This is a genomic window from Ensifer sp. Root127 (genome assembly GCF_001425225.1).
Classification (GTDB): domain Bacteria; phylum Pseudomonadota; class Alphaproteobacteria; order Rhizobiales; family Rhizobiaceae; genus Ensifer; species Ensifer canadensis.
Genome location: NZ_LMDX01000001.1, coordinates 1,077,792 through 1,297,955, shown reverse-complemented (window position 1 = coordinate 1,297,955; position 220,164 = coordinate 1,077,792). Strand labels below are relative to the sequence as shown.

The following is a 220,164-nucleotide window of genomic DNA, read 5'->3' as shown; positions in this document are numbered from 1 at the left end:
ACGAGCAGATGCTCTCCCGCAGCGCCGATGACGAACTGATCATCACCACCTTTGTGTTCAACGTGCGCAACATTCCGGCCGCGCTCTACAAGGCGATGGGCGGCTTTGCCACCAACGGCATCAACATGACGAAGCTCGAGAGCTACCAGCTCGGCGGCAAGTTCGTGGCCACGCAGTTCTACGCCGACATCGAAGGTCATCCGGACGACACGTCGGTGCGCCATGCGATGGAGGAGCTGCGCTTCTTCTCGGAGAAGGTCCGCATTCTCGGCACCTACAAGGCGCATCCGATGCGTGGTGTGCTTTAAGCATCTCAGAGACAGAGCGTTTCTACGACCCGTCTAAACCGGAGACGCTCTGGCGGCTCCGGCCGCACTGCAGATCAGGCTTACCAATGCGTTAACTCGCTACGCGTCTGGTGCATGCCTAATCTGCAATCGCGGCGGTACCTAAACAATGTGCAAATGCCTATTTGACACTCGTTCACATATGGAGTGTTAAAAATGAAGATCCGTCAGAAGATCGTTGAATATGCAAAAATGCGCCGTGCGATCCGCGAGCTGAATTCGCTGGATGACCACGCCCTGAGCGATATCGGTATTTCCCGTTCGCAGATCCAGGCCGCCGTTTACGGCCGCTAATCAGCACAATTCGCCGTATCCCGCCACCCAAGCTGGCGGGATACGCGCAATGCACTACAGCGCCGCGCGTCAAACTGGCGCTACTCGTCAAAAAGGCACACGCGCAGGCGGTGTCCATCCGGGTCAAGCGCCACGAAGGTCGGTCCGAAATCCATCTTCGTCAGTTCCTGCGCAATCGGCAGGCCAGCGTCCTTCCATTTTTCATAGTGCGCGCGAACCGCCTCCTCATTTTCCACCATGAATGCCAATTCCGAGCGGCTGCCGGTCTTCGACGGCGGTGGTGGCGCCACCTTATCCTGTGCCCAAAGCCCGAGCACGAAGCCGCCCTGCAGCTCGAAGGACGAAAAGGTCGGGAAGGAGACGAGCGGCTCCTTGCCGAGCAGCTTGCGATAGAATTCGACGCTTGCGAGCGGATCTTCGACATAGAGAATAGTGAGATTTGCCTTGGCCATAATCCGTCTCCTTGTTTGGGAGTTGCAGATTAGCGCGCACCACTGCCAATTTCTGTCAGCATCGATTTCCGGTTTTTATGCCTTATGCCGAACCGACCCGCCTGCCTTCAGGCGCAGCAATATTCTGCGTCGTGCGCCATTCCCGAAGCAACACCTGCCGCCGGCGCGCATAGCGGCTCTCGCTCATGTCAGCCTGCCTGATGCGGTCGGTCCGGAAATGCCTGAAGCCCTGGCGCAGCTCGCACCAGGCAACCAGAACTCGAACATTCTCGAAGAAGCCGAGGGCAAACGGCCAGACCGTGCGGCGGGTCTCGCTGCCGTCGTTGTCGATATAGACGAGGTCGAGCTTGCGCTCGTGGCGTATCGCCTTGCGCAACAATGCAATGTCGATGCCGTCGGCCACCGGCGGGCTTGGCCCGACGAGCAGTGTCGAGGCGTCGAGCTCGTCGCGCAGATCCGCCGGCAGCACCGCGGCGATCTTGGCGAGCGCATCGGCGGCGGCCGCCGCCAGATGGGTGTCGGCGCGTTTTGCCACCCAGCGTGAGCCGAGCACCAGCGCCTCGATCTCCTCCTGCGAGAACATCATTGGCGGCAGCATGAAGCCGGGTTTCAGGATGTAGCCGAGCCCCGGCTCGCCTTCGATATGGGCGCCCTGCGCCTGCAGGCTGGCGATATCGCGGTAGAGCGTTCTGAGGCTGACGCCGGTCTCCTCCGCCAGACGCCGTCCGCTGACGGGCTGGCGGTAGCGTCTGAGAACCTGCAGCAGGTCGAGAAGCCGTTCGGAGCGGGACACCTTAAGTCTCCTCGTATCGGCAGGTCTGTGCTCAGCCGTGCTCGTCCCAGGCCAGCCAGTCGCGCATCAGCCGGTGGGCAATGGCGCCCTTCGGCGGCGGAATATGCTCGTCGCCGGTATCGGCCACGCCGGTCGTGCGTTCCAGCATTGCTGCCGTTTCGGCGCGGGTGAACCAGCGGACATCCTCGAGCTCCTGTTCGTCGCGCTTGATCGCCGTCGATTTCGCCTCGGCATAGCAGCCGATCATCAGCGAGTGCGGCAGCGGCCACGGCTGCGAGGCGTGGTAGCGCACGCGGCCGATGTGGATGCCGGATTCCTCGTGGGTTTCGCGGCGCACGGCGTTTTCGATGGTTTCGCCCGGCTCGACGAAGCCGGCGAGGCACGAATACATTCCGGCCGTGAAATGCGGGCTGCGGCCGAGCAGGCAGAGATCACGCTCCAGATCGATGGTCAGCATGATGACGACGGGATCGGTGCGCGGGAAAACCATATGGCCGCAGGCTGTGCAGACGCGGCGATAGCCACCGGCCTTGCCTTCCATCGGCCCGGCGCAACGGCCGCAGAAGCGGTTGTTGGCGTTCCATGTGATGAGGCTCGAGCCTTGGGCGAACTGGCCGAGAAGTTCTTCCGGCAGCATCTGCTGGCGGTAGAGCGTGCGTCCGTCGGCGATCTTGAACGGCTCGGCCATGTTGTCTTCGGTAAGGCCGGTCGGCACGGCGAGCCGCGGCTCGCCGTTCGGCAGGTAGCCGAGCAGGATGGTGTCGTCGAGCACCGGCTCAAGCCCGTCGAGCTCATAGGGTGCAAACAGCGGGTCGATGATCTTCTCGTCGTGTTTGACGATCAGCTTCGGTCCGGAAAAGGCGAGGAAATGGGCGCCCGGATGTTTGAGCGCGACTTCGATGCAGTCGTCGGCCCGGTGCTCGGACTGGCGATCCAGGTGGTTCTCGGAAAAGGCGACGAGAGTGCTCGGCTCCGGATGAGGGCTTCGAAGGTCAAAGATCGATTTCGTCATGTTCAGAGATTTTCCAGAATGCGGGCTGCAAATGCCTGATGGTCTTGCTCGCCCCAAGGCTCCGACTTGCCGAAGCCCCAGACGGGTCCGGGCCAGTTCGGGTCGCCGTCACTGCGGGCGATGATATGCACATGGAGCTGCCGGACGATGTTGCCGAGCGCGCCGATATTGATCTTCTCGGCACCGGTGACCTTTTTCAAGGCGGTCGCCACCATATTGGTTTCGAAAGTCAGCATCGTCTGGTCGAGCGGCGTGAGATCGAAGATCTCGGAAATGTCCCCGCGTTGGGGAATGAGGACCAGCCAGGGCCAGCGGCGATCGTTCATCAGGCGCATCTGGCAGAGGCCGATCGAGGCGATCGGGATGCCGTCGCGTTCAAGCCGCTCGTCAAGGGTGAATGTCGTCAAGAAGGTCTCCTTGTGCCGGGAGCGGATTCGCCTTGTTTTGCATATCGATATCAGTTTTTTGATGGCTTGGCTTGCATTTGGTTGCGATATTGCCGATATGGGAGCCGGGAGGTTGGTGGTGGACGAGCCACTCGCCAACCGGGTCAGGTCCGGAAGGAAGCAGCCCTAACGAGCCCGGCACGGGTCATCGTGCCAGCCTCCCACCTGCCTGATTGCTGAGATCGAGATAGCTCTCAGCAATCAGGCAGCATCACAGAATGTTGCGGCGTCCAGACGCATCCCATGCGACGCGCGGTGCCGTAAATCCGTCCTGTCGGGACACGAGTTCAAGCAGCGGCAGGGTCGATGAGCGACGAAACGTCCATTTCATCCGAACAGAAACCAGCCGCCTACCGCGTTCTGGCGCGCAAGTATCGCCCCAAGGATTTCTCCGACCTGATGGTCGGCCAGGAGCCGATGGTGCGCACGCTGACCAACGCGTTCGAAACCGGCCGCATCGCTCAAGCCTATATGCTGACCGGCGTGCGCGGGGTCGGCAAGACCACCACCGCCCGCATTCTCGCCCGTGCGCTGAACTACAAGACACCCGAAATCGATCGGCCGACGATCGACCTGCGTGCTCTCGGCGAGCATTGCCAGGCGATCATGGACGGCCGCCATGTCGATGTCATCGAGATGGACGCCGCTTCCCATACCGGCATCGACGATATCAGAGAGATCATCGAGCAGGTGCGCTACCGCCCGGTTTCGGCGCGCTACAAAGTCTACATCATCGACGAAGTGCACATGCTGTCGACGCAGGCCTTCAACGGTCTGTTGAAGACGCTGGAAGAGCCGCCGGAACATGTGAAGTTCATCTTCGCCACCACCGAAATCCGCAAGGTTCCGATCACGGTGCTGTCGCGCTGTCAGCGGTTCGATCTTCGGCGCATCAGCGGCTCCGACCTCGTCGGCCTGTTTTCGACCATTCTCGGCAAGGAAGGCGTTTCCTTCGATCCCGAAGCGCTGGCGATGGTCGCGCGTGCGGCCGAAGGCTCTGCCCGTGACGGCCTGTCGCTGCTCGATCAGGCGATCGCCCATGGCGGCGGTTCCGTCGAGGTCGAGACGGTGCGTTCGATGCTCGGACTTGCCGATCGCGCCCGCATCGTCGATCTGTTCGAACATATCGTCAGGGGTGACGTTGCCGCAGCCCTCGCAGAATTTTCGGCACAATACGAGGCCGGCGCCAACCCGACGGTGGTTCTGACCGACCTTGCCGATTTCACCCATCTCGTCACCCGGCTGAAATACGTGCCGGATGCGGCCAGCGATCAGTCCCTGAGCGAGATCGAGCGGACGCGCGGAGCGGAGTTTGCCGGCAATGTCGCCGTCAGCACGCTGTCGCGCATCTGGCAGATGCTGCTGAAGGGCATTCCTGAAGCCGAAAGTTCGTCGCGCCCGGCCGGTGCTGCCGAAATGGTGCTGATCCGGCTTGCCCATGCGGCCCATCTTCCGTCGCCCGAAGACGCGGCGAGACGCGTGCTCGAACTGTCCGGCAGCGACAATGGCAGCGTCCGTCCGGCGCCCGGTGGTGGAAGTGGCGGCGGCATGCTGGCGTCAGTCGGCGCGCCCGTGCAGGCGCAGGCGGCCCAGTCGACATCGATGGGACGGCCGACCGGCAACGGCGCGACGATGTTGCGCGCGGTTCCCGATGTCAGCCCGCAGCCGATCAGCGTCGGACACACCGAGGAGCGGCCGGCAGCCGCGCCTTCAGCAAAGGCTCAGCCGTCGGTGCCGGTCAATTCGGTCAGCGACATCGCCGACCTCTGCGCCAAGAATAAAGACATCAAGCTGAAGACGCTGGTGCGCGGCTTCGTGCGGCTGGTGCGCATCGAGCCCGGCCGGCTTGACGTCAACGTCCCGGATGATGCGCCGAAGACGCTGCTCGGCGAACTCGCCGTCAAGCTCAAGGAATGGACCGGCATTCACTGGATCGTCAGCTACAGCCGTGACCCCGGCGAGCCGACCATGATCGAAGCCGAACAGCAGGCCCAGGAAAAGCGTGTCAGCGATGCGCGCCAGGATCCGGATGTGGCTGCCATCCTCGCCCGTTTCCCGGGCGCCAAGATCACCGACGTGCGCATTCGCGCCGTCGAGGAGGAAGAGGCCGAGAGCGTAGCTCCGGCCACAGCCGAATCTGCCGATGGCGATATCGTCCCCGGCGACGATATCGAATAGTCGGTCGGAACGAACGACCGGAAATTTCTAGAGAACAGGAGACGACGATGCGCGACATCATGGGGATGATGGGCAAGGTCAAGGAAATGCAGGCCAAGATGGAGAAGATGCAGGCGGAAATCGCTGCGCTCGAAGTCGATGGTGTCTCCGGTGGCGGCCTCGTCACCGTCCGCCTCGATGGCAAGGGCACTCTGAAGAGCCTGAAGATCGACCCGTCGCTGTTCAAGGAAGACGATGTCGAGATCCTCGAAGACCTGATCGTCGCCGCCCACAAGGACGCCAAGGACAAGGCCGAGGCCGTCCAGGCCGAAAAGACCCGCGAACTCACAGCCGGCCTGCCGATCCCGCCCGGTATGAAGCTGCCGTTCTGATCGGCCGTTCTTCGCTGCTAGACCATTTCCAGGAAAAGTGCGAAGCGGTTTTCCGTCAGGAAATGCGTAAAAACAAAGAGATAGATCATTTGTGCGGTTCCGTCCAAATCGGAAACGACTCTATGAGTCGGGCGCCGGTGCGGGAACGATCGGTTTCGCCGGAGTGGCGCCGCGCGGATTGGTGTCCATGCTGGCGGTGATGCGCAGATCGGCTTTCTGTGTAGAGGCCGGCGGTATCGGTCGTTGATCGAGCGCCGCGCCGATCTCGGCGAGCTTGAAGGCGAAATCGTTGAGCGCTGCGCGTTCGGCCTTGGACGACCCCACCAATCCGGTCGGGTCGTATTTCGTCAGGATCGTTGGATAGTCGGCGGTGCTGTCCGTCGGCGGCGCATTGTAGCGCGCCGAGAGCTTTCTGAGCGATTCCGCCAATGTCGGCAGCATCGTCAACGCTCTACGCCAACGGTGTTCGTTGAAGTCGAAATCGTTAAGAAGAGTCTCGCCGGCCTTTCCGCCGAGTGCGCTGAGATAGGCGACGGTTTCGCGATCCATATCCAGATTGAGCCCACCCTCCTTGTCGTCGTCGAGCCTGACTTCGACGATCCGCTCGCTGTAACCGTGCAGCTGGCTCTGCAGCGTGTCCTGCCAATTGCGCGCCGTGTCGAGGATGGCACCGACAAAGCCGAACAGCCCGTCGACCGGGTAGATGGGCGCGACCTTGCCTTCGGACGTCCTGCGCGGAAGATAGACGCGGCTTGCCCCGTCCGCGTCATCGCCGTGCCGCCGCTGATCATAACTGGCAAGCGAGATGCCGAAGGTCGGTCGCCCAGGCAGAAGGCCGTCAAAAAGGTGAATCGGAAAGTTGCTGGTGATGCCACCGTCGGAAAACAGACAGCGGATGTGCGTAGCGGGATCGCGCCGTGCGCTGCTTTTCAGCGAGTAGTCGTAGCGGTAAAGCGGCACGGCACGGATCAGCCCGGGAAAGCTCAGGCTCATCCGGGCGAGAATGGCCACGGGCAGCTTGTTTGCCGGCGGTAGCTGGTAGAAGTCCTTCGACCCATCGGCCGCGACGATGTCGCGTGGTTTGCTCTCCTTGAGCAGGTACGCCATGATCGAGGACGGAAACAACGCCTCGAACTCCGACTTGCGATAATTATGGACCCGGTCTCCGAATGGCAACTCGTAAGGACGGCGCGAGGAGAGGTCGGTGGTCACGCTTCTAAGCGTGATGTCGTGCGCCTCGAGGTCGCCAATTGTCAACGGCCTGTCCGAACCATCCTGCCGGAGGGGACCGGCTATCGCCTCTATTCTTTCGGAGATCCAGTTGGTGAAAGCCGGGTTCTTCATGCCCGGCTGGGTCAGGCCGCTGCAAAGACCGAAATCGTTGGCCGGCAAGAGCACCGCTACCGCCTGGTAGAATTGATAGAGGATCATCAAGATTGCGCCGGTCAAAGCGGTGACGATGCCGAGCAGTATTGTCGCGGCGCCGGTGCCGAGCACACCTGCAATAAGGATCAAAATGCCGGGTGCAGCGCCAAGCAACGCCGGCAGGGCAAAGACCCGCAGCGTCTCCAAGGCGCAGGCCATGGCCCTGCTGTGCTGGGTGCGAATGGCGGCCATGCCGATGCGAAAGAGGGGGGCCGTGTCGGCAGAGGGCTGAAAGAAGGTTGAAAGGTTTGCCGCCAGCTCGCCAGGCATGCCGTCGATGAGGGCAAAGCCGGCATTCTTCTCTTCCACCGTCGCGCCGGTTTGCCGCCGGTACTCCGCGGCCGCCGTCATCACGGCGGCGATCGCGCCAGCCGAAGTTCCGCCAATGTGCATGAAGCGGTAACGGGTTGCCAGTTCAGTGATGGCGCGCGGGAATACCACGCCGGAGGTGATGCCACCCTTCATGATGAGGTCGCACTCTTCGCTGGGTTTGGCGTAACGGAAAGTCGTATCGTTCATCGCACCCTCCATCTCCGAACAACAACATTAGATTGTGTTGATGTTCGATGCACGCAATTTCGCAGCGGCGGAAGGCTGGCGCCGACGGCAAAGCATGGTAATTTGCCGCCTCTCGAGGAGGATCGCGCATGACCATGACGTCCCTGCTTATGTTTGCCGGCGCCTTGCTGGTTGCGGCCGGCTCGCCCGGCCCGAGCGTCGCCGCCCTTGTGGCCCGCGTGCTTTCGAAGGGCGCGCGCGACGTTCTACCCTTCCTTGTGGCGCTCTGGATCGGCGAGGCCATCTGGCTGTCATTTGCGGTGGCCGGCCTGGCGGCGATTGCCGAAAGCTTCCATCTGCTGTTCGTTGCCATCAAGTGGCTGGGCGTCGCCTACCTGCTCTATCTCGCCTGGAAAATGTGGATGGCCGAACCGGATCTGCCCGGCGACAGCCTGCCGCAGTCGCGCTCACCCTCCAAGCTGTTCTTTGCCGGCCTGACGGTGACGCTCGGCAATCCCAAGGTGATGATGTTCTACGTCGCGTTGCTGCCCTCGATCATCGACCTGCGCTCGGTCACCTTGATCGGCTGGATGGAGCTGGTTGCGACGATGCTGGTGGTTCTGGTCGTGGTCGATTTCGGCTGGGTGACCATGGCCGCCAATGCGCGCAAGCTCCTGAAGAGCAAGCGCGCCGTTCGCCTCGCCAACCGCGCCAGCGCCGGAACCATCGCCGGGGCGGCCGTCGTCATCGCCACCCGTTGAGCCGTGCTTCGATGCGTCCGTGAGTTCCGGCGCAATGGAGGGCGGGAGCCGCGTGATATTCCGGCAAGGCGATTCCGTTTGTCGGCGATATGGGCTAAAAGCGCCGCATGGCAAAGCGAGTCACCGGTCCCGAAATCGAAAAACTGATCCAGCTTCTGGCAAAGGTGCCGGGGCTGGGGCCGCGTTCGGCGCGGCGCGCGGCGCTGCATCTGGTCAAGAAGAAGGACCAGCTGCTTGGGCCCCTGGCGGAAGCCATGGGCGAGGCCCATCGCAAGGTGCGCATCTGCTCGTGCTGCGGCAATGTCGACACGATCGATCCCTGTACGGTCTGCGCGGATGAACGCCGCGACCAGTCGGTGATCATCGTCGTCGAGGATGTCGCCGATCTCTGGGCGCTGGAACGGGCCGCGGCGATGAACGCCGCCTATCACGTGCTCGGCGGCACGCTGTCGCCGCTCGACGGCGTCGGCCCCGACGACCTCAACATCAAGGGGCTGGTGCAGCGCGTTGCCAATGGCGGCGTCCGCGAACTGATCATCGCCGTCAACGCCACGGTCGAGGGCCAGACTACCGCCCACTATATCACCGACCAGCTCGAGGGGATGGAGGTGAAGATCACGCGGCTTGCCCATGGCGTGCCTGTTGGCGGCGAACTCGATTATCTCGACGAGGGCACGCTGGCGGCCGCCCTTCGCGCCCGCACCTCGATCTGACACCTCGAATTGATCGGGGCTTTTGCCCCAACCGCCCGCGATCCAACCGATAGGGAAGCCGGATGCTGAGATTTCTATCACTGTCGACATTGTTGTTCTGCGTTTTCACGGGCTTCGCCCAGGCTGCCTCCAAGGCGGATGTCGAGAACCAGTTTCGCCAGTGGCTGCAGCGCGATCTCTGGCCGGAAGCCGAGAAGTCGGGTGTATCAGCGCGATCGTTCAAGGCCGCATTTGCTGACGTAAAGCTGAACTGGGACCTGCCCGATCTGGCCCCACCCGGCTTCCCCAAGCCGAAGGAGCAGAAGCAGAGCCAGGCGGAGTTTTCCTCGCCCGGCAGCTACTTCTCCGAAAAGCGGCTGCAGGGATTGGCGGCAACGGGGCGAAGCCTTGCTTCGACGCACGCGTCTACCCTGAAGCGGATCGAAAAGACCTATGGGGTTCCGGCATCGGTGGTCGTGGCGATCTGGGGCCGCGAATCCGGCTTCGGACGCGCGAAAATTCCCTATCCGGTCGTCGATGTCCTGGCGACCAAGGCCTTCATGTCGACCCGGCCGGATCTGTTCCGCCGCGAGTTGATCGCGGCCTTGCATATTCTGGACAGCGGCGACGTCGAAGAGGTGTCGATGCGCGGCTCCTGGGCCGGCGCCATGGGTCAGCCGCAGTTCATGCCGTCGAGCTTCCTGCAATATGCCGTCGATTTCGACGGCGACGGCCGCCGCGATATCTGGAACTCTGTTCCCGACAGCTTGGCGTCGATTGCCAACTATCTCGTCAAGAAGGGCTGGCAACGTGGCCGCGACTGGGGCTTCGAAGTGTCGATCCCGGCCGGCGTCTCCTGCGCACAGGAAGGTCCGGATCTTGCCCGGCCGATGTCCGATTGGGCGGCCAAGGGCATCACCCGCATTTCCGGAAAAGCCTTCCCGTCGCATGAGCGTTCGGCGCCGTCGATGATGTTGGTTCCGGCCGGCACTCATGGGCCGGAGTTCATCGTCACGCCGAATTTCTATGTGCTCAAGGAATACAACAACTCGGACCTCTATGCGCTGTTCATTGGCAACCTTGCCGATCGCATCGGCGCGGGTGGCGGTGCCTTCCGCGGCACCTGGGGCGATGTCGGCAACATGCTGCGCTCCGATGTCCTGGCGATGCAGAAGGCGCTGGTTGCCAAGGGCTACGACGTCGGCAAGGCCGATGGTCTGGCCGGCTACAAGACGCGCCGCTCGCTCGGCGACTGGCAGGCCAAGAACGGCCTGGCGCCGACCTGCTTTCCCGACGCCACGTTGAAAGCGAAGCTCCGGTAAGTCTGCTGCTGCCGGCGTGTTTACCCAATCCTAGGCGCGCGCTTCGCCTCAGTGCATGTCGACGTTCACCTGCCGCTTGTAGCGCTCGTAATGCGTCGGAACGATCGTCTGGCGCTCGATCATGCGATGCACCCGCGGTGGCGCTGCGCCGCGATGCAGCGCCGTCAGCTTGTCGCCGACCGAGGCGTCGGCTTGCGTCCGGCGCTGGTTATGGCGCACATATTCCACCCAGGTCGGCACATGGTAGGTTTCCGTCCAGGTGGTCGGAATTTCCAGATCGCGCATCAGCGCCCAATGGCCGGCGCCGTCGCGGATGCGGATGCGCCGCCGTTCGGCCATGGTCTCCAGAAACTCCGGTATGTCGGCATCGTCGATCTCGTAATCGATCATGATGACGATCGGGCCGCTGCGGGGTTTCAGGTCCAGCTCGAGCAGCGGCTCGTTGAAGCGGTTGAGCGGATCGAGGTTGAGCGACTTGAACTCGGGCAGCGGCAGGCGCAGGCCGATGACCGCACCCGCCAGCATCAACAGACAGGAGACAACAAGCGCATTGGTGGCACCATATTGCTCGGCCGTCGTGCCCCAGAGCCAGCTGCCGCCGGCAATGCCGCCGAAGGTCATGGTCTGGTAGAGCGACAGCGCCCGGCCGACCACCCAGCGCGGAGCCGAAAGCTGGACGGTGGTGTTGAACAGCGACAGGGCCAGCACCCAGGATGCGCCGGAGACCAGGAGCACGAGACAGCTGAGCCAGGCATAGGGGCTGAAGGCAATGACGACCGTGCTCACGGCAAAGCCGCCAAAAGCCAGGCGAACGATCGCTTCGCTCGACATCATTTCGCGCAGTCTTGCGCTCAGCAATGCGCCGCCGATCGCGCCGAGACCGAAGGCGCCGAGCATCAGGCCGTAGGTGAGCGGTCCGCCCTGGACGAGATCGCGCGCCACCAGCGGCAGAAGCGCGAGAATGGCGCTTGCCGAAAGGCCGAAGAGGAAACCGCGCACCAGCACCTTGCCGATATTGGGCGACATGACGACATAGCGCAGGCCTGCCGTAATCGCCCGGCCGAGCGTTTCGCGCGGCAGTGGGCTCATGGTCACTTCGCGCCGCCAGCGCATCAGCGCAAAGAGGATGGCGAAGTAGCTGAGCGAGTTGGCGGCAAAGGCCGCCGCTGCACCCGCCGTCGCCACGATCACGCCGCCGATCGCCGGGCCGACGCTGCGGGTGATGTTGAAGCCCATACTGTTCAGCGCCACGGCCGCCGGCAGGTCGTCGCGCGGAACCATGTCGCCGACCGAGGCCTGCCAGGAGGGGTTGTTGAGCGCCGTGCCGCAGCCGATCAGGAAGGTGAAGAGCAGGAGCAGCCACGGCGTAATGATGCCGAAATAGGCGCAGATGGTCAGAAGCGCCGACACCGTCAGCATGAAACACTGCGCCACCAGCATGATCCGCCGCCGGTCGAAATTGTCGGCAAGCGCGCCGGACACCAGCGAGAACATCATGATGGGAAGCGCGGTCGACGCCTGCACCAGCGCAACCATGTTGGCCGACGAGGAAATCGAGGTCATCAGCCAGGCGGCGCCGACCGACTGGATGAGGCCGCCGAAGTTGGAGGCGAGGCTTGCTATCCAGATGGTGCGGAAGATGTCGTGCTTGAAGGGGGCCAGTGGCGAAATACGGGTGGGCACCTCGTCTTCTCTCTCGTGTCTTTTGATTGCGATATCGAAGCGGTTCGTTGCCTGTTATAAACCTCGAAGGCCGAAGTGCCAGCCGCTGAAACTTGCCGTCGCATCGATTGCCTGCCATCCGCCCCGATCTGGCGGCTTCGGCCACCACCGGTCGAACACCTTGCAATTTGCGGCAACGAGGCGTATATGGGCCTCAAATTCTTGATCGGTAGATGAAGAGTGGGCCCGTCAGGACCCGCTCTTTTTTATTAGCCGGTCCCATGAGGAGACATCGTTTGTCCGATCCGACAACGGCTGAAAATGAAATTGAACCCCGCCTGATCACCGAGACCGGTCTTGATCAGCGCATCGCCGACATCATCGAACCGGTGCTGACGCCGATGGGCTATCGCCTGGTACGCGTGCGCATGTCCGGCCAGAACGGCATGACGCTGCAGATCATGGCCGAGCGCAACGACGGCACCATGACCGTCGAAGATTGCGAAGCGATCTCGATGGCCATTTCCCCGGTTCTCGATGTGGAAGATCCGGTCGACAAGGCGTATCATCTGGAAGTGTCGTCGCCCGGCATCGATCGCCCGATGGTGCGCAAGTCCGATTTCTTCCGCTGGCAGGGTCACCTGCTGAAATGCGAGACCTCGGTGCTGGTTGAAGGCCGCAAGCGTTTCCGCGGCAAGATCGTGTCCGTGGATGCGGATGGTTTCCAGATCGAGCGCGATCAGCCTGCTTATGGCGAGGAAGCGACGGTTACCATTCCTTTCACCACGCTTGCGGAGGCGCGGTTGATCCTGACCGACGACCTGATCCGCGACGCCCTGACGGCCGACAAGAAGGCCAAGGCAGCGCGCGCCGCGAACGAGAATTTTGAAGACGAAGATTCACCTATCGACGAATAAAAGCCGGGGCGGTGCTTGAGGCCCCCTGCAACCAGACGGAGACATGAGATGGCAGTCAGTGCTAACCGGCTCGAGCTTCTGCAGATCGCAGATGCAGTGGCACGCGAAAAGGTGATCGACCGCGAGATCGTTCTGGCCGCGATGGCCGATGCGATCCAGAAGGCCGCGCGCTCCCGCTATGGTTCGGAATCCAACATCCGTGCCGACATCAATTCCAAGACCGGCGAAATCCGCCTGCAGCGTCTGCTGGAAGTGGTCGAGAAGGCGGAAGACTATTCCACCCAGATCCCGCTTGAACTGGCCCGCGACCGCAACCCGGACGCCAAGCTCGGCGACTTCATTGCCGACCCGCTGCCGCCGATGGATTTCGGCCGTATCGCTGCCCAGTCGGCCAAGCAGGTCATCGTGCAGAAGGTTCGCGAAGCCGAGCGTGACCGCCAGTTCGACGAATTCAAGGATCGCGTCGGCGAGATCGTCAACGGCACCGTCAAGCGCGTCGAATACGGCAACGTCATCGTCGATCTCGGCCGTGGCGAAGGCATCATCCGTCGCGACGAGATGATCCCGCGCGAAAACATGCGTTACGGCGACCGCGTCCGCGCCTTCGTCTACGACGTTCGCCGCGAACAGCGCGGCCCGCAGATCTTCCTGTCGCGCACGCATCCGCAGTTCATGGTCAAGCTCTTCACCATGGAAGTGCCTGAAATCTACGACGGCATCATCCAGATCAAGTCGGTTGCCCGCGATCCGGGCTCGCGCGCCAAGATCGCCGTGATCTCGAACGACTCGTCGATCGATCCGGTCGGCGCCTGCGTCGGTATGCGCGGTTCGCGCGTTCAGGCCGTCGTCGGCGAACTGCAGGGCGAAAAGATCGATATCATTCCGTGGTCGCAGGATCCGGCATCGTTCATCGTCAACGCGCTGCAGCCGGCGGAAGTCGCCAAGGTCGTTCTCGACGAAGATGCGGAACGCATCGAAGTGGTGGTTCCGGACGAGCAGCTGTCGCTGGCCATCGGCCGCCGCGGCCAGAACGTTCGCCTCGCTTCGCAGCTGACCGGCTGGGATATCGACATCCTCACCGAGCAGGAAGAAAGCGAACGTCGCCAGAAGGAATTCAACGAGCGCACCAACCTGTTCATGGACTCGCTCGACGTCGACGAGATGGTCGGTCAGGTTCTGGCTTCCGAGGGCTTTGCGGCTGTCGAGGAGCTTGCCTATGTCGATCTCGACGAAATTGCCTCGATCGACGGCTTCGACGACGAAACGGCTACCGAAATCCAGACCCGCGCCCGCGAGTACCTGGACAGGCTGGAAGCTGAGATGGATGCCAAGCGCAAGGAACTCGGCGTTGCCGACGAACTGCGCACGATCAATGGCCTGACCAGCCCGATGCTGGTCGCGCTCGGCGAGGAAGGCATCAAGACCATCGAGGACTTTGCCGGTTGCGCCGCTGACGACCTGGTTGGCTGGAGCGAACGCAAGGACGGCGAGACCAAGCGCTTCGAGGGCACGTTCTCGAAGTTCGAAGTTTCGCGTGCCGACGCTGAAGCCATGATCGTTCAGGCTCGCCTTGCTGCCGGCTGGATCACGGAAGACGACCTCGCCGTCGAGCAGGAAGTAGATGAGGCGATCGAGGTTGCCGAAGGCGCGGAACAGGACGCCTGATGGCGACCACCGCATCGACTGACGCTGACGTTCTGCCTTCGGACAACGGTCCGAAGGACAAGAGCGGCAGCACCCGGACTTGCATCGTCACGCGCGAGAGTGGCTCGCCCGACGATCTGATCCGCTTCGTCGCCGGACCCGACGGCCGCATCGTTCCCGATCTGAAGCGTCAGCTTCCGGGGCGCGGCTGCTGGGTCAAGGCGGAGCGGGCGCTGGTCGAAAAGGCCATGGCGAAGAAGCTCTTCGCCCGGGCCTTGAAGGCCGACGTCAAGGTCGATGCGACGCTTGCCGATGACGTGGACAGGCTGCTCGTCGAGCAGCTTGCCGGAATGATGAACATGGCGCGCAAGGCGGCCCAGTTCATCTCCGGCGCGACGAAGACGGAGCAGGCAGTTCGTGGATTGGCGGCACTCGCCGTCTTCCACGCGAGTGATGCGGCAGCCGACGGCGTCCGCAAGATTGACCAGGCCCGCAAGGCGATGAGCTTTGTGGTTGAAGATGAAACGGAAATACCCGCGTTCCGCCCCTTCACGGCGGCGGAAATGGAGGGCCTTTTGGGAAGTAATGCTTTTATCCATGCCGCAACGCTTGCAGGGCAGGCGGGTGAGGGTGTAGTGAAGCGCGCAATCATGCTCGAAAAGTACCGTGGATCCGTCCCGGTCCGGGCCGAAGGCGGCGCTGGCAAGCCACAGCAATGACGCGCGTCACCGGCAAAATCCGGCATCGCGTACATTGTTTGAGACAATTTGGAAGACAGGGTCAGGTGATACGCATCCGGCCCTGATCGCTAGGAACGGAACGGAATGACCGACAACAACGACGACAAGACAGGCGGCGCAGCAGGCAAGAAGACGCTGACCCTGAAGCCCTCCGGGGTTTCGCAGGGGACCGTGCGTCAGGACATGGGCCGTGGCCGCACCAAGGCGGTCGTGGTCGAAACCAAGAAACGCCCCTTCCATCGCCCCAAGGACGAGCGCCCGATCACGCCGGTTGCCGCGGCTCCCGCCGCACGGCCGGCCGAACAGCGTCCGGCTCAGCCGCAGCCTTCGGGCCGCCCGGCCCCGCAGCCACAGCAGCACCAGACGCGCCAGGAAGCCAACCAGGCGAACCGTCCGCGCGTCGGTGTCGTTCTGAACCAGCTTTCCGCCGGTGAGATCGATGCGCGCCGCCGCGCTCTGGCCGAAGCCCAGATCCGCGAAGCTGAAGAAGCGGTCATCCGCGCCGAGAACGAAGCGCGCCGCAAGCGTGAGGAAGAAGCCCGTCTCCTGCAGGAGAAGGAAGACGCCGCACGTCGCGCCGCCGAGGAAGCAGCCCGCCCGGCTGTCGAGCCCGAAGCCAAGGCCGAAGAGGTTGTCGAAGAGCGCCCCGTGGCTGCTCGCGCACCTGCAGCCGGCGAGCGTCGCGTCGACAATCGCCCGCAGGCTGCACGGCCCGCCGCCGCCCCGGCAGCAGGTCTTCCGACGCCGGCACCGGCCGGTGCTCTGCGCGGCCGCAAGGTCGACAACGAAAAGGATGAGGATCGCAGCCCGCGCCCCGGCGCAGGTCCGGTTCGTGGCAAGGTCGTGCGTCCGGAGCCGGCAAAGCCGGTCACGCGCCCGAAGGGTGACGATGGTCGCCGCCAGGGCAAGCTGACGCTGACCACCGCTGCCGACGAGGATGCCGGCCAGCGCGCCCGCTCGCTGTCGGCGATGCGTCGCCGCCAGGAGAAGTTCAAGCGCAGCCAGATGCAGGAGACCCGCGAGAAGATTTCGCGCGAAGTCGTTCTGCCGGAAACCATCACGATTCAGGAACTGTCGCAGCGCATGTCCGAACGCGCCGTCGACGTCATCAAGTACCTGATGAAGGAAGGCCAGATGATGAAGCCCGGCGATCTGATCGATGCCGACCTGGCTGAACTCATCGCCGGCGAATTCGGCCACACCGTCAAGCGTGTTTCCGAGTCCGACGTCGAAGAAGGCATCTTCAACGTTTCCGACATCGAGGAAGAACTGGTCTCGCGTCCGCCGATCGTCACGATCATGGGTCACGTCGACCACGGCAAGACCTCGCTGCTCGACGCCATCCGTCATGCCAACGTGGTTGCCGGCGAAGCGGGTGGCATCACCCAGCACATCGGCGCCTACCAGGTCGAGCAGAACGGTAACAAGATCACCTTCATCGACACACCCGGCCACGCGGCGTTCACCGCCATGCGTGCCCGTGGTGCCCAGGCGACCGACATTGCCATCCTGGTGGTTGCGGCCGACGACAGCGTGATGCCGCAGACGATCGAATCCATCAACCACGCCAAAGCGGCCGGTGTTCCGATCATCGTGGCGATCAACAAGGTCGACAAGCCGGCGGCCAATGCCCAGAAGGTTCGCACCGAACTTCTGCAGCATGAAGTCTTCGTCGAATCCATGGGCGGTGAAGTTCTCGACGTGGAAGTCTCGGCGAAGAACGGCACCAACCTCGACAAGCTGCTCGAAGCGATCCTGCTCCAGGCCGAAATCCTCGACCTCAAGGCCAATCCGAACCGGACAGCCGAAGGTACTGTGGTTGAAGCCGAACTCGACCGTGGCCGCGGCGCCGTCGCAACCGTGCTCGTTCAGAAGGGTACGCTGCGTCCGGGCCAGATCATCGTTGCCGGCGACCAGTGGGGCCGTGTGCGCGCCCTGGTCAACGACAAGGGTGAACACGTCAAGGAAGCCGGTCCGTCGATGCCGGTCGAAGTTCTCGGCCTGTCGGGCACGCCGGCAGCAGGCGACAAGTTCGCCGTCGTCGAAAACGAAAGCCGCGCTCGCGAGATCTCGGAATACCGCCTGCGGCTTGCCCGCGACAAGGCAGTTGCCCGTCAGTCCGGTTCGCGCGGTTCGCTCGAGCAGATGATGACCCAGCTCCAGACCTCCGGTCTCAAGGAGTTCCCGCTCGTCATCAAGGGCGACGTGCAAGGCTCGATCGAAGCGATCGCCGGTGCGCTGGACAAGCTCGGAACCGACGAAGTGCGTGCGCGCATCGTCCATTCGGGTGCTGGCGGTATCACCGAGTCGGATATCTCGCTCGCAGAAGCATCGAACGCCGCCATCATCGGCTTCAACGTTCGTGCCAACAATCAGGCCCGTTCGGCAGCCGAGCGTGGAGGCATCGAAATCCGCTACTACAACATCATCTACGATCTGGTGGATGACGTTAAGGCGGCGATGTCCGGTCTGCTTTCGCCCGAGCGTCGCGAAACCTTCCTCGGCAACGCCGAGATCCTTGAGGTGTTCAACATCACCAAGGTCGGCAAGGTCGCGGGTTGCCGCGTCACCGAAGGCAAGGTCGAGCGCGGCGTCGGCGTCCGTCTGGTTCGCGACAACGTCGTCATCCACGAAGGCAAGCTCAAGACGCTCAAGCGCTTCAAGGACGAAGTCTCGGAAGTCAACGTCGGTCAGGAATGCGGTATGGCGTTCGAGAACTACGAAGACATCCGCGCAGGCGACACGATCGAGTGCTTCCGCGTCGAACACATCACGCGGACGCTGTAAGATCCGTCCGATTAGAAATTGTGCGGGCGCCGGGTTATCCTTCGGCGCTCGCATTTTCTTGAGGTATTGACCAATGACCAGAGCCACATCCTCTGCCCCCTCCCAGCGCATGCTGCGCATCGGTGAACAGGTGCGCGCCGCGATCACGCAGGTTCTACAGCGGGGCGACGTCCGCGATCCCGTGATCGAGAAGACGCTGATCGCGATCTCCGAAGTGCGCATGTCGACCGACCTGAGGATCGCGACCGCCTTTGTGACGCCGCTCGGCGTTCCCAATCATGCTGAGGTCATCGAGGCGCTGAACAAGAACGCCAAGTACATTCGCGGCCGCCTCGGCCCGCATTTGCGCCAGTTGAAGTACATGCCCGAAGTTCGCTTCCGCGACGATACCAGCTTCGACAACTACAAGAAGATCGATGCCCTGCTTCGTTCGCCCGAAGTCAGCCGCGACCTCGATCCGAATACCGACGACGAAGAATAGAAGAGTTCATGTCCAAACCGCGTAAACCCAAGGGCCGTCCGATCTCGGGCTGGCTGATCCTCGACAAGCCGCTCGATTTCGGCTCGACCGAAGCCGTTTCCAAGATCAAGTGGCTGTTCAAGGCGCAGAAGGCCGGCCATGCCGGCACGCTCGATCCACTGGCGTCCGGCATGCTGCCGATCGCTCTTGGCGACGCGACCAAGACCGTCCCCTATGTCATGGATGGCCGCAAGATCTATGAATTTACGGTCGCCTGGGGCGAAGAGCGCTCGACCGACGATCTCGAAGGCCAGGTGACGCATTCTTCGGACGCACGCCCGACCGAAGAGGCGATCCGCGCCCTCTTGCCGAACTATACCGGCGTTATCAGCCAGGTGCCGCCGCAGTTCTCTGCGATCAAGATCGACGGCGAGCGCGCCTACGATCTCGCCCGCGATGGCGAGACCGTCGATATCCCGGCACGCGAAGTCGAGGTGTTCCGCCTGACGCTGCTCGGCGCCGCGCCCAATCTCGCCCAGTTCGAGATCGAATGCGGCAAGGGCACTTATGTTCGCTCGATCGCCCGCGACATGGGCCGCGATCTAGGCTGTTTCGGCCACATCGCTTCGCTGCGGCGCACCTTCGTCGCGCCGTTCGGCGAGGATGACATGGTGCCGCTCGCCGATCTGGTGGCACTCGAAAAGATCGAAGACGAGGACGAGCGGCTGGCAGCCCTCGATGCGTTCGTCATCGAAACCGGCGAGGCGCTGTCCAGCCTGCCGCATATCGCCGTCAGCGACGACCAGGCGCATCGGCTGAAGATGGGCAATCCTATCATCCTGCGTGGCCGAGACGCGCCTCTGGCAACGCCAGAAGCCTATGCGACCACCCGCGGCAAGCTGATCGCCATCGGTGAGATCGCCGAAGGCGAGTTCCGCCCGAAGCGGGTCTTTGCCGTCGGCTGATCGCTTCGATCGCCACATTTGCCTTTGCCGCATCGCTGACGCATGATCCCGCCCAAGGGCTTGGGGCTGCTTCGAAACGGTTCCGTTTCCAGCTCGCAAGCAGGCGCTCGTCGCCTGCTGTCGCCCGTTTCGGCCGCCGTCCGGCGGTCATGGCTGCTGCATGATTTTCCGGATCGGCATTGATTTGGAGCGAGGATTATGACGCAGTTTTAAGGTGTTGCGGTGGCCTTCGCGCGCTACATTCGACGCGCGACGCTGTGGTTGAAAGGCGGTGCATTTGGCGCAGGTTTCGCAAGAGGGAAGGGAGACTGCCGTGGGTCGCCTGGCGACAGCTCTCGATTTCGTTCGTCACCGCATGACGCGGCCTTTCCGTTTCTACCTGACTTCGCTGCTGCTGATCGCGATCGTTCCCGCGTTCATCTTTTCGCTCGTGGTGCTGAAGCGCAGCGTCGACGCACAGGAGCAGGTCATCACCGCGCTGCTGCAGGCCTCGACCGGATCGGTGACGCGCATCGTCGAGCGCGATGTCGAGGGAATGCTGACGACGCTGAAGGTGCTGTCGACCGCACCGGCGATGGAGGGCGGCGACATGGAGGCCTTCTATCGCAGGGCCTCGACGGCGCTCGCCGATACCGATTCCTATCTGATCGTCATCGACCGCAAGCACAATCAGCTCATGAACACCCGGGTGCCCTTTGGCACGCCGCTCGCCAAGGCCTCCGATCCCGCCTCCGTCGAGCGGGCCTTCACCAACAATGGTGCGCCGCTGGTCTCGAACGTCTTCTTCGGCCAGACGGCCGAAAAGTGGGTCTTCAACGTTTATTTGCCGGCGAAGCTTCCAACCGGCGAGGAATACCTGCTCGCTCTGACGCAGAACGCCGAGAGCATGGCCAAGGCCGTGAACCGCGAAACGCTGTCGCCCGGCTGGAACGCCGCTCTGGTCGACGGCAACGGCAAGGTCATCATTTCCTCCGACACCGGGGTCAAGGCGGGTGAACCGTTCTTCCTCGACAAGGTGCCGGCGATCAGCATCGGCGTGCGCAACATCACCGAAAACGGTACCGCCTATCGGGTGGCAACGGAGTTCTCCGTCGTGACCGGCTGGCGGATCATCGCCTGGGCGCCGCGCACCACGGTCGATGCGCCGGCCACCTGGTCCTTCCTGTGGCTGTCGCTTGGCGGCATCATCTTTGCCGGCATTGCCATTGCGGGATCGCTGGCGATCGCAAGGCTTCTGTCGCAAGGGGTGAAACTGGTCGCGCTCGACGCACGCCGCCTCGGCGCCGGCGAGCGCATCGAGCCGCGCCCGCATATGATCGCCGAAGTCGAGACCGTATCCGCAGCCCTTGCCAAGGCCGCGGCGTCGCGCACCAAGGCCGAGGGCGAGATCCGCTTCCTGATGCGCGAGGTTGCCCACCGCTCGAAGAACCAGCTGACGGTGATCCAGTCGATGCTGAATCAGTCGGTGCATTCGGCCGAAAGCGTCGCCGACTTCGCGGACTCCTTCCGCAAGCGCATCGCCGGCCTTGCTCGCTCGACAGATCTGATGATTGCCAACGCCGCCCAGGGCGTCGATTTCCGCGAGCTTGCCCAGAACCAGCTGCAGCCGTTCACCCCGGATGATCCCAAGCGTGTGGTCCTGTCGGGCCCGCCCCTAAGGCTCGACACGGAGAGCGCACAAACGCTCGGCATGGCGCTGCATGAACTGGCCACGAACGCCACGAAGTATGGTGCGCTTGCCAATACCACCGGTGTCGTCAAGCTCAGCTGGTCGCTGTCCGACGAGGGCATCGCCGTTCGTTGGCGCGAGGAGGGGGCCGACATCGAGGCGCAGACGAACCCGACCCGCAAGGGCTTTGGAACGCTGGTGCTGGAGCGTATGCTCGGCATGGCGCTGAAGGCCGAATTAGAACGGATCATGCATCCCGACGGCATCGAGTGGCGGATCAACATCCCGCGGAATGCCAAGGGTGGCGAAGGGGACGACGCGGAGCCTTGAGACGCATTCGGTTTTGAACGGTTGGTTTTGAAAAGGGGCAGGAATGCGGGGCTGGACAGGTCGCATCGGCATTCTCTCAGTCGTGTTGAGCCTGATGGCTGCGGCACCCGCCGCCGGCCAGGATGTGGCCTGTGTCGTCTCAGACCCGACCGGCACGCCGCTTACTGCATAATTCCTTAAATCGGATCCGATTTAAGGATAAAATTATGCAGCAGGTCTAAAGCGTTACAGCGTCCTTTGCGCGTCATATTTGACGCGCGGCGCCGTAATGTCCGCACGGAACCGAACGGCCGGATCGTCATGACATTGGCCAATGGCAGCAAGGTTCGCCGGGTCGGCGAACGCCGGCATGCCGGCAGGGGCTGGGCGCTGGTTTCGAGCGTTGCCGGCGAACTCGGATGGGTGTTTGCCGCCTATCTCGACTGTGTCCCGGTTGATGGCGACCAGCTGAAGTCGGCGCCGATGCGCCCGCGACCGTCAGGCAATTGAGAGGCGGCCGGCCATCGCTGAAGAGCCATTTTCATGACCCTTTCCTTTTTCATCCAATTCGGTTATAGGCACGCCAGCAAAAGGCGCATGCCCGTTGCATTCACGGCCGCAGCTGGACGACATCCCGGCTGAAGGCGTCCCTAAATCCTCGAAATCGAAAGGATCATCCGATGTCGATTGCTGCAGAGCGTAAGGCTCAGCTCATCAAGGAATATGCAACCGTTGAAGGCGACACCGGTTCTCCGGAAGTCCAGGTAGCTATCCTGACGGAACGGATCAACAACCTGACCGAACACTTCAAGGGCCACAAGAAGGATAACCATTCCCGCCGTGGTCTTCTCGCGATGGTTTCCAGCCGTCGTTCGCTCCTCGACTATCTGAAAAAGAAAGACGAAGCGCGCTACACCAAGCTGATTGGTGCCCTCGGCATCCGTCGCTAAGCGACTTGCCCGGCGGATCGCATGCGGTCCGCCGGCCTTTTTTATTATGGAGCGCAGAGCGCTCAGGAAATGAACTCTCCGCAAGCGCACTAGGCGCACACAAGGAGAGGTATCCAGCGGGCCGGATGGGCCGGATCCGCGGATCAACCGATGGCCCGTCATGGGGCAGGATTGCAGGATGCTTCGGCGCCTGCTTGCAGAACCCGCTGCAGAGCAGCCAGGTCTTGCAAAGCGGAAAGCGGCCGGTCTCTTTTGAAGCCTCCCGTTGTCTTGCCCGTGATGCGCCATACCAGGCGGTTTTTCGACCACCCGCGCTGCAACAGCCGCGGAAAGGTCTGCCGCACACGAAGGACAGAACATGTTCGATACCCATAAGGTTGAAATCGAATGGGCTGGGCGTCCGCTCAAGCTCGAAACCGGCAAGGTCGCCCGTCAGGCTGACGGCGCCGTTCTCGCCACCTACGGCGAAACCGTCGTTCTCGCCACCGTCGTTTCGGCCAAGTCGCCGAAGCCGGGCCAGGACTTCTTCCCGCTGACCGTCAACTACCAGGAAAAGACCTACGCCGCCGGCAAAATCCCGGGCGGCTACTTCAAGCGCGAAGGTCGTCCGAGCGAGAACGAAACGCTGGTTTCGCGTCTGATCGACCGCCCGATCCGCCCGCTTTTCCCCGATGGCTACAAGAACGACACCCAGGTCATCGTCACGGTCATGCAGCATGACCTCGAAAACAATCCCGACATCCTGTCGATGGTTGCAGCTTCCGCTGCGCTGACGCTGTCCGGCATCCCGTTCATGGGCCCGATCGGCGGCGCGCGCGTCGGCTACATCAACGGCCAGTACGTTCTTAACCCGCATCTCGATGAGATGGACGAGTCGACCCTCGACCTCGTCGTCGCCGGCACGCAGGAAGCCGTGCTGATGGTCGAGTCGGAAGCCAAGGAACTGGCCGAAGACATCATGCTCGGCGCCGTCGTATTCGGCCAGAAGGGTTTCCAGCCGGTCATCGACGCCATCATCAAGCTCGCTGAAGTTGCCGCCAAGGAGCCGCGCGAATTCGAACCGGAAGATCATTCCGCTCTCGAAAACGCCATGCTTTCGCTTGCCGAAGACGAACTGCGCAATGCCTACAAGATCACCGAGAAGGTTGCTCGCTACGTTGCCGTCGACGCTGTCAAGGCGAAGGTAAAGGCGCACTTCCTGCCGGAAGGCATCGAGCCGGCGCATACGCCTGAGGTTATCGGCGCTGTCTTCAAGCACCTGCAGGCCAAGATCGTTCGTTGGAACATCCTCGACACCAAGAGCCGCATCGACGGCCGCGATCTCGAAACCGTACGTCCGATCGTCTCGGAAGTCGGTCTTCTGCCGCGTACCCACGGTTCGGCGCTCTTCACCCGCGGTGAAACCCAAGCGATCGTCGTTGCCACGCTCGGCACCGGCGAAGACGAACAGTACGTTGACAGCCTGACCGGCATGTACAAAGAACGCTTCATGCTGCACTACAACTTCCCGCCCTTCTCGGTCGGTGAAACCGGTCGCATGGGCTCCCCGGGCCGCCGCGAAATCGGTCACGGCAAGCTTGCCTGGCGCGCTATCCGCCCGATGCTGCCGGAAGCCGAGCAGTTCCCCTACACGCTGCGCGTCGTTTCCGAGATCACCGAATCCAATGGCTCGTCGTCGATGGCGACGGTCTGCGGCACCTCGCTCGCTCTCATGGATGCAGGCGTTCCTCTGGCAAAGCCGGTTGCCGGTATCGCCATGGGCCTGATCAAGGAAGATGAGCGCTTCGCCGTTCTCTCCGACATCCTCGGCGACGAAGATCACCTCGGCGACATGGACTTCAAGGTTGCAGGCACCGACGCCGGCATTACCTCGCTCCAGATGGACATCAAGATCGAGGGCATCACCGAAGAGATCATGGGCATTGCGCTCAACCAGGCCAAGGGCGGCCGTCTCCACATCCTCGGCGAAATGGCCAAGGCCATCTCCGAAAGCCGCGGCCAGCTCGGCGAATTCGCACCGCGCATCGAAGTGATGAACATCCCGGTCGACAAGATCCGTGAAGTCATCGGCTCCGGCGGCAAGGTCATCCGCGAAATCGTCGAAAAGACCGGCGCCAAGATCAACATCGAAGACGACGGCACCGTGAAGATCGCTTCTTCTTCGGGCAAGGAAATCGAAGCGGCCCGCAAGTGGATCCACTCGATCGTTGCCGAGCCGGAAGTCGGCCAGGTCTACGAAGGCACCGTTGTCAAGACCGCCGACTTCGGCGCCTTCGTCAACTTCTTCGGCGCCCGTGACGGCCTCGTCCATATCTCGCAGCTTGCCTCGGAGCGCGTTGCCAAGACCACCGACGTCGTCAAGGAAGGCGACAAGGTCTGGGTCAAGTTGATGGGCTTCGACGAGCGCGGCAAGGTTCGCCTTTCCATGAAGGTCGTCGACCAGGCGACCGGCAAGGAAGTTGCTGCAGAAAAGAAGGGTGACGGCGAAGCCGCTGAATAAGCGGTCTCTACCCGAACGCATTCGGGGCGCGGAGCGGATCGCTCCGCGCCCTTTTCTTGTACTGATATCGACGGAAGAAACCGATGAGCCGAGACGCATTGAAGACCCTGTTCCACCCGTTCGAAACCGGGGTTATCGACCCGCCGGGCGAGGGCGAGCGTGTGCTCTTCCTCGGTGCTGAGGCGGGCTACAGGCTGCCCGAGGGCTTCGGGGCGTCGATCGCTTCCGTCCAGCCGCTAAGGCCGCTGTATCGCGCCCTTGAGGCCGAGCGCGCCGACGTGGCGCCTGTGGTCACCGGTGAGGACTACGACGTCGCGCTGATCCTGTGCGGCAAGCACAAGGGTGAAAACGAGGACCGCATCGCCGAGGCGCTGAAGCGCACGCGCGACGGCGCGCTCATCGTCGTTGCCGGCGGCAAGGAAGATGGCATCCAGTCGCTGAAGAAGCGCATCGCCAAGTTCGAATGGGATGGCGATCACCTGCCGAAATATCACGGCGTCGCCTTCTGGTTCACCCGACCGGAAGACGTCACCGACGCTGTTCAGAAACTTGCCAAGGTGCCGGTCCGGGTCGACGGCCTGTTCGCAGCTTCTCCGGGCATGTTCTCGCACGATCGCATCGATGCCGGCTCCGAACTGCTGGCCTCGCGCCTGCCGCGCGACTTCAACGGCCATGCCGCCGATTTCGGCGCCGGCTGGGGCTATCTCGCGGTCAAGCTCGCCGAAGCGTCGCCCGGCACGAAGGGCATCGACCTCTTCGAGGCCGACCACGATGCGCTGGAGGCGGCCCGCGTCAACATGCCGGCAAACGCTCCGCGCATGCCGGCGCGCTTCTACTGGTTCGACCTGACGAGCGAAGAGCCGCGCGACAAATACGATCTCATCGTCATGAACCCGCCGTTCCACGAAGGCCATGCCGCCGAACCGGCGCTGGGCGTGGCGATCATCAAGGCGGCGCACAAGGCGCTGAAGCAGGGCGGCAAGGTCATGCTGGTCGCCAATCGCGGCCTGCAGTATGAGCAGGTGCTCGCCGAGACCTTCAAGGAATATGGCGAGACCTGCCGCAACGCACGCTTCAAGGTTCTCTGGGGCAAGCGCTGAGCCGCAATCGAAGTCAAGCAAGGAGCCGGGTTCGTCGCCCGGCTCTTTCGTTTTTGGGTGTGCGCCTCATCCGTCGGCGTGAAGGCAAAAGATTGCCTGTTGCCATCATCCTTGATCGGGCTCACCATGCTCGCTGCCGATGTGTCTCGTCGAAGGATGGGTGCCATGACGTGGGGAGTGAACAGGCCGCCTTTGACCGAGGATGCGGCCGAAGCCATCGCCAAGGATATAAAGCACGCCGAGGGGCACGGAGCCACCTCGGAAGTGCCCCTGTCGTTCCTGAAGAGCCTCTACCGTCTGCCGCTGGATCCGGCGCGGCGCACGCATACCGGCCTGGTCGTGCTGGCGATCATCGTCGTCCTGCTTGTCCTGTTTCTCTGGCCTTGAACCTTTCGGTCCATGACGACGCCCGCAGCCAGTGACGTCGGCGTTGACGCGATCGCCAGCGGAAAAAACCTCTCTTTTCTCACGCTTGTCTCGGAAGGGGCGTCGATACAAGGCGCCCCAGCGGCGCTTTTGAACGGCATTGCCGGTTACGCCCCCTGGAGCGGCTGTGGCGTCGCAAACGTCGGCTATCGAGACAGCCCCGTCGTCCGGAATGGCCCAGCGATCCACGATGTGAGTGCTGTTGCCCTCCGTTTTCGTGTCGTGCTATCGTTGGTGTTATTCCATGACAACGCAACCAGAATTGTCGCCTGACATTTGTTTCGACAGTCACATTTGCCGCATGGATTTTGCGGACTAGACATTTTCTTCAGCTCGGCGCCGGGCGGGGCTGCGAGACTGGAATCCAGCGAAAGCGCTCCGTTCTGATCGACGCTCAAACAGTCGGGATGAGGGACTTCTTTGCTCGGCACGACACTTCTACGCGACGTCTTCCTGCATTCCGTGGCCATTCTCTGTCTGTTGGCCGGGCTCCTGGCCTCAGCCTCGACAGTTCTGGCATCGCCGGCCGGCGGCGCTGACATGCAGTTCTTGGTGGTTCGCAGCAATCAGCCGGGGTGCGAGCCGACATGCCCGGAGTGGATATCGGCCGAGGGGACGATCGTTCGCGAAAGTCCGACGCATCTCAAGAAGCTGCTCAAGGCGATCGGCGACCGCCGCCTGCCGATCGTCGTGACGTCGCTCGGCGGCGACGTCGATGCCGCCATGGTGCTCGGACGGATCATCCGGGCGCGAAAGCTCGAAGTGGCGGTCGGCAAGACGCGCTTCGTCGGTTGTCAGCCGCAGCAGAAGGATTGCCGCGACAATGACGGCAAGGGTGCCCGCCTCATCGGGACTGCCTATTCGGGCGGAGCCTATTGCAACTCCGCCTGCCCGCTGATGCTTGCCGGCGGTGCCCGGCGTGTGGTCGGCCAGTGGGCATATCTGGGCGTTCACCAGATCACCGCTGTCTACGCTCAGGTCCAGACACGGTACCAGGAGAAATATCGGATAGTGAACGGCAGGAAGAAGATAATCAGCAAGAAAGTCGTCAGCCAAAAGAATGTTGGCAACCGCAAGACCTACGAGATGAGCAAGGCGATGGAGCGCGAACTGGCCGCATACCTAGCGGAAATGGGCGTCGGGCGTGCGGTCATCGATCAGATGAAGATCACGCCCGCTGCCGACATGCGCAAGATCGAACCTGTGGCGATGATGGAGATGAAGTTGATCACGCAACTGGGCGGGGTCGAGCTGCTGACCGCGGCCGGGGTCTGCAAGACGGTGCCCGCCTCCGCCAATTGCCGGGTTTTCGTTATGTCGGACCTGAAGCGTTAGACGAGGGGATCTGGGTTGGAGACCGGAATGCGCATATGGAGTTCTCCCGTCGGCTGCGCCACGCCCCGCCTGCGACGAGTAGTGCTGCTGATCTGTCTGCTGGCCGCAAGCCTGTTGATGGAGCGGCCGGCAATGGCGGCTGAGCAGCAGATGCGGTTTGTCGTCGTGCGCTCGAACGAGGTCGGTTGCGAGCCGACATGTCCGGAATGGATTTCCGCCGCAGGCACCATCGGTCCGAAGACGCCGGCACTGCTGAAGGCAACCTTGAAAACGCTCGCAGGCCGCAAGCTACCATTGGTCCTGCGATCGCCCGGTGGCGATATGGCGGCTGCGATGGCACTCGGCCGCCTCATCCGCAAGAGCAAGCTGAGCGTGGCGGTGGGCACGACCATTTTCGTTGGATGTCAGCGAGATCAGAAGAACTGTACCGCAAACGACCGCAAGGCGGCCGAGTATATCGGCAAGGCAGTTTCGCTTGGAGCCTGCTCACAGGCATGTACGCTTGTCCTTGCATCCGGCAATCGACGACTCGCGGGAGAGGGGGCGATCGTCGAAGACATTCCGACGCTAGCCGGAAACGAGGCCGACACCCGGAAACTCGTGGCTTACTACGGTGAAATGGGCGTGCGATACCAGTCCCTGGTCGAACGCCTGCGCAGCGCGGACGGCAATCTCGGCCGCTATCAATTGTCCACGGTGCTGCTGTTGACGAGCGAGCTGCCCGTCGGCCAACTGGTCGATGCGGATATTTGCCGTGGCACGCCTGCGCCCGACAATTGCCGGGTCTTCACCACGATGGATCTGGAATAGCGGCAGGCGCCGGGCGCGGGAGCCAACCAAACTGGAAAACACGCCAACAAAAAAGCCCCGGCGATAACCGCACCGGGGCTCGTCATCTCTGGGCTGTGCCCACCCATCAGCTTTACTCGGCGTCGGCGGTCCTGAGCGCGTCGAGCGCCGGCATCGAGGTGATGTTGTAGCCCGAATCCACGTAGTGGATTTCGCCGGTGACGCCACGCGACAAATCGGAAAGCAGGTAGAGCGCCGAACTGCCGACATCGTCGATGGTGACGGTGCGGCGAAGCGGCGAATTCTTCTGCTGCCAGGAGAGCATGGCCCGCGCATCGGAAATGCCGGCGCCTGCAAGCGTGCGGATCGGGCCGGCAGAAATCGCGTTGACGCGGATGCCGCGCACGCCGTAGTCGGCCGCAAGATAGCGCACGGAGGCTTCGAGAGCCGCCTTGGCAACGCCCATGACGTTGTAGTTCGGCATCACCCGCACCGAGCCGCCATAGGTCAGGGTCAGCATCGAGCCGCCGTCGTTCATCAGTTCGGCGGCGCGCTTGGCGATCTCCGTGAAGGAGAAGCACGAGATCACCATGGTGCGGCTGAAGTTGTCGCGCGTCGTGTCGGCGTAGAGGCCCTTCAGCTCGTTCTTGTCGGAAAAGCCGATGGCGTGGACGATGAAGTCGAGCTTGCCCCAGCGTTCCTTGATGGCCGAGATGACCGTATCGACGGAAGCGATGTCCTCGACGTCGCAAGGCAGCAGAAAGTCGGAGCCGACCTCGGCCGCCAGCGGCTTCACGCGCTTGCCAAGCGCTTCACCCTGGTAGGTGAAGGCCAGTTCCGCGCCCTGCGCTGCCAGCGCCTTCGAGATGCCCCAGGCAATAGAGTGGTTGTTGGCCACACCCATGATGAGGCCACGCTTTCCATTCATCAGTCCCGTCATGGTGTTATCCGTTGTAGCGCTGGAAGACGAGCGTTGCGTTGGTTCCGCCGAAGCCGAACGAATTGGAAAGAACCGTATCGATCTTGGCGTTGTCGATGCGCTTGCGCACGATCGGCACACCATCGAATTCCGGGTCGAGTTCGCTGATATGGGCGCTCTCGCCGATGAAGCCACCCTGCATCATCAGGAGACCGTAGATCGATTCCTGGACGCCGGCAGCGCCGAGCGAGTGGCCGGTGAGCGACTTCGTCGACTGGATGTGCGGGATCTTCGCGCCGAACACTTCGCGGATGGCGCCGATTTCCTTGCTGTCGCCGACCGGGGTCGACGTGCCGTGCGTGTTGATGTAGTCGACGTCGCCCTTCACGGTCGACAGCGCCTGGCGCATGCAGCGCATCGCGCCTTCGCCTGATGGGGCGACCATGTCGTAGCCGTCAGAAGTCGCGCCGTAGCCGACGATTTCGGCGTAGATCTTGGCGCCGCGCGCCTTGGCATGTTCCAGCTCTTCGAGCACCAGCACGCCGGCACCGCCGGCAATGACGAAACCGTCACGGCTGACGTCATAGGCGCGCGATGCGGTCGACGGCGTGTCGTTGTACTTGGAGGACATCGCGCCCATGGCATCGAACAGGTTGGACATCGTCCAGTCCAGGTCCTCGTGGCCGCCGGCGAACATCACGTCCTGCTTGCCCCACTGGATCATCTCCGCGGCATTGCCGATGCAATGGGCAGACGTCGAGCAGGCCGACGAGATCGAGTAGTTGACGCCGTGGATCTGGAACCAGGTCGCAAGCGTGGCCGAAGCCGTCGACGACATCGCCTTCGGCACGGCAAACGGGCCGATGCGCTTGGGGCTCACGTTCTTGCGGGTCGTGTCCGCCGCCTCGACGATCGTGCGGGTGGACGGACCACCCGAGCCCATGATGATGCCGGTGCGCTCGTTGCGGGAAATGACCGCTTCCTCGAGGCCGGAGTCGGCGATCGCCTGCTTCATGGCCACGTGGTTCCACGCGCCGCCCTGCGACAGGAAGCGCATGGCGCGCCGGTCGACGAGATCGCTCGGATCGAGCGTCGGTGCGCCCCAGACCTGGCACTTGAAGCCGTTTTCGGCGAAATCGGAAGAAAACGTGATGCCCGATTTGGCGTCGCGCAGCGATGCCGTGACTTCGTCGGCATCATTCCCGATCGAGGAAACGATCCCGAGGCCCGTGACAACAACCCGTCTCATGGTAATGACCTTTTCTTTATCTCATTCGGTGCGGAGAACCCGCGGCTTAGTCGGTCTTTTCCTTCGACAGACCGACACGCAGGTCGGTTGCCTGGTAGATGGTTTCGCCGTCGGCCTTCAGCCAGCCATCGGCAGTGCCGAGCACGAGGCGACCGCGCATGACCCGCTTGAAATCGATTCCGTACTCGAGCAGCTTGGTATGGGGGCGAACCATGCCCTTGAACTTCACTTCGCCGGTTGACAGCGCCATGCCGCGCCCCGGTTCGCCGAGCCAGCCCAGGAAGAACCCGGTCAATTGCCACATGCCGTCGAGACCGAGGCAGCCGGGCATGATCGGGTTGCCCTGGAAATGGCAGGGGAAGTACCAGTCATCAGGGCTCACGTCATACTCGGCGCGAATGAAGCCCTTGTCGAAGGCGCCGCCCGTCTCGGAGATTTCCGTGATGCGATGGACCATGAGCATGGGCGGCAGCGGCAGCTGCGCGTTGCCGGGGCCAAACAGTTCACCTCGGCCGCAGGTCAGGATTTCCTCATAGCTGAAGCTGGATTGCCTGGTCGTCATCAATGGTTGTTTCCCCGAGTAACATAAAGTGTTGTCAGACCTGCTTTAGAGCAAGTTCGCTGTGAAATGAAGCGCACCGATGGCCGTTTTCGATGTTTCCGACGTCGGCGTCGCCCATTTCGATTGCGATATCGTTCCGCCGTCGCTTACAGGATCAATGTGGGTCCGACCAGAGTTAAATACCAGCCTTCCTTGAAATAGGCCGGTTTTTCAGGCATTCCAGCCGTTCTGCACCTTAGAATCTATTGAAAGAGCAGCGTGCAAAAGTTATATCGCAGCGGAAGTATTGTAAATTTTACGGGATCCATGGAACGCTCCTTGATGACGAAAGCAACCGAAGTGAGTTCGGAAGAGAGATTGCGCAGCTCGGGTCTGCGCCCGACGCGTCAGCGTGTCGCGCTTGCCGATCTGATCTTCGCCAAGGGCGACCGTCACCTGACCGTTGAAGAACTACATGAAGAGGCTGTTGTCGCCGGCGTGCCGGTTTCGCTGGCAACCGTCTACAACACGCTGCATCAGTTCACCGAGGCCGGCATGATCCGCGTGCTCGCGGTGGAAAGCGCCAAGACCTACTTCGACACCAACGTCTCCGACCATCACCACTTCTTCATCGAGGGCCAGAACGAAGTCCTCGATATTCCCGTCAGCAATATCGAGATCGGCAATCTGCCGGAACCGCCTGAAGGCATGGAAATTGCCCATGTTGACGTGGTCATTCGTCTCCGCCGCAAGCGCGAACGGTCGTAGCGACCTTTTCCTACATCACATCGTTGGGGTCGCGGCCGGGGCTTGCTTTGCCGATGGGCAGCGTCCAGCCGTATTTGAGTGCGCCGGCGCGCACGGTGAAGGCCGAGACCACGCCGAGCGCCGATGTTGCGGCCAGCGGCAGTCCGATCATCGTCGCGACGACGAACACGGCGGAGCCGACCAGAGCTGCCGTCACATAGACTTCCGGACGCAGCAGCACTGACGGCTCTCCCGCCAGGAGGTCGCGCAATATGCCGCCGAAGGTCGCCGTCAACATGCCGGTGACAAGCGCGACCCCGGGCGAGCCTGTTGCCGCCAGCCCCTTGGCAGCACCCATGACGCAATAGGCCGACATGCCGATCGCATCGAGCCAGACCAGCACCCGGTAACGCGAGCCGAACAGGTGGGCGGTGAAGAACAGGATGACGCTCACCGAGACGCAAACCAGAAGGTAGGTCGGGTTGAGCACCCAGAACACCGGCGTTGCGCCAAGGATGACGTCGCGCATCGTTCCACCGCCGATACCGGTGACCGAGGCAAGGAACAGATAGCCGATGATATCGAGCTGCTTGCGCGAAGCTGAGAGCGCTCCTGTTGCGGCAAAGACGGCAACACCCGCATAGTCGAGGATTTCCAGGATCGTCATGGCCGCTCCGTTGATAGGCGCATCGCTGTTATCGGTCGCATCGCAAGCTGGAGCATCCAGGCCCGCCGCGTCAACGGGGTGAAGCGTTGGGGGGTGAAACGCCGGGAAGCAGGCTGTCCGTCCGGCCGCCGAAATAATAGGCCGCCAGCCCGATCCATTCGCGCACCGCCGTCGTCGCCAATTGGGCATTGAGCGAGGGTTGGGTGAAATCGAAGCCGGGCGTGACCGTGCCGCTGGTGCGGTAGTCCGTCGGCCAGGGAGTGACCTCCAGCCCGAGCTTGCGGAAAAGCCCGACCGAACGCGGCATATGGAAGGCCGACGTGACCAGGGCGCAGTTGGCAAGGCTGTTTGCCGTCAGCAACGCCTCAGTGTTGCGGGCATTCTCGAATGTCGTTCTCGATTGCTCCTCGCGGATCAGCCGTTCAGGGCCGATGCCGAAGGTGGCAAAGAAGGCTTCCGATGCCTTGGCGTCGCCGTCATAGGCGCCGCTGAACGAACCGTCGCCGCCGGAAATCAGGATGCGCGCTTGTGGGTAGCGCTTCGCCAGCATGGCCGTCTCGATGAAGCGGTCAGCCGCCTGGTTGAACTCGATGCCGCCACGGCTCGCCATCACCTCGTTCTCGAAGGCGCCGCCGAGCACGATGACGCAGGAGAGGGTTGCTGGCGGTACCGTCGGCCGCGGGAAGTGGTCCTCGAGCATCTGCAGGAAATAGGATCCTGAGGTCGTGAACAGGCTGACGAAGAGCACCAGCGCACCGAGCAGGCCGAAGGCGACGCCGCTGCGCCTGAGGCCGGCCGCCGTCATCAGCAGTCCGGCAAGGACGGCGAAGAACGCCAGGGAAAGGGGCTGCGCGACGAGCCAGAATATCTTGGAAAGCAGAAACATCAGGCCCGTGTTCTTCGCTACGATCCCTTAATATTTCGCAAAGCCGATCGGCCGGCCGGCTAAAGCGCTCCCGTACCCAGGCAATCGTGGAGCCGCTCGATCCCGTTATTCTTACGCAAATCCGGACGCAAAACCGCTCCGCATTTTTGCTGGAATTGCTCCAATCAACACCCTGCGCCGCTCATCAGGCCGGCACGCCGCCGGACATCGGCTTTGCCTTGCCGGCACGCAGATAGCCGATGCCAAAAGCAATGAGCGCGCCGACTGCGACGATCGCCAGCGACAACAGCGGGCGATAGGCAAACCAGGCGACGGCGATGACGACAGGGCCGAGGAGCAACGTTAGGATCGCGGCGATGATGCCGGTACCGAAAGCGACCACAGAACCGAGCACCGGAATGACGTCGGCAATGATGGAGATAAGGGACAGCATCAGCGTGAAGCCGATGAACAGGCCGATCAGTCCGCCCACCCGAACCAGCCAGGAAATCAGCGTGTTCTCGCTCTGGGCGGCGTCAAACATTTCGGCGGCGCTGGTGATGCCGGCTGAGCTCAGGAACAGGTCGCGACCGTTCGTGGTGCGGTAGGGGGCAAGGCTGCCACCTTTCTGTGCGGCGACGAAGCTCGCGGTCTCCGTGTCTTCGCGGGTAAAGCCGATGCGCAGATCGCCGACGGCCGGGTTCTGGCGATCGGCGGAGACGAAGATCGTCTGGCCGTCGGTCTTGACGGGGCGATTGGTGTCGAGCGCGTCGGCGAGGTGCTGCAGGTCAGTGTCCGCCATTTGCACGGGGCTGTCGCGGCCGAGATCGGCAACGGCCCTGCCGTTGACGGAAAACGCACCGAGCATCGCGCGGTCGACGGTGAACCGCTCGCTTGAGATCGGCATTTCCGGGTTCTGATGCCCGTTGCCGTCGCGGAAGTCGGCTGAATCGGCGCGGTCGCTGCGCCACTCCTTGGTGTAGGAATAGGTGGTGACCGTTTCCTCGCCGCCGCCGAGCGTCTTGCGCGTCTCGCTCTTCTTTTCCTCGACCCATTGGTACATCTCGACCGAGCGGCGCAGGCCCGCAGCCCCCTTCGCGGAGATCCCGAGTTGGCTGTCGGCCGGCGTGCCGACGGGCTCGACCCGGCTGGCGATGTGAACCAGCTTGCCCTCGTTGCCAGCCTCGACAGCGCCGCTGTCGATGTCGACCACAGCGCCGGCGCCCTCGACGAGTGCCCGATAGGTCTTGACCGAACGGCCCTCGTTCCAGGTAAGCAGCCAGATCATGCCGAAGACCAGCAGCAGACCGATGAAGATGCCGATGACACCGTTCTTGAGGCGCGCGAACCACGACGTTCTGGTCGTTTCGGTAAAACTCATCTGATCCCCCGGCACTTGCATTCGACCCGGTTGCGCAAGCGAACCGTTCGATTTTCCCGTTGGTACCAGAAAAAAAGCGGAAAGGAATATACCGGCCGACATGCGCAGACGTTTGGCCCAAACATGGTGAAAGGCGGTCAGTTCAAAGGTTTGTATTTCAGGAGAAATTTGGTGGAGCTAAGCGGGATCGAACCGCTGACCTCTTGCATGCCATGCAAGCGCTCTCCCAGCTGAGCTATAGCCCCATATCGGGTCCGGCAAGGCCGGTTCCGGGAAACTTGTCGGGCTGTTGTGCCCGGCGAGTGGCGGCTTATTACTTCTGCTCTTCGCGGATAGCAAGCCGAAAATGTCAGGCCGGTGGAAATAATTTGGCTCCGGCCCGATTTGCTCCCGTCCACGCCATTTGGCAGGGGACGGGAGGCATTCGCGTAATATTTTAAGCGCTTAGACGTCGTCGTCGTCGTCGGACACGCCGATGAGGTCGCTCATGTCGTCGTCGTCGTCTTCGTCGTCGGTCTGCAGGAAGGTATCGTCGTCGTCGCCGTCGATCTCTACCTCGTCGTCGCCCAGATCCGGAATCTCGTCGCCGCCGGCTGCTTCGTCGTCAGCTTCCTCGAGCGATACGAGTTCGACTTCCGTGTTCTCGGTGTCGACTTCAGCGACGTCCTCTTCCTCTTCCTTCTCGAGCACCTTGGCAACCGAGGTTTCTTCGAAGAAGGACAGCGGGTAGGACTTGCCGCTGTAGGGGGAAACGATCGGATCACGGTTCAGATCGTAGAATTTGCGCCCCGTTTCCGGGTCAATGCGCTTTGTTCCGAGTTCCGCTTTTGCCACAGTCAAAGCCTCTTGAATGGCCGGCCGAACCGGCGCTTGCCGGAAAGCCGGCGGGTGGAAAGGATATCAAGCCTATGATGATTAGCCGGTCCCCATAATCATCTTGGCCGCATCTGTCAAAGATAAAACTCGAAAGCCCTGCGCCGCCTGCTTTTTCTTGCGCCCGGGAGGATGATCGCGCAATCGCATTGTGTTAGGCAACGCAACGGAAGGTGGTCGCGCCTCCGTAGCCGTTTCGCCTGTGGCGATGGATGGTTCCGGCCGCAGGTTTGAGGAAGGTTCATATGTCCGCTGGCTTGATCGCAAAGCCTGCCATTGCGCGCAGATCCAAGGCACTCGGCGGCACGGTGCGTATCCGCGGCGACAAGTCGATTTCCCATCGCGCCCTGATGCTCGGCGGGCTTGCGGCCGGCCGGACGCGCATTGCAGGCCTGCTCGAAGGCGAGGATGTCATCAACACCGCACGAGCGATGCGGGCGCTTGGCGCTACGGTGCGCGAGGAAGGCGGCACCTGGATCGTCGACGGTCTCGGCAACGGTGCGCTGCTTGAGCCCGAAGCCCCGCTCGATTTCGGCAATGCCGGTACCGGCTGCCGCCTGACCATGGGGCTCGTCGGCGCTTATGATTTCACCACAACCTTCGTCGGCGATGCCTCGCTTTCCAAACGTCCGATGGGCCGCGTACTCGATCCGCTGCGCCAGATGGGCGTTCAGGTGGCGTCGGCCGAAGGCGGCCGCCTGCCGGTGACGTTGCGCGGACCGAAGACGGCGAACCCGGTGAACTATCGCGTGCCGATGGCCTCGGCCCAGGTGAAATCCGCCGTGCTGCTCGCGGGTCTGAACGCACCCGGCATCACCACGGTGATCGAGCCGGTGATCACCCGCGATCATACCGAGAGAATGCTGCAGGCCTTCGGCGCGAACTTGGCGGTTGAGACTGGCAATGAGGGCGAACGCATCATTCGGCTCGAAGGGCAGGGCAGACTGACCGGCCAGGACATCGATGTTCCCGGCGATCCGTCCTCGGCGGCCTTTCCACTGGTGGCAGCGCTTCTCGTGCCGGGTTCCGACATCACCATTCTCAACGTGCTGATGAACCCCATCCGCACCGGACTGATCGTGACGCTGCTGGAAATGGGCGCTCAGATAGATGTCCTGAACGCGAGGACTGCGGGCGGCGAGGACGTGGCGGACCTGCGCGTCCGTTACTCGGAGTTGAAGGGCATCACGGTGCCGGAAGATCGCGCTCCCTCGATGATCGACGAATACCCGGTGCTGGCCGTTGCGGCGGCTTTCGCCGAGGGCCGCACTATCATGAGCGGTCTTGAGGAGCTGCGCGTCAAGGAATCCGATCGGCTTTCCGCCGTTGCTGCCGGGCTCAAGCTCACCGGCGTCGATTGCGAGGAGGCACCTGCCGCCCTCGTCGTGCACGGTCGCCCCGGCGGCAAGGGTCTCGGCAATGCCGCCGCCGCCGTCGCCACCCATCTCGACCACCGCATCGCCATGAGCTTCCTCGTCATGGGCCTTGCCTCGGAGCACCCCGTCACCGTCGACGACGCGACGATGATCGCCACCAGCTTTCCCGGGTTTCTGGAGCTAATGGCCGGGCTGGGCGCTGCGATCGAATGATGCATCGGTAAAATCCTAAAGGCCGGCGCGACCCGTCGGTAACGACCATCGGCTATGGTTTGACTGGTTGAGGATATGCCTATGTCGGTGGACGATCGATTCAAACTGGTACGCCGCCATGATGACGGCAGGATAAGCTATCGGCAAAATTTGCGAGCGCCCGCGGTTGTCGTTACGGAAGACGAGCTCGATGAGCTGAGCCGGTTGACTGGGAAGTGCTGGGTGGTGCCCATTGCTTTCTTCCTTTTCGCGGCGCCTCTCTTTGGCCTTTGGGCGAAGCAACCTGCAATACCCGTCGTTTTCGTTGTGTTTGCTGTCGTGGTGAGCGCAGGGGTTATTGTCACTGCCCGACAGCGGTTACGAGAAATTTTGGCGAATGCGCCGCGCCATATTGAGAGTGGTCCACTATCGGTGCAGCCATCGACCCTCGAGTACGTTCGGGAACTTTGGTTCGACGACAAAATGACGATGCTATGCGGCATCGTTTTGTCCGGAATGGTTTTTTTCACCTACGCTACTGTTGTCATCGCCAAGATCGTCGGCCATCCGGACTTCGTCGATAAAGGTGGCAGCTCGATAAAAGCCGCCGCACTGGCCATCGTCTCGGGATACGTGCTGCGCGTCCATCTCAAGGCGTGGCGCCGCGGAAAAAAGGAAAGAAATTAGTAATCCTCTAGGTGCATTGAATGGTGATTGCAGCCTGGACGTGCGGCCGAATGGCCTTCTGACGTGTGTCGAGGCGTGGCACCGGCCTATGCGCCGTTTGAGGAGAAGATTTCATGTTTGACCGCGGCTTGAATTGGGAGAAACGAGAGGACGGAACGATCCTCTATCGCCGGTCGCCTTCCGGGCCGACGTTTATCATCGATGAGCAGACACTCGGCCGCATCGTGCGGTTTAGGTTCATGATCCCGCTTGTGTCGTTCCTGACCTTGATTCCAACGGTTGTGCTCGGCGTTTTCGCGGGCCATGGAGAGGTCTCGCTTGCGATACCTGTCGCCGCGCTTCTTTTTGGGGTGGCGGCCTTCTACCTCTATTTCCGCCGCACAGAGCGTCGGATCGAATGGATGCTTGCGGGAGCCAGACGATCATCCCAGGCGCCCGAGCCGTTCAAACCGCAGCGCAATGCCCGGAACTGGAAGACGCTGGATGACGGCTCGGTTTTCTATTGGCCGCGGAACTGGCCGAACCCGGTAATGCTGACCGCGAAACAGTTTGCGTCGATTGGAGTCGACAACGGGTATGGCTTTTGTGCGCTGTTTGTTAGCGTCATTATTGCCGTGTTGGCGGATGGCTACCGTTGGGCCGGCGGACTAAACAATGGCGCCGCAAGCGTCATTGCCGTTGCCCTGATTTCGTTCAATGTGCTTTTCATTGCAAGGATACGCCGAACGCGGCAACGCATGCTGGATCGCGCGCCGCTCGCACCTGTTGTATCGGGATTGAATCCACCGCTGAAGTTACTCGATTTTGCGCGCCTGATCAGAATGAAACTGGTTCGGGGTTCAAGGGGTATGCTCTTGTTCTGGCTTTTGGTTGCCGTGTTCGGGCTTTTCCCAAGCGTGCAAACCTTGTCTGACCTCTTTGGCGGCGTTAGGGTCTATTGGGATAAGGGAAAGTCGTTTCCGGTAGGCCCGGTTCTGCCTTCGCTGGCTTTTGTCGGTAGCCTGTTGCTGGCCATGGTGAATGTATCTGCGATCGTCATGCGCGCGAGGTCTGCCGGCAAAGGGTGACGGAGCATCGGATGAGCATGGATTCGCCTGCGAATTTGATCTAAAGGCCAGCAACAACATCGATTGCAGGACCACCTATGATCATCATCGCCATCGACGGACCCGCAGCGGCAGGCAAGGGCACGCTCTCGCGCCAGATCGCCGAAGAGTACGGCTTTCACCACCTCGATACCGGGTTGACCTACCGCGCCACGGCGAAGGCGCTGCTTGATGCCGGCCTGCCGCTCGACGATGAGGCGGTGGCCGAACGCATGGCGCTGAATGTCGAACTGGCAGGCCTCGATCGCTCTGTGCTGTCGGCACACGCGATCGGCGAGGCGGCGTCGAAGATTGCCGTCATGCCGGCCGTGCGTCGCGCGCTGGTCGAGGCGCAGAGGGCGTTTTCGAGGAAAGAGCCGGGCACCGTGCTCGACGGTCGCGATATCGGCACCGTCGTCTGCCCGGATGCGGCGGTGAAGCTCTATGTCACCGCATCGCCGGAAGTGCGCGCGAAACGCCGCTATGACGAGATCGTCGGCAACGGCGCCGCCGCCGATTACGCGGCGATCTTCGACGATGTGAAGAAGCGCGACGAGCGCGATATGGGTCGGGCCGACAGTCCTTTGCGCCCCGCCGACGACGCGCACTTGCTTGATACGTCTGAAATGAGTATAGAGGCGGCGTTTCAGTCCGCGAAGTCTTTGATCGATGCGGCCCTGATCAAGAAGATCTGAAGAAGAGCCTTTTCGCGACACTGTCAGGATCGCTCTTCTTGCATAAGCCTGAAATTCCGTCCACGCGCCGGATTGTCCCTTTGATGGGGCGGACTGGGTTCAGGCCTGTTCAACACCAACCCCCGGCGCATGTGCGTCTCTCATTTAGAGATGCATCAGGAGATTCCATGTCTGCTACCAACCCAACCCGTGATGATTTCGCAGCGCTTCTCGAAGAATCCTTCGCGAAGACCGATCTTGCCGAAGGCTATGTTGCCAAGGGCATCGTCACGGCCATCGAAAAGGACGTCGCCGTTGTCGACGTCGGTCTGAAGGTCGAAGGCCGCATCGCTCTGAAGGAATTCGGCGCGAAGGCCAAGGACGGCTCGCTCAAGGTCGGCGACGAAGTCGAAGTCTACGTTGAGCGCATCGAAAACGCGCTTGGCGAAGCTGTTCTCTCGCGCGAAAAGGCTCGCCGCGAAGAAAGCTGGATGCGCCTGGAAGTGAAGTTCGAAGCCGGCGAACGCGTCGAAGGCATCATCTTCAACCAGGTCAAGGGTGGCTTCACCGTCGATCTCGACGGCGCCGTCGCCTTCCTGCCGCGTTCGCAGGTCGACATCCGTCCGATCCGCGACGTGACCCCGCTGATGCACAACCCGCAGCCCTTCGAAATCCTCAAGATGGACAAGCGTCGCGGCAACATCGTCGTTTCGCGTCGTACCGTTCTGGAAGAATCCCGTGCTGAACAGCGTTCTGAAATCGTTCAGAACCTTGAAGAAGGCCAGGTTGTCGAAGGCGTCGTCAAGAACATCACCGATTACGGTGCGTTCGTCGACCTCGGCGGCATCGACGGTCTGCTCCATGTCACCGACATGGCATGGCGCCGCGTGAACCATCCGTCGGAGATCCTGAACATCGGCCAGCAGGTCAAGGTTCAGATCATCCGTATCAACCAGGAAACCCACCGCATCTCGCTCGGCATGAAACAGCTCGAGTCGGATCCGTGGGATGGCATCGGTGCGAAGTATCCGGTTGGCAAGAAGATCTCGGGTACCGTCACGAACATCACCGACTACGGTGCGTTCGTCGAGCTGGAGCCGGGCATCGAAGGCCTGATCCACATCTCCGAAATGTCCTGGACCAAGAAGAACGTACACCCCGGCAAGATCCTGTCCACGAGCCAGGAAGTCGACGTTGTCGTTCTCGAAGTCGATCCGACCAAGCGTCGTATCTCGCTCGGCCTCAAGCAGACGCTCGAGAACCCGTGGCAGGCATTCGCGCATAGCCATCCGGCTGGCACCGAAGTTGAAGGCGAAGTCAAGAACAAGACCGAATTCGGCCTGTTCATCGGCCTCGACGGCGACGTTGACGGCATGGTGCACCTTTCCGACCTCGACTGGAACCGTCCGGGCGAGCAGGTCATCGAAGAGTTCAACAAGGGCGACGTCGTTCGCGCCGTTGTTCTCGACGTCGACGTCGACAAGGAGCGCATCTCGCTCGGTATCAAGCAGCTCGGCAAGGATGCAGTTGGCGACGCCGCTGCTTCGGGCGAACTGCGCAAGAACGCTGTTGTTTCGGCCGAGATCATCGCCGTCAACGACGGTGGTATCGAAGTGAAGCTCGTCAACCACGAGGACATCACTGCGTTCATCCGCCGCGCCGATCTGTCGCGTGACCGTGACGAACAGCGTCCGGAGCGTTTCTCGGTTGGCCAGGTTGTCGACGCACGCGTCACCAACTTCTCCAAGAAGGACCGCAAGATCCAGCTGTCGATCAAGGCTCTGGAAATCGCGGAAGAGAAGGAAGCCGTTGCTCAGTTCGGTTCGTCCGACTCGGGCGCTTCGCTTGGCGACATTCTCGGCGCCGCTCTGAAGAACCGCCAGACCAACGAGTAATCGTTCGCTGACGCCTGAAATGAAAAAGGCCCGCGGAGAGCGATCTCCGCGGGCTTTTTGCTTGTGAGCGTTTCGTTCGGCTGCAGTGTCCTTGGTTTTCTGGATCGCTCTTCTGAAGTCGACCCGATCTAACGCGTATCGCGATCTCTAGGATTCGCTTGCGGCACTTTCAGCTCTTGATTTGCGCACGTCGTTCTCGCAGGACCAACTGCACACTTTTGCGCGACATGCTTTCGGCGATCAGTCCGGAGGGTCAGCCAAGACCGCCGAGCTTGCGATAGAGTTCGTAGACATCGGGCTCGGCGTTCCATTCGCCGCCCGTTTCACCCCTGCCGCCTTCGGTCTGCTGCTCATCTTGCGTGGCTTCGTCCCGTGCGGCTCCGCCGTCGCCCTGCGCCGCTTCGTGGTCGCCGTTCGGCTCTTCGCCGCCTTCGCCTCTGCCCTCGTCGCGCTCGCTCTTTTCCGCCTCGCTCTTCACGTCCTCAACTGCGATCGGATAGGGGATCATAGCAAAGGGTATCGCTTCGCGCGGCAGCCCGTTTTCGATCAACCGTGCGATCGCCTGTTGCATCGCCGGGTCGTCCGTCGGCCTCTGGGCGCGCTGGACGGCGGTGGCGCCCGCCGGGCCTGGTGGCTCCGTCTGGTCTTCCGCAACGCTCAGGGCGGCAAGCTCAGCGCCTGCAGCCGTATCGCGGGGGCGGAGCGGGTTTGCGCGGCCCGGCTCCGTGCCATCCGTCTCTGTATGGCTCGCTGCTGCGTCGGCTTCGGCGCTTTCGAGTTCGGGTGCGATCCCTTCGGGTCGGTCGGCGCCTGCAGGTTCTCCCGGCAGGCCGAGCGTATCGCGCACGATCGTCTTCAGCGCGTCCGAAAGCGCGCGGTCCGTACGGCTCTCGTTGCCGCGCGTCGTTGCCCTGTCGTTCTGCAGCTGATCCTCGCCGTCGCGCAGCGGGCCATAGGTGCCGTCTGGCTCCTCGCCTTCGTCGGTGTGGCCAGCCTCGGTGCCCGCATCCGTCCGGGCGGTGCCGTTGCGCAGCTCTGCTTCCTTGGCCTTTGCGGGCAAATCGGTATCGTCAGCCGCGGCGGCAGGGTGCGGCGACGCATTTTCCTCATCATCGACCGCTGCCTTGCCGGTAACAACCTCCGGATCGACGAGTTCGGGGTCGGTGTCGCCATTGATGATGGCGGCCAGGGCTTCGATCTCGGGGCCATCAAGCGAAGGCAGCCTGCCGGGCATCGCTCTCGGTTCTCCCCGCTCTGGCGAAGTCTGAGGCCGAACCGTTGCTGCGTCTTCAGCAGGTGGTGTCGCGTCCATCTCCTCCGATGCGAGACTCGACGTGTCACTCTCGCTGCCGACGCCAAAAGTTTTTTTCAGCGCGGTCTGCAGCATGGCGACCTCGCTTGCAGCCGGTGCGCTGGCGGCGGCCAGATGCAGCGGGATGGCTGGCTGCAGGGATGGGTTGCTGAGGCCGGGCAATGCGGCGCCCATGGAGGGTGGCGCCGCACCATTTCGGATGGCCGGCAGGTCTGCAAGGATACCGACCCGTAGCGCCAGGCTGCGACCGCCCAGTTGCCGCTCAAGCGCCAGGCGTTCCGGCATCGGCATCGATTCAAGAAAGGTGACGAGCCGTCGCACGAAGTCGCGCCCGCCTTCCTGTGGCAGCGGCGGGAATTTCAGGATGCGGGCAAGGTCCTCCATCAGCCGCACAAGCGCGTCCTTGGATAGGATCTCGCGGCCTGCGAGATGCCGGGTCAGCGCGTCGAGGACCTTCTGGATCGCTTCGCCGCGCTGGGCGGCAGTAAGAGGCGCTGCCGGTTGTTGGGGCCGAGCGCTTGCCTCCTCGGCAAGTCCGGTCGCGGTTTTGACCGTGAGAATGGATGTCAGCATTCTGGTCTCCCTCTCGCTTGACCCTCGCGTTGGCGCGCGGCCGTTGACAGCCGGCATCCGCATTTCACGCCGTTCCACGGATCACCTCGACCGTCCGTCGGGCAGGTTGTCACTTCGGTTCGGGCTGGCGCCTCATGCGCGTCTCGGCCAACCGGCCAGACCTGCCGCAGCTAAGGTGCGGATACGGGAATCGGCATGATGCTTCGAGACAGGTTTATGAAATCTTAACCATGCGATGGGGTGCGACGGAGGTCGCAGTGCCTTGTCGCCTGGGCGCGCAAAGACCCGTTGCCGCACGAACCCTTTGCATCGCGACCGATCCGGCGGCAAGATGCACGCTGCAACCGCAGTTGCGCGTGTTACTGCATGTTTCCTTAAATCCTATTCGATTTAAGGATAAAAACATGCAGCAATTCAAAGTGCTACAGCGACCTTTGCGCGTCCAATAAGACGCGCGGCGCTGTAGTCAACGCGTGGCGCTATCCGTGTTGGAGCCATGGAGTTTCGGATGACCGTTCGCCCTCCAAGATCCCTGAACCCCTCCTATTCGGCTGCGGGTGCCCTCAGCGCTCTCGAATACGAATTGCTTTCGGAGCGTGCCGACGCGCTCGGGCGGCATGGCCTCAAGGTCGAAAAGGCGATCGCGGCATTGCAGGCGCTCGAGCGGAATGAAACGACGCCGGAGCTGCGCGAGCGGTTGCTCGACGATGCGGCTGACGCGGTCTGGGCGTTTTTTATCCAGCGCGAGATCTGCGGCCTGCGCGATAGCCGCGACGCTATCCGGCGCTATGGCATACCCAACCAGGTCATGGCCCGGCTGGGTATCGTCCGTCGGAAATGATCAGGCGGCGATAAACGTCTGGCTGGCGAGGCTGTAGCGACCGATCTCGTCGATCCGAACCGGCAGCGGGCGCTCGGCTTCGGCCTCGCGCGCGTCTTGCACGTCTTCCAGATTGTCCTTGGCCTGAAGCGCTTGTAACTCTTTCTGCTGCTCGGCGAGTGTCTCGGTGTCGGTGACGCGAGTCAGGTCACCAGTCAGGCTGTCCAGTTGCAGTTCGTCCAGCGACTTCGCCTCTGCAGCATCTGCAAGACGCTGTATCGCCTTCGTAGCGCCGTTGCTTTGGCCGGTGTTCGCAGACCCCTTGCTGTCGAGAGCCTCGTCCAGCTTCTTGCCCCGGCTGCCCTCGGGGTCCTTGATCGCCTCGATCAGTTCGTTCAGCGAGACATCGATATCCGTCAGCCCCAGCTTCTTTTCGATGTCACGAACGGTTGCCGGTGGCAGGTCCTCGACGATCTTTGACAGTGCGCTGCCAAAGGCGAAATCGGATTTGAAATCCTCTCGCTTCAGGTCGAAGAACTCGCCGACTTCCCGGATGAGCACCATCCGGTTGTTATTGGCATCGTTTCCTGCCTGATTGAAGAAATGATCGTTGATCTTGGTATTGGCTGCCTTCTGGGCGTCGTCCGACTTCACCTGGGCCTTCAGGATCTTGTCGTCCTTGGTGCCTTTCGCCTTTTCGTCCTCTTCCGCCTGGCGCTTCTCGATATCCTTCAGGATCGAGCCGACCAGGTTGGTCGTCGCGGTGGCGTTGGATTGCTGGGTCGGGAGCAGCATCATTTCATTCCGGCAAAGAGTTGCGAGCGTGATGAAACGGTATGATGGCGAGGTTAATTGCTGCTTAACCAGCCTTTCCAAGAAATTGGAGTTGGTAAAGCGGCGCAACGCCGGCGCTGCGCCGCTTGGGCGTGACCTATCGATAGGGCGAGTAGCAGGCGCGATAGACACCCTGATAGGTGAGGAACCGGTTGGTTGCCGGATTGTAGGAGCGGTAGCGCGAAAGGCACCAGCTCACATGCGCGTTGGTGCCGCCGCGAACATAGTTGTCGCGGTAGTAGTAGCGCTCGCGGTAGTAGCGGCGGGGATAATCGTTGTAGTAGCCTCCATAGCCCGGTCCGAAATAGAGGCTGAAGCCCGAGCCACCATAATACGGGCCGCCCCAGCCACCGCCCCATCCGCCACGCCAGCCGTTGGGATACATAACGCCTCCGTATCGCCTGTACGGGTAATATTGGGCCTTTTGGACATCGCCTTGCGCCCTGATTTGAACGTCGTGGCCTGACAGCGGCATGGCCAGGGCAGGCCCGACCGAGGTCATCAGGGAGGCGGCGGCTAAGGCGCAACCGACAACGAAATTCCGAAATCCCGTCATGCTTTCCTCACTTTCCGAAAGGGTTGCTTTCCGGTTGTGTCCCTGCTTCACATTAGGTGTTTTTTTCTTGGTTTATTCATGGCGAAATGGTGCGGATCCGTTCGGCCGATGGCCGGATTTCCACGCCGTCTGCCGTTCGGTATAGAATGCACCGGCGCGTTTGCCATGTCACTGTTATTCTTGCCTATTGCCGTTCGTTGGCATTCACGGAGTATAAGATGCAATTGAAGTTCGGTACCAGCGGTCTGCGCGGCCTGTCCGAGGAGCTGAAAGGCGAGCCGTCTGCACGCTATGCGAAGGCCTTCGCGCGGCACCTGATCGCCTCCGAGCAGGCGAAGGCCGGGGATCCGATCCTGATCGCTCGCGACTTTCGCGATTCCAGTCCTGAAATTGCGGGGGTTTGCGCCGATGCGCTGAAGAGCGAAGGCTTTCGCGTGTTCGATTGCGGCACTGTTCCGACCCCGGCACTGGCGCTTTATGGCCTCGTCCACAAAGCTGCGGGCCTGATGATCACCGGCTCGCATATTCCCGCTGATCGCAACGGCATCAAATTCTACCGGCCCGACGGTGAGATCGACAAGAACGACGAACTGGCGATCAGTTCCATTGCCGACGCCATTGCCGGCGAGGCCGTGCCTTCGGCCGGCTCCGGTGAAGACCATGCGGCGTCGGCCGCAGATCTGTTCCTCCAGCGCAACAGGGACCTGTTGCCACCCGGTTCGCTTGGCGGCTTGCGCATCGGCGTCTATCAGCACAGCACGGTAGCCCGCGATCTGCTCGTCGAGTTGCTGACGCATCTCGGCGCCGAGACGGTCGCTCTCGGCCGATCCGAGGACTTCGTGCCTGTCGATACCGAGGCGGTTTCGCCTAAAACGCTCGCCAAGCTTACCGCCTGGGCGCCTGAACATCGCCTGGATGCGATCGTCTCGGCCGATGGCGACGGTGACCGGCCGCTGGTTGCCGATGAAAAGGGCGCGCCGCTTCGTGGCGACCTGTTGGGCCTCGTCGCCTGCGAGTTCCTCGGTGCCCAGATCGCCGTGACGCCGGTCACCTCCAATTCGGGTCTCGAACGAGCCGAAGGTCTGTCGGTCATCCGCACCCGGGTCGGTTCGCCCTATGTCATCGCCGGAATGGCGCAGGCAGTTGCGGAAGGCGGCACGAAGGTGGCCGGCTTCGAGGCCAATGGCGGCACGTTGACCGCGAGCGACTTCTCCGTCGGCAATGGTGTTCTCAAGGCTTTGCCCACCCGTGACAGCTTCCTGCCGATCCTCGCCGTGCTTGGGCGCGCCGCCGAAGCCCGGATGACCCTCTCGGCGCTGGCCGCGTCCTATCGTCTTCCGGTCGCGCTTAGCGACCGCCTCGAACACTTCCCGGTCGAAACCAGCAGCCGGCTGATGGCGTTTCTGCGCGGTGGGGCGGAGAACCTCGGCGGCTTCCTTGCCGCCATTGGCCGTCCGGCTGCCGTCAGCGACATCGATGGTCTGCGCGTTACCCTTGCCGATGGTCGAACGATTCATTTCCGCCCGTCCGGCAACGCACCGGAAATGCGCTGCTATGTCGAGGCCGAGACGACAGCAGAGGCGGAATCGCTGCTAGCTCAAGGACTTTCCACAATTCGATCCTGGGCAAAAGTGACGTCAAACTGACCTTTTTCGTGTTCTGACACGAAAACTTCAAAATGCCTGTTGACACTTCGGCTCGGGCCTTTTACATGCCGGTCCGTCGCCCAGATGGCGGAATTGGTAGACGCGCCAGCTTCAGGTGCTGGTACTCGAAAGGGTGTGGAGGTTCGAGTCCTCTTCTGGGCACCATTCCTTTAGCCAAACATTTGTTTTGGTTCGAAAAACCCCGGCTTGCCGGGGTTTTTTCGTTTCTGGCTTTTGGCCTGAACGGCGAGCGACCACCGCAAGTTTGCCTGATGAAAAATGCCCGATTTCCCGAGTTCGAAACCGCGCGGCGGAGCCACGTTCCTGCATAGGGTTTGTGTGCCTGCTAGCGCGCCGCGTGAGCCATTTCTGCAGCGTCTGGTGCATCTGCGCGGTACAGGGTCATTCAGCCAGTAAGGAAGCCGTTGTGGCGGCGCGTCTTGCGATCTGTGGTAGGCTCGCTACTATTCAATCACCCGCTGCGGCGGCGGATTTCGAGCGAGGATCATCCGCGATGGCTGACACGCGTCGCAAGCTGACGACCATCTTCTCCGCTGACGTCCAGGACTATACCCGCCTGATGCGGGCGGACGAGGAGGGTACGCTTGCTACTCTCAAGCGGTACCGGGATGCCATGACGCGCCTGATCGAGGCGCATGACGGCCGGGTCATCAACACCTGGGGGGATGGGCTGATCGCCGATTTCCCCAGTGTCGTCGAGGCGCTGCGCGCGGCGATCGACGCCCAGAACGAGCTGGCCGGTTACAACGCGAGAAGCAAGGACGATGCGCAGATGCTGTTTCGCATCGGCATCAACCTCGGAGATGTGATCACCGAGGACGACGACATCTATGGCGACGGCGTCAACGTTGCCGCTCGCCTGCAGGCGTCCGCCCCTGCCGGCGGCATCGTGATCTCCAACACCGTCTATGACCAGGTGCGCAACAAGATCGCCGTCGGCTTCGAGTTTCTGGGCCAGCTTGAGGTCAAGAACATCGACGGCGGCGTGCCGAGCTATGCCGTGCGCATCGGTGCGTCCGATGACAGCGGGGCGGCTGCGGACCGCCAAGCCGAATGGGGCCGGTCGGCCGAGCAATCCGGCCGATCCGCGACCGTACCGATCGAAGCCGCGGCTGAACCGACGGGCCTGACCGGAAAGCTTATGGGAACGTTGGCGGTCATCGGCGCCGGCCTCGCGGCGCTCAATCTGCTGACCTGGCGCGGCGTGTTCTGGGCCGCATGGCCCCTGCTGGCATTCGCGGTTCTCGCGGCCTTGCGATGGGTGCGGGCAAACAGGAAGATCGACCGGGTCATCGGCACGCTTGCTGTCGCCGGTCTGGCTCTCGTCGCAATCAACCTCCTGTCCTGGCGGGGCGTGTTCTGGGCGGTGTGGCCGTTGCTTGCGATCGCTATTGCTGCTGGCATCCGTTGGGTCATGCGCCAGAGAGATGGCGTCCGGCGTTGACGGCGCGCGCTGCAGGCGCCTCAGGATGATGTCGTCGGTGATTTCAAGGCTGCATCCTCGACGATCGGCCGCGCGCTCAGCACCTCATAGACATCGAGTGCCGTGGCGCGCCCCTTGGCTTGCGCCGATCCGAGCGGCCGGAAGGTGATCGCGTCGGATGCCTGGGCGACGACGGCGCCGCTCGCCATGATCGTCGTGCCGTAGTTCTTGTTCATGCCTTCGAGTCGCGAGGCGACGTTCACCGTGTCGCCCATGGCGGTATATTGCAGCCGTTCCTTCGCGCCGACGCTGCCGACAACGGCGGTGCCAGTGTGGATGCCGAAGCGCGTACGGAACTCCGGCAGGCCCTTCTTGCGCTGCGCTTCGTTGAACGCTTGCAACCGTTCCTCGACTGCCAGCGCGCAACGACAGGCATTCTCCGCATGGCGCTCGTCTGGCGCCGGCGCGTTCCACATGGCAAAGACGGAATCGCCGAGGAACTGGATGATCGTGCCGTCATGGGCATCGACGACCTCGCTGAAGATGTCGAAATATTCCGAAAGCATCGCCACCACTTCTTCCGGCGCGTGGCGTTCGCTCAAGGTGGTGAAATCGTAGATATCGGTGAAAAGTGCCGTGACCTCCTGACGCCAGGCCGCGCGGCCGCTGAACTGGCCGGATTCGATGCCCTTGCGCACCAGTTCCCTCGGCACGTAGAGCGCGAAGGTGAAGATCGCGTCGCGTGCCCGGTTCATCGCCCCGCCGAGCGTGGAGATCTCGCTGACATGCGACGACACGTCGATCGGCGTGGTGAAATCCAGGTCCTGCAGCCGGTTGGCGCTGGCGGTCAACTGGTTGAGCGATTTAGTGATCAGGTGTGCGAGCACCAGCGACGACAGGACGGCGAGCGCCACTACGGCGCCGGATATTGCAAGCCCCTGGATCAGTGCCTTGTTGGCGTCGGCCATGAGTTCGTCGAGCGGGGCGGCGACGACCGCCCGGTGTCCGGTCAGCAGCAGCTCCGATTCGAGCGGTGTCACCATGACCAGATAGGTCCGGTCCCCCACCTCGGCGAAACCGGCCTTTCCAGGCGGTGGCGGGTTGAGGCGGATGCTTTGCACCAGCGGATCGTTCTGCGGCGGGACGATCGGATCGTCCTTGTCCTTGGCCGACATGATGCGTTTCATCATCGTCCGGTCGGAGTGGATGATCGGTCGGCCGACCGCATCGAGGATGAAGGAGACGGATCCCTTCGTCAGCCGTTCGCGCGACAGGAAATCGGTGATGGTGTCGAGAACCACGTCGGCGCCGATGACGATCTTGGGATTGCCGCGGTGCGCCTGCGAGATCGTCATGCCGAGCGCGCCGGTCGTTGCCATCTCGTAAGGGCCGTTCGACACGGCAGCCGTGCCGTCGACGGCCGACTGGTACCAGGGCCGGGTTCGCGGATCGTAGCCCGACGGCGGTAACCGTCGCTCCGACGTCGGTTCGCCCGCCTCGTCCAGGAAGATGACGCGGTTGATCGATTTGCCGCTGGCGTCGCGCTCCATCGAGCGGACAGCCATGGAGGCGCCGCGTGGGGCATCGAGCGCCATGCGCCAGGCGATGTGCTTGAGATCGACCACCTGGAAAAACGCGCCGCTCGGGTAGCCGACATAGACGCCGTCGATATGCGGCGAGCGGCTGATGCCTTCGCGCAGCACGGCCGCCTTGTCGTTCATGCGCTCCGGCGGAGGCACGAGGAAGGAGTTGGCGACCGACGAGACGAGGCTGACAAGCGCCGAGGTGTCGCCGGACAGCACGCCGAGACGATCGACCAGGCGGCCGGCAAAGCCGCGCATGTTGGATTCGGCATCCGCAATCGCGGCGTTGCGTGAGCGGTGATAGTCAAGCCCGACAAGGATGCCGGATACGGCGATCAGCATGGCGACCATCACCAGGCTGAACAGCGAACGCAGCGAACTGTTCCAGCTGTCGCGTATCCTGGTTCCGAGAAAGCCGGACGTCTTGTTGGCCATTGCGTGTCTCTGATCTCGCGCCTGTCCTGGCGATGCTACGTGCTTTTCCCATAGAACACGTTAATCGGGGGCAATGCATTCCCGGCCGTCAGCGAAACGATGAAATCTCCGATGGCGAAGAGCTTATACCAAGCTGGGTCGATATCAGTTGACCGTCACCGGCTTGGAGCGCATCCGTGCGACCGTCTCGCGCTCAGCGCGTTTGCAGCGCATCGGCGGCAGGTCCCGGTCCATCAGGTCCATGTCTTCCAGCACCATGTCGCCCATCTTCTTGAAGGCGCTGTCGAGCGCGCCCGCGCGGTGCGCCGAGCGCAGGAAGCCGGGCAGGCGGCGCACCCTGTGGTCGAGCGGAAGTGGCTCCTGCGGGAAGACGTCGCTGGCGGCAACGATATGCCCGCTTTCGACGGCGGCCATTAGCGCATCGAAATCGACGACGCCGGCGCGGCTGAGCAGGATGAAGGCTGCCCCCGGCCGCATGCTGGCAAAGGCCCTCGCGCCGAGAAAACCCTCATTCTCGCTGGTGACCGATGCGACGACGAAGACGAAATCGCTTTCGGTCAGCACGGTTTCCAGCGATGCCGGTTCGACGCCGTTGTCACGGAGGATAGAGGCCGGCATCCAGGGATCGAAGACGCGGATCCTGGCGCGGAAGCCTGACAGCACCCGGTTGAGCGCCTTGCCCAGGTCTCCGAAGCCGATGATGCCGATGTCCGAGCCGGAGAGCAGTCGCGCCGAGCGATTGCCGTCGCCACCCCAAAGCTCCCGGCCCTCGCGAAAGGCGAGATCGGCGTCGACGATGCCGCGCGCGATGTTGAGGGCCATCGCAAGCCCCATTTCGGCGACCGGCTCGGCAAATACTTGGCCGGTCGTGACGACGTGGACACCGCGTTCGAACAGCACCTCATAAGGCATGTTGTTGATCAGGTTGCTCTCGACATTGAGAATGGCCCGCAGCTTCGGCAGGCGCGCCAAGGTATCGTGGTCGAGCGGCGGTTGGCCGATGATGTAGCGCGCTTGCGACAGCACCTCGTCGCCAAGGCCGGCGATCTCATCCGGATCGGTCTCAACGATGCGGTAGCGCTCGTGCAGTTGCTTCAAGGCGTCGGCTGTGAAGATCAGGTCGAGCGTGCGCGGCGCCGGCACGCTGATGGCGAGCGGTCTCGTGTCGTTGGGCATTGTTCCTCCTCGGTGGAGGCAGAACACCTCCACAGTTCCTTGCCCAATTTTCTAGGAAGTATTCATCGGCTTGCCAAGCCGAACCGGTGCAGGTTGGTATTAGTAGCCGAGCCCGCGCTTCTGCCGGTAGAGTGACGGTGGCAAATCGCTACCCTGGAACACCGGGCCATCGCCGCGGCGGCAGTTGTAGATCGTGTCGTAGCGCGGCCCGCCGCGCGAGCTCGATTCGAACGGATAGTCGCGATCGACAAGTGTCTGCTGGCAGACGACCTTGTCGCCGTTGTCGTTCAGGGGATCCATCGGGCGCACACCGGGCAGGTCCCTATAGTTCTGCGCCAGCGCCGGCACGACCGTGAAGCCAAGCACGAGCGATATGATCGAAAGAGCCGAGGCGGTGCGAGAGGAGGTCATCAATGCGAGCTTTCGAAGGGTGCACCCGCGGCGAGGTGCCATGACACGGTTTCGCCAGGGCCAAACTTGCGCTATAGGCGACACCACTTCCGTTTCATCTGGGGATTTTCGATGGCGAATGCAATACGGTTCCATGAAGGCGATATTTCCGCAGCCGATGCCGCCCGCTACCGGGGCGCGATTGCCGTCGACACGGAAACTCTTGGCCTTGTCCCCCGCCGCGACCGGCTCTGCGTCGTCCAGCTTTCGCCGGGCGACGGCACCGCCGACGTGATCCGTATTGCCGCCGGCCAGAAGGATGCGCCGAACCTCGTCGCCATGCTCGCCGACCCGGCCCGGCAGAAGATTTTCCACTACGGCCGTTTCGATATCGCCGTACTCTTCCACACTTTCGGCGTGACGACGACGCCGGTGTTCTGCACCAAGATCGCCTCGCGTCTGACGCGCACCTACACGGATCGCCACGGGTTGAAGGACAATCTGAAGGAAATGCTCGACGTCGATATTTCCAAGCAGCAGCAGTCCTCCGACTGGGCGGCCGAGACCCTGTCTCCGGCGCAGCTCGAATATGCCGCATCCGACGTGCTGCACCTGCATGCGCTGCGCGAAAAACTGACGGGGCGGCTCTTGCGCGATGGCCGCATGGACCATGCGGATGCCTGCTTCGCCTTCCTGCCGACCCGCTCCAAGCTCGATCTGCTCGGCTGGGACGAGACCGACATTTTCGCCCATAGCTGAACGGGTCATACCAACCTGCGCTGATATTGACCTCTCGCGCCGGAGCGATTTTGGTTTCCGGCAAAGAGACAATCGCAACCGGACCCAAGCGGCGCGGTGAGGAGTGTCGACGCTATCAGGATGCCAAAAGCGCCCGGCCCTTCGGGTGGGCCGTGTATCGGCCACCGGCAGCGTCGCAATCCTCGACCGATGCCAAAGCATCGTCCTGCGGTATGCTCCTTGCCGGATGACCGCACGGTCCCACGCAAGACGTCAATATCAGCGCAAGGTTGGTATCACGGCGTCAGCCAGAGCACGATGGCGTAACGCGCCGCCTTGCCGATCGCCACGAACACCAGGAACAGTGCAAAAGGCATGCGCAACAGCCCGGCGACGAGCGTCAGCGGATCGCCGACCACCGGCAGCCAGGATAAGAGCAGCACCGGCTGGCCATAGCTCGCAAACAGCGTCTCCGCCTTCTGCCGCGCCGCAGGCGAGATCGGGAACCAGCGCCTTCCCTCAAAGCGGATCAGGAACCGCCCAAGCGCGAAATTGACGACGGCGCCAAGGACGTTGCCAGCTGTGGCCGCGACGAAAAGGGCGACACGGCCGGTTTCGCCATGAAGTGCGGCGGCGACGATCGCCGCCTCCGACATGCCGAACAGCAGTGTCGCGGAGAGGAAGGCTGCCGAGAAAACGCCAGCGAGAATGCCGAAATCCAGGATCAGCTCCTGTCGGTGTGGCCGAGATCGCGCTCCGGCTCGATGATGTCGCGGATGCGCTGCTTCAATTCTTTCGGTCCGGGAAAACCGCCGTCACGCTTGCGCTCCCAGATCAGTTCGTCATTGACGCGGATCTCGAAATTGCCGCCGGTGCCGGGGATCAGCGCCACTTCACCCAACGATTGGCCGAAGGTCTGCAGCAGCTCCTGTGCCATCCAGCCGGCGCGCAAAAGCCAGTTGCACTGCGTGCAATAAAGGATGGTGATCCGCGGCTTCTCGTCCATCTGGTGGTTCCCGGCTGGTTTGTGCGCGGCAACATACTGCATAACCCCGTAAAACCGGAACCGGTTAAATGAGAAAATTACACAGCAGGTTTCAGGCGTTACACCGTCCCTGGTGCGTCACGCCGACCGCTTGGCGCGGTAGCGGTCGATCTGGAAACAACCGGCGGTCACGCGCCTCTCACGCAATTGTCAACTGATTTAGTCATGTTTTTATCGGTCGCTCCCTTGCAAACGAAAAGACGCCCGGCGAGACATTGCTGCATTGCACATATTGTCGCAGCCACCTCCAAGAGGACCTACCCATGACTGATGCTACCGTCTCGACCTCCCGTCCCCGTGCAATCCTCCCGGCACTGGAAAAGATCTATCTGCCGCTTGATACCTTTGCCGAAACGCTGCTGCGCGTTCTGTGCGGCGTCCTGCTCGTAACCCACGGTTACGGCAAGATCATCAATCCCTTCGGGGCTGTCGGCATGGTCGAAAGCCTCGGCTTCTACCCCGGCGTCTTCTGGTCGCCGCTGCTGGCCGCCACAGAATTCTTCGGCGGCATCCTGATCGCGATCGGCCTTCTCACCCGTCCGGCCTCGGTTGCCGCGATGATCGTGCTGCTCGTCACTGTCTACTTCCATGGCGTTGTGCAGGACCAGGGCCTCGGTGGCGCCGAAAAGTCCATTCTCTGGGCAGCGATCCTGTTCTTCTTCGCCGTTCGCGGCGCCAACAGCCAGTCCGTCGACGCCAAGCTCGGCAAGCAGTTCTGATCGACCTTCGGGCAAGAGTTGATTGAAAAGCGGGGAGGGCGGTCTGACGACCGGCCTCCTCGACGCGTTTCGGGGGTGCGCTCAGGCCCGCTCGGCCGGTGTAACGTTGCGGATGGTCATCCGGTGGACCTTGCCGGAGCGGTCGTGCCAATCGATCGACTGGCCGACGGACAGGCCGATGAGTGCTGCGCCGATCGGCGTCAGCACCGAAATACGCCCAGCCTCGATATCGGCCTCGCCGGGATAGACGAGCGTCACCTGCTTGGCAAAACCATTGTCGGCGTCGAAGGCGACGGTGGATCCCATCTGGACGCTGTCGGCCGGCAGCTTGCCAGGGGTGGTCACCCGCGCCCGTTCGAGTTCGGACAGAAGCGCCTCGGCGACCTCGGGGATGCGGTCGAGAGCGGAGGAGGCAAGCGCCGTCAGACGCTTGTGGTCCTCGGCATTGATGATGATCGCGGGAAGTTTGTTACGGGCGGTGGTCGCCATGATGATAACCTGACGTTCTTGTCGACGGGCCATGGGCGCCGTCATTGCTGATTCTTTCTGGAAAAACGCGGCGCTCGGATCGTGGCATGGGAACGGAGGTTCTCATTTGCCGACGCGAAAGGCTCCCCTGACCCGGAGAGCGCAAGCATCCGGGCTGGGGTCAGGTTCCTGCGATCGGGCACACCCGGAAGCAGCGAAGGGAAGAAATCGCGAGCATCATGATATCAGGAAAGTCGGAAAGTTTGGCACGGAAGTCAAGGCCCGGCTGCGTTGGTCAATGAGCACCATGCCGGTTCTCTCCTCTTGAACCGGGGCGCATGTCGTGATCAATCTTCCGCCCATACGGCAAAGGGAAGGTGATGATGCGGGTACTGGTGGTGGAAAACATGGCGAAGACGGAGCTCGGCCAGGTCGGCACGGCGCTTCGCGAGGTCAAGGCCGAAATCGAGGTTCGCCGTGCCTATGCCGGCGACCCGGTGCCGACTGAACCCGATGGCTTCGATGCGCTGGTCGTGCTCGGCGGCGAGCAGAGTGCGCTCGACGACGAGGCTTTCCCCTATCTCCCGCAACTGGCAGCTCTGATGCGCCGTTTCGGCGACAGCGAGCGTTCCGTGCTCGGCATCTGCCTCGGCAGCCAGCTTTTGGCGCGTGCCTATGGTGCGAAGAACCTGTTGGGCGAAGCCAAAGAATTCGGCTGGCACGATGTGCGGGTGCGTGCCGAGGGGCAGAGCGATCCGGTGCTGGCAAGCGTCGGCGAAAGCTTTCCGATCTTCCAATGGCATGGCGATACCTTCACGCTGCCGGAAGGGGCGGTGCACCTTGCCGAAAACGATGTCACCCGGCATCAGGCGTTTCGCATCGGCCGTGCCGCCTATGGCACGCAATTCCACTTCGAGGCCGACACCGATCTCGTCGAGGATTGGAACCGCTCGTTCCCGCAGACGATCAATCGGCTCGACCCCAACTGGTTGGCAGAGTACCCTGCCCATGCCCGGCATCATGGCGAAAAGGCCAATGCCGCCGGTCTCGCTTTGGCGCGCGCCTGGGTCGCCACCATCAGGCGTGGCGATGCTATTGCCGCAGCGTCGGGCGACGAGGTGCTGGAGGAGGCCTGCTGATGGATAAAACCATTGCTGGCGGCTGCTTCTGCGGACGCATCCGCTATCGGCTGAAACGGCGGCCGATGTTCGTCAACTGCTGCCATTGCACCGATTGCCAGCGACAGGTCGGAAGCGCCTTCGTTGTCAATGGCGTTATCGAGCGTGAGAACATCGAGCTGACGGCAGGCGAACCCATCGTCGTGACGCTGCCGACCGAGAGTGGCCGGCCGCACGATGTCTATCGCTGCGGTGAATGCCAGACGGCGCTCTGGAGCGATTACGGCCGTCGCGGCTGGCTCGCCTTCCTGCGCATTGCAAGCCTCGATCGGCCTTCGGATTTCCCGCCGGATGCCCATATCTTCACGCGCTCGAAGGTCTCCTGGCTATCGCTTCAAGGCGGCGCCCCGGTCTTCGACATCTATTACGACATGGCGGCACTGTGGCCGGCGGAAAGCCTGGCGCGGCGTCAAGCGGCCGAGGCAAGGGCAAAACCGTGAGCGCCAGCGAGCGCGGCAAGATGGCGGCGGGCGATTGGTACTGCTGCCTCGACCCGGAACTCGAGCGGCTGCGTCAGCGCGCGCGTGACGCGGTGCACCAGCACAACACCATGGCACCCGATGCGCGTGGGTCGATGGCGCCGGCGCTTCGGGCGCTGTTCGCGAGCGTTGCCGATGATGTTCTCATCGAAGCGCCGTTTCATTGCTCCTATGGCATCAACATTTCGCTTGGCCCCCGCGTCTATCTCAATGCCGGCTGCACCATGCTGGACAGCGGCCGCATTTTGATCGGCGAAGGTTCGATGCTAGGCCCGGGCGTGCAGATCTATTGCGCCGAGCATCACAAGGACGTGCCGCTCAGGAGCCGTGGCATCGAGATCGCAAGGACGGTCGAGATCGGCAAGGACGTGTGGATCGGCGGCGGCGCCATCATTCTCGGTGGCGTGACGATCGGCGATGGCGCCATCGTCGGGGCCGGCTCCGTCGTCACGAGAGACGTGGCGGCGGGCGCGACGGTTGTCGGCAACCCGGCGCGGCCTCTGCCGCAATCCGGCAAGTTGTAGTTCAAAAGAGAGGTTTTTGATGGTCGACCAGATGACAACAATCAAGGTGCGTCCGACAACGCCTGCCGACGTGCCGGCGCTCTGCGCCTTCCTCAACGAGATCATCCGGATCGGCGGCACGACTGCCAATGAGACGCCGTTCACACTCGAAAGTTTTACCGCGCACTACCTCGCCGGCCCGGGCTTCGTCAGCTGCTTCGTTGCCGAAGATGTCGACGGCCGCCCTTGCGCGTTCCAGGCACTGGAACGCTACGACGGATTGCCGGAAGGCTGGGCCGATATCGGCACGTTCTCCCGCCCTGATGCCAAGGTGCGCGGCGCCGGCTCGGCGCTCTTTGCGGCCACGAGGGACAATGCCCGTGCGCTGGGCCTCACCGCGATCAACGCCACCATCCGCGCCGACAACACGGGCGGCCTTGCTTATTACGGCAAGATGGGTTTCGTCGATTACAAGGTGGACAAGGCGGTGCCGCTCAAGAGCGGCCTTCCGGTGGATCGCATCTCGAAGCGGTATCTGCTCACTGAGAGCTGAAGACGGCTGGTGGTCGGTGGTGGCCTCGGGTCAAGCCCGAGGATGACGGCGGTCGGGTGTGAGGCTGAACAGAAATCAGCTCTGCTTTGCAGCCTCCCCGTGGGCGACTGCCCCGAGATCCGTTGCTGGCCAGGACCACCTCCCACTGTCATCCTCGGGCTTGACCCGAGGATCCATGGACGAGCTCTGCCCCGCTGCCGGGCCATGCTGACATCGTCACGAACTGCAAAGAGGCGATCGTTATTTCGAGATTTTGCAGGTGGATCCTCGGCTCAAGTCCGAGGACGGAGACGCCGTCAGCGAACGTCTGCAAGCAAGGGCGTGGCGTCAGGCTCTCCCCTTCGCCACGCACGTCATTGGTGTCTGACGCTTATTCGTCGCCCATCTTGAGCGCGGCGATGAAGGCTTCCTGCGGGATCTCCACCTTGCCGAACTGGCGCATGCGCTTCTTGCCGGCCTTCTGTTTTTCCAGAAGCTTGCGCTTGCGGGTGGCGTCGCCGCCGTAGCACTTCGCCGTCACGTCCTTGCGGAGCGCCGAGATGGTCTCGCGGGCAATGACGTTGCCGCCGATCGCCGCCTGGATCGGGATCTTGAACATGTGCTTCGGGATCAGCTCCTTGAGCTTCTCGCACATTTCGCGACCGCGCTTTTCGGCCGCCATCCGGTGCACCATCATCGACAGCGCGTCGACCGGCTCGCCGTTGACGAGGATCGACATCTTCACAAGGTTGCCTTCCTTGTGGTCGGTGATCTGGTAGTCGAACGAGGCATAGCCCTTGGAGATCGACTTCAGGCGGTCGTAGAAGTCGAACACGACTTCGTTGAGCGGCAGGTCGTAGGTCAGCATCGCGCGGGTGCCGACATAGGTCAGCTCGATCTGAATGCCGCGCCGGTCCTGGCAGAGCTTCAGAATGCCGCCGAGATAGTCGTCGGGCGTCAGGATCGTCGCGCGGATCCACGGCTCGTGGATCTCGGCGATCTTGACGACGTCGGGCATGTCGGCCGGGTTGTGCAGCTCGCGCTCCGAACCGTCGGTCATGAACAGCTTGTAGACGACCGAAGGCGCCGTCGCGATCAGGTCGAGGTCGAACTCGCGCTCCAGGCGCTCCTGGATGATTTCAAGGTGCAGGAGCCCGAGGAAGCCGCAGCGGAAACCGAAGCCGAGCGCGGCCGACGATTCCATTTCGAACGAGAACGACGCGTCGTTGAGGCGCAGCTTGCCCATCGCCGAACGCAGGTCCTCGAAATCGGCGGCATCGACCGGGAACAGGCCGCAGAACACCACCGGCTGCGCCGGCTTGAAGCCCGGCAGGGCCTTGGCGGTCGGGCGCTTGTCCTCGGTGATGGTGTCGCCGACGCGGGTATCGGCCACTTCCTTGATCGAAGCGGTGATGAAACCGATCTCGCCCGGGCCGAGCGCGTCCATGGCCACCATCTTCGGCGTCAGCACGCCGACGCGTTCGATCGTGTACTTGGCGTCGGTGCCCATCATGCGGATGGTCATGCCCTTCTTCAGGGTGCCGTCGATGATACGCACGAGAACCATGACGCCGAGATAGGCGTCGTACCAGCTGTCGACCAGCAGCGCCTTCAGCGGTGCGGTATCGCCGCCCTCGCTCTTCGGCGCCGGCAGCTTGGTGACGATCGCTTCGAGAACATCGGGAATGCCGAGGCCCGTCTTGGCCGAGATCAGAACGGCTTCGGAGGCGTCGATGCCGATCACTTCCTCGATCTGTTCCTTGATCCGCTCCGGCTCGGCGGCGGGAAGGTCGATCTTGTTGAGCACGGTGACGAGCTCGTGATTGTTGTCGATCGCCTGGTAGACGTTGGCGAGCGTCTGGGCTTCCACCCCTTGGCTCGCATCGACGACCAGCAGCGAACCTTCGCAGGCCGACAGCGAACGCGAGACTTCATAGGCGAAGTCGACGTGGCCGGGCGTGTCGATGAGGTTCAGCACGTAGGTTTCGCCGTCATTGGCCTTGTAGTGCAGACGCACGGTCTGGGCCTTGATGGTGATGCCGCGCTCGCGCTCGATATCCATGCTGTCGAGCACCTGCTCGGACATTTCCCGCTCGGCAAGGCCGCCCGTCGACTGGATCAGTCGGTCGGCCAGCGTCGATTTGCCGTGGTCGATATGGGCCACGATCGAGAAGTTACGGATATGCGACAGGGGCGTCTTGGAAGATGTTGTGCTCATGGGCCGCATATAGCAGTGCCTTCAAGCCGCGCAAAGCGGGAAATGAAGGCTTCGTTCACTATAAATGAGGGGCTGCGGCGGCTATTCGGTTCTGGCATCCGCGTCGATCAGCGCGCCGGCATTCGGCACCTGCGCGCTCTTCAGTTCGAAGGTCTCGCGCTCGCCGGCGGGTACCTCGTCGCGTTTCCTGAGGCGTATCAGCACGAACAGCGCATAGAGCGCCGCAACGACCATCGCCGCATAGATGAAAGTACGCGGCCCGAACACCGGCGTCAGCAGCGTGACGAGCATCGGCACCAGGGTTGCCGCCGCCGACCAGGCGACCAGCATGGTGCTGGCGAGCGGCACGAAATCCGCCGGATCAGTGCGGTCGTTGGCATGTGCGTTGGCGATGGAATAGACGGTCTCGACCGCACCGGCGAACAGCGCGAAGACCACCATCAGCATGAGAAGATTGCTGAAGGTCGCCGAGAGCGCGAAGAAGCCGGCGGTAACGATCAGCAGGCAGGTGGCGATCAGCACCAGCCGGCGGTCGATCCGGTCTGATAGCGTGCCCATCGGATACTGGATGGCGATCAGCCCGAGCTGCATCACGAACATCAGGTTGGCAACGTCGCCCTGGCTCACCTGATTGGCGGCCGCATAGATCGGCGTGAAGCCCTGTACCACCATCGAAAGACCGCCAGCGGCAAGCACGCCGATGAAGGCGACAGGTGAGCTGCGCCAGACCATCGGGATATCGATGCTGACCTTGGCCGGCGCCGGCGGTGTGGGCAGGCGCGTCAGGCCGATCGGCAGGATGGCAAGTGCCGTGAAGAAGATGGTGATGAGCGGCGGCAGGTTACCGTCGACGGGGATCTGTCCGAACAGCCAGGCGCCGGTGCCAAGCCCGATCACGTAGGCCATGTAGAACATCGCCATCGCCCTGCCGCGCCAGTGGTTGTCGCTCGCATGATTGAGCCAGCTCTGACTGATGATGAAATTGGTGTTTCCGGCAGCACCGTAAAGGCCGCGGGCGAGCACCCAGAGGATCGGGTGCATGCCGAGACTGATCGTCAGCGCCGAAAGGATGACCAGCGCCATCGAGCAGGAAAACGCCCGGGCATGGCCGACGCGGCGGATCATCGGTCCGGCGATCACGCAGCCGACAAGCCCGCCGAAGGCAATCATGGTGACGGCGGCGCCCGGCACCCAGTCCGGCGCATCGGACCGGGTCAGCACGAAAGGCACATAGGCGAGCATCATGCCGTTGCCGATCGCCACAGCCGTCATCGACATGACGATGCTGGCAATCGACGTCAGCGAGGAGGGTTGCTTGTCCATGTCGTGCCGGTCCGTTTCATCAGCCGTGACGGCCTGTTTCGTGAGGTCGTGCTAAATTATTGAGCGGGAACGTTTTTTCGCTCAGGATGCCCGTTGCGGACCTTAGCCGAAAGCGCGTTGTCGCAATGTCGCCAAAGCGGCATTGTCAGCCTTTATTTTCAGTTCCCGAGGTCTTGACTCTATTATATGAGAAATGTAATCTCAAATAATGGAAATCACCGGCGACCCACTCGAACAAGCCATCGGCGAACGCGTCCGTTCGCTGAGGGCCGAGCAGAACCTGACACTTGACGATCTGGCGACGCGGTCCGGCGTCAGCCGGGCCATGATCTCGCGCATCGAGCGCGGCGAGGTGAGCCCGACGGCGCAACTGCTCGCCAAGCTTTGCAGCGCCCTCTCGACTACGCTGTCGGCGCTCTTTGCCTTTGACGGCCAGCAGGCTTCGCCGGTTGCACGGCGCGCCGATCAAAGACTTTGGCGGGATCCGGAATCCGGCTATCTGCGCCGCTCGGTCTCGCCTGATGGTGTCGGCTCGCCGGTCGATATCGTCGAGGTCGAGTTCCCGCCGGGCGCGCGCGTCGTCTTCGAACGCCAACCGGCCGATCGGGGCATTACGCAGCACCTCTGGCTTTTCTCCGGCCGGCTCGAACTGACCATGGAATCCGGGTCGCATGTGCTTGAAGCCGGCGACTGCCTGTTCATGGGGCTCGAGCAGGGCCACGTCTTTCACAATCCCCATGATGAGCCGGCTCACTATGCCGTCGTCCTTTGCCGAACCAGGGTTTGACCATGCCTGACATCACGATCCGCCTGCTCAACGAAGCCGAAACCCGTTCCGCCATGCCGGCGCTTGCCGAGGTGCTCTCCGATTGCGTCGAGGGCGGCGCATCCGTCGGTTTCATGCAGCCCTATCCGCCGGAGGCGGCGTTGCCCTACTGGGATGGCGTCGCCAATGCGGTTGCCGCCGATGAAACGCTGCTGATAGTTGCCGAAGACGAGGGGCGGATCGTCGGCACGGTCCAGGTCGGCGTGGCGCAGATGCCCAACCAGCCGCATCGCGGCGATCTGAAGAAGCTGCTCGTCCATCGCGCCGCCCGCGGCAAGGGCGTCGCCCGGCTGCTGATGCAGGCCGTCGAACGGGAGGCGGCGGCACGCGGCAAGGTGCTGCTTGTGCTCGACACGGCAACCGGCAGCGAGGCGGAGGCGATCTATCCACGCCTTGGATGGGAACGCGTCGGCGTCATTCCCGATTACGCCATGTGGCCGGAGGGCGGCCTGTGCGCCACGACGCTTTTCTACAAGCGCATCGCGGCGTAGGGGGATCGCCGCTCCCTCGGATGCCCCTCCTTCAGTGTCGCTGCCCCTCACCCCAGCCCTCTCCCCGCTTGCGGGGAGAGGGGGGACTGGAGTTTGCCGCGCGTCTCCTTCGCCTCGCTTGCGGGGAGAAGGTGGCCGGCAGGCCGGATGAGGGGCGCCCGCTGAGGTAGCCAACGGCCCGAACCCTGCGCTAGCTTGCCGACGCTTCGCTCGCTTCACGAACTCAACCGGGACATTGCCATGCGCGTTTTCTATTCCGAAGATCACAAGCTCCGTGAGGCCAGGACAGAACTCTTCGGTGGCGAACTGGTGGCGCCGTTCGAGGCGCCGTTTCGTGCCGAATGGATTTTGGCGGCGGTGAAGGAGGCTGGCTTTGCCGATGTGGTTGCGCCCACGCATCACGGCCTGGAAACGGCCCTCAAGCTCCACGCGGCCGACTATCTCGACTTTCTCGAAACCGCCTGGGCGCGCTGGGTCGCTGACGGTTATCGCGGCGAAGCGATCCCGACGTGCTTCCCGGCGCGCCGGATGCGCCAGCACCCGCCCAAGGATATCGACGGCGCGCTCGGCTATTACGCCTTTGCCGCGGAAACATCGATCACTGAAGGCACCTACGTCGCCGCGCGCGCGGCGATGAATTGCGCGCTTTCGGCTGCCGAGCATGTGGACGCCGGCAACACGGCCGCCTTTGCGCTTTGCCGCCCGCCCGGCCATCACGCGGCGATCGATCTCTATGGCGGCTACTCCTTCATCAACAACGCCGCCTGCGCCGCCCAGCGGCTACGCGATCTCGGTGCTGCCAGGGTCGCAGTGCTCGATGTCGACTTCCATCATGGCAACGGCACGCAGGACATCTTCTATGGACGCGGCGACGTCTACTTCGCCTCGCTGCATGGCGATCCCGTCGACGCTTTCCCGTACTTTCTCGGCTTTGCCGATGAAGAGGGGGCTGGCGAAGGCCTCGGCACCACGAAGAACTATCCCCTGCCGCGCGGCACGGCCTATTCGGCCTGGTCGGCCGCGATGGACGATGCACTTCATCGCATCGAGACCTTCGGCGCCGAGGCGCTGGTGGTTTCGCTCGGCGTCGACACGTTCGAGCGCGATCCGATTTCGTCGTTCAAGCTGAAGTCGGAGGATTATCTGCGCATGGGCGAGAGGTTGAAGGGGACGGGCCTGCCGGTCGTCGTCTGCATGGAGGGCGGCTACGGTGTGCCCGAAATCGGCCTCAACGTCGCCAATGTGCTCAAGGGCATTGCTACCTGAGCCTACTCCGGCCGTCAGGCAGCCGCAGATTTCTCACGAACCCCTGTTGACCTCAACTTTACTTGAGGTCGTACGAGTGTTCCTGCCCGTCGCCGAATGGCCGCCGACGGGATTTGAAGGGATACTCAAGGAGAGTTCAATGAGCAGCAATACAAAGGCGGGTATCGTCGCACCGCTCTATCGTATCAACAAGTTTGCGGTGCCGACCGCCGCACGGACGCAGTTTCTGGAACTGGTGGAAAAGACCCTCGAAGTGATCCGCAGCCAGGACGGCTACGTCAAGGACCTGTTCCTCGAGCAGCATGCGGGCCCGGGAAAGTTCAACTTCTGCACCATGATCGAATTCGAAAGCGAAGAGGTCGCGCCGAAGGTTGCAGCAGCGATCGGCGCGTTCGATAGAAGCCTCAACATCGATCGTGCGGCGCTGATGGAAAAGCTCGGGGTTGAGACCGATTCCGCCAGCTACAAGAGCTTCCAGGCGACATCGGCATGAGATCGCGCCGTTCCGGCTACTGCTTAATTGCTTAAATCGAATCCGATTTAAGGATAAAATTATGCAGCAAGTTTAAAGCGATACAGCGTCCTTTGCGCGTCATATTTGACGCACGGCGCTGTAGCCGGCCGGACTCGCGACCGGCGCGTCGATGACGACGCGTCAGGTTCACGATGGCGATACGTTTTAAGAAACGAAGAAGTTGGATAGGCCCTGGCCGGCCGCAACTGCCATATAGGCGAGGACGGTGAAGTAGACCGTGGTTGCGATCAGGAAGAGATAGCCGCCAGCGACCATCAGTCCGTCGCGCTGGATGATGCCGAGCGACAGGAGCAGGATGGCGATGCCCGGCAGCGTGTTCGATAGCGGAATGAGGCCGAGCGGAAACATCAGCAGCACGCCTCCGGCCATGATCATCAGGCCGTTGAAGCGGTTCATCAGTGCGCCTTGCGTCAGGAAGCCGAAGCGCGGCCTGACGAAGCGATCGAGCTTGGAGACAAGCGCTGCCCCCTTCTGCAGCGTCGGCACCAGTTTTTCGGTTTCGATCTGCCGGTCGAGGATGCGCTGCGGCATCCAGGGCAGGCGGTTGAGGGTAATCGAAATCGAGATCAGGATGATGGCGGCGCCGAAAACGGTACTGACGCCGGGAATGGAGACCGGCAGCAGAAACGGCAGCGTCAGCAGCGCGCACAGCAAGAGAAAGCCCTGTTCGCCGATGCCCGTCATCAGGTCGCGAAGCGTGATGGTGTTGCCGCGAATCGACCCGATCATCCCGTTGAGCGTGTCGCTGAGACTGCGTTGCGTATCGCCAAACTCGATTGCCATCAGATAGTCCGCCTCGATTTTCCTCGAACGCGCTTGTTATCAAGAGCGTGTGAAGGATCGGTTAGTATCCGGCCCTGTCATGACGATGACTGTGGCCGTGGCGCCATTTGTCGCCAAACAATGGCATCAGTGGGACGTCTCTTCATCTTCCTGCCGCAATCGCTAGTATGAAGCACCTTTGAGCACGAATGGGGACCATTGATTCTATGATCAAGAAATGCGCCATACTGGCTGTAGCGGCCATCTATCTCTCGGGATGCACGACCACCGATCCCTATACGGGTGAGCAGAAGATGTCGAACACCGCCGGCGGCGCGCTGATCGGCGCGGGTCTCGGTGCAGCGACCGGCCTTCTTGTCGGCGGCAGTGCTGCGGGACGGCGTGATGCCGCTCTCGTCGGTGCCGGTATCGGCGCGCTCGGCGGTGGCTTGGTCGGCAACTACATGGACAGCCAGGAAGCGGAACTGCGCGCCCAGCTGCAGGGTACCGGTGTTTCCGTTACCCGCGCAGGCGACCGCATCATCCTGAACATGCCGTCGAACATCACCTTCGCCACCGACCGCGACCAGGTAATCCCAGCCTTCTACGACACGCTGAACTCCGTGGCGATCGTGCTGCGCAAGTTCAACAAGACGCTGATCGACGTCGACGGCCACACCGATTCGACCGGCAGCGCCTCCTACAACCAGGGCCTTTCCGAGCGTCGCGCAGCCTCAGTTGCCAATTATCTGGCAAGCCAGGGCGTCGACCAGCGCCGCATGGCCACCATGGGCTTCGGCCAGGAACGGCCGATCGCCTCCAACGGCAGCGAGGCCGGCCGGGCGCAGAACCGCCGCGTCGAAATCTCGATCGCGCCGATCAAGCAGGGCTGATAGGTCTCTGCGATACCTTGATATAGAAGGGCCGCACCGGGAACAGTGCGGCCCTTCGTCGATCGGACGTCCCGTCGCCGTACTGCTAAAAGCGGTAGCGCAAAAGCCGCCCCATCCGCTGCAGCATGGGCATGACGCTGAAGATCTGGATGGCGATGCGCGCGGCCGCTGACATTCTTTCTATCTGGCTCGGATCGTAGTCGCTGACCTCCTCCAGCAGACTGAGGCCCGGCACCTGCCGCTCCAGCATGCGTGGATCGTCGATGCCCCAGCGAAGCGCAGCACCGGTGGCGCGGATGGCGGGGTTGAAGCGCAGCAATTGAATGCCCAGGTGGCTATAGCCGTCGAAGACGACCTCGCCCGCCGGCAGGCGTTCCAGCAGACGCCGAAGCAGATCGTAGACGTCCTCTGCCGCAAGGTAGGGCAGGACGCCTTCGGCGACGACGATCGCCGGCGCGTCATCCGGTATCGCCGCAAGCCATCCCGCCTCCGTCACCGAAGATGCGATCTGTGTATAGTTGGCGCGATCCGGATAGAGCGTGCGGCGCAACGTCATCACATCGGGAAAATCGACGTCGAACCACCGCACCTCGTCGGGCGGATCGACGCGGAAAACGCGGGAATCGAGGCCGCAGCCGAGATGCAGCACAGTTGCATCCGGGTGCCTGGTGACGAAAGCCCGTGTCCACTGGTCGAGGAGATAGGCGCGCATGGCGATCCCGATCGTCATGTCGTGGCCGACGTCGAGATGCTGCGCAGCTTGCCCGAGACGACGCATGGCATCGGCGGCGAAATGGTCGCGCAGCAGGGAATCGGGAAGCGCGCTTTCGGCGGCCTTTGCCTGCAGCGTGATCAGCAGTGTTTCTTGCGCGCCACTCAGGCCGATCCCGTCGGCATCCATCGTTTCCTCCCCACAGCGCCGCGCGTCAAATATGACGCACAAAGGATGCTGTAGCGCTTTAAACGTGCTGCATAATTTCATCCTTAAATCGGATCCGATTTACGGAATTATGCAGGAGGCACGGCCTCGGAAACGGTGGCACGTATCCGCTGCCTAGTCGTCGGCTGCCTTCACCGCACGCGCCCGACGGACGCGCCTCGCCGTCAGCATCGCCAGTGCCGGTGCCAGCGCGAACAGCCAGAAAAGCCACTGCGTCGCGCGGGCAACGCCGTCGGTGGTGCTTGCTTCGATACCCGCCAGATTGGCGGTCAGGCCGGCAAGGGCAGCACCCAGTGCGGCGGCAAAAAGCTGCACGGTGGTGATCGAGCTCGATGCCTTCTCTTCCTCGCCCTGTGGTGCCAGTTCGTAGACGGCCGTCACGATATGCGGCCAGGCGAAACCCATGCCGAAACCGACCGCCATGATACCGGCGGAAAGCGGTGCGGAGATCGCGGCAAACCCGGTGCCGGCCATCGGCATGAACATGGCGATCAGCGCCAGGCCGGCAAGGCCGAAGGCCGGTCCGGCGAAGATCGTGCGCTGCGCCCTGTCGCCGTGCCAGTGCGCGCTGGTCATCGATCCGGCGGTCCAGCCGATCGACATCAGTGCGGCGATGTAGCCGGCAACCAGCGGCGACAGCCCATGCAATTCCTGCAGCAGATACGGTACGTAGATCTCCGGCTGCATGCCGATCATCAACAGCGTGATCGTAGCATAAAGCGCTGCCAGCGGGGAGGTTATGGTGAAGCTGCTGCTCGGCAGCAGCTTGCCGGCAGCCCGGCGTTCGACGACGAGAAGCACTGCGAACATGAGGATGGCCGCGCCGACCGAGGCGAGCTGTTCGCCCGATGTGGACAGGGTGCTTGCGATCGAAAGAGCCAGAACGATGCCGACCAGAAGCAGCAGTTGCACGACCGGCAGCGGCGTGCGATTTCCTTCGGACGAAGCGTTGCGCGGCAACGTCCAGAAGGCGAGTGCTGCCAGAAGTGCCGTCAGCGGCAGCAGCGACCAGAAGGCGGCGCGCCAGGTGGCGAATTCCGCAAACATGCCGCCAACAGCCGGGCCGATAAGCGTTGCCGTGCCCCAGGTCGCCGAGATCAGGCCGATGGCACGGGTCCAGAGCGCCGGCGCAAACACCAGGCGGATGACGCCATAGGCGAGCGCATAGAGCAGGCCGCCGCCAAAGCCCTGGATCGCCCGGCCGCCAAGCAGCACCAGCATATCGGGAGCGGAGGCGCACATGAGCGTGCCGAGGCCGAAGACGAGCGCGCCGATCGCATAGGCCGAGCCGGCGCCGACGACGGCAAGCAAGCGGGCCGAGAGTGCTGCGCCGAGGATGGATGCGGCCACGAAGACGGTGGTGCTCCAGGCGTAATATTCGAGCCCGCCGATCTCGCGCACGATCGACGGCATGATCGTCGTTACGACATAGATGTTGAGCGCATGGAGAGCTACGCCGCCGCTCAGCACGACGGAATGGATGGCGTTTTCGCCCGACAGCAGAGCGAGCCAGCCGCTGTCGGCTTTTTCAGCGGGTCTGGATGTCTTGTCGAGCATATGTGTGCACCTTTTCCTGTCGCCTCACGACTGCCGGGCAAGTAACGCGCCGTGCATCGTTGCGCGGCCGCGTCGGGCTTGCCCCGTCGGCGCCGATAGAGCACTCCCGTTTCAAATGGAGTTTTGGAGCGGCTCTATCCTATTGTTTTTACGCATTTCCTGACGGAAAAGCGCTTCGCATTTTTCGTGGAAATGTTCTGATTCAGTGGACGACGGCATCACCGAGATGGGTGAGCTTGTCCGGATTGCGAACGATGAAGATGTCGTTGACGTTTCCGTCGCCGTCATAGCCGAAGGAAACGCTGGCGGCGATATCATTTTCGGTCTCGCCCCGGAGCACAATGCCGCGGCCGCCGTTGATATCGGCAACGTCCCAGACATAGTGCGCCCAGTATTCGGTCAGCCGGTCGGCGATGAAGGCAAGCACGGTTTGCTTGCCCGAGAGCACGCCGAGCACCGTCGCCACCTTGCCGCCGCCATCGGCCGTCAGTCGTACGTCGGCGGAAAGCAGGCTCGAAAGGCTGGCAATATTGCCGCCGTGGATCGCCGTGTGGAAAGCCGACAGCAACTCGTCCTGGCGTTCGCGCGGCGTCTGGTGACGGCTCTTCTCCACGCCGATATTGGTCTTGGCGCGCGACACCAGCTTGCGTGCGGCCGCCTCCTGCATGTCGAGCGTTTCAGCCACCTCCTCATAGGGCTGGCCGAAGATTTCATGCAGCAGATAGGCAGCCCTTTCCTTCGGCGTCAGCCGCTCCAGCATCAAGAGGAAGGCGGTGGTCAGCGACGAGGTCAGTGCCAGCTTCTCCTCGGCATTGTCGTCGCTTGCCGTGTGGATCGGCTCCGGCAGCCAGGCACCGACATAGTCGACACGCTTGCGGTGTGCCGCCTTCAAGAGGTCGAGGCAGCGGCGGGTGCAGGCGGTCGTCAGCCAAGCGGCCGGGCTTTCGATCGCCAATTGATCGGCCTCCTGCCACTTCACGAACGTGTCCTGCACCGCGTCTTCCGCGTCCGCGCGCGAACCAAGGATCCGGTAAGCCAGACCGAGAAGGCGGGGACGCGCCTCCTCGAAAATTGCCGTGCTGTTTGCGCCGCCCATCTCAATGCCTCGATATCTGTTTGGTCCGGTCAATGCTGTCCTGGTCGATCGTCTTGCGTCCGCCGGCAAGCGCGCCGAGCCCGTCGGGGATTTTCTGCTCGTAACGGACGGTTTTCATATCGGTCATGATTACAACTCCGTCGATCGTTGCTCATGACCAACTGACGATTGGCTTCCGGCCGCTGTGACGCCGTCTTGAAATTTTTCTCAGATTTTTGGCGGGTAGGCGTGCTCTTTGCCGCGGAAGTCGGTCACGGTGTAGCAACCGCCGCCGTCCGCAGCGATCGATGCCGCGCTGATCACCGTCTTGCCGTGACCGCCGGGAATGTCGAGGATATAGGTCGGCTGGCAGAGGCCAGAGACCCGGCCGCGCAAGGACGCGACGAGTGCCTGGCCCTCCTCGATCGAGAGCCGGAAGTGGCTGGTGCCGGGTGCCAGATCCGGGTGGTGCAGATAGTAGGGCTTGATCCGGGTTTCGACGAAGGCGCGCATCAGTGCGGCAAGCACGTCCGCATCGTCATTGACGCCTTTCAGCAGCACCGACTGGCTGACCATGACGACGCCGGCATCGATCAGCCGGGCCGAGGCGTCGCGCGCTTCCTGTGTCAGTTCACGCGGATGGTTGGCGTGCAGCGCCACATAGGTCGCCTTGCCGCTGGCCTTGAGGGCTGAAACGAGATCGGCGTTGATGCGCTCGGGCTCGACCACCGGTACGCGGGTGTGGAAGCGCACGATCTTGACATGGGCGATCGGCTTCAGCCGCTCCATGATTTCGGTGAGGCGGCGCGGCGAAAGCACCAGCGGGTCGCCACCGGTGAGAATGACCTCCCAGATCTCGTCATGTTCGGCGATATAGGCGATCGCCGCATCGAGTTCGGCGGGTGTCAGCGTACCCAGTCCCTGCGGTCCGACCATTTCGCGGCGAAAGCAGAAGCGGCAATATACCGGGCAGACATGCACGGCCTTCAAAAGCACCCGGTCGGGATAGCGATGCACGATGCCGGCGACCGGGCTGTGCGCCTTGTCGCCGATCGGATCTTCGCGCTCTTCCGGCAGCAGCGTCAGCTCGGCGGCATCGGGTACGAACTGGCGGGCAATCGGATCGTTCGGGTCGTTGCGGTCGATCAGCTTGGCGATAGCAGGACTGATGGCGACCGCGTAGCGCTCGGCGACCTGCGAAACGACGGTTTGCTGTGACGGTTCGATAAGGCCGGCATCAACCAATTCGCCGGCTGTCTTGATCGGCCGGTGAACGTTCATGATGCCGTCTCCGCCACCGGTGCCCAGAGCACCTGGTCGATGCGCGACGCACCGGTCGCCAGCATGACCAGCCGGTCGAAGCCGAGCGCGATGCCGCTCGCCTCGGGCATGATGGCGAGCGCTGCCAGAAAATCCTCGTCGAGCGGATAGGTCTCGCCATAGACGCGGGCCTTCTCCGTCATTTCCATCTCGAAACGACGGCGCTGCTCGGCCGCATCGGTCAGTTCGCCAAAGGCATTGGCGAGTTCGACGCCGCAGGCATAGAGCTCGAAGCGCTCGGCAACGCGGCGGTCGCGCGCGGTCGGCCGGGCAAGGGCTGCTTCAGCGACCGGATATTCATCGAGGATCGTCGCGCGGCCAAAGCCGAGATGCGGTTCGACCTTTTCGACAAGCACGCGGCTGAACAGGTCGGCCCAGTTATCGTCGGCGGCGACCCGCAGCCCGGCCGATACCATCGCGCTAGCAAGCGCGTCCCGGTCCGTTTCTCCGTTGGAGGCGATCGAAGCGAGCAGGTCGATTTTCGCAAAACGCTTGAAGGCTTCGGCCACCGCCAGCCGTTCGGGCTCGGCGAAGGGGTCGCAGGTGCGGCCCTGGAAGGTGAACTGACTGACGCCGGTCGTCTGTGCCGCGAGCGTCAGGATCTCGGCGCAGTCGCGCATCAGCGTCTCGTAGGTCTCACCGGCGCGGTACCATTCGAGCATGGTGAATTCCGGATGGTGCAGCGGCCCACGCTCGCGGTTGCGATAGACATGGGCAAAGCAGGCGATGCGCTTTTCACCGGCAGCGATGAGCTTCTTGCAGGCAAACTCCGGCGAGGTGTGCAGATAGAACGGATCGGCGGAGCCGTCATGGTTGAGCGCCTGGGTGGCAAAGGCGTGCAGATGGGCTTCGTTGCCCGGTGAGACCTGCAGCGTCGCGGTATCGACCTCGATGAAGTCGCGCTCGTCGAAAAACCGGCGCAGCGCCGACTGGATCCGGTTGCGTCCGAGAAGAAACGGGCGCCGGTCGGCATGGACGTGCGGCGTCCACCAGGGTGAGGCATGCGACATGGTCGTTCGATCCAGGCTTTCTTCGCGCCCTAGGCTATCTTCGCGTCAATGCCGGCGCAGGCTGGCTATTTGCACGAAATTAGGGTAGTGGCGGCGCGATATCATAATTTTCGCGTCTTTCGGGGCCGGCTTTCCCGGCGCGCCGTGTCGCGCATACCTCTGTTACAAGGAAGACTAATGGTCAAGGTCATCGCTTCATCTGTCCGCAAGGGCAACGTTCTCGACGTTGACGGCAAGCTCTATGTCGTTCTTACCGCGCAGAACTTCCATCCGGGCAAGGGCACGCCGGTCACCCAGGTCGACATGCGCCGCATTTCCGACGGCGTGAAGGTCTCCGAACGCTACCGCACGACCGAACAGGTCGAGCGCGCCTTCGTCGAAGACCGCGAGCACACCTTCCTTTATGAAGATGGCGAAGGCTTCCACTTCATGAACCCGGAAAGCTACGACCAGCTGGTCATGACCACTGACGACATCGGCGACCTCAAGGCCTACCTGCAGGAAGGCATGGCCTGCATTCTTTCGATCCACGAAGGCCTGGCGATCGCCATCGACCTGCCGCGCCACGTGACGCTCGAAATCACCGAGACCGAGCCGGTCGTCAAGGGCCAGACGGCATCGTCGTCCTACAAGCCGGCTATTCTGTCGAACGGCGTTCGCACGCTCGTGCCGCCGCATATCCAGGCTGGCACCCGCGTCATCATCGCGACCGAAGACGGCTCCTATGTCGAGCGCGCCAAGGACTGACACGCTCAAGCACTGACGATCGAGCGATCGCATCGAACGGGGACGGCAGGTTCAACCTGCCGTCCCCGTTGTCGTTTCTACTGCTGGGCTCCTTCGACCGTTGGTGTTTCAGGGGCAAAACCAGGCAGCAAGTTCAAAGCGTTACAGCGTCCTCGGCGCGTCACCGGATGCGCGACGCCGCAGAGCCCGGAAGCTGTGGCAGAGATCGGATAAGCAACCGCAAATTTAGGGGGAGCATTTCGAAAAACGGGTGCTAGGATGCCGGCGCTACGACGTTTCCGCCATGAGAGGGCCCGCATGTTTCCATTGTCGCATATGATGAAGTCGTTCATTCGCAAGGGTCGCCTGACGGTGATCGACGCTGATGGCAGGAGGCATGTCTTCTCCGGCGAGCCCGGGCCTGAAGTCACCATGCGGCTCACCGACAAGAAGCTCTATCGCAGCCTTGTCTTCAATGCGGAGCTGGCGGCTGGCGAGGCCTACATGGACGGTACCATGCGCTTCGAGGAAGGCTCGACGCTCAAGGATTTCCTGACGCTGTTTTCGATCAACCGGCTCTCGCTCGGCTCCTACCCGATCCAGAAGGTGCTGCGCGCGATAAAGATGCGCTTCCGCAAGCGCCAGCAGGCAAATCCCAAGGGCAAGGCGCAGGAGAACGTCGCCCATCACTACGATCTCGGCAACGACTTCTACAAGTTGTTCCTCGACGAGAACATGCTCTATTCCTGCGCCTATTTCCGCGAGCCGAACGAGAGCCTGGAAAAAGCCCAGCGCAACAAGCTGCGGCTGCTCGCCTCCAAGCTCTGCCTGGAGCCGGGCATGAAGGTGCTCGATATCGGTTCCGGCTGGGGCGATCTGGCGATGTACCTGGCGAAACTCGAAAACGTCGAGGTTCTGGGTGTGACGCTTTCCAAGGAGCAGCAGGCGCTGTCTTCGCAACGCGCACAGGCGGCCGGGCTCGCCGATCGTGTTCGCTTCGAACTGAAAGACTATCGGGATGTGCAGGGACCGTTCGATCGCATCGTTTCGGTCGGCATGTTCGAGCATGTCGGTGTGAATCACTACGACGAGTTTTTCAAGAAACTCAATGCGCTGATGCCGGATGACGGCGTTGCGGTGCTGCATTCGATCGGCCACATGAGCCCGCCCGGCATGGCGAGCGCCTGGCTGCGCAAATACATCTTCCCCGGCGCCTATTCGCCGGCACTTTCGGAGGTCTTCGACGTCGTCGAGCGCAACAGCCTTTGGGTCACCGATCTAGAGTTCCTGCGCGTGCACTATGCCACGACGCTGGCGCATTGGGGGGAGCGGTTCGAGGCAAACCGCGACAAGGTGATCGCGATGTATGACGAGCGCTTTGCCCGCATGTGGGAGTTCTATCTGATCAGTGCCGAAATGATGTTCCGCACCGGCAGCCAGCTGGTCTTCCACATGCAGCTGTCGCGCTCGCGTGACGCAGCACCGATCGTGCGCGATTACATCACCGACCGCCAGCGCGACTTCATGGCCCGCGAGCACGCGCTCGACCTCAACATCTGACCGGCCCCATTTGACCGGCATCGTGCCGGTCAATCTCCGTTCCAGCGCAGCCGCTTGTAGTCGAAGCCGAATTCGAGTGTCGGCTTGACGATCGAGAAGAACGGCGAGAGATCGAAGTCGCGCGGGGTATAGAGCGAATAGTGGCGGATATGCAGGATCTCTTCGCGTGAATAGGTGGAGGCGGCCGACGCGCGCCCAGGCGCGCGCGTGACCTCCGGCAGGATCGGATAGCGGATCTGCTCGAAGGCTTCGGCAATCAGCGTCGAGCAGATCGCCCGCGTCGGATCGCCTGAACCAAGCGCCAGCAGGCGACGACGCCAGCGCACGGGCACCGGCGGTGCCGGCATGAAATAGCGCAGCATATCCAGAATGTTCTTCAGGTCGTATTTCATGCCGAGCCGGGCGATCATGAAGCCGACCAGCGCGGTACGATCGTCGGGCGTCAGCGCCACCGGTCGGCAGATGCGCGTGTTGAACGATGCATATTTCTTCAGCGGCACCGCGACGCAACCTTCGCCGATATTCACCTCGATCAGTTGAGGCCTTTCGATCACCGGCAGGGTCGCCTGGTCGAGCGTCAGCGGCATCTCGTCGCCGACGAAAAATGCCGCGTGCGACCAGGTGGATTGCGTCAGGTATTTGATCGCGGCGGAAACCTTCTGGTTGCCTTCGATCAAGAGGACGTCGCCCGGACGCAGCGTGCGCGCCAGCGTTTCCGGGTCGGATGGCGTGTAGGGTTCGTAGCCAAGGGTCTGCGTCTGCAACCTTGCGGCCATACGGGCGCCGAGCCGGTCCAGAAACGTATCCTTGCTTTCCGAAAGCGGGTAGATGGTCCTCATGGAGGCGATTGCTCCAGCCGCGGGAAGGGGATTCGCATGCGCCTGCATGGTGGCCGAGCCGCGACACTCTGTCGAGTGATTGTCGCGTGATTGCATGGCTTTGACCTTGACGCACATTCCCGGGGTTTCTATTTAGAATTATTCTAAAGAAGGTTTTCAACGATGTTTTCCCGTCTCTTCTCCCGCTCCAAGCGTCCGTTTCTCTCCCTCAACGAACAGGAAATCCTGGCACTGGCGATCTCGTCGGAGGAGGACGATGGACGCATCTATCTCGCCTATGCGGATGCGTTGAGAGAGAAATATCCGCACTCGGCAAAAGTGTTCGAAGAAATGGCGGAGGAGGAGAGCCATCATCGGCAATGGCTGATCGACATGCACGTACAGCGCTTCGGCAACCGGATCCCGCTGATCCGCCGCGAGCATGTCCGCGACTTCCCCGATCGCAAGCCTGAGTGGCTGATCGCCGAAATGCCGATCGAGAAGGCGCGGGCGGAAGCCGAGGCAATGGAGGAGACGGCGCACCGCTTCTATGTCGAGGCGGCGGCGCGCACCCAGGATGCGGCGACGCGCAAGCTGCTGGGCGACCTGGCAATCGCGGAAAAAACGCACGAATCGCTCGCCCGCAGGCTCGGTGAAAAGCACACACCGGACGATGTTCGCGAGGAGGAGGAGCAGACGGCGCGCCGACAGTTCATCCTGACCTACGTTCAGCCGGGGCTGGCTGGGCTGATGGATGGCTCGGTTTCGACGCTCGCACCGATCTTTGCTGCTGCCTTTGCGACACAGGATACCTGGCAGACCTTCCTCGTCGGCCTGTCGGCCTCGGTCGGCGCTGGTATTTCCATGGGCTTCACAGAGGCGGCCCATGATGACGGCAAGCTGTCGGGCCGCGGTTCGCCGATCAAGCGCGGCCTCGCATCGGGCATCATGACCGCGCTCGGCGGTCTAGGGCACGCACTGCCCTATCTCATTCCGCATTTCTGGACGGCGACGATCACGGCCGCAGTCGTCGTCTTCTTCGAGCTTTGGGCAATCGCGTTCATTCAGAACCGCTACATGGAAACGCCGTTCCTGCGCGCCGCATTCCAGGTTGTGCTGGGCGGCGGCCTAGTGCTGGCAGCGGGCATCCTGATCGGTAATGCCTGATCGGGCGTGCAGCGTTTGAAACGAAAAAAGGGCCGGTTTGACCGGCCCTTTTTCGTAAAGCGATGATGCTGCGGTATCAGTTGCCGACCGAGCCGACGACCACTTCCGCGCCGTTGTCGATGGTGACCCAGCGACCGCTGTTGAACGAAGCCTGGCGCTTGAGATAACGGTAGGGCGTCTGGGTCCAGAGCCGCACGCCGTTTTCGAGGTTGTCGAGGACGAAATCCCCCTGGGCGGTGCGCACCGTCAGCACGGCATGGCCCTCGCCATCGGGTTTGCGAACGACAGTGATCAGCAGTTCGCTGGGGGAAAAGCCCTTGCGCATCAGACGCTTGCGCTTTTCGAGAACGAAGTCCTCGCAATCGCCGGCGTCCTGCGGGTAGGACCAGACTTCATCCCTGCCGAAGAGTTCCTGATCGGTCACCGGCGTGATTTCGCGGTTCACGGCAGCGTTGACCTGACGGATCGTCGCCCAGCCGCGCTCGGTGACACGCGGCGCCACGCTCGTCTTCGATTTGACGCTGCATTCGCCCTTGTGCTTCTGACAGAACTCGTAATGTCCGATCGGCTGCGAGGTAACCGAGCCGGTCTGCATCCAAGGAGAGGATCCCGCCTGTGCGGGAATTGCCGTGTTCGCTGAAATGAAAAGTGCGCAAAACGCCGCGATACTTCCCTTAACCCCGGTCCAAGACGCCATACAAATCCCCTGCGTGACGCGGTATGCCGGGCTCTTCCTGTCCGGACGTATTCGCGCAATCCTGAGTTGAGGGCAGCTTGTTCAGGTCTTCCGCCTCACGCTGCTCTAATCGTTAATAAAGAGTTAATAGCGTTGGGGTCGGAGAGTCAATCTACTGATTCGGCCATTGGACTTTATGGTTAAAGCCGTTGCCGAAACGCAGCGCAAAGCCCTGCGCAGCAGGCGGTCTGCGGCGCATGGACGCGGAAATTGGGGGTAGAAAGGGCGTCGAGCGCCGGCCTATCGGCTTAAGCCGAAGGCAGCATGTTTCCGATCGCCTGTTTCATTTTAGCAATGTCTTCCTCGCGCGAAAGACGGTGGTCGCCGTCACGGATGAGCGTCATGACGACGTCGTCGGCCGGAAGGTGCTCCATCAGTTTCAGCGCGTGCGTGTAGGGCACATCCGGGTCGCGCATGCCCTGCAGGATGTGAACCGGGCAGCCGGTGGTGATGGTGCCGACGAGCACGCGGTTGTCGCGGCCGTCCTCGATCAGGGCGCGCGTATAGATGTTGGGCTCGGGGCTGTATTCGGACGGTTCCTCGAAATAGCCGCGCTCGGCAAGCGAGTGCCGCTCGATCTCCGTCAGGTTTGGTTCGATGAGTTCGGCGGTAAAGTCGGGAGCAGGCGCGATCAGTACCAACCCGGCGATGCGTTCGCTGAGGCCGCGCTGGCGTAGTTCCTGGATCAGCCTCATCGCGATCCAGCCGCCCATCGATGAGCCGATCAGGATCAGGCGCTGCCCGGGGGCGGCATGTTCGACGACGGCAAGGCTTTCTTCCAGCCAACGCGAGATCGTGCCGTCCTTGAAGGCGCCGCCGGAGGCGCCGTGGCCGGAATAGTCGAAGCGGATGCAGTCGGTTGCCCTGTCTCTCGCAAGCTGCTCGACCTCGACCGCCTTCGTCCCGGTCATGTCGGAGCGGTAGCCGCCAAGCCACACAAGCGTCGGCCGATCGGAGCGCTTTTGTGCCCGCAGGATCCGCATGGCGATGCGGCGACGGGCGGCATCCTTGCCAACCTCGATGAAGGTTGTTTCGGTTTCGGCTGGCGTCGTTTGCATCTCAATTCTCTCCAAATGCCCGGATTGGCGGCGAATTTCTTTCTAAAACAGATTCGTCTTGGCTTCGACAGGTGGTGATTTTCCCTGCGAGCCATGCTATTGACTCTCCCGTCGCAATTCACACATTGCCGTCGGCGGCAGATTGAAGCATTTCGGCCAAGGCCGCGCCGACTAATAATTGAACCGCATTTTCGGAAACAGCTCGAGGAGAGTACGACCATTCGCAGACCGTTCAAAACGGACGCCCCCGTCAAGGAGGGACCGCGCTCAAACAAGGAAATCCGGGTGCCCCGGGTTCAGCTTATCGATGCCGAAGGCCAGAATATCGGTGCCATCCCGATCGACCAGGCGCTCCGCATGGCGGAAGAGGCCGGTCTTGATCTGGTAGAGATCGCACCGAACTCCGAGCCGCCGGTGTGCAAGATCCTCGATCTCGGCAAGCTGAAATACGCCAACCAGAAGAAGGCGGCCGAAGCGCGCAAGAAGCAGAAGATCGTCGAGATCAAAGAGATCAAGATGCGTCCCAACATCGACACGCATGATTATGAAGTGAAGATGCGGGCGATGAATCGCTTCTTCGAAGAGGGCGACAAGGTCAAGGTGACCCTGAAGTTCCGCGGTCGCGAAATGGCGCACCAGGAACTCGGCATGAAGCTCCTGCTTCAGGTCAAGGATGACACCCAGACGATCGCCAAGGTGGAGGCCGAGCCGAAGCTCGAAGGCCGCCAGATGATGATGGTCCTCGCTCCGCGTTGACCGAGGTGTCCGGGCGCAATGTCCGGAAACTGGATCAGGTAGGAAGCCGCCCGAAGGGCGGCTTTTTGCGTTTGAGGGTCCTTGCCATCAGCGCCGATATCGCCGATGCCTATGGCGCGAAGTTGATCCTCGGGCAGTCGCCGCTCGGCGGACTGGAGGCGGTGCTCGCCTTCGAAACGGCCGGCAGGCGCAAGCGTCGGCGCGATCCGGTTTGACGTTGTATGTCGCTTCTATGACGCTTCGTCGATTCCGCAGTTGCGCTTTCGGGGAGGTCCGGGTATAAGCGCCCGTCCGAACGGTCCGGCAGGGCATGCCGTGGCCGTTCTTAACGCTGGAAATGGACCTCGTCTGTCCGTTTCGAATTCTTAAGAAAAATGGAGTAGCAAAATGCCCAAGATGAAGACGAAATCGTCTGCCAAGAAGCGGTTCAAGATCACCGCTACCGGCAAGGTTCGTGCAGCAGCTGCTGGCAAGCGCCACGGCATGATCAAGCGTTCCAACAAGTTCATCCGCGACGCACGTGGAACCATGGTTCTCGCGGAGCCCGATGGCAAGAAGGTCATCAAGAACTACCTGCCCAACGGTCTCTAAGACTTTCAGGCATTTTGGACACGTTAAGGAGATCATGACATGGCACGTGTAAAACGCGGCGTAACCGCTCACGCCAAGCACAAGAAGACACTCAAGGCAGCCAAGGGCTTCTACGGCCGCCGCAAGAACACCATCCGCGCTGCAAAGGCTGCGGTTGATCGTTCGAAGCAGTTCGCTTACCGCGACCGCAAGGTCAACAAGCGCAACTTCCGCGCTCTCTGGATCCAGCGCATCAACGCTGCCGTCCGCGAATTCGGCCTGACCTACGGCCGCTTCATCGACGGCCTGAACAAGGCTGGCATCGAAGTCGACCGCAAGGTTCTGTCCGACATGGCTATCCATGAGCCGGCAGCATTCGGCGCCCTCGTCGAAGCTTCCAAGAAGGCACTTGCCTACCTCAAGGAAGCCGGTACGACCAACGAGTTTGAAAGCGCTGTTCGTTAAGCCAGCGTTTTCCCAAAACCGTTCTTGATTTTTGTTGGGAAACCCGCGCTGGCAGGGCTAGTGCGGGTTTTTCTTATTTGGCGGGACGAAAGTGTACGACGATCGAAAGGGGCCGCTTGCGGTTCGCGAGCTTGACGACGAGGACATGGCGGCTCTGCTGGCAGCACTTGCCGGCGGATCATCCCGTGTCGAACGACGCCAGCCTAGGGATCGTATGGTCTGGATCAAGCGTGACCGGCGCGTTGGCCCGCGTCTCGGACTGCTCTTCCTGCAGATCGCAAGCCGCGCGCTGAAGCCAGAAACGCCGGACCGGGCTTTTGCCGCCTGGAAGCTTGCGGCGCCAGCGGAAGCCGCCGTCGCTCCCTCAGAGATCAAACCGCTCTTTACGCGATTGTTGCCGCAGGCGCGCTTCTTCCTGCGCATCCAGAACGGTCATGACCCCGTGCGCCTCGTGGCGGCGACGGACTCACTGGCGACGCAATCACAATCCTGAAGACAACAACCGATATAGACCGAACCCATTCCCGCATCGAGGCAGGACAGAATGAGCGAACTGGAAACACTGGAACGGACACTGCTGGCGGACATCGATGCCGCCGGCGACGAAGGATCGATCGAGGCGGTGCGCGTCGGCGCGCTCGGCAAGAAGGGCTCGATCTCCGAGCTACTGAAGACGCTCGGCACGATGACGCCGGAAGAGCGCCAGACCCGTGGCGCCCAGATCAACGCGCTGAAGACCACGGTTGCAGAAGCGATCACCGCCCGCAAGTCGGCGTTGAAGGACCAGGCGATCGCCGAGCGTCTGGCCCGCGAAACCGTCGATATCAGCCTGCCGGTGCGCTCGTCCCCGGCCGAACGTGGCCGTATCCATCCGATCAGCCAGATCGTCGACGAGATCACCGCGATCTTCGGCGACATGGGTTTCTCGATCGCCGAAGGTCCTGACATCGAGACCGACTACTACAACTTCACGGCGCTGAACTTCCCGGAAGGCCACCCGGCCCGCGAGATGCACGACACCTTCTTCTTCAATGAAGATGACAAGGGCGAGCGCAAGGTGCTGCGCACGCATACCTCGCCGGTGCAGATACGCACGATGGAGGCGCAGGACCCGCCGATCCGCATCATCATCCCCGGCAAGACCTATCGCCAGGATTCCGACGCCACCCACTCGCCGATGTTCCATCAGGTCGAGGGCCTGGTCGTCGACAAGTCCGCGAACGTCGCCAACATGCGCTGGGTGCTGGAAGAATTCTGCAAGGCCTTCTTCGAGGTCGATCAGGTCACGATGCGTTTCCGCCCGTCGTTCTTCCCGTTCACCGAACCGTCCTTCGAGGTCGACATCCAGTGCGACCGCTCCGGCCCGATCGTCAAGTTCGGCGAGGGCACCGACTGGATGGAGATCCTCGGCTGCGGCATGGTCCACCCGAACGTGCTCAGATCCGGCGGGCTCGATCCGGACGAGTATCAGGGCTTTGCCTGGGGCATGGGTCTCGACCGCATCGCCATGCTGAAATACGGCATGCCGGACCTGCGTGACTTCTTCAACGCCGATGTCCGCTGGATGAACCATTACGGCTTCCGCCCGCTCGACATGCCGACATTGTTCGGCGGCCTCTCGGCCTGATCGCGCTGAAAATTGGAGCATTTCCAGGAAAAGTGCGAAGCGGTTTTCCGCCAGGAAATGTGTAAAAACAAAGGGATAGAGTGTTTCTGCAACCCGGTTTAAGCCGGAAACGCTCGAGGACACAGGTGAAATCATGAAATTCACGCTTTCCTGGCTCAAGGACCACCTTGATACCGACGCTTCGCTGGACGAGATCTGTGCGCGCTTGACGATGATCGGGCTTGAAGTCGAGGATGTCGACGACAAGGCCGCCTTCAAGCCGTTCGTCATCGCCAAGGTCGTTTCCGCCGAGCAGCATCCGAATGCCGACAAGCTTCGGGTCCTGATGGTCGATACCGGCACAGGCGCACCGGTTCAGGTCGTCTGCGGCGCGCCGAACGCCCGCGCCGGCCTCGTCGGCGCCTTCGCCGCATCGGGCACCTACGTGCCGGGCATCGACGTCACGCTCTCCGTCGGCAACATTCGCGGCGTCGAAAGCCACGGCATGATGTGTTCGGAAAAGGAACTCGAGATCTCCGACGACCACAACGGCATCATCGACCTGCCGGATGATGCGCCTGTTGGCACGAGCTATGCGGCCTATGCCAGCCTCGACGATCCGATGATCGAGATCAACCTGACGCCGAACCGCCCGGATTGCACCAGCGTTTACGGCATCGCCCGCGACCTCGCAGCCTCTGGCCTCGGTACGCTGAAGGCCCGCGCGGCACCCGCCTTTGCGGTCGAAGGCGAGACCCCGGTCAAGCTGACGATCGACCTTGGCGAAGATCGTCACCTTTGCCCAGGCTTCGGCCTGCGGCTCGTGCGCGGCGTCAAGAACGGCCCGTCGCCGAAATGGATGCAGCAGCGGCTGCTGTCGATCGGTCTTCGTCCGATTAACGCGCTGGTCGACATCACCAACTACATGACCTTCGACCAGGGCCGGCCGATGCACGTCTTCGACGCGGCCAAGGTTACGGGCAACCTGACTGTGCGCCGCGCCAAGGAAGGCGAAACCGTGCTTGCGCTCGACCAGCGCGAATACAAGCTCGGCCCGAACAACGTCGTCATATCAGACGAAAAGGCCATCGAGTCGATCGGCGGTATCATGGGCGGCGAACACTCCGGCTGCGATGAGAACACCACAGACGTGCTGATCGAATCGGCGCTCTGGGACCCGATGAACATCGCCAAGTCCGGCCGCACGCTCGGTATCATCACCGACGCGCGCTACCGCTTCGAGCGTGGTGTCGATCCGGAATACATGGTGCCCGGTCTCGAGCGCACCACCGAACTGGTCCTCGAGCTTTGCGGCGGCAAGCCGGCCAAGGCAGAAGTCGTCGGCTATGCCGGCTATAGCCCGAAGATCGTCGATTTCCCGATGTCCGAGGTCAAGCGCCTGACGGGGCTCGAGGTTTCCTCGGAAGAGAGCGTCACGATCCTGAAGAAGCTTGGCTTCGGCGTCCAGGGCTCGGGCGAGCGCGTCAACGTTTCGGTGCCGTCCTGGCGCCCGGATGTCGACGGCAAGGCCGATCTCGTCGAAGAGGTCATGCGCATCCACGGCGTCGACAACATTGTTGCAGCACCCTTGCCGAGCCATGGCACCGTCAATGGCAAGATCCTGACGACGCTGCAGATCCGCACCCGCCTTGCCAAGCGCGCGTTGGCGAGCCGCGGCATGCTGGAGGCCGTCACCTGGTCGTTCATTTCCGAAGACCAGGCGAAGCTCTTCGGCGGCGGTCAGCCGGCGCTGAAGCTTGCCAACCCGATCGCGGCCGATATGTCGGACATGCGCCCGTCGCTGTTGCCGGGTCTCCTGTCGGCGGCACAGCGCAATGCCGACAAGGGCTTTGGCGACGTTGCGCTCTTCGAAGTCTCCGGCACCTATGAAGGCGATGGCCCGGATCAGCAGCGCCGCGTTGCCGGTGGCGTACGCCGTGGCACCGCATCGCTCAACGGCGCCGGTCGTCTCTGGTCGAATGCTGCCAAGGGCGGCGGCAAGCCGGTCGACGTCTTCGACGCCAAGGCCGATGCGATCGCGGTCTTGGAAGCCTGCGGCGTGCCGATGGGCAATGTCCAGTTCGAAGCCGGCGGTCCCGCCTGGTATCATCCCGGCCGTTCCGGCACGATCAAGCTCGGTCCGAAGATCGTGCTTGGCTCCTTCGGTGAATTCCACCCGAAGACGCTTGAGGCGCTCGATGTCTCCGGTGCACTCTGCGGCTTCGAAATCTATGTCGACGCCATGCCGGAACCGAAGAAGAAGGCGACCCGCACCAAGCCGGCACTTGATCTTTCGCCGTTCCAGGCGGTCAAGCGCGACTTCGCCTTCGTCGTCGACAAGGGCGTCGAGGCAGGTGCCATCCTGCGTGCAGCCTCCGGCGCCGACCGCAAGCTGGTGACCGGCGTCAGCGTCTTCGACGTGTTCGAGGGAGCGTCCCTTGGCGAAGGCAAGAAGTCGATCGCCATCGAAGTGACGATCCAGCCGGTCGAGCGCACGCTGACCGACGAGGACTTCGAGGCTTTGACGGCCAAGATCGTCGCCAACGTCACCAAGACGACAGGCGGCGTGTTGCGCGCCTGAAGGCCGTTCGGTTTATAACCATGGCAAAGGCCGCTGCTTGCAGCGGCCTTTGCCATGCGGCTAACCAATGCGTTGCATCAGCTCGATCCGGTTGCCGAAGGGATCGCTGACGTAACACCTGGCATATCCGGCAAGTGGCGCGTCACGCGTGATCGACACGCCGGAGGCTTCGAGTCGCAAAAGGAGCAGGGCAAGGTCGTCGACAAGGAAGGCGGGATGAGCCTTGCGCGCAGGCGAGAAAGCCGGGTCGATACCGAGGTGAATTCTTGCCTCTCCTCGCTCGAACCAACAGCCACCACGTCCGGCAAGGTTCAATGGTTTCTGCACCTCGGTTAGGCCGAGCAGCCCTTCATAGAAACCCCGTGCTACATCCTCCATCCCGGCAGGCATGGCCAGCTGGACATGGTCGAGCGCCATGATTTGACCTATGGCCTCGAGGCTCCCGCTTGATCCCGCCATCAGGCGTGAAGGTGGTAGATCTTGTTGACGATCACCCAGCGCCCGTCGATCTTGACCAGCGACAGATAATCGGAAAAGCGTTCGCCGGCGAAGCTGTCGATCACCTTCACCGTTGCCGCATCGCCGGTAATGTCGGTCATCTCCACATCCATCTCCGGCTGGCTCCCGGGCGGCGCGGCCCCCTGGTCCAGAACCGCCTTGATGAAGCCGTCGCGCGTCATCCATTCGAGCGCGCCTCTGTAGTTGCCGATGATCGCCGCGTCTGGGTGAAACGCCTTGCGCAACGCACCTTCGTTGGCAAAGGCCATGCCGTCCACATAGAGATGCACCACCGCGCTGATCGCCTGCTCGTCGGACATTCCCGATCCTCCGAAATTGTTGGTCACGACAGGAAAGGTAGTGCATCCGGCTGAAAATTCGATGGGTGAATGCCCCGCCTCGGCAAGGAGGCGGGGCATGCGCGTTCAACGATTGGTGAGCGCCAGCGATGCTTCCGTATAGCGCTTGCCAGCAACGAGCGCCGGCGACAGCGCATCGCCGAGCCGGGCAAGTTCGTCAGCGCTCAGCACGATATCGGCCGCGGCCGCATTCTGCTCCAGGTGGTGGAGCTTGCGCGCGCCGGGGATGGGCACGATGAAGTCGCCCTGATTGATCACCCAGGCGAGCGCCAACTGGGCGGCGGTTACGCCTTTTTCGCGCGCGAGCGCTTCCAGCGTTTCGACAAGGGCGGCGTTGGCGCCGAGGTTTTCCGCCTGGAAGCGCGGCAACGAGCGACGGAAATCGTCCGCTGCAAGATCGTCAGCCTTGCGGATCGTGCCCGTCAGCATGCCGCGCCCAAGCGGGCTATAGGGCACGAAGCCGATGCCGAGGTCGCGGCAGGTCGCCAGCACGTCCTCTTCCGGGTCTCGCGACCAAAGCGAATATTCGCTCTGGACCGCCGCGATCGGATGCACCTTGTGGGCACGTCGGATCGTTTCGGAACTTGCCTCGGAAAGCCCGAGCGTGCGCACCTTGCCCTGGCGCACCAGATCGGCCATGGCGCCGACGGTTTCCTCGATCGGAACCCCGGGATCGACGCGGTGCTGGTAGTAGAGGTCGATCACATCGATCCCAAGCCTCTTCAGCGAGGCGTCAGCCACGGCCCTTGCGTTTTCCGGTCGACCGTCGATGCCTTTGATCGCCTCGGCCGCTGGTTTGCCGGGCTCTATGCGGAAGCCGAATTTAGTCGCGATCGTGACCTTGTCGCGTAGCGGCTTCAACGCCCGGCCGACAAGCTTTTCATTCTCGTAAGGGCCATAGACTTCGGCCGTGTCGAAGAAGGTGACGCCGAGGTCGACGGCGCGCTGCAGCGTGCGGATCGATTCCGCCTCGTCGGCGCCGCCATAGGCAAAGCTCATGCCCATGCAGCCAAGACCAATGGCGGAGACGGTCAGTTCATTCCCGAGTTTGCGGGTCTTCATGTCATGTCCTTTCGGGGTAGGGGCGACCATGCAGGCGCGCCAGGGTGGCCCGCGAACGCATCGAAACGCCCGGTATTCGTCGGCGCTTGGCCAGTCGGCTCCAAGCGGCGTCCTGCATGCCGCTCTTCCCGGTGCCGTCTGGCTACGACGATGATCAAAGGATAGGGCCGCAGCATGCGGTTGAAAATCTCTGTCAACTCTCACGGGCTGTTCTATTATTTAGATCAATGAACAGGACCCAGCTTTCCCAACTCGCCGTCCTTGCCGCGGTTGCCGCCCATGGCAGCTTCCGTGGTGCCGCCCGCGAGCTTGCCATCGCACCATCGGCCGTCAGCCACGCGGTCGGCAGCCTTGAAGCGAGCCTTGGTGTGCGGCTTTTATCGCGCACCACCCGCAGCGTCGCGCCGACCGAGGAGGGGCGGCGCCTCCTTGAACGACTGGCACCGGCGCTCGACGAGATCGCCCACGCGCTGGAGGCTGCCACGGACACGCGCGACCGTCCGGCCGGCAATCTGCGCATCACGGCGCCGCGATTTGCCGCCGATCTTATCCTGGCGCCCCGGCTTGGTGCCTTTCTCAACCGCTACCCGGAGATCGTGCTGGAAATCGCCAACGAGGATGGTTTCACCGACATCGTCGAACAAGGCTACGACGCCGGCATCCGACTCGGCGAAAGCCTCGAAGCCGATATGATCGCCGTCAAGGTCGGGCCGGAGCTGGAAAGTGCGGTTGTTGCATCGCCCGATTATTTCGAGCGTTTCGGCCGCCCCTTTCATCCGAGCGATCTCGCCGGCCACCGCTGCATCCGGCGACGCTTTTCCAATGGCACGCTCTATCGCTGGGAGTTCGAGAGGCACGGCGAGGAATTGACGGTTTCCGTCGAGGGGCCGTTAATCCTTGGGGAAGACCGGCCGATTATCAAGGCGGCGATGGGTGGAGCAGGGCTTGCCTATCTCTTCCTCTCGCGGGTGGAAACGCCAATCGCCGAAGGGCGGTTGATCCGCGTGCTCGAGGATTGGTGCGCGCCCTATGCCGGCCCGTTTCTCTACTATCCGAGCCGGCGCCAGATGCGCCCGGCCCTTCGCGCCTTCATCGATTTCTTCAAGCATGCGAGCTAGGCCGGTTGATGGCCCTCATCAACGGCTATCGGCGTTTGCATCGGACTTGCAATCGCCGGTCGGCCGGGCAAAGTCGCGCTGACGCGGTGTGTCACGAGGGGAAGCGCAGTGAAGAAACCGCATTGGAAGATCTCGGGCGCGTGCGGCTGTCGAAAAACTTCTTCTTGCGCGAGTTCCTGCATTCGGAGATCGCCGATTTTCATCGTATCCCGAATATACCCGATGATCCCGAGCTGGCGATCGAGGCCGGGCGGCGGTTGTGCGAGGAGCTACTGGAACCGCTGGAAGCGACCTTCGGCCGTTTGACCATTCGCTCCGGATACCGAAACCGCGCGGTCAACGGTTTTGGCAATGCCCGCGGTCTCAACTGCTCGAGCAATGCGGCGTCGGCGGCCGATCACATCTGGGACATGCGCGATGCGGACGGCTGCATCGGCGCATCCGCCTGCATCGTCATTCCCTGGGTCTGGGACCGTCGCCACGAGCTCGGCGGCTGGCAGTCGATCGCCTGGTGGATCCACGACCATCTGCCCTATTCATCGCTCTGTTTCTTTCCGAAACTCTGGGCGTTCAATATCCAATGGCACGAGCGGCCGGCGCGCCGGATCCGAAGCTTCGCCGAGCCGCGCGGGATGCTGACCAAGCCCGGCATGGCGAACCAGCACGGCAGCCATCATGCGTTCTACGCACTCTTGCCCGAGCCGGTGAACGTGCCGAAAGTCAACTTGTAGCGCACGTGGTCGTCGGTTGCCGAGTAGCGGTCGTAGAGACGGCGCGCCACGGCATTGTCGCGTTCGGTATACCAATAGAGCCGGTCCCAGTCCGACGCCTGGCAGAGCGCGATCAGGTCGTCGATCATGGCGCGGGCGACGCCTTGGCCGCGCGCTGATGGATCAACGTAGAGATCCTCGATGTAGCAGATGGGGTGTCGGAAGAAGGTCGCGAGCTGTTCCTGGCAGATCACGAAACCGACCGGTTCGCCATCGAGGATCGCCAGCCGGGCAAAGAGCGGTGCAGCGGGATCGATGAGGCGGCTCCAGGTCAGACTGACGATGTCCTCCGCCAGCTCAATGCCGGAAAAGGCGACATAGCCGGCCCACAGGCGGCGCCAATGCGTTTCGTCGCTGGCGGTCGCCGCCCGTATGCTCAATGCCATCGTCCTTGCCTTGCTCCTGCTATTCGCTGACGTCGTTGAGCTGTCGAATTGCCTCGTCGCTCAAGGTCAGCTGGGTCGAACGGATGAGGCTCGTCAACTGGTCGAGATTGGTGGCGCTGGCGATGGGAGCGGTGATGCCCTTGCGGTTTCGCACCCAAGCGAGCGCAATCTCGGCCTGCGTTGCTCCGGTCTCTTCAGCGATTTCGTCGAGCACGCCGAGGATGCGCATGCCGCGGCCGTCGAGATATTTTTCGACGCCCGAGCCGCGCGCCGACCCTTCAAGGTCCTTGTGCGTGCGGTATTTGCCCGAGAGGAAGCCGCGCGCCAGGCCGAAATAACTGATGACGCCGATCTCTTCGCTGACGCAAAGATCGCGCAACGGCCCGTCGAAACTGTCGCGATCGTAGAGATTGTATTCCGGCTGCAGCACCGCATAGCGCGGCAGGCCGCCATTGGCGCTGACATCGAGCGCTTCGCGCAGCTGCAGCGAGTTCAGGTTCGAGGCGCCGACGGCGCGCACCTTGCCCTCAGACAAAAGCTGGTCATAGGCGGCAAGTGTTTCTTCGTAAGGCGTTTCGGGGTCTGGCCAGTGCGAGAGGTAAAGGTCGATATAATCAGTCTGCAGCCGCTTCAGTGAATCCTCGACCGCCTGCAGGACCCAGCGGCGTGACAGGCCCTTGCGGTCCGGCCCAAGCTCGGAACCGACCTTGGTAACGATCACAGCCTTGTCGCGGCTGTGGCCGGACTGTTTCAGCCATTTGCCGATGATCGTCTCGGATTCGCCGCCCTGGTTTCCTGGTGCCCAGGACGAGTAGACGTCAGCGGTGTCGATGGCATTAAGGCCGGCATCGAAGAAGGCGTCGAGCAGGGCGAAGGACGTCTTTTCGTCAGCTGTCCAGCCGAAGACATTGCCGCCGAAGACAAGCGGCGCGATTGAAAGGTTAGTGCGGCCAAGTCTGCGTTTTTCCATGGTTTCGCTCCATTGGACTGGATGAAAGCAAGTGCGCGATCGGGAGGATGCCGGCACGAACATAAGGCAAGCGAACAAAGCTTGTCACCTGCCGCCGGTCTTTTTTATCGGTCGTCGCCGCTTGATAGGTACGCACCTCGCCGCTACGGCGCCGCGCGTCATATGACGCGCTAAAGGCGCTGTAACGCTTTAAACTGCTGCATGATTTTCTCCTTAAATCGATTCCGGTTTAAGGAATCATGCAGTAGTCTCAGCCGCCAAATCAGGGAGCCCCGCTATGTTTCGTTTCGGAATTCTGTCCACGGCCAAGATCGGCCGCGATCTCGTCGTGCCCGCCATTCAGGACGCCGAGAACTGCGTCGTTTCGGCAGTCGCCAGCCGCGACCTCGCAAAGGCGCGCGCCATGGCCGACCGCTTTTCCGCGCCGCACGCCTTCGGATCCTATGAGGAGATGCTCGCCTCCGACACGATCGATGCGGTCTATATCCCGCTGCCGACCTCGCAGCACGTGGAGTGGACGATCAAGGCTGCCAATGCCGGCAAACATGTGCTCTGCGAAAAGCCGATTGCGCTGCGGGCATCCGAGATCGATGCATTGATCGCGGCGCGCGATCGCAACAAGGTGCTGATCGCCGAAGCCTTCATGGTCACCTACAGCCCCGTCTGGCGCAAGGCCCGCTCGCTGCTTGCCGAAGGGGCTATCGGCCGACTTCGACACGTGCAGGGTGCCTTCACCTATTTCAACCGCGACCCCGGCAACATGCGCAACATTCCGGCACTCGGTGGCGGCGGCCTGCCGGATATCGGCGTCTACCCGACGATCACCACGCGCTTCGTGACGGCCAAGGAGCCGGTGCGCGTGCAGGCAAGCACTGATCGCGACCCGGAATTCGGCACCGACATCTATTCGAGCGTGCGCGCCGACTTCGGTGATTTCGAACTGAGCTTCTATATCTCCACGCAGCTTGCCGCCCGCCAGGTCATGGTCTTCCACGGCGACAAGGGTTTCATCGAGGTGAAATCGCCGTTCAATGCCGACCGCTACGGGCGCGAGGAAGTGGAGCTCACCAACCAGAACCACGCCCAGTCGCAGCTCTTCCGCTTCCAGGATGCACGCCAGTACAAGCTGCAGGCGGAAGCGTTTGCGCGCGCTGCAAAGGGCGAAGCCGAGGAAGTGGTCACGCTCGAAAACTCGCGGCTCAACCAGAAGCTCATCGATGCGATCTACCGCGCCAGCGACAAGGACGGCTGGGAAAAGATCTGAGCCGGCTAATGAAAGAAAAAGCCCGCCGGCGCGAGCCGGCGGGCATTTCTCGTTGTTGTCGGATCAGGCCAGCGCCGCGCGCTCCCTGGCGAAGCCCTTCACCTTGAAGAACAGGAAGTCGCCGACGCCGATCAGGCCGACGATCAAGAACCCGACGCCGATGGGCGTCAGCGAGTTATAGGCGGTTGCAAGCAGTGCAAGGCTTGCGATCTGCCACAGGACGTCGCCGCCGATACTGACGCGGGCGGCAGCCGAAACCGGCCCACCGTTGCGGGCGGCCGAGAGATGGAAAATCCCCCAGGCCAGAAGCCCGACGCCAAGCAGCTTTATCATCAGCGGGGTGGCGACAGGGCTGATGAGAGCGGCGAGCGGGGCCGCACCGAGGATGAGGACCGCGCCGGTGAGGAGCGAAAATGCGCCATCGGCGAGGAAGGTCTTGTTGAGCAGGCTGCGGTTGGAAAGGTTCAACATTTTCGGCTCCATTCGTTTGTCGATATCCGGATGTTGCCGCCTCCCGGTCATGAAACCAATTACCTCGCAGGTAGTGGATTTTGCGCAGCGCCTGCGCCAATCTGCCGGCACAACGGAGATCGGCATCGATGGAATTCGGCAATCACCTGAAGGAATGGCGTGGGCACCGCCGCATGAGCCAGCTTGACCTGGCGGTGGCTGCCGGCATCTCGACGCGGCACCTTTCCTTCCTCGAAACCGGCCGATCGAAGCCATCGGAAGGCATGATCCTGCGTCTGGCCTCGGTGCTCGACATTCCTGCGCGCGACCAGGGCACGCTGTTTTCAGCCGCCGGATATCGTCCGCGCATGACGACGCGCCCTGCGTCGGGGCTCGATGCCATGCCCGCCGCCGTGGCCAATGCCATCCGGCTCATCCTTGCTCGCCACGATCCCTATCCGGGCCTGGTGCTCGATCATGAATACACGCTCCTGATCGTCAATCCGGCGCTGGCGGCGCTCGCCGTTTCGGCCGACGTGCCTTTCAATCCCGGCCAGAACTTTCTCGATGCTTTTCTCTCGTCGGAAAATGTCCGCGCCCTCGTCGTCAATTGGGAGGCTGCGGCCGCCGATCTGGTCCAGCGCGTTCGCACCGAAGCCTGGCTGCAGGGGCCGAGGAGTCGCCTTGGCAAGAGGCTGGAGAAACTGGCGGCCGATCCCGCCGTCAAGCGCGCGGTCGAAAACTATCCGGATACCGACCGGCTACCGGTTCTGCCTGTCGAGTTGCGCGTCGGGCCGGTTACGTTGAGCTTCATCACCACGCTGCAGACCTTCGGCTCGACCCAGGACGCCCTAGACTAAATGTTCGCCTTGGGACCGGGTGACCCGTCTCACAATATGCAGGTATCGAGGGTTGCGTGAGTTATCCTCGCACAGAGCCTCATGCATAGGAGACGGGCCGTGGCAGACACTATCACATATGTCGGATTGGACGTTCACAAAGAAACGATTTCGGTCGCGCTCGCTGATGGCGGCAAACGTGGGGACGTGCGCGCGTTTGGCCAGATCGTAAACACGCCAACGGCCTTGGCCCGTATGCTGGCGAAGCTTTCACAGCCAGGGCGGACGCTGAAGTTTTGCTACGAAGCAGGACCCTGCGGCTATGGCATTCAGCGCCAACTGTCTGCCGCAGGTCATGACTGCGTGGTTGTCGCCCCCTCTTTGATCCCGCGAAAGCCGGGCGATCGCATCAAGACAGACCGTCGAGATGCCAACAATCTGGCAAGGCTTCATCGCGCTGGTGAACTGAGCGCCGTCTGGATCCCCGATCCCGCCCATGAGGCGATGCGCGATCTGGTGCGGGCACGCCTGGCTGCCGTGCGCAGCCTGCGACAGGCGCGCCAGCAGCTCAGTGGATTCCTCCTGCGCCATGGCTGCCATTATGGCCGTCCAGCCTGGACGCAGATGCACCGCCGTTGGCTGGCAGGCCTCCGCTTCGCGCAACCGGCCCACTACATTGTGCTTGAGGATCATATCGCGACGATCGAGGCTGCTACGGACCGGCGGGATCGGCTGACGAAGCAAATCGAGATCATGTTGGGCGATTGGTCATTGGCCCCGGTCGTCCATGCATTGCAATCGCTGCGTGGCATGGCTCTGGTGACCGCAGCAACGATGATTGCCGAATTGGGCGATCTCAGCCGCTTCACAAACCCACGCCAATTGATGGCGTATCTTGGACTGGTGCCATCGGAGCATTCGAGCGGCGCAACCCGACGCCAGGGTGGCATTACGAAAGCGGGGAACGGAACCGCACGCCGCATGTTGATCGAGGCGGCCTGGAGCTACCGGTTTCCAGCAAGGGTGAGCCGCGAGCAATTGCTGCGCCAGGAGCAGCTTCCAAAAACGATCCGCGATACGGCGTGGAAAGCGCAGGTGCGGCTGTGCGGCCGCTATCGCAAGCTCACGAAGGCCGGAAAGCCAGCCACGACCGTGACCACAGCGATTGCGCGCGAACTGTCGGGCTTCGTCTGGTCGATTGCATGTCAGGTCGCGCGCCCGTTGAACACCGCCAAAGTCTAGATCAGCGAGGAGGAGAAGAGCCGATCAGAAAGCCATGTGCACCTGGGCAAGGCTGGGGGCACGGTCACGGCAGGAGAACCCTCGTTTCCACTATCAGCCGGTTTAATTCCGACGCTGCCAACTAGACTGAGGACGCTCCGCGACGCATCAGGTCCGGCGGTAACCAACCCGCGCATCAGAGCATGATCAACCGTCGTTCATTGACCGTGCCTCCTGCTTTCCCCAGGACGCACTCATACGAAACACGACGTCCGAGAACATCGGGCGGGAGAATTTCTATGCCTGCGACTTGAAAAGGCGAACATGAGAGTGGAAGGTGTGCTGATCGAATCCTTCTTCCCGGCCAACGAGGAAACCAGAACCTTCTTCGAACGCAAGGGATGACGTGTCAGCCGTTATGCACGCCAGCGACGATGGCGCCGCACAGCGTCAGTGCAATGCCCATGTTGTAGCCGCCGATCGCTGCTGCAACCTGCACCCAGTCACCACCTGCACCCGCCAGGATGGAAAGCACGCCGGCAACGAACAGGCATGTCCGAGGCGAACGGAGGCCTGCGACAAGCATGCCGAGCATGACGGTGGCGATAATGATCATGAAACCCACATTGCTGGCATCGCCGTCAGGAGTTGATGATGATCATGCCGCCGATGATCAGCACCGCGCCACCGACATAGCGCAGCGTCAAGGCTTCGCCGAGGAAGACGGCGGCAAGCAGCGGCACGATGCAAAAGGTCAGGGCCATGAACGAGTAGGCGATGGTCAGCGGTACCGACCTGATGGTGAAGATCCAGATGATCGTGCCGAAGCCGTAGACGATCAGGGCCGTCAGCAGCGTCGGACTGAAGATGAGCGCCAGCAGGCCCTGTGCGTCAGGGCTTCCCGTCTTGGCGCTCGTCAGCTTGAAAAGGATCTGGCCGGCCGAGATCAAAACCGGCGTGAAGAACAGTCCAAACCAAACGGCCGGGGCGAGATTGAGATTCATCGCAGGGCACCTCGCATCGGCTACAGCGCCGCGCGTCTCATTAGACGCGCAAAGGTCGCTGTAGCACTTTGAATTGCTGCATGTTTTTATCCTTAAATCGAATAGGATTTAAGGAAACATGCAGTAGGCCTTGTCTTCGCAATAGAAAATATCGCGACCGATATCGATGCACGCGTGTTGCGCTGGGACAGGATGCATCGCCCGCAGGAAGGAGTGCGTATAGGGGAAGAAATTGAAATGCGGATTGAAGGTGTAGCGATATTCGCGTTCGCGCGGAACGACGATGATCAGCCGCTGCCGGGTGATACGGCGCAGTTCGGCAATCGCCTTGCGATAGTCGAGGATATGCTCGATGACGTGGGTGCAGACGACGGTATCGAATTCGCCATCCGCGAAGGGAAGCTCTTCGATCATCGCCGCGAAGTATTCCACGCCCTCGATTGTGGCCGCGTCATCGATGGCGAAGTCGACGCCGGTCAAGCGCCGCAGATCGGGGTTCGCGCCTCGGATGTGCTTCAGCAGCACGCCGGTGCCGCAACCGACATCGCAGACGGATTTGCCGCGTACTTCGGCCGCAATCTTGCGAACACAGGCTTCGGAATTGTCGGTTCCTTCGTGAACGCGTGGATGCTGCTTGTAGAGCTGCTCGTATTCTAAGGCCGTCAGGAAGGGGGCACGTTCGCGAAAACGGGCGAGGTGGCCGATATGCTCGCCCCAGGCGAGGCTCGCCATGCCCTTGAACAGGCGTGAGTCCCTGACGAACGGCGGCAATATGTCTTCGATGACAAAGCGTATGCGGTTGGTGGTTTCGCGGTTCATCGACAGGGGTTCCATATATCTCGTGAGCTTAGGCCGCGTCCGGTCCGCGCCGGTGGGCACGGAGCTGCGGGACCGCCGGCTTTTCGACGACAGCCTCTCGCGCTGCGCGCCGGCCGGTCGCCATGTAATGCAGCCGCAACTGCTCGGTGCGGGCCCGCGATACGGAGTCCAGGATCAGGCCGGCGGTGAACATCGTGATCGATATCAGCAGCAGCACCATCGAAAGCACCCAGGTCGGCATGCGGGGAACCAGCCCCGTGCCGAAATATTCGATCAGCACCGGCGTCATGAAAATCAGGCTCGTTGTCATGAAAGCGAGGCTGATCAGACCAAAGAAGGCGAAGGGTCGCGTTTCCTTCATCAGCATTGCGAACATCCAGAGGATCTTGGCGCCGTCGCGGTAAGTTGAGAGCTTGGAATGCGAGCCTTCGGGGCGTCTGCCATAATCCAGCTCCAGTTCGCTGACCGGCAGCTTCAACCGCGAGGCATGCACCGACATCTCGGTCTCGATCTCGAAGCCGGCGGATATCGCCGGAAAACTCTTCACGAACCGTCGCGAGAAGACGCGATAGCCGGAAAAGATGTCACTGAAATCCGTACCGAAGATCGACCGGTAGAGGTAGTTGAAGAGCTTGTTGCCGAGCGCGTGACCCTGCCTGCCTGCATCTTCGCGAATATTGCGCCGCGTCCCCACGACCATGTCCGACTGTTCGGTAATCAGCGTGCGGATCAGGTCCTCGGCGTCAGCCGGTGAGTAGGTGCCGTCGCCATCTGCCATCACGTAGATATCCGCGTCGATGTCGGCGAACATCCGCCGGACCACGTGTCCTTTGCCTTGCCGTCTTTCGCGAACGACGGTGGCGCCGGCGAGCATTGCCTGCAAGGCGGTTCCGTCCGTCGAGTTGTTGTCGAAGACGTGAATGCTGGCCGTCGGCAATGCGGCTCTGAAGTCGCGCACGACGCCGCCGATGGTCGAAGCTTCGTTGTAGCAGGGCAGAAGGACAGCAATGCTTAAGGGTTCAAACATCGGCGCAGCTCGATTTGAAAGTGTCAGCGCATGATAGGTGTCGCCGGTTAACAACACGCCAAAGTGCACATGCGCGTCAGCGCCTTTGTCTTCGGGAGCCCGGTACAACTTTACGGTTTTTTGATCCCGCCCGATTAGGGTCCTGGGAGGATAGGGGCGTAAGAAGATGCTGGACAGAATTGCGAGACGTCAGGACCCGGCGGCAGTGACCGCAAAAATGCGCTTCTGGTCGAGCTTGCCTTGGATGGTCCTGTTCTATGGCGCGCCCGTCGTCTTGTTTTTGGCCGTCCGTTTCCTCCGCGCATCGGATTATGTGGGCCGCGACAATGATGACGCCATGCGGCTGGTTCAGGTTCGAGACCTGCTCAACGGTCAAGGCTGGTTCGACCTGGTCCAGCTTCGTCTCGGTCTGGATGGCGGCACGCAGATGCATTGGTCGCGGCTGATCGACCTGCCGATAGCCGGGCTCATTTCCTTGCTCAGTCCGCTCTTCGGTGCCGACAGAGCCGAAGTGCTGGCGCTTGCGATCTGGCCGATCTTCCTCGCCATTCCATTGCTGGTGTTCATGGGGCTCGCCGGCCGTCGTATTGGCGGAACGCAATGCATGCATTTCTGCCTCGGTCTGACGGCGATCTTTGTGGTGACCAGCAATCGGTTTATGGGTGGCGCCATCGATCACCACAACGTCCAGCTGGTCCTGGCTGCAGTGATGGCCGCGATGCTGGTCGACATGCGCCATCGTGCGCGCAACTACGTGATTGCCGGCGCGGCGGCGGCGCTGGCGATTGCCATCGGCGCCGAGACGACGCCGCTTGTGGCGGTCGTTTGTGCCATTGTCGCGTTGCAATGGGCGCTCCTCGGGCGGGACGTTGCTGGTGCGACCATCGCTTTCGGCATCTCACTGGCAGTTACCTTGAGCACTGTGTTCTTCCTCACGGTGCCGCCTCACCTCTATCGCGTGGCAACCTGTGACAACCTGTCGATCGCCTTCTACTCCCTGGCACTTGTCGGCGGTTGTGTGCTGGCTGCGTCTGCGGCATTTGTTAGCGATCGCGGAATATCGGCTCGGTTTGTCGCGCTGGCCGTCAGTGCCTGTTCCGTCCTGGCTGTCGCACTCGTTATTGCGCCCCAATGCCTTGGCAACCCGCTTGCCGATCTTGACCCGCTGTTGATCGAACTTTGGCTCGACCGTGTGACCGAGGCGCAATCCTTCGCGACCGTGCTGGCGCGCCAGCCGGCAAGCGTCGGCGCCTACTATTTCTGTGGGGTCTTTGCATCGCTCGTCTGTGTCTGGCGCATTTGGCAGGGCGATCGGGTCAGACTGCATCTCATCCTCGTCGCCCTTGTTGCTGCCAATCTTGCCATCGCGATGGTCCAGGTGCGAGCGATGGCGTTTTCCAACCTTCTGGCAATCCTGCCGCTCTCGCTGCTGCTCGTGGATATGCGAGCCTGGTCGCAGGGGGGAACCAGGGGCGTGAGCGCATCGCTCGCCTATGTCCTTGTTCTGATTTTTTCGGTGCCCGCAGTCTGGGCAATCGGCGGCGCCTTGGCACGCAACGGCCTTGCCGCTCTGGAGGCGCCGCAGGCGTCCAATACCGAAAACTGCCTGACGCCGGCAGCTCTTTCAGATCTTGAAGGTCTTCCGCCATCGATGATCGTTGGTCCTTCGGATATTGGCGCCTCGATCCTTAGATACACGAGCCACCGTGTCTTGACGGCGCCCTATCATCGCAATGCCGATGGCATGCTTATGGAGCTGAAGATCGGGCTGGCGTCGCCATCTGATGCCAAGGCGATGCTGAGCAAGTTGCACGAACCGATCCTGGCATTTTGCGCCAACGATGTTCAGGCAGACATGATCATCAAGCGGGAACCTCGGGGGCTCTACGGGCAGCTCGCCGCCGGTCGGGTTCCGGAGTTTCTGACGCCGCTGCCTGTTTCCGAGAAATCCAGCATTTTGCTCTACGCGCTGAAGCCATAGCGAGCGGGGACGGCGGAGGAAGAAACCGGTAGAAAGGCGCACGGTTCTGCTGACCTTGGGCCTCTCGTCGGCTACAAATGGGCATGAGCTCCATTTTCGACAACGATTCTCCGAGCAACCTCACCGAATATTCGGTCTCCGAGCTTTCCGGCTCGATCAAGCGTACGGTCGAGCAGGCCTTCGATCAGGTTCGTGTGCGTGGCGAGATCTCGGGCTATCGTGGGCCGCATTCTTCGGGGCACGCCTATTTCGCGCTCAAGGACGATCGGGCGCGCATCGATGCGGTGATCTGGAAGGGCACCTTCTCGCGGCTGCGCTTCCGCCCGGAAGAGGGCATGGAAGTGATCGCCACCGGCAAGGTCACGACCTTCCCCGGTTCGTCGAAATACCAGATCGTCATCGAGACGCTGGAGCCGGCCGGTGCCGGCGCGTTGATGGCGCTTTTGGAAGAGCGCAAGCGCAAGCTTGGCGCCGAAGGCCTGTTCGACGCGACGCGCAAGCGGCCGCTGCCTTTTATGCCAAAGGTGATCGGCGTGGTCACTTCGCCGACCGGGGCCGTCATTCGCGATATCCTCCACCGCATCGCCGACCGGTTCCCCGTCCATGTCGTCGTCTGGCCGGTTAGGGTCCAGGGCGAAGGCTCGGGAGACGAGGTGGCGGCGGCCATCCGTGGCTTCAACGAATGCGAAGCCGGCGGGCCGATCACCCGCCCCGACGTCCTGATCGTCGCGCGCGGTGGCGGCAGCCTGGAAGATCTCTGGGGTTTCAACGACGAGGCGGTCGTGCGCGCGGCGGCAGCGTCCGTCATCCCGCTGATCTCGGCCGTCGGTCACGAGACCGACTGGACGTTGATCGACTATGCTGCCGACCAACGCGCACCGACCCCGACCGGGGCGGCGGAAATGGCCGTGCCGGTCAAGGCCGATCTGGAAGCGGAAGTATCCGGCCTTTCGGCGCGGCTGAAGGCCGGCATGGTCAGGCAGATGGAAAACCGTCGCCAAGTGGTGCGGTCGCTTGCCCGGGCGCTGCCGTCGCTCGATCAGTTGTTGGCGCTGCCGCGTCGACGCTTCGACGAGGCTGCCCTCGGCCTCGGGCGTGGTCTGATGATGAACACAACGAACAAGCGCCGGATGTTCGAGCGCGCTTCGGCGGAGCTGCGGCCGGATCTGGTCAAGGCGCGGCTCGGCGATCGTCGGCAACGGCTAAACGATGCGATGAACCGCGCCGAGCGCGTCGTCGAGCGTCAGGTCCATCGCGGACAGTCGCGTGTCTCGGCGGCGGATGCGTCGCTGCGCGCGCTGCCGTCGCGCCTGCTGGCCCAGATCCACCGCTCGACGGATCGCGTGGCTGGGCTGGTTGCGCGGTCCGACGCGGCAATCCGCACGGACATTCGCCGGTTGACGGGTGTCATCGCCGCACAGGACCGCATCCTGCAATCGCTGTCCTATCGCAATGTCCTGCAGCGCGGTTTTGCGCTGGTGCGCGACGGCGAGGGCGGCCCGGTTCGCCAGGCCGCGGCCGTTGCGCCCGGCATGGCGCTGTCGCTGGAATTTGCCGACGGCAGCGTTTCGGCGATTGCGGGTGAGGGTGGGGAGCCGACAGCCCAGGCGGCCGCCAGGAAGAAGCAGCCGAAAACCGGTGGTTCCGGTGGCGACCCGTCGAAGCAAGGCAGCCTGTTCTAGGCAAGGTTTGCGATCACGGGAGCCCTCATCTTTCCAACGAGGACGGGTTGACTGTGCGGCCTGCATCAATGACGCCTGCTTTTCATTTCCCTGTCACGGAGGCAGCATAACGCCGCGCTCACAGCACTCTGCGGAATGGAAGTCAGATATGGTCGAACGAGCCAAGATTATCTTCATTCACGGCGCTTCCAGCAGTGGAAAATCCACTCTGGCGCGCGCGGTCCAGGCACAAATCGGCGAGCCATTCTGGCACGTCTCGATTGACCATATTCGTGATTCGGGAACGTTGCCGACGGAAAGATTCCGGCGCGGCGACTTCAGGTGGCAGGAATACCGTGCCCGTTTCTTCGAAGGGTTCCACCGCTCCCTGGTCGCCTATGCCTCGGCCGGCAACAATCTCCTGCTGGAACACATTCTCGAGGAGCCCGGTTGGGCGTCTGAGCTGGCGATGATGCTGCAGTCCTTCGATGTCTTCTTCGTCGCGCTCCACTGTGAGCTTCAGGAACTTGTCCGACGGGAAACGCTGCGCGCGGACCGGCCGATCGGCAGCGCTACAGACGATTTCCATCGCATTCACGAGGGGCAGCGCTACGATCTCCAGCTTCATTCAGGGCAAGCCGTTGAAGATAACGCTGCGCAACTGATTTCCGCCTGGGCGTCGCGCCGGTCGCCATCCGTGTTCGAGGAACTGGCCTTGGAAGCGCGCTCCCGGCCCGCCTACTCCTCCGGTCTCTGAGCAAGGGCGAGTTTGGCAAACGCATTTGGAATCGGCCGATTTTCCGGTGACATGCGTTCGTCGCGGGCGGGTCGCGCTACGGCTCAAAAGATCGTCATTGCAATAGATTGATTCTTTGGATCATTTTCTCCGTCGATCGATCTCGATCCCAGGTCTTATGCAGTAGGAACAATGGATGCATATTCTGCTCGTGCTCGCCCATCCGCTGGAAGACAGCTTTGCCGCCAGCGTCGCCCGCGAAGCGCAACGGGCGCTTGTTGCCGGTGGCCATACCGTCGATCTGCTCGATCTCTATCGCGAGGATTTCGATCCGAGGTTGAGCAAGGTAGAGCGCGGCAGCTATTTCACCGACAACTACGATGCCAGCTTAACGGCCGGGTTGATCGCGCGGCTGCAGGCAGCGGACGGGATCGTCCTGGTTTTTCCGCAATGGTGGTTCAATTTTCCGGCGATCCTCAAGGGCTTCTTCGATCGGGTCTTCGTGCCGGGCGTTGCCTTCGACAACGATCCGGCCGGCGGCCGCATCATCCCGCGGCTGAAGAACATCAAGCTCTTCTGGGCGCTGACGACGACGGGATCGCCCTGGTGGGTGGTGCATCTTTATATGGGCAACCCCGTGCGGCGGCTGCTGAAGCGCGGTATTGCCGCCTTCTGCGCCAAGGGCCTCGATTTCCGCATGGTCAGCCTGCACGACATGGATCGGGCCACGGATGAGAAACGTAAGCGTCACCTTGCCCGCGTGCGGCAGCTCGCCGGACGCATCTGATCGTCAGCCCTATTCATAGGTTGCAAGCAGTTTCCGCAGCACCGCATCCAGCGCTTCGCGCTCGTCCGGTGCAAGGCTTGCAACGACCCGGTGCTGGTTGGCGACATGGGCCGTCGCAGCCTCGTCGACGCGTTCCAAGCCTTCCGCCGTCAGCGCTATGATCACGCCGCGGCGGTCGTCCGGATTGTCGAGGCGCTGGACGAGACCCTGCTTTTCCAGCTGGTCGATGCGGTTGGTCATCGTGCCGGAACTGACCATGGTGGTCGCCAGCAGTTCGCCGGGTGAGAGCTGAAAGGGTGATCCGGAGCGCCTGAGCGCCGCAAGCACGTCGAAGCTCGCCGACGTCAATCCGCGCTCGGCGAAGGTCTTTTCGATCTCGCGTCCGATATGGTTACGCAGCCGCGTGAAGCGGCCGAGAAGGCCCATGGCCGAAACGTCCAGGTCTGGTCGTTCGCGTTGCCACTGCGCCAGAATTCTATCGACGTGATCCATCTGAGCCTCCACCGTTCTTCCGAAATGCCTAAGGCGAAGATATCTTGACGTCAAGATAATATCGGTTATAACGGAGATATCTTGATCTAGAGATACTTGAGGTAGAGACATGATCGCCAGCCGCAACGCCGACCTCGCCCTGACCGCCCTGGCGCCTGCCATCTGGGGCAGCACCTATCTGGTCACGACCGAACTGCTGCCGCCGGGCTATCCCTTGACGGTCGCCATGTTGCGCGCCTTGCCGGCGGGGCTCTTGCTCCTGCTGATCGTCCGCCAGCTGCCTTCAGGCATCTGGTGGCCGCGCACGTTCCTGCTCGGCGCCCTCAATTTCTCGTTCTTCTGGGCGATGCTGTTCGTGTCTGCCTACCGGTTGCCCGGCGGCGTCGCCGCCACGGTCGGCGCGATCCAGCCGCTGATCGTCATCCTGTTGTCGCGCGTCTTTCTCGGCTCGCCGATCCGCGCGCTGAGCATCATCGCCGGCCTTGCTGGCATCGTCGGCGTCGGCCTGCTTGTGCTGACACCGGGCGCAACGCTCGATCCACTCGGCGTCGTTGCCGGTCTTGCCGGTGCCGTGTCGATGGCCTTCGGCACGGTTCTGAGCCGCCACTGGGCGCCGCCCGTGCCGCCCTTGACCTTCACCGCCTGGCAGCTTGCCGCCGGCGGAGTGCTGCTGGTGCCGGTCGCTCTCTTCTTTGAGCCGGCCCTGCCGACCCTGACGATGGCGAACTACGCGGGCCTCGCCTATCTCGGCCTGATCGGCGCCGCCTTCACCTATCTGCTCTGGTTCCGGGGGCTGTCGCGCCTCGAGCCCTCGGCCGTAGCGCCGCTCGGCTTCCTAAGTCCTGTCGTCGCGATCCTGCTCGGCTGGGGTGTGCTTGATGAACGTCTGACACCGGTCCAGGCGCTGGGCATTCTCGTCGTGCTAATCAGCGTCTGGCTGAGCCAGCGGGCGCAACTGGCGCCTCGCGTTCGCCCGGCCCGTGCGTGAAGAACAAGGTGCCCCCTTCGCTCACCAATCCAGGCAAGCGCTGAGGTTGGACAAGGCAGGCGCCCCGGCAAAAACCTACCCGAGGTCGCAGTCGCGGGTGCCGGCCGCCGCTTTCGCAGCGGCGGCCGTTAACCCCCGAGCGATCGGCGTGTGGATATCGGCGGCAGCCATGGCCTCGAGCCCGGCCGCGGTCGTGCCAGCGTAATCGAGGAAGGTTTGCACGATTTCGTCAGGCGTCTGCTTGCTGCCTGCCAGCAAGGTGCTGCCGCCGAGGAAAAGCTGGCGCACGGCGCGCTCGGCGATGCCTCTCTCGATGCCTTTCGTCACGGCATCGGAAATCATCGCATCGGCAAAGACGGCAAGAAAGGCAGGGCCGGAGCCGGTCAAGGCGGTGAAGTAGTCGAGCTCGGTTTCCGTCGCGATCCTTTGCACCTTGCCGGATGCTTCAAAGAGCCGCTCGGCGAAGGCGCAATCCGCCTCGGTGGTGTCAGGGCTTGCAAGCCACGGTGTGAAGGAGAGCCGCTTTTCGGCGGCAGTATTCGGCATCGCCCTGATGATGCGACGAGCCTCGAAGCGGGCGGCAAGGTCGGCAAGCGAAACCATCGCCATCACCGAAATGACGAGCTTGCCCGAGAGATCGAGCGCGATGGCGTCGAGATCCTGTGGGCGTACGGACAGCATCACCACATCCGCGTCAGCGGCGAGCGCGGCGTTATCTTTCGTCTGGCGGACAGCCGGCCAGGGCTCGAAGCCCGGGACGGTGCCGCTGCGCGAGGAGACGGTCAACGCCTCCCCGGCGATGACGCCATCGGCAAGGGCGGGCAGCAACAGGGCCTTGCCCAGCCAGCCGCCGCCGCCGATGACACCGAACTGCGTCAAGCCCACTCGCCCTGCCGCATGACCGGCACGCGACTGCCGTCGGCGCGCACGCCGTCGATATCCACCTGGCCGGAGCCGATCATCCAGTCGATGTGGATCAGGCTCGAATTGCCGCCCTGGGCGCGGATCTGTTCCGGCGTCAGGCTGGTGTCGTCGACGAAGCAGCCCGAGTAGCACTGGCCAAGCGCGATGTGGCACGAGGCATTTTCGTCGAACAGGGTGTTGTAGAACAGGATGCCGCTTGCCGAAATCGGCGAGGAATGCGGCACGAGGGCCACTTCACCGAGCCTGCGCGCGCCCTCGTCGGTGTCGAGCACCTTGTTCAGCACCTCCTCGCCGCGCGAAGCCTTCGCCTCGACGATGCGTCCGCCTTCGAACCGGACCTGAATGTTGTCGATCAGCGTACCCTGATGCGACAGCGGCTTGGTGCTGGAGACGTATCCCTCGACGCGCAGCGCGTGCGGTGTCGTGAAGACCTCTTCGGTCGGGATATTGGGATTGCAGATGATGCCGTTTTTCGCTTCCGACGCGCCGCCACACCACAGATGGCCATCGGCCAGCCCGACGACGAGATCGGTGCCGGGGCCGGTGAAATGCAGCGAGGCGAAGCGTTCGCCGTTCAGCCAGGCGGAGCGTCGCGCCAGGTTGGCATTGTGCGCCTTCCAGGCCGCAACCGGATCGTCGAGATCGACGCGCGACGCGGCGAAAATGGCGTTGGCCAGCTTTTCCACCGCGATCGGCTCGGGATCGTTCGGGAACACCAGCTGCGCCCAGGCAGGGTTCGGATAGGAGACGATGTTCCAGTTGATGTCGAAATTCGTGATTTTTTCGAGCGCCGGCTTGTAGGCGATGGAATTGGCCTTGTTGGCGCGCGCCACTTTGCTCGGGTCCTGGGCCGACAGCATCATCGGGTTGTCGCCGGAGATGGCTAGGCGGGCAGCGCCGCCGCCGAATGCCTTGGCCATGCCTTCGTAAAGCCAGTCGCTTGCCCGGTCGAAGCTTTCGTCAGGCGCGTAGGCGTAGCGCGCAAGTGTCGTTTCCTCGTCGGAATAGAACGTCGTCACCAGACCGGCGCCGGCCTTGTAGGCGTGCTTGGCGATATCGCGCACAAGCGGCATGGCGGCGATCGGCGCCGTCATTACCAGGTCCTGGCCCTTTTGCAGCTGCAGGCCGACCTTGATGGCGACTTCCGCGAGCTTGTCGAGTTTTACCGGGTCGATCGGGGTGGGGGTGTTGGCGGGATAGGTCATGATTTGCCTGTCATTATGAAATCGGACGAACAAGACTTAGTGCGCTTTGCGGCGAAAATGAAGGCTGGCGGTTGCAAACGTCAGATGCTCTTGGCTGCAGCGCGCATTCTGGCGACATTGCTGTCGTGCACCTCTTCATAGGGCGCGAAGTAGAGGATCGAACCGGCGGCGATCTCATCGGCAGCAAAATCCTTGAGAGGCCCGATGGGAGTTCCGTCCGCGGCCGCGCGCACCAAACGTTCGAGATAGCTTCGGTTCGCATCGATCAGCGCCGCGTCATAGCCGCCCGCAGCAATACGATCGCGATCGCCGTGGCTTGGCAGGATGCGGGCGATCGGCCATTCCCGCAGGCGCTTCAATTCGGCGATATGCGTTGCGACCTGCTCGGCTTCGGCGATAAAGGTGGCGCAGTCTTCGACCGTGTCGCCGGCCAGCAGCAGCTTTTCCTCGGGCAGCCAGAGGACATTGCCGTCGGCGCTGTGAATGGCGAAATGATGCAGTTCCACCTTTCGTTGCCCCACCTTGAGATCAAGCCCGTGCTCAAACAGGCGGTTGGGCATGACGAGGGGATGGATCGGCGGCGTTGCGATTTCGATCTTCTCGCGGTTTTCGGCAAGCCGTTCCGCCGTCAGCGACAAAGCGATGATCTCGCAATCGGCAAAGGCGGCGTTTCCGGCTACGTGGTCCTTGTGCCAGTGGCTGAGCACGACCCGGATCGAGGTGACGCCAAGGCCTTCGAGATGGACGCGAATGGCTTCGGCGTGGGGGATGGAGATGTGGGTGTCGTAGACGAGCGCCTCACCGCCATCGACGATTGCGTAGGACGCGACGCCCAACGCATAGGCGCCATCGTCCAGCCAGTTTGGTCCCTCGGAATGGAGCCGGGTCCCGGCAATCCGCCCGTCGTAATAGGCGAAGATGCCGGGATAGGGCTGCAATATCGTCAGGGTCGACGTCATATCAGGCATGGCGCGCTTGCTCCTCCCGTTGTTCGCATCTGTCATAGGATGGCGCGCGCCGAAAAAGAAGGGCCGTGGGGCCGCTCTATTGCGCACGCAGCAGATAGGCGTCGTGCTGCTTCAAGAAGATCATCAGACGCTCGCCATAGTCCGATGCCACGGCAGCCTTGACGCTCGAGCGTTCCGCCAGGGCCTGCCGCCAGGCGGAAACACGGGCAAGGCCGCTGAAGATCTTGTGGTCGACCAACGTGTCGAACAGGTCGAAATAGCGGAAGATCGGCGCAAAGACTGCATCCACCAGGGAGAAATCCGTTCCGGCGAAATAGGGCCCGTCGCCCAGAACGGTTTCGATCGTCGCAAACTTCGCGGCGATCACCTGGCGCTTCTGCTCGAAAGCGTCGGCAGCCCCGGTGGTCTCGAAGCCCCAGAGGTCCGAGAGGATCGACGAGCCGTATTCCATCCAGCCGCGGTGGCGTGCCCGTTCCAGAGGGTCCGTCGGGTGAAGCCGGACGCCAGCCTGTGTCTCCTCGAGGTATTCGCAGATCACCGAACTTTCGAACAGGACGGCCTCGCCGGTCGTCTGCGGGATCTGCAGCAACGGCACCTTGCCGAGCGGCGAGATTTTCAGGAACCAGTCTGGCTTGGCGGCCAGATCGATGCTCGCGCGATCGAAGGCGACACCCTTTTCGGCAAGCGCGATCGCAGCGCGCTGCACATAGGGGCAGAGATGATGGCTGATCAGGGTAAGGGCACTGCTCATGGGTGGTCTCCTGGGTTGATCAATGTAGATGCATCTGCATGTATGTGTGCTTGCCAACACTTTCAAGATCAATGTAATTGCATCTATGAGCGATATTTCGAAGAATGGAGAACTGCGGCCGACGCCGGCTGCCACACAGGCCTGGATCGGCCTCATGCGCGCGCAACGGCGCGTGCTTTCGGCGATCGAGGCGGATTTCAAGAGGGCCGGTCTGCCGCCGCTCGGCTGGTATGATGTGCTCTGGGAACTGGTGCAGGCGGAGGACGGCAAGCTGCGTCCCTTCGAGATCGAGTCCCGCACCTTGCTTGCCCAATACAATCTCTCGCGTTTGATCGACCGGCTTGAACGGGAAGGGCTGGTTCGGCGCGAGGCTTTCGACGCCGACGGGCGCGGGCGCTGGGTGGTCGTGACTGACAAAGGGCGTGCGACACGCGAGCGCATGTGGGAGGTCTATTCCGGTTCGATCGAGGCCCATGTCGGCACAAAACTGGGTACGGACGAAGCGCAGCAACTGGCTAGTCTGCTCGCAAGGCTTCGCTAGAGCATTTCCAGGAAAAGTGCGAAGCGGTTTTCCGTCAGGAAATGTGTCAAAACAGGGAGATAGAGCGTTTCTGCGGCTCTGTCTAAACCGGAAGCGCTCTCGATCTCAGAACACGCCTGGAATGCCCAAGGACATCCTGGAGTGTTCATGTCGGCGTCAGGCGATCAGCGGTGCCGCCACGGCCTTGAGTGCCGTTCGTGCGTCGCCAGGTGCCAGCCGCACCTGAAGCCCGCGCTGGCCGCCATTGATGTAGACCTGTGCTTCGGAAAGCGCCGCTTCTTCGATCGCGGTCGGCACCAGCTTCTTCTGCCCGAACGGGCTGATGCCGCCGACATGATATCCGGTCAGGCGCTCGGCATCAGCAGGCTTCATCATCGCTGCCGACTTGCCGCCGAAGGCCGCGGCCAGTTTCTTCATGCTGACTTCGCGATCGGATGGCACCACGCAGCAGACTGGCTTGCCGTCGACCTCGGCCATCAGCGTCTTCAGCACCCGGCTCGGATCCTCGCCGAGTGCTTCTGCCGCCTGCAGCCCGACGCGCTCGGCGTTCGGGTCGTAGTCGTAGGTGTGGACGGTGAAGACAACGCCGGCCTTCGCAAGCGCCTGAGTTGCGCGGGTGGTCTTGGACATCGTGCCTCTCCCGGCGTCAGGCGTTGGTCTTGTGAAACAGGGCCTCGTAGAGGTCCGGCTTGAAGCTGATCAACAGGTTGCCGTTGGCCTCGATCACCGGACGCTTGATCATCGAGGGCTGTGCCAGCATCAGCGCGATTGCCTTGTCGGTATCGAGGTTCTGCTTTTCGGCATCGGGCAGGTTGCGGAAGGTGGTGCCGGCGCGGTTGAGCACGATTTCCCAGCCTGCCTCCTTGCACCAGCGATCGAGATGGGCTCGGTCGATGCCCTCGACCTTGTAGTCGTGGAAGCGATAGGCGATGCCCTGGCCGTCGAGCCAGGTGCGCGCCTTTTTCATCGTGTCGCAATTCTTGATGCCGTAGATCGTGACCGTCATTCCCATGCCTTTCCTGCCTTGCGGCAAATTCGTGCTGGGAGTGATAGCCTCCCTCTCAGGGAGAGGGAAGACCTTGCCGGTGTCTCAGGTTACGCCGACGTAGCGGCCCGGCTTGTGGTTGATGGCAAGCGTCATGTTGACGACGGCGGCGCCAACTACGGACAGAACCAGGTTGGCCGGCGGCAGCACGAAGAAGGCGGCGGCAAGGATCGTAAGATCGACGGCAAGCTGGAAATAGCCGGCGCGGATGCCGTACTTCTCCTGCAGATAGATCGCCAGAATGTTGATGCCGCCGAGCCCGGTGCGGTGGCGAAAGAGGATCAGCAGGCCGGTGCCCATCAATCCGCCGCCGACAATGGTCGCGTAGATCGGGTCGAGCTTGGCGAATTCCACCCATCCTGCCGTCAACTTCGAAAACAGCGCCACCAACGTGACCGCAAGAAAGGTGCGCAGCGCAAACATCCAGCCGAGCCGTTTGATCGCCAGGACATAGAACGGCAGATTGATGAGCGAGAACACCAGCCAGAATTGCGCGCCGGTCGCGTATTGCAAAAGAAGGGCCAGACCGGAGGTGCTGCCCGTCAGCAGCATCGCCTTGCTGTAGATGATGACGCCGAGCGACATGATCAGCGTGCCCGTCAGGATCGCCAACGCATCCTCAAAGAGGTGGTGGCGCTCGGCGGGCACGTCCTGGGTATTGATCATTGGCTCGGCGTTCATCGTCTTTTCAGTCCTTAGAGGTTCTTGAACTTGCCGATGACGTCATCGACTTCGGCCGTCTTCAGTCCGGCAATGTTGATGCGGCCGGAACCCGGCATGTAGATGCCGTGTTCGTTCCTGAGCCGCATCACATCCGCTTCCGAAAGCGGCAGCAGCGAGAACATGCCTTCCTGGTCGGCGACGGCGCCAAGCGCCTGCCAGCGGTCGCGCAGGCCTTCGGCAAGCGATCGGCGAATGCCTGATATACGCTGGCGCATGGTTTCAAGTTCTTCTCTCCAGTCGCGCGCCAGGTCGGCATCGCACAGGATGGTGCGCACGATGGCGGCGCCGTGATCCGGCGGCATCGAGTAGCTGGTGCGCGCCAGGCCGGCGAGGTTGGAGCGGACCGTGTCGGCCGACGAGGACGAGGCGGTCACGGCAAAGATGGCGCCGGTGCGCTCGCGGTAGAGCCCGAACGATTTCGAGCAGGAGACGGCGATCAGGGTTTCCGGGACGATGCCGATGAGATGGCGAAGGCCCGTTACGTCCTCGTCCAATCCGCGGCCGAAGCCCTGATAGGCAAGGTCGATCAACGGCAGCAGGCCGCGCTCGGCGACGACGGCCGCGATCTCCAGCCATTGCGTATCGGTGATCACGCCGCCCGTCGGGTTGTGGCAGCCGGCATGCAGCAGCACGGCGTCGCCGGCCGAAGCACCTTGGAGCGCGCTCATCATGGTGTCGAAGAGCACGGTCTGGGACGGGACGTCGAAGAATGGATAGCCGGCCGTCTCAAGGCCCGCGGCCTTGAAGATGCTGGCATGGTTCGGCCAGCTCGGCAGGCCGATCCAGATGCGCTTGCCGCCCATCTGGCGGATGAGGTCGGCCGCAAGCCTTAGCGCGCCGGAGCCGCCCGGCGTCTGCACGCCGGCCAAATGGCTTCGGTTGATCGTGTCGCCACCGACCAGCGTCCAGAGGTGATCGACGAAAATGAGGTCGCCCTCGGGGCCGACATAGGCCTTGCTGTCCTGCGTTGCGAGCAGCCGCTTTTCCGCTTCCTTGACCGCGCGGAAGATCGGCGTGTGGCCGGTTTCGTCGCGGTAGACTCCGACGCCGAGATCGACCTTTCCAGGGCGCTCGTCCTTGCGATAGAGCCCGATCAGGGCCAGCAACGGATCGTCGGGTTGGCGGGTCAGAGCGTCGAACATGCCGGAATTCCCCCTTGGCAGTGACAGAGTAGCGATGGGCGATCGAGAAAGGTCGCGCCGAGAACCGTCCTCCGGCTCTCGACAGGCTTCTTCTTTAAATCAGAGACAGCGCAAAATCGATGCCGGATTTGCCACGGAGACAATATTCGCATAGATCGAATTGCGTAAATCGATGCATTTCTTTTGCTGATTTGCGCAAACGCTGAAGAGAGCGGGAAGGGCTGGCTATGACGGAGCGCGGAGCGTCCAAACTCGATGCGATCGACCGGCGGATTATCCGATTGCTTGTCGAGGACGCGTTGCGCAGCAACAACGAGCTTGCGGCGCGGGTCGGGCTTTCGCCGGCACCGCTGTCGCGCCGGTTGGCGCGGCTCTACTCGGAAGGTGTTATCCGGCAAACGGTCGTGGTCGATCCGAAGGCGGCGGGGGTCGGCTTCCAGGCCTTTCTCGAAGTGACGCTGGAGCGGACCGCAAGCAAGGTCGGGCAGCGTTTCATCGAACTGGTGTCGCGCATGCCCGAGGTGGTGGAGTGCCATACGGTTGCCGGTGATTTCGACTTTCTGCTGAAGATCGCCGTACGTGATGTCGCCGACTACAAACGGCTATTGTGGACCGAGTTCGAGCAGATCGGCGAGATCAAGACTCTGCGCTCGACCATCCTTCTCGACAGTCCGAAGATGACCGCGACGATGTCGCGGTGATGTCCGGAACGTTCTCAGGACGTTCCGGACAAAGCCACAGCTTTGGCTTGGCTTCAGGCTTCCAGCGGGCCGGGCTTGCGTGCGGCGCTTGACGCGGTTGCGCAGGCGATTTTCATCAGGTCCGCGCGGCGACGGGCAAGCCTTGTCGATACCCGGGTAACAATCAGCCCGTCCTGCGGTGCGCGGACTTCGATGGCGCCGTCTGGCCGGCCGGGACGGCTAAGGATCGTCACGAGCAGATCGGCGGCCTTCACCCTCTCGCCGATATCGCGGTGGAAGAGGATGGCGCCGGATTCCGGAGCGCGGATCAGCTCGATGTTGTCGAGCGGCGCGACGATGCCGCCGAATGCTGGAAGTGCTGCCCTGTCGCCGGCGACCACGCCGCGCTGGGCGAGGAAGCGCAGCACGCCTTCGGCATCCTTGCGTGCCATGTCAGGATAGACGTCGCGTGTGCCGCGAAGCTCGACCGTGACGGAGAGCCGCCCCGGAAGGCTCGTCTTCATCTGACCGGCTGCCTCATACTTCCAGGCGTAGGCGACGGCCTCTTCGAAGGCGGAGCTTTCGCCATCCGAAAGAAGCACCGCCTCCATGTCGAGAGCTGCGGCAAGGTCGGCCGCCTCCGGCCAGAAGGCGTCGTCGATATAGGCATATTGCAGCGCTTCGTCGTCGCAATGCAGGTCGAGCATCAAGTCGGCGCCGAGCGCCATATGCAGCAATTGCCGCTTCAGCCGATCCGTGGCCGAGTAACGATCAAGATCCTCGAGAAGGCTGTCGCGCTCGCCGAGTGCGATCAGCGGAAAATCGCGGTTGAAATTGGTGCGCGAGCCGAGATCGAACCGGCCCTGCAGTTCGCCGAAATGCGATTGCGCGGTGCCGATGGGGTTTGCCTGCGGCACGACGGTGATGTCGCCGAGAATGGCGGCGTTCTTCTCCGCGTCAGCGAGCTTCTGCAGGAGGAAATGCGCCAGCGCGGTGCCGGGCAGTTCGTTGGCGTGCAGTGCCGCTTGAATATAGGTCTTCGGTGCGTCGGGGCTCCTGCCCTTGAAGCGGAAGACCGGAAGGCGCCATTCGATGCCTGCGGTGTCGCCGGCGATGATGATTTCCGAGATGTCCATGGTCTCCCCCTTTTGTCTCGTGTCGAAGGCTTATCGGCATTCCCGATAGGCTCTGCAAGTGGCTAGAAACGGGGAGCGCGGGCGTTGATGGGGGCGGAGCAAGGCTTTGCTTTTGCCGCGCATCCGTTGTCTTCTGGCTGCGCTCTCACCAGACGGGACCCTGCAGATGATCCTGATCGGCCAATATGATTCTCCCTTCGTCCGCCGCGTCGGCATCGCGCTCACGCTATACGGCATGGAATTCGAGCACCGCCCCTGGTCCTCCTTCGGCGATGCCGACAGGCTTCGTGCCTACAATCCGCTGACGCGCGTCCCGACCCTGGCGCTGGACGACGGTACCGCGTTGATCGATAGCCACATCATTCTCGATTATCTCGACGGCCTTGTTTCCGATGAACGCGCAATGTTTCCAAGGTTCGAACCCGCCCGACATCGGGCGCTTAAGGTTGCGGCGCTTGCAACCGGGCTCGGCGACAAGGCCGTCAGCCTGTTCTACGAGAAGCGTCTGCACGGCGAAGTCTCGGCCCTCTGGGTCGATCGCTGCCGTCACCAGATGGAGGCGGCGCTCGGCGTATTGGAGGCCGGCCGGTCGGAGGGTACCTCGGAGTTCTGGTTCGGGGAGCGCATTGGCCATGCCGATATCGCCGTGGCAGTGGTGCTGCGTTTCCTGTGCGAGGTCCATCCCGAGCTGATCGCGATCTCCAACTATCCGGCGCTACGGGCACACGGGGAAATGCTGGAGGCGTTGGCCGTATTCCAGGCGATCAGCCAGCCTTTCATTCCGCCGACCTGACGCCCAGCCGGAGCTTGAGAGCTATCGCGCTGCGCGCTGGCCATGATGCGAAAAGAGCCGGCGCAAAGTGCTTGCGCCGGCTCTGGTCAATGGCCGCTTCGTAGGCACCCTCGATCATTCCGCGTCGAGAAAGCTGCGGATCGCCTTCACCGTCGCTTCGGGCTGTTCCTCCATCAACCAATGGCCGGAAGCGGGAATGACCACCTCGGTGACATTGTTGGCGGCAAAGCGGGTTACGACGGCCATTGTCGGGCCGAAGGATTTTTCGCCGCCGACGGCCAGGACAGGCATGCCGAGCTTGCCCTGTTTCAGGAAGGCCTGGTTGTCGATCGCGTCCTGATCGAAGGCGGCGAACTGGGCGAAGCCCGCCCGCATCGCGCCCGGCTGGGCATAGAGCTTGGCGTAGTGTTCGCGCGAGGCCTCGTTCCACTTCTTCGGATCGGCGGAGAATTCGTTCCAGAAGCGGTCGAGGTAGATGCGCTCGCGGCCGGCCACCAAGCGCTCCATGTCAGGCCCGCCGAAACGGAAGTGCCACAGCAGCGGGTTCTTCAGGATCTCTTCCCACGGGCCGACGCCGGGAAGCGGCGCGTCCATCAGCACCAGCTTTGTCGTTCGTGTCGGATACTGGGCGGCAAAGGCGTAACCGACCATGTTGCCGATATCGTGTGCCACCACGTCGACCTTGTCGGCCTTCAACGCGTCGAGCACGCCGGCGATATCCTGCGCTTCTGTCTTCTTGTCATAGCCGGTCGCCGGCTTGTCCGAGAGCCCCATGCCCCTGAGATCGGGCACGATGACGCGGTGATCGCGGACAAGCTCGGCAGCAAGCGGCGCCCACATGTCGCCGGTCTCGCCGTAGCCGTGCAGCAGCACGACGGTCGGCCCCCGAACCGCCGACGCGCACATGCAGGGTCGTGCCGTTGGTGGCGATGGTTTCCGTTGTAAACGTCGCCGGATAGGGCTGAACGTCGGCGAGTGCCGGGACGGCGAAGGCTATGGCTGCGCCGGTGATGAGGGAACGAAGCATTGGTCTCTCCTGTTTTTTCGGTGTGCGCCGATTGGCGTTTCGATGGAGAGAAGATGACAGGCGTGATCTGTTCGAACTAACCGCCAGAAGGCGGATCTACTGTTCGGCAATACCGAACGCGGCATGGCGCATTTGCTCGGTTGCTACGCGATGGGGATGGGGTAGGGCGCGCGACGGCGCGCCCTGGAAAACTTCGATGTCCGTTCGCCTGGTCTTTACATCGGCGGCATCTTGTCAAACTTCGGCAGCGTCGGGTCGAGGTGGTCCCAAGCGTAGCCGCGTGATCCATAGGTGACGACCTGGGGCTTGTAGCGACTCGGATCGTCGAGGCTCGCCGCGCGCACGGTGAAGAATTCGGGCATTGCGGCAAAGGTCATATAGACGGGCGAACCGCAGGTGGGACAAAAGGCCCGGGTCTTCACGTTGCCGCTATCGGCGACCATGTCCCACAGCGTCGCCTTGCCTTCGAGCTTCACGCCGTCTCGCCTGAAGGTCAGGTGCGATCCGTGTCCGGTGCCGCTCTCGCTCTGGCAGTCGCGACACTGACAATCGTTTGAGAAAACCGGTTCTCCAGAGATCTCGTAACGGATCGCGCCGCAGGCGCATCCACCGGTATAGGGCTTGCTCATGTCATTGCTCCTTGGGCTCTGGGGACGGCAACGCGTACGTCATCGAGCGTGCTCGATGGTCGGGCATCGCAATCAGTTGTTTTGCTTGTGTTCGTGATGGCGCTACGGCGCTTGCCGAACCGGGCGCGTCAAGGACGCGGGCACGGCGCCCGCGTCAGGCTTTGGGTGTCGTCTCAGTCCTGCCCTTCGGTCACGGTGCCGATCCGCGTCAGAACCTTCTTCCAACCTTCGCTCATGTTCTTGAAGGCGGTGTCGTTTCTCGGCGTCACGAAGCCGGAATGAACGAGGCGAAGGCGCGTGCCGTTGTGGACCCTGGACAGGGTCCATGTAACGACCGTGTCAAGACGCGAGCCATAGCCGGCATTGGCCTCGTGCCCGCCTTTCCAGGCGTAGACGAACCGCTCGTTCGGTTTCACCTCCAGCACCCGGCAGTGGATGACGCCATCCCATTCGCCGGCCGGCGTGGTCTGGAAGGTGAAGCGGTTGCCTTCGACCGGCTCGAAGCCTGTCGCAACCATCATCCAGCGGCTTATCAAGGCGCCGCTCGTCAAGGTTTTCCAGATCGTCTCGGGGGCGTGGGGGAAGACCTCGTCTACCACGATGTCCTGCGTGTGGGGCTGCAACACTACTTCATTCATGGATCGATCTCCTTCAAGAGAGTGCGGAGGTTTGCAAACCGTTCGCGCCAGAAGGCGCCGTAATGGCTCATCCAGTCGACAAGCGGCTCGAGGCCTTCGGGCTCAGCGCGGTAATAGACGTTGCGGCCTTCGGGACGCTCGCTGACGAGGCCCGCCTGCTTCAATGACTTGAGATGCTGCGAAATGGCACCCTGCGTCACGCCGCTGCCGCGCGTCAGTTCGACCACCGTGATCTCGTCGGCATTGGCGATGCGCTCGAACACGGCACGCCGGGTCGGATCGGCAAGGGCGCGCATGACGGCGGTGATGGGTGCGGTTTCAATCATGACAAAACAATTAGTGCATACTGATTAATTAGTCAACACTATTGTTTTTTGTCAGGTAAGGCTACGGCTCTTCCGTTGTTGTGGCGATGGCTTGGACTGCTTATTTCAGTCAGCAGGCCCCGCTCCGCAGAGAACCATTTCCCAAAATTTTCAAACGTCGCGATCCGTTTTCACCCTTCCGGTCGTCCTTGATGTGTTCGAAACAAAAAGGAGACATGCCATGTCCGACGAGTCAGTCATTTTGATCAATCTGCTGAAGGTCAAACCCGGGAAGCAGGATGCGCTGATCGCGCTCCTGAAGCTGAACACCGACACGGTTGTCCGCACGCTTGAAGGCTGGAAGACGACCCGGTTGATCGCGGCAAATGACGGCACCGGCGTCGTCATCTACTCCGAGTGGGAGACCCCTGCAGCGGTCGAGGCGATGCGCAGCGACCCGCGCATGAAAGCCTACTTCCCTGAGATCCTTGAGCTGGCGAGCCTCGATTCGATCATCGGCTCGGCGGTGTTTGGCGAAACCCGGTGAGGCTTGGCACACACCGAAACAACGGAGGAATCGCAATGGCCCGCATGGTCGTGATTTACCCAACACCTGATAATGTCGAGGCGTTCGACCAGCATTATTTCGAGATCCACGTGCCTCTCGCCAAGAAGATCCCTGGGCTCAGGAAATACGAGGTCAGCGACGGCCCGATCGCAAGGCCAGTCGGAACGTCCAAAATTCATCGCATTGGAACGCTGCATTTCGACGACCTTGCGGCGATCAACAAGGCGTTTGCAAGCCCGGAAGGTCAGGCCGCTGCGGCGGATCGACGACTTTTTGCGCCTGACGACTCTGGTGTTGAAATGTTCCTTTTCGACGACAGGGAAGTTTGAACCGACGCTGGCAGTTGGCCGCTTGCACAGGCCGCAAATATCGTAAGGTCAGAGTAAAGGGGACTGAGGGAATGGCAGTGACCAAAGCAGTTTTTGTCCTGATCCATGGCGGTTGGCACGACCGCTCGACATGGGACAAGGTGACGCCGATACTTGAAGCCAATGGCTTTTCGGCCTTGACGCTCGACCTTCCCGGCGCGGGGGTCAATGCCATAGCCCCACCGTCGCTCGGCCTTCGTCCGTTCGACCCCATTGCTTTTGCCACGGAGCCGTCACCCAGCGCCGGCATTACGCAGCTGGAGCGGACGGAAGCGGTTGTCGAGCTGGTAAAAGAGGCCGCGGCCCTCGGCGGCGGCAAGGTCATCCTGGTCGGGCACTCGGCCGGCGGGATGACGATTTCGGCGGTCGCCGAAAGGGTTCCGGACCAGCTTCTCGCAGTCGTTTATATCGCCGGGTTCATGGTGCCGAACGGCATGCCGTTGCTGGCGATGCTGCAACACGAAACTATGTCTTCGGCCCTGTCGCCCGGGTTGTTCGTGGGCGACCCCGTCGGCATCGGTGCGACAAGGATCAATCCGCGATCGACAGACGTCGCCTATCGATCGCTTCTCAAGGCTTCGTTTTATGGCGACGTGCCGGAGGTGGAATTCGCGCAGGCGGCGCTGCATCTTCACTACGACGAATCGAATGCCGGCGCCGTGGCTCCATCGGCCATTACGCCGGAAGGATTTGGCACCGTGCCGCGCCACTACATCCGCACCACACAGGACCGCGCGGTTCCGTTGGCCGGTCAGGATCACATGATTGCGACCGTAGACGTTGCCATCGGCGGCAAGACGACGACCCACACTTTGGAGACCAGCCACTCGCCATTCCTGTCACAACCGGCCAAGCTGTCGAAGATACTGATCGAAATCAGCGCCCAGTCCCAGGCGGAGCGGGCAAGCGCCGGAGGTCTTGGTGCATGAATACCGACCATTTCGAGGACCGTCTGAATGCGCTCAGACCACGCCTTCATCGCTACTGCGCGCGCATGACGGGATCGGCGGTCAATGGCGAGGATGTCTTGCAGGATACGCTCGTCAAGGCGCTCAACGCACGAGCCCAAGGAGTCGAGGTCGATAGTCTCGAGGGCTGGCTGTTTCGCATCGCCCACAACACGAGCCTCGATTTCCTGCGCGAGCGGTCGCGCAACACGGTCGTCTCGCTCACCGAAGACGTCGAGGCGGCGCCCATCCCTGAGGCGGAAATCGTCGCGTTCAGCTTCCAGACGTTTCTGCGGCTGCCTGAACTTCAGCGCTGCGCGGTGATCCTCAAGGATGTCCTGGGTCATTCGATCGACGAGATCGCCGGGATCGCGGGCTGCTCGCCCGCCGCCGCCAAATCGGCGCTACAGCGCGGGCGCGTTGCACTCCGGGAACTTGCGCAGGCACCCGACGATATCAGGCTGCCGCTGATGTCAGAGCCGGACCGGCGGAAGATGACCGCCTATGTCCGTCTCTTTCAGAGCGGTGATTTCGACGCAATTCGCGCCATGCTCGCCGATGACGTGAAGCTCGATCTGGTAAACCGGCTGCAACTCGAAGGACGCGACAGGATCGGCCACTATTTTACCCGCTATGGCGAAGTGACGAAGTGGCGGTTCGCCTTCGGCGCGGTTGAAGGACAGCCGGCCATGCTGGTGTTCGACAGCACCGGCTCGACGGAACGGCCTGCACATTTCGTCCTGATCGGCTGGTCGGAAAGCCGGATCATCCAGATCCGGGACTTCCTGTTCGCGCCGTATGTGCTCGAAGCCATCGATTGGGTGCGGTTGGACTAATCGACCGGACAGCGCCATCATGGCGCTCGGCGCACGTGAGGAATAGACGGCTGGCAGCAGCGCGGGCGAGAAAATCGCCGCCCAAAGCTACGCTATTGCCGCCGATTGCCCGTTATTCCCACTCGATCGTGCCGGGCGGCTTCGACGTGACGTCGTAGACCACGCGGTTGATGCCACGGACCTCGTTGATGATGCGCGTTGCCGCACGGCCGAGGAATTCCATGTCGTAGTGGTAGAAGTCGGCGGTCATGCCGTCGACCGAGGTGACGGCCCGCAGCGCACAGACGAACTCGTAAGTGCGGCCGTCGCCCATGACGCCGACGGTCTGGACCGGCAGCAGCACGGCAAACGCCTGCCAGATGGCGTCGTAGAGGCCGGCCTTGCGGATTTCGTCGAGATAGATCGCGTCGGCTTCGCGCAGGATCTCGAGCTTCTCGCGGCTGATGCCACCAGGGCAACGGATGGCAAGGCCCGGTCCGGGGAACGGGTGGCGGCCGATGAAGCTGTCGGGCAGGCCGAGTTCGCGGCCGAGCACCCGGACTTCGTCCTTGAACAGCTCGCGCAGCGGCTCGACCAGCTGCATGTTCATGCGTTCCGGCAGGCCGCCGACATTGTGGTGCGACTTGATCGTCACCGACGGGCCGCCGGTGAAGGAAACGCTTTCGATGACGTCGGGATAAAGCGTGCCCTGGGCAAGGAAATCCGCGCCGCCGAGCTTCTTTGCCTCTTCCTCGAACACCTCGATGAACAGGCGGCCGATGATCTTGCGCTTGGTTTCCGGATCGCTTTGGCCTTCCAGTTCGCCGATGAAGCGGTCGGAAGCGTCGACGTGCAGCAGGTGCAGATTATAGTGCTCTTCAAACATGGCGACGACGTTCTTCGCCTCGTCCTTGCGCATCAGGCCATGGTCGACGAGGATGCAGGTCAGCTGGTCGCCGACTGCCTCGTGGATCAGGAGCGCTGCGACCGAGCTGTCGACGCCGCCGGAAAGCGCGCAGATCACCTTCTTGTCGCCGACCTGTTTGCGGATCGCGTCCACGGCCTTGGCGCGGTAGGCCGACATCGACCAGTCGCCCTTGATGCCGGCGATCTTGTGCACGAAGTTGGCGATCAGCTTGGCGCCGTCGGGCGTGTGCACCACTTCCGGGTGGAACTGCACGGCGTAGTACTTGCGCTTCTCGTCGGCAATGAAGGCAAAGGGGGCGTTGGCGGATGTCGCCACGACCTCGAAGCCTTCGGGGATCGCCGTGACGCGGTCGCCATGCGACATCCAGACCTGGTGGCGCGAGCCGAGCGACCAGACGCCGTCGAACAGCGCGCAGTCCTTCTCGACTTCGAGGAAGGCGCGGCCGAATTCGCGGTGATGGCCGCTCTCGACCTTGCCGCCCAGCTGGGCGCACATGGTTTGCTGGCCGTAACAGATGCCGAAGACCGGCAGGCCGGAATCGAAGATCATCGAAGGCGCGCGCGGCGAGCCGATGTCGAGGGTGGAAGCCGGGCTGCCGGAGAGGATGACGGCCTTCGGCTTTAGCCGCTGAAAACCTTCGTCCGCCGACTGGAACGGCACGATTTCGCAATAAACACCGGATTCGCGCACGCGCCGGGCGATGAGCTGCGTCACCTGGCTGCCGAAATCGACGATGAGAACGGTGTCGGGATGGGCTGTCTGGGTCATGTCGGGCCTTCAAACAAGCTTGATCATGGCGAGCCTTTAATCAAAGCCCGTCCTCTGCGCAACGATTAGATTGCACCCCGACAATTCCGGGCTTTCAGAGCCGGATTTCGCCCGTGCCGATCGCTGTCTCAAGCCTGTCGATGACGCCGGCGAGCTTCTCGTCGATGACATCTAGATATTCCGTCCAGTCGTTGACGTGCTTGAGTTCCGCCTTACCGTCGGAAATGCCGCGAAGCGCGATGAGCGGCACGCCGAAAGACTGGCAGGCGCGTAGCACCGCATAGGTCTCCATTTCCACCATGTCGGCGTCGATGCCGTCATAGGCGGTGCCGGAGACGATGTTGGCGCCGGTCGAAAGCCGGGCCTCCTTGATCCCAGGAATGCGCAGCGGCAGCGAAACGACGGCGGGAAGGTCGAGAAACGGCGTCGCGCCTTTCTCGAAACCGAGCACCGAGGCGTCCATGTCGCGGTAGCCGACCGATGTCGCCTGATAGACTTCGGTCTGTTCAAGCTTGGCCGCACCCGCCGAACCGAGCGAGACGACGAGATCAGGCAGAGTGTCTTTGGAGGCAAGGCCTGCCAGCGTCTTCGTCAGCGTGACTGCGGCCTCGACCGGTCCGACGCCGGTCATCAGCGGCGCGATCCGTGCCTTGAGATGAGGACCGTACTCGGCATCGACAGCCATGACATAGAGAACCTTGCGGCCGGCGACGTCCTTCATTTCGACCTTCATCCTTCGATACCCTCGCGTCCGCGGATGACCATCATCGTGCCGGTCATCGAGGCGATCAGCTTGGCCGGCCCGTCCGAGCGGATGGCGTAGCCGCGCCCGTCGGAGACGATGATCGTCGTGCCGGGCTTGGTGACCTCGCCGCGAAACAGGAAGCGCTCGCCGCGCCCCGGCGACAGCAGGTTGACCTTGAATTCGATCGTCAGGATAGAGGCGTCGGGGTCGATGACGGAATAGGCGGCATAGGTGCCGGCCGAATCGAGCGCGGCGGAGATCACGCCCGCATGCAGGAAGCCGTGCTGCTGCGTCAGCTTTTCGTCAAAGGGCAGCTCGATCTCGACGGTACCCTGCTCGACCAGCGTCAGTTCTGCGCCGATCGTTTCCATGGCCGCCTGCCGTGCGAAGCTTTCCCTTATGCGCCTGCGGAAATCTGGGGGATCGCTGTCGTCCATCAGTCTGTACGGCCCTGGCTGTCGCGGCAGGCCCGATTGCCTCCCATATCGATCGACGGACAGTGGCACGGCCGCACCAGTGCGACAAGCTCAATTCATGAGGAAAATCGAGCCGTTGAGTACGGTCGCGAATGCCACCCAGGCGAGATAGGGCAGGAAGAGCAAGGCCGAAGCGCGGTCTCTTTGCCAGCTTGCGACGATGACACCGGCGACTGCGATCAGCAGCGCGATGATGACAATCAGTGCCGACGCGATGTCCTGCAGGCCGAAGAACAGCGGCGACCACAGGAAGTTGAAGATCATCTGCGCGAGCCACAATCGCATCGCGGCGGTACGGCGATGGTCAAGAAACAGCCGGGCGCCGACGATGCCGATCATCACGTAGAGCACCGACCAGACCGGGGCGAAGATCCAGTTGGGTGGATTGAAGACCGGCTTTGCCAGTGACTGGTACCATTCGCCGGGGATGTTGTTGTAGCCGATGAGAAGCCCGAGACCGAGAACGGCAGCGATGAAGACTGTGTAGACGAGGGGTCTGTTCATGGCGTCGACAGATAGAGTGCCCTGATGCGCTTTCCAGCGGGGGCTGCTGTTTCGAAGCGACCATGCGCCACCTATATCTCTGCCATGAAAAGCTTCCGACGCATCGACATCCGGCCGGCCGGTCCTGATGACATCATGATGATCGCTTCCGTCATCGTCGAAACCTGGCGATCGACGTTTCGCGGGCTGATTTCCGATGCCTTCCTCGATGCCATGAGCATCGAGGAACAGGCGTTGCGCCATGCCCGGCGCATGCGCGTTGTCGACGTTTTCCACCTGGTCGCGGTCGACATGAGCACGAACCGGGTGATCGGCTTTGCCAATTATGGAAAGGCCCGCTCGATGCCGCCGCGCTTCGACCGCGAACTCTATGCGCTTTATATCCTCAAGGAGTTTCAAGGGGCCGGCATCGGCTCGGCGCTCGTGCGCAGCGTCGCGGCCCACTGCCGGGAGCTGGGCGGCGCGTCGCTGTTTGCCTGGGTGCTTTCCAGCAATCCGAACCGAGCGTTTTACGAACGCCTGGGGGCGGTCGCCGTCGGCCAGGGCCAGGTCAGCCTCGGCGGTGAGAACCACGATCAGACCGCCTATCGATGGGACAATTTGGCAAAGCTGGCCGGCGAGGGTCGCTTCTCCGCGTGACGTGGGCCGTCAGTCCCGGCCGAGCCGGACGATATGCTGGTCCCAGGCGACACGGCTTTGACGGTCCTTGAAGCGGCCGTCATAGGACGACACGGCAAAACCATGCTCGGCCGCCGCGACACCGGCGGCGTCGGTCACGCGCTCTTGCCTCAACACCGCACCCGTGCGGGCATCGAGCGTCACGGCAACGCCACCCTTGGGCGAGGTGAGGCCGATCAATCCCTCCTGGCGGTTGACGGCTATGGCGCCGACATAATTGGCCAAGGCCTCGGTCGTGCTTTCGGGCAGCGACACGAAGGCGAGATCTTCGCCATGGGAAAAATGGCCGACGAGCGGCGGCAGGTCGTCGCGCGCACCTTCGTATTGGCAGGCAAACCAGATTTCGCCCTTCGGGCCGATATCGACGTGGCGGGTGGAGAGACGGTTGAGTTCGCCCGGCAGTATGTGTTTTTGGATCAGCGCGCCGGTCTCGGTGTCGACCAGTGTCAGGCTCGGTTCCATATGGTCGAGATTGAGCTTGGTGCGGCCGAAATCCGGATGAGTCTCGATGCCGCCATTGGCGATGGCCAGCATCCGTCCATCGGCGGAAAGCGTCATGTCATGCGGGCCGATGCCATAGGTCGGGAACTCGCCGATGCGGGCAAAATGTCGGCTGCCGTCGTAGATGCCGATCATGCCGCGATTGGCGGCAAAGTCGTTTTCGGTGGCGTAGAGCAGGCGGCCATCGGCAGAAAAGCAGCCATGGCCATAGAAGTGCCGGCCCTCGGCGGCCGCGATGACCACCGGCTCGGCGCTGCCGTCGGTCGCAAGGATCATCGCATAGGTGCCGGGGCGGCGGGAAAACGCCACCGTCCGTTTGCTGGCGGCTGAATGGGCCATGCCGTGGGCGCGTGCCGGAAGCGCCGTGCGCTCGACGATCTCGCCGGCCTCGGTCAGTGTGGCAACGCCATAGCTTCCGTCCGGCGCCATGAAAGCGGAGGCAAAGACCGCGTCGGCGCGCTCGAGCGCAAAGGCGCCGCGAGCGCCGAGCGTCGCCACCCAGGCGGCGCCGGCCATCTTGATGAAATTGCGACGGTCGATCAGACCCGTGGTGGCGCGCATGGCCATTCCTCGCCTGCCATCTTATCGGACCGGCACCGGAATTCCGCCGCCGATCCTTGTCGCTACGATGTAGCAGATGACTCTGTCAGAGCCAGCCCCGCCGCTTGAAGTAGAGGAACGGCACGATCGCCGAAAGCACCATCAGCGCCAGGGCATAGGGATATCCGAACTGCCACTGCAGCTCGGGCATGACCTCGAAGTTCATGCCGTAGATCGAGGCGACCAGTGTCGGCGGCAGGAACACGACGGCAGCGACCGAGAATATCTTGATGATCTGGTTCTGCTCCAGATTGATCAGGCCGAGCGTCGCGTCGAGCAAGAAGTTGATCTTGTTCGACAGGAACAGCGCGTGGTCGCCGAGCGATGTCGCATCGCGCTGGATCAACTTGATCCGCTGCCGGCTTTCCTTGGCCGCCTTGCGCGGACCGATGCCTTCGAGCGCCACGTGATAGGCGACCAGCCGACCGATGCTGACCAGGCTTTCGCGAATGATCGTCAGAAGGTCACCCTTCTGGCCGATCTGCTCGATCAGCGACTGCAAGTCGCGTGTCTTCTTGGTGGCGCTGGCATTGGTCTTGCGGAACACTTCACGCGAAATACCGTCGACCTCGCTGCCGGCCCGCTCGAGTGCGTCGGCGGTGCGGTCGATCATCGCTTCGAGAAGCCCCAGCATCGCCAGTTCGCCAGTTTCGCAGCCTTGGCCGTTGGCCTTCTGCAGCCGGTTGGCATAGGTCTGGAACGGCTTCGGGTCGGCGTGACGTACGGTCACGAGCGTCACGCCCTTGACGATGAAGGTCACGGGAACCTTGACCGGGTAGTCGCTGTCGAGCTTGGCAACGGCCGTCATGGTCATGAACTGCGCGCCGTCTTCCTGGTAGAGCCGGTCGGACAGCTCGATTTCCTGCATCTCGTCCCGGGTCGGGATTTCGATGCCGAGTTGGCCTTCGACCAGCCGGGTCTCCTCCACGGACGGATTGAGCAGGTCGAACCAGATGACCGGCGTCGGAGAGGCAAGGCCGTCGAGCATGTCGACGAGCACGAGATGGCTGTTCTGGCTTTTGTAGATGCGCAGCATTTTGGGCTCCATAGGGCGAGTCATCCGACCGCCACGAAGCCCTGATCAATCAGGACCGAGCGGTCGTGAGCATGAAGGCTCGACTTCGACTGTCGGGGTTCATTGCAAGTTGATCCTTGTGGTGAAACGTGGCCGCGAGAGCGGACACGGGAGCGCTTTGCGCCCAAACGGGGGGATTGTCAACAGCCTCGGCTAAGGGCTGTCTGCTCAGTCGCCGTCGGCAAAGGAGAAGCCGGCGCCAAGGCCGATGGCACCGCCGAAATCCTTGTTCAGCCGGTCGAGAAGATCGGCGGTGTTGAGCGTGAGAAAATCGAGCTTGGCCCGGCTCTTGTCATCGGCGATCGCCTCGCCGATCGGACCGTCGATGGTCTGCGAGATGCCGATGACCGACTTGAAGACGAAGTCTGCCGACCCGGCGACCGAGCGGCTGTCGTTCGGAAGCAGGCTTTCCATGTCGGCCACCTTGAACAGGGTATGCAGGCCGCGGAAGTTGGCGGCGATCGAGGGCATGGTGTTTTCCGACCGCCAGTAGATCGCCGACTTCGGATGTCCCTTGTCCTGCTTGCCGTCGACGGTTCCGGCATAGAACGGCTTCAGCCGCTGGTCCTTCACCATCTCGACGCCGTGCACGAAAATGCCGAGCAGCTCGGTTGCCGCCTCCTTGCTGTCGCGAAATTGAGGATTTCCAGGGCCCGGCTTTTTCCAGGCGGCCTGGATGCCCTCAGGCTTTTGCCACTCCGCCAGGAACTCGTTGGCGATGGCGTCGAGGTTCTGCGAGATCGCCACGCCGTAGCGGCAACGGAAATCGCCGTCCTTGCTCGCCAGCACATCGGAGCCATTGCCGTAGAGCACGTATTCCAGTGCGCCCAGTCCTTGCGCCGCGACGCTCTTGCCCTTGAGCGATGCGACGTCGGTCGCCGTCTCGTCGCCCTTGGCAAGAATGGCCTGCACCTGTTTCAGGCCCGTGCTCTTGCGGTCGGGGTAGAACAGGAAGCGCTCGAAGCGGTTCTGCTCGAGCGCCGGCCCCAAACGGATGATTTCGACCGTCGACCAGGCCTGTACCAGGTCGGAAAATGCTTCTTGCGCTTTCTCCTGCGATGCCGCCGACGGGACCTCGCAAAGGGCGGCCGACGCCTTCGTCAGCAGCGCGGTCTTGTCCGACAGGTTGCGGTAGCCGGGGATAATGAAATCGTCGACCGCCCTAGCCATCACGGCTGGCACGGCAGCCTCGTTGACGACACGGGGCGACAGCGCGCTTCCCTCCTGCGCCATGGCCGGCAGGGACAGAGCGGCCAGGCAAAGGCCGAGGGCAAGCGAAGGCATATGAGACATCAAAGAGACTCCAGGAATGCGAGGAGGTCACGGCGGTCACGTGTGGAAAGCGCGGCAAAGGCGTCTCGCGCTTTTTCGCCCTCTCCACCATGCCACAGAATGGCTTCGGTAAAATTGCGGGCCCGCCCGTCGTGCAGCAGGAACGTATGGCCGCTCACCGCCTTCGTCAGTCCGATGCCCCAGAGCGGCGGCGTGCGCCATTCGCGGCCATTGGCGATACCTACGGTCTGGCCATCGGCAAGGCCGTCTCCCATGTCATGGAGCAGGAAGTCGGAATAGGGCCAGATCAGCTGGAACGCCTGTGCCTTGTGGGCAGCGTCGCGACGCGTCACGTATTTCGGGGTGTGGCAGGAAGCGCAGCCGCTCTGGTAGAAGATCTCCTTGCCGCGCAGGGTTTTTGGAAAGCTCGCCTTGCGCCGCGCCGGAACGGCCAGATTGGCCGAGTAGAAGGTGACCAGTCCCAGCACCGGGTCCGGAGCCTCGACCGCGCCGAGACGCGCCTGGACGCCGGTCGGCAGGCCGAGGCAGGCCGTTTGCCCTTCGGTGCAGTCGCCAAAACTGCGGTCGAGATCCGGGGTCGAAAGGCCGATATCGGCGGCGAAGGCATCCGCCGTCTGCTGGCGCACCGTCGGGGTCTGTGCCTTCCAGCCAAAGCGACCAAGCGCAATTTCTCCGGTCGCGCGATCGCGAACCAGCGAGGCGCGCCCGCTGATGCCGTCGCCGTCGGCGTCATCAGGGTCTGCACGGGAAAGGATATCCGCCTCATGGATCGCCTCGATCAGTCCCAATCCGATCATCTGCGGCGCCACCCGCGGCGAAAGCGTCGTTGTCGGATCAAGGGCGCCGTAGGCGAGATCGCGCACCGCATAGGTCGGCTTGCGCAGGAAGACCAGTTCGCCGTCCGCCAGCGTGACCGGCAGCTCGGAGTAGGTCATCTTCATCTGACCTTCGGCGGCAAGCCCCGGCACCGCCCTGTCCTGCAACTGCGCGCCGTAAATCGGGTCGGGGAAATTGGCCATGTCGTAGGTCGCCAGCATCTGCCGTTCGCCGTCGTTGCGCGGCGCCCGGGCGAGCCGGTAGAGCATCGAGGTGCCGTCGCTGGCGCCTTCGGGCGGGCCGCCACGCCCATCGCGCGGATGGCAGCTGAGGCAGGACCTTGCATTGTAGAGCGGCCCCAGGCCATCGGACGCCTGGGTTGACGAGGGCGAGGACACCCAGAGCTTTTCGAACAGCGCATCGCCCAGCTTGAATCCCTCTTCATCCTCGAAAGCCAAGTTTGCGGAAAACTGAGTGAAGCTGTCCTGATCGTTCGGGGCGATCGACGTTCCGGCTCCCGCCGACATCGCCTCGTATCGTTCTGCCTTGGAGAAATCCGTGACCGGCACAGTGATCGCCTCGACGCGGCGAAGGTCGGCCTCGGAGAGATCGTCGCGCTTGTGCTTGAGCGCGGAGGTATCGTCTGACGCCTGAACTGCCGCCGCAACAAGAAACAGCGCCAGGAGCGACTGCAGAAGGGAGCGGGCAATGCATGCGTTCATCGATTGAGGATCGGGCCGCGTCCGTAACGGCGCGGCCCGCCTTTTCAGCTTATTGGAAAACAGCGTTAGGATTATCCAAGCTGTCGGAACCTTCAAGCTCAATCGTGCCGAGGTCGAGCGACGCGATGACGCGCTGCACGGTCTTGGCCTGGGCGATCAGGCCGTCGATCGCGGCCTGGACGGTGGCGTTGCCCTCGGCATTGCCTTCGCCGATCATCTGGTCGTAGGCCTCGACGGTTTCGGCGCGCTTGGCCATCGCCTGCATCTTCTCGACCGTGGTGGCGAGATCCTTGGTCATTTCCTTGTCGAGTGCCGCGTCCTTGGTGGCAACGAGTTCGGAAAGCGAGGCGCCGGTCAGCTTGGTGCCGTCGACGCGGGTATATTCGCCGGTATAGGCCGACTGGATGCCGATCGCGTCGTGCAGGTGCGAGTTGTGGGTGTTGTCGGAGAAGCAGTCGTGCTCTTCTTCCGGGTCATGCAGCAGGATGCCGAGCTTCATGCGCTCGCCTGCAAGCTCGCCATAGGAGAGCGATCCCATGCCGGTCAGGATGGCGGTCAGGCCAGCCTTCGGATCGGCTTCGACGGCCTTGGTCGCCGCGCCATCCGGCGTCCAGTTGGCAACCATTTCCTTCAGGTCCGAAACGAGCAGTTCGGATGCAGCCTTCAAATAGGCGCCACGCCGATCGCAATTGCCGCCGGTGCAGGCCTTGGTGTCGTAATCCGTGTAGGGGCGGTTGCCGGCGCCAGCCTTGGTGCCGTTCAGGTCCTGGCCCCAGAGCAGGAATTCGATGGCGTGATAGCCCGTGGCGACGTTCGCCTCGATGCCGCCTGCTTCCTGTAGGGTACCCGCCAGCAGTTCCGGCGTGATGTTGGTGGCGTCGACATCCTTGCCGTCGATCTTGATCGTCTTGTTGGCGATCACGTTGGCGGTGAAGAGACCGTTCTCGTCGCTCTCGCTGCCGTAGCTCGGATCGACATAGTCGATCAGGCCTTCGTCCAGCGGCCAGGCGTTGACCTTGCCTTCCCACTCGTCAACGATGGCGTTGCCGAAGCGGTAGACTTCCGTTTCCTGGTAGGGGTGGCGGGCCTTGAGCCAGGCTTCGCGCGCCGCCTTCAGCGTTGCTTCGCTGGGGGTCGCGATCAGCGCGTCGATTGCCTTGTCGAGCGCCTCAGCGGTGATCAGCGCATCTTCGAACTTGGCGTGCGCGACGACGGTGTAGTGCTTTACAACGGCGGCCGCATCGGTGGCGGCCTGCGCCGGCTGCAGGGCCAGCGTCGACGTTGCCGTCATGAGCGCCAGCGCCGCGGCGCGGATGAAATTCTTGGTCATGACCCTCTCCTGTTCTTCTCCCGGCGTGACCGGAACGGACACCGCGGGACGGCGTCATTGCTCGGCAATGGGTCGTGGAAAATCCCCCGCCGACCCGCCGGAGCTTGATTGTCATGAACCAAAAGTAAACTGGTGTCAAAGTGTATAGTTTAGAACGTTTTCAATCTGATGCCGGCGGTTTGGCGCAGTGTCGAAGCCGCCGGCGAGGCGCTCAGGCCTTGCGCTGCATCAGGCAGAAGAAGAAGCCGTCGGTGCCGGTGGAAGCCGGCGTCAGCGTCACCGTCTTCATGTCGGCGGACCATGGCTGCGGCTTGTCGGTACCGAATAGCCCGGCCCAGATGTCGGCGGCCGACAGGATCTCGAATTCCGGATTGTCTTCGCAGAAGCCGTAGACTTGCGCCTCGTTCTCCTCGGGAAGCACCGAGCAGGTGACGTAGATCAGGTGTCCGCCCGGCCGCACGAACTGCGCAGCACTTGCCAGCGCTTCTTCCTGCTGGGAGATCCGCTCTTCGAGGTTCTTCTGGTTGAGCCGCCACTTGGTGTCGGGGCGGCGACGCCACGTTCCGGTGCCGGTGCAAGGCGCATCGACGAGAACCCGATCGAAACGGCCGGCAAGCGGCGCCAGGCTGTCGGCGGAATCGTGTACCTGGACATTGCGCGTTCCAGCGCGCTTCAGCCGTTCGATGATCGGCGCCAGGCGCTTGCGGTCGGTGTCGTAGGCGTGCACCTGGCCCTTGTTGTTCATCGCAGCCGACATGGCGAGCGTCTTGCCGCCGCCGCCGGCGCAATAGTCGAGCACCTGTTCGCCTTCCTGCGGGAAGGCGAGATCGGCGACGATCTGCGATCCCTCGTCCTGGACTTCGAACCAGCCTTTCTGGAAGGAAAGCTCGGCGGTGACGTTCGGCAGGCGCGAGGCGCCTTCGCCGGCGGGAATACGAATACCGTTGCGGGCGATCGTTGCGGCTTCAGCGCCGCTGCGCTCCAGCGCCTTCAGCACCTTGTCCCGGGTCGACTTGAGCGTGTTGGCGCGCAGATCGAGCGTCGGACGCCCGGCGAGCGCCTTGGCTTCGTCGAGCCAATCCTCGGAGAAGTTTTCCTCGAAGGATGCCTGCACCCATTCGGGAATGTCGCCCTGGATGTGGGGCGCGGCATCATCGAGGCGGCGCGTCGCGAAGGCCTGCGCCATGTCGGCGGACGGCATCTCGGGTGCGAATTTGTCGCCATCGAGTTCGGCCGCCAGCGCTTCGGGGGAAAAGCCCCACTGGCGGTACATCACGGCGTGGCCGAGAGCGGCGGCGCTGTCGCTGTCCATCAGGTAGGCGTGGGAGAGCTTCATGCGAAGCGCGTCATAGACGATGTTGCCGATCGCCGATCGATCGCCGGAGCCGGCGAAGCGATGGGAAAGGCCCCAGTCCTTGAGTGCGTCGGCGACCGGGCGCTTCCGCTTTTCGATGTCCTCAAGAACCTCAATGGCTCCAGCGAGCCTGCCGCCCAATCGCATCTTCGATCAACTCCTTTTTCGCCGTGGTAGCGGCGATGGCATCGAAGAGCAAGACGCTGGCCGGGATTAAACGCGGGGAAGTGGCGAGGAACAGTACTTCTCAAAGCAGAACCGCCCGGATCGGATGCCGGACGGAAGTATTTTACGATCAGGAATTGACGACGCGATAACAGATGCTGGCGTGGCCGGAGCTGATCATGCCGATCTGCGAGGCGGCTGCTTTGGAAAGATCGATCACACGGCCACGGATGAACGGGCCACGATCGTTGATGCGAACGATTACACTCTTGCCGTTGCGCTTGTTGGTGACCTGCACCTTGGTGCCGAATTTCAGACTGCGATGGGCGGCGGTGAGGCGGGCGGCGTTCATACGTTCGCCGGAAGCCGTCTTGGAGGTCAGCGCATACCAGGAAGCACCGCCGCAGCCGGCGCCTGCTGCCTGGCTGTCGGAAACGGAACCGAGGCCGATCCCGGCGGTGAACAGCGCTGCCGCAGCAACAGTCTTGATTTTCGCTGGCGTCAAACTGGCGACCCTCGGTTAGAGCTCTTGGGCTGGAGCTCTTGGTTAATTCTGTCGAAGATCGCTAATTGGGGCGAAAAATGGCGAAAACGTGCTTCAACCATTTACGTTTTATTAGGATCTATTAAAAAAGGACGAAAATTAAAAAACGAAGATTGTTTGAAATAGTTTAAATAGAACCCGGAAGTTCTTTGGAATCAGCGGTTGAACGCGCTAAATGCGGCGCGCACGCGAGCCGAGATATCGGCTTAACGAAAAAAATCATTAAAAATTTCGAATTGAACGAATCGTCCGGAATCCGGATGGTCAAAAATGCGTCACTACCGCTGTGGTTGCATTCAATTCGCCGAGTATAGAATGAATATCTCACGAAGGTCACAATTAAGCGCCTCCGTGAGATCACCATTACTAACGATCATGCTATCGACAAGGTTCCATTGCGAACGGAATATTTTGACTGGTTCGCGCAGCAATTGTTCATTGGCCGCGCCAGCTGTCCGTCTGCCACATTTGCGCAAGCGAGACGCGATAATCGGGATAGGCGAGTTCGAAGCCGGTTTCCCGCAGGCGTGCATTCGAAACGCGCTTGTTTTCGCCATAGAAGGATCGGGCCATCGGCGAAAGCTCGGCGGTTTCGAACGGCATCTCGGGCGGCGGCTCGACGCCCATCAGCCGCGCGGCCTCGGCAACGATATCCTGCGGTGGTGCCGGCTCGTTGTCGGTGATGTTGAAGATCCCACCCTGAAGTCTTTCGGAGAGGTAGGATGTGGCAGCGCCGATATCTTCCACACGAATGCGATTGAACACCTGGCCGGGCTTGATCAGCCGGCGGGCCGTGCCGTTGGCGAGATTGCAGAAGGCGTTGCGTCCGGGGCCGTAAATGCCGGAAAGCCGTAGCACAGCGACGGGAACAGCGTGTTTGGCGCCGAAGGCAAGCCAGGCGTCTTCCGCCTCGACTCGCTCCACCGAGCGCGCCGAGACCGGTTTGGACAACATGTCTTCCGTCACCCACTGACCGCCATGGTCGCCATAGACGCCGACGGTGGAGAGATAGCCGATCCAGCGAAGGGCAGGGGCAAGCGTGGCGAGGTCGGTGCTGCCGGGGCGGAACATCGGGTCGCCGTCGCGGCCGGGAGCGATCGACTGGATCAGATGGGTCGCCTGCCGCAAGGCGTCTGCCAGTTCGTCGGAAACCGTATCGCCGTCGAAGACGATCGGGCGGATGCCCGCTTTTGCGAGTTTGGCAGCCTTTTCCGCACTGCGGGTCGTACCAGTGACGCTATCGGCCTTGTCGGCCAGTGCGCGCGCGATCGCCATGCCGGAATAACCGGCGCCAAGAATCAGGACATGCATCGGCTTACTCCCGCCATTTGCCATTCGGACAACACTTCTTCGTCGCTCTCCGCACCGCATTGCCTCTCATGGGCCGCAAGCGCATCGGGCGAGATCAATAGTGACAAAGCCCACACCGCCATCGCCCTCACCATCGGGGAGGTATCGCTGGTCAACGTCTTGCAGGCTGCGACCAGGCTGTCATCGCCGGAATTGCCCGCTGCGATCAAGACATTTCTGACGAAGCGGTCACGCCCGATGCGTTTGACCGGCGAGCCCGAGAAGAAGGTCCTAAATGTCGGGTCGTCGAGGGTCAGGAGAAAGGCGAGCGACGGCGCCTTCAGGTCATCGCGCGCCTTCAGTTTCATCTCCGACGCCTGCTGCGCGAACTTGTTCCAGGGGCAGGCGGCAAGACAGTCGTCGCAGCCATAGATGCGATTGCCGATCAGCGGACGCAGCGTCGGGTCGATCGGCCCCTTGTGCTCGATTGTCAGGTAGGAAATGCAGCGCCGCGCGTCGATGCGGTAGGGGGCGGGGAAGGCAGCGGTGGGACAGGCGTTGACACAGGCACGACAGGAGCCGCAATGGTCGCGCTCGGCGGCGTCGAAGGCAAGTTCCGCCGTGGTGAACAGGCTGCCGAGAAACAGCCAGGAGCCGAACTCGCGGCTGACGAGATTGGTGTGTTTGCCTTGCCAGCCGATGCCTGCCTTTTCGGCGAGCGGCTTTTCCATCACCGGTGCCGTGTCGACGAACACCTTCACGTCTTCGCCGGCACGTGCCGCAAAGCGGGTCGCGACCTCTTTCAGGCGGCCCTTGATGATATCGTGATAGTCGCGGTTCTGGGCATAGACGGAGATCGCACCGCGATCCGGCTGGTCGAGGATGCCGCGCGGGTCTTCCTCCGGGCCGTAGTTCATTCCGAACATGACGACCGAGCGCACGTTGCTCCAGAGGGTTCGCGGATCGGAGCGGCGCTCCGCCGTTTCGGCCAGCCATTCCATCGTGCCGTGGAAGCCCTCGTCGAGGAATTCCACGAGCCGCGCCGGCGCCTCCGGTATGGCATCGGGCCGGGTGATGCGACAGACGTCGAAGCCCTTGTCGGCCGCCTCGGCCTTCAGGAATTCCGTCAGCTTCTGCCGCCGTCGCTCCTGGTTTTCAGCCTTGGCAGCACTGCCGGGCACGGCACTATCCTCAGAAATCGAGATCCGCATAATGCGGAACCGGTGTGATACCGCGCACGCGCTCGGAGAGCAGCGGGCGGAAGGAGGGGCGGGACTTCAGCCGCTGATACCATTCCTTGGCGGTCGGCGCGTCCGACCAGTCGATCTCGCCGAGATAGTCGAGCACCGAAACCGTCGCGGCCGCCGCAAGGTCGGCATAGGAGATCCGGTCGCCTGCAAGCCAGGGCCGCGACCCGGCAAGCCACGACAGGTACTTCATGTGCTGGCGGATATTGGCGCGCGAGGTGCGCAGCACCTTGCTGTCAGGTGCGCCGCCGCCCTGGTCCGGCGTCATCTGCAGTTTGAAGATGCGCTCGCGCACCAAGGGGCGCGTCACGTCGGCTTCCATCTTGTGAAGGAACCATTCGGCCAGCCGGCGGATTTCGGCGCGCTGGAACGGATCTTCCGCCAGAAGCCGCCGATCCCGCTTCATGATGCCGTTCGTCTCGTCGAGATATTCCGAGATGATCGTGGCGCCACAAAGCGCCCTCATACTGTCGTCAACATAGACCGGTAACGTGCCCGCCGGATTCAGCGTCAGAAAGTCTCGCCGGTTTTCCCAGGGCTGTTCCTCGGTCAATTCCGTCTGGTAGCCGTATTCCGAAAGGATCAGGCGCACGAACCGCGAAGCGGAGGACATGGGGTGATGGTACAGTGTCGGCATCGATGATCTGGCTTCTTATGGTCTTTTTTCAGGGAACGTCAGCGTGGCGGCGCATGCGTCTGGCCACGGCTCATCAGAAAAAGCTATAGGAACTTGTGGTGGCAAACACAAGCGAATCAGCCTTTTCCTCCCACTCCAAAACTTGTCAGGAAAATCTTATATATGGCGGATCAATCGATCATCAGCGCGCTCGTCCTCGGTCTCATCGAGGGATTGACGGAGTTCATCCCCGTGTCTTCGACGGCGCATGTGCTCCTCGCCGGGCACTTCCTCGGCTTCAGATCGCCGGGCAACACCTTTGCCGTTCTGATACAGCTCGGCGCCATCCTGGCGATCCTGCTCGTCTATTTCCAAAGACTTCTGTCGATCGCACTGGCGCTGCCGACGAGCGTCAAGGCCCGCCGCTTCGTCGTGTCGGTGCTGCTCGCCTTCCTGCCGGCCGCCATCATCGGCGCAATCGCCCATGACTTCATCAAGACCGTGCTGTTCGAAACGCCGATCCTGATCTGTGTCGTGCTGATCATTGGCGGCTTCATCCTGCTTGCGATCGATCGGATGCCGCTGACGCCGCGCTACACCGACGTCATGGACTATCCGCCGTCGCTGGCGCTGAAGATCGGCCTGTTCCAGTGCCTGGCGATGATTCCCGGCACCTCGCGCTCCGGTGCGACGATTGCCGGCGCTCTGCTGATGGGAACGGACAAGCGGTCGGCGGCGGAGTTCTCGTTCTTCCTGGCCATGCCGACGATGCTCGGCGCCTTCACGCTCGACCTCTACAAGAACCGTGATGCGCTGTCGTTCGACGATTTCACACTGATTGCCGTCGGCTTCATCGCGGCGTTCGTCGCCGGCATCTTCGTCGTCCGCTCGCTCTTGGACTTCGTCTCGCGCCGCGGCTTCACGCCATTTGCGATCTGGCGCATCGTCGTCGGCACCGCCGGCCTTATCGGCCTCTGGATGCTCGGCTGAGAACAGCTACTGCATAATTCTCTAAATCGGATCCGATTTAAGGGCGAAATTATGCAGCAAATATAAAGAGATACAGCGTCCTTTGCGCGTCATATTTGACGCGCGGCGCTGTAAAAATAAAACCGCGTGCGTTTCAGATGAAACGCACGCGGTCCCTGGCCCCCGCCAAAAACTTGTAGCTAATCGCCCGATGGGCGCCGGCTTACTTGCCGGAAAGGTCGATCGACGCCGTCGTGCACGGGTCGACGCCATAGGCCGGCGTGCAGCCCTTGCGGCTGCTCGCGACCGTGTTCGGCGCGACGAAGGAGCCAGCCAGAATGATCAGTGCCGCAGACGCAAAAAAGATTGCGATCGACTTGCCCATGGACGCCATGCCTTTCGAGAGTGATGCTGCCGCCGCCGAGACTTACCTGTGATCGGGGCGCGGGGCGGTTTTTATGCGTTGGATATGTCTTGATCAATATCAGGACATGTTGAATCTGCGGTAAATGCCATTCGCTTTTGTCACTGCGGCAGAACTGCAACGCTGTTGCCTTGATGACACAATAAAACAGCCGCCGGCAGGGCCGGCGGCGATCGAAAGAGGCTTTCTGGGCTGCTGCCTCAGGCGGCGCGGCCGCTGCGTGTATACTGGCCCTGCGGGCGATAGCGCACGAGATAGGTCGACAGGATCGATTCCAGCATCGTCGGCGTGATGCCGATGCCGCCAAGCGTCCGGCCTTCGGATTCGGCCTTGGCCGAGACGATATTGTCGGATTTCAGCAACACCACCTGGTCGGGCGTTATCGGCGGCGTGATGAAGGGGATCATCGACGCGACGCGGCCCATCAGCGAGGCGATGCCGAAGGGCACCGATACCAGCGAGCGCTTGCGATCGATGGTCTGGAGCATGATCTCGAGACATTCGCGGAAGGTGAGGACGTCAGGTCCGCCGAGTTCGTAAATCGTGCCAGCCGACAGCTTGCCGTCGACCGAGCGGGCAACGACCTCGGCGACATCGGTGACATAGACCGGCTGGAACTTGGTGTTCCCGCCGCCGATCAGTGGCAGCGCCGGTGCGAACCGGGCCATTTGGGCGAACTTGTTGAAGAAGCCGTCCTCCGGTCCGAAGACGATCGACGGGCGCAGGATGATCGCGTCCGGCAGCGTTTCCAGGATCGCGGCTTCGGCACGCCCCTTGGTGCGGGCGTAGCTCGATTCCGACTTGGCGTCCGCGCCGATCGCCGAGATATGCGTTAGCTTGGCGCCGACATTGCGCGCGGCTTCCGCAACCGCTCGGGCGCCGAAATCCTGCACGGCGTCGAAGGTGTTGCGGCCGCTCTCGAACAGGACGCCGACGCAGTTGATGACATGGTCGGAGCCTTCGACGGCGCGGTCGACCGACTTGCGATAGCGCAGGTTGGCCTGGACGAACGAGATCTGGCCGACATTGCCGAGCGGCTGCAGGTGGCCTGCAAGATCCGGCCGGCGAACGGCAACGCGGATGCGGTAGCCGCGCTTGGCGAGTGCACGTACGACATGACGGCCGACGAACCCGGATCCGCCGAAAATCGTCACCAGCGGCGGAAGGTTGGACAAGGTCATGGGAAGTGCACTCCTGATCTCATTTGGAAGAATTGTTTGCTACATAGCCCAACAGCCGCGAGAGGTGAAGGCCAATCCTCGCGGCGGGCGGCGTTGCCGTGGTTGGCAACACTCGTCGGTCAGATGCCCTCGACGACCACCATCTCGGCGTCTGCCACCTGTTGGCGGATCGCCGCGGCAATCTGGTACTCGGGGGAATTATAGCAGTCGACAGCGGCCTGAAGCGATGGAAATTCGATGACGACGTTGCGGGCGCGAACCCCACCTTCCAGCCGCTCGAATTCACCGCCGCGCGCCAGGAAATTGGCGCCGTATTTCTCGAAGGCCGGCTTTGCGGCCGCCACATAGTCCTTGTAGCGTTCGGGGTCTCGCACATCGACCCGTGCGATCCAATATCCTTTTGCCATGCTGAACTCCTCGTCTTCAGGCATCGAAAGCAGACGGGAGTGTTACTTCCGGCAAATTCCGGGCAAGGTCAAGCGGAACGGTTGCAGAGGGCGGCGATGTACGAGAGGGATCGCCGACCTGTTGCACGCGGGTGTCACGATCAGCGCGAAAGCGCGCCGTTCATCTCGTCGAGGATGCCGCGCGCGGCGACAAGCGGATCTGCGGCTGCGACGATTGGGCGCGCGACGACGAGGTGGCTCGATCCGGCCTTCAGCGCGTCGGCGGGTGTCATGACGCGCTTCTGGTCGCCCTTCTCGGCTCCGGCCGGGCGGATGCCTGGGGTCACCAGAGCCATGTCGGGGCCGATGATCTTGCGCACCGCGGAGGATTCCTCGGCCGAGCAGACGATGCCGCCCATGCCGGCGGCACGGGCCTGTTCGGCCCGGCGCAGCACCAGCGTGTGCGGGTCGTATTCGTAGCCCGCATCGATCACGTCCTGCTCGTCCATCGAGGTGAGCACGGTAACGCCGAGCAGGCAGAGATCCGATCCCCTGGCTGCCTCGACCGCCGCCTTCATCGCCTTGGGGTAGGCGTGCAGCGTCAGCATCGACATGCCCATCTTGACGATGTTCTCGACGCCCTTGGCCACCGTGTTGTCGATGTCGAGCAGCTTCATGTCGAGGAAGACCTTCTTGCGGCTTGCGGCCAGATCGCGGGCGAACTCGAGCCCTCCGGCAAACACCAGTTGGTAGCCGATCTTGTAGAAGGTCACGTCGTCACCAAGCGTGGTAACGATCTTTTCAGCCTCTGCGATTGTCGGAAGATCCAGGCCGACGATCAGTCGGTCGCGTGCGGTCTCGGTCATGTCGCGGTCACCCCCTGCCAGAATTCCATCGGGGTCCAGTCGCATGTGAGGGCGCGATCCGCAAGACGGAACGCGAAGAGATTGCCGCCGCCGCCGCCCTTCTGGTCGGCGCTTCGGCTGATGGCGGTGCCGCCCAGCTTGCACTTCAAGAGGGTACCGACGCCGCCATGGCCGACGAAAGCGATCGGGATTTTGGCGTCGTGTTCGTCAAGGATACGAAAGACGGCAGCCGAGATGCGGGCCTGCGCGTCGACGGCGCGCTCCCAGCCGTTGAAGCTTTCGTTCGGATTGGCGAAGAACCAGTCCGCCGCCCTCTCGAATTCCGGGGGCGGCAGGAAGCCGGTGGCCGAGCGGTCGTTCTCGCCCATCGTGTCGTCGGTCTCGATCGCGACGCCGGCCGCTCCGGCCAGAAGGTTCGCGGTCTCGATCGCCTTGGTCTCGTCGCTCGAAACGATCCGCCCGAGCGTTCGAACCCACGGCTGCCGCGCCGTCGCTTCCGCTCGCGCATATCCGATCTCCGACAGTCCCCATTTCGGCACGGGAACTGCCGGATCGATCTGCACTTGCGGGTGCGTGATATACAGACCGAACAATGGTGTGCCCTGTCAGTGCGCTTTGCGGTAGACCCAGAGCTGCGCCGGGGGAATGTTGCGCACGACGAAATCGAGATGCTGGATGCTGTAGCGGTCGGGCATGGCAACCACAGGCGACAGCGGACCATAGGAGATCTGCACGACGGGACGGCCGACCGGGATGCGCGACAAAAGATCCACGATCAGCTCGACGCGACGATGCATCGGGAAATTGAGCAGCGGCACGGCAGACACGACGCTGTCGAAGGTCCGGTCCGTCATCGCGCCAAGCGTCTGCTTGAGATCGAACGCGTCGCCGTTGATGAAGTTGACGCCGGCAAAGTTTGCCTTGAGCTGCTGGTAGAAGTCGGTGGAGTACTCGACGGACACCAGATCTTCCGCTGCTAGACCGCGCTCCAGGATCGCCTTGGTGATGACGCCGGTTCCGGGGCCGAGTTCAAGAACCGGCAATCCGGAATGGGGATTGATGACGCTCGCCATGCGGCGGGCGGTGACGGAAGACGTCGGAAGGATTGCCCCGACCGCCTTCGCATTGCTCATCCACCCCTTGAAGAAACGGATCTCCTCGTCGAATTTCCGGCCAAGCCGTTCCTTCACCTTCACGCGCAAATTCATTGAACCCCTCAAAACCGTCGTCCTCTCATACGGATCGTCCGGTTCCGCTGATTCGAGCGGGGAACGGACATTGCAGACATAATGTGATCCCATCTGCGGCAAAAACAAGTCTGTCTACGCCTGAAAGCGTCGTCTTATCAACAGCACGCGAATATCAGCGCCAACAAAAAACCCGCCACGCGCGGCGTGACGGGTCTTAATTTTTCACCGCGGCACGGGCGGCTAAACCCGCATCGGCATCAGCACGTAAAGCGCGTCCTCGGCCGCCAGATCGCGCACCAGCGTCGGCGAGCCCGGGTCGGCCAGCATGAAGATGGCGTCGGTTCCCGTCAGCTGCGAGGTGATGTCGAGCAGGTATTTTGCATTGAAACCGATTTCGAGCGGGTCGTGCTCGTAGCCGACCGGCAGCTCTTCCGTCGCGCTGCCCGAATCCGGGTTGTTGACCGTCAGCGTCATCTGGCCGTCGGCCAGCGCCAGCTTCACGGCGCGTCCGCGTTCGGAGGAAATCGTCGAAACGCGGTCGACGGCCTGGGCGAAGGACTGGCAATCGACGCGCAGTTCCTTGTCGTTGTTGGCCGGTATAACGCGCTGGTAATCCGGGAAGGTGCCGTCGATCAGCTTTGAGGTCATCACGATCGAGCCGATCGTCAGGCGAATTTTGGCGTCCGATACTTCGAGCGTCACGATGATATCGGGGCTGTCGAGTAGCTTCTGCAGTTCGCTGACGGTCTTGCGCGGAATGATGATGCCCGGCATGCCCTCGGAGCCGGACGGCGCTTCGACGTCGGCGCGCGCAAGGCGGTGGCCGTCGGTTGCCACGGCGCGCAGCTTCAGGTCGCCCTTGCTCTCGACCGTGTGCACGAAGATGCCGTTGAGATAGTAGCGGGTCTCCTCGGTCGAGATCGCGAACTGCGTCCGGTCGATCAGCATCTTCAGGTCGGTCGCCTTGAGGCGGAAGGTGTGGGAGAAGCTGCCGGCCGTCAGGTCGGGGAAATCGGATTGCGGCAGGCACTGCAGTGAGAATTTCGAGCGGCCGGAGGCGACCGTCATCGCTGTGCCTTCGGCGTTGGTCGCCAGCAGCACTTCCGAGCCATCGGGCAGCTTGCGCACGATGTCATAAAGCAGGTGCGCCGGAACCGTGGTGGCGCCGGCCTGTTCCACCTGCGCCGGCGTCGCCTCGGTGATCTCGAGATCGAGGTCGGTCGCCTTCATCTCGAGGCTCGCGCCGTCGGAGCGCAAAAGAACGTTCGAGAGGATCGGGATCGTGTTTCGCCGTTCGACCACGCGGTGAACGTGGTTCAGCGACTTCAGGAGATTGGACCGCTCGAGAGTAATGCGCATGGGATGCTACCGCTTTCAACCGTTGCTGGGCGGGCGAGGCTCCCGCCGCAGCGTCAACTGCGAGTGTCCCGGCCGACCGACCGGAAGGATGTGGACCGGCAAAATGGCAGAAACAGCGCCTGAAAAGCAAGGGGTTTGACTGGCGCTGTCCCCAGATGACGCACCAGCCGGCCGCTTGGCGCCCTTGCTCTGCCATGTCGGCTCACTCATAAAGACTAAAACCGGTCAGCCGGCATCGCCATCAGGAAGCTGCAGTTGGAAAAACATAAGACGTCGGACGCCTCGGATGGGCAGAAGCAGCGCAGCTATCGGCTGCACAATGCCAGCATTCCCGCGCGTCCGCTCGATGTCGCGCTCTATCTGGTGGCGACGCCGATCGGCAATCTTGGCGACATCACCCTGCGGGCGCTTGAAACGCTTGCCGGCGCCGACGTGCTCGCCTGCGAGGACACCCGCGTCACCCGCGTGCTGCTCGACCGTTACGGCATCGTCAACCGGCCCTACGCCTACCACGAGCATAATGCCGACGAGGTCGGCCCGCGGCTGCTGGCGGCTCTTGGCGAGGGCAGATCGGTGGCGCTAGTCTCCGATGCCGGCACGCCGCTTGTCTCCGATCCCGGCTATCGCCTGGCGCAGCTGGCGATCGATGCAGGCTATCGCGTCGTGCCGATCCCAGGCGCCTCAGCCCCGCTTGCCGCCCTTGTCGGTTCGGGCCTGCCCAACGACGCCTTTCTCTTCGCCGGTTTCCTGCCGACCAAGGACAAGGCCAAGCGCGATCGGCTGCAGGAGTTGGCGACGGTGCCGTCGACGCTCATGTTCTTCGAATCGCCGCACCGGATTGCCGCCACGGTGGCGGCTGCCGCCGCCGTGCTCGGCGAAAACAGAAAGGCGGCCGTGTGCCGCGAACTGACCAAGACCTTCGAGGAATTCCGCCGTGGCACGCTCGGCGAACTCAAGGCGTTTTACGACGATGCCGGCGCGGTCAAGGGCGAGATCGTGTTCGTGATCGGCCCGCCGGACGCGCCGCCGGAACCGGAGGCCGCCGACGTTGATGCGCTGTTGACGCGGCTCATCGCCGATATGTCGACCGGCAAGGCGGCGACCGAGGCAGCAAAGCAGACGGGCCTTCCGCGCAAGGAGCTTTACGACCGGCTGCTGGAACTCAAGGGCCGCCATGGCGACTGAAGGGCCCGATCGACGCAGGCTTGGGGCTCAGAGGCGCGGTCGGTTCGCCGAGTATCGCGCGGCCCTCTGCCTGATCGTCAAAGGGTACCGCATCGTCGCCATGCGTCATCGCACCAAACTGGGCGAAATCGACATCATTGCGCGGCGGGGTGATCTCATCGCCTGCGTCGAGGTCAAGGCCCGGCGCTCGGCCGACGACGGGGTCTTCGCCGTCACCGGAACGGCGCAGCACCGCATTCGCGCGGCCAGCGATCTCTGGCTCGCACGCCAACCCGATTTCGCCAGGCTTTCCGTCCGTTACGATATCATCACGGTGACACCCTGGCGCTGGCCGCGACACCTGCCCGATGCGTTCTGAACCGGCGCGGGATGAGGGAAAATGATTGCGGTGTTCCGCCCGCATCCCGTCTTGGAACAGATTCGCGAATTTGTAATCGTCCCGACATAAAAGCGTTACCGGCCTGTCATTGAAGGCCACTAGTCCACTGCCATCCGCAACTCGGTGGAGAGGACCAGTCATGTTCAAGAAAATTTCACTCGCAGCTTTCACCCTTGCTTTTTCGGCAACCTCGTCGCTAGCCGCAACCAATATTACCTGGTGGCACGGCATGGCCGGCCGCAACGGCGAGGTCATCAACGAGATCTCGCAGAAGTTCAACGAAGCCCAGAGCGCCTGCGCGCTGACCCCGGTTTCGAAGGGCACCTATGAGGAAGCGCTCGCTTCCGGCATCGCCGCATTCCGCTCTGGCGAACAGCCGAACATTCTGCAGGTCTTCGACGCCGGTGCAGCGACCATCATCAACGCCAAGGGCGCCGTCGTTCCCGCCGAAGATCTGATCATCAAGGCCGGCCACAACTTCGACCGCAATGCCTTCATCGACGGCGTGCGCTACTTCTACGCCGATAGCGAAGGCAAGTTCGTCGGCATGCCGTTCAACTCGTCGGCCCCGATCATGTACGTGAACGACGAAGCCCTGAAAAAGGCCGGCGTCGAAGCACCGAAGACCTGGGAGGAGTTCGAGGCTGCAGCACCGAAGCTGAAAGCCGCCGGCTACATCCCGCTCGTCCAGTCGCAGCTCACCTGGCAGTTCACCGAGAACTTCTTCTCGCGCAACAACATCCAGTTCGCCACCAACAACAACGGCTACGACAGCGTCGCCGACACCAAGCTCAAGGTCACCGATCCGAACCTGGTCATGATGTTCGACAAGCTCAAGGCCTGGAAGGACGAAGGTTACTTCGCCTTTTACGGCGCCGGCTGGAACGACAACCAGAAGGTCTTCGAAGAAGGCAAGGCTGCATTCTGGATCGGTTCGTCCGGTTCGTTCGGCGGCCTGCAGAAGACGGCGCAGATGCCGTTCTCGGCGACGTTCCTGCCCTACTGGAACGCAATCGAGGGTGCCGGCACTAACTCCTTCATCGGCGGCGCGGCACTGTTTGCCATGTCGGGCAAGTCGGACGAGGAAAATAAGTGCGTCGCCGACTTCTTCCAGTTCCTGACCTCGCCTGAAATCCAATACTTCTACCACAAGGCAACCGGCTACGTGGCCATCACCAAGGCAGCCTACGAGCTTGCCCAGAAGGACGGCTACTACAAGGAAAAGCCGGTCGCGGAAGTCGGCATCAAGCAGCTGATGCTGCCGGCCGGCGACTGGTCGAAGGGCTACCGCCTCGGCTTCTACCCGCAGATCCGCGAGATCATGGAACGCGAATACGGCCGCATCTTCTCCGGTGAAACCACGGTCAAGGACGCCTTCGACACGATCGAGAAGGACGGCAACGAGCTGCTCGCCCGCTTCGCCAAGACGGCTGGCTGATCTCGATGACCTCTGGAACGGAAAGCCTCCCCGCACCGCGGGGAGGGACGGGAACGGACGGGCGTCGCTTCGGCGCCCTCCGGCTGTTCGGCGGCAAACCGAAGGACGGCGACGCGACTGCCAAGCGCGTGCAGTTCTCCTCGCCTTACCTGCCCTACCTCTTTCTCGCGCCGCAGCTGGCGATCATCTTCGTGTTCTTCTACTGGCCGTCGATCCAGGCGATCCAGTCGTCCTTTTATCTGGAAGACCCGTTCGGCTTCGGCTCGACCTTCGTCGGCATGGCGAACTACACCGACGTGCTGAAGTCGGGCGAATATCTGGGCATCTCGCGCTTCACGGCGATCTTCACCACGCTCGTCACCTTCTTCGCGCTGTCGATCGGCCTGTTGCTCGCCGTCAAGGCGGATGGGGTCATCCGCGGCAACGCCACCTACAAGACGCTGCTCATCTGGGTCTATGCGATCGCGCCCCCGGTTGCCGGCCTCATCGGCATGATGTTCTTCGACCAGCATATCGGCCCGATCGTCGAGCTTGCCCGCTGGTTCGGCTGGGATATCAAGGTCGGTCTCAACTATTTCGATACGGCTTTTTCGATGATCGTCGTCTCGGTCTGGAAGCAGATCCCTTACAACTTCATCTTTTTCCTCTCCGGCCTGCAGGGTATTCCGGTCGCGGTGCGCGAGGCGGCGGCCATGGATTGCCGCTCGGGCTTCCGCCGCTTCTGGACCGTGATCCTGCCGCTGCTCGCGCCGACCGCCTTCTTCCTTCTGATCATCAATGTCACCTACGCACTGTTCGACACCTTCGGCGTCATCGACGTCATGGTGAAAGACAAGGCGGCGAACAATCCGATCACCCTTGTCTACAAGGTCTACATGGACGGTTTCCGCGGCAACGACCTTGGCGGCTCCTCGGCGCAGTCGGTCATCCTGATGCTCATCGTCTTCGTGCTCACCATCTTCCAGTTCCGCTTCATCGAGCGGCGCGTGCACTACAATTGAGGCGGGGCCGATGTATCGCACCAAGTTTTTCGACCACGTCATCCTCCTCACCGGCGTCTTCATCATGGTGGCACCGGTCGTGGTCGCCTTCATGACGTCGACGCACGAGGCGGCGGATATCCACCGCAACGGCCTCAGCCTCAGCTGGGGCGGCCATTTCGTCGAGACCTACGAGACGGTGCTCACCCGCAAGGGCGGCTTCACCGGCAAGATCACCGGCCTCAACATGATGATGAACTCGATGATCCTCGGCCTCGGCTTCGCGCTCGGCAAGATCGTCTTGTCGATGCTGGCCGCCTATGCGATCGTCTATTTCCGCTTCCGGCTCGCGACCTTCTTCTTCTGGATCATCTTCACGACGCTGCTCCTGCCGCTCGAAGTGCGCATTCTTCCCTCCTACGAGGTGATGAACACGCTGAAGCTGACCAACACCTATACCGGCCTGATCGTGCCGCTGCTCGCGTCGGCGACGGGTACCTTCTATTTCCGTCAGTTCTTCAAGTCGGTGCCGGACGAATTGCTCGAGGCAGCGCGCATCGATGGCGCCGGCCCGTTCAAGTTCTTCATCGACGTGCTGGTGCCGCTGTCGCGCACCATGATGGCGGCGATCTTCATCATCATGTTCGTCTATGGTTGGAACCAGTATCTCTGGCCGACATTGATGACCACGGACGAAGGTTTCTTCACGCTGGTGCGCGGCATCAAGCAGATCCTGCTCGTCTGGGTCGGCTCGAACATCCCCGATTACAACGAGGCCTTTGCTCTGGCGATCCTTGCCATGCTGCCGCCGGTCCTGATCGTGGTGATCTTCCAGCGCTGGTTCATCAAGGGCCTGACGGAAAGCGACAAGTAGACAAAGGAGAGGCGAAGCCGTCTTTGCCGCTTCCTCAAACCGCAATTTACCAACGGAGGCAGCCATGGCGGCCATCACCATCGCCGAGGTCTCGAAGATCTATACCGGCAACGTCGAGGCGGTAAAGTCCGTCTCGATCGATATCGAGGACGGCGAGTTCATCGTGCTTGTCGGCCCGTCCGGCTGCGGCAAGTCCACGCTTCTGCGCATGGTCGCAGGCCTTGAAGGCATCTCGAAAGGCACGGTCAAGATTGGCCCACGCGTCATCAACGAGGTCGATCCGGCTGAGCGCGACATCGCCATGGTTTTCCAGAACTATGCGCTCTATCCGCATATGACGGTCTACCAGAACCTCGCCTACGGTCTGAAGAACCGCAAGACGCCGAAAGCCGAGATCGACGCCCGTGTAGCGGAAGCCGCGCGCATGCTGGAGATCGAGCCCTATCTCGACCGCAAGCCGCGTGCGCTTTCCGGTGGCCAGCGTCAGCGTGTGGCCATGGGCCGCGCCATCGTGCGCAAGCCGGCAGCCTTCCTTTTCGACGAGCCGTTGTCCAACCTCGACGCCAAGCTGCGCGTTTCCATGCGTGGCGAGATCAAGCGGCTGCAGAAGCGCCTCGGCACCACATCGCTTTATGTCACGCACGACCAGCTCGAGGCGATGACGCTGGCCGATCGGCTTGTGGTGTTCAACGGTGGCCGGATCGAGCAGATCGGCCGCCCGCTCGATGTCTACCATCGCCCGGCCTCGACCTTCGTCGCGAGCTTCATCGGCTCGCCCGCCATGAACCTGATCAAGGGCCGCATCGAAGGCTCGCGCCTTTCTGTCGGCACCTACAGGATCGAGCTTGGCGACAGTGCGCCGGTCGAAGGGCCGGTCACCGTCGGCCTGCGCGCCGAGGACCTGCGGCTTGCCGCCGTCGGCGAGGATGCGATGCTGTTTCAGGTCGACTATGTCGAGGAACTCGGCGCGCAACGCCTCGTCCACGGCACCATCGAGGATCAGGCGCTGACCGTGGCGCTTTCTCCCGAAATTCCCTTGTCCGGCGATCTTGCTGTCACGATTGCAACGGGCCGCCTGCATTTCTTCTCGCCCGAGAACGGCAAGCGACTGGAGCGCGGAACGTCTTTCGCCAATACTGCCGAAAGCGCTCGTCCCGTCAGCCTGGAGCCGGCATTGTGATCGAAAAGACTGTCATCAGCCTCACCGTGCCCTCGCAGGAAACCCGCGCCGGTTTCACGGCGATTGAACGTTCGATCGCAGCCCATGATGCCGTGATGGCAGCACTTCCCGAGATGAACAGCATCGAGATCGGCGGCGCGCCGTCGTCGGGCGAGCCGCTTGCCTTTCCGTTTACCATCGCCGCCTGGAACCTGGAGCGCTGCCTGTTTGCGCCGGAAAGTGCCGCGCATCTGGCGGCAACCGACGCGCCGGTCGTGCTGCTCTCGGAAATGGACAACGGCATGGCCCGCACCGGCCAGCGCCACCCGACCGCGGAGGTCGCAGCCACGCTCCAGATGCAATATGCCTACGGCGTCGAGTTCATCGAGCTCGGCCTCGGTTCCGATACTGAACTGGAATTCTGCAAGGACGACTTCAACGAAAAGGGTTTTCACGGCAATGCGTTGATGGCTGCGGTGCCGCTCGGCCGGCCGTTCATGCTCCGCCTCTGGGGCAAACGGCTGTGGTTCATGGATGGCGGCGATCAGCCGCGCGTCGGCGAACGCTTTGCCATCGGCGCGGTGATCGAGACGCAAGCCGGGCCCTTCGTTGCCGTTTCCACCCATCTCGAAAGCGCCACCACGGCGCCCTATCGCGAGCGCCAGGTGAAGGAACTGATCGAGGCGCTCGATGAAGCCTTCCTGGCCTTGCCTGTGCTGATCGGCGGCGACCTCAACACCGGCAACCACGCTGGCGGTGATTTCGAGGCCGAAGGGCTGTTCACCACGAGCGCTGCGCGCGGCTTCACCCGCCATGGCGGGCCGATCGAGCTGATGACGACCCGCCCCAGCCTGATCACGCGCTGGCCGGAGCGGGCGATGAAACTCGACTGGTTTCTGTCACGGGGCTTGAAGATCGGCGAAAGCGGGATCATTCCTTCGCTCGACGCGGACGGCCGTCCGCTTTCGGATCATGATCTCATCACCTGCGTCATCGAGGGCTTTGAATAGCCTTGCCGCTGAAGCGCTCGATGCTTGGCGCTCGAGCCTTGCCTAAGGCGAGTCCGCATTCTACATGTTGCGGGCATTTCTAGAGCGGGATGAGGAAACGTTTGCTCGGTTCTCCGCCCGCATCTCGCTCTAACGTATTAATATCGATCACGTTTATGACCTTGGATCGGACCGCTCCAAGGTCATCGCGATCTAACGGGGATAGGAAGATGGCGAAAATCGTCAATGTCGGGGTCCAGATGGACCATGTGTCGGGCATCAACATCGCAGGTGATTCCACCTTCGCGATGTGCCTTGAGGCACAGGCCCGCGGCTACCGGCTCTTCCACTACACCCCGGAGAAGCTGTCGCTGCGTGACGGCAAGGTTTTCGCCACTGCGCAGCAGATGACGTTGCGCGACGTCAAGGGCGACCACTTCACGCTCGGCGAGCCGGAACGGCTTGATCTTTCGACCATGGACGTGATCCTGTTGCGCCAGGATCCGCCCTTCGACATGGCCTACATCACCTCGACGCATCTGCTCGAGCGCCTGCATCCGAGGACGCTTGTCGTCAACGACCCGGCCTGGGTGCGCAACTCGCCGGAAAAGATCTTCGTCACCGAATTCGCTGATCTGATGCCGAGGACGCTGATTACCCGCGATGCCGCCGAGATCGCGCGATTCCGCGAGGAAATGGGCGACATCATCCTGAAGCCGCTCTACGGCAATGGCGGCGCTGGTGTGTTTCATTCCGCGCGCGACGATCGCAACATGTCGTCGCTGCTTGAAATGTTCGGCCAGATGTTCCGCGAGCCCTTCATCGCGCAGGAGTATTTGCCGGCGGTGCGCAAGGGCGACAAGCGCATCCTGCTCGTCGACGGCGAGCCGGTCGGCGCCATCAACCGCGTGCCTGCCGAGCACGACGCCCGCTCCAACATGCACGCCGGTGGCCGGCCCGAGCCGACCGAACTGACGGCGCGCGAGAAGGAAATCTGCGCCCGCATCGCACCGGCGCTGAAGGAGCGCGGCTTCCTCTTCGTCGGTATCGACGTCATCGGCGACTACATGACCGAAATCAACGTGACGTCGCCGACCGGCATCCGCGAAGTCAAGAAGTTCGGCGGCGCCGACGTCGCCAGCCTGCTTTGGGACGCGATCGAGCGCAAGCGCGCCTAGCGCAGGCGGCGCACGTGTTAGACGACAGGCGCGCGCTGTAGCCACGAGATGCTACCAGCGCGCAGACGCGCTCTGGCCGATCCCGATCGTGGTGCTGATTGGCTGGCGTCCATCACCGAGCTGTTGCAGACGCTCTATGGGAACAGGCTCCCAGCAATACCGTTCCAAAAAGGCCAGCCGAGCGAGTGCTCCCTGGACCGTGATTGGTTGCTTTGTCAGCCTATGCGCGGGCACCCGCGTCGCGTACCGAAGATGATGCGATTGCGTTCGCCACGGCTGCCGATTCCGCGAATTTCAATAATCTCCTGCGACGTCCGGCCGACGCGTGGATTGCGAAGATATCTTTGGGCTTTGTTAAGCGCCTGGCGCGGTGTGCACTGATAGGCTTCCGGCGGTCGGCGGCGATATTGCTGCTCGCCCCAGCCGTCGTCTTCGTCATAGTACCGGGGCTCGTCATAGTAGCGTGGCTGATCACGGTAGCGCGGGCCACCGCCGTCGATATAAATATCCAGATCCTGGGAAGCTGCCGCTCCTACTACGAAGGTGCACGCGATGGTGGCTATCGCACATGTTTTGATCATCCTGATCATAGGGCTCTCCTTTGACTGCCCGAGCATTTTACCGACGGAATCATGAACGGGAGCAAAACGGTTCACTGGACGACAATCACTCCCTGGCCGGTCGGCAGCGTCAAAATCGCCTGACCGTTTTTCCTCGCAAAGTCGTTCCACATCGCGTTTTGTTCCTCGCTGCCGCGGAACGCATAGTCATCGAGAACGATTGTTGCCCCCAGTACGAGATTGTCCCACACTCGTTCGATGCATTCCTTCTCGTATTGCGCGACGTTCAGGTCGATCGAAAGATAGGCAATGTTTCCGAGCGGAACGCCTTCGAGGGTATCGGGCAGCACGCCGCGAATGAGATGTGCATTGGGGAAAGGTGCAAAGTTGCGCTTCGCGACCTCAAAAACGTCCTCGTAGATGCCGGTGTTTCGCTGCGTTGTCAGGCGGCGTTCCACGTCGGTCATGTGCCCGTGCGGGATGCCGCCGAACGTGTCGAACAGCCAGAATTTGCGATCGAGCGCTTCGAAACCGAGATACCGGCACACCGTCATTGACAGAAGACCGGCGTTCACGCCGAATTCCACAAAGTCGCCTTCCAGGCGAAGCGCCCGCGATGCCGCCCAACAGCACGTGTGCGCGCGCCAGCGAACATCGGGAACGCGGCCGCGCTTCCGCCAGGCCTCCCGGTTGCCTTCCTCGGCAATGGTCCATGCTGCTGCAAACTGCGGCTCGTCCATGAACGACGTGTTCTTGTTCGTCGTCCTGAGGCCGTCAGCGGCATACCCAGGCAGCGTTTTGTCTCCATGTAGAAAGTATCGAGTGCGCTTTTTCAGTTCGCGGATGCCAACCATCATCAATCCCCTCTGGAAACATGAGGACTAAGTAGGCGTTCGAATGGCATCGGCAATCCGCCTGTGGCCGCTTGGATCCAAGTTGAGCGCAAGCGGTTGATACGTTTCGAGACCGATTGCGAACGCGCGCCGATGGCCGGCGGGCGATCTCTGGGTTTCAGCACGTCTGGTGACGGTGGGACGGTCGAGCGATGTGCTGCTCAAGCATCTGCGCGACGCAAGGCGTGATGTTCTGTTATTGTTCTTGTTTTTGTGTGTTTTCCGTGCAAGATTTATCGCTGCAACCACCGGGGTTGCGGCGGCATGGCGGGCCGCCCTGGTCGAAGAGGCGGTCATGGTTGCGCGGGTCAGTACGGTTGCATTCCAGGGGATAGAAGGTGTGCCGGTCGACGTTCAGGTGATGGTTGCACCCGGGCGGGTCGGCATGCAGATCGTTGCCTGCCCGACAAGGCCGTGGCCGAAAGCCGCGAGCGGGTGCAGGCAGCCCTTCATGCGTCTGGTCTAGCGCTGCCAGCCAAGAAAGTCACCGTCAATCTCGCGCCCGCGGATCTGCCCAAGGAAGGCAGCCACTTTGATCTCGCGATCGCGCTAGGGCTGATGGCCGCGCTCGGTGCCATCCCCGGCGACGCGCTGAATGGCTATGTGGTGATCGGCGAGCTCAATCTCGACGGTACGGTCGCGGCCGTCGCCGGCGCGCTGCCGGCCGCAATTGGCGCCAATGCGCTCGGCAAGGGGCTGATCTGTCCGGCCGAAAGCGGTCCGGAGGCCGCCTGGGCCGGCGCCGAGATCGATATTCTTGCACCCCGCAGCCTGATCGCCATCGCCAATCATTTCAGGGGCACGCAGGTGCTCTCCCGGCCGGAGCCTGCCATTCGCGCCGGCGCTACCGATCTGCCTGATCTTGCCGATATCAAGGGACAGGAGAGCGCCAAGCGGGCGCTCGAAGTCGCCGCCGCCGGCAACCACAATCTGCTGATGGTTGGACCGCCGGGCTCGGGCAAATCGATGCTGGCCTCGCGTTTGCCGTCGATCCTGCCGCCCTTGACGCCTGCCGAGCTTCTCGAAGTCTCGATGATCCACTCGATCGCCGGCCAGTTGCCGGGCGGCAAGCTGTCCGACCGGCGGCCGTTCCGCACGCCGCACCATTCCGCCACCATGGCGGCGATGATCGGTGGCGGCTTGCGAGCGAAACCAGGCGAGGCATCGCTCGCCCACAACGGCGTTCTGTTCCTTGACGAGTTTCCCGAGTTCCCCCCGCAGGTGCTTGATGCCCTGCGTCAGCCGCTGGAAACGGCGGAATGCATCATTGCCCGTGCCAACCATCGCGTCACCTATCCCGCCGCGATCCAACTGGTGGCAGCGATGAACCCGTGCCGGTGCGGCATGGCGGGTGAACCCGGCCGCACCTGCGCCCGTGGCCCGCGCTGCATGAGCGATTACCAGGCGCGCATCTCCGGCCCGTTGATGGACCGGATCGATCTGCGCATCGACGTACCGGCTGTCAGCGCCGCAGACCTGATCCGGCCGATGGCGGCAGAGGCCAGTGCTGCTGTGGCAAGACGTGTCGCCCGCGCCCGGCAATTGCAGATCGATCGCTTCGCCGCGCTCGGCAGTCGCGAGCCATCCAGCAACGCCCGCTGCTCGACGGCGATGATCGAACGCATTGCCGAACCGGATGCAGCCGGCCTGCAGTTGCTGCGCGACGCTGCCGAAAAACTGAAGTTCTCAGCGCGCGGCTACCACCGCGTCCTGAAGGTGGCGCGTACGCTCGCAGATCTCGATGGCAGCGCGACCGTCGGCCGGCTGCACTTGGCCGAAGCGATCTCCTACCGCATCGCCGGCGAGCGTCTGCAAGCGGCCGCCTGACGGTCGTTGACGGCGTCGGGCAGTCGCCGTCCGCGTTACCTGCAATTGCGGTTTCGGAAGTCGGCGACTTTGCTTTTGTATGCTGCCGCACAATTCCTGACATGCGCATCGACCCAAGTTGGAAACTAACGGGGCAAGTTTGGAGCCTTGCCGCGTCCACTGGGCGCCATGTCTGACTGGCGGAGTCGCGGCGCTCTGCGGCGATGGTCGTCCTTCGTTGCAGGTTCTCTCGAGTGGTCATTGCAACGCTTCTTCCGCGCTTGCCGTCGGCAATAGGCGGAAACGGTCGAGTGCCCTATCTTGATGACGGCACCGGATACTTGCCGCACTGCTCAATTTGGGAGGTTTGTCATGACGAACGGTTCGCTCAGACGAACGGATAGCGCCGAACGTGTGATCGTGGCGTCCGCGCAGGTGGTTTATCTGGCACTGCTTGATCCGAAAGCCGTGACGCGATGGCTGCCCCCGGAGGGGATGACGGGCCATGTCCATGCATTTGAGGCGAAAGAGGGCGGTCGCTATCGCATGGCGCTCGTCTACGATAAATCCGAACATGGCAATCGCGGCAAGACGTCGGATGAGACCGATATTGTCGAGGGGCGCTTCGTCGAGTTGCGCCCGAATGAACGCGTCGTGCAGCAGGTGGAGTTCGAATCCGAAGATCCGGCATTTGCCGGGATCATGACGATCACCTGGGCACCGGAGACGATATCCGGTGGCACCCGGGTGCGTGTAACCTGCGCGAATGTTCCTGAAGGCATATCGCGGGAGGATCACGAGGCGGGTCTTTCATCGACGCTTGCCAATCTTGCTGGTTTCACCGAGCGAAACCCCAGAGCATAGCTTCCTAAAGCATGTCGCGCAAAAGTGTGCAGCGGTTTTGCGATAACGACATGCGCAAAAACAAGAGCTTAAAGCGCAGAAAGCGAATCTGAAAGATCGCGGCGCGAAAAGCATGTCGCGCAAAGTGTTCAGCGGGTTCGCGATCACGACATGCGCAAAAAACAAGAGCTGAAAGGGCAGCAAGCGAATCCTGGAGATCGTGAAGCGCTTTCGAGCGCTTCGAGAAAAAGTACGAAGCGGAATCTCGTCAGAATTCGTAAAAACAAGAAGATAGAGCGCTTTTGCGCCTCCGTTTAAACCGGAACATTCTCAATGAAGAGAACGGATGCCGGTGTTTCAGGCCAGCGACGTGGTTTGAAGGTCCGGTTTGGCGCACGCGGGGCCGGCGGTGACGCCCGCAGTCCAGCAGTGGGCAACAAAAAAGGGCGCCCGAAGCGCCCTTTCGTTTGCACTTTGCAATGATCGGCTTACGCGCCCAGGCCTTCGAACAGAACCGTCGAAAGGTACCGCTCGGCAAAGGATGGGATGATGACGACGATGTTCTTGCCGGCGTTTTCCGGGCGCTGGCCGATCTCGATGGCGGCGGTGAGGGCCGCACCCGAGGAGATGCCGACCGGCACGCCTTCGAGCCGGGCAACGAGCCGGGCGATCTCGACGGCTTCGCCGCTGTTGACGGTGACGACTTCGTCATAGACGCTGGTGTCGAGGATCGCGGGCGCGAAGCCGGCGCCGATGCCCTGGATCTTGTGTGGGCCAGGGTTTCCGCCCGAAAGCACGGGCGATTCCTCTGGCTCGACGGCGATCACCTTGATCGACGGCTTGCGTGCCTTCAACACTTGGCCGGCGCCAGTGATTGTGCCGCCGGTGCCGATGCCCGAGACGAGGATGTCGACGCTGCCGTCGGTGTCGTTCCAGATCTCCTCGGCCGTCGTCTTGCGGTGGATTTCCGGGTTGGCCGGGTTTTCGAACTGCTGCGGGATGATGGCATACGGCAAGGTCTCGACCAGCTCCTGCGCCTTGGCGATCGCGCCCTTCATGCCCTTGGCGCCCTCGGTCAGTACCAGCTCGGCGCCGAACAGCGCCAGCATCTTGCGGCGCTCGACCGACATGGTTTCCGGCATGGTGAGGATCAGCTTGTAGCCCTTGGCGGCGGCGACGAAGGCGAGCGCAATGCCGGTGTTGCCCGAGGTCGGCTCGACCAGTGTCGTGCGGCCGGGAACGATCTTGCCCTGCGCTTCCAGGCTCTCGATCATGGCAACGCCGATGCGGTCCTTGACCGAAGCGATCGGGTTGAAGAATTCGAGCTTGGCGAGAAGGTTGGCCTTCACGCCCTTTTCCTTGGCAAGCTTGTCGAGCCGCACGATGGGAGTGTCGCCGATCGTTTCCGTGATCGAGGAGTAGACGCGGCCGCGGCCGGGCTTGCGCGTGTCAGACATTAAGTTTCTCCCTTGGGTGTGACGATTTGGTTGTGACAATAGGGGCCATGCCCGTTCTCGCGACGCGACGATCAGCCGGAGGAAAAACCACCGGCGGAAGCCCAGTCCGGGGAATGTTTTTTCAGGCGGCGCGGGTAGCGATATAGGCGGCGGTGCCTGCCAGCACGCCAGCGGCAACGCGGTTCAGCGCCAGCAATGCCTTGGGCTGTTTGAGCAGCGTGCGCGCCCGTGCGGCAAGCAGGATATAGGGCAGAAGCACGGTCAGCAGCACGAGGAACGTCGCGATCAAAAGCAGCCCGTATTCGCGCGGCCCGATCACCGCAATGTCGATCAGCGTCGGCACCAGCGCCACATAAAACAGCATTGTCTTCGGGTTGCCGAGCGTGACCAATAGGCCCGAAAGGAACGACATCGACACGCTTGCGGATGTCTTCGCCTTGATGTCCCGCGGCAACAGGCCGGCGGTCCAAAGCTTCCATGCGATGTAGCCGAGGTAGAGCACGCCGGCGAACTTGACGATCAGGAAAGCGGTCGTGAAGGTCTGGGCGATCAGCGCCAGGCCGAGCACCACGGCGGTCAGGTAAACCATGTCGCCGAGGATCAGGCCGAGCCCCATGAAGAAGGTCTCGCGAAAGCCGGAGCCGAGCGCTCGCGCAACGAGCGCCGTCACGCCGGGGCCGGGAATGATGGCTGCGATGAAGAGAGCGCCGCTATAGGCAAGCAGGGCTGCAAGCGTCATGATCGTTCCTCCCGGGTGGCGACGCCGCTTTTACCAAAGAGCGTCGAAAATGGAAATCGGGATCGGCGGGCGAGCGGCAATTTCGCGACAAAATTGATCGGGTGACAAGTCTGGCGTTGCCCGGTTTTTGGAGATGCGTAGAGCTTTGGGAAATACTCAATAAAGGCGCGCGTTATGCCCGAGATCCAAAACATCATCGGCTTTGCCCTCATTGCTCTCGGCATGGTGCTGACACCCGGGCCGAACATGATCTACCTGATCTCCCGCTCGATCAGCCAGGGGCCGGCGGCCGGCCTGATCTCGCTTGGCGGCGTCGCGCTCGGTTTCGTCGTCTATATGGTCTCGGCGGCGCTCGGCATCACCGCGCTGCTCTTGGCCGTGCCTTTCGCCTATGATGTCCTGCGGCTCGCCGGTGCCGGATATCTCGTCTATCTCGCCTGGCAGGCGGTCAGGCCCGGCGGGCGCTCGCCGTTCCAGATCAAGAACCTGCCGAAGGACGGTCCGCGCAAGCTGTTCCTGATGGGCTTCCTGACGAGCCTGCTCAACCCGAAGGTGGCCGTGCTCTATCTCTCGCTCCTGCCGCAGTTCATCCGCCCGGAGGCGGGCAATGTGCTGGCGCAGTCGATGATCTTCGGCTCGATCCAGATCGCCACCAGTGTCTCGGTCAACGCGATGATTGCGCTGGCGGCAAGTTCTATCGCCGCCTTCCTGGCCGGGCGTCCCCTGTTCATGGTCGTGCAGCGCTGGGCGATGGGCACGGCACTGTTCGGCTTTGCCCTCAGCATGGCCGCCGAAGCGCGCCGTTGACACATGTCGCGCAAAAGTGGGCAGCGGCTTTGCGATCACGACATGCGCAAAAACCAAAGCTTTAAGCGCAGTCAGCGAATCCTACTGCATGTTTCGTTAAATCCTATTCGATTTAGCGATAAAAACATGCAGCCATTCAAAGTGCTACAGCGACCTTTGCGCGTCTAATAGGACGCGCGGCGCTGTAGAGATCGCGACGCGTTTCAGATAAGCGGCCTCTATCGGGCTTCAGGCAATTCGCTGCCGCGCGCCGCTCTACGGCGACACGCGGCGTGGTCTTTCCTATTCGAACACCGGCCGCATGAAGCTGCGCTCGTAGCTGACGATGCAGCGCGTCTTTTCGCCGAAGGCGAAAGCCTCCAGGCATTCCGGGTCCTTGGCCATTTTCCCGCGATAGACTTCATATTCGGCCAGGCTCGGGAAGGTGAAGAGCGCCAGTGCGATGTTGTTTGCGCCCTCGTGCGGCATGAAATAGCCGTGATGGGTGCCGCCGAGCCGGTTGACGAGCGGTATCCAGAGCTTGGCGTAGTGCTCGAACTCGGCCAGCTTGTAAGGGTCGATAACGTATTTCAGATAGCAGGTGATCATGCGGTTCTCCCTTCGCGTCTCCGCTTGATAGGCGAGGGCAGGCGAAGTTTCCAGCCGAGATTCATGCCGGCTGCGGCGACCAGGATGGCGATCGAACCGAAGATCTGGATCGGCTGCAGCGCATGGCCGAAAGCCAGCCGATCGACGACGATGGCAGCGATCGGGTAGATGAAGGATAGCGCCCCGGTCATGTGCGTCGGCAGCCGCTGGATCGCGCCGTAAAGCAGCACATACATGATGCCGGTATGGATGACGCCGACGGCAATCAGGATCGACCACTGTTCGGCGCCGGAAGGTGCCGGGGCGGCAAGCGCCATCGGCGCCAGCATCAGCGTGCCGGTGACCACCTGGATCAACGCGATCAGATGCGGAGGCGTTCCCTTGAGCAACTTCGTCAACAGGGCCGCGATCGCGTAGAAGAAGGCGGCACCGATCGCAAGCGCGATGCCGATCAGGTAATCCTCCGGCGCAAAGCCGCCGCCGGGCTTGGCTGAAATGATCGCCAGCATGCCGGCAAAGGAGATCGAAAGCCAGAACACCTTGGTCGCGGTGATCTTTTCGCCGAGGAACAAGGCTCCGAGCCCCAAAAGCATGAACGGCTGGGTGTTGTAGACCATCGTCGCGATCGAGATCGAGGCATGCGAATAGGCCGCAAACAGCAAGAGCCAGTTGACGACGATGGCGATGCCGCCGGCAATCGACAGGAGCACCGTCCGCCGGGTGAAATGGCGCCGGTCGAGCAGGCCGAGCATGGCCGCGATCGCCACCAGCGTCACCGCGCCGAATACGCAGCGCCAGAAGACGACGCTCGTCACCGGCTGGCCCGACATCAGCACGAACCAGCCGATCGTGCCCGATATCAGCATGGCCGCCGTCATCTCCGCACTGCCTCTTTTAATGTCTGCGCCCATGGCGATCACTCCTCGGTTGAGGCTCCAAGATTAATCGGCCAGAGCGCAGGTTTATATGGAGGATCGCAGGTGTTTCTGCTATTATACCTCATCATCTAAGATGGTTTCGATCTTTTGGCTTATGAGGTTGCCCATGCTCGATGAACTCGATCGCCGCATTCTGGGTATCCTGGCGGCGAATGCGCGCGTGTCGCTGAAGGAGCTGGCGCAGGAGGTGGGTCTGTCCTCGCCAAGTGCCGCCGAACGTTTGCGCAAACTGGAGGAACGCGGCGTCCTCGACGGCTTCACCATCGCCCTCAATCCGGTGAAGCTTGGTTATCCGCTGCAGGCGATCATCCGCGTGCGGCCGATGCCGGGCATGCTGCATATCGTCGAGAAATTGATCCAGGAGACGCCGCAGATCGTCGAATGCGACAAGGTCACCGGCGACGATTGCTTCATCGCCAAGCTGTTCGTGCGCGATATGGGGGAACTGGACACGCTGCTCGATCGCATCGCCGAGAAGGCGCAGACCAATACGTCGATCGTCAAGTCGACACCGGTCAAGCGGCGCTTGCCGCCGCTTATCTGATCCAACGTTTCGAGATCACGCAATTCCGGACGGAAAACCGCTTCGCACTTTTCCTGGAAATGGTCTAGACGCCCGTGGAGCCGAAGCCACCGGCACCGCGTGCCGTGTCGCTGGCGCTGTCGGCTTCCCGAACGCTCACCTGTGTCACTGGCGCGATCACCATCTGCGCAATGCGCATGCCGCGTTCGATGACGAAGTCCTCGTCGCCGAGGTTGACCAGCAGAACCTTCACCTCGCCGCGATAATCGCTGTCGATCGTGCCCGGAGTGTTGAGGCAGGTGATGCCGTGCTTGAAGGCAAGGCCCGAGCGCGGACGGATCTGCGCCTCATAGCCGGCCGGGATCTCGAAGATGAAGCCGGTCGGCACCAGCGCCCGCTTTCCTGGCGCAAGCGTCATCGGCTCGCCGACTGCCACTGCGGCGCGCAGGTCCATGCCGGCAGCACCCTCGGTCTCATAGGCCGGCAGGTCCAACGCCTCGGCATGCGGCAGGCGGATGAAGGTCAAGGCGGGTTTTGTCTGGGGCGTGTGCATGGTCATCGTTTCATAAGCCGGGCGCTCACTGCGCCGGTCAATTGCATAATGAGGGCTGAGCCTGTAAAGACGCCGCAACTCACAGGAATCTACGACATGGCCGAAAGTCTCGCCGAGGCGGTCTCCCGCCGCCGCACATTTGCGATCATCGCCCACCCGGACGCGGGTAAAACCACACTCACCGAAAAGCTGCTGCTGTTCGGCGGCGCCATCCAACTCGCCGGCGAGGTCAAGGCCAAGAAGGATCGCATCCAGACCCGTTCGGACTGGATGAAGATCGAGCGCGAGCGCGGCATCTCGGTCGTCACCTCGGTGATGACCTTCGAATATGGCGGCAATGTCTTCAACATTCTCGACACCCCCGGTCACGAAGACTTCGCCGACGACACCTACCGCACGCTGACGGCGGTCGATGCGGCGATCATGGTCATCGACGCGGCAAAGGGTATCGAGCCGCGGACGCTGAAGCTGTTCGAAGTCTGCCGCATGCGCGACATCCCGATCATCACCTTCGTCAACAAGATGGACCGCGAGAGCCGTGACCCCTTCGAGATCCTCGATGAAGTCGAAGAAAAGCTGGCGCTCGATTGTGCGCCGGTGACCTGGCCGATCGGTCGCTCCAAGACCTTCTGCGGCTCCTATCACCTTGCCGACAACACCGTGCGCGGTGCCGATACGCAGGAAGTGCTGACCAGGGTCAACGGTCCTGAGATGGTGGCTCACCGCCTGCCGGAAAACGAGCGCGATGCTTTCATCGAAGAGACGTCGCTGGCGATCGAGGCCTGCAAGCCGTTCGACAAGAAAGCCTTCCTTGAAGGTCACCTGACGCCGGTCTTCTTCGGCTCGGCGCTCCGCAACTACGGTGTGCGCGACCTGATCAACGCGCTTGGCGAGATCGCCCCGCCGCCGCGCGACCAGGTTGCCGACACGCGCACGGTGCATGCGACCGACGACAAGATGACCGCCTTTGTCTTCAAGATTCAGGCGAACATGGACCCGAACCACCGCGACCGCATCGCCTTTGCGCGCGTCTGCTCCGGCAAGCTGGAGCGCGGCATGAAGGCGCGGCTGTCGCGCACCGGCAAGCAGCTGGGTCTGAGCGCCCCGCAGTTCTTCTTCGCTTCACAGCGCCAGCTGGCCGACACGGCCTATGCGGGCGATGTCGTCGGCATTCCGAACCACGGAACCCTGCGCATCGGCGACACGCTCACGGAAGGCGAACATCTCGTTTTCCAGGGCGTGCCGAACTTCTCGCCGGAAATCCTGCGCCGCGTGCGACTTGAGGATGCGATGAAGGCCAAGAAGCTGAAGGAAGCCCTGCAGCAGATGGCGGAGGAGGGCGTCGTGCAGCTGTTCTCGCCGGAAGACGGCTCACCGGCGATCGTCGGCGTCGTCGGCGCGCTGCAGCTCGACGTTCTGAAGGAGCGCCTGCAGGCCGAATACGGCCTGCCTGTCTCCTTCGAAATGTCGCGCTTCTCCGTCTGCCGCTGGATTTCGGCCGATCAGCCTGGTGACCTCGACAAGTTCGTCACTGCCCGTCGCGGCGATATCGCCCGCGACCTCGACGGCGACCCGGTGTTCCTGGCGCAGGACAGCTTCTCGCTGCGCTATGAGGCTGAACGTTATCCCGCGATCAAGATGGTCGCGATCAAGGAATATCACGTCGCCAAAGCGGCGTGAGAAGGCGGCGTGAACGATGACACTGTCAGCCGGCGGCGTTCGCCGGCTGACCATCGGCCGATCAGAAGGCCGACATGCGCAGCGCCAGCACCAGCTGCGTCACCCTGAGGGTTATGAAGACGTAGATCGCCAAAAGCAGGATCTGCAGCGCCAGGTGCCGGCGCACCTTCGACAGCCTGTGCAGACCATCCGCCAGGTTGAGCAGAAACAGGACTGTGCCGATGACGGAGACGATGTAGCCCGCCACGGCGATGTTGGGCAGGCCCTTGATCTCCAGGCTGCGGCCATTCTCGATCGCATGCATGCCGGCGGCGATCACCAAGGTCGCCATCACCAGGTTGCGCACATGGCGAAAAATCTCTTCGAGCCCGCCATTATCGAACAGCATTCGCCGCGCCAGACCGAGTTTTGATCGCGTACCTTCAGTCATCATCGCCTCTTGCTCGCCGCATGATCCTTAAATCGGGGTCGAGTTAAAGGCGGAACTTTGCGGCAAATTTAAAGAACGGCAGCATCGCGCCCCTTTTGACGTGGGGCGCTGCAGGCTGCCGGGAGGCTGCGATAGTATGACCGGTGGCCTTGCGTCAAAGACTCTCATGTGTGGCAAAGGCAAACCGCGGCGCCGCTCGGCTGAGCAGCATAGAGGTCGGGCGGACATGCCAGGCGGCGGCGATGGCTTCCTCCAATGCGGCAACGAGTTCGGCCACGTCAGCCGCTGCGGTTTCATGCAGCGCCTCCGCGACGATGAGGGCCGACGTGGTCTGCGGGTGGATCGCCGAATAGCCGCTTTGCCGGTTGGTCCATCGGCGCGCATGGGCGCGTCCCTCCGCATCGCGAAAGATCACTTCATCAGGTTCAGGGTGTTCCGTTTCACCGGAGAAGGTTGCATAGACCTCGTCTCCGCCCGCGCGGGTAACCTCGAGATTGCCGGAGATGCGGGAAACGTCGAAGACGGCGATGGGCATGGCAAAGGCCAGCGACACGGCGTTGCACAGGTCGATCAACGGATGGATCGACGGCAGGTCGCCCTCCTTCCTGAACCGGCGCAGCAAGGCTTCGGACGCGCAGCGATACTGCGTCGGCTTCAGTCCCATCCTGGCGAAGGTGCGGCGCCACGCCTGAATTTCCGCAAGTTCGCCTTCGGCGCGCGTTGCAAGAACGTCCCTGGCGATCGCCTGAAACCGCTCGACGGCATCGGCGACCGAAACGTCGCTGCGAATGCCCTCGACGTGGAGCGCGCCGGCTGCAAGCTCGGGAAAATCACGCCAGATGCTGTCTGAATGCTGGAAATGCATGGGATGCCTCGAAGTGGAAGAGATGATGACGGCGTCAGCTCTGCGTTTGGCCGGCAGTCTTGGGCCGGAAATGCGGCATGGCAAGACTGAGGACGGCGACAAGCACGCAGCCGATGCCGGCGAGCTGGTTGATGCTGACGGGTTCGCCGAGAATGACGAAGGCCAGCAGCACGGCGGAGACGGGTGCAAGAGCGGTGAAAACCGAGGCTTCCGTTCCGCTCACCCTGGCGGATCCTGCGTACCAGAGGATGAAGCCGGCAACGGTCGGGACCAGGGCATAATAAAGCACGGCTGCCAGCGACTGCATCGTGACCCCTTGCTGCGACGGCGCTTCGAACAGAGCGGGCACGATGGCGACGGCAACGCCCATGCCGGCCATGATGGTGGACAAGGCGAGAGGTGCGATCGGCGTTCGGATGCGTTTGTTGATCAGGATGAACAGCCCTTCGCAGATCACCGCGCCGAAGACGAGAGTGATGCCGAGCGGCGAATGGTGTGCACCATCGTCGGGCCGAAGCACGATGGTCAGAACGCCCGCTGCCGCCAGCCCGATCGCGACAAGGGTCGAGCGGCTGGGCCGTTCGCCGAGCAGCAGGATGGCGATTCCGGCAGAGACGACCGGTAGAGTGCCGATAACGACGCCGGCATCCGTCGCCGAACTGTAGCGCAACCCGGCAATCAGAAGTGTCGTGTAGCCGACGCTGCCGGCTCCGGCCTGCAAGAGCAGGATCAGCCACTCGCGCCGCTCCAACCTTGGCCAAGGCGTGCCGGTCAGTCGCACCAAGGTGAAGAACAGCGGAAAGGCGACCGCGAAGCGCAAGGCGGTGGCGCTAAACGGCGGTAAGCCGGAAGCGATCAGCTTGCTGGCAATCACCGTGCTGCCGACCGTGATCATCGCCAGCGAGAGGTAGAGGTATCCCTGAATTTTTTCCGTCATGCGGCCACTCCTGCGTTGGCGCGCAGAAAACCTCATCCGGATCTTTCGGTCTTGAACGGAATTGCAGGCGTTAAGGCGTGGCGAGCAAAACTGTGTAGCGATTCTGCATTGACGACATCCGCGAAAACAAGAACGCAAAGCGCGTCTTCAGGTCAATGGAATGCATCGGCATAGGCGCCCGGCGAAATGCCGTACTTGCGCACGAAGATTCGGGTCATGTGGCTCTGGTCGGCAAAGCCGCCTTCCACTGCCGCCTCGGCAAGCGGCACGCCCCGCGCAATCAGCCGCCGCGCCAGATCGATGCGGCGTTGCACGAGATAGGCATGCGGCGTGAGCCCGAAGGTTTTCGAAAAACCGCGCACCACCTGAAATCGGCTGAGGCCGGTTGCCTGCGCAAGGTCGGACAGGGTGATGGCGACGGTCGGATCGTCGTCGATCAGGCTTTGCGCTCTGCGCATCGCCGACGGCACATGTCCGCCATGCGTTTTCCCCTCACGCACGCGCATCACATCGGCCAGCAGCGTCAGGACGTGCTCCTCGCCCTGCATCCCCGTCCGATCGCCATCGGGTGCGGTGATCGCGCTAAAAAGAGCCTGGAAGTGTTTCGACGTTCGCTCATCATGGAAGGCGGGAGCGGTGAATTCTGCACTTCGCGTCCTGCCCTGGCTGATGTCCTCCATGGCGTCGGCGATTGCGGAAGGCTCGAAATAGAGCATCCGCCAGGACCGTCCCGCATCGCCGATCGGCATGCCGTCATGGACCTCGCCGGGGTTGACCGTGATCATGTCGCCGGCGCCGGCTTCCACCATGCCGCGACCGCTCAGCGATTTCTGGGCGCCCTGGTGGATGAGGCCGATGCCGAATTGCTCATGCGTGTGGCGGGCAAACACGTGCCCCGACGCCGCCTCGACGGCCTCGATGCCGCCAATGCGGCCGGGGAATATCGTGAATCGGCCCTTTGCCATCGCCTCGCCTGGTCGGGCACTGGCGGCCCGTCGGATGTTTCAGTTCTTTCTTACACCGGCCGCGCCTTTCCGGCCATGGCGATCGACTGTAACCGCTGCGACGGCCGCAAGGTCGGCGCGACAATGGGCGCAGGCATGGGCTGATGCTTTTGTCCTTCCGGCGTTGCAATCGACGGCCGCATGCTTAAATTCCGCCGTCGAATGACGATGACGACCGGAGATGTGCCGAATGCTGGACCTGCGCGTTCACTTCCTCGAAGCCGATGGAGCCCTTGCACAATGGCGCGAGCAGATCCTCGCAGACGTGCAAGTGACGGCAGAGCGTGTCGGCGGCCGCGTTTCCGCGGCCGACAGGGCTGCGCCCGTCGATGTCATCGTCGAGCGCCGGCCGGGCGAGACGATTCCGGAGCTTGGGTTGTCGGGTGCCTGCTACCGCCGCGGGCTCGTGACGGTCACGCTCGATCCGGACAATCCCAACTTCGCCGCCAGTCTCGCCAATGGCGAGCTGCGAAAGACGCTCACGCACGAACTTCACCATTCCTTCCGCCACGCGATGTGCGGTTATGGTTTCAGGCTGGGAGAAGTCTTGGTCACCGAGGGCCTGGCGGACGCTTTCGACGCCGAGATCAACGGTGGCGATGGCAATCGCTGGAACCACGCTATCCCTGCCGAAGACTGGTTGGGGGTTATCGAGCAGGCCGAGCTGGAGCTCTGGGCCGACGCCTACAACCACAGCGCCTGGTTCTTCGGCTGGAGCAGCCATGGCAACCCGCTTCCCCGCTGGGCCGGTTATTCGATCGGCTATCATCTCGTCAAAGCCTACCTCGCGGCCAACCCGGACGCGCGTCCGTCGCAGATGACCGGAACCCCGGCACCCGAGGTGATCGGCCAAGCCTGGGCACACTTGAAAATAAGGATGACGGCCGAGGCATGACCGGGATTAATCCCTGTCGTGACCGGGCAGTGCACCGACGTCGTTGATCCAGGGCAGGGCGGACGAGCGCCAGATCTGTGATTTCGGGGTGAGCTCACGGCGCTGGTTGATCGTCCCGAGGCGAATGCCGACCTCTTCGGCGTCCTCGTCCGTGCCGGTGGTGTAAACCGGCGAACCGCAGTTCGGGCAGAAGAACTGCAGCCGCTTGCGGCCGTTCTCTGCGGTCTTGACGTAGAGCTTTGGTTCGCCCCCGGTCAGTCGGAAATTCTCGCGGGCCGTGCCGGCCGACACCCGGTAGGCCGTTCCCGTCAGTTGCTGGCAATCGGTGCAGTGGCAGATCGCGACATCGTCCGGATCGATCTCCGCCTCATAGGTCACGAAGCCGCAATGGCATTGTCCGTCGATCCGCATGGCAAAGCCTCCCTGAAAGACCATAACCTAGAGCGTTTCCGTCCTAAACGGAGTCACGGAAACGCTCCATTTTTCGCATTTCCTGAAGGAAAGCCGCTTCGCACTAACGGCTCTGGGGCGGCCCGCTTCCGTCCATCCCAGTGCAACGGTACGGCACGGTGCCGTACGGATCGGCGCACACCTAAGGTCCTGATCGGTAGGTGCGCCACGTCGCTCCTAAACGCCGGTAAACAGCCACTCGTGTTCGCGGGCGTTGTGGAACTTCCAGACCCGCTTCGGCCCGGCCATGACGTTGAGATAATAGACGTCGTAGCCGTGCACGGCCGCAACGGGGTGATATCCCCTCGGCACCAGCGTCACGTCCCCGTCTTCCACCGCCATGGTCTCGTCCAGCGAGCGATCGTCGGTATAGACGCGCTGCACGGCAAATCCCTGCGGCGGGTTCAGGCGGTGATAATAGGTTTCTTCCAGGTAGCTCTCGGCGGGCAGATCGTCCTGGTCGTGCTTGTGCGGCGGGTAGGAAGAGGTGTGTCCGCCCGGCGTGATCACTTCGACCACCAGCAGCGACTGGGCGGAGCTGTCGTCCTCGGGCATGATGTTGGTGACATAGCGGGTGTTGGTGCCCTTGCCGCGGGTCAGCTGCGGGTGTGTTCCCGGCTTGATCACCTTGGCCTTGAAACCCTCGCCGCCCGGGGCCGAGCAGATCGCAAGATCGAGATCGGTCGTCGCCGCCACTTGCCAGCGGCTGCCCTTCGGCACGTAGACGGCATAGGGCTGCCCCTCGAACGGCGTCATGCGCTCACCGAGCTCGCCGAAATCCTCGCCATCGACCGAAACCTTCGCCTTGCCCGAAACCAGCACAAGGCAAATTTCCTTGTCGCCCGCCTCGCCCTGCGTCGTCTCGCCCGGCTTCAGCCGATTGAGCGCGAAACCGACATAGGTCCAGCCGGCGCTTTCGGGTGTGACGTTCTGCATCAGGCCGGACTTGGCCTTCGGTTTGACGAGCAGTTTGGACATTTGGGGGTCTCCTGACTTCTTACTTGGCGGCGGCATTCTTGGCCTGCCCCTCACCCTAGCCCTCTCCCCGCAAGCGGGGAGAGGGGATTCTGGAGTGCGCCTGATCTTCTTCGCCTTACGCTGCGAGGGGGGGCGCGGAGCTAGCGGCATTTCCCTTCTCCGCGCGAGCGGGAGAAGGTGGCGGCAGCCGGATGAGGGGCGTTCCCCTCGAACCTGGCAGCCGGATGAGGGGCTGCTAAGCCCGATCGAGCCCGGCTTCCTTGGCAAACGCCTTCAGCGATTTCAGTCCGAGCGACTGATACTCGAAGGGATTGCGCACGGCGGAATCCTGCTCGGCTTCGATCACCAGCCAGCCATCGTAATTGTGTTCGGCGGCGATTTTCAGGACGGGGAGGAAATCGACGCCGCCTTCGCTGTCGCCCGGAACGGTGAAGACGCCGCGGCGCACGCCTTCGAGGAAGGAGAGGCCTTCGCCTTCGACGACCTTGCGCACGGCAGTGCGCACGTTCTTGCAATGGATATGGCGGACGCGGTGCATGCATTTTTTCGCAACCTCGGCCGGGTCGGAGCCGCCGAACCAGGCATGGCCGGTGTCGAGCAAAAGCTTGGTTGCCGGACCGGTGTTCTGCATCAACAGGTCGATTTCCTCGCCGGTCTGGACGATCGTGCCCATGTGGTGATGGTAGACGAGATCGACGCCCTGGTCGGCGCAATATTGCGCGATCGCTTCGAGGTCTGCACCGAATTTCTTCCACTGGTCTGCCGGCAGCACCGGCTTGTCGTTGGCGACCGACTTGGTGTCATCGCCGTGAATGGCGTTCGAGGTCTCGCAGACGATCGCCACCTTGCAGCCATTGTGCTTCAGGAGGTCGAGATGCGGCTGGATCGCCTTCTTCTCTGTCTCGACGTCATGGGTGAGCAGGTTGGTCGAGTGCCAGCCGGAGACGAAGACGAGGTCGTAGGAGGCGAGCTTTGCCTTCAGTGCTTCCGGATCGGAAGGCATCTTGTGGCCCTTCTCGATGCCGTCGAAGCCGATCTTCTGGCAATCGGAGAGGCAATCCTCGAGCGTCAGATGCGCGCCGATCGAATGATCGTCGTCGTTGCTCCAGGCGATCGGATTGGTTCCGTAGCGGATCATGTCTTTCACTTTCTCTTGCGTCATCCGCTTGGGGCGGAAGGTTTGTTGTGTCTCACTCGTACGGCAGGGGAGGGCGACGATGGCTCCTCATCCGGCTGCCGCCACCTTCTCCCCGCTTGCAGGGAGAAGGGATATGCCGCGCTCTCCGAAGTTCCCTCTCCCCGCAGGCGGGGAGACGGTTAGGGTGAGGGGCATAAATGCGCAACGGCGCCCACGTGGACAACGCGGGCGCCGAAAGGGCAATCTCAGCCAAAGCGCTGGGAGGTCAGCGCCTTCTCGTAGCCCTTGCGGGCCTCGTTGACTTCCGTACGGTTGGAAACCTCGGGGACTGCGACATCCCACCAATGGCCGCCTTCGTCGGTGGTGATCAGCGGATCGGTGTCGATGACGATCACGGTCGTGCGGGCTTCGCCTGCCGTTTCCTTCAGCGCCGATTCCAGTTCGGAAATCGAGCCGACCTTGCGGGTGAGCGCGCCCATCGCCGCGGCGTGCGCAGCGAAATCGATCACCGGCAGCTCGACATGGTGCGTGTCGCGCAAGAGGTTGTTGAAGTTGGCACCGCCGGTTGCCATCTGCAGCCGGTTGATGCAGCCGTAGCCGGCATTGTCGAGCAGCACGATGGTGATCTTGGCGCCGAGCATGATCGACGAGGCGATCTCTGAATTCAGCATCATGTAGCTGCCGTCGCCGACCATGACGATGACGTCGCTGTCGGGGCGGGCGAGCTTGGCGCCGAGGCCGCCTGCGACTTCATAGCCCATGGTCGAGAAGCCGTATTCCATGTGGTAGCCGCCGGGCGTTTCCGCCTGCCAGAGCTTGTGCAACTCGCCGGGCAGCCCGCCTGCCGCACAGACGAGGACCGTCTCCGCTCCGCCGCGTGCACGCTGGACCGCACCGATGACCTGTGCGTCCGAAGGCAGCGCCGCATTCGTGGTTGCCGTCGCCTTGTCGGCGGCCTTCAGCCACTCGGCCTTGCCGGCCTTGGCCTTGTCGGTCCAGGCGGTGTCGGCCTTGTGATTGCCGAGCCCGGCGGAAATGCGTTCGAGGCCGATGCGCGCATCGGCGACCAGCGGCAGCCCCTCATGCTTGGCCGCATCGAACGGCTGGACATTGAGGCCGACGATCTTCAGCCCTTCGTTCTTGAACAGCGACCAGGAGCCGGTGGTGAAGTCCTGCAGCCGCGAGCCGACGGCGAGCACGACGTCGGCCGCTTCCGCCAGCTGGTTGGAGGCTGACGTGCCGGTGACGCCGACCGAACCCATGTTGAGCGGATGGCTGTGCGGCAGGGAGGACTTGCCGGCCTGGGTCTCGACAACCGGAATGCCATGCTTTTCCGCGAAGGCGGCCAGCGCCTTGCTGGCTTCCGAATAGAGCACGCCGCCGCCGGCGACGATCACCGGCTTCTCGGCTGCCTTCAGCGCAGCAATAGCAGAGGCGAGCTCATCGGCATCGGGCTCGATGCGGCGCGAAGACCAGACCTTCTCGTCGAAGAAGGCTTCCGGATAGTCATAGGCTTCCGCCTGCACGTCCTGGCAAAGCGAGAGCGTGACCGGGCCGCAATCGGCCGGATCCGTCAAAACCTGCATGGCGCGACGCAGCGCCGGGATGATCTGCTCCGGCCGGGTGATGCGGTCGAAATAGCGCGAAACCGGACGGAAGCAGTCGTTGGCCGAGATCGTGCCGTCGGCAAAACCTTCCACCTGCTGCAGCACCGGATCGGGCCTTCGATTGGCGAAGACATCGCCGGGCAGGAAAAGAACGGGCAGGCGGTTGACGTGGGCAAGGGCTGCCGACGTCACCATGTTCAGCGCCCCGGGGCCGATCGAGGTGGTGCAGGCCATGAAGCGGCGGCGGAAGCTCGCCTTGGCAAAGGCGATCGCGGCATTGGCCATGCCCTGCTCGTTCTGGGCGCGGTAGGTGGGCAGCGTATCCTTGATGCCGTGCAGCGCCTCGCCGACGCCGGCGACGTTGCCATGGCCGAAGATGGCGAAGACGCCGCCGAAGATCGGTACCTTGTTGCCGTCGATGACGGTCATCTGGCGGGTCAGGAACCGCGCCACGGCCTGTGCCATGGTCAGGCGCACGGTCTTCTGGCTCATACTCTGTTTCCTCCTCGTGGCGAAATCGTCCCGTTTCGCCGACTGTATAATTTCTCAGATCGGAATCGAGTTAAGGACTCCGCCGATCCTACGCCGCCTTTGTTTCACCCAGTTGCAGCCAGAGATCCACCAGCGCCTTGAATTTTCCGGCCATGTCGGCGATCGCCTGCTCGTCGGTCATGGTGCCGCCGAGCCAGGCCTTGCTGGCATCGGCAAAGATGGTGCGGCCGACGGCAAAACCCTTGACCGTCTTCGATGTGCGGGCCGCGGCAAAGCCGTCCTTCAGCGCCTCGTAGGGGGCTTCGAGGCCGAGCAGCACGACGCCGCGGCAGAGCGGATCGCGCTTTTCGATGACCGCATCGATCGCTGCCCAGGCGCTGCGGCTTGCCTGCGGCTCGAGCTTCCACCAGTCGGGCTTGAGGCCGGCATCGTAAAGCTCGTTGAGCGCGCGCGGAATGGTCTGGTCGTCGAGCTTGCCGTGTTTGCCGGCGATGATCTCGATCAGGATTTCGCGGCCGACCTTGCGAGCCGCCTCGAAGGCCGAGCGCAGCTTGGCCACCTGCGTCGCTTTCATCTCGGCCGGGTCGTCCGGATGGTAGAAGGACAGCACCTTGATGCAGTGGTCGACCGGCCAGTCGATCAGGCGGCTGCCGAGGTCCTGGCTGAATTCGAACTGCAGCGGCCGCGAGCCCGGAAGCTCGATCGGCTTGCCGATCCAGAAGTCGCGGTGGGCGCCGGCAGCATAAAGCGCGTCGCGGCCGTATTTGTCGTCGATCAACATGCCGAAGCCGGAACGGCCGGCCGCCACCTGTGCCGCCGCCTTGACTGCCAGAACCTTGAAGGCCGGGATGCGGGCAAGTAGCTCCGGGTTGCCGGCGGCCACATCTTCCAGCTGGCTGCGATGGTCGATCGCCAGCGCCATCAACAGCGGGATTTCGCGGCGGCGCGTGGTCGCCCAATGCACGTGATTGATCGCCTCGTCCTTGCGCAGCGCCCGTTCCTTGCTGCCCTTCTCCAGGAAGAACTGCAGCTCGGTCCAGGTCGGGATCTCAGGCGCGCAGAGCAGGCGGGAGACGGCAAAGGCGCCGCAGGCGTTGGCCCAGGTCGCGGAGGTCGCATGCGGTTCGTTCTTCAGCCAGCCGCGCAGGAAGCCGGACATGAAGGCGTCTCCGGCGCCGAGCACATTGTAGACTTCGATCGGGAAACCCTTGCCGACGATGCCGTCTTCGAGGTTATCGGAAATCGGACCGTCATAGACGATACAGCCCATCGGGCCGCGCTTCAGGACGATCGTCGCCGTGGACAGCGCCCGGATCGTCTTCAGCGCTTGCAGCAGGTCGCTTTCGCCCGACGCGATCAACACTTCTTCCTCGGTGCCGACGATCAGGTCGCAGTCGGCGAGAACTGTCTTCAGATGGGCCGAGACGCGGTCGGAGGCGATGTAGCGGCTTTCGCCGGCATCATGGCCGGCAAGGCCCCAGAGGTTCGGGCGGTAGTCGATGTCGAAGACGATCTTCGCGCCGTTTTCCTTGGCGATACGCATCGCCTTGCGCTGCGCCGCATCGGTGTTGGGCTTGGAAAAGTGCGTGCCGGAAACCAGGATGGCCCGCGCCGAACGAATGAAGTCTTCAGAAACGTCGTCTTCGCACAGCGCATTGTCGGCGCAGTTGTCGCGGTAGAACAGCAGCGGAAAGGACTTGTCGTTCTCGACGGCGAGGATGGCGAGCGCCGTCAGGCGCTCCGGGTCGGTTACCATGCCGCGGGTCTCGACGCCTTCGCGGGTCAGCTGCTCACGAATGAAACGGCCCATCTGCTCGTCGCCGACGCGGGTCAAAAGCGCCGACTTCAACCCGAGCCGCGCGGTGCCGACGGAGATGTTGCAGGGGCAGCCGCCGACCGATTTGGCAAAGCTCGCAACGTCCTCAAGCCGGGTGCCGATCTGCTGGCCATAGAGGTCGACCGATGCCCGGCCTATGGTGATGAGGTCGAGCGGCTTTGCTCCCTGTGGCGAAACGTTCTGGCTCACTGCTTCCTCCCCGCGGACGCCTTTGCGGCCCCGACCATTCTCGTTCTGTGGGTGATGCAGGTATGAAACATAAATTCCGGCGTTTCGTCAATATAGAATTTTCATTCTATCCGTTCTATTCCGTCCTCGTCTCTTCAAGCAGGCGGCGACGCTTCTCGGCAATGGCGACTGTCAGCGCCATGGCGAAGGCCATGCTGGCGGAAAGCGAGCGGAAGCCGGCGTGATCCGCCTCGACCAGTTCGAACCAGACCTTGGAAGATTCCGCCAGCGGCGAGAACGCCGAGTCGGTCAGCGACACCACCGGCACCTTGCGCTCGGCAAGCAGCCGCGCCTGGGTGGCGCTTTCGGAGGCGTAAGGCGAGAAGCTGACGGCAAACGCGGCATCGTTCTTGCCAGCCATCGCCAGCATGTCGTCATCGATGCCGGCGGCCGTGCCGACCAGCTGGTATTTCACCTTCAGCTTGCCGAAGGCATAGGCCATGTAGCTGGAGATCGGATAGGAGCGGCGCTTGGCGATCAGATAGACCGTCTCGGCCTTGGCGAGGATGTCGACCGCGCGCTCAAAGGCTTCCGGGTCGACCGAGGTTGCGATGTTGTCGAGCGAGCGGTGGGCGGCGGCGACGAAGCCGTTGAAGATCGAGCCGCTCTCGAGCTTGCTGTGTTCGTTCTCGCTCAGTGCCTTCAGCCGGTCTTCGTAGCCAGGCGTGCGCTCGCGCAGGCGGGCGCGGAAAATCTGTTGCAGGCTGGAGAAGCCCTCGAAGCCGAAGTGCTGGGCAAAGCGCACCAGGGTCGACGGCTGGACGTCGGCCGAGGTGGCGATGCTTGCGGCGGTGCCGAAGGCAATCTCGTCGGGATTGTCAAGCGAATAGGCGGCCACCTGCTTCAACCGTTTCGGCAGCTGCGCCTTTCGCTCCAGAATGACCGCCTTCAGCGCTTCGAAATCCTGCGGGACCTCCGTCGTCGTTTCAGGCGTTGCCATTCTTGTCTGTCTCCAGTCTGACCCGTGTTCTCTAGTGACCTCACACTAATCGAATAGCGGCGGCTGGGATAGAACAGGCATTCCATTTTTTGCCGCCTTTTCCATTCCGACTTTTCGTCAGCCGATCTGGACCCATTCGTTGGTCTTTGCCGATTGATAGGTGGCCGAGAGCACCTTCTGCACCTCATAACCCTCGCGGAAATCGGTCGATGGCGGTTTGCCCTTGGCGATCGCCTCAAGGAACTCGTTCACCTCGATGGCCTTCAGATCATTGAAGCCGATCTGGTGGCCGGGTGCCACGCAGAAGGCGCCGTAGGGCGGATGCTCGGGCCCGGCCCAGATGGTGCGGAAGCCGCGGCTGCGAATATCGTCGCCGGTGGAGTAGACGCGGATCTCGTTCAGGCGCTCCTGCGTGAAGACGATGCTGCCCTTGGAGCCGTAGATCTCGAAATCGTGCTGCATCTTGCGGCCGGTGGCGATCCAGTTGGCCTCGAAGCTGCCGGTCGCGCCGTTTTCGAAGCGCACGAAGGCGCGGGTGATGTCGTCGACCTCGACGGCGCGCATCTCGCTGGCGCCGGCAGAGACGGGGCGCTCAGGGATCTGGATGATGGTTTCGGCAAGCACCGATTTGATCGGCCCGACGAGGTGACGCATGGAGGCGATGATGTGGCTGCCGATATCGGCAAGCGCGCCGCCGCCGCTGGCCGGGTTCAGCCGCCAGCCCCACGGCACCGAGGCATCGGCCATGAAGTCTTCGGCATGGACGCCGCGCATGGAGCGGATCTCGCCGATCTCGCCGCTCTCGATGATGTCCTTGGCGAGGAAGATCAGCGGGTTTTTCAGGTAGTTGAAACCGACCTGGGTCGTGACGCCGGCCTTTTCCGCAGCCGCGACCATTTCGGCGCAGTCAGTGACCATCGGCGCCAGCGGCTTTTCGCAATAGACATGTTTGCCATGGGCAATGGCCGCCAACGCCATCTCCTTGTGCAGAAGGTTCGGCGTGGTAATGTCGATGATGTCGATGTCGGGGTCGGTCAAAAGTTCGCGCCAGTCCGCCGTCGCCTTGCGAAAGCCGAGACGCCGGCGGGCGTTTTCCGCGCTTTCGGTGGTCACATCGGCAACCGAAACCAGGTCAAGCTCGAAGGGCAGATCGAACACCCGCGCGGCGATGGTAAAGCCGAGCGCATGCGCCTTGCCCATGAAGCCCGTGCCAATCAGGCCCACACCCAGTTTCTTCTTGCTGCTCATGCCATTCCTCCGGGGTCAACGACCGTGTCGTGGCTCGGAATGAAATGAAATGTGCAAGATTTGTCAACATGGAATATTTGTTCGAAAATATATTGGAGGTCTATGGAGGCGCCTTGGTTGATGTTTCTGTCGAGACAGCGCGATCGGGTGGCCGAGAATACGGTCCCGGCAGAGCCTGGATGAATTTGTTAACGCATTTTTACCATGTTTCGTCGGAACATCGCTCATGGTTAACGAATCGCATCCGTATGAACGGTGCGAAACCGGAGTGATTTCAGCATGTGCCGCTGGGCAGCCTATCGCGGGGAGCCGCTCTATCTCGAGGAACTGGTGACCTCTCCGGCGCACTCGCTGATCGAGCAGTCCCATTGCGCCACGCGGGCAAAGACGGCGACCAACGGCGACGGCTTCGGCATTGCCTGGTACGGCGACCATCCGGAACCTGGGCGCTACCGCGACATTCTCCCCGCCTGGTCCGACTGCAATCTGAAGAGCATTGCCCGCCAGATCCGCTCGCCGCTGTTCCTCGCCCATGTGCGGGCGTCGACCGGTGGCGGCACCCGGCGCGACAACTGCCATCCCTTCGTCTTCGGGCGCTGGTCCTTCATGCACAACGGCCAGATCGGCGACTTCGAACATCTGCGCCGGCCGATGGAGAGCATGCTCGACAACGACCTCTATTCGGCCCGCACCGGCACGACGGATTCCGAACTCCTGTTCCTGCTCGCCATGCAGTTTGGTCTCGACCACAATCCGCTCGGCGCGATCGCCGAAGCGCTGGCCTTCATCGAACAGCTTGCCGAACATCTGGAGCGCCAGGTTCTGGTGCGCTTCACCGCCGCCTTCTCTGACGGCAACGATCTTTATGCGGTGCGCTATGCCTCCGACTGGAAGGCGCCGACGCTCTACGCAGCACCCATGGGCCCGAGCGGCGGTTACTGTCTTGTCTCCGAACCGCTCAACGACGACGACGGCGCCTGGGTCGAAATTCCTGACGGCACGGCCGTGATCGTCGGCGAAAACGGCGTCGATGTCAGGCTGTTCTCGACGCAGGGCGCGCCGGTACGCAAGCACCGTTCGGCCTGAGGCTTTCAGCATATCGGTGGGCAGTGAGCGGCCCCTCATTCGGCTGCCGCCACCTTCTCCCCGTTTTCACGGGGAGAAGGGATACGCCGCACTCGCGCGTTCCTTTTGCTGCGGATGCTTCATCCACACAGGGCACGTTCCCTCGCCCCGCCTGCGGGGAGAGGGTTAGGGTGAGGGGCTTTTTGGCCAGGTACGGCGATTGATCAACCCTGTTCTCTTCGCTCCAGCTCAGCCGCAATCAGCGCCGCCAATTTTTCGGCAACCGCTTCCTTGTCCATCTCCGGCCAGTCGTCGTTGCCGTCGGCCGAGATCAGCTTCACCCGGTTGCGATCGCCACCCATGATGCCGGTTGCCGGCGAGACGTCGTTGGCGAGAATGTAATCGGCACCCTTGCGCTCGAGCTTCGAGCGGCCGTTGTCGGCGACGTTCTCCGTCTCGGCGGCAAAGCCGACGACCAGCTTCGGCCGGTTTGCATGGTGGCCGACCGTCTTGAGGATGTCCGGGTTCTCGGCCAATTGAAGCGGTGGCGGCGCTTCGCCCGGCTTCTTCTTGATCTTGTTGCCGGCCGCACTTGCCACCCGCCAGTCGGCAACGGCCGCGACCATCACCGCAACGTCGGCGGGAAGGGCGGCAAGCACTGCATCGCGCATTTCCTCGGCGCGCTCGACATGGATCACGTTGACACCTGTGGGGTCGGGGATCGTCACAGGGCCGGACACCAGCGTCACATCCGCGCCGAGCCTGGCGAGCGCCGCGGCAATGGCGTGGCCCTGCTTGCCCGACGAGCGGTTGGCGATGTAGCGCACCGGGTCGATCGGCTCATGCGTCGGGCCGGATGTGACGACCGCCTTGCGTCCGGCAAGTGGCTTCGCGCCGCCTGCAAGCAGGTTTTCGACGGCAGCGACGATCGCCAGCGGCTCGCTCATCCGTCCTTCTCCGGCCTCGCCGCTCTCCGCCATTTCGCCGGCTTCAGGGCCGATGAAATGGATGCCGTCGGCGGCGAGCGTCGCGCGGTTGCGCCGGGTTGCCGGGTGCGCCCACATCTTCGGGTTCATCGCCGGCGCGACCAGCACCGGACGGTCGGTGGCCAGCAGGATGGTCGAGGCGAGATCGTCGGCATGACCGTTCGCCATCTTCGCCATCAGGTCGGCGGTAACAGGGGCGACGACGATCAGATCGCATTCGCGCGCCAGCCGGATATGGCCGACATCCTGTTCGTCCTCGCGCGAAAACAGCTCGAGATAGACATGCGAGGCGGAAAGCGCGCCGACGGCAAGCGGTGTCACGAACTGTTGCGCACCTGATGTCATGACTGGCCGGACGCTGGCGCCGCGCTCGCGCAGCCGGCGGATAAGGTCCAGGCTCTTATAGGCCGCAATGCCGCCGGAGATGATCAGGAGAATGCGTTTGCCCGACAGTGTCATTGCGTCCCAGCCTTGCGGCCGCCTTCTTAACCGGAGTTCTTTCCGGTTCAGCCATGGTGTTCAACAGCATCCCTTTCGACGGCTTCGCCGGCGGAGGGACGCGGTTGCAGCGACCCTACTTGAGCGTTTCATCGGGCGCAACGTGTCTGGCCGAACGCCACAATTGCAGCCGTGGCGGCGCACGCCTGGAGGGGCGTTCGGCGATCCTTGCGCGCCGGCAGCAGATCACCCGATCCAGATGGCGCGCCTGGCCGCGTTCCCTTTCTAGCGGCGAATATCCCTTGGTATCTCACTGCCGAAGGCGCATAGTGCATCCATCATCGACCGATCGAACGGGCGTCGGTGGCTGAGAGATCGTTACGCTTTCGCCCCAACTGAGGAGATCGCGTGATGCACCCCATCGACGGATTTCGTGGGCGACCGATCCTTCCCGAGGAATTCCCGATGGTTGCCGATGTTTTTCGGGATGCCGTCCGAGTGCGATACCCGGCGCTTGATCGCGAAGAGGGCGAGGCAATCCTGGCCCGACTCATGGACTTGCACCACAGCCGTGTCGAAAGTCGGCTGCCCCTGGTCCAATAGCTGTCGACCTTCGGATCTGCCGTCCTCAGCAGCCAAAACGCGTCGCGGATGCCGCTCCAGATTTCCGCGCGGGCCTCCCGCACCTCATAAGATGACACGCAGGCGATCGCGTGGCCCGGCCCCAACGGCCGTCGGGCATTTCGACGCCAGGGAGAATGCCATGCTTCATACCTTTGCAATGCATATTCGCCGCTATGACTACGCGCTTGCCGCAATCAAGATGTCGCTCATCCTGTCCCTGCTGGTGATCGCGCTGATCACGCTGAACGGTCTCGTCTGGTAATCGTCCAAAGGCGGTACCATCTGCTCCAGACCGGGCGACCACGCTCGTGTGCCGCCCACACTGTGTTCCAATACCATCTCCAATCGATCAGTGCCGAACGCGGCCGGATCTGGCTTCAAAGCAAGCAGAATGCCGGTTGCACGGGCGCCAAGGATGTTTCCAGACTGAGCGGCGACCAAGTGCTCACGGTTCGCGGCGAGCGGCTATGGCATCCTTGCCTTGAAGAAAACACGATCGATGTTATCTTTGCATCGATAGAAATTACCACAGGATACACGCATCGATGGATTTCCACCTGACAGCAAAGCCCACTCTTTTTGCCATCAGGGAAATCCGTATCCATGCCTGTTTCGATCTCGCTCTCCCATCTCACCTGGTCAACGCCTGACGGCCGCAGCCTCTTTTCCGACCTGAGCCTGACGTTCGGCCCGGCGCGCTCTGGCCTTGTCGGGCGCAATGGCGTCGGCAAAAGCACGCTGCTGAAGCTGATTGCGGGAACACTCCAGCCGCAGGCCGGCACAGTCTCGGTCGACGGCAGCCTCGGCATCCTGCGCCAGACGGTGCAGGTCGCCGAACAGGAGAGCGTCGCCGACCTCTTCGGCATTGCCGATGCGCTGGCGCTTCTACGCCGAGCGGAGGAAGGCACCGCCAGCATCGACGAGCTGTCGATTGCCGACTGGACGCTGGAGGCGCGACTGGCCGCAGCGCTCGCTCGCCTCGGGCTGGAGGCAGAAGCGCAGACGCCGCTCTCATCGCTATCCGGCGGGCAGCTGACCCGTGCCAAGCTGGCGGCATTGGTCTTTGCCGATCCCGATTTCATCCTGCTCGACGAACCCACCAACAATCTCGACCGCGCCGGGCGCGAGGCAGTGATCGAGCTGATGGCGAACTGGCGTGGCGGCGCCATCGTCGTGAGCCACGATCGCGAGCTTCTCGACACGATGGATGTGATCGTCGAACTCACCTCTCTCGGCGCCACCAGCTACGGCGGCAACTGGAGCCACTATCGCGAGCGCAAGGCGATCGAACTCGCATCGGCCCGGCACGATCTTGCCGACGCGGAACGACGCCTTGCGGAGGTCGACCGCAAGACGCAGGAGCTCGCGGAGCGCAAGGCCCGAAAGGATAGCGCCGGCCGCAGAAAGCGCGCCAAAGGTGACGAGCCGCTTCTGCTGCTCGATGCGAAGAAGGAGCGCAGCGAAAAGACGGCGGGCGACAACGCGCGGCTTTCCGAGCGGCGACGCGATCAGGCGCTCGGCGATCTTGCCGCCGCCCGCGAACGCATCGAGATCCTCCAGCCGTTTTCGGTCCGGCTGCCTTCGACCGGGCTGCCGCCCGGCCGTGCCGTTCTTCAGGTCGATGATGTCAGCGCCGGTTATATCCCGGACCGTCCGGTGCTCGCCAATCTGTCGCTGACGATTGCCGGGCCGGAGCGGGTGGCGATCACCGGCCGCAACGGTTCAGGCAAGACGACGTTTCTGTCGCTGATGTCAGGCAAGCTTGCTCCCTGGTCGGGTCAGGTTCGGGTTCTGACGGACTTTGCCATTCTGGATCAACAGGTGAGCCTGCTCGATCCGCAGGTGTCGATCCGCGACAACTTCCGCCGGCTCCATCCCGGCGCCGGCGAAAACGCCTGTCGGGCGGCGCTCGCGCGGTTCATGTTCCGCGCCGACGCGGCACTGCAGCGCGTCTCCAGCCTGAGTGGCGGGCAGATGCTGCGTGCGGGGCTCGCCTGCGTGCTTAGCGGCGAGAGCCCGCCTGATCTCCTGATTCTCGACGAGCCGACCAACCATCTCGATATCGATTCCATCGAGACGGTGGAGGCGGGACTGCGGGCTTTCGACGGGGCGCTCATCGTCGTCAGCCACGACGAGGCGTTTCTGGAGGCGATCGGCATAACGCGCCGGATCGATCTGACGACCCCGTCGGCAGGTCGTCGCTCGAACGTTCGTTAAAGGCGGATGATTTCGGGCGGCACGCCGGCAGTGGGCGCTACTGCGCCCATTTCACGTCGCCGGTAAAGGCGATCGTCAGCCAGCGATCGCGCCCGGCCTCGCCGATTTCCGCGCCGATCTCGGCGCGGATCGCATCGAGGCTCGCAAGCGTATCCACCCGGGTTTCGGCCGATCCGATCAGGTAGATCTCGATCAGCCGGGCCCTGCCGACCTTGGCGACGTATGTGCGATAATCGGCAAAGCCGTGGCGGCTGGCGGCATTGCGCGCTGCCTCGCGCACTTTCTCGTCCAGTTCCGCCGGGGCGACTAGGAAGATTTCCTTCAGCGCGGCATAGACGGTCTTCAGCGGAAGCGGGATCAGGCAAAGTGTCAGAACCACCAGAATTGCCGGGTCGGCATAGGGCGTCCAGTCTTCATAGGCGGTGCCCTTCAGCATCGCGGCGACCACGAAAGCAACAAGCAGGGCTGCGGTAATCGTGCCCGACATCGCCCAGGCACGCACATCCAACGCCAGGAATTCCGAGCCGATCGTGCGGTTCGCCCGCCGCCCGTAGATGAACATCACGATGCAGATGACGACGACGACGGCGGCATAGGCGATCGCCCAGTCGAAGGCGAGTTCGCGGCCGCCCGACAGCAGCGAGTCGACGGCGTTGATAAGGGCGTAGAAGGAGAGCGTCGTGAGTAGGCCGGCGTTTAACAGCAGGACCATCGGCTCGATATGCCAGAAGCCCATTTGAAAGCGGCTGCTTTCCCGTGGGATCAGCCGCGTCACTCCCAGCGCCAGCAGCGTCATGGCGGCGTCGACGACGGAAAACACCCCGTCGAACACGATCGACACCGATCCGGACAACAGGCCGAACAGCACGCCTGTCGCGCCGACGACGATGGTGGCGGCGATCGATCGCTTGAGGACGGTTTGTTCGGTGGCGGTGGTCATGATCTTGTATTCACTCCTGTTTCGACGCGGTGCTTAGGCTGTGCCAGTGACGAAATGGTGACGGTGATCACGCAGACGAGGCGATGGTAGCGCTTCCGGTTGGCAAGAAAAAGCGGCGGCAGCGCTGCCCTGCGGCGATCTCGTGTCGCACCAGGGAGGCGATCGATGAGCCCAAGCATGATGATTGTGAACACGAATACCACCCCTGCGTGGGGCAATGCTGCCTCCGGCCCTAGGCGAATTGACCGAAGCGCATGAGATCTCGGCCGACGGCGCTGCCATCGAGCGCATCGGTGCGTGCCGGCGGGGCGGCGGCATGGAATGGCCGATTGCAAACAGGAGCGCGCTTGCCGCTGAAAGCAGCGCGAACAGCAGGAACATGCCGGCGCCGCCGCTTGCGCCGAGTGCAAGGCCGCCGATGAGCGGCCCAAGGAAATTGCCGACGGTGGACAGTGAATGGGCGCCGAAATAGGTGCCGCGATTGCCGGCATCCTGCCGTCGACCAGCACATATTCCGAGGGCACGACGAGCACCTCGCCGATGGTGAAGAGGATCATCGAGGCGACCAGCATTTCGACGCCGGACGAGGCTGCAAAGCCGATTTCACCAAGCAGGAACAGCAGGCAGCCGAGCGACAGCGCCTTGAGCGCGCCGATCCTTTCAATGACGAAGCGGGCGGGCGTGCTGGCGACGAGCACCGTTGCTGCGTTGGTCGAAACCAGCAGCGCGAACAGGGTGACGCCATCCTCGAAGCCGGTGTTGAGATATTGCGACAATGTCACCGACCATTGACCATGAACGGCCAAAAGCAGGGTGCCGCCGATGACGAAGAAGATCAGTCGGCGGTCGCGCAAGGCAGCGACAAGCCCGCGCCAGCCGCCCGTGGTGTTGGACCCCGGTCCCGTCTCGACCGCCCGTCTGTTGCTCGCTTCCGGCACGGTGAAGAACAGCACGAGGCCGAAGGCCGCATGCATGATGCCGGCAATGATGAATAGGGTCGAATAGGCAGCGCCGACCCAGACGCCGATCAACGGCCCGACGGCCCAGCCGGCATTGATCGCCAGATAGCGCCAGGAGAATACCCGCAGGCGCAGATGCGCTGGCGCGGCATCGCTCATCAATGCGCGCGAAACCGGTTCATAGACGGCGGCGGCAACCGCAGAGACGATATGCGCCAGCGCGAAGGCGGCGATCGAGTGCGCCAGCCCGAGCCCCGCCAGCGCCAGTCCGGCCATGAAGAGCGCTATGGTCAGCACACCCGTTCGGCCGATGCGATCGGACAGGCTGCCGGCAAACGGGCTGATGATCGCGCCGAGCAGGGGGCCCGCGCCAATCAGGACGCCGATACCTGCCGGGGTAAGGCCAAAATCCCGCTGCAGGCGGATCGCGAGGAAGGTCAGGCTCATGCCCTTGGCGATCGTCACCACGCCGGAGCCGGCGATGAGAAGCAGCGCCACCAGGCGGCCCGTGCGTTCGGAAAAGGCATTCATCGCAGCACCCGCGGGCTGGGCCGCCGACGTTCTCCGAGGAACGCTGGGCGGCAGGGAGGAGAGGGCAATCTCACCTTCGCGATTACACTCGCCGCGTGTGTTCGGCAAGGGCTCTGGTTGTCGAGACACCGTCGGTCGGCGTGAGCAGGCGGGTTGTTCCGGCGCCTCACTGCCTTTGCCGTGCCCGTCCGCCCGTCGGAGGCACCACCGGCCGGCGCTGGCAGTGGCCGCCGCAGGGGGCTGCCCAAGCTGTGGCTGGGCTTGACCGGTGCCGGCCGCTTGTCAGCCCTCTTTTTGACGATGCTGCCATTCCGCATAGAGCGGTGCCAGGTCGTTATCGTCGACCGGCACATGGCGAAAGCGCATCGACTGTTCGCCAAGGGGTTTTGCCAGTTCGGCATAGACTGCCGCCGTCGACAGCCCGTAGGGTTCGGCGTCGGCATTCGAGTGGGCGTAGGCGATCTCGGTGATGCCGGCCATGCGCATGGCCGCAATGCACATCGGGCAGGGTTGGCCGCTGGCATAGATCGCAACGCCTTCAAGACGGGGAGACCCGAGGCGCTTTGCCGCCAGGCGAAGGGCATTCATCTCGGCATGCGATGTCGGATCGCCGGTTTCAAGCATCTCGTTGACGCCGCTGGCGATAACCTCGCCGTTGCGAACGGCAACCGCGCCGAAGGGACGGCCACCTTTTTCGACATTGGCGCGGGCAAGGGCGACAGCCTCGCCGAGAAAGCGTCTTTCCTGCTTCATGTCCCCTCCGATTTCAACGGGCGCCGGCGGCGGTAAGCAGCTTTTCAATCCGGCCATAGCCGCGCTGCCGGGCGTGGCTCAATGGGCTCACGCCCTCGCCATCGGCAAGATTGACGTTCGCGCCCGCGTCGATCAGCAATCGCACGATCTCCGTATGCTTTTCGCCGCCGGTGCCGAGAATGATGGCTTCGATCAGCGCCGTCCAGCCCAGCCGGTTGACGTGATCGACATCGACGCCCGCCTCGATCAGCGTCTTCACCGTTTCGACGTGGCCGCGTTCTGCCGCAGGGATCAGCGCCGTGCCGCCGTAACGGTTGGTGCTTTTGAGGTCGGCGCCGTTGGCAAGCGTCAGCTTCAGGATTTCGAGATGGCCGCGCGCGCCAGCATAGAGGTAGGGACTGTCCTCGATCTTGTCCTTCGCATTGACATCCGCGCCGGCTTCGATGAGCGCGCGGGCAGCGTCGATGCGGTTTTCGTGTGTGGCGACGAGCAGAGCGGTCGCGCCGCTTGCGTCACGCGCGTCGAGCGTTGCTCCGCGCTTGATCAATTCGCGCAGTTCGGCGGCGTTGCCGGCCGAAGCTGCGGCAATCATTTCCTTTTCAAGCATGGCGGCTCCTGCAGCGGCGGGAAGAAGGGCTGAGGCGAAGAGTGCAATCCCGAGCAGCCACCCGGTCGATGGTGAGTTCATGGGGGTCATTCCAGTCGTTTAGCCAGTCGTTTGGCCAGTCGTATGGTCAGCCGGGCAAACGGCGCCCGGCTGCAGGTTTTACTGCATAACCCCTGAAACCAGCATCAATTTGCGGTGAAGTTCACCTGCGAAATTGAAGCTTCTGAACGCCATGTCTGACGCACGATGCAATAATAAATGACCGCCTTGAGCCGGTCGCTTGTATTTTCAAGGGAGGGGCAGGGCGGACTGACGCGGCAACTCAGAGCATCGATCGGCTGAGACCGCCGTCGACGGGAAGTGCCACGCCCGTGACATAGGCCGCGGGCCGGCCCGCGAGAAATGCGGCGGCAGCGCCGAATTCCGCCGGCGTTCCATAGCGGCCGATTGGAATATCCGCCTGGCTGCGCGCGGCAACCGTGGCGATATCGACGCCTTCGTTCTCGGCGTCCATGCGGTCGAAGCCCAAGGTGCGGTCGGTCGCAAGCCGCCCCGGCAACAGCATGTTGACGGTCACGCCGTCGGCGGCGACTTCGCCGGCCAGCGTCTTCAGCCAGCCGGCAACAGCGCTTCGAAGCGCGTTGGAGGCGGTCAGGCCCGGGATCGGCTCGCGGATGCTGGTCGAAGCGACGGCAATGATGCGGCCGAAACCGCGCTCCCTCATGCCGGGCAGAACCCGGCCGGTGATGCGCATGCCGGCGAGCACCATGGTCTCGAACTGCGTCCGCCAGAACTCCGGCTCGATGGTGGACGCAAGCGACGGCGGCGGCCCGCCGCCATTCAGGATGAGAATGTCGATCGCGCCGAAATCGGCGGSGAGCCGATCGAGCAGCGCGTCGAGGCTTTCGGGCTTGGAAAGATCGAGCGCAAAACCGCGGGCGCTCGAACTGAGCTCTGCTGCGACCTTTTCGGCCGTAGTTGCGTCGCGACCGGTCACCGCGACGGCAACGCCTTCAGCCGCGAGTGCTTCGGCGATGCCGCGTCCAAGCCCCTTGCTGCCGCCGAGCACGAGCGCCTTCTTGCCTGTGATGCCGAGATCCATGACGGTCTACCTTCCCATGCGATTTGCGTTGCTGCTTTTGGAGCCCGGCAGCGACGCGGCGTCAATGGGGTAAGCGGATGGGAACCGGCAATTCGGATGAAGGTGATGAGCGCCAGACGTCGAAAAGCCCGGCCGGAAACCGGCCGGGCCTCGTGTCCCTCGCCCCTTGCTATTATTAACGGCAGATGCGGATACGCTCGTAGTAGACATTGCCGTAGTGATCGTAGCGCCTGACTTTCTTGATGAAGCAATAGGGGCGATACTCGTCGTAGTAGCCACCGTAATAGCCGTCGACATAGCCGATCTGGCCGCTCCAGCCATGGCCGTAGGCGCCGTTGCTGAAGCCGATCGTCACACCGCCAGCCTGTGACGGCGCGGCAAAGGAAACGGCTGCGGTGATTGCGACGGCCGCGGCGATGATGATCTTGCGCATGGTGTTCTCTCCTCCAGGGATGAACTCCCGTCATCCATGGGGAGAAGATCGCATGTCGTCTGCTTATTCGCAGTTCCGGATGGAACATGGTTGCAGCCGGCGGCAGAACCGAAAGCCCTGCCACCTCTTCCTCACCACCCGGACGCATGGTCCGGCCGCGATCAGGCGCGAATGCGCGCCATCGCCAGCACGTCGGCCAGCACGCCATTGCGCAGAGCATAGGCCCTGTGCGTGCCTTCGGGTTCGAAGCCGGTCTTGTGATAAAGCGCGATTGCCGCTTCGTTGTCGGTAAAGACGGTCAGCTCGATGCGGCTGATCCCAAGCCAGTTATCGGCAGCATCGATCAGAGATGTAAGAAGTGTCTTACCGATGCCTTCGCCGCGGTGGTTGTCATCGACGCTGATGCCGAGCACGGCGGAGTGATGCCGGCGCCCCTTATTGCGGTGCAGACCGGCCATGCCGACGATGCGGCCGTCGCGCTCGGCCACGATCACAGTGTTGTCCTCCGACAGGCCCTCCATCCACTTGCGCGTCTGCTCCGGTGTCGAATAGGGCAGTCTGAGCGTGCCGGAGCGGATGCCCGGCTGGCTCATAAGTGCGGCGATCGCTTCCCAGTCGACGACGCGCGCCGCTCGAATCCTGAGTGTCGGGGAGGGGGTGGCTTCGGTCATTGTTTCCTCATCAGCTCGCTGGCACCGAGGAAACAGGACCAAACCCTGCTCGCCTCGGCAGGGTTGGTCGGGGGACAGTCCGTTTAACGCACGTGGTCTCCCGCACACCCCTGGATATGCGTGCAAAGCACCATTGCGATCATCGAACGATTGTCCATGTCGGAACGATAACAAGCGGCAGTGGAATTGCAAGCCGGTTCGGCGACCGGATTGCCGGTGGCGCTCAGGTCACCTGCCAGGCGATATAGACGAGCGTGGCGGCAATCAGCCACAGCGCCAGGCGGCCGGAGCGCGTGTGGCGTGCCTCGGCCTTGCCGATGGCATGCGCCGTCTCGGCGTCGAACCGTAGGCCGTTTTCGCTCATGGCCATGATCTCGCTGGAGAATTTTTCCGTGCGGGCGGCGATTTCCGGTGCTGCTTCGGCCAGACGAAGGGCCGCGTGCAGGCCGTCGCGCAGGTCGGTGACGATGCGCTTCGGTCCGAGATTGTCGCGGATCCACTTGCCGACCACAGGCTCGGATGCTTTCCACATGTTGAAACGCGGATTGAGCGTGCGCGCGACGCCCTCGACGACGACCATGGTCTTCTGCAGCATGACCAGTTCCGGCCGTGTCTGCATGTCGAAGAGCTCGGTCACCTCGAACAGAAGCGTCAGCAGCTTTGCCATCGAGATGGTCTCGGCCGGCTGGCCGTGGATCGGCTCGCCAATGGCGCGGATCGCCTGGGCGAAGCTCGCGGCATCATGATGCGACGGCACGTAGCCTGCCTCGAAATGCACGTCGGCGACGCGCTGGTAGTCGCGGGTGATGAAGCCGAACAGGATCTCGGCGAGGAAGCGGCGTTCCTTCTTGCCGAGACGGCCGACGATGCCCATGTCGACGGCGACGATATGGCCGGCATCGTCGACGAACAGGTTGCCCTGATGCATGTCGGCGTGGAAGAAGCCGTCGCGCAATGTGTGGCGGAGAAAGGACTGGATCAGGGTGTCGCCCAGCGCGTCGAGATCGTGGCCCGCCGCCTTCAGCCCGTCGATATCCGACATCTTGACGCCGTCGATCCATTCCATGGTGACGACGTCGCGGCCGGTGCGTTCCCAATCGACCTTCGGTACGCGAAAGCCGGAATCTTCCTTGGTGTTCTCGCCGAGTTCGGAAAGGGCGGCTGCTTCCAACCGAAGATCCATTTCGATCTTGGTCGTCTGCTCTAGCGTCTTGGTGACCTCGACCGGTTTCAGCCGCCGCGTATAGGGCAGGAAACGCTCCTGCATGTGGCTGACGAGATACATCGCCTCGATATCGGAGGCAAAACGCTGGCGGATGCCGGGGCGGATGACCTTGACGGCAACCTTGTCGGGCCGGCCGTCGCGCATGACGATGGCCGGATGAACCTGGGCGATCGAGGCGGCCGCCATCGGCAGGGAAAATTCGGCGTAGAGGTCTTCGACCTTGCGGCCGAGCGATCCCTCGATCGCGGCCTTGGCTTCGCTTTGCGGAAAGGTCGCCATCTGGTCCTGCAGCAGCGACAGGTCAGCGGCAAATTCCGCGCCGACGACGTCGGGGCGGGTTGCCAGGAACTGGCCGATTTTCACATAGGAGGGGCCGAGGCGTGCAACGGCGCGCGACAGCCGGTCGCTGCGCTCCTCGCCTAGCACCTTGCGGCGGGCGAAAAGCCCGGCTGCCTTCTGGGCGAAACGGGCAAAGGGCGGCAGGTGTTCGGTCGGGACCGCCGAGACGACGCCTTCGCGCACGAGAACCCAGCCGATCCGCACGAGGCGGACATATGCTCCAGCTGTGCTCATAAGATCAGATTTTCCAGCCGGAATGCAGCGCTGCGATGCCGCCGGTGTAATTGGTGAAGGAGACGCGCGAGAAGCCCGCCTCCTTGATCATGGCGGCAAAATCGCGCTGGTTCGGGAACTTGCGGATCGATTCCACCAGATACTGATAGGGCGCTTCGTCGCCGGTGATCAGCTTGCCGAATTTCGGGATCGCGTTGAACGACCATGCATCGTAGAAACGGTCGAGAAGCGGCATCTCCACTTCGGAGAATTCGAGCACCAGCAGTCGCCCGCCGCGCTTCAACACACGATAGGCTTCTTTGAGCGCGACATCGATACGCGGGACGTTGCGGATGCCGAAGGCGATCGTATAGGCGTCGAAGGAATTCGCGTCGAACGGCAGTTCCTCAGCATTGGCCTCGACAAAATCGAGATTGGCCGAAAGCTTCTTCTTTTCCGCCCGTTCCGCGCCGACGGCGAGCATCGAGCCGTTGATGTCGAGAACCGTCGAATGCGCCTTGCGGTCGGAGGCTTCGATGATGCGGAAGGCGATGTCGCCGGTGCCGCCGGCGACGTCGAGCGTCCTGTAGCCCTCGCGGCGCGGCGGATTGAGCGCGGCAATCATCGCATCCTTCCAGGCGCGGTGCAGCCCGGCCGACATCACGTCGTTCATGATGTCGTAGCGCTTGGCCACCTTATGGAAGACGTCGTTGACGAGCGGCTGCTTTTCGCCCGTACCGACGTTGCGGAAACCGAAGGAGGTTTCCATTCCGCCATTGGCCGATACCCGCTGATCCGTCATACGAAGAACTCCACCTGAACCAATTTTTCCGGCACCATAGCGAAATCGTCCGACCCGCGCTATCTCGGGGGCAGGGCCATGGCTGCGGCATAGCGCACCCCTATAGGATAAGTAGCCCGCCAAGGAAATGCCAACGGCCGGGCTTATGGTGGTTAAGAATGCCGGGCGTGTGGTGGTTAAGAAAGAAGGAGACGACGCATGCCGGAACTGCCGGAGGTCGAAACGGTAAAACGGGGTCTGGCGCCGACCATGGAAGGCGCGCTCCTCGTCAGTGCAGAACTGCGTCGGCCGGATCTGCGTTTTCCCTTCCCTGTCAATTTTGCAGCCACCGTTGCCGGTCAGCGCATCGTCTCGCTGTCGCGCCGGGCAAAATATCTGATGATCGATCTGGAGGCCGGTGACGTCATCATTGCCCATCTCGGCATGTCAGGTTCGTTCCGTATCGAACAGGGCGCGCTGCCAGAAACGCCGGACGAATTTCACCACCCACGCGCCAAGGATGAGAAGCACGATCATGTGATCTTCCATCTGGAAGGTGCCGTCGGCCCCGCCCGTGTCATCTATAACGATCCGCGCCGTTTCGGTTTCATGGATCTCGCCCGACGGGACACGGTGGCGGCCCACGCCTTCTTCCGCGCACTCGGGGAAGAGCCGACCGGCAACGCGCTCGACGCCGCCTATCTGGCGGCACGCTTTGCCGGAAAGGCGCAACCGCTGAAGGTAGCCTTGCTCGACCAGAAGAATATTGCCGGCCTCGGCAATATATATGTGTGCGAGGCGCTCTGGCGTTCAGGCCTGTCGCCGCTGAAGCCGGCAGGCGCCCTCGTCGACAGCCAAGGTGGGTCGAAGCCGGAACTGCAGGGCCTGACCGTTGCAATCCGCGAGGTCATTGCCGATGCCATCGCCGCGGGCGGCTCGTCGCTGAAAGATCATATCCAGGCCGACGGATCGCTCGGCTATTTCCAGCATTCCTTTTCCGTCTATGACCGGGAAGGGGAGGCTTGCCGCACGCCGGGTTGCGGCGGTACGGTCGCCCGCATCGTGCAGGCGGGACGCTCGACGTTTCATTGCCCGCGCTGCCAGAAATGAACATCCGGGTCCGGCCGGACCCGACCGCTGACACGAATTCGGAGGAGACGACAATGAGTTACGAGACGCTGCTGGTCGAGACGCGCGGACGCGTGGGCCTGGTCACGCTCAATCGCCCGCAGGCGCTGAATGCGCTGAACTCGACCGTTATGCGCGAGCTTGCCGCGGTGCTGAAAGCGTTCGATGCCGATAACGAGATCGGCGCCGTTGTTGTCACCGGTTCGGAGAAGGCCTTTGCGGCCGGCGCCGACATCAAGGAGATGCAGACGCTGGACTTCGTCGAAAGCTATCTCGGCGATTTCATCGGCGGCTGGGATCAGGTGGCTGCTGCCCGCAAACCGGTCATTGCAGCCGTTTCCGGCTACGCGCTCGGCGGCGGGTGCGAACTGGCGATGATGTGTGACTTCATCATCGCTTCCGAGACGGCAAAGTTCGGCCAACCGGAAATTACCCTTGGCGTCATCCCCGGCATGGGCGGGTCGCAGCGCCTCACCCGTGCCGTCGGCAAGGCGAAGGCGATGGACCTCGTCCTCACCGGACGGATGATGGACGCGACCGAGGCGGAACGCGCAGGACTCGTTTCGCGTGTGGTGGCGCCGGAGAAATTGATGGAGGAAGCGCTGGCTGCGGCCGAGAAGATCGCATCGTTCTCGCTGCCGGCGGTGATGATGGCAAAAGAGGCCGTCAATCGCTCGCTGGAGCTCACGCTTGCCGAAGGCCTGCGGTTCGAACGGCGGCTTTTCCATTCGCTGTTTGCCACTGAAGACCAGAAGGAAGGCATGGCCGCCTTCGCAGCGAAGCGCAAGCCGGAGTTCAAACACAGGTAGATCAAGGGGCGACGCGCAGTTTTCTCCAAATTGCGCGTTGACGGGGCGGCCGTTTCTCGCTATATGCCGCCCTCAGTTTGGAACGCCAAATCTGGGCTTTCCGATAATGCTCCCGAATTGCTTTGATGACAGGTCGCAGTGACCCGGCACGGCGAGGGCGGAGTTCATGTCAGTTTTCGAAGAGAGGCATCAATGGCCAATACAACTTCGGCGAAAAAGGCGACCCGCAAGATCGCACGCCGCACTGCAGTGAACAAAGCCCGCCGTTCGCGCGTCCGTAACTTCGTCCGCAAGGTCGAAGAAGCGATCGCAACCGGCGATCAGGCGGTCGCAGCCGCAGCCCTGAAGGCCGCTCAGCCCGAGCTGATGCGCGCTGCCATCAAGGGCGTGCTGCATTCCAACACCGCTTCGCGCAAGGTTTCGCGCCTTGCACAGCGCGTGAAGGCACTTTCGGCCTAATCCGGCTAATAAAAATCTGTTAATTGAAAGCCCGACCCTTGCGTCGGGCTTTTCCGATTCATACATGTGTCATCACGATGGTTAACCTGCACGACATTTCTCGTGTCAATGCGATGACAGAATTTCTATAGGAATTTCAGAGACTTACGAGAGGTCCTTGGTGATAGGGTGTCTCTGGCTGGGGGTCTTCTGGGCCCGTGATGAGTCAAGCGAATTTTTATTTTTTTTCTTTTTCGCCAGCTAATCAAAGAGCCGAAAATCAAAACCCTTGATTCAAAAGCGATTCTTCCCGGACTCGGATTGCGGCAAGCAAAAGGCAGCATGAGAGTCAACGGGCAGCGCTTAAGGTTGCGTAAAAATCGCGATTGATCTTGCCCATCGATCCTGCCTAAATGCCCTCCACAGGGGACACAGACCATATCTGTAAAGGGAAGTACGGAGGCCATTTCAACGAGATGGTTTCAGGCTTTCTGTTCCCTGTATCAGGGCGGCTCCACGTCGTTCAATCAGACAAGTCGAGAACGAAAAACCGGATGGCCCAACCATTCCGGACGAGGACATTTCGACTTCTGGTTGCCGGTGGCGCCACTGCTCAAAGTCAGGTGCAAGCGGTGCCTGACGAGAGATAGAATCCAGCGCTCGGCTGTCCGCTTCGTACGAGGGTGCGAGACAGTTGTCGGCGAGGAGGAGGATCCGGCACGGTCCAGGGCGGACTGGGGGATTTGTTGACAATGAGGCGCGAGGGGACATCAGCCGGCCGGCAAGGCCTGGCAGATGCGCGTAGCGCGCACCCGGTCGGGAGATGAGGAGCCCGGTTGGATTGCGACTGTGACGTTCGGTGAAGCGGCATGACCTCGATGAGGAAGCCGTGGGTGCCGGACATAAGAGATGGGGCCGGCAGAGATGACGGCGTCTGAACATAATCGGAAGGCGGCAAAATGCGGATGAACTTGGTGACGGCGGCGGGCGCGTTTCAAAAGAACGGCGACGTATTTCAGGCCGGAAGCAATCTATCTCAGGCGGCGGGAGATAAGCACGACATGAGGCATGACGCACTGTTCGAACGAGTGAGTGCGCGTTTGAAAGCCCAGGTCGGTCCCGATGTCTTCGCCAGCTGGTTTGGGCGTCTGAAGCTCCATTCGGTTTCCAAGAGCGTCGTGCGTCTCTCGGTGCCCACGACATTCCTGAAGTCCTGGATCAACAACCGCTATCTCGATATCATCACCCAGATCTTCCAGCAGGAAGACGGCGAAATCCTGAAGGTCGAGATCCTGGTGCGGACCGCGACCCGTGGCGCCCGTCCGGTTTCACAGGAAGAGACGCTGCCGCAGGCAACGGAATCGGCTCCTGCAACGCCCGCACGCCGTCCGACGACGGCGCAGTCCGTGGCTTCGGTCGCAGCCTCTGCGGTTGCCAGCGTTCAGCGGCCGACCCAGGCGCCGCTTTTCGGCTCGCCGCTCGACCAGCGTTACACCTTCGACAGCTTCGTCGAGGGCTCTTCCAACCGCGTTGCGCTTGCAGCCGCCCGCACGATTGCGGAAGCCGGCGCCGGTGCCGTGCGCTTCAACCCGCTGTTCATTCATTCAAGCGTCGGGCTCGGCAAGACCCACCTTCTGCAGGCGATCGCCATCCAGGCGCTGCAGAGCGCCCGCGCTCCACGCGTCGTCTATCTGACGGCCGAATACTTCATGTGGCGCTTTGCCACCGCAATCCGCGACAACGACGCGCTGTCGCTGAAGGAATCGCTGCGCAACATCGACCTCCTCGTCATCGACGACATGCAGTTCCTGCAGGGCAAGTCGATCCAGCACGAGTTCTGCCATCTGCTGAACATGCTTCTCGACTCGGCCAAACAGGTCGTCGTCGCCGCCGACCGCGCTCCTTGGGAGCTGGAATCGCTCGATAGCCGTGTTCGCTCGCGTCTTCAGGGCGGTGTCGCCATCGAAATGGACGGACCGGACTACGACATGCGCCTCGAAATGCTGAAGCGCCGTCTCGACTCCGCTCGTCAGGACGATACTTCGCTGGACATTCCCGGCGATATCCTGAGCCATGTTGCACGCAACATCACCGCCAGCGGCCGCGAACTCGAAGGCGCCTTCAACCAGTTGCTCTTCCGTCGCTCGTTCGAACCGCATCTGTCGATCGAACGCGTTGACGAACTGCTTGGGCATCTCGTCAATGCCGGCGAACCGCGCCGTGTCCGTATCGAGGACATCCAGCGTGTCGTTGCCAAGCATTACAACGTATCGCGCCAGGAGCTGGTGTCGAACCGCCGCACCCGCGTCATCGTCAAGCCGCGTCAGATCGCGATGTATCTGTCGAAGACGCTGACGCCGCGGTCTTTCCCGGAAATCGGCCGCCGCTTCGGTGGTCGCGACCACACGACCGTTCTGCATGCGGTGCGCAAGATCGAGGAGTTGATCTCCGGCGATACCAAGCTCAGCCATGAGATCGAGCTTCTGAAGCGCCTGATCAACGAATAGGCGCGAGATAGATTTACTTTCCGATTGCGAGAAAGGCCCGGGAAACCGGGCTTTTTTCGTTTCAGGCGCCGCGTGCCTGCGCGACGATCCAGGCACGGAATGCTGTGACGGCCGGCCGGTCGAGGGCCGATGGCGGATAGACCAGGTGATAGGCGAGATCGGTGGCGATGCCGGTTGGAAACGGCGCGACCAACACGCCTTCGGCAAGCTCGCGCGAAACCAGCGACAGGCGCACGAGAGCGACGCCATCGCCGGCTCTTGCCGCCTCGATGGCGCCATTGCTGTTGACGAACACCGGACCGCGCGTCGTGTCTATGCCTTCGGCGCCGACGGCCTCCAGCCACAGCTGCCAATCCGACCTCTGAACGTCATACAACAGCACATGGGCCGAAAGATCGGCCGGCGTGGTGAGCGGATGCTTGCGGGCAAGGGCCGCGTTGACGACCGGCACCAGCTCGTCATCGATCAGCCGCTCGCTCGTCAGACCCTCATAGCGACCGAAACCGTGGCGGATAGCGATATCGACGCCATCTGACACGAAGTCGGTCAGCCGGTTCGAGGCGCTGATGCGGATGTCGATGCCGTTGAGACGCTGCTCGAAGTCGCTGATCCTCGGCACCAGCCATTGCGCCGCAAAAGTTGGCGTGCAGCTCACCGTCAGTACCGGCGCGCGATTTCGCGCCGTCAGTTCCTCTGTCGCTTCCCGCATCATCCGGAAGGCGCGGCGCAGCGTCGAAAAATAGGTGCTGCCATCCTCGGTCAGAACCAGTTGCCGCGGCCGTCGCTCAAACAGCATCACACCCAGCGTCTGCTCCAGTTCACGCACCTGCAGACTGACCGCACCAGGTGTGACGCTGAGCTCGCGCGCCGCGAGCGTCACACTCAGGTGTCGGGCCGTGGCCTCGAATGCGCGCAGTGCTGCAAGGGAAGGAAGAGGTGTCATTATGATTTAGCCATACTCAATCATGGAAAGAGAAATGCTCGTTTGTGCAAACACTAACATGCTGACACTATTTATGTAAATCGAAGTCAACCAATATGGTTGTTTCAGATGAAGGCGAAGAACTAAATCATAGGAGGGTATGGAGATGCCGGAAACACTTAAGGCGAAGGTGATGGGACCCGGTGAATGGGCCATGCTGATCACACTGTCCCTGTTGTGGGGCGGCTCGTTTTTCTTCGTCGGCGTTGCGGTCAAGGCGCTGCCGCCGTTCACCATCGTTGCCCTGCGGGTCAGCCTCGCGGCGACGGCGCTTTTGATTTTCCTGCGCTTCACCGGCCGCGCGATGCCGCGCGATCCCCGCATCTGGCTTGCCTTCTTCGGCATGGGTCTGCTCAACAACCTGATCCCGTTTTCGCTGATCGTCTGGGGCCAGACTCATATCGCCAGCGGCCTTGCCTCCATCCTCAATGCCACCACGCCACTCTTCGGCGTCGTCGTCGCCCATCTGCTGACCGACGACGAGAAGCTGACCGCCAACAAGCTCTCCGGCGTGTTGATCGGTTTTCTCGGCGTGGCGGTGATGATCGGGCCTGCAGCGCTCGGCGGGCTCGGCTCGAATGTGCTGGCGCAGTTCGCCGTGCTGGGAGCTGCCCTTTCCTACGCCTTTGCCGGCGTTTTCGCCCGTCGTTTCAAGCGGATGGGCGTTGCGCCCATCGTCACCGCGACCGGGCAGGTCAGTGCATCGAGCATCATGCTCGTGCCGATCGCGCTGCTCGTCGATCACCCCTGGACCCTGACCGTGCCGGGCCTTGAAGTATGGGGAGCGATCATCGGCATTGCCTTGATCTCGACCGCGCTTGCCTATGTGCTGTTCTTCCGCATCCTGGAAACGGCGGGTGTCACCAATCTGATGCTGGTGACGTTTCTGATCCCGGTCAGCGCCATTCTGCTCGGCGCCTTGTTCCTCGGCGAAAACCTCGAGCCCAAGCATTTCTTCGGCATGGTGCTGATCGCCGCCGGCCTCGCCGCTATCGACGGTCGCCTGGTCCGGCGTTTCCGTCGCAAACAAACGGTCGATCCGGATCTCGCCTGCGGCGAAAATATCTGAAATCAGGCAAGCTCATGAACGATCGCGGCGGTGCGCAGGCACCTGCCGCGATCATTGCGTTTGGGCCCGTGATTGCAGGTATTTTTTTTGGCGGTCTTGTCGACTATCTCTTCTCCAGATCGTCCTTGTTACAGGAGCAGGAGAGTTCCAATGCTTTACGCCGTATTTTGTTACAACCAGGAAGACGTCACTGCCAACTGGACCAAGGACGAGGACGACAAGGTCATGCGTGACCTTGCTGCCGTCCAACGCAAATATGGCGATGCCGGCAAGCTCGGGCCGGTGGCGCGGTTGTTGCCGACCACGGCGGCAACGACGCTCCGCCACGCCGTTGGCGAGACCGTCGTCATCGATGGCCCATTTGCCGAAACGAAGGAGCAGCTGCTCGGCTTCTATGTCGTCGATTGCGCTTCACTGGACGAAGCGCTCGATTTCGCCCGCGAGCTCAGTGCGGCCAATCCTGCAGACGGCTCCTATGAAATTCGTCCCCTTGCCATCTACAAGCCAAGTGAGTTTCCCTCATGACAGACACGACCTGGATCGACCTCGCACTTGTTTCCGCTCGGCCGCAGGCAATGGGCGCGCTTCTGCGCTATTTCCGCAATCTCGATACGGCCGAGGAAGCATTCCAGGAGGCCTGTATCCGGGCATTGAAGACCTGGCCGAAGAGCGGCCCGCCGCGTGACCCGGCCGCCTGGCTGATCTTCGTCGGTCGCAACAGCGGCATCGACAAGGTGCGCCGGCAATCTCGCGAGACCGCGTTGCCGCCGGAAGAATTGCTCTCCGATCTCGAGGATCAGGAGAGCGATCTTGCCGAACGTCTCGATGGCTCCCACTACCGGGACGACATTCTCAAGCTCTTGTTTGTCTGCAGCAATCCGGTCCTTCCGGCAACGCAGCAGATCGCGCTGGCGCTGCGCATCGTCTCCGGCCTGTCGGTCAAGCAGATTGCCCGTGCCTTTCTCGTCGGCGAGGCGGCGATGGAGCAGCGCATCACCCGGGCAAAGGCCCGGGTCACCGCCGCCGGCATCGCCTTCGAAACGCCTGACGCGGCCGATCGGTCGGAGCGGCTGGCGGCCGTCGCAACCATGATCTATCTGGTTTTCAACGAGGGCTATTCGGCGATGAACGGGCCGGACAGCGTCTCGGCCGATCTTTGTGAGGAGGCGATCCGGCTCGCGCGGCTGCTCCTGCGGCTGTTCCCCTCCGAGCCAGAAATGATGGGGCTGACGGCTCTGCTCCTGCTGCAGCACTCACGCTCGCGCGCACGTTTCGATGCCGATGGCGGCATCATCCTGCTCGATGATCAGGATCGCAGCCTTTGGAAAAAGCCTCTGATCATCGAGGCGCTGGCCATGATCGACAAGGCGGTGCGCCATCGCCAGCCGGGTCCCTACCAGATCCAGGCCGCGATCGCCGCCTTGCATGCGCGTGCGACGCGCCCGGAAGAAACCGATTGGGAAGAAATCGACCTGCTCTACCAGGCGTTGGAGCGGCTGCAACCGTCGCCGGTCATCACGCTCAACCGCGCCGTCGCAGTGTCGAAGAGGGACGGGCCTGAAGCGGCGCTCGCGCTGATCGAGCCACTTGCCGAAAAACTCGCGGGTTATTTCTACTTCCATGGGTTGAATGGCGCGCTGTTGAAGCAGGCAGGCCGGGTTCGCGAGGCGCGCGTCGCCTTTGACCGGGCGATCGCGCTGGCCACCAATGCCGCCGAGGCCTCCCACATCCGCATGCAGCTCGATCATCTGAGCAAGGATGCGGGCGAGAAAAACCTGGCCACTGAAAAAAGATAAAAAATCTTGTCGGCGGTTGTCGGAACCGTGGCTGCAACTTCGTCCTTGGACTGAACCCGCTGACGGAGAAACAAACAATGACCGTTGTCACTGAAATCAAACCTGCCGACGACCGCGAACTGGTCATCACCCGCCTGATCGATGCGCCCCGCGCGCTCGTCTACCGCTGCTGGACGGATGCCAAGCTGCTGAAGAAGTGGTTCGCGCCTTCGCCGTGGACGACGCCGGAGGCAAAGCTCGAGGTTCGCGCCGGCGGCGCCAACCGCATCGTCATGCGCTCGCCCGAGGGCGAGGACTATCCCAATCTCGGCGTCTATCTCGAAGTGGTGCCGAACGAGAAGCTGGTCTTCACAGACGCCTTCACCGATGCCTGGTCGCCATCCGACAAGCCGTTCATGGTCGTAACCATCACCTTCGAGGACGTCGGGGCCAAGACCCGCTACACCGCACGGGTCCGCCATTGGTCCGTCGAGGATCGCGAAGCCCACGAAAAGATGGGCTTTCACGAAGGCTGGGGCCAATGCGCCACCCAGCTCGAAGGGGTAGCCAGGCAACTCTGATCAAGCCCAGGGCTCGACGGCCGTCGCCCTCGCGCCTGCCACCATCGGGAAGGGAGACCCGCCATGTCCGTGATCGACAACAAGAGTGCCGCCGTCGCCGAAATCCGTACGGTGATCGATGATTGGGCGGATGCCATGAGGGTAAAGGACGCCAAGCGCGTCATCGGCCATGGGACGCCTGATTGTGTCCTCTTTTCGCTGGCGCCGCCGCTGAAGTCGTCCGATGCCGGCGAGGGCGGGCTCGAACAGTGGTTTTCCACCTGGCGTGGACCGCTTGGCTATCGCTTCGGGGATCTCGATATCTCGGTCAGCGGCGATGTCGCATTCGTCAGTATGCTCACCGAACTTTCCGGCGAGAAGATCGATGCCGGGAAAATGTCGGTCTGGTTCCGCCAGACCCTCGGTTTGAAGCGCATGGCTGCCGGCTGGAAGATCGCACACCAGCACGAGTCCGTGCCTTTCTACATGGATGGCAGCCTCAAGGCAGCCGTCGATCTCAATCCGAAATCGACGGTCGACGGGCAAGCGCCGGCGCCGCCACCGATGCTAGGCCCGATCGCCTACCTCTGCGTCGAGGATGCGTACGCGACCGCTGATTTCTACGTCCGCGCCTTCGCCGCAACGGATGGCGGGCGGATGCTCGCCGAAGACGGTAAACGGCTGATGCATTGCCATCTGACGATCAATGGCGGTGCATTGATGCTCAACGATCCCTTCCCGGAACACGGCATGCCCTATGCCGCGCCGCAGGGCGTCGTGCTGCATCTGGTGGTCGAGGACGCGCAATTCTGGTGGGATCGCGCGGTTGCCGCCGGCGCCGAAGTGACGATGCCGCTTGCGGTCGCCTTCTGGGGCGACCTCTATGGCCAGCTGCGTGACCCCTTTGGCATCCGCTGGGGCATCGTCGGACCGGCCAAGAAGACAGACTGAAGAACGATTTGTGACAACGGGAAACGAGGAGAACTCCCCGAATGAACACTGCTCTTGTTATGACGGCTCCGGCTGGAAAAATGGTGATCCTCGGCCGCGTGCTGAGCGGTCTGGTTGTTGCGTTCCTGGCCTTCGACGGAGCGATCAAGCTCGTGCCACTGGACGTGGTGACTGAGACTTTGGCGGTGCTCGGCTATCCCGCCGATGTTGGCCTTGCGCGTCTGCTCGGCGTACTCACGCTTCTGTGTGCGCTGCTCTATGCGATCCCGAGAACGTCGGTCCTCGGCGCCATTCTGCTCACCGGTTATCTCGGCGGTGCCATGGCGACGCATCTGCGCGCGGATAGCCCTCTTTTCACCCATCTGCTGTTCGGGCTCTATCTCGGCGTCATCGCCTGGGCTGGCCTGTGGCTCCGAGACCGTCGCGTGCGCGCGCTGATCCCGTTCAAGAACGAGCAAGCCTAAGGAGAATTTCGCGATGAGCAAAACGGTTAGCGACTACATTGCAGGCCTTTCCGGTACGCCGGCTGCCGTGGCGAAAGAGTTGCACGGTGCCATTCTTGCCGCCGGCGGCACCAGGGACAGCGTGAAATGGGGCCATCCGATCTATGAGGCCGGCGGACCGGTCTGCCTGATCAAGGCTGCCAAGGACTATGTGACGCTCGGCTTCTGGCGCGGCGCCGATATGCTCGATCTCGACCCACGACTGGCCAAGGGCGGCGGCAAGGGCGACATGGCCTTCATCAAGGTGAAAGCGACCGGCGAGGTCGACGGCGCCCAGGTGGCGCGGCTGGTAGCCAAGGGTATCGCCCTCAATGCCGAGAAGGGCGATCCGTTCAAATCTTGAACGACGAAACAAACTTGCAAAGGGCGCTCCGAAACAGAGCGCCTTTCTCTTGTCCGATGCAATACATCTTCGCGGGACCGGATAATTTCCTTCCAACACCCGCGAGGCACGATGATCCTCTATTACCAGACCCATTCCCCTTTCGCCCGCAAGGCACTCGTCTTCGCCCACGAGGTCGGCATCGCTGAGCGACTGGAGGTGATCCACCACGAGACCAGCCCGACGCTGCGCAATGAAGAGGTCCATGCCGAAAATCCACTCGGCAAGGTGCCGGTTCTCTTGCGCCCCGAGGATGCGGCGATCTTCGATTCCGACGTCATCTGCGCCTATTTCGATACGCTGCATGATAGCCGCAAGCTCATCCCCGAAAGCGGCGAGGCGCGCTGGCATGCCCTGAGATTGCAGGCCGTGGCGCAAGGGCTGGCGCAGGCGGGGATCGGGTTGCGTTGGGAAACGGAGCGACGCCCGGAAGCCTTGCGCTATCCGGCGCTCGCCGACGGCTATGCCGAAAAGATCGAGCAGACCTATGACTGGCTGGAGCAGACGCTCGATGTCGACGCGCCGCTTGATATCGGCCACATCGCGCTCGCCACGACCCTGTCCTGGATGGCGTTCCGTGACCTGCCGTCGTTCCGTGACCGGACGAAGCTGAGCGTCTGGTTCGATGCCTTCGAGGAACGACCATCGATGCGCGCGACGCCGCTCTCCGGCGAGACCCACGATTGAGCCTTCGGTTTCCTTGCGTTGGATGCAGGCAGGGCGGCCGCTAAAACATTTGCGTCTCAGACGGTGGCATCGAGACGCGATATTTCCTTGCTCTACGCATTTCCTGACGGAAAACCGCTTCGCACTTTTCCTGGAAAAGCGCTAGCAGGCGAGGTCGGCGACGACGGCGTCGAGAATCAACATGCCGGAAGGCGTGCAGCGCAGGCGGGAATTTCCCAGCCGCTCGATGAACCCGTGGTCGATCAGGAACTGCTCGCGGTCTGGATCGGGATCGCGGCCGGACAGCGTCTGCCAGCGGGCGAGATCGACGCCTTCCTTGAGGCGCAGGCCCATCAGTAACAATTCGTCGGACTGGGCCTCGAGGTCGAGCACTTCGCGCTCGACCATGCCGTGGCCGTAGGTTTCGACCAGCCGCAGCCATTCCTCCGGCTTGCGCTCGGTCGCCGTCGCCAGCTTGGCGCCGCCGACGCTGAGGCGGCCATGGGCACCAGGCCCGACGCCGGCATAGTCGCCATAGCGCCAGTAGGTGAGGTTGTGCCGGCTCTCGGCACCAGGGCGGGCATGGTTGGAGACCTCGTAGGCGGGCATGCCGATCGCCGCCGTGATGTCCTGGGTCGCCTCGTAGAGGACCGCCGATTGCTCACCATCAGGAACGATCAGCTTGCCGGCCTTGTGCAGGCCGAAGAAGGGCGTGCCCTCCTCGATCGTCAGCTGGTAGAGCGACAGGTGGTCGACGGCATAGGAGACGGCCTCCTTGAGCTCGCGTTCCCATTCCTCGACCGTCTGGTTGGGGCGGGCATAGATCAGGTCGAAGGACATGCGCGGGAAGATCTCGCGCGCCAGCCGGATCGCTTTCAGCGCGTCTTCGACATTGTGCAGCCGGCCGAGAAATTTGAGGTCCCGGTCGTTCAGCGCCTGCACGCCGAGCGAGACACGGTTGACGCCGGCCGCGCGATAGCCGTGGAAGCGCGTCGCCTCGACACTCGAAGGGTTCGCCTCCATGGTGATCTCGATGCCATCGGGCACATGCCATTCGCGGGCGATGCCCGAGAGGATAGCGTCGACCGTTGCCGGATCCATCAACGACGGCGTGCCGCCGCCGATGAAGATGCTGGTGACGGTGCGTGGACCGGAAAGCTCACGCGCCTCCGCCATTTCCTTGAGGAAAGCGGCGACGAAACGCGGCTGGTCGATCGGCTGGTGGCGCACGTGGCTGTTGAAGTCGCAATAGGGGCATTTGGCCGCGCAGAACGGCCAGTGCACATAGATCCCGAAACCGGGATCCATGCCGTCACCGAGTGCCGATAGCGTGGCCGTCTGCATCGTTGCGTCTCTCATGCGGTAGATCACGTTGACCTTGGGCCGATCGACCCGAAGTCATGACTGCGATCGCTTCTAACAAATTGGAGCGGGATGTTGCGGAAAACCGCATACACGTTTCCTCAGCCCGCTCCAAGGCAGGTTTCGGCGAAGATCTTGAAGGCGCGGGCACGGTGCGACAGCGCTTCAGCATCGCCCGGCTTCCAGCCGTGTTTCTCGTCCGCGCTCATCTCGCCGAATGTAGTGTCGTAACCCTTCGGCTGAAAGACCGGATCGTAGCCAAAACCCTGGTCGCCGCGCGGCGGCCACACGACATGGCCCTCGACCTCGCCGCGGAAAAGTTCGACATGGCCGTCTGGCCAGGCAAGGCAAAGCACCGAGACGAAACGGGCCGTGCGTTTTTCAGGCGCACTTGCGCCCTTGCCCTGCAGCGCCTTTTCGACCTTTTCCATCGCCATGGCGAAATCGCGGCTGCCGTCTTCGCGTTCGGCCCAGTTGGCGGTGTAGACGCCAGGTGCGCCATCAAGTGCGTCGATCGCCAGGCCGGAATCGTCCGAAAGCGCCGGCAGGCCCGAGGCCTTGGCCGAGGCGAGCGCCTTGATCGTCGCGTTTTCCTCGAAGGTCGTGCCGGTCTCATCCGGTTCGACGAAGTCGAGGTCGGCTGCCGACTTGGCCTCGAAGCCGAGCGGCCCGATCAGGTCGCGGATCTCGCGGATCTTGCCGGCATTGTGGCTGGCGACGATGAGCGTCTTGTCATCCAGTGTGCGCATGATGTGTCGTCTCTTAAAAGATGCGGCGCGAAGGCCGCGGTTCATTCGATGGACCAGAGGCCCGGTTCCGCGCATTCGAGGCTGTTGCCGGCCGGATCGCGGAAGTAGAAGGAGCGCGTGCCGTTCGGCCAGACAACATCGGCTTCGATCGTGACACCCGCCGTTTCCAGCTTGGCCCTCCAGGCGTCGAGTGCCGACGCGGAAACGCGGAAGCACATGTGGCCCTGGCCGGTGGTGCCGTGCGGCGGCACCGGCAGGGCCGCATCCGGCGAAGGCGGTTTGACCGTTTCCGCAGGATTGAAAATCAGCAGAACGCCCGAGCCACAGCGAAAGAACACATGTCGGTTCTCCCGCCGTGTAATCTTCTCCAGCCCCAGCACACCGCTGTAGAAGGCCTCGGCGGCGTCGAGATCCGACGCATAGAGCGCAGTCTCAAGAATGCCATCCAGCGCCGGGGCCATCGTCTCCGTCCTTCTCGTCAGCCGGCGATCGCCTGCTTCTGCAGTGCGACAAGCTCGGCAATGCCGGTCTTTGCCAGTCCGAGCAGGCTTGCGAATTCCGCTTCGCTGAAGGGTTTGCCTTCGGCCGTGCCCTGGATCTCGACAATGCCGCCGGTGCCGGTCATGACGAAATTCGCGTCGGTCTCGGCGGCGGAATCTTCGAGGTAGTCGAGGTCGATGATCGACTGGTTGGCGAAGATGCCACAGGATATGGCGGCGACATGGTCCTTCAGGACCTTCTCGACCTTCACCATGTTGCGGGCTTCCATCCACTTCAGGCAGTCATGCAGCGCCACCCAGGCGCCGGTGATCGAGGCCGTGCGCGTGCCGCCATCAGCCTGGATGACGTCGCAGTCGATCGAGATCTGGCGTTCGCCGAGTGCGGGCAGATCGACGACGGCGCGCAGCGACCGGCCGATCAAGCGCTGGATTTCCTGGGTGCGGCCGCTCTGCTTGCCGCTCGAGGCTTCGCGACGCATGCGCTCGCCGGTGGCGCGCGGCAGCATGCCGTATTCGGCCGTCACCCAACCCTTGCCGCCGTTGCGCAGCCAGGCCGGAACCTTTTCCTCAAGGCTGGCTGTGCACAGCACGTGCGTATCGCCGAATCGCACCAGACAGGAGCCTTCCGCGTGCTTGGAGAAATTGCGCTCGAACGAAACCTTGCGCATTTGGTCGATTTTTCTGCCGGATGGCCGCATCATCAAACTCCTATCGTATCTGGTGAGCCTTCTAGAGCATGGCGCAGCCAAAGGGAACCGGTGGACAGCCGGGGATCGGGGCGATTTTTCCCTTTTGCTATCGGGCGCGGGGATCACTATATTTCCGGCGGCAGGATTGGCCTGCGAACATGGAGCGACATGGTACTGCGCAATCCCGGAGTGACCGATATCGCGGCGGCGCTGGACGAGCGTTCCGGTGAAATCTTCCGTCGCATCGTCGAAACCTATTTGAACAGCGGAGAGCCTCTCGGCTCACGCAACCTTTCGCGGTTGCTGCCGATGTCGCTGTCGCCGGCGTCCGTGCGCAATGTGATGAGCGACCTCGAAGATCTCGGGCTGATCTATTCGCCGCACATCAGCGCCGGCCGCCTGCCGACGCAGACGGGCCTGCGTTTCTTCGTCGACGCCTTCATGCAGGTCGGCAATCTCTCCCCAGAAGATCGTGCTTCGATCGATCGGCACGTGCGGTTGAGCGACCATGCCCAGCCGGTCGATACGCTGCTGGCAGAGGCAAGCCAGATGCTGTCGGGCATGTCGCGCGGCGCCGGCCTCGTGATCACCGCCAAGAACGATCCGGTGCTCAAGCATGTCGAATTCATCCGGCTGGCGCCCACCAAGGCGCTGGCCGTGCTCGTCGGCGAGCATGACCAGGTCGAAAACCGCATCATCGAGCTTCCCGCCGGCGTGACGAGCTCGCAACTGACGGAAGCAGCGAACTTCTTGAATGCCCATCTCGCCGGCCAGACGATCGGCGAGGTGCGCTCGCAGCTCGAAACCGTCAAGCAGACCGTGCGCAGCGAACTCGATGCCCTGTCCCAGGAACTGGTCGAGCGTGGACTGGCGATCTGGTCGGGCAACGAGGGCGATGAAAAGCCGGCACGGCTGATCGTTCGCGGCCGGGCCAACCTGCTCGAGGGCCTGGAGGGAACCGAGGATATCGACCGCCTGCGCATGCTCTTCGACGACCTGGAAAAGAAGGACAGCCTGATCGAGCTGCTTGACCTCGCAGAGAGCGGCCCGGGTGTCAGGATCTTCATCGGTTCGGAGAACAAGTTGTTTTCATTGTCCGGTTCGTCGCTGATCGTTGCGCCCTATCGCGACAGTGAAGATCGCATCGTCGGCGCCGTCGGCGTCATCGGTCCGACGCGGCTCAACTATTCGCGCATCGTGCCGATGGTCGATTATACCGCGCAGTTGATGTCGCGGCTTTCGCGCTGATCAGGCGCTTTTGGCCACAGGCAGCATTGAACCCTTGATTTTTCGGCCCTAAACCTCGATATCGGCATCAAATCCAGTCACTGGGCATTTTACGCCATGCGGCCATCGTTGCGCGCGGGCGTCGGAATGCGGAAGACAAGACAGACGAACACCGGAGAACGTCATGACCGACGAAACAAACAAGCACGGACACGAAGCTGCCGCGACCGACGAGGCAGTCAACGATACGCCCGAGGTTGTGGAAGCGGCGCCGGTTGCCGAGCCCGATCCGCTGGAGCTTGCAAGGGCTGAGAACAACGACCTGCGCGACAAGTATCTAAGGCTCGCCGCCGAAATGGACAACCTGCGCCGCCGCACCGAACGCGACGTCAAGGATGCCAAGTCCTATTCCGTTGCTGGTTTTGCCCGCGACATGCTCGCCGTCTCCGACAATCTGCGCCGTGCGCTCGATGCCATCCCGGCTGAAGCGAAGGAAGCCGGAGAAGCGGGCCTTACTGCCCTCATCGAAGGTGTCGAGATGACCGAGCGCGCCATGCTGTCGGCGCTGGAACGTCACGGCGTGAAGAAGCTTGAGCCGGAAGGCCAGAAGTTCGACCCGAACTTCCACCAGGCAATGTTCGAAATCCCGAACGCCGACGTGCCGAACAACACGGTGCTGCAGGTCGTTCAGGCCGGCTACACCATCGGCGACCGCGTGCTGCGCCCGGCCATGGTCGGCGTATCCAAGGGCGGCCCGAAGGCGGCAGCTACGGAAGGCGACAGCCCGGCGGCCTGAGCTGCGGTCTGATCCATTTCAACGCCGCGCGTCCACTCGGATGCGCGGCGTTTCTTGTTTTCGGCAATCATATCAACCGAACAACTGCCGCAGGTGATCGTTGAGGAAACGGCCCTCCGGGTCGACTTTCGCCCGTAATGCCCGGAAATCGCCGGATCGTGGATAGAGCGCAGTCACGTCCTCCGCGCCGAGGAAATGCAGCTTCCCCCAATGCGGCCGCGAGCCGTATTGGCGCAGGATCGTATCGACGTCTTTGAGATACTCCCAATAGTCCGTGCCCGGCTCGCCCGAGACGGAAAGCGTGATCGAATCCTGCTCGTAGAACGGGCTGATCCAGCCGGTGTCGCCTGCGGTGAAGCGGTATTCGATCGGGTAGATGCAGGTCGGGTGCTTTTCCAGCATCAGCTTGCGCACAGCTTTTACAGCCTCCTTGCCGTGGGCGATGGGCACCGCATATTCAAGTTCGTGGAAGTTCGGCACATACTCGATCGGATAGATCTCCGAGGAATAGGCGATCTTCTCGAACCCCTGCTCCATCGGCGGCCGGTCGGTGATGTCGATCACCTTCATCTCGCAGACGTCGGACGTCTTGTCCGTCGTCGAAACCGACGCGGTATCCGGCAGGCAATAGCAATGCCGGCTTTCGGAAACCGGGCACCAGAAGAAGCCGAAGTGCCGATGCTTGGCGGCGAGTTCGTCGTGCTGCTCGATCATCTCGTCGAATGTGCAGCGCCAGAGCTTTTCATGCAGGTTGTAGCTGTCCATCGCCTGCAGCGTGATCTCGGAGATCACGCCGAGCATGCCGATCGAGACGCGGGCCGCCTCCAGCAGGTCCGGCGTCGTCTCGTCGACGACGAGAATGCTGCCGTCGGGCTCAACGAGCCGCATGCCGACGATCTGCGAGGCCATGTTGCCAAGTGCTGCTCCCGTGCCGTGGGTGCCGGTGGTGAGCGCCCCAGCCAGCGCCTGGCTGTCGATGTCGCCCTGGTTGATCAGCGAGAGGCCGTTCGACTTCAATACCTTGCCCAATTGGTTGATCGTCGTTCCCGCCCGGACCGAGACGCGTTTGCGCGCCTGGTCGATGGCGACCACGCCCTGCATGTTGGCAAGCGTCAGGTGGAGCCCGCTGGTCAGCGCCACCGGCGTGAAGGAATGGCCGGAGCCGGCGCAGCGCACATTGAGCCCTTGCGACGTCGCCTCGCGGACCATTTCGGCGAGCGCCGCCTCGCTCTCGGGTGCACCGCGCTGGCGCACGATGCAGGATTGGTTTCCGACCCAGTTGCGCCAGTGGCCGCCCGTCTGAAGCATATCTTTCCCCTCTCTCAGACCGCTGTGAAGCAATTGTCGACGAACAGATGCGTGCCGTTGACGAAGCTTGCCTCGTCGCTGGCCAGAAACAGCGCGGCATTGGCGACCTCTTTCGGGTCGCACATCCGCCCCTGCTGGGCAGCGATCGCCGCTTCCGAGACATCGACGCCGTATTTACTGAGGCCCACCAGTTCGCGCTTGCCGTGATCGGTGGCGATGAAGCCGGGGCAGACGGCGTTGCAGCGGATGCCGCGGTCGCGGAACTCAACCGCGATGGCACGGGCGAACATGTGGCAGGCGCCCTTCGTCGTGTCGTAGAGCACTTCCATCGGCGTCGCCGCCACGGCCGAGATCGACGAGGTGCAGACGATGCTGCCGCCGCCGGCGGCGAGCATCCCTGGAAGCACCGCCTTGGTCATCAGGAACATGCTGCGCACGTTGACGGCCATCAGCCGGTCCCATTCGTCCTCTTCCGTCTCCAGAAAGGGCCCGACCGCCAGGATGCCGGCATGGTTGAAGAGAACGGTGATCGCGCCGAAGGCTGCTTCGACCGCCTTGACGGCCGAGCTCACCTGCGCAGAAATCGAGACGTCGGCCGGCGCGAAGATCGCATCGCCGCCGTTTGCGCGGATGGCGGCGGCAACCTCTTCGCCCTTGCTGCGTGGCAGATCGACGATGCCGACCTTGGCCCCTTCGCGGGCAAAGAGTTCGGATGCGGCAAGCCCGCAGCCACCGGCGCCACCACTGATCAAAGCCACTTTTCCGGAAAGTCTGCCTGCCATCGTGTCCCCCTGTGCTCAAGCGTCGCGGCTAAACACGTGCTACGATCTTGGTCCCTCGTGGGATGAATTATTGTTGACGAAGAGGGGGCTGTCGATATCCCATGCGGGATACGGGGGTAGGGGAGAGTTCGACGCGGATGCTGGCTCGGGAGTCGGCCGATATTTCGGCCATGATCGGATTGATCGGAACACAGGATTTCGGCGGCGCGCTCGATCGCATGCTGCGCTCGGTCGCAAGCTTCGATCTCTCGGTTGCCTTCGCCTATCCCTATGATAACAGACCGATCGTGCTGCATGACGGCTACACCGCCAAGGTGTCCGCCAGCGCGCTTTCTGCCTATCTCGGCGGCGCCTATCTGCTTGACCCGTTCTATGTTGCCTGCAGCTCCGGCCAGCCGCAGGGGCTATGGCGCATGCGCGAACTTGCGCCTGACCGGTTCTTCCATTCGGAGTTTTCAAGCTCGGCCGAGGTGCATCCCTGCATCTCGATGGAAAGCGGGGTTCTGGTCGAAGAGATTGGCTTCGTCATTCCGCTCGATGACAGCGTGCAGGCCACCTATTCGCTGATGCGCGGCCGCGGCGGCACGCCGTTCAGCGACGAGGAACTGGAGCGCTTGCGGGTCTACGAGCCGATCGTGCGAGAGGCCGTGCGTTCGAACTGGCGCCAGCAAAGCCATGCCGTGGCGGCGACGCCTCGGCCCGACGACGCGATCGAAACCGCTTTCGACAGCCTCTGCGCCGACCGCCTGACCCGGCAGCAACGCAACATCGTCCGCCTGATCCTGCGCGGGCACAGCAACCTGTCGATCGGCAAGACGATGAACATCGCCGAAGGAACCGTCCGCATTCACCGCAAGAACATTTATCGCCGGCTCGGTATTTCGAGCCAGGGCGCACTGTTTCGAATTTTCATTGATCATTTGAACCGCCGTCAGCTTTACTGACGGCCGGTCCGGGCCGTGGCTCAGGCGGCGTGCGAGGTCGTGTCCTCGTTGAGCAGCGTGTAGATCGCGCTGGCGGAATCGCTCGATCGGATCTTCGCCACCATGTCGTGGTCGCGCAGTACGCGGGCGATGCGCGACAATGCCTTGAGATGGTCGGCGCCGGCGCCTTCGGGCGCCAGGAGCAGGAAGACGAGGTCGACAGGCTGGTCGTCGAGCGCTTCGAAATCGACCGGCGTGTCCAGCCGCGCAAAGATCCCGATGATCGACGGCAGGTTGTTGAGCTTGCCGTGCGGGATAGCAATGCCGTTGCCGACGCCCGTGGAGCCCAGCCGTTCACGCTGCAGGATGACATCGAAGATTTCGCGTTCCGGAAGGCCGGTGATCTTTGCCGCTTTAGCCGCCAATTCCTGAAGGAGCTGTTTTTTCGAGTTGGCCCTCATGGCCGGGATGATCGCATTTTGGTGCAGTAAGCCTGCCAATGCCATTCTTTTGTCCTCGTTCGCCGGTTAGAGCCGGACAACATCATCATAAATGCGTCGCAATGGCTCTAACCATCTTTGTCTTGGCGGGTGCCATGCACAGAAAAGTCGTATTTTCCGGCCTGTCCGCTGATCCAAGTGGCGGGAGCGCCGGCGCACCGGCACTCCCTTTTTCCACTCATCCCTTGATATTGGCGGCGTCAATCCAGCCAATATTTCCGTCGTTGCGTCTGTAGACGATATTCAACTCTGCCTTGCCGGGAGTGCGGAACATGAGGACGGGTTCATCCGTCATGTCGAGCGCCATCACGGCGCTGGCGACAGACATCGTCCTCAGGTGTTTCGAGCTTTCGGCGACGATCGTCGGTGCGTAATCCTCGGGGACTTCGTCATCCTCGAATGGCACCGAGTCCATCACTGTGTATGCCACCTCGGTACCTTGACCATTACCGTTGTGGTGGTCCTTGAGCTTGCGCTTGTAGCGACGTAGGCGCTTTTCGATGCGCTCCGACGCTGCGTCAAAGGCAGCCTGAGGGTCATTGGCCTGTCCATTCGCCTGCATAACCACGCCCGTATCGAGATGAAGCTTGCAGTCGGCGCTAAAGCGCGGTCCAGACTTTTCCACAGTGACCTGGCTTGAATATCCTCCGTCGAAATATTTGGTAACGGCCTGCTCGATCTGATCGCCAATGCGGGCGCGGAACGAATCGCCGATTTCCATCTGTTTACCGGATACACGCACACTCATGGAGTTTCCTCTCTATTTCGTGATTTGCGTAGCCAGTCTATTCCAAGCGCTCTCGTCATCCAAGCCTTTCACGCTTGCGGGAGCCTCTCTGTCGCACCTACCGGTCGTGCCGGCCGCCTGAGGAAGACCGTGTCCTCGGCAATTGCGGCGGGCTCATATCCCCTGCGTCGCGGAGAGTCAATTGAAGGTCGCAAAAAAGTTAATACGCTTTAACCTTGCGTCGTCGCTTTAGGCTCTTTTTCTTTCGCATGTCGTCGTCGCAAAACCGCTGAAAAACTGTTGCGCGACCTGCTTTAGAAGCCCGATACCTTGGCCAGCGCCCGCTTTTCGCGCCGTCGCTGCACGGAGGAGGGGATGTTCATCGCTTCGCGATATTTCGCCACCGTGCGTCGCGCGATGTCGACGCCGGCCTGCTTGAGGCTGTCGACGATATCGTCGTCGGAAAGCACCGCATCGGCGACTTCCTGCTGGATCATCATGCGGATGCGGTGACGCACGGACTCAGCCGAATGGCTGTCGCCGCCCTCGGCCGAACCGATGGAGACGGTGAAGAAATACTTCAGCTCGAACAGCCCACGCGGCGTCAGCATGTACTTGTTCGAGGTGACGCGGCTTACCGTCGACTCGTGCATCTTGATCGCATCGGCGACGGTTTTCAGGTTGAGCGGTCGCAGATGCCCGACGCCATGGACGAGGAACGCGTCCTGCTGGCGAACGATCTCGGTGGCGACCTTCATGATCGTCCTGGCGCGCTGATCGAGGCTGCGGGTCAGCCAGTTGGCGGTCTGCAGGCATTCATTGAGAAAGGCCTGGTCCGCGCTGTTCTTCTCGGTGCCGCGCGACACCGTGGTGTAGTAGGCTTGGTTGACGAGGACGCGCGGCAGGGCGTCCGGGTTGAGTTCGATCAGCCAGGTTCCGTCGGGTGCCGCCCGCACGACGATATCGGGAACGATCGCCTCGCTAACGCTGGTCTCGAAGCTCGTTCCCGGTTTCGGGTCGAGCTTGCGGATTTCGGCGAGCATATCGATCAGGTCTTCCTCATCGACGCCGCAGATTTTCTTCAAGCTGGCAAAATCGCGCCGCGCCAGAAGCTCTAGGTTGGCGATGAGGGCTTCCATCGCCGGATCGAGGCGATCGCGAAGGCGCAGCTGAATGGCGAGGCATTCGCTGAGTGTGCGTGCGAAGACACCTGGCGGGTCGAACTGCTGCAGCGTGAGGAGGACGCGGGTGACGTCGGCGCCGGATGCGCCGAGGCGTTCGGCGACCTCCTGCAGATCAGCCTGAAGATAGCCTGCCTCGTCGAGCTGGTCGATCAGGTGCTGGGCAATCAGCCGGTCGGATGGGACGGACAACGCAAAGGGCAATTGCTCCAGAAGCGTCTCGCGCAGGCTCTTGGCGCCGGCCACGAAGTCGTCGAAATCGTAGTCGCCTCCTTCGCCGCTGCCGGGCATCGATTTCCACTGGCCGAGCAGTTCCGGCGCGTCGGCGCGTTGCGGCGCCGTGTCGTCCTGGTAGACATTGCCGAAATCCGCATCGAGCTGTTCATTGAGCCGCGCCCCATCGGTTGCCGTGGCATTGTCGTAGAGATCGCGCTGGCCGGATGCCTCATCCGTTCCGCCGAAGTCTTCACCGGATGCCTGCCCCGCTTCTTCGCGGCTGCCGTGCTCGGAGCTTCCACCGAACTCGTCGTCACCGCCGTGAAGCTCGAGCAGCGGATTCTTTTCGACTTCCTGCGCGATGAAGTGGTTGAGTTCCAGATGCGTCATCTGCAGCAGCTGAATCGATTGCATCAGCTGCGGGGTCATGACCAGCGACTGTGACTGGCGCAGATGAAGGCTGGCCGACAATGCCATGCGGACGTGAAACTCCCGATGAAATCTCCACCGGTCGCATCGTTGGCGGGCCGGTTTTTCAATTGGCCCAAAAATTGCTTATTGCAGGGGTTTGGTCAAGCGCGACCGCGGGGCGAGATGCCGGATTCGCCCGCGGATCGCATCAGAGGCTGAAATTATCGCCGAGATAGAGCCGGCGCACGTCCGGATTGGTGACGATATCGTTGGCGCGGCCGTGGGTCAGCACTTCGCCGGCATGGATGATGTAGGCCCGGTCGATCAGGCCAAGGGTCTCGCGCACATTATGGTCGGTGATGAGTACGCCGATACCGCGCGACGTCAGGTGTCGCACCAGCGCCTGGATGTCGGCGACGGAAATCGGGTCGACGCCGGCAAAGGGCTCGTCGAGCAGCATGAAGGTCGGGTCGGTGGCAAGCGCTCGGGCAATTTCGAGACGTCGCCGCTCGCCGCCGGAAAGGGCGATCGCCGGCGACTTGCGCAGATGCGTGATGTTGAACTCGCCGAGCAGGTCGTTGAGCTTGCTCTCGCGGCGCTCCAGGTTCTTATCGTGCACTTCGAGAACGGCGCGGATGTTGTCCTCGACCGTCAGGCCGCGAAAGATCGAGGCTTCCTGCGGCAGGTAGCCGACGCCGAGGCGGGCGCGGCGATACATCGGCATCGTCGTCACGTCGTTGCCATTGATCTCAATCGAGCCTTCGTCGACAGGCACGAGGCCGGTGATCATGTAGAAGCATGTGGTCTTGCCGGCACCGTTCGGGCCGAGGAGACCGACTGCCTCCCCGCGGCGAACGACCAGCGACACACCATTGACCACGCGCCGCTCGCGATAGGACTTTGTCAGGCCACGCGCGATCAGTGTGCCGTCATAACGCGCCTTGTCGACCGCGTGACCGGTCGCGGCTGGTGTGGCCGCCGACGGTTTGCGGACGCGCTTGCGCTTGTGAAGGAAGGGGAGTTGCACGAGCGGGTCTACGTCAGTTCTTCTTCTGTGACTTCGGGTCGAGCTGGATCTGCACCCGACCGCCACAGGCTTCGAGCTGCGCTTCGCCCGTGTTCATCTGCACATTCAATTGGCAGCCGACGAACACGTTCTTGCCTTCCGACAGAACGACCTTCTCGCCCTTCAATACGAAGGTCTGCTTGGTCATGTTGAACTCGCCGCTGTCAGCGGTTGCCTGCTGGGTGCCGGAGCTGAGGAAGACGCGCTGGCTGACTTCGATCCGCTCGATGTCGGCGTCGCCGCTCGAGACCGAGCCTGCGCCGGACTTGTAGAAGACCGTCATGCTCCCGGCCTGAAGCGTCGTTGTGCCCTGCACGACCTTGACGTTCCCGGTAAAGATCGCCTTGCTTTCTGGGTCCTTGATTTCAAGCTTGTCGCTTTCGATCTGGATCGGCTTGTCGTTCGACAATTCGAGGCCCTTCATCTTGCTCGATGTGGCCTGGGCTGACGCGCCTGAAACGATCATCAATGCGCCGATGCCGGCAACGGCCAGGCTGGCTGAAATCCTGAAAAAAGTAGCGGGTAAAACCGACATGGATGCACCAGATCCTAATTCGTGTTCTTGCGGATGGCGGCGGGTTCGAGATTGACCCTCACCATGCCCTCGAATGTTACTATGCGTCCCTTATCCGTCATTCGCAGCCGCTGCGCAATGATCGAACCGCCCTTCATGCTGATCGCAATCGGTTGTTTTGTTTCCATTTCGCCGGCATTGATGTCCAGATAGGCCGATTGGAAATCGGCGTTGACGCCATTATTCATTGTAATCGTGAACGGGGCGTTCATGTCGAGCGTGTTGGCCCCGCGGTCGTAGATGCCGTTGGTCGCGTCCACCGTGGCGATCAGCTTTTCGTTCACCGGCATTTCGGCATGGATCGTCTGCAGCGTGATGATATCGGGATTGACGATATCCTGCAGCGCGCGCTGCGCCTTCATCGAATAGCTGATGCCCTGCTTGTTGCGCCCGGCAATCGCAGGGTTCTGCATGACGATCTTGCCATCCTCGATCGTTGCACTGTCGAGCTGCAGATCGACCGGCATGAAGGCGCGCACGAAGGAAATGGCGGCAAAGATCGCCGCGATGATGCCGGCGACGACAGGCAGGATGATCTTCAGACGCCGGACGCGCGCCGAATGCCGCGCCGCGAGCGCGTAGGCGTCCGACGAGCTCGCACCCGAATCGGCAAAGAAGCCGGGGGCTGGCGCATGATCTAACATGTGAAGACCTGTTGGTTCCGTTGCTTTCCCGCGGATCGTCGAGAACCGCATTTTACATACATTCGTGTAAGTCGTCGCAAATATGGATACTTTTTGCAGCTGCACAATGGCGCCGCAAAAAACTTCGTGAAGACAGGAAAACGGCGGGCACGGCTTTTAACCGTGACCGACCGCGTCTATTGAATATGCCACCTGCCGCGCAGATAGCATGTTCCATCGGAAACTGACAGAAGCTGCGCCAACAAATTCGGGAGAAACCCACATGGATGAACTAGCCATCGCCGATCGCCGCAGCCTGCGCAGGAAGCTGAGTTTCTGGCGCTGGATCGTCGCCGGCCTGCTCGCCGTCGTGGCATTGGTCATTCTGTTCTGGTCGGGCTGGGCGGAGACCGCAGGGCGTGCCCGCGATCATGTTGCCCGTGTGACGATTTCGGGATTGATCCAGGACGATCGCGAATTGCTGGAGCGGCTTCAACGGATCGAGGACAACGATTCGGTCAAGGCACTGGTGGTCACCATATCGTCGCCCGGCGGCACCACCTATGGCGGCGAGGTCATCTACAAGGCGATCCGCAAGGTCGCCGCCAAGAAGCCGGTGGTTTCCGATATTCGCACGCTAGCCGCCTCCGCCGGCTACATGATCGCGCTTGCCGGCGATACGATTATCGCCGGCGAAAGCTCGATCACCGGCTCGATCGGCGTCATCTTCCAGTATCCCCAGGTCAAGGAGCTGATGGACAAGCTTGGCGTCTCGCTGGAATCGATCAAGTCGCGGCCGCTGAAGGCCGAGCCGTCCCCCTTCCATCCCGCGAGCGATGAAGCCAAGGCAATGATCCAGGCGATGATCGATGACAGCTATGGCTGGTTCGTCGATATGGTGGCAGAGCGTCGCAAGCTGTCGCGCGACGAGGCGCTTCTGCTGGCCGACGGGCGGATTTTCACCGGCCGCCAGGCGCTGGGCCTGAAGCTCGTCGACAAGCTTGGCGGCGATGACGAAGTCCGCACCTTCCTGGCCGACAGGAAGGTGTCGAAGGACCTTCCTCTGGTTGATTGGGATGCGCCGCGCCGGACTCTGCCTTTCGGCCTCGGATCGGCCGTCTCGGAGTGGGTCAAGATGTTGGGATATGACGCTTTTCCGGCCATGAGGGGTCTCGAAAAAATCGGGGGTGACAAGTTGTTTCTTGACGGTCTTGTTTCGGTTTGGCAGGTTGATGCTCAATGAGGATGGCAGCATATGCCCAGCCTGATCCGTAACATGGCCGCCCGCGCCAAGTGAGCGTCGGCCATATTCTTGCGGCAATCACAATGCAGACCGAAAAAGCAAAACAAACAAGAATTTAAGGGGGCGACAGTGATCAAGTCAGAACTGGTGCAGATTGTTGCAGCTCGCAATCCGCATCTCTATCACCGCGACGTCGAAAACATCGTCAACGCGGTGCTCGATGAGATCACAGATGCGCTGGCTGCCGGAAACCGTGTCGAACTGCGCGGTTTCGGTGCTTTCTCCGTCAAGAACCGGCCGTCGCGCTCCGGTCGCAATCCGCGCACCGGCGATTCGGTTTTTGTCGAGGAAAAGTGGGTGCCGTTCTTCAAGACCGGCAAGGAGCTGCGCGAGCGGCTGAACCCGGGCATGAACGGGGACGATGAAGACTGATCATCCCGCCCGATCGTCATGAGTCCGGATTGTCGCCATCGCTGCCAAGGCCTGTCGATGATCCGGAAAACTGGAGCGGCTGAATGCTCAAGAAACTGGTCAACATCATCGTTCTCATCCCGGTCGGCGTCATTCTGATCGTGCTCAGCGTCGCCAATCGCCAGAGCGTCACGCTGGCCCTCAATCCGTTCCGGCCCGAAGACAGCGTGCTGTCCGTGAGCGCGCCGTTCTTTGTTTTCCTGTTTCTTGCCGTCGTCGTCGGGTTGATTCTGGGTGCCGCCGCGACCTGGTTTAGCCAGGGCAAGTACCGTCGGCGTGCGCGCAATGAAGCGACCGAGGCGCTGAAATGGCATCGCGAAGCCGAAAAGCACCGCAGCCAGGCAGAGAAGCTGGCCACCCAGGCGACACTCGCCGCCCCGCAGAACTGAATGGCAGGGCGGCCATGCCCTTCAGCCGGCCGCTTCCGCCGGGCCGCCGATCGCTGCGCCGAAATCCGTGAAGAACTGCTGCGCCAGCTTCTTGGCGGTCGAATCGACCAGCCGGGATCCGAGCTGCGCTAGCTTTCCGCCGATCTGCGCCTTGACGTCGTAGCGCAGCAGCGTCTCCGCACCGTCGTCGACCAGGGTCACATCCGCGCCACCCTTGGCAAAACCGGCAATGCCGCCCTTTCCCTCACCGGAGATCGTGTAGCTTTCGGGCGGGTTGAGGTTCGACAGGATGACGTCGCCGGTAAAGGAGGCCGAGACCGGCCCGATCTTGATCTTGACGACGGCCGAAAGCTCGGTCGGAGATTTCATCTCGATCGACTGACAGCCCGGGATGCAACGCTTGAGGATTTCCGGATCGTTGAGGCCGCGCCACACGGCATCGCGCGGTGCCGAGATGCGTTCTTCGCCGGTCATGTCCATGCGCTTTCCTCCCACTGACGGTGCCGTGCGTCGACAAGGACGCGCGAGGTTGATGTAATCTTTTGAATTCGCTTTACAATCCTGTCCGTAAGTTGATGCCGGACGGTGGAATTATGCAAGTGTCGCTTCCGCACCGATCTTGGCAAATCGGAAACGGCTTTGCCAAGAGCATGAGCGGTGCTATTTGCACCAACAGAAAAAGCTTCGCCTCGAAATCCGGGGTGCGGCGGCATACCTCATGGTGCAGGCCCGTTTACATCCGATATCCGGGAGGGTAGCGCCTCGTGACAAAACAAAGCCCAGGGATCTCAGCGTGAAGGAAAAGGACCGGCGGTCGAAGAATGCCTCCGTGACGACGGCGAAGGGCCGTGGTGCCGAGGCGCGTGGCGGTGGCCGCCATGAAAAGAAGCGTCCACCGTTTGCCAAGTCGGGCGATTTCAAAGAACGGGCCACCATCCAGGCAACGGCGAAAGTTGCAGAGCCGCGCGAGCGGCCTCCGCGGGCACAGCCCGAAAACGAGGCACCGGCGCGCGTCATCCCACGGCGCACCGGCGACAAGCCGGGCGAACAGGTGCCGCTCATTCTCGAAACGTCGGGTGTTTCCGGCTATCATCTGATCGACAGCGGCGCCGGCGAAAAGCTTGAGCAGTACGGACCCTATCGCATCGTGCGCCCCGAGGCGCAGGCGCTTTGGCCGCGTACCCTGCCCGCCAGTGTATGGGAGAATGCCGACGCAATCTTCACCGGCGACACCGACGAGGACGGCATGGGCCGCTGGCGCTTTCCCGGCGCCGTTCTTGGCGAGACCTGGCCGATGCAGCTTCTCGGCACCGAATTCCATGGCCGCTTCACGTCCTTCCGCCATGTCGGCGTGTTTCCCGAGCAGCTCGCCCACTGGAGCTGGGTGAAGGACCAGGTAGAGGCGGCCCGCCGCCCCCTGAAGGTCCTCAACCTGTTCGGTTATACCGGGGTCGCCTCGCTGATCGCCGCCAAGGCCGGTGCCGAGGTCACCCATGTCGACGCCTCGAAGAAGGCGATTGGCTGGGCCCGGGAAAACCAGGCGCTGGCGCGCGCCGAAAAGCTGCCGATCCGCTGGATCTGCGACGACGCGATGAAGTTCATTCAGCGCGAGGAACGTCGCGGCAGCCGCTATGACATCATCCTGACCGACCCGCCAAAGTTCGGCCGCGGTCCGAACGGCGAGGTCTGGCAGCTTTTCGACCACCTGGCTGCGATGCTCGACATCTGCCGCGAAATCCTGTCGCCCGAAGCGCGCGGCCTAGTGCTGACCGCCTATTCGATCCGCGCCAGCTTCTACTCGATCCATGAACTGATGCGCGAGACGATGCGCGGCCGCGGCGGCCGGGTGGAATCGGGCGAACTCATCATCCGCGAAGGCGGCCTTGACGGCCACGAGCCGGGACGGGCGCTTTCGACTTCTCTCTTCAGCCGCTGGGTGCCGTAATGAGCAATGACAGAAGCGAACACGGCGCAGGCCGCGTCGGACAGGTGAAGGAAGTCACCAGCCTCACCAATCCTATTATCAAGGACATCAAGTTGCTGGCGCAGAAGAAGCACCGCGACGAGACACGGTCCTTCATGGCCGAAGGCTTGAAACTGGTGATCGATGCGCTCGATCTCGGCTGGAAGATCAAGACGCTGATCTACGCCAAGGCGGCCAAGGGCAAGCCGCATGTGGAACAGGTCGCAGCAAAGACCTTTGCCCGGGGCGGTCTGGTGCTCGAGGTCAGCGAAAAGGTGCTCTCGACGATCACCCGGCGCGACAATCCGCAGATGGTCGTCGGCATCTTCGAGCAGCGCTACCGGGCGCTGAAGGAGATCCGCCCGCAGCTCGGCGAAACCTATGTGGCGCTCGACCGTGTTCGCGATCCGGGTAATCTCGGCACGATTATCCGCACGGCCGATGCGGCCGGTGCCTCCGGCATCATTCTCGTCGGGGAAACGACCGATCCGTTCTCGCTCGAGACGGTGCGGGCGACGATGGGCTCGGTCTTCGCCATGCCGGTCGTGCGCGCCAGCGCCGATGACTTCGTCAAATGGCAGAAGCAGGCCGGTGTAAAGGTCGTCGCCACGCATCTGGCCGGTTCGGTCGACTACCGGACGATCGACTACAAGTCGAAACCGGTCGTGTTGCTGATGGGCAACGAACAGGCTGGCCTTCCGGAAGAGCTTGCCCGTGAGGCCGGAGCGCTGGCCCGCATTCCGCAGGCGGGGCGTGCCGATTCCCTCAACCTGGCGATCGCCACCGGCATCATGCTGTTTGAGGCGCGACGTCATCTGCTGGCGCTGGATGCCGGCGCATGAGCGAAAAGCAGGTATTGTTTTCGCGGCCGCTCCCGATCGCGGTCTTCATCGCCCTCGCGCTCGCCGCCGACCAGCTGATCAAATATCTGGTCGAATCCTATCTGCCGTTCAATGAGGCGGTTCCGGTCGTGCCGATGCTGGCGCTCTACCGCACCTACAATTACGGCGTCGCCTTCTCGATGCTGTCGGGCATGGAAGGCTGGTTCATCGTCGGCATGCGCCTTGTCGTCGTTGCCTTCGTTCTGTGGCTGTGGCGGCGCACGCCGAAGGACAGGTTCTTCGCGCATTTCGGCTACGCCTTGATCATTGCCGGTGCGCTCGGCAACCTCGTCGACCGGCTGATCTTCGGCTACGTCATCGACTACATCCTCTTCCATACGCAGACGTGGTCTTTCGCGGTCTTCAACCTGGCCGACAGTTTCATCACCGTTGGCGCCGGCGCGATCATTCTCGACGAGCTGCTGCAGGCGAAAAAGGCAAACCGCTAAGATTTTATCGATGCGCTGAAGCCATTCGGAACGCTTGCCGTGTTAGCTGAATGGCATGAGCGAGCCGTCACGATTGCTAGAGCAGATCGAATCCGGTTTCGGTGCACAAGCCCGAACCAGCGGTGCGATGTCCGCTGCCGGCAGGGCGGACGGCATCGGATCGGTGTCGAAGCCCGTGGCATCGGCCTACTCCCTGCGTCGTCTTTCGCTGGCATCTTTGGGGGTCATCGCCTCTGGCCTCGTGCTTGCGCTCGGTATCGCCGCCGGTCTTTATCTGTTTTCCGCGGCGGTTGCGGCGGCCGGCCTTGCGGGCGTGTTGCTCCTGATCGCCGATGGCATCAGGGCCGCCGACAGCGATAGACAGTGCGTGGAGGCAAGGCACGATGGCGACTGGGATCGCCAGGAAACTTCGGCGCTGCTTTCGACCATCCACGATGCGCTCGGAGATCTGGCGATCATGCGCGGCATGGATGGCAAGATCGTCCATGCCAATGCCGCCTTTCATCGCGCCTGCGGCATCGATGATGCCAGGGGGCTGACTTGTGCCGCCATCGGCCTGAACTTCGAACCGAAGATCGAACCCAATCACTACCTCGTGCTGATTGCCGCATCCGAAGGGCTGCGCCTCTACGATTGGCACGATGTCATCGCCCGGGATCCGGCGAACGGTCGGCTGATGCGCCACAGCATCGCGCGCGATGTGACGGAGGAAGCCCGTGCTACACGTGAACGTGAAGACGCGCGCCGCCGCGCCGAGGACGCGAGCCAGGCGAAATCGCGGCTGCTTGCAACCGTCAGCCATGAAATCCGCACGCCGCTGTCCGGCATCCTCGGCATGAGCCATCTGCTCGGCCAGACCCGGCTGTCGAGCGAGCAGAAGAACTATCTTGCCGGCATGCAGCAGTCCGGCCATGCCCTGGTACAGCTCGTCGAGGACCTGATCGATTTCTCGTCGCTGTCTTCAGGGCGTTTCCAGTTCCGGCCCTCGCGACAGGATCCGCGCGGCGTGATCGAGAGCGTCGTCGAGATGCTTTCCAACCGCGCGCATGAAAAGGGCATCGAGATCGGGGCTACCGTGACGGCCGACGTGCCGGCGCTGATGGAGTTCGATGCAGCCCGCCTGCGCCAGGTGCTGTTCAATGTCATCGGCAATGCTGTGAAGTTCACGGAGGTCGGCGGTGTTTTTGTCAGTGCCGACATCGTCGAGGATTGCGTGCAAATCCTCATCGACGACACCGGTCCCGGCATGTCGGGCGACGAACTGAAACGCATCTTTGAAGAGTTCGAACAGGCCGGCAATCACGAGCAGCGCGCCAAGGGTACGGGGCTCGGACTGGCGATCTCGCGCCGGATCATGCAGGCCTGCGGCGGCAGCCTGACAGCGTCGAGCGCGTCCGGCCGCGGCAGCCGCTTCGAGATCCGCCTGCCACTCGCCGAAGTCGAGCGGGTAGCGCCGGAGCGGCGCCAGAGGCTCGCCCAATCGCATGTCCTGGTGATGGCGCCGGATGGGCCAGCATCCGCGGCACTCTCTGCCACCATCGCCACGCTCGGCGGGCGTTGCCATCGGGCAACGACGCTGGCCGCCGCCCAGAACGTCATCTCGGATGTTCTTTCCGGCGGCGCGCCATTGACCGATATCATCGTCGATCACCGCCACGCCGGTCAGTTCAAGCAGATTCTCGCCTTGCAGCCGGCCGTCGCGCGCCTCGACGTGCGCCGGACCTACCTGATCAACCCGGAGGAGCGCAACAATCACCCTGTCGATCAGATGGACGGTTACGAGGCTTGGCTGATCCGCCCGTTGCGCGAGAAGTCGCTGGTCGAAGTCCTGCTCGGACGGTTGAAGGGTATCGAGAAGCGCGATGCCATCAACGACAACCGGCCGATCCTTCGCGAGGAACCGACAATTGCGCCCGCCAGGCAGAGCCCGCGCTGCATCCTTTTGGCGGAGGACGATCCGGTCAATGCGCTGATCGTGCGCACGGTGCTGGAGCGCGCCGGACAGACGGTCCGGCTGGTGACGGATTTTGGCGCCGTCGATCAGATCCTCTCCGGGACCGGCGATCAGGTCCAGGCGATGCCGGAACTGGTCGTCACCGATCTCAACATGCCGGGCGGCGACGGATTTTCGATGCTGAAACGCCTGCGGGAGAACGAAGCGATGCGGCCGGGCCGGCGCCTTCCGGTGATCGTGCTGACGTCCGATGCACGGCTGGAGATCAGGGACAGACTTGTCGCGGCCGGCGCCGACGTCGTACTGCCCAAGCCGGCGGATCCGCAGTGGTTGATGGCTGAAATAAGCCGCCTTCTCGAGATACGGTAAGCGCTCAAGTCGTAACGGTATCAACGCCCGAGCGGGGGGTTGTGCTCCGTTTTCATGTCACTATGTTGTTGCAGAAACGTGGTCTAAGCCCGGCAGATACGAATGATTCGGGATGACGCGGATGACGATCGACCTTCTGGATTCGACGAGCGTGGTAGACACTTCTCAAGCTTGCGTCGGCAAGACAATG

At 62.4% G+C, this 220,164-nt stretch carries 229 protein-coding genes, 2 tRNA genes, 1 other RNA gene and 4 pseudogenes (2 of these 236 running past the window's edge); 114 read left to right on the top strand and 122 right to left on the bottom strand.

The genetic code is table 11. From position 1 onward, the window contains the following. Both ASD03_RS06190 and ASD03_RS37355 read left to right on the top strand, forming a co-directional pair. Positions 1 to 308, top strand: the 3' portion of a protein-coding gene (locus tag ASD03_RS06190) for a prephenate dehydratase (protein WP_025425474.1). Its footprint begins 547 nt before the window's first position; only the last 308 of its 855 coding nucleotides appear in the window; its start codon lies beyond the left edge, outside the window; it ends in the stop codon at positions 306 to 308. Between the two features lie 195 nt (positions 309 to 503). Beyond that, positions 504 to 641, top strand: a complete 138-nt coding sequence (locus ASD03_RS37355; protein ID WP_065784874.1) for a DUF1127 domain-containing protein — start codon at positions 504 to 506, stop codon at positions 639 to 641. 80 nt (positions 642 to 721) lie between these two features. Here ASD03_RS37355 and ASD03_RS06185 read toward each other — a convergent pair whose 3' ends face one another. The 4 genes from ASD03_RS06185 to ASD03_RS06170 all read right to left on the bottom strand — a co-directional run bounded on the left by ASD03_RS06185 (position 722) and on the right by ASD03_RS06170 (position 3,305). Further along, positions 722 to 1,093, bottom strand: a complete 372-nt coding sequence (locus ASD03_RS06185; protein ID WP_025425475.1) for a VOC family protein — start codon at positions 1,091 to 1,093, stop codon at positions 722 to 724. Positions 1,094 to 1,175: 82 nt separating this feature from the next. Next, positions 1,176 to 1,886, bottom strand: a complete 711-nt coding sequence (locus tag ASD03_RS06180) for a YafY family protein (RefSeq protein ID WP_025425476.1) — start codon at positions 1,884 to 1,886, stop codon at positions 1,176 to 1,178. A gap of 31 nt (positions 1,887 to 1,917) precedes the next feature. Beyond that, positions 1,918 to 2,898: an NAD(+) diphosphatase gene (nudC, locus tag ASD03_RS06175; protein ID WP_025425477.1), complete on the bottom strand. Its 981-nt coding sequence runs from the start codon at positions 2,896 to 2,898 to the stop codon at positions 1,918 to 1,920. A 2-nt stretch (positions 2,899 to 2,900) separates the two neighbouring features. Further along, the gene (locus ASD03_RS06170) at positions 2,901 to 3,305 is read right to left on the bottom strand and encodes an HIT family protein (RefSeq protein ID WP_025425478.1); all 405 of its coding nucleotides are present in this window, start codon (positions 3,303 to 3,305) and stop codon (positions 2,901 to 2,903) included. Positions 3,306 to 3,412: 107 nt separating this feature from the next. Between ASD03_RS06170 and ffs the strand changes: the two genes are divergently transcribed. The 3 genes from ffs (at position 3,413) to ASD03_RS06160 (ending at position 5,893) form a co-directional block, all read left to right on the top strand. Continuing rightward, positions 3,413 to 3,509, top strand: an RNA gene (ffs, locus tag ASD03_RS37145) — signal recognition particle sRNA small type. Positions 3,510 to 3,650: 141 nt separating this feature from the next. Then, entirely contained in the window at positions 3,651 to 5,522 is a 1,872-nt protein-coding gene (locus ASD03_RS06165) for a DNA polymerase III subunit gamma/tau (protein WP_025425479.1), read from the top strand. Between the two features lie 47 nt (positions 5,523 to 5,569). Beyond that, a complete protein-coding gene (locus ASD03_RS06160) occupies positions 5,570 to 5,893 on the top strand; it encodes a YbaB/EbfC family nucleoid-associated protein (RefSeq protein WP_025425480.1) in 324 nt (107 codons plus the stop codon). A 120-nt stretch (positions 5,894 to 6,013) separates the two neighbouring features. Here the strand turns inward: ASD03_RS06160 and ASD03_RS06155 are convergent, their stop codons facing one another. Continuing rightward, positions 6,014 to 7,837, bottom strand: a complete 1,824-nt coding sequence (locus tag ASD03_RS06155) for a patatin-like phospholipase family protein (RefSeq protein WP_025425481.1) — start codon at positions 7,835 to 7,837, stop codon at positions 6,014 to 6,016. 128 nt (positions 7,838 to 7,965) lie between these two features. Here ASD03_RS06155 and ASD03_RS06150 point away from each other — a divergent pair, with 128 nt between their 5' ends. From ASD03_RS06150 to ASD03_RS06140, 3 genes are all read left to right on the top strand, one after another. Next, entirely contained in the window at positions 7,966 to 8,577 is a 612-nt protein-coding gene (locus tag ASD03_RS06150; RefSeq protein WP_025425482.1) for a LysE family translocator, read from the top strand. Between the two features lie 107 nt (positions 8,578 to 8,684). After that, entirely contained in the window at positions 8,685 to 9,290 is a 606-nt protein-coding gene (gene recR, locus ASD03_RS06145) for a recombination mediator RecR (protein WP_025425483.1), read from the top strand. Between the two features lie 62 nt (positions 9,291 to 9,352). Beyond that, complete coding sequence (locus ASD03_RS06140) at positions 9,353 to 10,591, top strand: lytic murein transglycosylase (RefSeq protein ID WP_025425484.1); 1,239 nt, start codon at positions 9,353 to 9,355, stop codon at positions 10,589 to 10,591. 48 nt (positions 10,592 to 10,639) lie between these two features. Here the strand turns inward: ASD03_RS06140 and ASD03_RS06135 are convergent, their stop codons facing one another. Further along, positions 10,640 to 12,274: an MFS transporter gene (locus tag ASD03_RS06135; RefSeq protein WP_038575795.1), complete on the bottom strand. Its 1,635-nt coding sequence runs from the start codon at positions 12,272 to 12,274 to the stop codon at positions 10,640 to 10,642. A gap of 260 nt (positions 12,275 to 12,534) precedes the next feature. On the opposite strand from ASD03_RS06135, the gene rimP reads away from it, so the two are divergent. From rimP to ASD03_RS06060, 16 genes are all read left to right on the top strand, one after another. After that, complete coding sequence (gene rimP / locus ASD03_RS06130; protein ID WP_081788827.1) at positions 12,535 to 13,170, top strand: ribosome maturation factor RimP; 636 nt, start codon at positions 12,535 to 12,537, stop codon at positions 13,168 to 13,170. A 48-nt stretch (positions 13,171 to 13,218) separates the two neighbouring features. After that, the gene (nusA, locus tag ASD03_RS06125) at positions 13,219 to 14,835 is read left to right on the top strand and encodes a transcription termination factor NusA (RefSeq protein WP_025425487.1); all 1,617 of its coding nucleotides are present in this window, start codon (positions 13,219 to 13,221) and stop codon (positions 14,833 to 14,835) included. After that, the gene (locus tag ASD03_RS06120) at positions 14,835 to 15,533 is read left to right on the top strand and encodes an RNA-binding protein (protein ID WP_025425488.1); all 699 of its coding nucleotides are present in this window, start codon (positions 14,835 to 14,837) and stop codon (positions 15,531 to 15,533) included. The genes nusA and ASD03_RS06120 overlap by 1 nt, the downstream gene beginning before the upstream one ends. A 105-nt stretch (positions 15,534 to 15,638) precedes the next feature. Continuing rightward, positions 15,639 to 18,341, top strand: a complete 2,703-nt coding sequence (gene infB, locus ASD03_RS06115) for a translation initiation factor IF-2 (protein ID WP_025425489.1) — start codon at positions 15,639 to 15,641, stop codon at positions 18,339 to 18,341. A gap of 73 nt (positions 18,342 to 18,414) precedes the next feature. Then, positions 18,415 to 18,822 carry a 30S ribosome-binding factor RbfA gene (gene rbfA, locus ASD03_RS06110; protein WP_025425490.1) on the top strand — a complete coding sequence of 136 codons (408 nt, stop codon included), beginning with the start codon at positions 18,415 to 18,417 and terminating at the stop codon, positions 18,820 to 18,822. 8 nt (positions 18,823 to 18,830) lie between these two features. After that, positions 18,831 to 19,766: a tRNA pseudouridine(55) synthase TruB gene (truB, locus tag ASD03_RS06105; protein WP_025425491.1), complete on the top strand. Its 936-nt coding sequence runs from the start codon at positions 18,831 to 18,833 to the stop codon at positions 19,764 to 19,766. Between the two features lie 277 nt (positions 19,767 to 20,043). Beyond that, positions 20,044 to 21,765, top strand: coding sequence for a sensor histidine kinase (locus ASD03_RS06100; protein WP_025425492.1), 1,722 nt, complete (start codon positions 20,044 to 20,046; stop codon positions 21,763 to 21,765). 43 nt (positions 21,766 to 21,808) lie between these two features. Continuing rightward, positions 21,809 to 21,937, top strand: a complete 129-nt coding sequence (locus ASD03_RS41065) for a hypothetical protein (RefSeq protein WP_255569776.1) — start codon at positions 21,809 to 21,811, stop codon at positions 21,935 to 21,937. A gap of 65 nt (positions 21,938 to 22,002) precedes the next feature. Beyond that, positions 22,003 to 22,254 carry an SH3 domain-containing protein gene (locus ASD03_RS06095; protein ID WP_025425493.1) on the top strand — a complete coding sequence of 84 codons (252 nt, stop codon included), beginning with the start codon at positions 22,003 to 22,005 and terminating at the stop codon, positions 22,252 to 22,254. A 170-nt stretch (positions 22,255 to 22,424) separates the two neighbouring features. Beyond that, positions 22,425 to 22,694 carry a 30S ribosomal protein S15 gene (rpsO, locus tag ASD03_RS06090; RefSeq protein ID WP_025425494.1) on the top strand — a complete coding sequence of 90 codons (270 nt, stop codon included), beginning with the start codon at positions 22,425 to 22,427 and terminating at the stop codon, positions 22,692 to 22,694. Positions 22,695 to 23,052: 358 nt separating this feature from the next. Next, on the top strand, positions 23,053 to 25,194 hold the full coding sequence (gene pnp / locus ASD03_RS06085; protein WP_025425495.1) for a polyribonucleotide nucleotidyltransferase: 2,142 nt from the start codon (positions 23,053 to 23,055) through the stop codon (positions 25,192 to 25,194). Between the two features lie 83 nt (positions 25,195 to 25,277). Then, on the top strand, positions 25,278 to 26,294 hold the full coding sequence (locus tag ASD03_RS06080) for a class I SAM-dependent methyltransferase (RefSeq protein ID WP_025425496.1): 1,017 nt from the start codon (positions 25,278 to 25,280) through the stop codon (positions 26,292 to 26,294). Positions 26,295 to 26,459: 165 nt separating this feature from the next. Then, positions 26,460 to 26,681, top strand: a complete 222-nt coding sequence (locus tag ASD03_RS06075) for a hypothetical protein (RefSeq protein ID WP_038575800.1) — start codon at positions 26,460 to 26,462, stop codon at positions 26,679 to 26,681. 12 nt (positions 26,682 to 26,693) lie between these two features. Continuing rightward, positions 26,694 to 26,993 (top strand): hypothetical protein, encoded by a 300-nt coding sequence (locus ASD03_RS06070; protein WP_025425498.1) that lies wholly within the window; start codon positions 26,694 to 26,696, stop codon positions 26,991 to 26,993. A 147-nt stretch (positions 26,994 to 27,140) separates the two neighbouring features. Then, positions 27,141 to 28,055, top strand: a complete 915-nt coding sequence (locus ASD03_RS06065) for a hypothetical protein (RefSeq protein WP_051509143.1) — start codon at positions 27,141 to 27,143, stop codon at positions 28,053 to 28,055. A gap of 27 nt (positions 28,056 to 28,082) precedes the next feature. After that, positions 28,083 to 28,865 carry a hypothetical protein gene (locus ASD03_RS06060; protein ID WP_128090450.1) on the top strand — a complete coding sequence of 261 codons (783 nt, stop codon included), beginning with the start codon at positions 28,083 to 28,085 and terminating at the stop codon, positions 28,863 to 28,865. A 112-nt stretch (positions 28,866 to 28,977) separates the two neighbouring features. Here the strand turns inward: ASD03_RS06060 and fabI are convergent, their stop codons facing one another. Genes fabI through fabA form a run of 3 tightly spaced genes read right to left on the bottom strand, consistent with a single transcriptional unit; the run spans position 28,978 to position 31,574 of the window. After that, on the bottom strand, positions 28,978 to 29,784 hold the full coding sequence (gene fabI / locus ASD03_RS06055; RefSeq protein WP_025425499.1) for an enoyl-ACP reductase FabI: 807 nt from the start codon (positions 29,782 to 29,784) through the stop codon (positions 28,978 to 28,980). A gap of 4 nt (positions 29,785 to 29,788) precedes the next feature. Further along, positions 29,789 to 31,012: a beta-ketoacyl-ACP synthase I gene (fabB, locus tag ASD03_RS06050; protein WP_025425500.1), complete on the bottom strand. Its 1,224-nt coding sequence runs from the start codon at positions 31,010 to 31,012 to the stop codon at positions 29,789 to 29,791. Between the two features lie 46 nt (positions 31,013 to 31,058). After that, positions 31,059 to 31,574: a 3-hydroxyacyl-[acyl-carrier-protein] dehydratase FabA gene (gene fabA / locus ASD03_RS06045; RefSeq protein ID WP_025425501.1), complete on the bottom strand. Its 516-nt coding sequence runs from the start codon at positions 31,572 to 31,574 to the stop codon at positions 31,059 to 31,061. 321 nt (positions 31,575 to 31,895) lie between these two features. On the opposite strand from fabA, the gene irrA reads away from it, so the two are divergent. After that, positions 31,896 to 32,321, top strand: coding sequence for an iron response transcriptional regulator IrrA (irrA, locus tag ASD03_RS06040; RefSeq protein WP_025425502.1), 426 nt, complete (start codon positions 31,896 to 31,898; stop codon positions 32,319 to 32,321). A gap of 10 nt (positions 32,322 to 32,331) precedes the next feature. On the opposite strand, the gene ASD03_RS06035 is transcribed toward irrA, so the two are convergent. The 5 genes from ASD03_RS06035 to ASD03_RS06015 form a co-directional block, all read right to left on the bottom strand. Continuing rightward, complete coding sequence (locus ASD03_RS06035; protein WP_025425503.1) at positions 32,332 to 32,967, bottom strand: trimeric intracellular cation channel family protein; 636 nt, start codon at positions 32,965 to 32,967, stop codon at positions 32,332 to 32,334. Positions 32,968 to 33,037: 70 nt separating this feature from the next. After that, entirely contained in the window at positions 33,038 to 33,853 is an 816-nt protein-coding gene (locus ASD03_RS06030; RefSeq protein ID WP_025425504.1) for a YdcF family protein, read from the bottom strand. Positions 33,854 to 34,037: 184 nt separating this feature from the next. Continuing rightward, the gene (locus ASD03_RS06025; RefSeq protein ID WP_057212561.1) at positions 34,038 to 35,213 is read right to left on the bottom strand and encodes a TMEM43 family protein; all 1,176 of its coding nucleotides are present in this window, start codon (positions 35,211 to 35,213) and stop codon (positions 34,038 to 34,040) included. 169 nt (positions 35,214 to 35,382) lie between these two features. After that, positions 35,383 to 35,458: transfer RNA gene (locus tag ASD03_RS06020), tRNA-Ala, on the bottom strand. Between the two features lie 199 nt (positions 35,459 to 35,657). After that, positions 35,658 to 36,047 carry a TIGR02300 family protein gene (locus ASD03_RS06015; RefSeq protein ID WP_025425506.1) on the bottom strand — a complete coding sequence of 130 codons (390 nt, stop codon included), beginning with the start codon at positions 36,045 to 36,047 and terminating at the stop codon, positions 35,658 to 35,660. A 284-nt stretch (positions 36,048 to 36,331) separates the two neighbouring features. Between ASD03_RS06015 and aroA the strand changes: the two genes are divergently transcribed. The 5 genes from aroA to rpsA all read left to right on the top strand — a co-directional run bounded on the left by aroA (position 36,332) and on the right by rpsA (position 41,995). Then, positions 36,332 to 37,675 carry a 3-phosphoshikimate 1-carboxyvinyltransferase gene (gene aroA, locus ASD03_RS06010; protein WP_025425507.1) on the top strand — a complete coding sequence of 448 codons (1,344 nt, stop codon included), beginning with the start codon at positions 36,332 to 36,334 and terminating at the stop codon, positions 37,673 to 37,675. An 81-nt stretch (positions 37,676 to 37,756) separates the two neighbouring features. Next, on the top strand, positions 37,757 to 38,341 hold the full coding sequence (locus ASD03_RS06005; RefSeq protein ID WP_025425508.1) for a hypothetical protein: 585 nt from the start codon (positions 37,757 to 37,759) through the stop codon (positions 38,339 to 38,341). A 113-nt stretch (positions 38,342 to 38,454) separates the two neighbouring features. Continuing rightward, a complete protein-coding gene (locus ASD03_RS06000) occupies positions 38,455 to 39,408 on the top strand; it encodes a hypothetical protein (protein WP_057212534.1) in 954 nt (317 codons plus the stop codon). 77 nt (positions 39,409 to 39,485) lie between these two features. Next, positions 39,486 to 40,121: a (d)CMP kinase gene (cmk, locus tag ASD03_RS05995; protein ID WP_025425510.1), complete on the top strand. Its 636-nt coding sequence runs from the start codon at positions 39,486 to 39,488 to the stop codon at positions 40,119 to 40,121. A gap of 167 nt (positions 40,122 to 40,288) precedes the next feature. Continuing rightward, entirely contained in the window at positions 40,289 to 41,995 is a 1,707-nt protein-coding gene (gene rpsA / locus ASD03_RS05990) for a 30S ribosomal protein S1 (RefSeq protein ID WP_025425511.1), read from the top strand. 253 nt (positions 41,996 to 42,248) lie between these two features. On the opposite strand, the gene ASD03_RS05985 is transcribed toward rpsA, so the two are convergent. Then, a complete protein-coding gene (locus ASD03_RS05985) occupies positions 42,249 to 43,880 on the bottom strand; it encodes a hypothetical protein (RefSeq protein ID WP_025425512.1) in 1,632 nt (543 codons plus the stop codon). Positions 43,881 to 44,388: 508 nt separating this feature from the next. On the opposite strand from ASD03_RS05985, the gene ASD03_RS05980 reads away from it, so the two are divergent. After that, positions 44,389 to 44,721: a DUF6665 family protein gene (locus ASD03_RS05980; protein ID WP_025425513.1), complete on the top strand. Its 333-nt coding sequence runs from the start codon at positions 44,389 to 44,391 to the stop codon at positions 44,719 to 44,721. Here the strand turns inward: ASD03_RS05980 and ASD03_RS05975 are convergent, their stop codons facing one another. Continuing rightward, positions 44,722 to 45,495, bottom strand: a complete 774-nt coding sequence (locus ASD03_RS05975) for a hypothetical protein (RefSeq protein WP_025425514.1) — start codon at positions 45,493 to 45,495, stop codon at positions 44,722 to 44,724. Between the two features lie 136 nt (positions 45,496 to 45,631). Then, a complete protein-coding gene (locus ASD03_RS37140) occupies positions 45,632 to 46,090 on the bottom strand; it encodes a BA14K family protein (RefSeq protein ID WP_063997059.1) in 459 nt (152 codons plus the stop codon). A 218-nt stretch (positions 46,091 to 46,308) separates the two neighbouring features. Between ASD03_RS37140 and ASD03_RS05965 the strand changes: the two genes are divergently transcribed. From ASD03_RS05965 to ASD03_RS05955, 3 genes are all read left to right on the top strand, one after another. Then, a complete protein-coding gene (locus tag ASD03_RS05965; protein WP_025425516.1) occupies positions 46,309 to 47,736 on the top strand; it encodes a phosphomannomutase in 1,428 nt (475 codons plus the stop codon). Between the two features lie 78 nt (positions 47,737 to 47,814). Continuing rightward, a tRNA-Leu gene (locus tag ASD03_RS05960) sits at positions 47,815 to 47,901 on the top strand. Between the two features lie 349 nt (positions 47,902 to 48,250). Beyond that, positions 48,251 to 49,201: an adenylate/guanylate cyclase domain-containing protein gene (locus ASD03_RS05955; protein WP_025425517.1), complete on the top strand. Its 951-nt coding sequence runs from the start codon at positions 48,251 to 48,253 to the stop codon at positions 49,199 to 49,201. 20 nt (positions 49,202 to 49,221) lie between these two features. Here the strand turns inward: ASD03_RS05955 and ASD03_RS05950 are convergent, their stop codons facing one another. The 3 genes from ASD03_RS05950 to ASD03_RS05940 all read right to left on the bottom strand — a co-directional run bounded on the left by ASD03_RS05950 (position 49,222) and on the right by ASD03_RS05940 (position 52,785). Then, on the bottom strand, positions 49,222 to 51,198 hold the full coding sequence (locus ASD03_RS05950) for an adenylate/guanylate cyclase domain-containing protein (RefSeq protein ID WP_025425518.1): 1,977 nt from the start codon (positions 51,196 to 51,198) through the stop codon (positions 49,222 to 49,224). 144 nt (positions 51,199 to 51,342) lie between these two features. Then, positions 51,343 to 52,374, bottom strand: coding sequence for a hydroxyacid dehydrogenase (locus tag ASD03_RS05945; RefSeq protein ID WP_025425519.1), 1,032 nt, complete (start codon positions 52,372 to 52,374; stop codon positions 51,343 to 51,345). Positions 52,375 to 52,473: 99 nt separating this feature from the next. Next, positions 52,474 to 52,785 (bottom strand): hypothetical protein, encoded by a 312-nt coding sequence (locus tag ASD03_RS05940; protein ID WP_025425520.1) that lies wholly within the window; start codon positions 52,783 to 52,785, stop codon positions 52,474 to 52,476. Between the two features lie 111 nt (positions 52,786 to 52,896). On the opposite strand from ASD03_RS05940, the gene ASD03_RS05935 reads away from it, so the two are divergent. Next, a complete protein-coding gene (locus ASD03_RS05935; protein ID WP_025425521.1) occupies positions 52,897 to 53,523 on the top strand; it encodes a ribonuclease D in 627 nt (208 codons plus the stop codon). Between the two features lie 275 nt (positions 53,524 to 53,798). Here ASD03_RS05935 and ASD03_RS05930 read toward each other — a convergent pair whose 3' ends face one another. Beyond that, entirely contained in the window at positions 53,799 to 54,143 is a 345-nt protein-coding gene (locus ASD03_RS05930; protein WP_057212560.1) for a VTT domain-containing protein, read from the bottom strand. An 83-nt stretch (positions 54,144 to 54,226) separates the two neighbouring features. Further along, positions 54,227 to 54,508 carry a SelT/SelW/SelH family protein gene (locus tag ASD03_RS05925; RefSeq protein WP_025425523.1) on the bottom strand — a complete coding sequence of 94 codons (282 nt, stop codon included), beginning with the start codon at positions 54,506 to 54,508 and terminating at the stop codon, positions 54,227 to 54,229. Positions 54,509 to 54,810: 302 nt separating this feature from the next. On the opposite strand from ASD03_RS05925, the gene ASD03_RS05920 reads away from it, so the two are divergent. Beyond that, positions 54,811 to 55,266, top strand: a complete 456-nt coding sequence (locus ASD03_RS05920; protein ID WP_025425524.1) for a DoxX family protein — start codon at positions 54,811 to 54,813, stop codon at positions 55,264 to 55,266. 81 nt (positions 55,267 to 55,347) lie between these two features. On the opposite strand, the gene rnk is transcribed toward ASD03_RS05920, so the two are convergent. Further along, positions 55,348 to 55,755 carry a nucleoside diphosphate kinase regulator gene (gene rnk / locus ASD03_RS05915; RefSeq protein WP_038576621.1) on the bottom strand — a complete coding sequence of 136 codons (408 nt, stop codon included), beginning with the start codon at positions 55,753 to 55,755 and terminating at the stop codon, positions 55,348 to 55,350. A gap of 362 nt (positions 55,756 to 56,117) precedes the next feature. Between rnk and ASD03_RS05910 the strand changes: the two genes are divergently transcribed. The 4 genes from ASD03_RS05910 to ASD03_RS05895 are packed head-to-tail and all read left to right on the top strand — an operon-like array spanning position 56,118 to position 58,447. Continuing rightward, positions 56,118 to 56,873 carry a type 1 glutamine amidotransferase gene (locus tag ASD03_RS05910; protein ID WP_025425526.1) on the top strand — a complete coding sequence of 252 codons (756 nt, stop codon included), beginning with the start codon at positions 56,118 to 56,120 and terminating at the stop codon, positions 56,871 to 56,873. Then, complete coding sequence (locus tag ASD03_RS05905) at positions 56,873 to 57,352, top strand: GFA family protein (protein ID WP_025425527.1); 480 nt, start codon at positions 56,873 to 56,875, stop codon at positions 57,350 to 57,352. The genes ASD03_RS05910 and ASD03_RS05905 overlap by 1 nt, the downstream gene beginning before the upstream one ends. Next, positions 57,349 to 57,915, top strand: a complete 567-nt coding sequence (locus ASD03_RS05900) for a sugar O-acetyltransferase (protein WP_025425528.1) — start codon at positions 57,349 to 57,351, stop codon at positions 57,913 to 57,915. The genes ASD03_RS05905 and ASD03_RS05900 overlap by 4 nt, the downstream gene beginning before the upstream one ends. A 31-nt stretch (positions 57,916 to 57,946) precedes the next feature. Continuing rightward, positions 57,947 to 58,447, top strand: coding sequence for a GNAT family N-acetyltransferase (locus ASD03_RS05895; RefSeq protein ID WP_025425529.1), 501 nt, complete (start codon positions 57,947 to 57,949; stop codon positions 58,445 to 58,447). A gap of 370 nt (positions 58,448 to 58,817) precedes the next feature. On the opposite strand, the gene lepA is transcribed toward ASD03_RS05895, so the two are convergent. Both lepA and ASD03_RS05885 read right to left on the bottom strand, forming a co-directional pair. After that, entirely contained in the window at positions 58,818 to 60,653 is a 1,836-nt protein-coding gene (gene lepA, locus ASD03_RS05890; RefSeq protein ID WP_025425530.1) for a translation elongation factor 4, read from the bottom strand. Positions 60,654 to 60,725: 72 nt separating this feature from the next. Next, positions 60,726 to 61,967: an MFS transporter gene (locus tag ASD03_RS05885; RefSeq protein ID WP_025425531.1), complete on the bottom strand. Its 1,242-nt coding sequence runs from the start codon at positions 61,965 to 61,967 to the stop codon at positions 60,726 to 60,728. A gap of 208 nt (positions 61,968 to 62,175) precedes the next feature. Between ASD03_RS05885 and ASD03_RS05880 the strand changes: the two genes are divergently transcribed. The 4 genes from ASD03_RS05880 (at position 62,176) to ASD03_RS05865 (ending at position 65,043) form a co-directional block, all read left to right on the top strand. Continuing rightward, complete coding sequence (locus tag ASD03_RS05880) at positions 62,176 to 62,754, top strand: XRE family transcriptional regulator (protein WP_025425532.1); 579 nt, start codon at positions 62,176 to 62,178, stop codon at positions 62,752 to 62,754. 2 nt (positions 62,755 to 62,756) lie between these two features. Continuing rightward, a complete protein-coding gene (locus ASD03_RS05875) occupies positions 62,757 to 63,284 on the top strand; it encodes a GNAT family N-acetyltransferase (protein WP_025425533.1) in 528 nt (175 codons plus the stop codon). 240 nt (positions 63,285 to 63,524) lie between these two features. Beyond that, positions 63,525 to 64,550 (top strand): histone deacetylase family protein, encoded by a 1,026-nt coding sequence (locus tag ASD03_RS05870; protein ID WP_057212558.1) that lies wholly within the window; start codon positions 63,525 to 63,527, stop codon positions 64,548 to 64,550. A gap of 139 nt (positions 64,551 to 64,689) precedes the next feature. Then, positions 64,690 to 65,043 (top strand): hypothetical protein, encoded by a 354-nt coding sequence (locus ASD03_RS05865; RefSeq protein ID WP_025425535.1) that lies wholly within the window; start codon positions 64,690 to 64,692, stop codon positions 65,041 to 65,043. A gap of 186 nt (positions 65,044 to 65,229) precedes the next feature. On the opposite strand, the gene ASD03_RS05860 is transcribed toward ASD03_RS05865, so the two are convergent. Beyond that, positions 65,230 to 65,868, bottom strand: a complete 639-nt coding sequence (locus ASD03_RS05860) for an exopolysaccharide biosynthesis protein (protein WP_025425536.1) — start codon at positions 65,866 to 65,868, stop codon at positions 65,230 to 65,232. A gap of 206 nt (positions 65,869 to 66,074) precedes the next feature. Between ASD03_RS05860 and ASD03_RS05855 the strand changes: the two genes are divergently transcribed. After that, complete coding sequence (locus tag ASD03_RS05855; protein ID WP_025425537.1) at positions 66,075 to 66,740, top strand: OmpA family protein; 666 nt, start codon at positions 66,075 to 66,077, stop codon at positions 66,738 to 66,740. Between the two features lie 85 nt (positions 66,741 to 66,825). Here the strand turns inward: ASD03_RS05855 and ASD03_RS05850 are convergent, their stop codons facing one another. From ASD03_RS05850 to epmA, 6 genes are all read right to left on the bottom strand, one after another. Next, the gene (locus ASD03_RS05850) at positions 66,826 to 67,641 is read right to left on the bottom strand and encodes a class I SAM-dependent methyltransferase (protein ID WP_025425538.1); all 816 of its coding nucleotides are present in this window, start codon (positions 67,639 to 67,641) and stop codon (positions 66,826 to 66,828) included. 153 nt (positions 67,642 to 67,794) lie between these two features. Then, the gene (locus ASD03_RS05845) at positions 67,795 to 69,237 is read right to left on the bottom strand and encodes an MFS transporter (RefSeq protein WP_081788828.1); all 1,443 of its coding nucleotides are present in this window, start codon (positions 69,235 to 69,237) and stop codon (positions 67,795 to 67,797) included. Between the two features lie 202 nt (positions 69,238 to 69,439). After that, positions 69,440 to 70,333 (bottom strand): RNA polymerase sigma factor SigJ, encoded by an 894-nt coding sequence (gene sigJ / locus ASD03_RS05840; protein WP_025425540.1) that lies wholly within the window; start codon positions 70,331 to 70,333, stop codon positions 69,440 to 69,442. Between the two features lies 1 nt (position 70,334). Next, entirely contained in the window at positions 70,335 to 70,460 is a 126-nt protein-coding gene (locus tag ASD03_RS41060; RefSeq protein WP_255569777.1) for a hypothetical protein, read from the bottom strand. A gap of 80 nt (positions 70,461 to 70,540) precedes the next feature. Further along, entirely contained in the window at positions 70,541 to 71,593 is a 1,053-nt protein-coding gene (locus ASD03_RS05835) for a lysine-2,3-aminomutase-like protein (protein ID WP_025425541.1), read from the bottom strand. Next, the gene (gene epmA / locus ASD03_RS05830) at positions 71,590 to 72,642 is read right to left on the bottom strand and encodes an EF-P lysine aminoacylase EpmA (RefSeq protein WP_025425542.1); all 1,053 of its coding nucleotides are present in this window, start codon (positions 72,640 to 72,642) and stop codon (positions 71,590 to 71,592) included. The genes ASD03_RS05835 and epmA overlap by 4 nt, the downstream gene beginning before the upstream one ends. A gap of 177 nt (positions 72,643 to 72,819) precedes the next feature. On the opposite strand from epmA, the gene efp reads away from it, so the two are divergent. Further along, positions 72,820 to 73,389, top strand: a complete 570-nt coding sequence (gene efp / locus ASD03_RS05825; RefSeq protein ID WP_025425543.1) for an elongation factor P — start codon at positions 72,820 to 72,822, stop codon at positions 73,387 to 73,389. A 297-nt stretch (positions 73,390 to 73,686) separates the two neighbouring features. After that, positions 73,687 to 74,928: a cyclopropane-fatty-acyl-phospholipid synthase family protein gene (locus ASD03_RS05820; RefSeq protein WP_025425544.1), complete on the top strand. Its 1,242-nt coding sequence runs from the start codon at positions 73,687 to 73,689 to the stop codon at positions 74,926 to 74,928. 29 nt (positions 74,929 to 74,957) lie between these two features. Here ASD03_RS05820 and ASD03_RS05815 read toward each other — a convergent pair whose 3' ends face one another. Beyond that, positions 74,958 to 75,767 carry a YiiX/YebB-like N1pC/P60 family cysteine hydrolase gene (locus ASD03_RS05815; RefSeq protein ID WP_038575805.1) on the bottom strand — a complete coding sequence of 270 codons (810 nt, stop codon included), beginning with the start codon at positions 75,765 to 75,767 and terminating at the stop codon, positions 74,958 to 74,960. 162 nt (positions 75,768 to 75,929) lie between these two features. On the opposite strand from ASD03_RS05815, the gene mbfA reads away from it, so the two are divergent. After that, entirely contained in the window at positions 75,930 to 76,913 is a 984-nt protein-coding gene (gene mbfA / locus ASD03_RS05810; RefSeq protein WP_025425545.1) for an iron exporter MbfA, read from the top strand. 76 nt (positions 76,914 to 76,989) lie between these two features. Here the strand turns inward: mbfA and ASD03_RS05805 are convergent, their stop codons facing one another. Together ASD03_RS05805 and ASD03_RS05800 are read right to left on the bottom strand one after the other, a co-directional pair. Beyond that, the gene (locus ASD03_RS05805) at positions 76,990 to 77,610 is read right to left on the bottom strand and encodes a transglutaminase-like cysteine peptidase (protein WP_025425546.1); all 621 of its coding nucleotides are present in this window, start codon (positions 77,608 to 77,610) and stop codon (positions 76,990 to 76,992) included. Positions 77,611 to 77,897: 287 nt separating this feature from the next. Beyond that, entirely contained in the window at positions 77,898 to 78,707 is an 810-nt protein-coding gene (locus tag ASD03_RS05800; RefSeq protein ID WP_025425547.1) for an alpha/beta hydrolase, read from the bottom strand. 219 nt (positions 78,708 to 78,926) lie between these two features. On the opposite strand from ASD03_RS05800, the gene infC reads away from it, so the two are divergent. The 7 genes from infC (at position 78,927) to pheT (ending at position 84,685) form a co-directional block, all read left to right on the top strand. After that, positions 78,927 to 79,463 (top strand): translation initiation factor IF-3, encoded by a 537-nt coding sequence (gene infC / locus ASD03_RS05795; protein ID WP_038576631.1) that lies wholly within the window; start codon positions 78,927 to 78,929, stop codon positions 79,461 to 79,463. 65 nt (positions 79,464 to 79,528) lie between these two features. Continuing rightward, positions 79,529 to 79,678: a hypothetical protein gene (locus ASD03_RS05790; RefSeq protein ID WP_156407901.1), complete on the top strand. Its 150-nt coding sequence runs from the start codon at positions 79,529 to 79,531 to the stop codon at positions 79,676 to 79,678. A 172-nt stretch (positions 79,679 to 79,850) separates the two neighbouring features. Beyond that, positions 79,851 to 80,054: a 50S ribosomal protein L35 gene (gene rpmI / locus ASD03_RS05785; RefSeq protein WP_025425550.1), complete on the top strand. Its 204-nt coding sequence runs from the start codon at positions 79,851 to 79,853 to the stop codon at positions 80,052 to 80,054. Between the two features lie 39 nt (positions 80,055 to 80,093). After that, positions 80,094 to 80,498, top strand: coding sequence for a 50S ribosomal protein L20 (rplT, locus tag ASD03_RS05780; RefSeq protein ID WP_025425551.1), 405 nt, complete (start codon positions 80,094 to 80,096; stop codon positions 80,496 to 80,498). Positions 80,499 to 80,589: 91 nt separating this feature from the next. Beyond that, complete coding sequence (locus ASD03_RS05775) at positions 80,590 to 80,991, top strand: hypothetical protein (protein WP_057212530.1); 402 nt, start codon at positions 80,590 to 80,592, stop codon at positions 80,989 to 80,991. Between the two features lie 51 nt (positions 80,992 to 81,042). Continuing rightward, entirely contained in the window at positions 81,043 to 82,125 is a 1,083-nt protein-coding gene (gene pheS / locus ASD03_RS05770; protein WP_057204340.1) for a phenylalanine--tRNA ligase subunit alpha, read from the top strand. 133 nt (positions 82,126 to 82,258) lie between these two features. Further along, positions 82,259 to 84,685, top strand: coding sequence for a phenylalanine--tRNA ligase subunit beta (gene pheT / locus ASD03_RS05765; protein WP_025425554.1), 2,427 nt, complete (start codon positions 82,259 to 82,261; stop codon positions 84,683 to 84,685). Positions 84,686 to 84,745: 60 nt separating this feature from the next. Here pheT and ASD03_RS05760 read toward each other — a convergent pair whose 3' ends face one another. The 3 genes from ASD03_RS05760 to ASD03_RS05750 form a co-directional block, all read right to left on the bottom strand. Next, positions 84,746 to 85,102: a VOC family protein gene (locus ASD03_RS05760; protein ID WP_038575809.1), complete on the bottom strand. Its 357-nt coding sequence runs from the start codon at positions 85,100 to 85,102 to the stop codon at positions 84,746 to 84,748. 41 nt (positions 85,103 to 85,143) lie between these two features. Continuing rightward, positions 85,144 to 85,503, bottom strand: a complete 360-nt coding sequence (locus tag ASD03_RS05755; RefSeq protein WP_025425556.1) for a nuclear transport factor 2 family protein — start codon at positions 85,501 to 85,503, stop codon at positions 85,144 to 85,146. A gap of 105 nt (positions 85,504 to 85,608) precedes the next feature. Continuing rightward, a complete protein-coding gene (locus ASD03_RS05750) occupies positions 85,609 to 86,604 on the bottom strand; it encodes an aldo/keto reductase (RefSeq protein ID WP_025425557.1) in 996 nt (331 codons plus the stop codon). A 227-nt stretch (positions 86,605 to 86,831) separates the two neighbouring features. On the opposite strand from ASD03_RS05750, the gene ASD03_RS05745 reads away from it, so the two are divergent. Together ASD03_RS05745 and ASD03_RS05740 are read left to right on the top strand one after the other, a co-directional pair. Next, complete coding sequence (locus ASD03_RS05745; RefSeq protein WP_025425558.1) at positions 86,832 to 87,722, top strand: LysR family transcriptional regulator; 891 nt, start codon at positions 86,832 to 86,834, stop codon at positions 87,720 to 87,722. A gap of 86 nt (positions 87,723 to 87,808) precedes the next feature. Beyond that, positions 87,809 to 88,453: a hypothetical protein gene (locus ASD03_RS05740; protein ID WP_038576634.1), complete on the top strand. Its 645-nt coding sequence runs from the start codon at positions 87,809 to 87,811 to the stop codon at positions 88,451 to 88,453. On the opposite strand, the gene ASD03_RS05735 is transcribed toward ASD03_RS05740, so the two are convergent. Next, positions 88,405 to 88,878 carry a GNAT family N-acetyltransferase gene (locus tag ASD03_RS05735; protein WP_025425560.1) on the bottom strand — a complete coding sequence of 158 codons (474 nt, stop codon included), beginning with the start codon at positions 88,876 to 88,878 and terminating at the stop codon, positions 88,405 to 88,407. The two genes, ASD03_RS05740 and ASD03_RS05735, sit on opposite strands and share 49 nt — an antisense overlap. Before the next feature lie 19 nt (positions 88,879 to 88,897). Next, the gene (locus tag ASD03_RS05730) at positions 88,898 to 89,848 is read right to left on the bottom strand and encodes an aldo/keto reductase (RefSeq protein ID WP_025425561.1); all 951 of its coding nucleotides are present in this window, start codon (positions 89,846 to 89,848) and stop codon (positions 88,898 to 88,900) included. A gap of 277 nt (positions 89,849 to 90,125) precedes the next feature. Between ASD03_RS05730 and ASD03_RS05725 the strand changes: the two genes are divergently transcribed. Next, positions 90,126 to 91,112, top strand: coding sequence for a Gfo/Idh/MocA family oxidoreductase (locus tag ASD03_RS05725; protein ID WP_025425562.1), 987 nt, complete (start codon positions 90,126 to 90,128; stop codon positions 91,110 to 91,112). Positions 91,113 to 91,175: 63 nt separating this feature from the next. Here the strand turns inward: ASD03_RS05725 and ASD03_RS05720 are convergent, their stop codons facing one another. Further along, positions 91,176 to 91,583: a hypothetical protein gene (locus ASD03_RS05720; protein ID WP_025425563.1), complete on the bottom strand. Its 408-nt coding sequence runs from the start codon at positions 91,581 to 91,583 to the stop codon at positions 91,176 to 91,178. Positions 91,584 to 91,711: 128 nt separating this feature from the next. On the opposite strand from ASD03_RS05720, the pseudogene ASD03_RS05715 reads away from it, so the two are divergent. Both ASD03_RS05715 and ASD03_RS05710 read left to right on the top strand, forming a co-directional pair. Further along, positions 91,712 to 92,416: pseudogene (locus tag ASD03_RS05715) on the top strand (helix-turn-helix domain-containing protein); the annotation flags it as partial. Positions 92,417 to 92,521: 105 nt separating this feature from the next. Then, positions 92,522 to 93,643 (top strand): IS110 family transposase, encoded by a 1,122-nt coding sequence (locus ASD03_RS05710; RefSeq protein WP_057212528.1) that lies wholly within the window; start codon positions 92,522 to 92,524, stop codon positions 93,641 to 93,643. Between the two features lie 388 nt (positions 93,644 to 94,031). On the opposite strand, the gene ASD03_RS05705 is transcribed toward ASD03_RS05710, so the two are convergent. From ASD03_RS05705 to ASD03_RS05690, 4 genes are all read right to left on the bottom strand, one after another. Continuing rightward, positions 94,032 to 94,238 (bottom strand): hypothetical protein, encoded by a 207-nt coding sequence (locus ASD03_RS05705; RefSeq protein ID WP_025425565.1) that lies wholly within the window; start codon positions 94,236 to 94,238, stop codon positions 94,032 to 94,034. Positions 94,239 to 94,263: 25 nt separating this feature from the next. Then, a complete protein-coding gene (locus tag ASD03_RS05700) occupies positions 94,264 to 94,626 on the bottom strand; it encodes a transporter (RefSeq protein WP_025425566.1) in 363 nt (120 codons plus the stop codon). Between the two features lie 108 nt (positions 94,627 to 94,734). Then, positions 94,735 to 95,445 (bottom strand): class I SAM-dependent methyltransferase, encoded by a 711-nt coding sequence (locus ASD03_RS05695; RefSeq protein ID WP_025425567.1) that lies wholly within the window; start codon positions 95,443 to 95,445, stop codon positions 94,735 to 94,737. A gap of 28 nt (positions 95,446 to 95,473) precedes the next feature. After that, positions 95,474 to 96,472: a glycosyltransferase gene (locus tag ASD03_RS05690; protein WP_038576640.1), complete on the bottom strand. Its 999-nt coding sequence runs from the start codon at positions 96,470 to 96,472 to the stop codon at positions 95,474 to 95,476. A 166-nt stretch (positions 96,473 to 96,638) separates the two neighbouring features. On the opposite strand from ASD03_RS05690, the gene ASD03_RS05685 reads away from it, so the two are divergent. The 4 genes from ASD03_RS05685 to ASD03_RS05670 all read left to right on the top strand — a co-directional run bounded on the left by ASD03_RS05685 (position 96,639) and on the right by ASD03_RS05670 (position 101,637). Beyond that, on the top strand, positions 96,639 to 98,453 hold the full coding sequence (locus ASD03_RS05685; RefSeq protein ID WP_038575812.1) for a hypothetical protein: 1,815 nt from the start codon (positions 96,639 to 96,641) through the stop codon (positions 98,451 to 98,453). Positions 98,454 to 98,536: 83 nt separating this feature from the next. Continuing rightward, entirely contained in the window at positions 98,537 to 100,135 is a 1,599-nt protein-coding gene (gene xseA / locus ASD03_RS05680) for an exodeoxyribonuclease VII large subunit (RefSeq protein WP_025425569.1), read from the top strand. A gap of 148 nt (positions 100,136 to 100,283) precedes the next feature. Further along, complete coding sequence (locus tag ASD03_RS05675) at positions 100,284 to 100,871, top strand: AAA family ATPase (protein ID WP_025425570.1); 588 nt, start codon at positions 100,284 to 100,286, stop codon at positions 100,869 to 100,871. A 175-nt stretch (positions 100,872 to 101,046) separates the two neighbouring features. Further along, positions 101,047 to 101,637 (top strand): NAD(P)H-dependent oxidoreductase, encoded by a 591-nt coding sequence (locus tag ASD03_RS05670; RefSeq protein WP_025425571.1) that lies wholly within the window; start codon positions 101,047 to 101,049, stop codon positions 101,635 to 101,637. Between the two features lie 9 nt (positions 101,638 to 101,646). Here ASD03_RS05670 and ASD03_RS05665 read toward each other — a convergent pair whose 3' ends face one another. Continuing rightward, entirely contained in the window at positions 101,647 to 102,141 is a 495-nt protein-coding gene (locus ASD03_RS05665) for a MarR family transcriptional regulator (RefSeq protein ID WP_025425572.1), read from the bottom strand. Between the two features lie 100 nt (positions 102,142 to 102,241). Between ASD03_RS05665 and ASD03_RS05660 the strand changes: the two genes are divergently transcribed. After that, positions 102,242 to 103,117 (top strand): EamA family transporter, encoded by an 876-nt coding sequence (locus ASD03_RS05660; protein ID WP_025425573.1) that lies wholly within the window; start codon positions 102,242 to 102,244, stop codon positions 103,115 to 103,117. A gap of 75 nt (positions 103,118 to 103,192) precedes the next feature. Here ASD03_RS05660 and ASD03_RS38695 read toward each other — a convergent pair whose 3' ends face one another. The 4 genes from ASD03_RS38695 to ASD03_RS05640 all read right to left on the bottom strand — a co-directional run bounded on the left by ASD03_RS38695 (position 103,193) and on the right by ASD03_RS05640 (position 106,965). Then, complete coding sequence (locus ASD03_RS38695; RefSeq protein WP_158268914.1) at positions 103,193 to 103,996, bottom strand: pyrroline-5-carboxylate reductase dimerization domain-containing protein; 804 nt, start codon at positions 103,994 to 103,996, stop codon at positions 103,193 to 103,195. Next, positions 103,993 to 105,246: an aminopeptidase gene (locus ASD03_RS05650; RefSeq protein ID WP_025425575.1), complete on the bottom strand. Its 1,254-nt coding sequence runs from the start codon at positions 105,244 to 105,246 to the stop codon at positions 103,993 to 103,995. Before ASD03_RS05650 ends, ASD03_RS38695 begins: the two co-directional genes overlap by 4 nt. 80 nt (positions 105,247 to 105,326) lie before the next feature. Continuing rightward, positions 105,327 to 106,214 (bottom strand): MBL fold metallo-hydrolase, encoded by an 888-nt coding sequence (locus ASD03_RS05645; protein ID WP_082523422.1) that lies wholly within the window; start codon positions 106,212 to 106,214, stop codon positions 105,327 to 105,329. 76 nt (positions 106,215 to 106,290) lie between these two features. After that, the gene (locus tag ASD03_RS05640; RefSeq protein WP_038575818.1) at positions 106,291 to 106,965 is read right to left on the bottom strand and encodes a glutathione S-transferase family protein; all 675 of its coding nucleotides are present in this window, start codon (positions 106,963 to 106,965) and stop codon (positions 106,291 to 106,293) included. An 85-nt stretch (positions 106,966 to 107,050) separates the two neighbouring features. Here ASD03_RS05640 and ASD03_RS05635 point away from each other — a divergent pair, with 85 nt between their 5' ends. Next, a complete protein-coding gene (locus tag ASD03_RS05635) occupies positions 107,051 to 107,506 on the top strand; it encodes a MarR family winged helix-turn-helix transcriptional regulator (protein ID WP_025425577.1) in 456 nt (151 codons plus the stop codon). Between the two features lie 156 nt (positions 107,507 to 107,662). Here ASD03_RS05635 and ybaK read toward each other — a convergent pair whose 3' ends face one another. The 4 genes from ybaK to tatA all read right to left on the bottom strand — a co-directional run bounded on the left by ybaK (position 107,663) and on the right by tatA (position 110,416). Further along, positions 107,663 to 108,136: a Cys-tRNA(Pro) deacylase gene (ybaK, locus tag ASD03_RS05630; RefSeq protein ID WP_025425578.1), complete on the bottom strand. Its 474-nt coding sequence runs from the start codon at positions 108,134 to 108,136 to the stop codon at positions 107,663 to 107,665. Positions 108,137 to 108,152: 16 nt separating this feature from the next. Further along, positions 108,153 to 108,512, bottom strand: a complete 360-nt coding sequence (locus ASD03_RS05625; protein ID WP_025425579.1) for an ArsC family reductase — start codon at positions 108,510 to 108,512, stop codon at positions 108,153 to 108,155. 84 nt (positions 108,513 to 108,596) lie between these two features. Then, positions 108,597 to 109,232 carry a YitT family protein gene (locus ASD03_RS05620; protein ID WP_025425580.1) on the bottom strand — a complete coding sequence of 212 codons (636 nt, stop codon included), beginning with the start codon at positions 109,230 to 109,232 and terminating at the stop codon, positions 108,597 to 108,599. Positions 109,233 to 109,246: 14 nt separating this feature from the next. Continuing rightward, entirely contained in the window at positions 109,247 to 110,416 is a 1,170-nt protein-coding gene (tatA, locus tag ASD03_RS05615) for a tyrosine aminotransferase (RefSeq protein ID WP_025425581.1), read from the bottom strand. 227 nt (positions 110,417 to 110,643) lie between these two features. Between tatA and ASD03_RS05610 the strand changes: the two genes are divergently transcribed. Continuing rightward, positions 110,644 to 111,117 carry an Lrp/AsnC family transcriptional regulator gene (locus tag ASD03_RS05610; protein ID WP_025425582.1) on the top strand — a complete coding sequence of 158 codons (474 nt, stop codon included), beginning with the start codon at positions 110,644 to 110,646 and terminating at the stop codon, positions 111,115 to 111,117. Between the two features lie 53 nt (positions 111,118 to 111,170). Here the strand turns inward: ASD03_RS05610 and ASD03_RS05605 are convergent, their stop codons facing one another. Next, complete coding sequence (locus ASD03_RS05605; protein WP_025425583.1) at positions 111,171 to 112,232, bottom strand: succinylglutamate desuccinylase/aspartoacylase family protein; 1,062 nt, start codon at positions 112,230 to 112,232, stop codon at positions 111,171 to 111,173. A 166-nt stretch (positions 112,233 to 112,398) separates the two neighbouring features. On the opposite strand from ASD03_RS05605, the gene ASD03_RS05600 reads away from it, so the two are divergent. Further along, a complete protein-coding gene (locus ASD03_RS05600; protein WP_025425584.1) occupies positions 112,399 to 113,025 on the top strand; it encodes a glutathione S-transferase N-terminal domain-containing protein in 627 nt (208 codons plus the stop codon). Between the two features lie 114 nt (positions 113,026 to 113,139). Here the strand turns inward: ASD03_RS05600 and ASD03_RS05595 are convergent. From ASD03_RS05595 to ASD03_RS05580, 4 genes and pseudogenes are all read right to left on the bottom strand, one after another. Continuing rightward, positions 113,140 to 114,052 (bottom strand): annotated as a pseudogene (locus ASD03_RS05595) (alpha/beta hydrolase). 215 nt (positions 114,053 to 114,267) lie between these two features. Continuing rightward, positions 114,268 to 114,681, bottom strand: coding sequence for a GFA family protein (locus ASD03_RS05590; RefSeq protein ID WP_025425585.1), 414 nt, complete (start codon positions 114,679 to 114,681; stop codon positions 114,268 to 114,270). A gap of 173 nt (positions 114,682 to 114,854) precedes the next feature. Then, positions 114,855 to 115,319: an SRPBCC domain-containing protein gene (locus ASD03_RS05585; protein ID WP_025425586.1), complete on the bottom strand. Its 465-nt coding sequence runs from the start codon at positions 115,317 to 115,319 to the stop codon at positions 114,855 to 114,857. Continuing rightward, a complete protein-coding gene (locus ASD03_RS05580; RefSeq protein ID WP_025425587.1) occupies positions 115,316 to 115,645 on the bottom strand; it encodes a metalloregulator ArsR/SmtB family transcription factor in 330 nt (109 codons plus the stop codon). Before ASD03_RS05580 ends, ASD03_RS05585 begins: the two co-directional genes overlap by 4 nt. A gap of 220 nt (positions 115,646 to 115,865) precedes the next feature. Here ASD03_RS05580 and ASD03_RS05575 point away from each other — a divergent pair, with 220 nt between their 5' ends. The 4 genes from ASD03_RS05575 to ASD03_RS05560 all read left to right on the top strand — a co-directional run bounded on the left by ASD03_RS05575 (position 115,866) and on the right by ASD03_RS05560 (position 118,343). Then, positions 115,866 to 116,171: an antibiotic biosynthesis monooxygenase family protein gene (locus tag ASD03_RS05575; protein ID WP_025425588.1), complete on the top strand. Its 306-nt coding sequence runs from the start codon at positions 115,866 to 115,868 to the stop codon at positions 116,169 to 116,171. A 35-nt stretch (positions 116,172 to 116,206) separates the two neighbouring features. Then, positions 116,207 to 116,521 carry an EthD family reductase gene (locus ASD03_RS05570; protein ID WP_025425589.1) on the top strand — a complete coding sequence of 105 codons (315 nt, stop codon included), beginning with the start codon at positions 116,207 to 116,209 and terminating at the stop codon, positions 116,519 to 116,521. 71 nt (positions 116,522 to 116,592) lie between these two features. Next, positions 116,593 to 117,489, top strand: a complete 897-nt coding sequence (locus tag ASD03_RS05565; protein WP_025425590.1) for an alpha/beta fold hydrolase — start codon at positions 116,593 to 116,595, stop codon at positions 117,487 to 117,489. Then, entirely contained in the window at positions 117,486 to 118,343 is an 858-nt protein-coding gene (locus tag ASD03_RS05560) for a sigma-70 family RNA polymerase sigma factor (RefSeq protein ID WP_025425591.1), read from the top strand. The genes ASD03_RS05565 and ASD03_RS05560 overlap by 4 nt, the downstream gene beginning before the upstream one ends. A 112-nt stretch (positions 118,344 to 118,455) precedes the next feature. On the opposite strand, the gene guaA is transcribed toward ASD03_RS05560, so the two are convergent. The 4 genes from guaA to ASD03_RS05540 all read right to left on the bottom strand — a co-directional run bounded on the left by guaA (position 118,456) and on the right by ASD03_RS05540 (position 121,743). Next, a complete protein-coding gene (guaA, locus tag ASD03_RS05555) occupies positions 118,456 to 120,018 on the bottom strand; it encodes a glutamine-hydrolyzing GMP synthase (RefSeq protein WP_025425592.1) in 1,563 nt (520 codons plus the stop codon). A gap of 94 nt (positions 120,019 to 120,112) precedes the next feature. Next, positions 120,113 to 120,751 carry a 5'-methylthioadenosine/S-adenosylhomocysteine nucleosidase gene (locus ASD03_RS05550; RefSeq protein WP_025425593.1) on the bottom strand — a complete coding sequence of 213 codons (639 nt, stop codon included), beginning with the start codon at positions 120,749 to 120,751 and terminating at the stop codon, positions 120,113 to 120,115. Next, complete coding sequence (locus ASD03_RS05545; protein ID WP_025425594.1) at positions 120,748 to 121,200, bottom strand: PaaI family thioesterase; 453 nt, start codon at positions 121,198 to 121,200, stop codon at positions 120,748 to 120,750. Before ASD03_RS05545 ends, ASD03_RS05550 begins: the two co-directional genes overlap by 4 nt. Positions 121,201 to 121,290: 90 nt before the next feature. Then, the gene (locus ASD03_RS05540; protein ID WP_025425595.1) at positions 121,291 to 121,743 is read right to left on the bottom strand and encodes a TspO/MBR family protein; all 453 of its coding nucleotides are present in this window, start codon (positions 121,741 to 121,743) and stop codon (positions 121,291 to 121,293) included. 84 nt (positions 121,744 to 121,827) lie between these two features. Here ASD03_RS05540 and ASD03_RS05535 point away from each other — a divergent pair, with 84 nt between their 5' ends. Further along, positions 121,828 to 122,382 (top strand): GNAT family N-acetyltransferase, encoded by a 555-nt coding sequence (locus tag ASD03_RS05535; protein ID WP_025425596.1) that lies wholly within the window; start codon positions 121,828 to 121,830, stop codon positions 122,380 to 122,382. Between the two features lie 9 nt (positions 122,383 to 122,391). On the opposite strand, the gene ASD03_RS05530 is transcribed toward ASD03_RS05535, so the two are convergent. The 10 genes from ASD03_RS05530 to ASD03_RS05485 form a co-directional block, all read right to left on the bottom strand. Continuing rightward, on the bottom strand, positions 122,392 to 123,483 hold the full coding sequence (locus ASD03_RS05530) for a DUF1513 domain-containing protein (RefSeq protein WP_025425597.1): 1,092 nt from the start codon (positions 123,481 to 123,483) through the stop codon (positions 122,392 to 122,394). Positions 123,484 to 123,568: 85 nt separating this feature from the next. After that, positions 123,569 to 124,558 (bottom strand): magnesium transporter CorA family protein, encoded by a 990-nt coding sequence (locus ASD03_RS05525; protein WP_025425598.1) that lies wholly within the window; start codon positions 124,556 to 124,558, stop codon positions 123,569 to 123,571. Positions 124,559 to 124,765: 207 nt separating this feature from the next. Further along, positions 124,766 to 125,890, bottom strand: a complete 1,125-nt coding sequence (locus ASD03_RS05520) for an imelysin family protein (protein WP_025425599.1) — start codon at positions 125,888 to 125,890, stop codon at positions 124,766 to 124,768. After that, positions 125,890 to 127,428 (bottom strand): di-heme oxidoredictase family protein, encoded by a 1,539-nt coding sequence (locus tag ASD03_RS05515; RefSeq protein WP_057212524.1) that lies wholly within the window; start codon positions 127,426 to 127,428, stop codon positions 125,890 to 125,892. Before ASD03_RS05515 ends, ASD03_RS05520 begins: the two co-directional genes overlap by 1 nt. A 49-nt stretch (positions 127,429 to 127,477) precedes the next feature. Beyond that, entirely contained in the window at positions 127,478 to 128,758 is a 1,281-nt protein-coding gene (locus tag ASD03_RS05510; RefSeq protein WP_025425601.1) for an imelysin family protein, read from the bottom strand. Between the two features lie 211 nt (positions 128,759 to 128,969). Further along, positions 128,970 to 130,259 carry an RsmB/NOP family class I SAM-dependent RNA methyltransferase gene (locus ASD03_RS05505; protein WP_025425602.1) on the bottom strand — a complete coding sequence of 430 codons (1,290 nt, stop codon included), beginning with the start codon at positions 130,257 to 130,259 and terminating at the stop codon, positions 128,970 to 128,972. A 148-nt stretch (positions 130,260 to 130,407) separates the two neighbouring features. Further along, positions 130,408 to 130,782, bottom strand: a complete 375-nt coding sequence (locus ASD03_RS05500; RefSeq protein ID WP_025425603.1) for a septal ring lytic transglycosylase RlpA family protein — start codon at positions 130,780 to 130,782, stop codon at positions 130,408 to 130,410. A 474-nt stretch (positions 130,783 to 131,256) separates the two neighbouring features. Next, on the bottom strand, positions 131,257 to 132,132 hold the full coding sequence (locus ASD03_RS05495) for an SDR family oxidoreductase (RefSeq protein WP_025425604.1): 876 nt from the start codon (positions 132,130 to 132,132) through the stop codon (positions 131,257 to 131,259). Next, positions 132,120 to 133,292, bottom strand: a complete 1,173-nt coding sequence (queG, locus tag ASD03_RS05490) for a tRNA epoxyqueuosine(34) reductase QueG (RefSeq protein ID WP_025425605.1) — start codon at positions 133,290 to 133,292, stop codon at positions 132,120 to 132,122. Before queG ends, ASD03_RS05495 begins: the two co-directional genes overlap by 13 nt. A 10-nt stretch (positions 133,293 to 133,302) precedes the next feature. Continuing rightward, positions 133,303 to 133,995: a glutathione S-transferase family protein gene (locus ASD03_RS05485; protein WP_025425606.1), complete on the bottom strand. Its 693-nt coding sequence runs from the start codon at positions 133,993 to 133,995 to the stop codon at positions 133,303 to 133,305. A gap of 162 nt (positions 133,996 to 134,157) precedes the next feature. Between ASD03_RS05485 and ASD03_RS05480 the strand changes: the two genes are divergently transcribed. Continuing rightward, on the top strand, positions 134,158 to 134,964 hold the full coding sequence (locus ASD03_RS05480; protein ID WP_025425607.1) for an undecaprenyl-diphosphate phosphatase: 807 nt from the start codon (positions 134,158 to 134,160) through the stop codon (positions 134,962 to 134,964). Positions 134,965 to 135,166: 202 nt separating this feature from the next. Here ASD03_RS05480 and ASD03_RS39885 read toward each other — a convergent pair whose 3' ends face one another. From ASD03_RS39885 to dnaN, 7 genes are all read right to left on the bottom strand, one after another. Further along, entirely contained in the window at positions 135,167 to 135,328 is a 162-nt protein-coding gene (locus ASD03_RS39885; protein ID WP_025425608.1) for a hypothetical protein, read from the bottom strand. 239 nt (positions 135,329 to 135,567) lie between these two features. Next, the gene (locus tag ASD03_RS05475) at positions 135,568 to 136,548 is read right to left on the bottom strand and encodes a complex I NDUFA9 subunit family protein (protein ID WP_025425609.1); all 981 of its coding nucleotides are present in this window, start codon (positions 136,546 to 136,548) and stop codon (positions 135,568 to 135,570) included. 119 nt (positions 136,549 to 136,667) lie between these two features. Further along, entirely contained in the window at positions 136,668 to 136,955 is a 288-nt protein-coding gene (locus ASD03_RS05470; RefSeq protein WP_025425610.1) for a DUF1330 domain-containing protein, read from the bottom strand. A 140-nt stretch (positions 136,956 to 137,095) separates the two neighbouring features. Next, positions 137,096 to 137,800, bottom strand: coding sequence for an orotidine-5'-phosphate decarboxylase (pyrF, locus tag ASD03_RS05465; RefSeq protein ID WP_025425611.1), 705 nt, complete (start codon positions 137,798 to 137,800; stop codon positions 137,096 to 137,098). Beyond that, complete coding sequence (locus tag ASD03_RS05460; RefSeq protein ID WP_025425612.1) at positions 137,797 to 138,393, bottom strand: histidine phosphatase family protein; 597 nt, start codon at positions 138,391 to 138,393, stop codon at positions 137,797 to 137,799. The genes pyrF and ASD03_RS05460 overlap by 4 nt, the downstream gene beginning before the upstream one ends. Before the next feature lie 12 nt (positions 138,394 to 138,405). Then, on the bottom strand, positions 138,406 to 139,008 hold the full coding sequence (pmtA, locus tag ASD03_RS05455; RefSeq protein WP_025425613.1) for a phospholipid N-methyltransferase PmtA: 603 nt from the start codon (positions 139,006 to 139,008) through the stop codon (positions 138,406 to 138,408). 222 nt (positions 139,009 to 139,230) lie between these two features. Further along, positions 139,231 to 140,349, bottom strand: coding sequence for a DNA polymerase III subunit beta (gene dnaN, locus ASD03_RS05450; RefSeq protein ID WP_025425614.1), 1,119 nt, complete (start codon positions 140,347 to 140,349; stop codon positions 139,231 to 139,233). Positions 140,350 to 140,604: 255 nt separating this feature from the next. Here dnaN and rsmI point away from each other — a divergent pair, with 255 nt between their 5' ends. From rsmI to gshB, 8 genes are all read left to right on the top strand, one after another. Beyond that, positions 140,605 to 141,534 (top strand): 16S rRNA (cytidine(1402)-2'-O)-methyltransferase, encoded by a 930-nt coding sequence (gene rsmI / locus ASD03_RS05445; RefSeq protein ID WP_025425615.1) that lies wholly within the window; start codon positions 140,605 to 140,607, stop codon positions 141,532 to 141,534. Next, a complete protein-coding gene (locus ASD03_RS05440; RefSeq protein ID WP_025425616.1) occupies positions 141,524 to 141,892 on the top strand; it encodes a YraN family protein in 369 nt (122 codons plus the stop codon). Before rsmI ends, ASD03_RS05440 begins: the two co-directional genes overlap by 11 nt. Before the next feature lie 160 nt (positions 141,893 to 142,052). Beyond that, entirely contained in the window at positions 142,053 to 143,351 is a 1,299-nt protein-coding gene (locus ASD03_RS05435) for an extracellular solute-binding protein (protein ID WP_025425617.1), read from the top strand. A 5-nt stretch (positions 143,352 to 143,356) separates the two neighbouring features. After that, positions 143,357 to 144,352 (top strand): ABC transporter permease subunit, encoded by a 996-nt coding sequence (locus ASD03_RS05430; RefSeq protein ID WP_025425618.1) that lies wholly within the window; start codon positions 143,357 to 143,359, stop codon positions 144,350 to 144,352. A gap of 10 nt (positions 144,353 to 144,362) precedes the next feature. Further along, positions 144,363 to 145,205 carry a sn-glycerol-3-phosphate ABC transporter permease UgpE gene (gene ugpE, locus ASD03_RS05425; protein WP_025425619.1) on the top strand — a complete coding sequence of 281 codons (843 nt, stop codon included), beginning with the start codon at positions 144,363 to 144,365 and terminating at the stop codon, positions 145,203 to 145,205. 64 nt (positions 145,206 to 145,269) lie between these two features. Beyond that, entirely contained in the window at positions 145,270 to 146,385 is a 1,116-nt protein-coding gene (locus tag ASD03_RS05420; protein WP_025425620.1) for a sn-glycerol-3-phosphate import ATP-binding protein UgpC, read from the top strand. Further along, positions 146,382 to 147,374: an endonuclease gene (locus ASD03_RS05415; RefSeq protein WP_025425621.1), complete on the top strand. Its 993-nt coding sequence runs from the start codon at positions 146,382 to 146,384 to the stop codon at positions 147,372 to 147,374. Before ASD03_RS05420 ends, ASD03_RS05415 begins: the two co-directional genes overlap by 4 nt. Positions 147,375 to 147,583: 209 nt before the next feature. Next, positions 147,584 to 148,531, top strand: a complete 948-nt coding sequence (gshB, locus tag ASD03_RS05410; protein WP_025425622.1) for a glutathione synthase — start codon at positions 147,584 to 147,586, stop codon at positions 148,529 to 148,531. 215 nt (positions 148,532 to 148,746) lie between these two features. On the opposite strand, the gene ASD03_RS05405 is transcribed toward gshB, so the two are convergent. Together ASD03_RS05405 and ASD03_RS05400 are read right to left on the bottom strand one after the other, a co-directional pair. Then, a complete protein-coding gene (locus ASD03_RS05405) occupies positions 148,747 to 149,121 on the bottom strand; it encodes a hypothetical protein (RefSeq protein WP_025425623.1) in 375 nt (124 codons plus the stop codon). Between the two features lie 62 nt (positions 149,122 to 149,183). Continuing rightward, positions 149,184 to 149,948, bottom strand: a complete 765-nt coding sequence (locus ASD03_RS05400) for a TylF/MycF family methyltransferase (protein ID WP_225906194.1) — start codon at positions 149,946 to 149,948, stop codon at positions 149,184 to 149,186. A gap of 331 nt (positions 149,949 to 150,279) precedes the next feature. On the opposite strand from ASD03_RS05400, the pseudogene ASD03_RS05395 reads away from it, so the two are divergent. Further along, positions 150,280 to 151,811, top strand: a pseudogene (locus ASD03_RS05395) (YifB family Mg chelatase-like AAA ATPase). Between the two features lie 351 nt (positions 151,812 to 152,162). Then, complete coding sequence (locus ASD03_RS05390; RefSeq protein WP_025425625.1) at positions 152,163 to 152,654, top strand: SRPBCC domain-containing protein; 492 nt, start codon at positions 152,163 to 152,165, stop codon at positions 152,652 to 152,654. 467 nt (positions 152,655 to 153,121) lie between these two features. Here ASD03_RS05390 and cysK read toward each other — a convergent pair whose 3' ends face one another. Further along, positions 153,122 to 154,090 carry a cysteine synthase A gene (gene cysK, locus ASD03_RS05385; RefSeq protein ID WP_025425626.1) on the bottom strand — a complete coding sequence of 323 codons (969 nt, stop codon included), beginning with the start codon at positions 154,088 to 154,090 and terminating at the stop codon, positions 153,122 to 153,124. 121 nt (positions 154,091 to 154,211) lie between these two features. After that, the gene (locus ASD03_RS05380) at positions 154,212 to 154,829 is read right to left on the bottom strand and encodes a LysE family translocator (protein WP_025425627.1); all 618 of its coding nucleotides are present in this window, start codon (positions 154,827 to 154,829) and stop codon (positions 154,212 to 154,214) included. A 174-nt stretch (positions 154,830 to 155,003) separates the two neighbouring features. On the opposite strand from ASD03_RS05380, the gene ASD03_RS05375 reads away from it, so the two are divergent. Then, positions 155,004 to 155,636 carry a LysE family translocator gene (locus ASD03_RS05375; RefSeq protein ID WP_025425628.1) on the top strand — a complete coding sequence of 211 codons (633 nt, stop codon included), beginning with the start codon at positions 155,004 to 155,006 and terminating at the stop codon, positions 155,634 to 155,636. A 282-nt stretch (positions 155,637 to 155,918) separates the two neighbouring features. Here ASD03_RS05375 and ASD03_RS05370 read toward each other — a convergent pair whose 3' ends face one another. Both ASD03_RS05370 and ASD03_RS05365 read right to left on the bottom strand, forming a co-directional pair. Beyond that, entirely contained in the window at positions 155,919 to 156,224 is a 306-nt protein-coding gene (locus ASD03_RS05370) for an NIPSNAP family protein (RefSeq protein ID WP_025425629.1), read from the bottom strand. Beyond that, the gene (locus ASD03_RS05365) at positions 156,221 to 157,135 is read right to left on the bottom strand and encodes a DMT family transporter (protein ID WP_025425630.1); all 915 of its coding nucleotides are present in this window, start codon (positions 157,133 to 157,135) and stop codon (positions 156,221 to 156,223) included. The genes ASD03_RS05370 and ASD03_RS05365 overlap by 4 nt, the downstream gene beginning before the upstream one ends. Positions 157,136 to 157,268: 133 nt before the next feature. On the opposite strand from ASD03_RS05365, the gene ASD03_RS05360 reads away from it, so the two are divergent. Next, positions 157,269 to 157,706, top strand: a complete 438-nt coding sequence (locus ASD03_RS05360; RefSeq protein WP_025425631.1) for an Lrp/AsnC family transcriptional regulator — start codon at positions 157,269 to 157,271, stop codon at positions 157,704 to 157,706. 64 nt (positions 157,707 to 157,770) lie between these two features. Here the strand turns inward: ASD03_RS05360 and dut are convergent, their stop codons facing one another. Next, positions 157,771 to 158,244, bottom strand: coding sequence for a dUTP diphosphatase (dut, locus tag ASD03_RS05355; RefSeq protein ID WP_025425632.1), 474 nt, complete (start codon positions 158,242 to 158,244; stop codon positions 157,771 to 157,773). A 90-nt stretch (positions 158,245 to 158,334) separates the two neighbouring features. Between dut and ASD03_RS05350 the strand changes: the two genes are divergently transcribed. After that, the gene (locus tag ASD03_RS05350) at positions 158,335 to 159,918 is read left to right on the top strand and encodes a peptide chain release factor 3 (protein ID WP_025425633.1); all 1,584 of its coding nucleotides are present in this window, start codon (positions 158,335 to 158,337) and stop codon (positions 159,916 to 159,918) included. Between the two features lie 61 nt (positions 159,919 to 159,979). Here ASD03_RS05350 and ASD03_RS05345 read toward each other — a convergent pair whose 3' ends face one another. The 4 genes from ASD03_RS05345 to ASD03_RS05330 form a co-directional block, all read right to left on the bottom strand. Continuing rightward, on the bottom strand, positions 159,980 to 160,348 hold the full coding sequence (locus ASD03_RS05345; RefSeq protein ID WP_225906196.1) for a hypothetical protein: 369 nt from the start codon (positions 160,346 to 160,348) through the stop codon (positions 159,980 to 159,982). A 154-nt stretch (positions 160,349 to 160,502) separates the two neighbouring features. Next, a complete protein-coding gene (locus ASD03_RS05340) occupies positions 160,503 to 161,213 on the bottom strand; it encodes a phenylalanine--tRNA ligase beta subunit-related protein (RefSeq protein ID WP_025425635.1) in 711 nt (236 codons plus the stop codon). 34 nt (positions 161,214 to 161,247) lie between these two features. After that, positions 161,248 to 162,150: a DMT family transporter gene (locus tag ASD03_RS05335; RefSeq protein WP_025425636.1), complete on the bottom strand. Its 903-nt coding sequence runs from the start codon at positions 162,148 to 162,150 to the stop codon at positions 161,248 to 161,250. A 152-nt stretch (positions 162,151 to 162,302) separates the two neighbouring features. Next, positions 162,303 to 163,115: an AraC family transcriptional regulator gene (locus ASD03_RS05330; RefSeq protein ID WP_025425637.1), complete on the bottom strand. Its 813-nt coding sequence runs from the start codon at positions 163,113 to 163,115 to the stop codon at positions 162,303 to 162,305. 229 nt (positions 163,116 to 163,344) lie between these two features. Between ASD03_RS05330 and ASD03_RS05325 the strand changes: the two genes are divergently transcribed. After that, positions 163,345 to 164,049: a DUF2268 domain-containing putative Zn-dependent protease gene (locus ASD03_RS05325; protein ID WP_025425638.1), complete on the top strand. Its 705-nt coding sequence runs from the start codon at positions 163,345 to 163,347 to the stop codon at positions 164,047 to 164,049. Between the two features lie 6 nt (positions 164,050 to 164,055). Here ASD03_RS05325 and ASD03_RS05320 read toward each other — a convergent pair whose 3' ends face one another. From ASD03_RS05320 to ASD03_RS05290, 7 genes are all read right to left on the bottom strand, one after another. Then, positions 164,056 to 164,460 carry a GFA family protein gene (locus tag ASD03_RS05320; RefSeq protein ID WP_025425639.1) on the bottom strand — a complete coding sequence of 135 codons (405 nt, stop codon included), beginning with the start codon at positions 164,458 to 164,460 and terminating at the stop codon, positions 164,056 to 164,058. Between the two features lie 216 nt (positions 164,461 to 164,676). Next, entirely contained in the window at positions 164,677 to 165,477 is an 801-nt protein-coding gene (iolB, locus tag ASD03_RS05315) for a 5-deoxy-glucuronate isomerase (protein ID WP_025425640.1), read from the bottom strand. 235 nt (positions 165,478 to 165,712) lie between these two features. Further along, entirely contained in the window at positions 165,713 to 166,615 is a 903-nt protein-coding gene (gene iolE, locus ASD03_RS05310; RefSeq protein WP_025425641.1) for a myo-inosose-2 dehydratase, read from the bottom strand. 245 nt (positions 166,616 to 166,860) lie between these two features. Next, positions 166,861 to 168,714 carry a 3D-(3,5/4)-trihydroxycyclohexane-1,2-dione acylhydrolase (decyclizing) gene (gene iolD / locus ASD03_RS05305; protein WP_025425642.1) on the bottom strand — a complete coding sequence of 618 codons (1,854 nt, stop codon included), beginning with the start codon at positions 168,712 to 168,714 and terminating at the stop codon, positions 166,861 to 166,863. An 88-nt stretch (positions 168,715 to 168,802) separates the two neighbouring features. After that, positions 168,803 to 170,740: a 5-dehydro-2-deoxygluconokinase gene (iolC, locus tag ASD03_RS05300; RefSeq protein ID WP_025425643.1), complete on the bottom strand. Its 1,938-nt coding sequence runs from the start codon at positions 170,738 to 170,740 to the stop codon at positions 168,803 to 168,805. 115 nt (positions 170,741 to 170,855) lie between these two features. Further along, the gene (locus ASD03_RS05295; protein ID WP_025425644.1) at positions 170,856 to 171,719 is read right to left on the bottom strand and encodes a MurR/RpiR family transcriptional regulator; all 864 of its coding nucleotides are present in this window, start codon (positions 171,717 to 171,719) and stop codon (positions 170,856 to 170,858) included. A gap of 117 nt (positions 171,720 to 171,836) precedes the next feature. Further along, the gene (locus ASD03_RS05290) at positions 171,837 to 172,967 is read right to left on the bottom strand and encodes a Gfo/Idh/MocA family oxidoreductase (protein ID WP_025425645.1); all 1,131 of its coding nucleotides are present in this window, start codon (positions 172,965 to 172,967) and stop codon (positions 171,837 to 171,839) included. A 279-nt stretch (positions 172,968 to 173,246) separates the two neighbouring features. On the opposite strand from ASD03_RS05290, the gene ASD03_RS05285 reads away from it, so the two are divergent. After that, positions 173,247 to 174,053 (top strand): class II glutamine amidotransferase, encoded by an 807-nt coding sequence (locus ASD03_RS05285; RefSeq protein ID WP_025425646.1) that lies wholly within the window; start codon positions 173,247 to 173,249, stop codon positions 174,051 to 174,053. Between the two features lie 203 nt (positions 174,054 to 174,256). Here ASD03_RS05285 and coaBC read toward each other — a convergent pair whose 3' ends face one another. Further along, positions 174,257 to 175,477: a bifunctional phosphopantothenoylcysteine decarboxylase/phosphopantothenate--cysteine ligase CoaBC gene (coaBC, locus tag ASD03_RS05280; protein ID WP_025425647.1), complete on the bottom strand. Its 1,221-nt coding sequence runs from the start codon at positions 175,475 to 175,477 to the stop codon at positions 174,257 to 174,259. A gap of 742 nt (positions 175,478 to 176,219) precedes the next feature. Here coaBC and ASD03_RS41055 point away from each other — a divergent pair. Continuing rightward, a complete protein-coding gene (locus ASD03_RS41055; protein ID WP_255569781.1) occupies positions 176,220 to 176,342 on the top strand; it encodes a hypothetical protein in 123 nt (40 codons plus the stop codon). 341 nt (positions 176,343 to 176,683) lie between these two features. Continuing rightward, positions 176,684 to 178,297: an ABC-F family ATP-binding cassette domain-containing protein gene (locus ASD03_RS05265; protein ID WP_057212521.1), complete on the top strand. Its 1,614-nt coding sequence runs from the start codon at positions 176,684 to 176,686 to the stop codon at positions 178,295 to 178,297. 37 nt (positions 178,298 to 178,334) lie between these two features. Here ASD03_RS05265 and ASD03_RS05260 read toward each other — a convergent pair whose 3' ends face one another. The 9 genes from ASD03_RS05260 to ubiE form a co-directional block, all read right to left on the bottom strand. Then, positions 178,335 to 179,237 (bottom strand): cation transporter, encoded by a 903-nt coding sequence (locus tag ASD03_RS05260; RefSeq protein ID WP_025425651.1) that lies wholly within the window; start codon positions 179,235 to 179,237, stop codon positions 178,335 to 178,337. Continuing rightward, positions 179,234 to 180,727 carry an MFS transporter gene (locus ASD03_RS05255; protein ID WP_051509147.1) on the bottom strand — a complete coding sequence of 498 codons (1,494 nt, stop codon included), beginning with the start codon at positions 180,725 to 180,727 and terminating at the stop codon, positions 179,234 to 179,236. Before ASD03_RS05255 ends, ASD03_RS05260 begins: the two co-directional genes overlap by 4 nt. Before the next feature lie 282 nt (positions 180,728 to 181,009). Continuing rightward, complete coding sequence (locus tag ASD03_RS05250; protein WP_025425652.1) at positions 181,010 to 181,480, bottom strand: nucleoside deaminase; 471 nt, start codon at positions 181,478 to 181,480, stop codon at positions 181,010 to 181,012. Positions 181,481 to 181,493: 13 nt separating this feature from the next. Then, positions 181,494 to 182,087 (bottom strand): ankyrin repeat domain-containing protein, encoded by a 594-nt coding sequence (locus tag ASD03_RS05245; RefSeq protein WP_025425653.1) that lies wholly within the window; start codon positions 182,085 to 182,087, stop codon positions 181,494 to 181,496. A gap of 322 nt (positions 182,088 to 182,409) precedes the next feature. Next, the gene (locus ASD03_RS05240) at positions 182,410 to 183,189 is read right to left on the bottom strand and encodes an SDR family oxidoreductase (RefSeq protein ID WP_057212519.1); all 780 of its coding nucleotides are present in this window, start codon (positions 183,187 to 183,189) and stop codon (positions 182,410 to 182,412) included. Between the two features lie 175 nt (positions 183,190 to 183,364). Beyond that, a complete protein-coding gene (locus ASD03_RS05235; RefSeq protein WP_025425655.1) occupies positions 183,365 to 183,622 on the bottom strand; it encodes a hypothetical protein in 258 nt (85 codons plus the stop codon). Between the two features lie 161 nt (positions 183,623 to 183,783). Further along, positions 183,784 to 184,293, bottom strand: coding sequence for a GNAT family N-acetyltransferase (locus ASD03_RS05230; protein ID WP_057212517.1), 510 nt, complete (start codon positions 184,291 to 184,293; stop codon positions 183,784 to 183,786). A gap of 223 nt (positions 184,294 to 184,516) precedes the next feature. Continuing rightward, positions 184,517 to 186,091 (bottom strand): 2-polyprenylphenol 6-hydroxylase, encoded by a 1,575-nt coding sequence (gene ubiB, locus ASD03_RS05225; protein ID WP_025425657.1) that lies wholly within the window; start codon positions 186,089 to 186,091, stop codon positions 184,517 to 184,519. A 4-nt stretch (positions 186,092 to 186,095) separates the two neighbouring features. Continuing rightward, positions 186,096 to 186,872, bottom strand: a complete 777-nt coding sequence (ubiE, locus tag ASD03_RS05220; protein WP_025425658.1) for a bifunctional demethylmenaquinone methyltransferase/2-methoxy-6-polyprenyl-1,4-benzoquinol methylase UbiE — start codon at positions 186,870 to 186,872, stop codon at positions 186,096 to 186,098. Positions 186,873 to 187,070: 198 nt separating this feature from the next. Here ubiE and mutM point away from each other — a divergent pair, with 198 nt between their 5' ends. The 4 genes from mutM (at position 187,071) to dnaA (ending at position 191,733) form a co-directional block, all read left to right on the top strand. Next, a complete protein-coding gene (mutM, locus tag ASD03_RS05215) occupies positions 187,071 to 187,961 on the top strand; it encodes a bifunctional DNA-formamidopyrimidine glycosylase/DNA-(apurinic or apyrimidinic site) lyase (RefSeq protein ID WP_057204300.1) in 891 nt (296 codons plus the stop codon). A 53-nt stretch (positions 187,962 to 188,014) separates the two neighbouring features. Continuing rightward, positions 188,015 to 188,788 carry an enoyl-CoA hydratase gene (locus ASD03_RS05210; protein WP_025425660.1) on the top strand — a complete coding sequence of 258 codons (774 nt, stop codon included), beginning with the start codon at positions 188,015 to 188,017 and terminating at the stop codon, positions 188,786 to 188,788. 192 nt (positions 188,789 to 188,980) lie between these two features. Then, the gene (gene rpsT, locus ASD03_RS05205) at positions 188,981 to 189,247 is read left to right on the top strand and encodes a 30S ribosomal protein S20 (RefSeq protein WP_025425661.1); all 267 of its coding nucleotides are present in this window, start codon (positions 188,981 to 188,983) and stop codon (positions 189,245 to 189,247) included. A 938-nt stretch (positions 189,248 to 190,185) separates the two neighbouring features. After that, entirely contained in the window at positions 190,186 to 191,733 is a 1,548-nt protein-coding gene (dnaA, locus tag ASD03_RS05200) for a chromosomal replication initiator protein DnaA (protein ID WP_081788833.1), read from the top strand. A 61-nt stretch (positions 191,734 to 191,794) separates the two neighbouring features. On the opposite strand, the gene gcvA is transcribed toward dnaA, so the two are convergent. Further along, a complete protein-coding gene (gene gcvA, locus ASD03_RS05195; protein WP_025425663.1) occupies positions 191,795 to 192,679 on the bottom strand; it encodes a transcriptional regulator GcvA in 885 nt (294 codons plus the stop codon). Positions 192,680 to 192,848: 169 nt separating this feature from the next. Between gcvA and ASD03_RS05190 the strand changes: the two genes are divergently transcribed. From ASD03_RS05190 to ASD03_RS05155, 8 genes are all read left to right on the top strand, one after another. Continuing rightward, on the top strand, positions 192,849 to 193,784 hold the full coding sequence (locus ASD03_RS05190) for a DMT family transporter (RefSeq protein WP_025425664.1): 936 nt from the start codon (positions 192,849 to 192,851) through the stop codon (positions 193,782 to 193,784). 150 nt (positions 193,785 to 193,934) lie between these two features. Continuing rightward, entirely contained in the window at positions 193,935 to 194,309 is a 375-nt protein-coding gene (locus tag ASD03_RS05185; protein ID WP_025425665.1) for a YciI family protein, read from the top strand. Then, positions 194,306 to 195,580 (top strand): RNA polymerase sigma factor, encoded by a 1,275-nt coding sequence (locus tag ASD03_RS05180; protein ID WP_025425666.1) that lies wholly within the window; start codon positions 194,306 to 194,308, stop codon positions 195,578 to 195,580. Before ASD03_RS05185 ends, ASD03_RS05180 begins: the two co-directional genes overlap by 4 nt. Positions 195,581 to 195,657: 77 nt before the next feature. Then, entirely contained in the window at positions 195,658 to 196,140 is a 483-nt protein-coding gene (locus ASD03_RS05175; protein ID WP_025425667.1) for an SRPBCC family protein, read from the top strand. A 63-nt stretch (positions 196,141 to 196,203) separates the two neighbouring features. Next, complete coding sequence (locus ASD03_RS05170; RefSeq protein ID WP_025425668.1) at positions 196,204 to 197,070, top strand: nuclear transport factor 2 family protein; 867 nt, start codon at positions 196,204 to 196,206, stop codon at positions 197,068 to 197,070. Positions 197,071 to 197,111: 41 nt separating this feature from the next. Next, positions 197,112 to 197,534, top strand: a complete 423-nt coding sequence (locus ASD03_RS05165; protein WP_057212515.1) for a DoxX family protein — start codon at positions 197,112 to 197,114, stop codon at positions 197,532 to 197,534. A gap of 13 nt (positions 197,535 to 197,547) precedes the next feature. Next, on the top strand, positions 197,548 to 197,916 hold the full coding sequence (locus ASD03_RS05160; RefSeq protein WP_025425670.1) for a DUF1801 domain-containing protein: 369 nt from the start codon (positions 197,548 to 197,550) through the stop codon (positions 197,914 to 197,916). A 111-nt stretch (positions 197,917 to 198,027) separates the two neighbouring features. Further along, entirely contained in the window at positions 198,028 to 198,642 is a 615-nt protein-coding gene (locus tag ASD03_RS05155; protein WP_025425671.1) for a glutathione S-transferase, read from the top strand. Positions 198,643 to 198,783: 141 nt separating this feature from the next. Here ASD03_RS05155 and hemW read toward each other — a convergent pair whose 3' ends face one another. The 4 genes from hemW to rph form a co-directional block, all read right to left on the bottom strand. Further along, complete coding sequence (hemW, locus tag ASD03_RS05150; protein ID WP_025425672.1) at positions 198,784 to 199,965, bottom strand: radical SAM family heme chaperone HemW; 1,182 nt, start codon at positions 199,963 to 199,965, stop codon at positions 198,784 to 198,786. A 119-nt stretch (positions 199,966 to 200,084) separates the two neighbouring features. After that, entirely contained in the window at positions 200,085 to 200,732 is a 648-nt protein-coding gene (gene rdgB / locus ASD03_RS05145) for an RdgB/HAM1 family non-canonical purine NTP pyrophosphatase (protein WP_025425673.1), read from the bottom strand. A gap of 41 nt (positions 200,733 to 200,773) precedes the next feature. After that, a complete protein-coding gene (locus ASD03_RS05140; RefSeq protein WP_025425674.1) occupies positions 200,774 to 201,193 on the bottom strand; it encodes a VOC family protein in 420 nt (139 codons plus the stop codon). A 17-nt stretch (positions 201,194 to 201,210) separates the two neighbouring features. Further along, positions 201,211 to 201,930, bottom strand: a complete 720-nt coding sequence (gene rph / locus ASD03_RS05135) for a ribonuclease PH (protein ID WP_025425675.1) — start codon at positions 201,928 to 201,930, stop codon at positions 201,211 to 201,213. 159 nt (positions 201,931 to 202,089) lie between these two features. Between rph and hrcA the strand changes: the two genes are divergently transcribed. Both hrcA and grpE read left to right on the top strand, forming a co-directional pair. Continuing rightward, entirely contained in the window at positions 202,090 to 203,169 is a 1,080-nt protein-coding gene (gene hrcA / locus ASD03_RS05130) for a heat-inducible transcriptional repressor HrcA (RefSeq protein WP_025425676.1), read from the top strand. Between the two features lie 154 nt (positions 203,170 to 203,323). Further along, positions 203,324 to 203,944 (top strand): annotated as a pseudogene (gene grpE, locus ASD03_RS05125) (nucleotide exchange factor GrpE); the annotation flags it as partial. Between the two features lie 72 nt (positions 203,945 to 204,016). Here grpE and ASD03_RS05120 read toward each other — a convergent pair. Both ASD03_RS05120 and ASD03_RS05115 read right to left on the bottom strand, forming a co-directional pair. After that, positions 204,017 to 205,252, bottom strand: coding sequence for a D-arabinono-1,4-lactone oxidase (locus tag ASD03_RS05120; protein WP_025425678.1), 1,236 nt, complete (start codon positions 205,250 to 205,252; stop codon positions 204,017 to 204,019). A gap of 14 nt (positions 205,253 to 205,266) precedes the next feature. After that, positions 205,267 to 206,034 (bottom strand): SDR family NAD(P)-dependent oxidoreductase, encoded by a 768-nt coding sequence (locus tag ASD03_RS05115; RefSeq protein WP_025425679.1) that lies wholly within the window; start codon positions 206,032 to 206,034, stop codon positions 205,267 to 205,269. A gap of 137 nt (positions 206,035 to 206,171) precedes the next feature. Here ASD03_RS05115 and ASD03_RS05110 point away from each other — a divergent pair, with 137 nt between their 5' ends. Further along, the gene (locus ASD03_RS05110) at positions 206,172 to 206,978 is read left to right on the top strand and encodes a helix-turn-helix transcriptional regulator (RefSeq protein ID WP_025425680.1); all 807 of its coding nucleotides are present in this window, start codon (positions 206,172 to 206,174) and stop codon (positions 206,976 to 206,978) included. A gap of 20 nt (positions 206,979 to 206,998) precedes the next feature. On the opposite strand, the gene ptsN is transcribed toward ASD03_RS05110, so the two are convergent. The 6 genes from ptsN to lptC form a co-directional block, all read right to left on the bottom strand. Continuing rightward, positions 206,999 to 207,463 carry a PTS IIA-like nitrogen regulatory protein PtsN gene (ptsN, locus tag ASD03_RS05105; protein WP_025425681.1) on the bottom strand — a complete coding sequence of 155 codons (465 nt, stop codon included), beginning with the start codon at positions 207,461 to 207,463 and terminating at the stop codon, positions 206,999 to 207,001. Positions 207,464 to 207,635: 172 nt separating this feature from the next. Beyond that, positions 207,636 to 208,205, bottom strand: a complete 570-nt coding sequence (raiA, locus tag ASD03_RS05100) for a ribosome-associated translation inhibitor RaiA (RefSeq protein WP_025425682.1) — start codon at positions 208,203 to 208,205, stop codon at positions 207,636 to 207,638. A gap of 293 nt (positions 208,206 to 208,498) precedes the next feature. Further along, positions 208,499 to 210,058 carry an RNA polymerase factor sigma-54 gene (gene rpoN / locus ASD03_RS05095; protein WP_025425683.1) on the bottom strand — a complete coding sequence of 520 codons (1,560 nt, stop codon included), beginning with the start codon at positions 210,056 to 210,058 and terminating at the stop codon, positions 208,499 to 208,501. A gap of 142 nt (positions 210,059 to 210,200) precedes the next feature. After that, entirely contained in the window at positions 210,201 to 211,019 is an 819-nt protein-coding gene (gene lptB, locus ASD03_RS05090; RefSeq protein ID WP_025425684.1) for an LPS export ABC transporter ATP-binding protein, read from the bottom strand. A 13-nt stretch (positions 211,020 to 211,032) separates the two neighbouring features. Continuing rightward, entirely contained in the window at positions 211,033 to 211,593 is a 561-nt protein-coding gene (locus ASD03_RS05085) for an LptA/OstA family protein (RefSeq protein ID WP_025425685.1), read from the bottom strand. Positions 211,594 to 211,607: 14 nt separating this feature from the next. Then, on the bottom strand, positions 211,608 to 212,276 hold the full coding sequence (gene lptC / locus ASD03_RS05080; RefSeq protein WP_025425686.1) for an LPS export ABC transporter periplasmic protein LptC: 669 nt from the start codon (positions 212,274 to 212,276) through the stop codon (positions 211,608 to 211,610). 262 nt (positions 212,277 to 212,538) lie between these two features. On the opposite strand from lptC, the gene sppA reads away from it, so the two are divergent. From sppA to ASD03_RS05065, 3 genes are all read left to right on the top strand, one after another. Continuing rightward, positions 212,539 to 213,498: a signal peptide peptidase SppA gene (sppA, locus tag ASD03_RS05075; RefSeq protein WP_025425687.1), complete on the top strand. Its 960-nt coding sequence runs from the start codon at positions 212,539 to 212,541 to the stop codon at positions 213,496 to 213,498. Between the two features lie 129 nt (positions 213,499 to 213,627). After that, positions 213,628 to 213,930: an integration host factor subunit beta gene (locus ASD03_RS05070; protein ID WP_025425688.1), complete on the top strand. Its 303-nt coding sequence runs from the start codon at positions 213,628 to 213,630 to the stop codon at positions 213,928 to 213,930. Between the two features lie 83 nt (positions 213,931 to 214,013). Then, positions 214,014 to 214,358: a hypothetical protein gene (locus tag ASD03_RS05065; RefSeq protein ID WP_025425689.1), complete on the top strand. Its 345-nt coding sequence runs from the start codon at positions 214,014 to 214,016 to the stop codon at positions 214,356 to 214,358. Positions 214,359 to 214,379: 21 nt separating this feature from the next. On the opposite strand, the gene ASD03_RS05060 is transcribed toward ASD03_RS05065, so the two are convergent. Further along, positions 214,380 to 214,838: a carbon monoxide dehydrogenase subunit G gene (locus ASD03_RS05060; protein WP_025425690.1), complete on the bottom strand. Its 459-nt coding sequence runs from the start codon at positions 214,836 to 214,838 to the stop codon at positions 214,380 to 214,382. Between the two features lie 313 nt (positions 214,839 to 215,151). Here ASD03_RS05060 and ASD03_RS05055 point away from each other — a divergent pair, with 313 nt between their 5' ends. The 5 genes from ASD03_RS05055 to ASD03_RS05035 form a co-directional block, all read left to right on the top strand. Next, a complete protein-coding gene (locus tag ASD03_RS05055) occupies positions 215,152 to 216,303 on the top strand; it encodes a class I SAM-dependent rRNA methyltransferase (RefSeq protein ID WP_025425691.1) in 1,152 nt (383 codons plus the stop codon). Then, on the top strand, positions 216,303 to 217,163 hold the full coding sequence (locus ASD03_RS05050) for an RNA methyltransferase (RefSeq protein WP_025425692.1): 861 nt from the start codon (positions 216,303 to 216,305) through the stop codon (positions 217,161 to 217,163). The genes ASD03_RS05055 and ASD03_RS05050 overlap by 1 nt, the downstream gene beginning before the upstream one ends. Beyond that, complete coding sequence (gene lspA, locus ASD03_RS05045) at positions 217,160 to 217,651, top strand: signal peptidase II (protein WP_025425693.1); 492 nt, start codon at positions 217,160 to 217,162, stop codon at positions 217,649 to 217,651. The genes ASD03_RS05050 and lspA overlap by 4 nt, the downstream gene beginning before the upstream one ends. A gap of 55 nt (positions 217,652 to 217,706) precedes the next feature. Then, positions 217,707 to 219,974, top strand: a complete 2,268-nt coding sequence (locus ASD03_RS05040; RefSeq protein ID WP_057212513.1) for an ATP-binding protein — start codon at positions 217,707 to 217,709, stop codon at positions 219,972 to 219,974. A 121-nt stretch (positions 219,975 to 220,095) separates the two neighbouring features. Then, on the top strand, positions 220,096 to 220,164 hold the 5' portion of the coding sequence (locus ASD03_RS05035; RefSeq protein ID WP_025425695.1) for a GNAT family N-acetyltransferase. It continues 822 nt past the right edge of the window; the window shows 69 of its 891 coding nt (coding positions 1–69); its start codon is at positions 220,096 to 220,098; its stop codon lies off the right edge, out of view.

Bases quoted from the DNA above. Each gene is read 5' to 3' on its own strand.
- ASD03_RS37355 (WP_065784874.1), top strand. From the start codon at position 504: ATGAAGATCCGTCAGAAGATCGTTGAATATGCAAAAATGCGCCGTGCG.
- ASD03_RS06185 (WP_025425475.1), bottom strand. From the start codon at position 1,093: ATGGCCAAGGCAAATCTCACTATTCTCTATGTCGAAGATCCGCTCGCA.
- nudC (WP_025425477.1), bottom strand. From the start codon at position 2,898: ATGACGAAATCGATCTTTGACCTTCGAAGCCCTCATCCGGAGCCGAGC.
- ASD03_RS06165 (WP_025425479.1), top strand. From the start codon at position 3,651: ATGAGCGACGAAACGTCCATTTCATCCGAACAGAAACCAGCCGCCTAC.
- ASD03_RS06160 (WP_025425480.1), top strand. From the start codon at position 5,570: ATGCGCGACATCATGGGGATGATGGGCAAGGTCAAGGAAATGCAGGCC.
- ASD03_RS06155 (WP_025425481.1), bottom strand. From the start codon at position 7,837: ATGAACGATACGACTTTCCGTTACGCCAAACCCAGCGAAGAGTGCGAC.
- ASD03_RS06150 (WP_025425482.1), top strand. From the start codon at position 7,966: ATGACCATGACGTCCCTGCTTATGTTTGCCGGCGCCTTGCTGGTTGCG.
- recR (WP_025425483.1), top strand. From the start codon at position 8,685: ATGGCAAAGCGAGTCACCGGTCCCGAAATCGAAAAACTGATCCAGCTT.
- ASD03_RS06140 (WP_025425484.1), top strand. From the start codon at position 9,353: ATGCTGAGATTTCTATCACTGTCGACATTGTTGTTCTGCGTTTTCACG.
- rimP (WP_081788827.1), top strand. From the start codon at position 12,535: ATGAGGAGACATCGTTTGTCCGATCCGACAACGGCTGAAAATGAAATT.
- nusA (WP_025425487.1), top strand. From the start codon at position 13,219: ATGGCAGTCAGTGCTAACCGGCTCGAGCTTCTGCAGATCGCAGATGCA.
- ASD03_RS06120 (WP_025425488.1), top strand. From the start codon at position 14,835: ATGGCGACCACCGCATCGACTGACGCTGACGTTCTGCCTTCGGACAAC.
- infB (WP_025425489.1), top strand. From the start codon at position 15,639: ATGACCGACAACAACGACGACAAGACAGGCGGCGCAGCAGGCAAGAAG.
- rbfA (WP_025425490.1), top strand. From the start codon at position 18,415: ATGACCAGAGCCACATCCTCTGCCCCCTCCCAGCGCATGCTGCGCATC.
- truB (WP_025425491.1), top strand. From the start codon at position 18,831: ATGTCCAAACCGCGTAAACCCAAGGGCCGTCCGATCTCGGGCTGGCTG.
- ASD03_RS41065 (WP_255569776.1), top strand. From the start codon at position 21,809: ATGCGGGGCTGGACAGGTCGCATCGGCATTCTCTCAGTCGTGTTGAGC.
- rpsO (WP_025425494.1), top strand. From the start codon at position 22,425: ATGTCGATTGCTGCAGAGCGTAAGGCTCAGCTCATCAAGGAATATGCA.
- pnp (WP_025425495.1), top strand. From the start codon at position 23,053: ATGTTCGATACCCATAAGGTTGAAATCGAATGGGCTGGGCGTCCGCTC.
- ASD03_RS06080 (WP_025425496.1), top strand. From the start codon at position 25,278: ATGAGCCGAGACGCATTGAAGACCCTGTTCCACCCGTTCGAAACCGGG.
- ASD03_RS06075 (WP_038575800.1), top strand. From the start codon at position 26,460: ATGACGTGGGGAGTGAACAGGCCGCCTTTGACCGAGGATGCGGCCGAA.
- ASD03_RS06070 (WP_025425498.1), top strand. From the start codon at position 26,694: ATGACGACGCCCGCAGCCAGTGACGTCGGCGTTGACGCGATCGCCAGC.
- ASD03_RS06060 (WP_128090450.1), top strand. From the start codon at position 28,083: ATGCGCATATGGAGTTCTCCCGTCGGCTGCGCCACGCCCCGCCTGCGA.
- fabI (WP_025425499.1), bottom strand. From the start codon at position 29,784: ATGACGGGACTGATGAATGGAAAGCGTGGCCTCATCATGGGTGTGGCC.
- fabB (WP_025425500.1), bottom strand. From the start codon at position 31,012: ATGAGACGGGTTGTTGTCACGGGCCTCGGGATCGTTTCCTCGATCGGG.
- fabA (WP_025425501.1), bottom strand. From the start codon at position 31,574: ATGACGACCAGGCAATCCAGCTTCAGCTATGAGGAAATCCTGACCTGC.
- irrA (WP_025425502.1), top strand. From the start codon at position 31,896: ATGACGAAAGCAACCGAAGTGAGTTCGGAAGAGAGATTGCGCAGCTCG.
- ASD03_RS06035 (WP_025425503.1), bottom strand. From the start codon at position 32,967: ATGACGATCCTGGAAATCCTCGACTATGCGGGTGTTGCCGTCTTTGCC.
- ASD03_RS06030 (WP_025425504.1), bottom strand. From the start codon at position 33,853: ATGTTTCTGCTTTCCAAGATATTCTGGCTCGTCGCGCAGCCCCTTTCC.
- ASD03_RS06025 (WP_057212561.1), bottom strand. From the start codon at position 35,213: ATGAGTTTTACCGAAACGACCAGAACGTCGTGGTTCGCGCGCCTCAAG.
- aroA (WP_025425507.1), top strand. From the start codon at position 36,332: ATGTCCGCTGGCTTGATCGCAAAGCCTGCCATTGCGCGCAGATCCAAG.
- ASD03_RS06005 (WP_025425508.1), top strand. From the start codon at position 37,757: ATGTCGGTGGACGATCGATTCAAACTGGTACGCCGCCATGATGACGGC.
- ASD03_RS06000 (WP_057212534.1), top strand. From the start codon at position 38,455: ATGTTTGACCGCGGCTTGAATTGGGAGAAACGAGAGGACGGAACGATC.
- cmk (WP_025425510.1), top strand. From the start codon at position 39,486: ATGATCATCATCGCCATCGACGGACCCGCAGCGGCAGGCAAGGGCACG.
- rpsA (WP_025425511.1), top strand. From the start codon at position 40,289: ATGTCTGCTACCAACCCAACCCGTGATGATTTCGCAGCGCTTCTCGAA.
- ASD03_RS05985 (WP_025425512.1), bottom strand. From the start codon at position 43,880: ATGCTGACATCCATTCTCACGGTCAAAACCGCGACCGGACTTGCCGAG.
- ASD03_RS05980 (WP_025425513.1), top strand. From the start codon at position 44,389: ATGACCGTTCGCCCTCCAAGATCCCTGAACCCCTCCTATTCGGCTGCG.
- ASD03_RS05975 (WP_025425514.1), bottom strand. From the start codon at position 45,495: ATGCTGCTCCCGACCCAGCAATCCAACGCCACCGCGACGACCAACCTG.
- ASD03_RS37140 (WP_063997059.1), bottom strand. From the start codon at position 46,090: ATGACGGGATTTCGGAATTTCGTTGTCGGTTGCGCCTTAGCCGCCGCC.
- ASD03_RS05965 (WP_025425516.1), top strand. From the start codon at position 46,309: ATGCAATTGAAGTTCGGTACCAGCGGTCTGCGCGGCCTGTCCGAGGAG.
- ASD03_RS05955 (WP_025425517.1), top strand. From the start codon at position 48,251: ATGGCTGACACGCGTCGCAAGCTGACGACCATCTTCTCCGCTGACGTC.
- ASD03_RS05950 (WP_025425518.1), bottom strand. From the start codon at position 51,198: ATGGCCAACAAGACGTCCGGCTTTCTCGGAACCAGGATACGCGACAGC.
- ASD03_RS05945 (WP_025425519.1), bottom strand. From the start codon at position 52,374: ATGCCCAACGACACGAGACCGCTCGCCATCAGCGTGCCGGCGCCGCGC.
- ASD03_RS05940 (WP_025425520.1), bottom strand. From the start codon at position 52,785: ATGACCTCCTCTCGCACCGCCTCGGCTCTTTCGATCATATCGCTCGTG.
- ASD03_RS05935 (WP_025425521.1), top strand. From the start codon at position 52,897: ATGGCGAATGCAATACGGTTCCATGAAGGCGATATTTCCGCAGCCGAT.
- ASD03_RS05925 (WP_025425523.1), bottom strand. From the start codon at position 54,508: ATGGACGAGAAGCCGCGGATCACCATCCTTTATTGCACGCAGTGCAAC.
- ASD03_RS05920 (WP_025425524.1), top strand. From the start codon at position 54,811: ATGACTGATGCTACCGTCTCGACCTCCCGTCCCCGTGCAATCCTCCCG.
- rnk (WP_038576621.1), bottom strand. From the start codon at position 55,755: ATGGCGACCACCGCCCGTAACAAACTTCCCGCGATCATCATCAATGCC.
- ASD03_RS05910 (WP_025425526.1), top strand. From the start codon at position 56,118: ATGCGGGTACTGGTGGTGGAAAACATGGCGAAGACGGAGCTCGGCCAG.
- ASD03_RS05905 (WP_025425527.1), top strand. From the start codon at position 56,873: ATGGATAAAACCATTGCTGGCGGCTGCTTCTGCGGACGCATCCGCTAT.
- ASD03_RS05895 (WP_025425529.1), top strand. From the start codon at position 57,947: ATGACAACAATCAAGGTGCGTCCGACAACGCCTGCCGACGTGCCGGCG.
- lepA (WP_025425530.1), bottom strand. From the start codon at position 60,653: ATGCGGCCCATGAGCACAACATCTTCCAAGACGCCCCTGTCGCATATC.
- ASD03_RS05885 (WP_025425531.1), bottom strand. From the start codon at position 61,967: ATGGACAAGCAACCCTCCTCGCTGACGTCGATTGCCAGCATCGTCATG.
- ASD03_RS05880 (WP_025425532.1), top strand. From the start codon at position 62,176: ATGGAAATCACCGGCGACCCACTCGAACAAGCCATCGGCGAACGCGTC.
- ASD03_RS05875 (WP_025425533.1), top strand. From the start codon at position 62,757: ATGCCTGACATCACGATCCGCCTGCTCAACGAAGCCGAAACCCGTTCC.
- ASD03_RS05870 (WP_057212558.1), top strand. From the start codon at position 63,525: ATGCGCGTTTTCTATTCCGAAGATCACAAGCTCCGTGAGGCCAGGACA.
- ASD03_RS05865 (WP_025425535.1), top strand. From the start codon at position 64,690: ATGAGCAGCAATACAAAGGCGGGTATCGTCGCACCGCTCTATCGTATC.
- ASD03_RS05860 (WP_025425536.1), bottom strand. From the start codon at position 65,868: ATGGCAATCGAGTTTGGCGATACGCAACGCAGTCTCAGCGACACGCTC.
- ASD03_RS05855 (WP_025425537.1), top strand. From the start codon at position 66,075: ATGATCAAGAAATGCGCCATACTGGCTGTAGCGGCCATCTATCTCTCG.
- ASD03_RS05850 (WP_025425538.1), bottom strand. From the start codon at position 67,641: ATGGATGCCGACGGGATCGGCCTGAGTGGCGCGCAAGAAACACTGCTG.
- ASD03_RS05845 (WP_081788828.1), bottom strand. From the start codon at position 69,237: ATGCTCGACAAGACATCCAGACCCGCTGAAAAAGCCGACAGCGGCTGG.
- sigJ (WP_025425540.1), bottom strand. From the start codon at position 70,333: ATGGGCGGCGCAAACAGCACGGCAATTTTCGAGGAGGCGCGTCCCCGC.
- ASD03_RS41060 (WP_255569777.1), bottom strand. From the start codon at position 70,460: ATGACCGATATGAAAACCGTCCGTTACGAGCAGAAAATCCCCGACGGG.
- ASD03_RS05835 (WP_025425541.1), bottom strand. From the start codon at position 71,593: ATGAACGTTCACCGGCCGATCAAGACAGCCGGCGAATTGGTTGATGCC.
- epmA (WP_025425542.1), bottom strand. From the start codon at position 72,642: ATGTCGCATGCCTCACCCTGGTGGACGCCGCACGTCCATGCCGACCGG.
- efp (WP_025425543.1), top strand. From the start codon at position 72,820: ATGGTCAAGGTCATCGCTTCATCTGTCCGCAAGGGCAACGTTCTCGAC.
- ASD03_RS05820 (WP_025425544.1), top strand. From the start codon at position 73,687: ATGTTTCCATTGTCGCATATGATGAAGTCGTTCATTCGCAAGGGTCGC.
- ASD03_RS05815 (WP_038575805.1), bottom strand. From the start codon at position 75,767: ATGAGGACCATCTACCCGCTTTCGGAAAGCAAGGATACGTTTCTGGAC.
- mbfA (WP_025425545.1), top strand. From the start codon at position 75,930: ATGTTTTCCCGTCTCTTCTCCCGCTCCAAGCGTCCGTTTCTCTCCCTC.
- ASD03_RS05805 (WP_025425546.1), bottom strand. From the start codon at position 77,610: ATGGCGTCTTGGACCGGGGTTAAGGGAAGTATCGCGGCGTTTTGCGCA.
- ASD03_RS05800 (WP_025425547.1), bottom strand. From the start codon at position 78,707: ATGCAAACGACGCCAGCCGAAACCGAAACAACCTTCATCGAGGTTGGC.
- rpmI (WP_025425550.1), top strand. From the start codon at position 79,851: ATGCCCAAGATGAAGACGAAATCGTCTGCCAAGAAGCGGTTCAAGATC.
- rplT (WP_025425551.1), top strand. From the start codon at position 80,094: ATGGCACGTGTAAAACGCGGCGTAACCGCTCACGCCAAGCACAAGAAG.
- pheS (WP_057204340.1), top strand. From the start codon at position 81,043: ATGAGCGAACTGGAAACACTGGAACGGACACTGCTGGCGGACATCGAT.
- pheT (WP_025425554.1), top strand. From the start codon at position 82,259: ATGAAATTCACGCTTTCCTGGCTCAAGGACCACCTTGATACCGACGCT.
- ASD03_RS05760 (WP_038575809.1), bottom strand. From the start codon at position 85,102: ATGGCGCTCGACCATGTCCAGCTGGCCATGCCTGCCGGGATGGAGGAT.
- ASD03_RS05755 (WP_025425556.1), bottom strand. From the start codon at position 85,503: ATGTCCGACGAGCAGGCGATCAGCGCGGTGGTGCATCTCTATGTGGAC.
- ASD03_RS05750 (WP_025425557.1), bottom strand. From the start codon at position 86,604: ATGAAGACCCGCAAACTCGGGAATGAACTGACCGTCTCCGCCATTGGT.
- ASD03_RS05745 (WP_025425558.1), top strand. From the start codon at position 86,832: ATGAACAGGACCCAGCTTTCCCAACTCGCCGTCCTTGCCGCGGTTGCC.
- ASD03_RS05735 (WP_025425560.1), bottom strand. From the start codon at position 88,878: ATGGCATTGAGCATACGGGCGGCGACCGCCAGCGACGAAACGCATTGG.
- ASD03_RS05730 (WP_025425561.1), bottom strand. From the start codon at position 89,848: ATGGAAAAACGCAGACTTGGCCGCACTAACCTTTCAATCGCGCCGCTT.
- ASD03_RS05725 (WP_025425562.1), top strand. From the start codon at position 90,126: ATGTTTCGTTTCGGAATTCTGTCCACGGCCAAGATCGGCCGCGATCTC.
- ASD03_RS05720 (WP_025425563.1), bottom strand. From the start codon at position 91,583: ATGTTGAACCTTTCCAACCGCAGCCTGCTCAACAAGACCTTCCTCGCC.
- ASD03_RS05705 (WP_025425565.1), bottom strand. From the start codon at position 94,238: ATGATCATTATCGCCACCGTCATGCTCGGCATGCTTGTCGCAGGCCTC.
- ASD03_RS05700 (WP_025425566.1), bottom strand. From the start codon at position 94,626: ATGAATCTCAATCTCGCCCCGGCCGTTTGGTTTGGACTGTTCTTCACG.
- ASD03_RS05695 (WP_025425567.1), bottom strand. From the start codon at position 95,445: ATGAACCGCGAAACCACCAACCGCATACGCTTTGTCATCGAAGACATA.
- ASD03_RS05690 (WP_038576640.1), bottom strand. From the start codon at position 96,472: ATGTTTGAACCCTTAAGCATTGCTGTCCTTCTGCCCTGCTACAACGAA.
- ASD03_RS05685 (WP_038575812.1), top strand. From the start codon at position 96,639: ATGCTGGACAGAATTGCGAGACGTCAGGACCCGGCGGCAGTGACCGCA.
- xseA (WP_025425569.1), top strand. From the start codon at position 98,537: ATGAGCTCCATTTTCGACAACGATTCTCCGAGCAACCTCACCGAATAT.
- ASD03_RS05675 (WP_025425570.1), top strand. From the start codon at position 100,284: ATGGTCGAACGAGCCAAGATTATCTTCATTCACGGCGCTTCCAGCAGT.
- ASD03_RS05670 (WP_025425571.1), top strand. From the start codon at position 101,047: ATGCATATTCTGCTCGTGCTCGCCCATCCGCTGGAAGACAGCTTTGCC.
- ASD03_RS05650 (WP_025425575.1), bottom strand. From the start codon at position 105,246: ATGACCTATCCCGCCAACACCCCCACCCCGATCGACCCGGTAAAACTC.
- ASD03_RS05645 (WP_082523422.1), bottom strand. From the start codon at position 106,214: ATGCCTGATATGACGTCGACCCTGACGATATTGCAGCCCTATCCCGGC.
- ASD03_RS05640 (WP_038575818.1), bottom strand. From the start codon at position 106,965: ATGAGCAGTGCCCTTACCCTGATCAGCCATCATCTCTGCCCCTATGTG.
- ASD03_RS05635 (WP_025425577.1), top strand. From the start codon at position 107,051: ATGAGCGATATTTCGAAGAATGGAGAACTGCGGCCGACGCCGGCTGCC.
- ybaK (WP_025425578.1), bottom strand. From the start codon at position 108,136: ATGTCCAAGACCACCCGCGCAACTCAGGCGCTTGCGAAGGCCGGCGTT.
- ASD03_RS05625 (WP_025425579.1), bottom strand. From the start codon at position 108,512: ATGACGGTCACGATCTACGGCATCAAGAATTGCGACACGATGAAAAAG.
- ASD03_RS05620 (WP_025425580.1), bottom strand. From the start codon at position 109,232: ATGAACGCCGAGCCAATGATCAATACCCAGGACGTGCCCGCCGAGCGC.
- tatA (WP_025425581.1), bottom strand. From the start codon at position 110,416: ATGTTCGACGCTCTGACCCGCCAACCCGACGATCCGTTGCTGGCCCTG.
- ASD03_RS05610 (WP_025425582.1), top strand. From the start codon at position 110,644: ATGACGGAGCGCGGAGCGTCCAAACTCGATGCGATCGACCGGCGGATT.
- ASD03_RS05605 (WP_025425583.1), bottom strand. From the start codon at position 112,232: ATGGACATCTCGGAAATCATCATCGCCGGCGACACCGCAGGCATCGAA.
- ASD03_RS05600 (WP_025425584.1), top strand. From the start codon at position 112,399: ATGATCCTGATCGGCCAATATGATTCTCCCTTCGTCCGCCGCGTCGGC.
- ASD03_RS05590 (WP_025425585.1), bottom strand. From the start codon at position 114,681: ATGAGCAAGCCCTATACCGGTGGATGCGCCTGCGGCGCGATCCGTTAC.
- ASD03_RS05585 (WP_025425586.1), bottom strand. From the start codon at position 115,319: ATGAATGAAGTAGTGTTGCAGCCCCACACGCAGGACATCGTGGTAGAC.
- ASD03_RS05580 (WP_025425587.1), bottom strand. From the start codon at position 115,645: ATGATTGAAACCGCACCCATCACCGCCGTCATGCGCGCCCTTGCCGAT.
- ASD03_RS05575 (WP_025425588.1), top strand. From the start codon at position 115,866: ATGTCCGACGAGTCAGTCATTTTGATCAATCTGCTGAAGGTCAAACCC.
- ASD03_RS05570 (WP_025425589.1), top strand. From the start codon at position 116,207: ATGGCCCGCATGGTCGTGATTTACCCAACACCTGATAATGTCGAGGCG.
- ASD03_RS05565 (WP_025425590.1), top strand. From the start codon at position 116,593: ATGGCAGTGACCAAAGCAGTTTTTGTCCTGATCCATGGCGGTTGGCAC.
- ASD03_RS05560 (WP_025425591.1), top strand. From the start codon at position 117,486: ATGAATACCGACCATTTCGAGGACCGTCTGAATGCGCTCAGACCACGC.
- guaA (WP_025425592.1), bottom strand. From the start codon at position 120,018: ATGACCCAGACAGCCCATCCCGACACCGTTCTCATCGTCGATTTCGGC.
- ASD03_RS05550 (WP_025425593.1), bottom strand. From the start codon at position 120,751: ATGAAGGTCGAAATGAAGGACGTCGCCGGCCGCAAGGTTCTCTATGTC.
- ASD03_RS05545 (WP_025425594.1), bottom strand. From the start codon at position 121,200: ATGGACGACAGCGATCCCCCAGATTTCCGCAGGCGCATAAGGGAAAGC.
- ASD03_RS05540 (WP_025425595.1), bottom strand. From the start codon at position 121,743: ATGAACAGACCCCTCGTCTACACAGTCTTCATCGCTGCCGTTCTCGGT.
- ASD03_RS05535 (WP_025425596.1), top strand. From the start codon at position 121,828: ATGAAAAGCTTCCGACGCATCGACATCCGGCCGGCCGGTCCTGATGAC.
- ASD03_RS05530 (WP_025425597.1), bottom strand. From the start codon at position 123,483: ATGCGCGCCACCACGGGTCTGATCGACCGTCGCAATTTCATCAAGATG.
- ASD03_RS05525 (WP_025425598.1), bottom strand. From the start codon at position 124,558: ATGCTGCGCATCTACAAAAGCCAGAACAGCCATCTCGTGCTCGTCGAC.
- ASD03_RS05520 (WP_025425599.1), bottom strand. From the start codon at position 125,890: ATGTCTCATATGCCTTCGCTTGCCCTCGGCCTTTGCCTGGCCGCTCTG.
- ASD03_RS05515 (WP_057212524.1), bottom strand. From the start codon at position 127,428: ATGAACGCATGCATTGCCCGCTCCCTTCTGCAGTCGCTCCTGGCGCTG.
- ASD03_RS05510 (WP_025425601.1), bottom strand. From the start codon at position 128,758: ATGACCAAGAATTTCATCCGCGCCGCGGCGCTGGCGCTCATGACGGCA.
- ASD03_RS05505 (WP_025425602.1), bottom strand. From the start codon at position 130,259: ATGCGATTGGGCGGCAGGCTCGCTGGAGCCATTGAGGTTCTTGAGGAC.
- ASD03_RS05495 (WP_025425604.1), bottom strand. From the start codon at position 132,132: ATGCATGTCCTGATTCTTGGCGCCGGTTATTCCGGCATGGCGATCGCG.
- ASD03_RS05485 (WP_025425606.1), bottom strand. From the start codon at position 133,995: ATGCCGACACTGTACCATCACCCCATGTCCTCCGCTTCGCGGTTCGTG.
- ASD03_RS05480 (WP_025425607.1), top strand. From the start codon at position 134,158: ATGGCGGATCAATCGATCATCAGCGCGCTCGTCCTCGGTCTCATCGAG.
- ASD03_RS39885 (WP_025425608.1), bottom strand. From the start codon at position 135,328: ATGGGCAAGTCGATCGCAATCTTTTTTGCGTCTGCGGCACTGATCATT.
- ASD03_RS05475 (WP_025425609.1), bottom strand. From the start codon at position 136,548: ATGACCTTGTCCAACCTTCCGCCGCTGGTGACGATTTTCGGCGGATCC.
- ASD03_RS05470 (WP_025425610.1), bottom strand. From the start codon at position 136,955: ATGGCAAAAGGATATTGGATCGCACGGGTCGATGTGCGAGACCCCGAA.
- pyrF (WP_025425611.1), bottom strand. From the start codon at position 137,800: ATGACCGAGACCGCACGCGACCGACTGATCGTCGGCCTGGATCTTCCG.
- pmtA (WP_025425613.1), bottom strand. From the start codon at position 139,008: ATGAATTTGCGCGTGAAGGTGAAGGAACGGCTTGGCCGGAAATTCGAC.
- dnaN (WP_025425614.1), bottom strand. From the start codon at position 140,349: ATGCGCATTACTCTCGAGCGGTCCAATCTCCTGAAGTCGCTGAACCAC.
- ASD03_RS05440 (WP_025425616.1), top strand. From the start codon at position 141,524: ATGGCGACTGAAGGGCCCGATCGACGCAGGCTTGGGGCTCAGAGGCGC.
- ASD03_RS05435 (WP_025425617.1), top strand. From the start codon at position 142,053: ATGTTCAAGAAAATTTCACTCGCAGCTTTCACCCTTGCTTTTTCGGCA.
- ASD03_RS05430 (WP_025425618.1), top strand. From the start codon at position 143,357: ATGACCTCTGGAACGGAAAGCCTCCCCGCACCGCGGGGAGGGACGGGA.
- ugpE (WP_025425619.1), top strand. From the start codon at position 144,363: ATGTATCGCACCAAGTTTTTCGACCACGTCATCCTCCTCACCGGCGTC.
- ASD03_RS05420 (WP_025425620.1), top strand. From the start codon at position 145,270: ATGGCGGCCATCACCATCGCCGAGGTCTCGAAGATCTATACCGGCAAC.
- gshB (WP_025425622.1), top strand. From the start codon at position 147,584: ATGGCGAAAATCGTCAATGTCGGGGTCCAGATGGACCATGTGTCGGGC.
- ASD03_RS05405 (WP_025425623.1), bottom strand. From the start codon at position 149,121: ATGATCAGGATGATCAAAACATGTGCGATAGCCACCATCGCGTGCACC.
- ASD03_RS05400 (WP_225906194.1), bottom strand. From the start codon at position 149,948: ATGATGGTTGGCATCCGCGAACTGAAAAAGCGCACTCGATACTTTCTA.
- ASD03_RS05390 (WP_025425625.1), top strand. From the start codon at position 152,163: ATGACGAACGGTTCGCTCAGACGAACGGATAGCGCCGAACGTGTGATC.
- cysK (WP_025425626.1), bottom strand. From the start codon at position 154,090: ATGTCTGACACGCGCAAGCCCGGCCGCGGCCGCGTCTACTCCTCGATC.
- ASD03_RS05380 (WP_025425627.1), bottom strand. From the start codon at position 154,829: ATGACGCTTGCAGCCCTGCTTGCCTATAGCGGCGCTCTCTTCATCGCA.
- ASD03_RS05375 (WP_025425628.1), top strand. From the start codon at position 155,004: ATGCCCGAGATCCAAAACATCATCGGCTTTGCCCTCATTGCTCTCGGC.
- ASD03_RS05370 (WP_025425629.1), bottom strand. From the start codon at position 156,224: ATGATCACCTGCTATCTGAAATACGTTATCGACCCTTACAAGCTGGCC.
- ASD03_RS05365 (WP_025425630.1), bottom strand. From the start codon at position 157,135: ATGGGCGCAGACATTAAAAGAGGCAGTGCGGAGATGACGGCGGCCATG.
- ASD03_RS05360 (WP_025425631.1), top strand. From the start codon at position 157,269: ATGCTCGATGAACTCGATCGCCGCATTCTGGGTATCCTGGCGGCGAAT.
- dut (WP_025425632.1), bottom strand. From the start codon at position 158,244: ATGACCATGCACACGCCCCAGACAAAACCCGCCTTGACCTTCATCCGC.
- ASD03_RS05350 (WP_025425633.1), top strand. From the start codon at position 158,335: ATGGCCGAAAGTCTCGCCGAGGCGGTCTCCCGCCGCCGCACATTTGCG.
- ASD03_RS05345 (WP_225906196.1), bottom strand. From the start codon at position 160,348: ATGACTGAAGGTACGCGATCAAAACTCGGTCTGGCGCGGCGAATGCTG.
- ASD03_RS05340 (WP_025425635.1), bottom strand. From the start codon at position 161,213: ATGCATTTCCAGCATTCAGACAGCATCTGGCGTGATTTTCCCGAGCTT.
- ASD03_RS05335 (WP_025425636.1), bottom strand. From the start codon at position 162,150: ATGACGGAAAAAATTCAGGGATACCTCTACCTCTCGCTGGCGATGATC.
- ASD03_RS05330 (WP_025425637.1), bottom strand. From the start codon at position 163,115: ATGGCAAAGGGCCGATTCACGATATTCCCCGGCCGCATTGGCGGCATC.
- ASD03_RS05325 (WP_025425638.1), top strand. From the start codon at position 163,345: ATGCTGGACCTGCGCGTTCACTTCCTCGAAGCCGATGGAGCCCTTGCA.
- ASD03_RS05320 (WP_025425639.1), bottom strand. From the start codon at position 164,460: ATGCGGATCGACGGACAATGCCATTGCGGCTTCGTGACCTATGAGGCG.
- iolB (WP_025425640.1), bottom strand. From the start codon at position 165,477: ATGTCCAAACTGCTCGTCAAACCGAAGGCCAAGTCCGGCCTGATGCAG.
- iolE (WP_025425641.1), bottom strand. From the start codon at position 166,615: ATGATCCGCTACGGAACCAATCCGATCGCCTGGAGCAACGACGACGAT.
- iolD (WP_025425642.1), bottom strand. From the start codon at position 168,714: ATGAGCCAGAAGACCGTGCGCCTGACCATGGCACAGGCCGTGGCGCGG.
- ASD03_RS05295 (WP_025425644.1), bottom strand. From the start codon at position 171,719: ATGGCAACGCCTGAAACGACGACGGAGGTCCCGCAGGATTTCGAAGCG.
- ASD03_RS05290 (WP_025425645.1), bottom strand. From the start codon at position 172,967: ATGAGCAGCAAGAAGAAACTGGGTGTGGGCCTGATTGGCACGGGCTTC.
- ASD03_RS05285 (WP_025425646.1), top strand. From the start codon at position 173,247: ATGTGCCGCTGGGCAGCCTATCGCGGGGAGCCGCTCTATCTCGAGGAA.
- coaBC (WP_025425647.1), bottom strand. From the start codon at position 175,477: ATGACACTGTCGGGCAAACGCATTCTCCTGATCATCTCCGGCGGCATT.
- ASD03_RS41055 (WP_255569781.1), top strand. From the start codon at position 176,220: ATGCTTCATACCTTTGCAATGCATATTCGCCGCTATGACTACGCGCTT.
- ASD03_RS05265 (WP_057212521.1), top strand. From the start codon at position 176,684: ATGCCTGTTTCGATCTCGCTCTCCCATCTCACCTGGTCAACGCCTGAC.
- ASD03_RS05260 (WP_025425651.1), bottom strand. From the start codon at position 179,237: ATGACCACCGCCACCGAACAAACCGTCCTCAAGCGATCGATCGCCGCC.
- ASD03_RS05255 (WP_051509147.1), bottom strand. From the start codon at position 180,727: ATGAATGCCTTTTCCGAACGCACGGGCCGCCTGGTGGCGCTGCTTCTC.
- ASD03_RS05250 (WP_025425652.1), bottom strand. From the start codon at position 181,480: ATGAAGCAGGAAAGACGCTTTCTCGGCGAGGCTGTCGCCCTTGCCCGC.
- ASD03_RS05245 (WP_025425653.1), bottom strand. From the start codon at position 182,087: ATGCTTGAAAAGGAAATGATTGCCGCAGCTTCGGCCGGCAACGCCGCC.
- ASD03_RS05235 (WP_025425655.1), bottom strand. From the start codon at position 183,622: ATGCGCAAGATCATCATCGCCGCGGCCGTCGCAATCACCGCAGCCGTT.
- ASD03_RS05230 (WP_057212517.1), bottom strand. From the start codon at position 184,293: ATGACCGAAGCCACCCCCTCCCCGACACTCAGGATTCGAGCGGCGCGC.
- ubiB (WP_025425657.1), bottom strand. From the start codon at position 186,091: ATGAGCACAGCTGGAGCATATGTCCGCCTCGTGCGGATCGGCTGGGTT.
- ubiE (WP_025425658.1), bottom strand. From the start codon at position 186,872: ATGACGGATCAGCGGGTATCGGCCAATGGCGGAATGGAAACCTCCTTC.
- mutM (WP_057204300.1), top strand. From the start codon at position 187,071: ATGCCGGAACTGCCGGAGGTCGAAACGGTAAAACGGGGTCTGGCGCCG.
- ASD03_RS05210 (WP_025425660.1), top strand. From the start codon at position 188,015: ATGAGTTACGAGACGCTGCTGGTCGAGACGCGCGGACGCGTGGGCCTG.
- rpsT (WP_025425661.1), top strand. From the start codon at position 188,981: ATGGCCAATACAACTTCGGCGAAAAAGGCGACCCGCAAGATCGCACGC.
- dnaA (WP_081788833.1), top strand. From the start codon at position 190,186: ATGCGGATGAACTTGGTGACGGCGGCGGGCGCGTTTCAAAAGAACGGC.
- ASD03_RS05190 (WP_025425664.1), top strand. From the start codon at position 192,849: ATGGGACCCGGTGAATGGGCCATGCTGATCACACTGTCCCTGTTGTGG.
- ASD03_RS05185 (WP_025425665.1), top strand. From the start codon at position 193,935: ATGCTTTACGCCGTATTTTGTTACAACCAGGAAGACGTCACTGCCAAC.
- ASD03_RS05180 (WP_025425666.1), top strand. From the start codon at position 194,306: ATGACAGACACGACCTGGATCGACCTCGCACTTGTTTCCGCTCGGCCG.
- ASD03_RS05175 (WP_025425667.1), top strand. From the start codon at position 195,658: ATGACCGTTGTCACTGAAATCAAACCTGCCGACGACCGCGAACTGGTC.
- ASD03_RS05170 (WP_025425668.1), top strand. From the start codon at position 196,204: ATGTCCGTGATCGACAACAAGAGTGCCGCCGTCGCCGAAATCCGTACG.
- ASD03_RS05165 (WP_057212515.1), top strand. From the start codon at position 197,112: ATGAACACTGCTCTTGTTATGACGGCTCCGGCTGGAAAAATGGTGATC.
- ASD03_RS05160 (WP_025425670.1), top strand. From the start codon at position 197,548: ATGAGCAAAACGGTTAGCGACTACATTGCAGGCCTTTCCGGTACGCCG.
- ASD03_RS05155 (WP_025425671.1), top strand. From the start codon at position 198,028: ATGATCCTCTATTACCAGACCCATTCCCCTTTCGCCCGCAAGGCACTC.
- hemW (WP_025425672.1), bottom strand. From the start codon at position 199,965: ATGCAGACGGCCACGCTATCGGCACTCGGTGACGGCATGGATCCCGGT.
- rdgB (WP_025425673.1), bottom strand. From the start codon at position 200,732: ATGCGCACACTGGATGACAAGACGCTCATCGTCGCCAGCCACAATGCC.
- ASD03_RS05140 (WP_025425674.1), bottom strand. From the start codon at position 201,193: ATGGCCCCGGCGCTGGATGGCATTCTTGAGACTGCGCTCTATGCGTCG.
- rph (WP_025425675.1), bottom strand. From the start codon at position 201,930: ATGCGGCCATCCGGCAGAAAAATCGACCAAATGCGCAAGGTTTCGTTC.
- hrcA (WP_025425676.1), top strand. From the start codon at position 202,090: ATGGTACTGCGCAATCCCGGAGTGACCGATATCGCGGCGGCGCTGGAC.
- ASD03_RS05120 (WP_025425678.1), bottom strand. From the start codon at position 205,252: ATGCTTCAGACGGGCGGCCACTGGCGCAACTGGGTCGGAAACCAATCC.
- ASD03_RS05115 (WP_025425679.1), bottom strand. From the start codon at position 206,034: ATGGCAGGCAGACTTTCCGGAAAAGTGGCTTTGATCAGTGGTGGCGCC.
- ASD03_RS05110 (WP_025425680.1), top strand. From the start codon at position 206,172: ATGCTGGCTCGGGAGTCGGCCGATATTTCGGCCATGATCGGATTGATC.
- ptsN (WP_025425681.1), bottom strand. From the start codon at position 207,463: ATGGCATTGGCAGGCTTACTGCACCAAAATGCGATCATCCCGGCCATG.
- raiA (WP_025425682.1), bottom strand. From the start codon at position 208,205: ATGAGTGTGCGTGTATCCGGTAAACAGATGGAAATCGGCGATTCGTTC.
- rpoN (WP_025425683.1), bottom strand. From the start codon at position 210,058: ATGGCATTGTCGGCCAGCCTTCATCTGCGCCAGTCACAGTCGCTGGTC.
- ASD03_RS05085 (WP_025425685.1), bottom strand. From the start codon at position 211,593: ATGTCGGTTTTACCCGCTACTTTTTTCAGGATTTCAGCCAGCCTGGCC.
- lptC (WP_025425686.1), bottom strand. From the start codon at position 212,276: ATGTTAGATCATGCGCCAGCCCCCGGCTTCTTTGCCGATTCGGGTGCG.
- sppA (WP_025425687.1), top strand. From the start codon at position 212,539: ATGGATGAACTAGCCATCGCCGATCGCCGCAGCCTGCGCAGGAAGCTG.
- ASD03_RS05065 (WP_025425689.1), top strand. From the start codon at position 214,014: ATGCTCAAGAAACTGGTCAACATCATCGTTCTCATCCCGGTCGGCGTC.
- ASD03_RS05060 (WP_025425690.1), bottom strand. From the start codon at position 214,838: ATGGACATGACCGGCGAAGAACGCATCTCGGCACCGCGCGATGCCGTG.
- ASD03_RS05050 (WP_025425692.1), top strand. From the start codon at position 216,303: ATGAGCAATGACAGAAGCGAACACGGCGCAGGCCGCGTCGGACAGGTG.
- lspA (WP_025425693.1), top strand. From the start codon at position 217,160: ATGAGCGAAAAGCAGGTATTGTTTTCGCGGCCGCTCCCGATCGCGGTC.
- ASD03_RS05040 (WP_057212513.1), top strand. From the start codon at position 217,707: ATGAGCGAGCCGTCACGATTGCTAGAGCAGATCGAATCCGGTTTCGGT.